203 protein-coding genes, 3 tRNA genes, 2 pseudogenes and 1 riboswitch (1 of these 209 cut by a window edge) are annotated in these 230,686 nt (G+C 54.6%); of the genes and pseudogenes, 98 read left to right on the forward strand and 110 right to left on the reverse strand.

Translation table 11 applies throughout. The features are described from left to right. A pseudogene (locus tag GJU83_RS14150) lies at window positions 1–599 on the reverse strand (IS3 family transposase); the annotation flags it as partial. 58 nt (window positions 600–657) lie between these two features. On the opposite strand from GJU83_RS14150, the gene GJU83_RS14155 reads away from it, so the two are divergent. Then, window positions 658–1,827 carry an IS30 family transposase gene (locus GJU83_RS14155; protein ID WP_014575753.1) on the forward strand — a complete coding sequence of 390 codons (1,170 nt, stop codon included), beginning with the start codon at window positions 658–660 and terminating at the stop codon, window positions 1,825–1,827. Here the strand turns inward: GJU83_RS14155 and GJU83_RS14160 are convergent. Then, window positions 1,804–2,103: pseudogene (locus tag GJU83_RS14160) on the reverse strand (transposase); the annotation flags it as partial. The gene GJU83_RS14155 and the pseudogene GJU83_RS14160 overlap by 24 nt on opposite strands. 287 nt (window positions 2,104–2,390) lie before the next feature. Here GJU83_RS14160 and GJU83_RS14165 point away from each other — a divergent pair. Further along, a complete protein-coding gene (locus GJU83_RS14165; RefSeq protein ID WP_014575751.1) occupies window positions 2,391–3,077 on the forward strand; it encodes a response regulator transcription factor in 687 nt (228 codons plus the stop codon). Window positions 3,078–3,201: 124 nt separating this feature from the next. On the opposite strand, the gene GJU83_RS14170 is transcribed toward GJU83_RS14165, so the two are convergent. Both GJU83_RS14170 and GJU83_RS14175 read right to left on the reverse strand, forming a co-directional pair. Beyond that, the gene (locus tag GJU83_RS14170; RefSeq protein WP_041644866.1) at window positions 3,202–3,930 is read right to left on the reverse strand and encodes a TorF family putative porin; all 729 of its coding nucleotides are present in this window, start codon (window positions 3,928–3,930) and stop codon (window positions 3,202–3,204) included. Window positions 3,931–4,465: 535 nt separating this feature from the next. After that, entirely contained in the window at window positions 4,466–4,696 is a 231-nt protein-coding gene (locus tag GJU83_RS14175; protein ID WP_014575748.1) for a hypothetical protein, read from the reverse strand. A 302-nt stretch (window positions 4,697–4,998) separates the two neighbouring features. Here GJU83_RS14175 and GJU83_RS14180 point away from each other — a divergent pair, with 302 nt between their 5' ends. Beyond that, window positions 4,999–6,366, forward strand: a complete 1,368-nt coding sequence (locus tag GJU83_RS14180) for a sensor histidine kinase (RefSeq protein ID WP_014575747.1) — start codon at window positions 4,999–5,001, stop codon at window positions 6,364–6,366. Between the two features lie 87 nt (window positions 6,367–6,453). On the opposite strand, the gene GJU83_RS14185 is transcribed toward GJU83_RS14180, so the two are convergent. The 3 genes from GJU83_RS14185 to GJU83_RS14195 are packed head-to-tail and all read right to left on the reverse strand — an operon-like array spanning window position 6,454 to window position 11,942. Beyond that, a complete protein-coding gene (locus GJU83_RS14185; RefSeq protein ID WP_014575746.1) occupies window positions 6,454–9,651 on the reverse strand; it encodes an efflux RND transporter permease subunit in 3,198 nt (1,065 codons plus the stop codon). Between the two features lie 14 nt (window positions 9,652–9,665). Continuing rightward, entirely contained in the window at window positions 9,666–10,913 is a 1,248-nt protein-coding gene (locus tag GJU83_RS14190) for an efflux RND transporter periplasmic adaptor subunit (RefSeq protein WP_062785126.1), read from the reverse strand. 24 nt (window positions 10,914–10,937) lie between these two features. Further along, window positions 10,938–11,942, reverse strand: coding sequence for a TolC family protein (locus GJU83_RS14195; RefSeq protein ID WP_472791984.1), 1,005 nt, complete (start codon window positions 11,940–11,942; stop codon window positions 10,938–10,940). Between the two features lie 630 nt (window positions 11,943–12,572). Here GJU83_RS14195 and GJU83_RS14200 point away from each other — a divergent pair. Then, a complete protein-coding gene (locus tag GJU83_RS14200) occupies window positions 12,573–14,714 on the forward strand; it encodes a TonB-dependent receptor family protein (protein WP_041644863.1) in 2,142 nt (713 codons plus the stop codon). Window positions 14,715–15,138: 424 nt separating this feature from the next. Here the strand turns inward: GJU83_RS14200 and GJU83_RS14205 are convergent, their stop codons facing one another. The 5 genes from GJU83_RS14205 to GJU83_RS14225 form a co-directional block, all read right to left on the reverse strand. Then, a complete protein-coding gene (locus tag GJU83_RS14205) occupies window positions 15,139–15,483 on the reverse strand; it encodes a P-II family nitrogen regulator (protein WP_014575742.1) in 345 nt (114 codons plus the stop codon). A 17-nt stretch (window positions 15,484–15,500) separates the two neighbouring features. Beyond that, on the reverse strand, window positions 15,501–18,608 hold the full coding sequence (locus tag GJU83_RS14210; protein WP_014575741.1) for an efflux RND transporter permease subunit: 3,108 nt from the start codon (window positions 18,606–18,608) through the stop codon (window positions 15,501–15,503). A 14-nt stretch (window positions 18,609–18,622) separates the two neighbouring features. After that, window positions 18,623–19,807: an efflux RND transporter periplasmic adaptor subunit gene (locus GJU83_RS14215; RefSeq protein ID WP_014575740.1), complete on the reverse strand. Its 1,185-nt coding sequence runs from the start codon at window positions 19,805–19,807 to the stop codon at window positions 18,623–18,625. Window positions 19,808–19,856: 49 nt separating this feature from the next. Beyond that, the gene (locus GJU83_RS14220) at window positions 19,857–21,158 is read right to left on the reverse strand and encodes a TolC family protein (RefSeq protein ID WP_041644862.1); all 1,302 of its coding nucleotides are present in this window, start codon (window positions 21,156–21,158) and stop codon (window positions 19,857–19,859) included. A 326-nt stretch (window positions 21,159–21,484) separates the two neighbouring features. Further along, window positions 21,485–22,735: a DcaP family trimeric outer membrane transporter gene (locus GJU83_RS14225; protein ID WP_014575737.1), complete on the reverse strand. Its 1,251-nt coding sequence runs from the start codon at window positions 22,733–22,735 to the stop codon at window positions 21,485–21,487. A 336-nt stretch (window positions 22,736–23,071) separates the two neighbouring features. Here GJU83_RS14225 and GJU83_RS14230 point away from each other — a divergent pair, with 336 nt between their 5' ends. Both GJU83_RS14230 and GJU83_RS14235 read left to right on the forward strand, forming a co-directional pair. Continuing rightward, window positions 23,072–23,368, forward strand: coding sequence for a hypothetical protein (locus GJU83_RS14230; RefSeq protein WP_041644860.1), 297 nt, complete (start codon window positions 23,072–23,074; stop codon window positions 23,366–23,368). Window positions 23,369–23,554: 186 nt separating this feature from the next. Beyond that, window positions 23,555–24,868 (forward strand): ATP-binding protein, encoded by a 1,314-nt coding sequence (locus GJU83_RS14235; RefSeq protein ID WP_014575735.1) that lies wholly within the window; start codon window positions 23,555–23,557, stop codon window positions 24,866–24,868. A gap of 30 nt (window positions 24,869–24,898) precedes the next feature. On the opposite strand, the gene GJU83_RS14240 is transcribed toward GJU83_RS14235, so the two are convergent. The 6 genes from GJU83_RS14240 to GJU83_RS14265 all read right to left on the reverse strand — a co-directional run bounded on the left by GJU83_RS14240 (window position 24,899) and on the right by GJU83_RS14265 (window position 31,752). Further along, on the reverse strand, window positions 24,899–26,437 hold the full coding sequence (locus tag GJU83_RS14240; RefSeq protein ID WP_014575734.1) for a hypothetical protein: 1,539 nt from the start codon (window positions 26,435–26,437) through the stop codon (window positions 24,899–24,901). Window positions 26,438–26,510: 73 nt separating this feature from the next. Further along, a complete protein-coding gene (locus tag GJU83_RS14245) occupies window positions 26,511–27,917 on the reverse strand; it encodes a hypothetical protein (protein WP_014575733.1) in 1,407 nt (468 codons plus the stop codon). 248 nt (window positions 27,918–28,165) lie between these two features. Beyond that, complete coding sequence (locus GJU83_RS14250; protein WP_227514626.1) at window positions 28,166–29,155, reverse strand: porin; 990 nt, start codon at window positions 29,153–29,155, stop codon at window positions 28,166–28,168. 47 nt (window positions 29,156–29,202) lie between these two features. Then, window positions 29,203–30,393 carry a saccharopine dehydrogenase NADP-binding domain-containing protein gene (locus GJU83_RS14255; protein WP_227510567.1) on the reverse strand — a complete coding sequence of 397 codons (1,191 nt, stop codon included), beginning with the start codon at window positions 30,391–30,393 and terminating at the stop codon, window positions 29,203–29,205. Beyond that, window positions 30,390–30,965 carry a hypothetical protein gene (locus tag GJU83_RS14260; protein WP_041644859.1) on the reverse strand — a complete coding sequence of 192 codons (576 nt, stop codon included), beginning with the start codon at window positions 30,963–30,965 and terminating at the stop codon, window positions 30,390–30,392. Before GJU83_RS14260 ends, GJU83_RS14255 begins: the two co-directional genes overlap by 4 nt. A gap of 319 nt (window positions 30,966–31,284) precedes the next feature. Then, entirely contained in the window at window positions 31,285–31,752 is a 468-nt protein-coding gene (locus GJU83_RS14265; RefSeq protein ID WP_041644857.1) for a hypothetical protein, read from the reverse strand. A 165-nt stretch (window positions 31,753–31,917) separates the two neighbouring features. Between GJU83_RS14265 and GJU83_RS14270 the strand changes: the two genes are divergently transcribed. The 7 genes from GJU83_RS14270 (at window position 31,918) to GJU83_RS14300 (ending at window position 37,288) form a co-directional block, all read left to right on the forward strand. Continuing rightward, window positions 31,918–32,814: a cation efflux transmembrane domain-containing protein gene (locus GJU83_RS14270; RefSeq protein ID WP_014575728.1), complete on the forward strand. Its 897-nt coding sequence runs from the start codon at window positions 31,918–31,920 to the stop codon at window positions 32,812–32,814. Window positions 32,815–32,818: 4 nt separating this feature from the next. Then, entirely contained in the window at window positions 32,819–33,334 is a 516-nt protein-coding gene (gene lspA / locus GJU83_RS14275; protein ID WP_062785137.1) for a signal peptidase II, read from the forward strand. Window positions 33,335–33,431: 97 nt separating this feature from the next. Then, window positions 33,432–34,340: a cation diffusion facilitator family transporter gene (locus tag GJU83_RS14280; protein ID WP_041644856.1), complete on the forward strand. Its 909-nt coding sequence runs from the start codon at window positions 33,432–33,434 to the stop codon at window positions 34,338–34,340. A gap of 75 nt (window positions 34,341–34,415) precedes the next feature. Further along, a complete protein-coding gene (locus tag GJU83_RS14285) occupies window positions 34,416–34,988 on the forward strand; it encodes a hypothetical protein (protein WP_014575725.1) in 573 nt (190 codons plus the stop codon). A gap of 176 nt (window positions 34,989–35,164) precedes the next feature. Next, window positions 35,165–35,803: a DsbA family protein gene (locus tag GJU83_RS14290; protein ID WP_014575723.1), complete on the forward strand. Its 639-nt coding sequence runs from the start codon at window positions 35,165–35,167 to the stop codon at window positions 35,801–35,803. A 22-nt stretch (window positions 35,804–35,825) separates the two neighbouring features. Then, entirely contained in the window at window positions 35,826–36,668 is an 843-nt protein-coding gene (locus GJU83_RS14295; protein WP_014575722.1) for a cytochrome c oxidase assembly protein, read from the forward strand. Further along, window positions 36,665–37,288, forward strand: a complete 624-nt coding sequence (locus tag GJU83_RS14300) for an SCO family protein (RefSeq protein WP_014575721.1) — start codon at window positions 36,665–36,667, stop codon at window positions 37,286–37,288. The genes GJU83_RS14295 and GJU83_RS14300 overlap by 4 nt, the downstream gene beginning before the upstream one ends. 61 nt (window positions 37,289–37,349) lie before the next feature. Here the strand turns inward: GJU83_RS14300 and GJU83_RS14305 are convergent, their stop codons facing one another. Beyond that, window positions 37,350–37,757 (reverse strand): MerR family transcriptional regulator, encoded by a 408-nt coding sequence (locus tag GJU83_RS14305; protein ID WP_041644855.1) that lies wholly within the window; start codon window positions 37,755–37,757, stop codon window positions 37,350–37,352. 69 nt (window positions 37,758–37,826) lie between these two features. On the opposite strand from GJU83_RS14305, the gene GJU83_RS14310 reads away from it, so the two are divergent. The 6 genes from GJU83_RS14310 (at window position 37,827) to GJU83_RS14335 (ending at window position 41,518) form a co-directional block, all read left to right on the forward strand. Continuing rightward, the gene (locus tag GJU83_RS14310) at window positions 37,827–38,552 is read left to right on the forward strand and encodes a cation diffusion facilitator family transporter (protein WP_062785141.1); all 726 of its coding nucleotides are present in this window, start codon (window positions 37,827–37,829) and stop codon (window positions 38,550–38,552) included. After that, window positions 38,549–38,983 (forward strand): disulfide bond formation protein B, encoded by a 435-nt coding sequence (locus GJU83_RS14315; protein WP_014575718.1) that lies wholly within the window; start codon window positions 38,549–38,551, stop codon window positions 38,981–38,983. Before GJU83_RS14310 ends, GJU83_RS14315 begins: the two co-directional genes overlap by 4 nt. After that, window positions 38,980–39,657, forward strand: a complete 678-nt coding sequence (locus GJU83_RS14320) for a DsbA family protein (RefSeq protein WP_014575717.1) — start codon at window positions 38,980–38,982, stop codon at window positions 39,655–39,657. Before GJU83_RS14315 ends, GJU83_RS14320 begins: the two co-directional genes overlap by 4 nt. A gap of 80 nt (window positions 39,658–39,737) precedes the next feature. Beyond that, window positions 39,738–40,460, forward strand: coding sequence for a cytochrome c biogenesis CcdA family protein (locus GJU83_RS14325; protein ID WP_041644854.1), 723 nt, complete (start codon window positions 39,738–39,740; stop codon window positions 40,458–40,460). 57 nt (window positions 40,461–40,517) lie between these two features. Then, complete coding sequence (locus GJU83_RS14330) at window positions 40,518–40,874, forward strand: DUF3703 domain-containing protein (RefSeq protein ID WP_014575715.1); 357 nt, start codon at window positions 40,518–40,520, stop codon at window positions 40,872–40,874. Between the two features lie 17 nt (window positions 40,875–40,891). Next, the gene (locus GJU83_RS14335) at window positions 40,892–41,518 is read left to right on the forward strand and encodes an SCO family protein (protein ID WP_041644852.1); all 627 of its coding nucleotides are present in this window, start codon (window positions 40,892–40,894) and stop codon (window positions 41,516–41,518) included. Window positions 41,519–41,826: 308 nt separating this feature from the next. On the opposite strand, the gene GJU83_RS14340 is transcribed toward GJU83_RS14335, so the two are convergent. From GJU83_RS14340 to GJU83_RS14370, 7 genes are all read right to left on the reverse strand, one after another. Then, window positions 41,827–44,136, reverse strand: coding sequence for an anti-phage 6A-MBL system cap2_3 protein (locus GJU83_RS14340; RefSeq protein ID WP_167352729.1), 2,310 nt, complete (start codon window positions 44,134–44,136; stop codon window positions 41,827–41,829). Next, window positions 44,126–45,295: an anti-phage 6A-MBL system MBL-fold protein gene (locus GJU83_RS14345; RefSeq protein WP_069185213.1), complete on the reverse strand. Its 1,170-nt coding sequence runs from the start codon at window positions 45,293–45,295 to the stop codon at window positions 44,126–44,128. Before GJU83_RS14345 ends, GJU83_RS14340 begins: the two co-directional genes overlap by 11 nt. Window positions 45,296–45,314: 19 nt before the next feature. Further along, window positions 45,315–45,938 carry a hypothetical protein gene (locus GJU83_RS14350; protein WP_069185214.1) on the reverse strand — a complete coding sequence of 208 codons (624 nt, stop codon included), beginning with the start codon at window positions 45,936–45,938 and terminating at the stop codon, window positions 45,315–45,317. Between the two features lie 84 nt (window positions 45,939–46,022). After that, the gene (locus GJU83_RS14355; protein WP_069185215.1) at window positions 46,023–46,442 is read right to left on the reverse strand and encodes a hypothetical protein; all 420 of its coding nucleotides are present in this window, start codon (window positions 46,440–46,442) and stop codon (window positions 46,023–46,025) included. Continuing rightward, on the reverse strand, window positions 46,442–47,425 hold the full coding sequence (locus GJU83_RS14360; RefSeq protein WP_083231894.1) for a zinc dependent phospholipase C family protein: 984 nt from the start codon (window positions 47,423–47,425) through the stop codon (window positions 46,442–46,444). The genes GJU83_RS14355 and GJU83_RS14360 overlap by 1 nt, the downstream gene beginning before the upstream one ends. Before the next feature lie 33 nt (window positions 47,426–47,458). Beyond that, window positions 47,459–47,683, reverse strand: coding sequence for a DUF2188 domain-containing protein (locus GJU83_RS14365; protein ID WP_083231895.1), 225 nt, complete (start codon window positions 47,681–47,683; stop codon window positions 47,459–47,461). Window positions 47,684–47,796: 113 nt separating this feature from the next. Continuing rightward, window positions 47,797–48,453, reverse strand: coding sequence for a tyrosine-type recombinase/integrase (locus tag GJU83_RS14370; RefSeq protein WP_228715193.1), 657 nt, complete (start codon window positions 48,451–48,453; stop codon window positions 47,797–47,799). A 400-nt stretch (window positions 48,454–48,853) separates the two neighbouring features. Between GJU83_RS14370 and GJU83_RS14375 the strand changes: the two genes are divergently transcribed. Next, window positions 48,854–49,036 (forward strand): hypothetical protein, encoded by a 183-nt coding sequence (locus tag GJU83_RS14375; protein WP_069185218.1) that lies wholly within the window; start codon window positions 48,854–48,856, stop codon window positions 49,034–49,036. 441 nt (window positions 49,037–49,477) lie between these two features. Next, window positions 49,478–50,512: a patatin-like phospholipase family protein gene (locus GJU83_RS14380; protein ID WP_069185219.1), complete on the forward strand. Its 1,035-nt coding sequence runs from the start codon at window positions 49,478–49,480 to the stop codon at window positions 50,510–50,512. A gap of 139 nt (window positions 50,513–50,651) precedes the next feature. Here the strand turns inward: GJU83_RS14380 and GJU83_RS14385 are convergent, their stop codons facing one another. From GJU83_RS14385 to GJU83_RS14400, 4 genes are all read right to left on the reverse strand, one after another. Beyond that, entirely contained in the window at window positions 50,652–51,302 is a 651-nt protein-coding gene (locus tag GJU83_RS14385; RefSeq protein ID WP_069185220.1) for a hypothetical protein, read from the reverse strand. 200 nt (window positions 51,303–51,502) lie between these two features. After that, the gene (locus tag GJU83_RS14390; RefSeq protein ID WP_069185221.1) at window positions 51,503–53,140 is read right to left on the reverse strand and encodes a hypothetical protein; all 1,638 of its coding nucleotides are present in this window, start codon (window positions 53,138–53,140) and stop codon (window positions 51,503–51,505) included. Between the two features lie 694 nt (window positions 53,141–53,834). Beyond that, window positions 53,835–55,553 carry a diguanylate cyclase gene (locus GJU83_RS14395; RefSeq protein WP_167352730.1) on the reverse strand — a complete coding sequence of 573 codons (1,719 nt, stop codon included), beginning with the start codon at window positions 55,551–55,553 and terminating at the stop codon, window positions 53,835–53,837. 265 nt (window positions 55,554–55,818) lie between these two features. Further along, window positions 55,819–56,727: a LysR substrate-binding domain-containing protein gene (locus GJU83_RS14400; RefSeq protein WP_069185222.1), complete on the reverse strand. Its 909-nt coding sequence runs from the start codon at window positions 56,725–56,727 to the stop codon at window positions 55,819–55,821. 106 nt (window positions 56,728–56,833) lie between these two features. Between GJU83_RS14400 and GJU83_RS14405 the strand changes: the two genes are divergently transcribed. Together GJU83_RS14405 and GJU83_RS14410 are read left to right on the forward strand one after the other, a co-directional pair. Further along, window positions 56,834–57,706, forward strand: coding sequence for a pirin family protein (locus tag GJU83_RS14405; RefSeq protein WP_069185223.1), 873 nt, complete (start codon window positions 56,834–56,836; stop codon window positions 57,704–57,706). Further along, complete coding sequence (locus GJU83_RS14410) at window positions 57,699–58,316, forward strand: NADPH-dependent FMN reductase (RefSeq protein WP_227514627.1); 618 nt, start codon at window positions 57,699–57,701, stop codon at window positions 58,314–58,316. The genes GJU83_RS14405 and GJU83_RS14410 overlap by 8 nt, the downstream gene beginning before the upstream one ends. A 150-nt stretch (window positions 58,317–58,466) precedes the next feature. Here GJU83_RS14410 and GJU83_RS14415 read toward each other — a convergent pair whose 3' ends face one another. The 3 genes from GJU83_RS14415 to GJU83_RS14425 form a co-directional block, all read right to left on the reverse strand. Beyond that, on the reverse strand, window positions 58,467–58,703 hold the full coding sequence (locus tag GJU83_RS14415; RefSeq protein ID WP_141697250.1) for a hypothetical protein: 237 nt from the start codon (window positions 58,701–58,703) through the stop codon (window positions 58,467–58,469). 276 nt (window positions 58,704–58,979) lie between these two features. Further along, window positions 58,980–59,822, reverse strand: coding sequence for an NmrA family NAD(P)-binding protein (locus GJU83_RS14420; RefSeq protein WP_069185226.1), 843 nt, complete (start codon window positions 59,820–59,822; stop codon window positions 58,980–58,982). Window positions 59,823–59,927: 105 nt separating this feature from the next. Continuing rightward, window positions 59,928–60,935, reverse strand: a complete 1,008-nt coding sequence (locus GJU83_RS14425; protein ID WP_069185227.1) for an AraC family transcriptional regulator — start codon at window positions 60,933–60,935, stop codon at window positions 59,928–59,930. Between the two features lie 255 nt (window positions 60,936–61,190). On the opposite strand from GJU83_RS14425, the gene GJU83_RS19135 reads away from it, so the two are divergent. After that, entirely contained in the window at window positions 61,191–61,325 is a 135-nt protein-coding gene (locus GJU83_RS19135) for a hypothetical protein (RefSeq protein WP_264754188.1), read from the forward strand. Window positions 61,326–61,369: 44 nt separating this feature from the next. Here the strand turns inward: GJU83_RS19135 and GJU83_RS14430 are convergent, their stop codons facing one another. Next, entirely contained in the window at window positions 61,370–61,777 is a 408-nt protein-coding gene (locus GJU83_RS14430) for an ACT domain-containing protein (protein ID WP_227514628.1), read from the reverse strand. A 115-nt stretch (window positions 61,778–61,892) separates the two neighbouring features. After that, window positions 61,893–62,786, reverse strand: a complete 894-nt coding sequence (locus GJU83_RS14435; protein ID WP_069185229.1) for a LysR substrate-binding domain-containing protein — start codon at window positions 62,784–62,786, stop codon at window positions 61,893–61,895. A 114-nt stretch (window positions 62,787–62,900) separates the two neighbouring features. Between GJU83_RS14435 and GJU83_RS14440 the strand changes: the two genes are divergently transcribed. Together GJU83_RS14440 and GJU83_RS18970 are read left to right on the forward strand one after the other, a co-directional pair. Beyond that, window positions 62,901–63,776: a PhzF family protein gene (locus tag GJU83_RS14440; RefSeq protein WP_069185230.1), complete on the forward strand. Its 876-nt coding sequence runs from the start codon at window positions 62,901–62,903 to the stop codon at window positions 63,774–63,776. Window positions 63,777–63,950: 174 nt separating this feature from the next. Continuing rightward, complete coding sequence (locus GJU83_RS18970) at window positions 63,951–64,094, forward strand: hypothetical protein (RefSeq protein WP_167352731.1); 144 nt, start codon at window positions 63,951–63,953, stop codon at window positions 64,092–64,094. A gap of 114 nt (window positions 64,095–64,208) precedes the next feature. On the opposite strand, the gene GJU83_RS14445 is transcribed toward GJU83_RS18970, so the two are convergent. The 4 genes from GJU83_RS14445 to GJU83_RS14460 all read right to left on the reverse strand — a co-directional run bounded on the left by GJU83_RS14445 (window position 64,209) and on the right by GJU83_RS14460 (window position 67,677). Continuing rightward, window positions 64,209–64,967 (reverse strand): RIO2 family protein, encoded by a 759-nt coding sequence (locus tag GJU83_RS14445; protein WP_069185231.1) that lies wholly within the window; start codon window positions 64,965–64,967, stop codon window positions 64,209–64,211. A 196-nt stretch (window positions 64,968–65,163) separates the two neighbouring features. Beyond that, window positions 65,164–66,117 (reverse strand): LysR family transcriptional regulator, encoded by a 954-nt coding sequence (locus GJU83_RS14450; RefSeq protein WP_069185232.1) that lies wholly within the window; start codon window positions 66,115–66,117, stop codon window positions 65,164–65,166. A gap of 135 nt (window positions 66,118–66,252) precedes the next feature. Continuing rightward, window positions 66,253–66,576, reverse strand: a complete 324-nt coding sequence (gene trxA, locus GJU83_RS14455) for a thioredoxin (RefSeq protein ID WP_069185233.1) — start codon at window positions 66,574–66,576, stop codon at window positions 66,253–66,255. A 117-nt stretch (window positions 66,577–66,693) separates the two neighbouring features. Next, window positions 66,694–67,677 (reverse strand): lipid A deacylase LpxR family protein, encoded by a 984-nt coding sequence (locus tag GJU83_RS14460; protein ID WP_227514629.1) that lies wholly within the window; start codon window positions 67,675–67,677, stop codon window positions 66,694–66,696. Window positions 67,678–68,011: 334 nt separating this feature from the next. Between GJU83_RS14460 and GJU83_RS14465 the strand changes: the two genes are divergently transcribed. After that, complete coding sequence (locus tag GJU83_RS14465; RefSeq protein ID WP_069185235.1) at window positions 68,012–68,263, forward strand: hypothetical protein; 252 nt, start codon at window positions 68,012–68,014, stop codon at window positions 68,261–68,263. 70 nt (window positions 68,264–68,333) lie between these two features. Here the strand turns inward: GJU83_RS14465 and GJU83_RS14470 are convergent, their stop codons facing one another. After that, on the reverse strand, window positions 68,334–69,164 hold the full coding sequence (locus GJU83_RS14470) for an alpha/beta fold hydrolase (RefSeq protein ID WP_069185236.1): 831 nt from the start codon (window positions 69,162–69,164) through the stop codon (window positions 68,334–68,336). Between the two features lie 255 nt (window positions 69,165–69,419). Between GJU83_RS14470 and GJU83_RS14475 the strand changes: the two genes are divergently transcribed. Genes GJU83_RS14475 through nrtS form a run of 3 tightly spaced genes read left to right on the forward strand, consistent with a single transcriptional unit; the run spans window position 69,420 to window position 71,397 of the window. Beyond that, window positions 69,420–69,713, forward strand: coding sequence for a glutaredoxin family protein (locus tag GJU83_RS14475; protein WP_083231897.1), 294 nt, complete (start codon window positions 69,420–69,422; stop codon window positions 69,711–69,713). Window positions 69,714–69,743: 30 nt separating this feature from the next. Further along, window positions 69,744–71,165 (forward strand): dihydrolipoyl dehydrogenase, encoded by a 1,422-nt coding sequence (locus tag GJU83_RS14480; RefSeq protein WP_069185237.1) that lies wholly within the window; start codon window positions 69,744–69,746, stop codon window positions 71,163–71,165. After that, window positions 71,152–71,397: a nitrate/nitrite transporter NrtS gene (gene nrtS / locus GJU83_RS14485; protein ID WP_069185238.1), complete on the forward strand. Its 246-nt coding sequence runs from the start codon at window positions 71,152–71,154 to the stop codon at window positions 71,395–71,397. Before GJU83_RS14480 ends, nrtS begins: the two co-directional genes overlap by 14 nt. Before the next feature lie 27 nt (window positions 71,398–71,424). Here nrtS and GJU83_RS14490 read toward each other — a convergent pair whose 3' ends face one another. Then, a complete protein-coding gene (locus GJU83_RS14490) occupies window positions 71,425–71,994 on the reverse strand; it encodes a TetR/AcrR family transcriptional regulator (protein WP_069185239.1) in 570 nt (189 codons plus the stop codon). A gap of 193 nt (window positions 71,995–72,187) precedes the next feature. Between GJU83_RS14490 and GJU83_RS14495 the strand changes: the two genes are divergently transcribed. Both GJU83_RS14495 and GJU83_RS14500 read left to right on the forward strand, forming a co-directional pair. Beyond that, entirely contained in the window at window positions 72,188–72,784 is a 597-nt protein-coding gene (locus GJU83_RS14495) for an RNA polymerase sigma factor (RefSeq protein WP_069185300.1), read from the forward strand. Window positions 72,785–72,830: 46 nt separating this feature from the next. Next, complete coding sequence (locus GJU83_RS14500; protein WP_069185240.1) at window positions 72,831–73,301, forward strand: nuclear transport factor 2 family protein; 471 nt, start codon at window positions 72,831–72,833, stop codon at window positions 73,299–73,301. Between the two features lie 50 nt (window positions 73,302–73,351). Here GJU83_RS14500 and GJU83_RS14505 read toward each other — a convergent pair whose 3' ends face one another. The 10 genes from GJU83_RS14505 to GJU83_RS14550 all read right to left on the reverse strand — a co-directional run bounded on the left by GJU83_RS14505 (window position 73,352) and on the right by GJU83_RS14550 (window position 81,459). Further along, window positions 73,352–73,954 carry an RNA polymerase sigma factor gene (locus GJU83_RS14505; RefSeq protein ID WP_069185241.1) on the reverse strand — a complete coding sequence of 201 codons (603 nt, stop codon included), beginning with the start codon at window positions 73,952–73,954 and terminating at the stop codon, window positions 73,352–73,354. Window positions 73,955–74,086: 132 nt separating this feature from the next. Further along, complete coding sequence (locus tag GJU83_RS14510) at window positions 74,087–75,055, reverse strand: helix-turn-helix domain-containing protein (RefSeq protein ID WP_069185242.1); 969 nt, start codon at window positions 75,053–75,055, stop codon at window positions 74,087–74,089. A 64-nt stretch (window positions 75,056–75,119) separates the two neighbouring features. Continuing rightward, window positions 75,120–76,514 carry a cytochrome c oxidase accessory protein CcoG gene (gene ccoG, locus GJU83_RS14515; protein WP_069185243.1) on the reverse strand — a complete coding sequence of 465 codons (1,395 nt, stop codon included), beginning with the start codon at window positions 76,512–76,514 and terminating at the stop codon, window positions 75,120–75,122. 114 nt (window positions 76,515–76,628) lie between these two features. Further along, a complete protein-coding gene (locus GJU83_RS14520; RefSeq protein ID WP_069185301.1) occupies window positions 76,629–78,029 on the reverse strand; it encodes an aminotransferase-like domain-containing protein in 1,401 nt (466 codons plus the stop codon). Between the two features lie 132 nt (window positions 78,030–78,161). Then, entirely contained in the window at window positions 78,162–78,500 is a 339-nt protein-coding gene (locus GJU83_RS14525) for a thioredoxin family protein (RefSeq protein WP_069185244.1), read from the reverse strand. Continuing rightward, window positions 78,487–78,954, reverse strand: coding sequence for a DoxX family protein (locus tag GJU83_RS14530; RefSeq protein WP_069185245.1), 468 nt, complete (start codon window positions 78,952–78,954; stop codon window positions 78,487–78,489). Before GJU83_RS14530 ends, GJU83_RS14525 begins: the two co-directional genes overlap by 14 nt. A 12-nt stretch (window positions 78,955–78,966) precedes the next feature. Continuing rightward, a complete protein-coding gene (locus GJU83_RS14535) occupies window positions 78,967–79,716 on the reverse strand; it encodes an HvfC/BufC N-terminal domain-containing protein (protein ID WP_069185246.1) in 750 nt (249 codons plus the stop codon). After that, window positions 79,703–80,614, reverse strand: a complete 912-nt coding sequence (locus GJU83_RS14540; RefSeq protein ID WP_069185247.1) for an MbnB/TglH/ChrH family RiPP precursor modification enzyme — start codon at window positions 80,612–80,614, stop codon at window positions 79,703–79,705. Before GJU83_RS14540 ends, GJU83_RS14535 begins: the two co-directional genes overlap by 14 nt. A gap of 5 nt (window positions 80,615–80,619) precedes the next feature. Continuing rightward, the gene (locus GJU83_RS14545) at window positions 80,620–80,904 is read right to left on the reverse strand and encodes a BufA1 family periplasmic bufferin-type metallophore (protein WP_069185248.1); all 285 of its coding nucleotides are present in this window, start codon (window positions 80,902–80,904) and stop codon (window positions 80,620–80,622) included. An 84-nt stretch (window positions 80,905–80,988) separates the two neighbouring features. Next, window positions 80,989–81,459: a YHS domain-containing (seleno)protein gene (locus tag GJU83_RS14550; protein WP_069185249.1), complete on the reverse strand. Its 471-nt coding sequence runs from the start codon at window positions 81,457–81,459 to the stop codon at window positions 80,989–80,991. A gap of 110 nt (window positions 81,460–81,569) precedes the next feature. Between GJU83_RS14550 and GJU83_RS14555 the strand changes: the two genes are divergently transcribed. Continuing rightward, a complete protein-coding gene (locus GJU83_RS14555) occupies window positions 81,570–82,439 on the forward strand; it encodes an AraC family transcriptional regulator (RefSeq protein ID WP_069185250.1) in 870 nt (289 codons plus the stop codon). Between the two features lie 65 nt (window positions 82,440–82,504). Here GJU83_RS14555 and GJU83_RS18975 read toward each other — a convergent pair whose 3' ends face one another. Continuing rightward, on the reverse strand, window positions 82,505–82,675 hold the full coding sequence (locus GJU83_RS18975; protein WP_167352732.1) for a hypothetical protein: 171 nt from the start codon (window positions 82,673–82,675) through the stop codon (window positions 82,505–82,507). A 76-nt stretch (window positions 82,676–82,751) separates the two neighbouring features. Continuing rightward, the gene (locus tag GJU83_RS14560) at window positions 82,752–83,732 is read right to left on the reverse strand and encodes a LysR family transcriptional regulator (RefSeq protein ID WP_069185251.1); all 981 of its coding nucleotides are present in this window, start codon (window positions 83,730–83,732) and stop codon (window positions 82,752–82,754) included. A gap of 187 nt (window positions 83,733–83,919) precedes the next feature. Here GJU83_RS14560 and GJU83_RS14565 point away from each other — a divergent pair, with 187 nt between their 5' ends. Beyond that, window positions 83,920–84,384 (forward strand): MarR family winged helix-turn-helix transcriptional regulator, encoded by a 465-nt coding sequence (locus GJU83_RS14565; protein ID WP_069185252.1) that lies wholly within the window; start codon window positions 83,920–83,922, stop codon window positions 84,382–84,384. Window positions 84,385–84,397: 13 nt separating this feature from the next. On the opposite strand, the gene GJU83_RS14570 is transcribed toward GJU83_RS14565, so the two are convergent. From GJU83_RS14570 to GJU83_RS14580, 3 genes are all read right to left on the reverse strand, one after another. Then, window positions 84,398–84,961, reverse strand: a complete 564-nt coding sequence (locus GJU83_RS14570) for a pyridoxamine 5'-phosphate oxidase family protein (RefSeq protein ID WP_069185253.1) — start codon at window positions 84,959–84,961, stop codon at window positions 84,398–84,400. Between the two features lie 116 nt (window positions 84,962–85,077). Next, complete coding sequence (locus GJU83_RS14575; protein ID WP_069185254.1) at window positions 85,078–86,814, reverse strand: isocitrate/isopropylmalate family dehydrogenase; 1,737 nt, start codon at window positions 86,812–86,814, stop codon at window positions 85,078–85,080. Window positions 86,815–86,843: 29 nt separating this feature from the next. After that, window positions 86,844–88,313, reverse strand: a complete 1,470-nt coding sequence (locus tag GJU83_RS14580) for a malate:quinone oxidoreductase (protein WP_069185255.1) — start codon at window positions 88,311–88,313, stop codon at window positions 86,844–86,846. Between the two features lie 273 nt (window positions 88,314–88,586). Here GJU83_RS14580 and GJU83_RS14585 point away from each other — a divergent pair, with 273 nt between their 5' ends. The 7 genes from GJU83_RS14585 (at window position 88,587) to GJU83_RS14615 (ending at window position 98,580) form a co-directional block, all read left to right on the forward strand. Beyond that, entirely contained in the window at window positions 88,587–89,771 is a 1,185-nt protein-coding gene (locus tag GJU83_RS14585; RefSeq protein ID WP_153634628.1) for a thiamine pyrophosphate-dependent dehydrogenase E1 component subunit alpha, read from the forward strand. Between the two features lies 1 nt (window position 89,772). After that, window positions 89,773–90,750, forward strand: coding sequence for an alpha-ketoacid dehydrogenase subunit beta (locus tag GJU83_RS14590; RefSeq protein ID WP_069185257.1), 978 nt, complete (start codon window positions 89,773–89,775; stop codon window positions 90,748–90,750). A 26-nt stretch (window positions 90,751–90,776) separates the two neighbouring features. After that, window positions 90,777–92,378 carry a dihydrolipoyllysine-residue acetyltransferase gene (locus tag GJU83_RS14595; protein WP_069185258.1) on the forward strand — a complete coding sequence of 534 codons (1,602 nt, stop codon included), beginning with the start codon at window positions 90,777–90,779 and terminating at the stop codon, window positions 92,376–92,378. Window positions 92,379–92,387: 9 nt separating this feature from the next. After that, window positions 92,388–94,226: a protein kinase domain-containing protein gene (locus GJU83_RS14600; RefSeq protein ID WP_069185259.1), complete on the forward strand. Its 1,839-nt coding sequence runs from the start codon at window positions 92,388–92,390 to the stop codon at window positions 94,224–94,226. A gap of 287 nt (window positions 94,227–94,513) precedes the next feature. Further along, the gene (locus tag GJU83_RS14605) at window positions 94,514–95,479 is read left to right on the forward strand and encodes an ABC transporter substrate-binding protein (RefSeq protein ID WP_069185260.1); all 966 of its coding nucleotides are present in this window, start codon (window positions 94,514–94,516) and stop codon (window positions 95,477–95,479) included. 258 nt (window positions 95,480–95,737) lie between these two features. Next, complete coding sequence (locus GJU83_RS14610; protein WP_227514630.1) at window positions 95,738–97,603, forward strand: methyl-accepting chemotaxis protein; 1,866 nt, start codon at window positions 95,738–95,740, stop codon at window positions 97,601–97,603. Window positions 97,604–97,719: 116 nt separating this feature from the next. Next, window positions 97,720–98,580 (forward strand): peptidoglycan-binding domain-containing protein, encoded by an 861-nt coding sequence (locus GJU83_RS14615; RefSeq protein WP_228715194.1) that lies wholly within the window; start codon window positions 97,720–97,722, stop codon window positions 98,578–98,580. Between the two features lie 3 nt (window positions 98,581–98,583). On the opposite strand, the gene GJU83_RS14620 is transcribed toward GJU83_RS14615, so the two are convergent. From GJU83_RS14620 to GJU83_RS14625, 3 genes are all read right to left on the reverse strand, one after another. Continuing rightward, the gene (locus GJU83_RS14620) at window positions 98,584–98,835 is read right to left on the reverse strand and encodes a hypothetical protein (protein WP_069185262.1); all 252 of its coding nucleotides are present in this window, start codon (window positions 98,833–98,835) and stop codon (window positions 98,584–98,586) included. A gap of 234 nt (window positions 98,836–99,069) precedes the next feature. Beyond that, the gene (locus GJU83_RS18980; RefSeq protein ID WP_167352733.1) at window positions 99,070–99,222 is read right to left on the reverse strand and encodes a DUF1127 domain-containing protein; all 153 of its coding nucleotides are present in this window, start codon (window positions 99,220–99,222) and stop codon (window positions 99,070–99,072) included. A gap of 168 nt (window positions 99,223–99,390) precedes the next feature. Continuing rightward, complete coding sequence (locus tag GJU83_RS14625; protein WP_069185263.1) at window positions 99,391–99,642, reverse strand: HP1242/YdcH family protein; 252 nt, start codon at window positions 99,640–99,642, stop codon at window positions 99,391–99,393. Between the two features lie 167 nt (window positions 99,643–99,809). On the opposite strand from GJU83_RS14625, the gene GJU83_RS14630 reads away from it, so the two are divergent. Beyond that, on the forward strand, window positions 99,810–100,778 hold the full coding sequence (locus GJU83_RS14630) for a beta-ketoacyl-ACP synthase III (RefSeq protein WP_069185264.1): 969 nt from the start codon (window positions 99,810–99,812) through the stop codon (window positions 100,776–100,778). 1 nt (window position 100,779) lies between these two features. On the opposite strand, the gene GJU83_RS14635 is transcribed toward GJU83_RS14630, so the two are convergent. Then, window positions 100,780–102,300: a CHASE domain-containing protein gene (locus GJU83_RS14635; protein ID WP_069185265.1), complete on the reverse strand. Its 1,521-nt coding sequence runs from the start codon at window positions 102,298–102,300 to the stop codon at window positions 100,780–100,782. A gap of 245 nt (window positions 102,301–102,545) precedes the next feature. On the opposite strand from GJU83_RS14635, the gene GJU83_RS14640 reads away from it, so the two are divergent. Beyond that, window positions 102,546–102,815 (forward strand): YebG family protein, encoded by a 270-nt coding sequence (locus GJU83_RS14640; RefSeq protein ID WP_069185266.1) that lies wholly within the window; start codon window positions 102,546–102,548, stop codon window positions 102,813–102,815. A 37-nt stretch (window positions 102,816–102,852) separates the two neighbouring features. Here the strand turns inward: GJU83_RS14640 and GJU83_RS14645 are convergent, their stop codons facing one another. After that, the gene (locus tag GJU83_RS14645) at window positions 102,853–105,306 is read right to left on the reverse strand and encodes a YbcC family protein (RefSeq protein WP_153634629.1); all 2,454 of its coding nucleotides are present in this window, start codon (window positions 105,304–105,306) and stop codon (window positions 102,853–102,855) included. After that, a complete protein-coding gene (locus GJU83_RS14650) occupies window positions 105,303–106,922 on the reverse strand; it encodes an NADH-quinone oxidoreductase subunit L (RefSeq protein WP_153634630.1) in 1,620 nt (539 codons plus the stop codon). Before GJU83_RS14650 ends, GJU83_RS14645 begins: the two co-directional genes overlap by 4 nt. Window positions 106,923–107,022: 100 nt before the next feature. On the opposite strand from GJU83_RS14650, the gene GJU83_RS14655 reads away from it, so the two are divergent. The 4 genes from GJU83_RS14655 (at window position 107,023) to GJU83_RS14670 (ending at window position 111,273) form a co-directional block, all read left to right on the forward strand. Beyond that, a complete protein-coding gene (locus tag GJU83_RS14655) occupies window positions 107,023–107,934 on the forward strand; it encodes a LysR family transcriptional regulator (RefSeq protein WP_069185268.1) in 912 nt (303 codons plus the stop codon). A 90-nt stretch (window positions 107,935–108,024) separates the two neighbouring features. Next, window positions 108,025–109,515 (forward strand): flavin-containing monooxygenase, encoded by a 1,491-nt coding sequence (locus GJU83_RS14660; protein WP_069185269.1) that lies wholly within the window; start codon window positions 108,025–108,027, stop codon window positions 109,513–109,515. An 81-nt stretch (window positions 109,516–109,596) separates the two neighbouring features. Then, complete coding sequence (locus tag GJU83_RS14665) at window positions 109,597–110,274, forward strand: FadR/GntR family transcriptional regulator (RefSeq protein WP_069185270.1); 678 nt, start codon at window positions 109,597–109,599, stop codon at window positions 110,272–110,274. Between the two features lie 3 nt (window positions 110,275–110,277). Then, window positions 110,278–111,273 (forward strand): bile acid:sodium symporter family protein, encoded by a 996-nt coding sequence (locus tag GJU83_RS14670; protein ID WP_069185271.1) that lies wholly within the window; start codon window positions 110,278–110,280, stop codon window positions 111,271–111,273. A 14-nt stretch (window positions 111,274–111,287) separates the two neighbouring features. Here GJU83_RS14670 and GJU83_RS14675 read toward each other — a convergent pair whose 3' ends face one another. Beyond that, window positions 111,288–111,932, reverse strand: coding sequence for a molecular chaperone DnaJ (locus tag GJU83_RS14675; RefSeq protein WP_069185272.1), 645 nt, complete (start codon window positions 111,930–111,932; stop codon window positions 111,288–111,290). A gap of 131 nt (window positions 111,933–112,063) precedes the next feature. Here GJU83_RS14675 and GJU83_RS14680 point away from each other — a divergent pair, with 131 nt between their 5' ends. The 3 genes from GJU83_RS14680 to GJU83_RS14690 are packed head-to-tail and all read left to right on the forward strand — an operon-like array spanning window position 112,064 to window position 117,160. Beyond that, window positions 112,064–114,214, forward strand: coding sequence for a TonB-dependent receptor plug domain-containing protein (locus GJU83_RS14680; RefSeq protein WP_083231900.1), 2,151 nt, complete (start codon window positions 112,064–112,066; stop codon window positions 114,212–114,214). Window positions 114,215–114,246: 32 nt separating this feature from the next. Then, window positions 114,247–115,224 (forward strand): ABC transporter substrate-binding protein, encoded by a 978-nt coding sequence (locus GJU83_RS14685; protein ID WP_069185273.1) that lies wholly within the window; start codon window positions 114,247–114,249, stop codon window positions 115,222–115,224. Continuing rightward, entirely contained in the window at window positions 115,217–117,160 is a 1,944-nt protein-coding gene (locus tag GJU83_RS14690) for an ATP-binding protein (RefSeq protein WP_153634631.1), read from the forward strand. The genes GJU83_RS14685 and GJU83_RS14690 overlap by 8 nt, the downstream gene beginning before the upstream one ends. Before the next feature lie 39 nt (window positions 117,161–117,199). On the opposite strand, the gene gorA is transcribed toward GJU83_RS14690, so the two are convergent. The 11 genes from gorA to gspE form a co-directional block, all read right to left on the reverse strand. After that, entirely contained in the window at window positions 117,200–118,561 is a 1,362-nt protein-coding gene (gene gorA, locus GJU83_RS14695; protein ID WP_069185274.1) for a glutathione-disulfide reductase, read from the reverse strand. A gap of 27 nt (window positions 118,562–118,588) precedes the next feature. Beyond that, entirely contained in the window at window positions 118,589–119,260 is a 672-nt protein-coding gene (locus tag GJU83_RS14700) for a GNAT family N-acetyltransferase (RefSeq protein ID WP_064227988.1), read from the reverse strand. Window positions 119,261–119,316: 56 nt separating this feature from the next. Next, window positions 119,317–119,847, reverse strand: coding sequence for a type II secretion system protein M (gene gspM / locus GJU83_RS14705; RefSeq protein WP_069185275.1), 531 nt, complete (start codon window positions 119,845–119,847; stop codon window positions 119,317–119,319). A gap of 4 nt (window positions 119,848–119,851) precedes the next feature. Next, window positions 119,852–121,156 carry a type II secretion system protein GspL gene (gene gspL / locus GJU83_RS14710; protein WP_069185276.1) on the reverse strand — a complete coding sequence of 435 codons (1,305 nt, stop codon included), beginning with the start codon at window positions 121,154–121,156 and terminating at the stop codon, window positions 119,852–119,854. A gap of 2 nt (window positions 121,157–121,158) precedes the next feature. Beyond that, entirely contained in the window at window positions 121,159–122,163 is a 1,005-nt protein-coding gene (gene gspK, locus GJU83_RS14715; protein ID WP_069185277.1) for a type II secretion system minor pseudopilin GspK, read from the reverse strand. Between the two features lie 6 nt (window positions 122,164–122,169). Next, the gene (gene gspJ / locus GJU83_RS14720) at window positions 122,170–122,946 is read right to left on the reverse strand and encodes a type II secretion system minor pseudopilin GspJ (RefSeq protein ID WP_069185278.1); all 777 of its coding nucleotides are present in this window, start codon (window positions 122,944–122,946) and stop codon (window positions 122,170–122,172) included. Next, window positions 122,946–123,320: a type II secretion system minor pseudopilin GspI gene (gene gspI, locus GJU83_RS14725; protein WP_069185279.1), complete on the reverse strand. Its 375-nt coding sequence runs from the start codon at window positions 123,318–123,320 to the stop codon at window positions 122,946–122,948. Before gspI ends, gspJ begins: the two co-directional genes overlap by 1 nt. Beyond that, window positions 123,317–123,847 carry a type II secretion system minor pseudopilin GspH gene (gspH, locus tag GJU83_RS14730; RefSeq protein ID WP_069185280.1) on the reverse strand — a complete coding sequence of 177 codons (531 nt, stop codon included), beginning with the start codon at window positions 123,845–123,847 and terminating at the stop codon, window positions 123,317–123,319. Before gspH ends, gspI begins: the two co-directional genes overlap by 4 nt. Before the next feature lie 6 nt (window positions 123,848–123,853). Beyond that, entirely contained in the window at window positions 123,854–124,306 is a 453-nt protein-coding gene (gene gspG, locus GJU83_RS14735) for a type II secretion system major pseudopilin GspG (RefSeq protein ID WP_064227995.1), read from the reverse strand. 68 nt (window positions 124,307–124,374) lie between these two features. After that, the gene (gene gspF, locus GJU83_RS14740) at window positions 124,375–125,586 is read right to left on the reverse strand and encodes a type II secretion system inner membrane protein GspF (protein WP_064227996.1); all 1,212 of its coding nucleotides are present in this window, start codon (window positions 125,584–125,586) and stop codon (window positions 124,375–124,377) included. Window positions 125,587–125,589: 3 nt separating this feature from the next. Next, window positions 125,590–127,098 carry a type II secretion system ATPase GspE gene (gene gspE / locus GJU83_RS14745; RefSeq protein ID WP_153634632.1) on the reverse strand — a complete coding sequence of 503 codons (1,509 nt, stop codon included), beginning with the start codon at window positions 127,096–127,098 and terminating at the stop codon, window positions 125,590–125,592. 166 nt (window positions 127,099–127,264) lie between these two features. Here gspE and GJU83_RS14750 point away from each other — a divergent pair, with 166 nt between their 5' ends. The 5 genes from GJU83_RS14750 (at window position 127,265) to GJU83_RS14770 (ending at window position 133,490) form a co-directional block, all read left to right on the forward strand. After that, window positions 127,265–127,915 carry a type II secretion system protein N gene (locus GJU83_RS14750; protein ID WP_069185282.1) on the forward strand — a complete coding sequence of 217 codons (651 nt, stop codon included), beginning with the start codon at window positions 127,265–127,267 and terminating at the stop codon, window positions 127,913–127,915. Between the two features lie 8 nt (window positions 127,916–127,923). Beyond that, a complete protein-coding gene (locus GJU83_RS14755) occupies window positions 127,924–128,586 on the forward strand; it encodes a transglutaminase-like cysteine peptidase (protein WP_069185283.1) in 663 nt (220 codons plus the stop codon). 122 nt (window positions 128,587–128,708) lie between these two features. After that, on the forward strand, window positions 128,709–130,313 hold the full coding sequence (locus GJU83_RS14760; protein WP_069185284.1) for an FAD-binding oxidoreductase: 1,605 nt from the start codon (window positions 128,709–128,711) through the stop codon (window positions 130,311–130,313). 26 nt (window positions 130,314–130,339) lie between these two features. Continuing rightward, complete coding sequence (locus GJU83_RS14765; protein ID WP_069185285.1) at window positions 130,340–131,941, forward strand: glycerol-3-phosphate dehydrogenase/oxidase; 1,602 nt, start codon at window positions 130,340–130,342, stop codon at window positions 131,939–131,941. After that, window positions 131,931–133,490: an FGGY-family carbohydrate kinase gene (locus GJU83_RS14770; RefSeq protein WP_069185286.1), complete on the forward strand. Its 1,560-nt coding sequence runs from the start codon at window positions 131,931–131,933 to the stop codon at window positions 133,488–133,490. Before GJU83_RS14765 ends, GJU83_RS14770 begins: the two co-directional genes overlap by 11 nt. On the opposite strand, the gene GJU83_RS14775 is transcribed toward GJU83_RS14770, so the two are convergent. Continuing rightward, window positions 133,471–134,691 (reverse strand): D-amino acid dehydrogenase, encoded by a 1,221-nt coding sequence (locus tag GJU83_RS14775; protein WP_064228003.1) that lies wholly within the window; start codon window positions 134,689–134,691, stop codon window positions 133,471–133,473. The genes GJU83_RS14770 and GJU83_RS14775 overlap by 20 nt on opposite strands. A 162-nt stretch (window positions 134,692–134,853) precedes the next feature. Beyond that, window positions 134,854–134,946: riboswitch (glycine riboswitch) on the reverse strand. 196 nt (window positions 134,947–135,142) lie between these two features. Here GJU83_RS14775 and GJU83_RS14780 point away from each other — a divergent pair. Then, window positions 135,143–136,849: a putative bifunctional diguanylate cyclase/phosphodiesterase gene (locus GJU83_RS14780; protein WP_069185287.1), complete on the forward strand. Its 1,707-nt coding sequence runs from the start codon at window positions 135,143–135,145 to the stop codon at window positions 136,847–136,849. A 10-nt stretch (window positions 136,850–136,859) separates the two neighbouring features. Here the strand turns inward: GJU83_RS14780 and GJU83_RS14785 are convergent, their stop codons facing one another. Genes GJU83_RS14785 through GJU83_RS14795 form a run of 3 tightly spaced genes read right to left on the reverse strand, consistent with a single transcriptional unit; the run spans window position 136,860 to window position 141,847 of the window. Next, window positions 136,860–137,486 (reverse strand): condensin complex protein MksE, encoded by a 627-nt coding sequence (locus tag GJU83_RS14785; protein WP_227514632.1) that lies wholly within the window; start codon window positions 137,484–137,486, stop codon window positions 136,860–136,862. Further along, window positions 137,479–138,915, reverse strand: a complete 1,437-nt coding sequence (locus GJU83_RS14790) for a hypothetical protein (protein ID WP_069185289.1) — start codon at window positions 138,913–138,915, stop codon at window positions 137,479–137,481. The genes GJU83_RS14785 and GJU83_RS14790 overlap by 8 nt, the downstream gene beginning before the upstream one ends. After that, window positions 138,908–141,847, reverse strand: a complete 2,940-nt coding sequence (locus tag GJU83_RS14795; protein WP_069185290.1) for a coiled-coil domain-containing protein — start codon at window positions 141,845–141,847, stop codon at window positions 138,908–138,910. Before GJU83_RS14795 ends, GJU83_RS14790 begins: the two co-directional genes overlap by 8 nt. Window positions 141,848–142,090: 243 nt before the next feature. On the opposite strand from GJU83_RS14795, the gene GJU83_RS14800 reads away from it, so the two are divergent. Continuing rightward, complete coding sequence (locus GJU83_RS14800) at window positions 142,091–142,624, forward strand: CIA30 family protein (RefSeq protein WP_083231901.1); 534 nt, start codon at window positions 142,091–142,093, stop codon at window positions 142,622–142,624. Between the two features lie 5 nt (window positions 142,625–142,629). Here GJU83_RS14800 and GJU83_RS14805 read toward each other — a convergent pair whose 3' ends face one another. Beyond that, window positions 142,630–143,061: a PAS domain-containing protein gene (locus GJU83_RS14805; protein ID WP_069185291.1), complete on the reverse strand. Its 432-nt coding sequence runs from the start codon at window positions 143,059–143,061 to the stop codon at window positions 142,630–142,632. A 105-nt stretch (window positions 143,062–143,166) separates the two neighbouring features. On the opposite strand from GJU83_RS14805, the gene GJU83_RS14810 reads away from it, so the two are divergent. Beyond that, on the forward strand, window positions 143,167–143,985 hold the full coding sequence (locus GJU83_RS14810) for an SDR family NAD(P)-dependent oxidoreductase (protein WP_069185292.1): 819 nt from the start codon (window positions 143,167–143,169) through the stop codon (window positions 143,983–143,985). Here the strand turns inward: GJU83_RS14810 and GJU83_RS14815 are convergent. After that, on the reverse strand, window positions 143,972–145,300 hold the full coding sequence (locus tag GJU83_RS14815) for an NADH:flavin oxidoreductase/NADH oxidase family protein (protein ID WP_069185293.1): 1,329 nt from the start codon (window positions 145,298–145,300) through the stop codon (window positions 143,972–143,974). The two genes, GJU83_RS14810 and GJU83_RS14815, sit on opposite strands and share 14 nt — an antisense overlap. Before the next feature lie 225 nt (window positions 145,301–145,525). On the opposite strand from GJU83_RS14815, the gene GJU83_RS14820 reads away from it, so the two are divergent. The 7 genes from GJU83_RS14820 (at window position 145,526) to GJU83_RS14850 (ending at window position 162,658) form a co-directional block, all read left to right on the forward strand. Further along, a complete protein-coding gene (locus GJU83_RS14820; protein ID WP_267313039.1) occupies window positions 145,526–146,239 on the forward strand; it encodes a DUF429 domain-containing protein in 714 nt (237 codons plus the stop codon). Window positions 146,240–146,578: 339 nt separating this feature from the next. Further along, window positions 146,579–148,411: a hypothetical protein gene (locus GJU83_RS18985; RefSeq protein ID WP_069185295.1), complete on the forward strand. Its 1,833-nt coding sequence runs from the start codon at window positions 146,579–146,581 to the stop codon at window positions 148,409–148,411. Next, complete coding sequence (locus GJU83_RS14830; RefSeq protein WP_069185296.1) at window positions 148,408–149,940, forward strand: hypothetical protein; 1,533 nt, start codon at window positions 148,408–148,410, stop codon at window positions 149,938–149,940. The genes GJU83_RS18985 and GJU83_RS14830 overlap by 4 nt, the downstream gene beginning before the upstream one ends. Further along, window positions 149,937–155,273 carry an FtsK/SpoIIIE domain-containing protein gene (locus GJU83_RS14835; protein WP_069185297.1) on the forward strand — a complete coding sequence of 1,779 codons (5,337 nt, stop codon included), beginning with the start codon at window positions 149,937–149,939 and terminating at the stop codon, window positions 155,271–155,273. Before GJU83_RS14830 ends, GJU83_RS14835 begins: the two co-directional genes overlap by 4 nt. Window positions 155,274–155,335: 62 nt before the next feature. Beyond that, window positions 155,336–157,696: a sensor histidine kinase gene (locus GJU83_RS14840; RefSeq protein WP_153634633.1), complete on the forward strand. Its 2,361-nt coding sequence runs from the start codon at window positions 155,336–155,338 to the stop codon at window positions 157,694–157,696. Further along, a complete protein-coding gene (locus GJU83_RS14845) occupies window positions 157,693–159,681 on the forward strand; it encodes a hypothetical protein (RefSeq protein WP_069185067.1) in 1,989 nt (662 codons plus the stop codon). The genes GJU83_RS14840 and GJU83_RS14845 overlap by 4 nt, the downstream gene beginning before the upstream one ends. A gap of 19 nt (window positions 159,682–159,700) precedes the next feature. Then, window positions 159,701–162,658, forward strand: a complete 2,958-nt coding sequence (locus GJU83_RS14850; protein WP_153634634.1) for an NB-ARC domain-containing protein — start codon at window positions 159,701–159,703, stop codon at window positions 162,656–162,658. A gap of 28 nt (window positions 162,659–162,686) precedes the next feature. Here the strand turns inward: GJU83_RS14850 and GJU83_RS14855 are convergent, their stop codons facing one another. Genes GJU83_RS14855 through GJU83_RS14865 form a run of 3 tightly spaced genes read right to left on the reverse strand, consistent with a single transcriptional unit; the run spans window position 162,687 to window position 167,873 of the window. Continuing rightward, window positions 162,687–163,523 (reverse strand): phosphoadenosine phosphosulfate reductase family protein, encoded by an 837-nt coding sequence (locus GJU83_RS14855; protein ID WP_069185079.1) that lies wholly within the window; start codon window positions 163,521–163,523, stop codon window positions 162,687–162,689. Window positions 163,524–163,527: 4 nt separating this feature from the next. Then, complete coding sequence (locus GJU83_RS14860; protein WP_069185065.1) at window positions 163,528–166,923, reverse strand: ATP-binding protein; 3,396 nt, start codon at window positions 166,921–166,923, stop codon at window positions 163,528–163,530. After that, window positions 166,914–167,873: a DUF4007 family protein gene (locus tag GJU83_RS14865; RefSeq protein ID WP_069185064.1), complete on the reverse strand. Its 960-nt coding sequence runs from the start codon at window positions 167,871–167,873 to the stop codon at window positions 166,914–166,916. Before GJU83_RS14865 ends, GJU83_RS14860 begins: the two co-directional genes overlap by 10 nt. Window positions 167,874–168,035: 162 nt before the next feature. Between GJU83_RS14865 and GJU83_RS14870 the strand changes: the two genes are divergently transcribed. Next, on the forward strand, window positions 168,036–169,193 hold the full coding sequence (locus GJU83_RS14870; RefSeq protein ID WP_228715195.1) for a cysteine desulfurase family protein: 1,158 nt from the start codon (window positions 168,036–168,038) through the stop codon (window positions 169,191–169,193). Window positions 169,194–169,265: 72 nt separating this feature from the next. Here the strand turns inward: GJU83_RS14870 and GJU83_RS14875 are convergent, their stop codons facing one another. The 6 genes from GJU83_RS14875 to GJU83_RS14900 form a co-directional block, all read right to left on the reverse strand. Next, window positions 169,266–171,914: an ATP-binding protein gene (locus tag GJU83_RS14875; RefSeq protein WP_069185063.1), complete on the reverse strand. Its 2,649-nt coding sequence runs from the start codon at window positions 171,912–171,914 to the stop codon at window positions 169,266–169,268. Continuing rightward, window positions 171,911–173,032, reverse strand: a complete 1,122-nt coding sequence (locus GJU83_RS14880) for a metallophosphoesterase family protein (RefSeq protein ID WP_069185062.1) — start codon at window positions 173,030–173,032, stop codon at window positions 171,911–171,913. Before GJU83_RS14880 ends, GJU83_RS14875 begins: the two co-directional genes overlap by 4 nt. Before the next feature lie 148 nt (window positions 173,033–173,180). Beyond that, on the reverse strand, window positions 173,181–176,051 hold the full coding sequence (fdhF, locus tag GJU83_RS14885) for a formate dehydrogenase subunit alpha (protein WP_069185061.1): 2,871 nt from the start codon (window positions 176,049–176,051) through the stop codon (window positions 173,181–173,183). A gap of 11 nt (window positions 176,052–176,062) precedes the next feature. Beyond that, the gene (locus GJU83_RS14890; RefSeq protein WP_069185077.1) at window positions 176,063–177,778 is read right to left on the reverse strand and encodes an NADH-ubiquinone oxidoreductase-F iron-sulfur binding region domain-containing protein; all 1,716 of its coding nucleotides are present in this window, start codon (window positions 177,776–177,778) and stop codon (window positions 176,063–176,065) included. A 165-nt stretch (window positions 177,779–177,943) separates the two neighbouring features. Further along, window positions 177,944–178,017 (reverse strand) — tRNA-Cys (locus tag GJU83_RS14895). A 60-nt stretch (window positions 178,018–178,077) separates the two neighbouring features. Next, window positions 178,078–178,153 (reverse strand) — tRNA-Gly (locus tag GJU83_RS14900). 153 nt (window positions 178,154–178,306) lie between these two features. Between GJU83_RS14900 and GJU83_RS14905 the strand changes: the two genes are divergently transcribed. From GJU83_RS14905 to GJU83_RS14920, 4 genes are read left to right on the forward strand one after another with little or no spacing between them, the layout of a single operon-like run. Then, window positions 178,307–179,473 (forward strand): MlaE family ABC transporter permease, encoded by a 1,167-nt coding sequence (locus GJU83_RS14905; protein WP_141697246.1) that lies wholly within the window; start codon window positions 178,307–178,309, stop codon window positions 179,471–179,473. Between the two features lie 11 nt (window positions 179,474–179,484). Beyond that, window positions 179,485–180,309, forward strand: a complete 825-nt coding sequence (locus GJU83_RS14910; RefSeq protein ID WP_069185076.1) for an ABC transporter ATP-binding protein — start codon at window positions 179,485–179,487, stop codon at window positions 180,307–180,309. A gap of 2 nt (window positions 180,310–180,311) precedes the next feature. After that, window positions 180,312–181,250: an MlaD family protein gene (locus GJU83_RS14915; protein WP_069185059.1), complete on the forward strand. Its 939-nt coding sequence runs from the start codon at window positions 180,312–180,314 to the stop codon at window positions 181,248–181,250. Continuing rightward, on the forward strand, window positions 181,247–181,900 hold the full coding sequence (locus GJU83_RS14920; protein ID WP_083231879.1) for an ABC-type transport auxiliary lipoprotein family protein: 654 nt from the start codon (window positions 181,247–181,249) through the stop codon (window positions 181,898–181,900). The genes GJU83_RS14915 and GJU83_RS14920 overlap by 4 nt, the downstream gene beginning before the upstream one ends. On the opposite strand, the gene pgsA is transcribed toward GJU83_RS14920, so the two are convergent. The 5 genes from pgsA to GJU83_RS14945 form a co-directional block, all read right to left on the reverse strand. Next, the gene (pgsA, locus tag GJU83_RS14925; RefSeq protein ID WP_069185058.1) at window positions 181,833–182,411 is read right to left on the reverse strand and encodes a CDP-diacylglycerol--glycerol-3-phosphate 3-phosphatidyltransferase; all 579 of its coding nucleotides are present in this window, start codon (window positions 182,409–182,411) and stop codon (window positions 181,833–181,835) included. The genes GJU83_RS14920 and pgsA overlap by 68 nt on opposite strands. 7 nt (window positions 182,412–182,418) lie before the next feature. After that, a complete protein-coding gene (gene uvrC, locus GJU83_RS14930) occupies window positions 182,419–184,281 on the reverse strand; it encodes an excinuclease ABC subunit UvrC (RefSeq protein WP_069185057.1) in 1,863 nt (620 codons plus the stop codon). Further along, window positions 184,265–184,927, reverse strand: coding sequence for a UvrY/SirA/GacA family response regulator transcription factor (uvrY, locus tag GJU83_RS14935; RefSeq protein WP_069185056.1), 663 nt, complete (start codon window positions 184,925–184,927; stop codon window positions 184,265–184,267). Before uvrY ends, uvrC begins: the two co-directional genes overlap by 17 nt. Before the next feature lie 100 nt (window positions 184,928–185,027). Further along, a complete protein-coding gene (locus GJU83_RS14940) occupies window positions 185,028–185,279 on the reverse strand; it encodes a hypothetical protein (RefSeq protein ID WP_069185055.1) in 252 nt (83 codons plus the stop codon). 84 nt (window positions 185,280–185,363) lie between these two features. Then, a complete protein-coding gene (locus tag GJU83_RS14945) occupies window positions 185,364–186,983 on the reverse strand; it encodes a methyl-accepting chemotaxis protein (RefSeq protein WP_069185054.1) in 1,620 nt (539 codons plus the stop codon). 168 nt (window positions 186,984–187,151) lie between these two features. On the opposite strand from GJU83_RS14945, the gene GJU83_RS14950 reads away from it, so the two are divergent. After that, window positions 187,152–187,856 carry an AzlC family ABC transporter permease gene (locus tag GJU83_RS14950; protein ID WP_069185053.1) on the forward strand — a complete coding sequence of 235 codons (705 nt, stop codon included), beginning with the start codon at window positions 187,152–187,154 and terminating at the stop codon, window positions 187,854–187,856. After that, window positions 187,849–188,178 (forward strand): branched-chain amino acid transport AzlD family protein, encoded by a 330-nt coding sequence (locus GJU83_RS14955; RefSeq protein WP_069185052.1) that lies wholly within the window; start codon window positions 187,849–187,851, stop codon window positions 188,176–188,178. The genes GJU83_RS14950 and GJU83_RS14955 overlap by 8 nt, the downstream gene beginning before the upstream one ends. Window positions 188,179–188,189: 11 nt before the next feature. Here GJU83_RS14955 and GJU83_RS14960 read toward each other — a convergent pair whose 3' ends face one another. Continuing rightward, window positions 188,190–188,594: a DUF1330 domain-containing protein gene (locus GJU83_RS14960; protein WP_069185051.1), complete on the reverse strand. Its 405-nt coding sequence runs from the start codon at window positions 188,592–188,594 to the stop codon at window positions 188,190–188,192. 161 nt (window positions 188,595–188,755) lie between these two features. Here GJU83_RS14960 and GJU83_RS14965 point away from each other — a divergent pair, with 161 nt between their 5' ends. The 3 genes from GJU83_RS14965 (at window position 188,756) to GJU83_RS14975 (ending at window position 192,646) form a co-directional block, all read left to right on the forward strand. After that, window positions 188,756–189,217, forward strand: coding sequence for a (2Fe-2S)-binding protein (locus tag GJU83_RS14965; RefSeq protein ID WP_069185050.1), 462 nt, complete (start codon window positions 188,756–188,758; stop codon window positions 189,215–189,217). After that, complete coding sequence (locus GJU83_RS14970; RefSeq protein WP_069185049.1) at window positions 189,214–191,547, forward strand: xanthine dehydrogenase family protein molybdopterin-binding subunit; 2,334 nt, start codon at window positions 189,214–189,216, stop codon at window positions 191,545–191,547. Before GJU83_RS14965 ends, GJU83_RS14970 begins: the two co-directional genes overlap by 4 nt. 151 nt (window positions 191,548–191,698) lie before the next feature. Continuing rightward, window positions 191,699–192,646, forward strand: coding sequence for an AEC family transporter (locus tag GJU83_RS14975; RefSeq protein WP_069185048.1), 948 nt, complete (start codon window positions 191,699–191,701; stop codon window positions 192,644–192,646). Here the strand turns inward: GJU83_RS14975 and GJU83_RS14980 are convergent. Then, window positions 192,643–193,416, reverse strand: coding sequence for a fructosamine kinase family protein (locus GJU83_RS14980; protein WP_069185047.1), 774 nt, complete (start codon window positions 193,414–193,416; stop codon window positions 192,643–192,645). The genes GJU83_RS14975 and GJU83_RS14980 overlap by 4 nt on opposite strands. Window positions 193,417–193,501: 85 nt before the next feature. Between GJU83_RS14980 and GJU83_RS14985 the strand changes: the two genes are divergently transcribed. Further along, window positions 193,502–193,777 (forward strand): acylphosphatase, encoded by a 276-nt coding sequence (locus GJU83_RS14985; protein ID WP_069185046.1) that lies wholly within the window; start codon window positions 193,502–193,504, stop codon window positions 193,775–193,777. On the opposite strand, the gene GJU83_RS14990 is transcribed toward GJU83_RS14985, so the two are convergent. Then, entirely contained in the window at window positions 193,774–194,367 is a 594-nt protein-coding gene (locus GJU83_RS14990) for a GNAT family N-acetyltransferase (protein ID WP_069185045.1), read from the reverse strand. The two genes, GJU83_RS14985 and GJU83_RS14990, sit on opposite strands and share 4 nt — an antisense overlap. Window positions 194,368–194,394: 27 nt before the next feature. Between GJU83_RS14990 and GJU83_RS14995 the strand changes: the two genes are divergently transcribed. The 13 genes from GJU83_RS14995 to GJU83_RS15055 all read left to right on the forward strand — a co-directional run bounded on the left by GJU83_RS14995 (window position 194,395) and on the right by GJU83_RS15055 (window position 208,054). Then, window positions 194,395–194,994: a DUF938 domain-containing protein gene (locus GJU83_RS14995; protein WP_069185044.1), complete on the forward strand. Its 600-nt coding sequence runs from the start codon at window positions 194,395–194,397 to the stop codon at window positions 194,992–194,994. A gap of 175 nt (window positions 194,995–195,169) precedes the next feature. Beyond that, window positions 195,170–196,777: a sensor histidine kinase gene (locus GJU83_RS15000; protein WP_227514612.1), complete on the forward strand. Its 1,608-nt coding sequence runs from the start codon at window positions 195,170–195,172 to the stop codon at window positions 196,775–196,777. Further along, window positions 196,777–198,165, forward strand: a complete 1,389-nt coding sequence (locus tag GJU83_RS15005) for a sigma-54-dependent transcriptional regulator (RefSeq protein WP_069185042.1) — start codon at window positions 196,777–196,779, stop codon at window positions 198,163–198,165. The genes GJU83_RS15000 and GJU83_RS15005 overlap by 1 nt, the downstream gene beginning before the upstream one ends. Further along, window positions 198,162–199,451, forward strand: coding sequence for an ABC transporter substrate-binding protein (locus GJU83_RS15010; protein WP_069185041.1), 1,290 nt, complete (start codon window positions 198,162–198,164; stop codon window positions 199,449–199,451). Before GJU83_RS15005 ends, GJU83_RS15010 begins: the two co-directional genes overlap by 4 nt. 235 nt (window positions 199,452–199,686) lie before the next feature. Beyond that, window positions 199,687–200,967, forward strand: a complete 1,281-nt coding sequence (locus GJU83_RS15015; RefSeq protein ID WP_069185040.1) for an ABC transporter substrate-binding protein — start codon at window positions 199,687–199,689, stop codon at window positions 200,965–200,967. Between the two features lie 135 nt (window positions 200,968–201,102). Further along, window positions 201,103–201,999 (forward strand): branched-chain amino acid ABC transporter permease, encoded by an 897-nt coding sequence (locus GJU83_RS15020; RefSeq protein ID WP_069185039.1) that lies wholly within the window; start codon window positions 201,103–201,105, stop codon window positions 201,997–201,999. Next, window positions 201,999–202,949, forward strand: a complete 951-nt coding sequence (locus GJU83_RS15025) for a branched-chain amino acid ABC transporter permease (protein ID WP_069185038.1) — start codon at window positions 201,999–202,001, stop codon at window positions 202,947–202,949. Before GJU83_RS15020 ends, GJU83_RS15025 begins: the two co-directional genes overlap by 1 nt. Further along, window positions 202,946–203,749 carry an ABC transporter ATP-binding protein gene (locus GJU83_RS15030; RefSeq protein ID WP_069185037.1) on the forward strand — a complete coding sequence of 268 codons (804 nt, stop codon included), beginning with the start codon at window positions 202,946–202,948 and terminating at the stop codon, window positions 203,747–203,749. The genes GJU83_RS15025 and GJU83_RS15030 overlap by 4 nt, the downstream gene beginning before the upstream one ends. Then, the gene (locus tag GJU83_RS15035; RefSeq protein ID WP_069185036.1) at window positions 203,736–204,392 is read left to right on the forward strand and encodes an ATP-binding cassette domain-containing protein; all 657 of its coding nucleotides are present in this window, start codon (window positions 203,736–203,738) and stop codon (window positions 204,390–204,392) included. Before GJU83_RS15030 ends, GJU83_RS15035 begins: the two co-directional genes overlap by 14 nt. Before the next feature lie 9 nt (window positions 204,393–204,401). Further along, window positions 204,402–205,559: an iron-containing alcohol dehydrogenase gene (locus GJU83_RS15040; protein WP_069185035.1), complete on the forward strand. Its 1,158-nt coding sequence runs from the start codon at window positions 204,402–204,404 to the stop codon at window positions 205,557–205,559. 29 nt (window positions 205,560–205,588) lie between these two features. Beyond that, window positions 205,589–207,058 (forward strand): NAD-dependent succinate-semialdehyde dehydrogenase, encoded by a 1,470-nt coding sequence (locus tag GJU83_RS15045; RefSeq protein ID WP_069185034.1) that lies wholly within the window; start codon window positions 205,589–205,591, stop codon window positions 207,056–207,058. Between the two features lie 72 nt (window positions 207,059–207,130). Further along, a complete protein-coding gene (locus GJU83_RS15050) occupies window positions 207,131–207,571 on the forward strand; it encodes an acyl-CoA thioesterase (protein ID WP_069185033.1) in 441 nt (146 codons plus the stop codon). Between the two features lie 18 nt (window positions 207,572–207,589). Next, window positions 207,590–208,054, forward strand: a complete 465-nt coding sequence (locus GJU83_RS15055; protein WP_069185074.1) for a DMT family transporter — start codon at window positions 207,590–207,592, stop codon at window positions 208,052–208,054. Window positions 208,055–208,229: 175 nt separating this feature from the next. Here GJU83_RS15055 and GJU83_RS15060 read toward each other — a convergent pair whose 3' ends face one another. Continuing rightward, complete coding sequence (locus GJU83_RS15060; RefSeq protein ID WP_069185032.1) at window positions 208,230–209,270, reverse strand: zinc-dependent alcohol dehydrogenase family protein; 1,041 nt, start codon at window positions 209,268–209,270, stop codon at window positions 208,230–208,232. A 147-nt stretch (window positions 209,271–209,417) separates the two neighbouring features. Here GJU83_RS15060 and GJU83_RS15065 point away from each other — a divergent pair, with 147 nt between their 5' ends. Further along, window positions 209,418–209,885 (forward strand): Lrp/AsnC family transcriptional regulator, encoded by a 468-nt coding sequence (locus GJU83_RS15065; RefSeq protein WP_069185031.1) that lies wholly within the window; start codon window positions 209,418–209,420, stop codon window positions 209,883–209,885. A 359-nt stretch (window positions 209,886–210,244) separates the two neighbouring features. Here the strand turns inward: GJU83_RS15065 and GJU83_RS15070 are convergent. Then, window positions 210,245–210,335 (reverse strand) — tRNA-Ser (locus tag GJU83_RS15070). A gap of 205 nt (window positions 210,336–210,540) precedes the next feature. On the opposite strand from GJU83_RS15070, the gene GJU83_RS15075 reads away from it, so the two are divergent. Together GJU83_RS15075 and GJU83_RS15080 are read left to right on the forward strand one after the other, a co-directional pair. After that, window positions 210,541–211,071 (forward strand): isochorismatase family protein, encoded by a 531-nt coding sequence (locus GJU83_RS15075; RefSeq protein ID WP_069185030.1) that lies wholly within the window; start codon window positions 210,541–210,543, stop codon window positions 211,069–211,071. Between the two features lie 67 nt (window positions 211,072–211,138). Continuing rightward, window positions 211,139–211,798 (forward strand): cupin domain-containing protein, encoded by a 660-nt coding sequence (locus GJU83_RS15080; RefSeq protein WP_069185029.1) that lies wholly within the window; start codon window positions 211,139–211,141, stop codon window positions 211,796–211,798. A 28-nt stretch (window positions 211,799–211,826) separates the two neighbouring features. On the opposite strand, the gene GJU83_RS15085 is transcribed toward GJU83_RS15080, so the two are convergent. The 6 genes from GJU83_RS15085 to GJU83_RS15110 form a co-directional block, all read right to left on the reverse strand. Continuing rightward, the gene (locus GJU83_RS15085) at window positions 211,827–212,192 is read right to left on the reverse strand and encodes a DUF7352 domain-containing protein (protein WP_069185028.1); all 366 of its coding nucleotides are present in this window, start codon (window positions 212,190–212,192) and stop codon (window positions 211,827–211,829) included. 110 nt (window positions 212,193–212,302) lie between these two features. Further along, on the reverse strand, window positions 212,303–213,202 hold the full coding sequence (locus GJU83_RS15090) for a LysR family transcriptional regulator (protein WP_069185027.1): 900 nt from the start codon (window positions 213,200–213,202) through the stop codon (window positions 212,303–212,305). 18 nt (window positions 213,203–213,220) lie between these two features. Then, window positions 213,221–213,838: a flavin reductase family protein gene (locus GJU83_RS15095; RefSeq protein ID WP_069185026.1), complete on the reverse strand. Its 618-nt coding sequence runs from the start codon at window positions 213,836–213,838 to the stop codon at window positions 213,221–213,223. After that, window positions 213,838–215,034, reverse strand: a complete 1,197-nt coding sequence (locus GJU83_RS15100; protein ID WP_069185025.1) for an MFS transporter — start codon at window positions 215,032–215,034, stop codon at window positions 213,838–213,840. The genes GJU83_RS15095 and GJU83_RS15100 overlap by 1 nt, the downstream gene beginning before the upstream one ends. A gap of 3 nt (window positions 215,035–215,037) precedes the next feature. Further along, window positions 215,038–215,865 carry a CheR family methyltransferase gene (locus GJU83_RS15105; RefSeq protein WP_069185024.1) on the reverse strand — a complete coding sequence of 276 codons (828 nt, stop codon included), beginning with the start codon at window positions 215,863–215,865 and terminating at the stop codon, window positions 215,038–215,040. Window positions 215,866–215,902: 37 nt separating this feature from the next. Continuing rightward, window positions 215,903–216,832 carry a chemotaxis protein CheV gene (locus tag GJU83_RS15110; RefSeq protein WP_069185023.1) on the reverse strand — a complete coding sequence of 310 codons (930 nt, stop codon included), beginning with the start codon at window positions 216,830–216,832 and terminating at the stop codon, window positions 215,903–215,905. A 188-nt stretch (window positions 216,833–217,020) separates the two neighbouring features. On the opposite strand from GJU83_RS15110, the gene flgA reads away from it, so the two are divergent. The 3 genes from flgA (at window position 217,021) to GJU83_RS15125 (ending at window position 218,703) form a co-directional block, all read left to right on the forward strand. Beyond that, window positions 217,021–217,722, forward strand: a complete 702-nt coding sequence (gene flgA / locus GJU83_RS15115; RefSeq protein WP_069185022.1) for a flagellar basal body P-ring formation chaperone FlgA — start codon at window positions 217,021–217,023, stop codon at window positions 217,720–217,722. A gap of 176 nt (window positions 217,723–217,898) precedes the next feature. Next, window positions 217,899–218,225, forward strand: a complete 327-nt coding sequence (gene flgM, locus GJU83_RS15120; protein ID WP_069185021.1) for a flagellar biosynthesis anti-sigma factor FlgM — start codon at window positions 217,899–217,901, stop codon at window positions 218,223–218,225. 7 nt (window positions 218,226–218,232) lie between these two features. After that, entirely contained in the window at window positions 218,233–218,703 is a 471-nt protein-coding gene (locus GJU83_RS15125; protein ID WP_069185020.1) for a flagellar protein FlgN, read from the forward strand. A gap of 30 nt (window positions 218,704–218,733) precedes the next feature. Here the strand turns inward: GJU83_RS15125 and GJU83_RS15130 are convergent, their stop codons facing one another. Then, window positions 218,734–219,483 (reverse strand): cyclic di-GMP-binding domain-containing protein, MshE-related, encoded by a 750-nt coding sequence (locus GJU83_RS15130; RefSeq protein ID WP_069185019.1) that lies wholly within the window; start codon window positions 219,481–219,483, stop codon window positions 218,734–218,736. 218 nt (window positions 219,484–219,701) lie between these two features. Here GJU83_RS15130 and GJU83_RS15135 point away from each other — a divergent pair, with 218 nt between their 5' ends. The 3 genes from GJU83_RS15135 to GJU83_RS15145 all read left to right on the forward strand — a co-directional run bounded on the left by GJU83_RS15135 (window position 219,702) and on the right by GJU83_RS15145 (window position 222,916). Beyond that, window positions 219,702–220,322, forward strand: coding sequence for a peptidylprolyl isomerase (locus GJU83_RS15135; RefSeq protein WP_069185018.1), 621 nt, complete (start codon window positions 219,702–219,704; stop codon window positions 220,320–220,322). A 4-nt stretch (window positions 220,323–220,326) separates the two neighbouring features. After that, window positions 220,327–222,210: a bifunctional tRNA (5-methylaminomethyl-2-thiouridine)(34)-methyltransferase MnmC2/FAD-dependent 5-carboxymethylaminomethyl-2-thiouridine(34) oxidoreductase MnmC1 gene (gene mnmC / locus GJU83_RS15140; protein ID WP_153634635.1), complete on the forward strand. Its 1,884-nt coding sequence runs from the start codon at window positions 220,327–220,329 to the stop codon at window positions 222,208–222,210. 73 nt (window positions 222,211–222,283) lie between these two features. Continuing rightward, on the forward strand, window positions 222,284–222,916 hold the full coding sequence (locus GJU83_RS15145) for a CBS domain-containing protein (protein ID WP_069185016.1): 633 nt from the start codon (window positions 222,284–222,286) through the stop codon (window positions 222,914–222,916). A 14-nt stretch (window positions 222,917–222,930) separates the two neighbouring features. Here GJU83_RS15145 and GJU83_RS15150 read toward each other — a convergent pair whose 3' ends face one another. From GJU83_RS15150 to smc, 4 genes are all read right to left on the reverse strand, one after another. Further along, window positions 222,931–225,681 carry a hypothetical protein gene (locus GJU83_RS15150; RefSeq protein WP_069185015.1) on the reverse strand — a complete coding sequence of 917 codons (2,751 nt, stop codon included), beginning with the start codon at window positions 225,679–225,681 and terminating at the stop codon, window positions 222,931–222,933. Between the two features lie 143 nt (window positions 225,682–225,824). After that, window positions 225,825–227,861 carry an NAD-dependent DNA ligase LigA gene (ligA, locus tag GJU83_RS15155; RefSeq protein ID WP_069185073.1) on the reverse strand — a complete coding sequence of 679 codons (2,037 nt, stop codon included), beginning with the start codon at window positions 227,859–227,861 and terminating at the stop codon, window positions 225,825–225,827. A 73-nt stretch (window positions 227,862–227,934) separates the two neighbouring features. Further along, window positions 227,935–228,942, reverse strand: coding sequence for a cell division protein ZipA (gene zipA, locus GJU83_RS15160; RefSeq protein WP_069185014.1), 1,008 nt, complete (start codon window positions 228,940–228,942; stop codon window positions 227,935–227,937). Window positions 228,943–229,064: 122 nt separating this feature from the next. After that, a protein-coding gene (gene smc, locus GJU83_RS15165) for a chromosome segregation protein SMC (RefSeq protein ID WP_153634636.1) crosses the window boundary here: on the reverse strand, window positions 229,065–230,686 show its end. Its footprint extends 1,873 nt past the window's final position; the window shows 1,622 of its 3,495 coding nt (coding positions 1,874–3,495); the start codon falls outside the window, past its right edge; it ends in the stop codon at window positions 229,065–229,067.

The raw sequence follows: 230,686 nt of genomic DNA on the forward strand, positions 1-230,686 counted from the left end.
TCCGAGTGGAACATGACTTTTTCTGGTTGACCACGCTGTTCCCAGGAGTGGTCTAGAGCTTTGACCACCAAATCGGCATCGGGGCTGGATGACATCGCCCAACCAACGACGCGTCGGGCATATAAATCCAGAACGACAGCCAGATAACTCCACCGCTGGCCGCTCCATACGTAGGTGATGTCACCACACCACGCCTGATTCGGCCGGTCTACCGTAAACTCACGAGCCAGATGGTTCGGGATATCCGGTCGCTCAACGGTCGCCTGCTTGTAGGCGTGAGGACCCGGCTGCTTACAGATCAGCCCCAGCTCACTCATCAATCGTCGAACCTTGAAGCGCCCGATGACAACGCCGTCGTCATTGAGCATGCCCTTGATCGTTCTACTGCCGGCAGAGCTGCGGCTCTTGGTAAATAGGCGGTTTACCTGAGCCTTTAGGGCCAGACGCTCAACATCCACGTGCTTCCGCCGTTGGCGGTACTCGTAATAGCTGGAACGGCTTATATCAAACGCATTGCAGACCATTTCAACAGGCATTTGCTCACTCAACTGGTCTATCAGCGCGTACGATTCATGTCGTCCGACATCAAGAGAGCGGTGGTAGATTCAACCGGTCAGTGCAACATAATGCACACTGGTAACTATCGGGGCTTTCAGAATGTCGCAGCAAGTATTAAAGACCAGAGGGCTGACCTACCAGCAGAAGCAGGAGCTATGGGCTCGATGGAAGAAAGGACAGTCGCTTAGCGAGATTGGCAGAGCCCTTGGGAAGCATGCTGGATCGATTACTGGAATGCTCGCCATACATGGCGGCATTGCCCCTCTGAGACGTTCCAGGTCGGCGAGGGTGCTTAGTAGCTCTGAGCGCGAAGAGATTTCAAGAGGCATCTCAGCGGGACTGACATTGACTCAGATTGCCGACTCGATGGGACGGTCTGCCTCAACCATCAGTCGAGAGGTCAGTCGTAACGGAGGAAGAAGTCGGTACAGGGCGAACGTGGCAGATCGGCGTGCCTGGACCCAATCAAGACGTCCGAAAAAATGCCTTCTCGCATTGAATGAGCCCCTCCGTGCAGCCGTTGCCGAAAAGCTGAGCCTTGACTGGTCTCCAGAGCAAGTAGCAGGCTGGCTAAAACGCCAGTTCCCGGACGACAAGTCGATGCATGTGTCCCATGAAACGATTTACCGAAGTCTCTTTATTCAAGCCCGAGGTGTTCTGAAGAAGGAACTTATCAAACACCTCCGATCAAGACGCGGTATGCGTCGATCACGGCACAGAAGCTCTGAAGAGGCAGAATCCCGCACCAGCATCACAGATTTAGTTTCTATCCGTGCTCGGCCAAAAGAGGTTGAAGGCAGGGCTGTTCCTGGCCATTGGGAGGGAGACCTGATATCCGGATCCAAGAACTCACATATTGCGACGCTAGTAGAGCGGCAGTCCAGATTTACGATGCTCGTTCATGTCGGCGGAAAAGATACGGAAAGCGTTGTTTCGGCGCTTTGTCGGGAAGTCGGCCAACTCCCCGAGGAGTTGAAGAGAACCCTGACCTGGGATCGAGGAGGTGAGCTGGGTAACCACAGGAAATTTACGCTTGCGACCGACATGCAGGTTTATTTCTGTGACCCGCAGAGCCCCTGGCAAAGAGGCAGCAACGAGAACACCAATCGTCTGTTGCGCCAGTACTTCCCGAAGAAGACCGATTTATCGGGCTATTCCCAGAAGCAGTTAAATGAATTTGCAAGGAAGCTGAATGAACGACCGAGGAAAACACTCGACTACCTAACACCTGTGGAGAAGCTACAAAGTATATTTGCGTTGACCGGTTGAACTCATAGTAGCCTTTTTTAGTATGTCTTTCTCCTGCTCAAGGCGCTTGCAGCGGGCTTCCAGCTCCTGAATACGGCGCTGCTCCGGGGTTAACGCCTTGCCCTTCGGGGTGACACCGTCACGCTCCTCGGTCAGTTGGTTAACCCAGCGCCGGATAGCGCTTTCACCAATTCCCAGGGACACGCTCGTCTGGGGAATCGTGTAACCTTGATCCAGCACCAGGCTGGCTGCTTCCTGTTTGAACTCCGGAGAAAAAGAACGTCGCTTTCTGGTCATCAGACACCTCGTTTATGGTGGCGATATTACCACCTACGTTGGTGTCCGGAATCATTGAACCACTACACTTGGTGCATCTGTCACGATAAACGGTGGAAGACCAACTTGCCTCAGCCCATGCTTTGTGGATTGCCAACCTGTCCGAAAGGTAATGTGCTTTTCAAGCTGAATTCAGGTTCGTCTGTTGAAATGCCGCGTCGCTTGAAATCCATTTTTGAGCTATTTTGATTTGCGCACGAGATAGGTGGCGACCAAAATCATCCAACATCCAGAAACGGCGTTCATAGATGAAAGTTCTAATTGTCGAGGATAACGCGATACTCGCAGAAAAAATTTCTGGTTGGCTTGCGAAGGAACACTTTACTGTTGATGTAGCCAAAAACGGCGCAGAGGCCAATTCTTTCGTAGAAACATGCAGTTATCAGGCGATTATACTCGATATCGGACTGCCCGACCAGAACGGACTTTCCTTGATGCAGAAGTGGAGAAGCGGTGGCAAAGATGAGGCTATTCTTATTTTAACTGCTCGCTCCAACTGGACAGAGAGAGTTGAGGGCTTGAATGCCGGCGCAGACGATTATCTTCCAAAACCCTTCGAATTCGATGAACTAAAAGCTCGACTTAGCGCCATAATACGAAGAAAAGACGGGCGAGCAACTGATAAGATTATCGTGGATGGCTTTCAACTTAATGCAACCTATAGAACCCTAACAACTCCCGATCATAAAGAGTTCAGACTAACCGCAACGGAGTACCGCCTTTTACAATGCCTTCTTCGCTCTCCTGACAGAGTCTTCTCGCAGGACGAACTTGTTGAAGCACTCTATAATATCGAAAGGTGCCCAACCAGAAATGTCGTTCAAGTCTACATAGCTAGGCTCAGAAAGATACTCGGTAAAAAACGAATAAAAACATTGAGAGGACAAGGATATTTCTTTGCAAGAGATCCTCTTCAAAAAGGGGTTGAAGGTTAAATTATTTTACTGTGATTTAACCATTTTTCCTCAAGGGCCAAGGCTCGCCAGATAAATGCGCTGGCCCAAAGACCGGGCCAGCTTTCTCAATGTTTAACCGTTTCGGTGAAAAATACCAAATAGATTAAAAGGACTTAGTCCAGCCCAGCCAAAACTTCGGGTCGTCCGAATTGACCGAACCAAGTGCGTTACTTGAATCGATATCAGCGTACTCCAGATTAACACTAAAAGCTCCAAAGCTCTCCGCATCTTTGGTGATGTTGACAGCTGCATGTCCGTAGCTCGCCTCGCCAATAGACGCCTTGCTATCATCAGTGAAATCATAATAGCCAATCAAAACACCTGTGCTGAAATCGTCTTCCAGCGGCACATCAACAGATGCGTAATAATAGATATCGCCTTGAACGAACAGCCCATCGCCGCTTACGTCGCTGTTTGCTGTGTAAGCAACACCTATAGATGCAATGCTGTAATTCAACTCTCCGTATATTTCGCCAAAATCAATAGATTCAGGAGCATCAGGGTAAGAGTAATAAATGTACCCAACATCGTAACCAATATCCTCGATTGCACCGGAGAAGCCAGCATAAAGATCAAGCTCATAGCTCGTCCCATCGCCGAAATCCACATTGGAGCCCCAGCCGCCAAAATAAAGCCCCGACGCATGTTCGTAGTCAAGCCCGCCTTGCGTCGCCGTTGAGCCATCTGTTTGTGTCACACCACGAAATAAGTAGTTGCTTGTTACACCTAAATTTGCACTTACATTAGCGTTGGCAATTAACGGGACCGCTTGGAGGGTTACGAGCAAACCAACACTTAGCAAACAATCCTTAGTCGAGATACGTCTTTTCATCGTTTTCACCTTAAATTTTGACAGCTTAGTTATTTGCGCATCGAATAACGCATCTACAATGACTGCATATTTTGCGCCAACTTTTAGAGACTTAGTTTATGAGCAATTATTGTCAAATCAGGTCCATAGTTAATAAAATCCGTTGAATATTTAATCATTCAATGCAATGAACATTTTGCTTCATAGTTTCGCATTGCTCGACGATAGTGCACTCATTAATAATGCGCACCAAATAGGAACAAAAACTGAAATAAAAATATCACTAAAGTAGAATATTTTTAACGCAAAAATTCGAGATAAGATATGGTTCTATTAGGAAAATAGAGGTAGGTCTTAATTGGTCATGAATACTACTAAAAAAACTCTGAGTAAAGAATGCAAATTTCCAACTTTTTGCACTCTGTCTTTTTTTCGAAATTGATCAGCCTTAAAGCGCGACTTTCGCCGTTTTTGGAAAAATTAACAAAATCTATCATCAAACTAATCTTGGAGCCACGCAATTGCGCGCCTGGCTCCAAATAAACAACGATAAATGTTATTGCTTTGCCAAAAGATCCCCAATCAACTCTTTAATCAATCTATGTTCTTCCTTCAGTTTTTTGATGGTCTCGATCTCTTCCACACGATACTGGGAGGAACGTTCATCTATGCTCTTATTAGGATAGGTTCTTGCCTCGTTGTATCTGTCCGCTTGCCCTCCTGCGAGGGCTATTGAAGCACCACTTGCCAGGAAAGAAGCTACTAGAATCATGGATACTTTCTTCATAAAACGGCTCCGATATTTATTCCAATTAGACCGACAAAATTCAATGGCCTCGGATGATCAGTAGAACATCGAAACTTTAAACACACTTGAAAATCTATGGTGATGAAACGTTTTTTTAGCGTTTACCCCTAGCTCAAAAGCCATTCAGGTCGGCTTTGATGACACTAAACCTAATTTTTCAATGCCTGAGAAAATAAGACTAGGCCAGACCTATCTGAAGGCCAGAGCCGCCCTCCCTCAGGTTCGCACCCGTTGCGGCACGCTTCGATTCCAACTATGCTTTCGGACCGGAACACCTCTGTTTGCTTTCAACTGAACCCTTCCGCTCAATCGACAAAAGCACCCTCATGACAGCGCAGAAAAGCATCCGAAAAACTGCACTCCAATATGGCATGGTTTTTAGCATCCTGTATTTTCTGCTTATTTTTTTCTCACACACCTATGTGATAGAGGAGCTTTCGAACGAGTCCAGAAAACATCGTCTTGACAAAGAGGTGGAGAGTTTTCAAACCATCATTGCAAACGAAATGCCGACGGCCGACGAGATCGGAAGCATGATCGATCAATTCCAATTGCTACTGGAACACGCCCTCATTGTTGAAATGAAAGATGGAAGCGTCATTGCCAGTAACAACGTAAATCAAACGAAGTTGCGTATGATCTCAGAAAAGCCGGCGGGCTTTGTCGAAATATCCCACGGTGCGGATCGCCTTCTCGGATTAAAACGTGGTGTCGGAATTGATAGTTCGCTTTCGTCAATCACCATCTTGGAAATGGAAAGCGGACTAGCTGAGCGATCCAGTGGGGCTCACCTGACCTTGCTGGCTGCCTCCGCAATATTACTTGTTGTTCTCTTGGCTCTGGTAGGCACCACTACTTACCTGGCTTTGAAACCGATCGAACACATCAAGGAAGACATGAGGAGACTGCAATCTGGCAAACAACCTCGTTTGAATCCTGACGCACCAGAGGAGTTCAGTCCGCTGATCAAACAGTTCAATAACCTACTTGAACTAGCAAGTCGTCGCCTTGACCGCCATCGCCGCCTCAATTCCGATCTTTCTCACATGGTCAAGACCTCGATCTCTGCCAATCTCGCAATCTTGTCAGACACTGGTTCATTACCTCCGTCCCGCGACGACATAGAGTTCATGACCTCCAACCTAAAGGATCTAAGCCGGTCCTTGAACTACCGCATGAGCAAGGCAGATATCTCCGGCAGGCAGATGGGGCAAACATGTTTGCCGATTGAAATAGCGAACAACGTCATTTCTGTCATGGAAAAAATCTTTCCCGATAAGAGTTTCCGTATTAATACATCCTTGCCGAATAACTTCAGTTGGCCCATGGAGCGTCAGGACCTATCAGAGTTATTCGGTAACCTGCTCGAAAACGGCGGGAAGTGGAGTCAGGCTGAGATTGACGTTTCAATAAGCCAGACCGATTCCGGGCTAACGATAGAAGTTGCAGACGACGGCCCTGGGATTACTCCAGAAGCGGCCTCAAAAGTGATGGATAGAGGTTCCCGGCTTGACGAAACCGTTTCTGGATTTGGATTGGGACTGTCCATCGTGTCCGAAATACTAGAAGACAATTTCGGACGGATGAACATTGGCCCCTCAGAAACGGGGGGCGCCAGAATTACAGTTGTGCTTCCTTTCCCAGAGTAGAGCACAACCATAATTCCTCCGCCCCGCTATGACGGAGGGACTACCCTCCCCTGCTCGCGATCAAAACTGTGTATTTCCACCTCTTTTCTACCGTTGCATATCATCGAGTTTAGCCCTTGAGAAGCGCGTGAATAGAGCCGGCAAAACAAAAAGCGTTAGGAAAGTCGCAGTCACGAGACCACCTACAATCACGCTGGCCAATGGCTTCTGGATTTCCGCACCCACGCCCGTCGACAATAGCATCGGTATCAAACCGAGTGCCGAGGTTATTGCTGTCATCAAGACAGGACGCAAACGGGAGACGGCACCTTCAAACACCGCGGCATCCACGCTTAACCCATCCTGTATTCGCTGATTGATGCTTTCGACCATAACGACTCCGTTAAGCACCGCCACACCAAACAGTGTGATAAATCCAACGGAACTGGGCACGGAAAGGTACTGGCCGGAGATCCAGAGTGAAAAGACGCCACCAATGACAGCAAGCGGTACGTTGACAAGAATCAGCAGCGCCTGACCAACCGAACTGAAAGCAAAGTACAACAACAACGCAATCAGACCCAAGGATACAGGAACCACAATGGCCAATCGCTTCTGAGCTCGCTGCTGGTTTTCAAATTGACCACCAATATCCACCGAATAGCCGGGGGGAAGGTTCACTTCTGACGCGATGGTATCTTGAATATCGGCAACCACACTGCCCATGTCACGACCCTGCACATTGGACTGAATGACCACACGGCGCTGCACGTCATCGCGGCGCACCTGAGGCGGGCCGGACTCAATAGACACATCGGCCACATCACCGAGTCTCACCCAGGCCCCGGACGGCGCTTGTAACCTGAGATCGGCAATGGCATCCCGGTCCTCCCGGAAACGTTTGGCCAGACGCACATAGATATCGTACCGCTCATTTCCGTTGATGATCTGGCCTGCGGCGGCACCACCCAGTCCATCCCGGACGACACTCATCACATCAGACACGGCGAGTCCGTACCGGGAGAGTGCCTGACGGTCAGGCTGAACCACCAACTGCGCTTCACCAGCAATCTGCTCCATGGCGACGTCTCGTGTTCCCTGAACTGTTCGGACCGCCGCTTCAATCTGCTGGCCTTTCTCCGCCAGTACGTCGAGATCCGGGCCAAAGAGTTTGATGGCCAACTGCGCACGAACACCTGACAACAATTCATCAACCCGAGTCGCGATAGGCTGAGAAAAGTTAAACAGTAGCCCCGGGTGCTGTTCGAGCTTCTCCTCAAACAGGGCCTGCAATTCGTAGCGATTACTGGCGCTGGTCCACTCCGAAGTTGGCTTTAAGCCAATATAGATCTCTATGTTGTTGACGGGCTCCGGGTCGCCCCCTATTTCTGCTCGACCAGCCCGGGACAGAGCGTAAGTCACTTCTGGAAATTCCATCAACATGGCTTCCAGTTTTGGCGCAACTTCAATCGCCGTATCAAGGCTTGATGAAGGGGCCAGCGTCACCCGGAGGTTGATCGTCCCTTCTTCCAGTTCAGGGACAAACTCAGTGCCGAGTCGCGGCACGACCAGGGCCGCCAGCACCACAAGAACAGCGGCAGCACCGACAACAGATCGGGTGTGTTTCAGCGACCAGTCAAGGCCCTGGCGATAAAGCTTCTCAAGAGGTTTTAAAACGAAGCTTTCCCGTTCCCGGATACCCTTGCGAAACACAAACGAAGCCAACGCAGGCACGACGATCAGAGCAACGATCACAGCGGACACAATGGCCAGCATGATGCTGATCGCCATTGGCTGGAACAGCTTGGCTTCCACACCTTCAAAGCTGAACAGAGGCATGAAAACGACCAAGATAATCGCCGTGGCGAAAAAGATGGGGCGCGCCACTTCCCGGCCGGCTTCCTGGAGTCTGAGCGCAATGCCATGATCATCGTGTGACGCGTCCAACGGATCGGGGTCGTTTTCAATCAATTCATCTCGATGGGCGTCATGCTCAGCATCGGGATGCGTCAGATGTTTGAACATGTTCTCGACCATAACAACAGAGCCGTCCACCAGCATGCCAATTGCCACAGCAATGCCGCCCAGAGACATCAAGTTGGCCGAGAGACCGAACCAGGCCATGATCATCAGGGCAATACCGATGGAAATCGGTATTGAAAGCAGCACGAGCGTTGTTGCTCGCAGATTCATCAGGAAGAGAGCAAGCACAATCGCAATAAACACAAAAGCCAACAAAAGCGCATTCGTCACCGTCTCTACTGCCTTGGTCACCAGATCCGCCTGGTTGTAATAGGGCTCAAAACGAACCCCACTCGGAAGCGCCTGATTTATGCGCTCAATGCGAGCCTCGATGCCGTCGATGGTGGCTTTTGTGTTGGCCCCCATTCGTTTGAGTACAATGCCAGAAACCACTTCACCCAGTTGTTCAACTTGACCGTCTTCGTCCTTCCGGGTCATGGTCACCGCACCCTGGCGAATTTCAGTGCCAAGTCCCACCTGAGCGACATCGTCCACGGTTACTGTGATGCCGTCACTGGTTTTAACGGGTACCTGACGGATCTGCTCCAGCCCCTGCTCGCCATTGCCCAGCCATCCCATACCGCGAATAACCAACTGCTCCTGTCCGCGGCCCATATACCAGCCCCCAACATTGGAGTTGTTGTTTTCCAGGGCATGCATGACGTCATTCTGTGATAAGTCATAGGACAACATTCGAGCCGGATTCAGGTTCACCTGGTACTGGCGAACTTCTCCGCCAAACGACAGGATTTCTGTAACCCCTTCGGCCGGTATCAGCAACAGTTTGACCAGCCAGTCGTGCAAGCTGCGCAATTCCATTGCGTCGTACCCCGAATTCGGGTCCGCTATCAACAAGTACTGGTAGACTTGGCCGAGACCGGACGTATTCGGGCCCATTTCAGGCACCCCGACCCCGTCCGGAATCAGCTCCCGCGCGGCCTGCAACCGCTCGAACACCAGTTGACGCGCGAAATAGATATCCGTGCCCTCTTTAAAGACCACGGTGACACCGGACAACCCGGTTTTGGAAATGGATCGAACCTCCTCAACATCCGGCAACGCATACATCACCGCTTCAATGGGATAGGTGATCAGCTGCTCGACCTCCTCAGCCGCAAGTCCGGGCGCCTCTGTGTTAACAGCGACCTGGACGTTTGTAACGTCAGGGAAGGCATCAAGATTCAGTTTTGGGATCTGAAACGCGGCCGTGGCGATAAGCACTGCTAGCGCAATAAGAACCAACAGGCGGTTCTGAACCGCCCAGTCGACAACTCGGTTGAACATAATGGCTCCCGGAATCAGTGGTTGTGTGGGTCAAAGCCGCCTTTGGCAATTTCAGAGGCCACAAAAAATGCGCCCCGCGAAACAATCCGCTGGCCTGCAGTCAGGCCGGAAATTTCACGGAGTCCGCCAATTGAGCGGCCCAGTTCCACTTCCACAGGCTCATACTCCCCTTCAGCCTCTTCCACATAGACCGTCCAGTCGCCATCGGCCCTTCGCATCAAGGCGCTCTCCGGCACCGCAAGTACCGGCTCCTTGGTTTTAAAAAGGAAATACACATCTGCAAACATTCCGGGATGAAAACGATCTTCAGGATTGTCCAGCTCCAACCGAACAATCCGCGTGCGGGTCACAGCGTCAATGGTATGAGCTTCTTGGGATACCGTTGCCACAGCTACACGACCTGCAACTCTTACTTCCGCTTCTGCTCCTTGCTTAAGGACAATGTCGGAGTTTGCTGGCAGGTGAGCCTCTACCCAAAGTTCGCTTTCATTAGCCAGAGTCACCAGCGGTTGGCCTGCCTCAACTCTTTGTCCTTGCTCAAACTCATCGGTCAGCACTGCGCCGTCCACGCGAGCCCTGAGCGTGTATTCACCGAGACTACCTACGCCGCTGGCCTTCAACGCACCAATGTCATCATCGTTTAGCCCATAAGCAAGCAGAGTCGCCCTCGCCGCTTCAATATTGGCTTTCGCGGTATTGAACCGTTGATCACCCACCACGGAACGACCCAGCCCGCTGATTCGCTCCCATTCAGGAAAAGCCTTCCTGTAATCAGCCTGCGCCTGTGCCACCGTCTCACTGAACAGGGTTACCAGCGGCTGACCTTTGGTTACGTGCTCACCCAATTCCACGTGACGTCTCAACACCACCGAGGCAACTCGGGGGGACACGTGATAGCTGGTATAGCCGTTGGTCAGCAGCTCACCGGGAGCGTAAATTTCATAGTCAACGCGCTTGCTCTCGAGGGTTGCTACTTCAATGCCGGCAAGCTCTTTTTGTTTGGCATTGATGCTTGCGGAGGTTGCTTCTTCATGACCACCATCGCTCTCCTCTTCGTGGCCATGACCTTCTTCTTCATGCTCACGTTCTTCAGCATGTCCGCCCTCATGCTCATCCTCTTCACCGGTGCCTTCTCGATGATCGTCGCCACCGGCGGCATGATCGTGGCCCGCCTCGTTATGAGCATCTTCCTCGGCCTGCACCAGTGAAGGGGGAGCTATAAACAGCGTCAAAACAAATACTGAAATCAGAGTTTTTTTCATGATGAATATCCAGTTTCCAGAATATTATTGGAAGGGGGTGATCAGTTCGCCAGACTGGCTCAAGAGCTCAATCAGGCCCAGCTGCGCCAGCTTTTCCAGTTCAATACCGGTTTTCAGACTCTCCGCGCGCTGGCCCAGCGCCTGGAGATACTCAGAGGTGGAGAGGTCGCCGACCTGCCACTGCTTCTCAAGCAAATCGGCACTTCGCTGTACACGCCCCTGGGATAGTTCTTTCCATCGACGGAGTTGCTTGTCGTATCGCTTCCAGGAAGCGCGAGCGCCTGCCAGGTCATATTGTCGTTTCCGGTAGAGCGCCTGAAACCGCGCTTCCGCCTCCAGAGCCCGTCGATTCGCAGCCCGGGTTTCAGCGCTGTAGTTATTACGGACGTTCAGAGGGATCGAGAATGTCAGGCCAACCACGTTCTCGCCGCCGTCACGCCCTCCGCTCAGCCCTACTGTCGGCGATGCTGTGGCTTTGCGTCTGGCAACCTCTGCCTCACTTTTCAGCACCTGCCACTCGGCTCGAGCGGCAGCAATTGACGGGTGTGCCAGCAGATCAGCATCACCAATCTCGGACTCCAGCGCTGACCATATATACTCGGGGATTCCCCCATCCTGAGGCCTCCAGTCCGGCAGACGTTCTCTAACTTGAGTTTCTGCTCGATCAACTGCGGCCTTTGCCTGGGCGACTTCGCTCAACTGACGGGATAGATTTAAAAACAGAAGCTCTGCGTCGGCACGCCCCAGATCACCTGCCTGCTGGCGCTGTTCAACCTGGTCCAGCAAGGCATCCAGGCGCTGCTGTTGGGATTCAGCAATTTCCTCTAACAGCGTAGTGGTGCGCCACTCGACAAGCGCAAACAATGATTCAGACGTTTGTGTCAGGACTGCTTCGCTCAAGCCAGCTTGCGCAGAAAGCCTGATCAGCTTTGCCTTCTCCTTTAATGCGCCCTGTTGATCAGACCAATCGATCGTTTGTGACAGCCCTGCCTCAAAGTTATTCTCACTGCCCGTTCTGTCTGCTCCCACGGATAACTCCGGGTTATACAGCGGTTGTTCGCTTGCCTGAGCGTCCTCTTTCCGCGCTGCCGCCTGCTCTGTCGCTGCCAGTACCTCCGGGTGCTTACTTATCTGGCCTGTGAGCCAATTCGCCCAATTGACAGTCTCCGCTTGACCTAACAGAGGAATGGACAATAGTACTGAACACAGCAACGCCCGAGGCGAGTGCTTGCTTGCCTTCATCATCGTTCTCCCGAAGCAATTAGTAGCCAAAAATTATGGGCGGTAAGAAGCCCGTGACGAGGTAGGAAGTGATCGGAATCTTAAGTGTGAACTTTGAAATGAGTTTGAATTTGCAGCCTATTTTAGAAAAATCGCCTAGGGCCTGCGCGACATAAGCTTTTGACCTGCCATGTTTTGAACCGGTTCATCGCCCGACTGGCCAGCAGGTCAACCGGGGCGCCAGGATGGCTCACGGCATAACCCTCAGACCGAGTAATCAGGGAAAGGCTGTTAACCGTTTTCAGCCTGGTGACACCTTCCCGCACCATGAGCATTGACTATTGACTCGATAGTTACAGAGCCGTAAAGTTTATAGACAGAAATGCGAATTGTTTGCACCTGCATTACCACCAGCAAATGATAACGGAGAATAACCACATGTTTAAACCTTGCCGACTATCACTGGCCGTGGCAATCAGCCTTGCCCCGGGTCTGAACTGGGCCGCCGGAGATAACCAGCCCCAGATGCTTGAACCCATGGAAATCATTGGCGATGCTTCTGCCGTCCAGACCTTGCCAGGGTCAGGCTACGTTGTTGGTGAGCAGCAGATGAAAACCGAAGTTGAGACCGACATCAACCAGGTACTGAAAACCGTTCCGGGTGTCTATGTGCGGGAAGAGGAAGGCCTGGGTCTGCGACCTAACATCGGCATCCGCGGCGCCACGGCCGAGCGCAGCAGCAATGTCACCCTGATGGAAGATGGCATTCTTATCGCACCGGCGCCCTACTCCAATCCGGCCGCCTATTATTTCCCGACGCTGAAGCGGATGTCCTCGCTGGAAGTGCTCAAGGGTGCCCCGCTGCTGCGCTATGGCCCGCAAACCACCGGTGGTGTCGTCAACCTGATTTCCACACCCATTCCCGATCAGCGGCAGGGCTATATTGAGTCCGTCACCAACGACCGCGGCTCCACCGACGTTCATGTAACCTACGGTGACACGGCCGGCGACTGGGGCTACCTGCTTGAGACCGTCCAGCGCTCCGCGAAAGGCTTCAAGGAAATTGACCGCAGCAACCGCGATACCGGCTTTGATATCGAAGACTATGTCGGCAAACTACGCTGGCAGGGAGAGCGCCAGAGCGTGACCGCCAAGCTGCAATACTCCGAGGAAACCTCCAACTCCAGTTACCTCGGCCTGACCGATGCGGACTTCAGCCAGGATCCGAACCGGCGTTACGGGTTGTCCAGCATCGACCAGATGAACAATACCCACTCCGGTATCAGCCTGACCCATCAGTTCGATTGGAGTAACACCGTAAGCAGCACGGCCACCCTCTATCGCAACGACTTCAAGCGGAACTGGTTCAAGCTCAGCGGCGGCGGAAGCATCATCGACTCGGCAAACGGCGGCGACGCCAATGCCCAGGGTATTCTGGACGGCACAGTTGATGCCAGCGGTCTGGATTACAAAAACAACGCCAGGGACTACCTGTCCGAGGGCGTGCAGGTAAACTTTGATGTCGACATGGGCAGCCACCAGTTTGATTTCGGCGCCCGCTACCACGAAGATGAAATGGATCGTTTCCAGCCAGTCGATGTTTATGACCAGGTCAACGGCTCTCTGGTGTTCCAGAACACTGTCGCCCCCACGGGCAGCAATAATCGCTTTGAGACCGGCGAGGCCCTGAGCTTCTGGGCGCTCGACACCTGGCAGGCGACGGACAAGCTCAGCGTTAACCTCGCCCTGCGCTACGAGGATGTGAAAACCGGTCGCACCCAATACGCGGATCCCGGCCGCACAACCATCGACAGCACCCGCGCCAATGAGAGTGCTGAACTCCTGCCCGGCACTTCCTTTACCTATGACCTATCCCAAAGCTGGCAGGTTCTGGGTGGCGTACACCGGGGTTTCTCACCTCTCGGGGGTGGTGCCAAGGCAAACGAAGAGCCGGAAACCAGCAAGAACTGGGAGGCCGGCCTCCGGTACTTTGGCAATGCGTTCTTCGCGGAAATGATCGGCTTCTACAGCGACTTCTCCAACAAGGCCGAAAACTGTTCCGTGGGATCGCCGTGCAGCAATGGCGCCACCTCTGGCAGTTTTGTAACCGGCGAGGCTGAAATTTCCGGTGTTGAGTTCCAGCTCCAGACCGGCACGCGGGCGGGCGAGTTCTACCTTCCGGTTAGCCTTACCTACACCTTTACCCAAGCGGAAATCAGCAAGGACAATGCTGCCTCGGGCCTGACAAAAGGTGAGCAGCTCAAAGACGTACCTGAAAACCAGATGAGCTTCCGGACAGGCATGGAACACCCAAGTGGCTGGGACAACTACCTTGTGGCCACCTACGTCGATGAAATGTGCGTCAGCGCAGGTTGCAACAACACCGCCACGAAACTGGACGAGACCGAGTCCCTGTTCCTGGTTGATTTCATCAGCCGCTACGCACTGACCGCCAGTGCGGATGTCTTCCTGAAAGTGGACAATGTGTTCGATGAGCAGCAAATTGTCTCACGTTTGCCCGATGGCGCCATGGCAAACCTACCACGCACCGCTTCATTGGGGATAAGCGTCAACTTCTGACGAACAACCGGATGGCGCCTGATTTCCGGGTGGCTTCGCGTTTACGTCACGACAGCAAAGAGCCCGAGGCTGGGGCTCAGATTGCTGATAAACCCTCGTCATTACGGCGGGGGTTTGTTGTAGTTGGAGCCTCGACTTTTTAGAGACTGACCCATTCTCAAAGCGCCGCTTCCGCCGCAACACGAACATGAAGTGGTCGGCCGGCGCAACTCGCCGCTCAATCCACGGACGATGCTAAAGTTACTGATTTATGCCTACGCCACCATTGTCTTCTCTTCGCGCAAGATCAAACAAGCAATTTGAGCTTTTCGACTCGTTGCGGGCGGCCTAGGCGAGGTCTGAAATCTTTCAGCCGGGAATGGAGCTGTGATGGCGGCTCGCGCGACCAGCACAGCCGCGATGCCACCATCCAGCTTAAATAGAACTAGCTTGAAGTGGGTTGAAGTGCGCTTTCGTTGGCCGCACCATCCTCGATGCGAACAGCCCGAACCAGGCGGGATACCAGTACCTTGCCGTCCCCCGGGTGTCCATCCCGGGTCCTGCTCGTTCGCACAATGATGTCCACAACTTCATCGGCAACAGTTTCGGTCGCTACATCTACTTCCAGCTTGACCATCTTCACTTTCTCCAGAGGCGACTCATCACCGACCAGATGGCCAAATTCGTTGAGAGACACGACGGCAATGCTTGCCACTCCTTGGACTTTTGCTAGAGCATCAACCACATGCTCCGCCATCACCTCTCTGACATAAGCCTTTATTTCGTACATAAACCTTCTCCTGCCTATCAGACTTCAACGTCACGACGTTCGGATGCAAACCACTGGTACACACTGGGCAACACCACCAGCGTCAGCAGCGTTGAGGTGATCAGACCGCCAACCACAACCGTCGCCAGCGGCCGTTGGACATTGGAACCAATACCGTCGGCCAGCAACAAGGGAATCAGCCCCAGAATAGCCACCGAGGCTGTCATCAGAACCGGCCGCAAACGGCGTTGAGCACCCAGCTTGACTGCTTCAATGACTTCGTAGCCTTCGTCCCGCAACTGATTGATGTAGCTCACCATCACCACACCGTTCAGTACGGCTACGCCAAACACAGCGATGAACCCCACCGCTGCAGGCACGGAGAGGTAAAGCCCCGTCACAAAAAGCGCGACAATGCCACCAGTAACCGCAAAGGGCACATTCATGAAGATCAGCGCCGCATAGCGCAGACTGCTGAATGCGGAGAAAAGAAGCAGGAAAATAAGCGCCAGGGTAATCGGCACAACAATCGCCAGCCGCGCCATGGCCCTTTCCTGGTTCTCAAACTGACCACCGAACTCCACGAAATACCCCGGCGGCATGTCCACTTGCTTTTCAATCCGATTGCGCAAATCCTGAACAACACTGCCCATATCGCGACCACGTACGTTCATCTGCACGTACTGTCGCCGACTGGCATTGGAGCGTGAAATTTTCTTGGGTCCCGCGTACATCTCAACATCTGCCACCCGTGAAAGCGGTATCAGCTCGCCGCTGTTGCCCCTAAGGGGAAGCTTCCTGATTTCATCGATGGACCCGCGATAGGACTCTTGCAGCCGGGCGAAAATCTCAAATCGCCGGACACCGTCGAAAACCAGCCCGGCGCTTTTACCGCCAATACCGGTTTCAACCGTACTCATCAGGTTATCGATGCTGATGCCGAACTGCGCCAGCACTTCACGGTCGGGGCGAATAACGATCTGTTTTTTACCCGCACTCTGCTGCGCGCGCACATCCGTTGCACCCGGCACATCATTCGCCAGGGCCGCTACCTCCCTGCCGATCCGGCCCAACTCGTCTAGGTCATCGCCGAAAATGCTGGCAACCAGTTGCGCCTGAACGCCTGACAGGAGTTCGTCGGTTCTGAGCTGAATCGGTTGGGACAGATTGTTGGCAAGCCCCGGGACCCGTTCATCCAAAGCCTCTGCAATCCTGCTTTGGAGATCCTCATAGCTCACGTCCTCTCGCCACTGATCCAGGGGCTTCAGATTGACAAGCGTCGCGACAACGTTCACAGGTTCAGGATCACCACCCACTTCGGCACGACCGATCCTGGCATAGGTGCCGGTGACCTCTGGAAATTCATCTACAACGGACTGAATCCGTTTGCCATATTTGATGGCGGATTCAAGACTGGCTCCAGGTGGCAGTGTCGAGCGAATCTGGAACGTGCCTTCCCTGAGCGTGGGAACGAATTCGCTTCCGAGATAGGGAAAGAGCAGAAGACTGCCTGCAAAAGCAACGACGGCCACGCCCATCACAATCTTAGGGACTTTGACGACAGTATTCACCACCGGCTTGTATAACCGGTTCAGGAACAGAACCAGCTTCGGCTCCTTATGTTGCCCACCCATTTTGAATGAGAGCGAGGCCAGAACCGGCACCAATGTCAACGCGAGTAGCAGCGCACCAATCAACGCGAAGCTGATGGTGTAGGCCATGGGCGAAAACAGCTTGCCCTCAACGCCCTGCAGGGTAAACAGCGGCAAAAAAACAATGATAATGATGCCAATCGCAAACACGATCGGACGAGCCACTTCCCGAGCGGACTCACCTACAAGCCTCAAAACGCTGACCTTTTCATCGGATCGCTCCTCAAGGTGTCGGAAGATGTTCTCTATCATCACGACAGCGCCGTCCACCATCATGCCGATGCCGATAGCCAGCCCCCCCAGACTCATCAGGTTGGCCGACAGGCCCGACATGCGCATGGCAATGAACGCAAAGAGTACAGACAACGGCAATGTCGCCACCACGATCAGTGTGGAACGAACATTTCCGAGGAACAGATAGAGAAAAACCAGTACCAGAACCGAACCTTCAAGCAGTGCTTTCTCGACAGTGCCTATAGCCTTGCCCACCAAGTCTGCCTGAGAGTAATACGCTTCAATCTTCAACCCCTCTGGGAGGGACTTGTTCAGATCGTCGATTTTCGCATTGACGTCCTCAAGCACCTGACTGGTGTTGGTGCCAATCAATTTCATCACGTAACCGCCCACGGATTCCTCACCCGAGGACACCTCTGCCCCACGGCGAATCGCTGGCCCAAGCCCAACCTCCGCCACATCCTTGACGTAAATAGGGGACTCACCCTCACTCTTGGACACAATGATGTTCTGGATGTCTTCGATGCCTTCGTAACCTGAGTCGACCCAACCGTAACCGCGAACAATGTACTCTTCACCGCCTCGCGTAATGAAAGAGGCGCCGACGTTACGATTATTCTGGGTGAGAGCGCCGCGAATATCAGACACCGTCAAGTTCCTTGCCTGAAGCTCCTGCGCATCGATATTGACCTGGTATTGTTTTACCTCGCCGCCGATGGACAGGACACCGGTTACACCCGGCACGGTTCTGAGCTGTGGCTTGACAATCCAGTCTTGGATCGTGCGGATTTCCTGCAGGCTGTACTGCTCTTTATCCTCAGTTTCCAAGGAATACATCAGGATGCGCCCAAGACCGCTTGCGATGGGCCCGAGTTCGGGTTCCCCCATCCCTTCGGGAATCTGGCGCTTGGCCTCGGATAGCCGTTCGTTAACTAGCCGCCTGGCGAAGTAGATATCGGTGCCATCTTCGAAATAGATGGTCACCCGCGAAAGTCCGAAAATCGACGTGCTCTGCACTTTTTCTAACTTGGGAATTCCATACATGCTGATCTCAACGGGATAGGAAATCAGCGTTTCGATATCAACTGGCGACAAACCAGGACTGGTAGTGAACACCTGAACCATGGTCGGTGTCGCGTCCGGAAACGCATCCACCGGCAGTTTTTGAAATGAAAATATGCCGGCAACGATCACGGCGATAGCAAAAACAAGCGTCATCAAACGATTGTTCAGCGCATAATTCACAATTGCGTTGATCATGCTCCCCCCGAGTATTAGTGTCCGTGAGCGGCGCTGCGGCCACTGGCGGTAATGGCCGACATCAGATCAAAAGCGCCCACTGAAACCACTTCCGTGTTTGCGCTGATGCCGGACTTAATCTCTATCCAGTCGTTAGCCTCCTTGCCAAGAGTGACTGGAACCGCCTTGTAGGCTCCCCTTTCATTACCCGGAACAAATACAACGGACTCGTCATCGATGGTTTGCACGGCATCGTGTGGAACCAGGGGCAGTGATGCCGCCGATTCAGTCATGATTCTGGCCGTGGCGTAGGTATTTGGACGAAGGTCGCCGTTGGGGGATTCGAGTACAACGCGAACCGGAATGGTGCGGGTTTCCTCATCAAGCTCATTTGAGATCCAAGACACTTCTCCGGTGTGAAAGCGGTCTTCAACCGACTTTGAGAAGACCTGAACTTCATCTCCGACGGATACCCTGCCAATGTCAGTTTCGGCAACTTGCAACATCACCCACACCACAGAGGTATCAGCCACGGTAAAGGGCGTATCTGAAGAGCTTAAGGTTTGGCCCAACCTGGCATCCATGCGCTCAATACGCCCCTGAATAGGAGAACGGAGCGCGTACTGTGCGAGACTGCTATCAGCGCCTGACGAATCACTGCCAAAAACCGCCAGTTGCTCACGAATTGAATCGTACTCCGCTGTAATTTCAAGATAAGCAGCCTTGGCGTCCAGGAACTCTTCTTCGCTGGTGAAGCTTTCACTCCGCAATTGCTTTTCTCGCTGATACTCCGCAGTCGCGGCTTCTTTCCGAGCTTTCAACGAGTTTAGGCGAGAACGAATGCGAGCCAACTCAACGCTGTTCAGCGCGGCCAACAACTGGCCTTTTTCAACCTGGTCCCCAAGATCAACAGCCAGTCTCGTAAGCTTTCCCTGCAGGAGCGGCCCTACCTCAGCGACGCGATCCGGAACGTAATGAACTTCAGCTGGCGCAGTCACGATATTGTCAGCTCGGCCTCGGGGCACCGTTACAGTCTGCACGGAAAGCAACTCCCTCTGCTCTGGGGTGAGATGAACTTCGCGGGCCTCACTGCCTTCAGCCGAGTGCCCAGCCTCACCCTTTTGGTGCTGCCCTCCTTCGGCTTCCTCGGCGCCGTGCGCCAGTGGCTGATAGACCAGAAAACTGATCGCGACAAACATTATCTGCATATTTCGAATCATCTAAACACCTTCGATATAAGAGAACGTTCAACCATTAATTTTCTTGCCATCAGGAACCGGATGACATTGAAAGGGCACCACCGGTGCTCACTTCCAACGCCCGGACGGCATCGATATAGTCGTGTTGCACTTGGACATATTCCTTCCTCACCGACAAAAGATTGTCCTGGGCAGCTAGGACATCGGAGGCATCGACTTTTCCCGCTTGAAGAGCTTTCTGCATCAGTTGCAGCGTTTCCTCCGAACGTTCGAGAATCGACTCGTTCATCTGGCGCAGTCTGCGTACGGCGGATTCGTACTGAGCTACAGCAGACACGACCTGGCGTTCAGTCGCCAAACGCAGCGCTTCGGCCTCAAGCTCGGAGATTTTCAACTGAGCCGAGGCCTTCCTTTTTTCACCGGAATAGTCATGAAACACGGTCAGAGGCATCGACACACCCGCACCAAAAAGGTTGGATCTTTCCTCCCGCTCGTAGAACCCGAACACTTTCAGGTTCGGAATCGTTAGACTCTTGGCCAGTTTCAGGCCGGACTCATTCGCAGCAATTCTGGCTGCTGCCGCCTTCAGATCCCCTCTCTGGCGCTGAGCCATCGCGACCAGGCGATTAGTTGGTGGCAAGTTGGCACGAGCTACATTGAGCTCTCCCAAGACCTCTACCGCATCAGAGGGGGACACCCCAAGAACTTCCGTCAGGTCAATTTTTGATTGCCTAAGCTTTTGCTCCGCTTCGGCCTTCTGGTTCTTAGCTCTTGCCAAGCCAATGACAGCGGTATTGAGGTCAATTCGGGTCTGTTTGCCCCGCTCAACGGACACCTCAACCAGCTCTTTGGTTCGCCGCATTAGCTCAACGGTGCGGCTTGCCGTTTCCAGCTCTTTCTGTGCAAGCAGAATCTTGAAGTAGGCCGACCGCACTCGGGCCTTGGTCGCCACCTTCAGGTATTCAAGTTCCTGCTGTTGAGAAGTGAGAGTGCTCTGAGCACGCGACTGACCGAGATCGCCCCGATTGCCCATCCAGACTTCCTGAGTGACCCGAACCTCGTAATTCAGTGCCTGATCCGCCTGATCTGGATTGTCACGGCCACTCAGCTCAAGCTCAGGGTTGCTGGGCGCCCAGCGGCTGGCATGATCGAGGTCAGCTTCCTGCATGGACACCGCAGCCCGCCTCAAAGCCAACACCGGGCTATTCTCAAATGCCATTACCATTGCCTCATTCAAGGAGACAGCCTGGCTGGCCTTGGCTTGCTGGTACTCCTTGAGTGAAACGCTCTCCCCGGTGGTGGCTGCCGCCGAAGGCATGACGTTCAAGACTCCGGGTACTATCAGCACCCACAACAACAGTCGTTTGTTCATTCAATATCATCCTGGCTATTTGACTGAGATACATGAATCAGCGTTTTCGCCGTAAATTCCAAGACGACCTTACAGACAAACCTTTAAATCAGTCTGAATGCCGCTCCATAAGAGCTACATTGCGACTGAACGGACATTACTAGCGAACTTTTGGATTAAATGCCGAGGGCAGGTCGAATCGACGAGACAATGGCAGGGATAACGTCGTAAAAGGAGGAGAGGTGAAAGAGCCCCTGACGGCATCGCGTGTAAGTGAACAATAACGTACGACGGGCCTACTGAGGCCCGTCGTGGGGTCCAACTATGTGAAGCAATGTAATAATGAATTAAAAGCTAAACTGCGCAGCCAACTGAAGACGGGTGTTGTCAGCTGACTCACCGTTTGCAAGTTCTTTGTTGGCGTACGACAGCTCAACCCCTACAGTCACCGGATCAGCTACTTGGTAGAAGTTGCTGAAGTAAGCGCTCTCTAGGGTTTGGAAAGAGTTTGGAAAGAGAGTCTCGTCCTGATCACCCTCTAAAAACCCATAGGCCACACTCGTGGTGAATTTTGGCGTCCACTTATGGCTCGCCGCCACGTTGAAGCCGTAAGCCTCGATAGTTTCGAGATCACCATCGGAAGTTATATATGCCTCACCGATGCCAGTCCGACTCGCAGTGCTGTCGTTGTTACTGTACGAGCTGTAAAGATAACGACCTACACCATCACCCAAAACAACTCCGGCCATGAGCGAGGTTTCTGAAGTGACGTTGAGTCGACCAGCCGCCATGACGCCATATCCAAACGCAGCGTCGTCACCTGTAGCACTGACGTCGTCGGTCTTGAGAGAACGGGCCAGGCCAGCAACCTCAAATCCACCACCAGACCCTGCCCACTTGTAACGGGCGGTAAGGTCAGGAACGGTATCACGTGAACCTTCAAACCCACTGGTTTCAGGGTTTTCAGCTGACACCGAGAACTGTCCGTCACCTATTCCCATCGTGTAACGAATCTGTGCCTGACGAATAAAGCTCACACCTACCGGCCCATTAAAGTCCAGTGTGGTCGGGTAAGCCGTAAAGTGCATAAAGTTACTCCACGTCTGACCCGCAAGCCAGCCGTTGAGCTCGCCATAGGCGTGACGAATACGAAGCCCCCGTGAATTGGAGAACAGTTCGTTGCCACCACCGCCGTAGAAGTCTGCCTCAACAACCGTCTTGGCTTCTCCAATATCGGTCGGGGTACTGGTTCCGAGACGCACTCGTGATTGACGGGCATGCGCTCTCAAAGAGCTATCACCATCCTCTACGGATGTATCGAGAACACTCGGGTCGTGCAAGTCACCGATATCCTGGTCTGTGTCGTAAATCATATCCAATTTTACGTAACCACCAATCGTAACCGAAGTGTTAGTGCCGGGCAGCAACCACCCCTTGGAATCATTGGTCCCCGCCATCTGATCCACCTGACTGCGCAAGTCATTGATCTGCTTTTGAAGTTCCGCAGTTGATTGCGCCAAAGCAGATGGGACCACCAGGCCCATGGTTGATATCGCAAGTGTTGCTCTTATCGCTAACCTGAGTTTTTTAGTTTGCATTATAAATCAGTCTCCGTGAGCTTTCGTTATAAGATCCCCTACCGGCGATCGACACCTCATAAACCAAACGCGAAGGCGCTTCGGTTACAGACCACCACCGGTAAGTTGCTGGTTATGCCGGCACTTTCGGCCAGAACAACGCATCGCCATTGATAGCAGATGAACTTGAAACGAAATTGAAAAAAATACCCCCTTAATACCTTTGTATTAACGACCCCATCGCAACCGTTCTTACACCCGTGTCCTCTTTTCATGATTTAATTTTATTTTTTCAAGCTGAGTTAAAGTTCATCTGGTTCCATCAGGGTGCACATCATTCAACTTAAAGGTGACTCTATGAGGAACTATCTCTGGCTCACATCGTTAGCATTAGCCTTGGCGGCAGGAAACCTCCATGCCACTGAGGCCAAGGACGATAAGTTAGCACAAGGCATGCTCTCCAAAAGCAGCATTCAGGATATGAAGAGACAACATAAGGTAATGACACAGGCGGCGTTATCTGAAGTGGGCATGGAGGCACGCCGAAAATTGATGTTATCGACTAAGGACGATATCTATCACGAGATGATCAAATCGGGAGATATCAATCTATCTCAATTGGACCAATTTTCAAAAGATCAGTTTATTCATTAGAAATAATGTCGCATTAATAGAATTTTTGATTGAACAATAGAAACTTGTCGACAAAGATCGTTTTAAAACCAGTTGCATCGTGAATGGTCTCCACCATTCCGTCTTGCCGCACTACTTTTGTAGTGCGGCTTTTTTAGGCCTAGATTTAGTCGATAGCAACTTCCAATTACCTGCTTGGCAGACCACATGCCCAGAAAAAAACAACGCCCTTCAATAAAACGGAAACTGCTTACTTTCCTGACACTAACGGGTTTCGCGTGTACCGGGGTAATATTCTTCTCACACACCCTTTTAATCGACTATATCCATGACGAGCTTCACAGGCAGCAGCTAGAGGCTGCAGCTAACCGGCTCTCAAAGACACTAACAAATGATAAAGAAGAAATTACAAAATCTTCTCTCAGAGATTTTTCATTGTCCCAATATTCTGTTCACATCGAAGACAGTCAAGGTCGGAGTTTTACAAGCGAGAACATTGAACCGAAATTACAGGTGGTAGAATCGTTCAGAAATCCTGGAATTTTTCACATATCGTATAATGATCGATCAATCCTTGGATACTACAAAATATTTAATAACAGACAAGATAAGCTAAGCGTTACTATAATTGAAAAAAGCTCCTACTCCCCAAACACTCTTGACAAAATCCACGGTCTTATATGGATCATATCATTTACAATTCTCGTTACGATATCAATGATCATATTTATTGGGGTAACTATCGCACTAAAACCTTTAAAAATGATGAGCTCCCAATTAACGTCGCTTAAAAATGGTGAGCGTAATAGACTGGATGAGAACGTACCTGAAGAATTCACTGAACTTGTCAAACATCTTAATCGTCTATTAGAGTCGTACGACAAAAAACTTTCCCGTTCACGCCACCTAGCCGCAGATATTTCTCATAGCTTAAAAACCCCCCTTGCCGTCATAAACTCCATGATCAATGACGAAGCCATTCCCACCACAATCGCGAGTCAAATTAAGTCTCAACTGTCTGAAATGCACGAGCTGATCGACACTCAAATGAGAAAAACCGAAATGTCCGGTCAGTACATTGGAAAGGCGACACCGATCATTGAGAGAACTCTGGCACTGGTGGACGTAGTCAGTCGAATCTATCCTTACAAACAGATCCATCTTCAAGAAACATTACCCAGAGAGCTTGTCTGGCCAATTGATGAGCGTGATTTTAATGAGATCTTGGGTAATGTCCTTGATAACGCAAGCAAATGGTGCTCTCAGGAAGTTCATCTACACTTGAAACTTCACGATGACACTTTGACCATTCTTGTTGAAGATGACGGCCCCGGAGTAGCGTCACACCAGCTTGCCGATCTTACCAGGCGCCAGAAAAGACTGGACGAAAAAACTCCTGGCTATGGCCTTGGCCTATCAATCGTTGAGGAAATCACCAATGACTACGGTGGCGCCATGCATTTTTCTATATCACCCAAAGGTGGTCTGCGGGTTCTAATCGAGCTTCCCAGAAGCATTTGACGACTACAAGGGCAACTTATCCAGCTTTAGTCAGCGACCAGCAGGCATAGCAGCCCGATACACCAACGTCTCAACATCAAAACTGTTGCTTTGAACTGAGTTCTCATCAGGCGACATAAAGAACAACCCTGTATTACCTGATACGGGCGACACCGGAGCCGACGTTAGAAGACTTGTTGACTGCGTTTGGGGAGATTTCCCGGATCTCAGCGTCAACCAATCAACTCGCGTATCATAAACACCTATCATATCTTCGGCTGCACTGGATTTCTGTGGAATCCCGATATTAACTGGGTCCTCACCGGAGCGTACGAGCAGGTTCGGCAAAAATAGTGTTTGCCTCGGACTAAACACCAGCTCAGGCGACACGTCGTAAGTCATACTCGTGCCTGCCACCCGGTTTCCAATTTCATAGTCCAGCTGTGGGCCCTCAGTGCCAGCAGGGAAAAATGAAACCTTCCCTTGGGAGACGGTCACCATATTCAAAGGTCCCGGTTTGCTCTGAACAACAGCACCGATTACCCGAAACACTGACGTGTATCGACTTAACTTTTCATGATCGGCCTTATAGAGGTCAGGCCCGTTCGGTGAGATTAATATCTCATAAATCTCTGAACCAAACCCCTGCTCTGAGTAGAAAGACTGCCCGAGAATAGTTTCCCGGCGTCCGTCAGCATCCAAATCCTGCAACCCCAAAATTAAGGGAATGAAACCGATGGCTTCGGCCTCCCCCTCGGCCAACTGGATCAAAGAACTTGAAACGCGACGGCCATTCCACTGATTTAAAATGAGGTAGTATGAGTTCTCTGAAACGTACCAGTCCATTCGGATGACTTTCTCCCGACGGGGCACCTCAATGGACGCCAGGCTCTGAACAGCCCCACTGGAATTAACATGGAAAAAGCTGAGTTTGTTTCCATGCTCCGCCGCAAAATAGTAATCGCTGCCAGAACGAAACGCGGACAACGACTTTGCGTTGATGGGCAGTCTGGCAAATGGAGACGCTAAAGCCTCCTCCTCAACCGGACCTACCCGACCTTCTTCAGCATTGGTCTGTACGATGCCGACCAACCAGGTGTTATTGTAAGTCGCAACGGCTTGACCTCTCCCGGTAACCTGAAAACGCACCAATGGCACATCGTTTGACGCCTCTGGCTCGTCCCGCCACAAAAGATCAGGAAATCGGGCTTTCAACGCCGGCGTTACCGCCCTGGGGTCGCCGGCTCTATCAGTAAACACCGCCGGGATACCGTAAAAGCGTTTCGATACAGCGCCAACGGAGGGCATCGTTCCAAACAGCAATTTCCCTACCGCCTGATCCTTTCCGATACTCTCGATACCGATGACTGCAAGGTTTTGCTCCAGGATGCCTGCATGATCAGGCTCCCACAACACAACAAATAAATCACCTACCTCAACAGTGGCATCGTCGACTGTGAGGGAAAGCACTTTTTGATCACGATCTACCTGAGTGACCTTTGCCTTTGCTGGATGCTCACGCTCAACCGCCTGTACCGCACCAGCTAGTAGTAGCATCAGGAACACAAATACTGCAGAACGAGTCATCATAGGAAAAAGTCACTTAATGCGGATTCATTTTGTATAACAAAAGCGGGGTGGCGCTCCCACCACCCCGTTCTTGTTAGAACTTGTACCTTACCCGACCGGCAACATGAACAATGTCCTGATCGCTTTTGCCGTCCTGCAAGGCAGTTTCTTCCAGCGCATCCATAGCATCGCCTGATGCCAGGTATGCAGCTTCTGCCGACAGCTCAAGCGAAGGGTATGGGAAGTACGAGACCTTGGAGCCAAATTCCAGTCCGAGATCTTTTGAGGACGATCCATCGGCAAGTGCAATGTCCTCAGCCAAGCGGTTGTAGACAATCATTCCGCTGACCGTAATATTGGCCGCTACTTTATGATCGAGCTGTAGCTTGTTCATGAAATACCCTTTGTCGAGGATATAGGGTGTTTCGGCGAAGTAGTCATCGCTCGTCATGTTTTCCTGAAAAATCATACTGTCGCTGAAGTCGACATCCGTGGCGATGAAGGCGTCGAAGTCCCCGTCTTGCTCATTGCCATCGCCCGATGCGTAGAGCACGGTGTACGTCAGTTGGTTTGGTCCAAATTGCAGCCCGAGCTCGCCGCGTCCCAGAAAGGTCGAAAGGTCATAGTTCGTATTGGGATTCGTAGCACCATTCAATGGGACGAAATTTACACCTTCTATTGTTCCGCTTTGGCCAATCACCGTACCCTTCACGAACATGCGGCCTAGCGACGTCTCTTGACCGTAATCCATCTCCACCCCAAAGCTGGAAACGGAATATTTGGAGTTATCAGCGATACTCTTCAGTTCATACTCCCTGCTATTTACCGTACCTATTCCCTCAGCAATTTGATCATTCATCTGATAGAGATAGAAGAGGCCCGCGCTCAGGTTCGGTGAGTAACGCTTGTTCAGGTTGATCGCAAAGTTGTCCGCGCCATCCCAGCCTTCGTCCTGTTCTGAGTCGACGCCGCTCTCATTGGAAGAGTCACCTCGCCCCCATAACAACTGATAGTCAAATCCAGAGCCCAGTGAGCCTTTCCAAACAGCGGCTGTGGCGGTTTCAGTCCAGACATGTCGGTTCACTGACACCGGCTGCAAGCCCAGCGATACGCGCTGGTCTAGCGTGTTGGGCACCAAAAAATCCACATAAGCCCACCGTGTTTCGATGTTCACACCATCACCGGAATAGTCGCCACCCGAACCCTCACCGTAGCGGATGCCTCCAATCTCCGTCGCGAATACACCGGTAACGTTTTTGTCGTCGGAAGTTGCCTTCGCCCAGAAGCGATATTTGACCTCGCCGAAGCTCTCGGTCGGCTCGTCATCTTTCAGCGTACCGCCACCTGAGTTACCACCAGAAAACCAGTCTCTTTGATTGGTGTAAGCCTGAAAGCGGTTATCCATATCACCGTGGAATTCAATCTCCGCTGCCGTCGCGGCCCAACTTCCCGACAGTGTTGTCATCCCCGCAATCGCAGTGGCCAGAATGTTGCGTTTCAACGTAGTCTCCTCCAGTTTCTTTCTTGATTGTTTGTGATGTTCGATTCGTACGGATAGTGGCGTAAATCTTAAAACCAGCTAGAACACCGGACGAAAGACCAAAAAAAAGGCGGGAATGAAGCATTCCCGCCATTAAATAACCTTAGTTAACTCGCAAGTAGGCTCTCACACGAACCTTAAATGAACTTGAAATCCGGAAAATATTTTAGATACGTCGGTCTCGCCATATTCAGCGATCACGCTCGACCCTACATGGAAAACTTATGCTCGAAGCCCACACCAAATGTGGAGTCCTCAGAGTCAGCCAGGTCCGCCTCCACCTGAGACACGTAAGCATAAACCTTACTCTTGCTTGCCAGTTTATAATCGAACCCCAAGGCCAACAGGGTTAGCTCCTCGTTTGTTGTCTCGGCTTCTGTCAGTCCGTACTGAGCCTTGATCTTCCAACGCTCAAGGTTAACGGCACCGCCAACCAGATAAGACGTATCTTCTCCAGGGCCATCGCTTTCTTCTGCCAACTGGTAAACTGCGCCGATCTCGAAGTTGCTTAATCGGACCTTCCCTACGGTTCGCAGGATATTGAGACGACTATCGCCACTTGAATCGGCTTCCAGTGAATCGTCGATATCAGAATCGTAGGCAATACTTCCGTAGAAACGATCATTCTCAAACGTAAAAGAGCTGGAAACTGCATCCGCAGGTCCGTCGTTCTCTGCACCAGCTGACTGCTCTTCACCCGGGATGACGGCAACACTGACGCCCACAGCATCGAACAGACGTGGGGAACTGTATTGAACAATGTTGCTGGTCCGATTTTCACCAGCCATGATATTTTTTATATCCGCCTGTAGGTCGTTGAACTGGTCAACCTTGCCCTGCGCTGACTTTAAAGGTGTGTCAAATTTTCCCGCAATCAGTGCACCGAGGTTCGCCTGTTTGAAGCCGCCGTATATATTACGCTGCGAGAAGGTTTGGCCATCTTTATCTCCATCATCAATCGATATTTCAAATTCCGCCTTGTATATCGCCTCCAGGCCTGCGAGGTCGGTATCGAACGCCCCTTTTACACCAAGACGGGAAGCATTGCTCTGAAGCTTCCAAGTATCGCTATTACCGTCGTCCTGGTTTTCATACGAAACATTGGCTTTGCCGTACAGGATAGGACCGTCCGCCGCGAGTGCATTTATTGAAGTAACGACAAATCCACCAAACACGAACATCGATAGACACTTTTTCATGGACACCTCTTCAGATTAGATAGATTCAAAATGACACTTGAAGTCTTTCAAATGCTGAGAAGATGGTGCTTTGTATCTGTTGCAAAATTATTACATTGAAATATTTTTTCTTTTATTTTCAACAATATAAAATTAAAACCTTCTATTATATCCTTTGACACTGAATTGAACTTGAATATAAGCAGCCGTTTTCGTACATCGCGTTGTGAGCATGAAAGCGATTCCCATCTGACCCCAGATTCATCCCCGGAACCTTCCAAAAGCGACTCACAATGAATCGCGGCAGGGATTGCGGTTGCGCGATAAAGATCATGATGGCCAATTGATACTCGGCGCGATGCGCGGTCACCTCGGCTCTCGGCAGTCAATTCAAGGCCGAATGGCTTGTTAGTGAAGCGTTTAAGAGCTGAATAAAATGCGCGCTGGCGTGACTTGAAGGAAAAGCAGCCAAGCATTCCCGTTCTCTCAAATGTCATCAGCACATCGGTAACCGGGTTGAGACCGGCGTGATAGAAGCTGAAGCATTCCAGTGATAGCTCCTGCGGTAAGCCATGAAGTTCATCCAGAAAAACCGGAACACAGATGCTGCTTCCCAACCCGCCTTCGAACCTTCTATAACGGACGTCCCAAAAACGGGACTGTGTCCATCCGCCATTATACTTCCACCCCTGGCGATCAGCGGCACTCAGGATGTCGGCAACACCGCCCCAGCCTATGTCGGTGGATCGATAACGCCCATACATCTGAATATCCTTCACTGTCCCCGGAGAGGCCTGACAAAGCCATCGAGCCAGCCACCCGGGCAGCCCCGGATCAGCACCTGCATCCAGTACAAATCGGCTGTCGCTGGTCTCGATGAGTGTCCGCATGCCTTGGAATACCTCAAGCTTGCGCGGATTTGGAGTGATATCGATGTAGTCGGCTCGATTCGCGATACAACCGTGAACCAGATTCTCAAGAGCAGACACGGAAAGGTCACATGCCACAATAACGACATCTTGCTCATGCGAGCATTGCCTGGCCTGTGCAGCGTCAGCCACATCAATTGATCTGGCGTTGAAACGACCTGTGACACCGGCTTCGCGATCTAACTGTTCCGCTCGTTTACGCCCTTTTTCCAGTGAACGCCCTGCCAAGACAATATTGCCGTCGATCCGTTGCCCCAAGAAAGTCGCAGTAGCGGTCCCGGCAGCTCCGTAGCCACCAAGGACAAGTACGCTCTTGTCGCCCTGTCTCATCGTTTCTCAAGCTCCCTTTTGACGTACTCCAACTCAACCCGGGTGTGTTGCGCAGCGTCTGACTCGATGCCCATAAAGGCTGACATGAACCAACTCAAGGCTCTGCCTTTAAAGGAATCGGGGAAGACACCGTATACCCGGTGAGAGAGACGCCATCCTTTCTCAGAGTTGGTCTTTTCAATTCGTAAATCTCCCCCCTCGAACACGTCAACGATATCGATCCCCAAAAGGCTGTAGGTAGTTTCGGCTGACCATCTGTAGCGTGTTGGCGGAAAGACGTCGTACACACGCCCGTCCAGAACCCCTTTTATTCCACCAACCGTTTCAACCTGGAGAAATCTAAGCCCGTCAACAAATCCCGTACCGGGTCGGCTCGTTATCTCAGTCAAAATATGAGCGTCATTTGCTCGGTGAAAGATGCCTTCGAAATCCGTCACTGCCCCCCAAATCTCCGTGCGGGGCGCATCAACAACAACGCTCTCGGTAACATCCACTTTCCGAAGATCAAAGCCTGCAAAGATCAAGAGTCCGACGAGCATAAAAGTTGCGCAAGCCATTATCATGCGGTTCATACCAAGCCCTCTTTTTCTTCAGATCAGACATCCCTAAACCCTTTAGCAACTACAGGGTCAAATAGAGATCTAACGCAGAAAGTTCGATCAAGAGCTTAGATTGTTCGAAGCGATTGAACGCGTTCGCCATAGCTGATGAAGAGCATTCTGTGCTGAATGGGCGAGAGCGCACTTTAAATAATTGGACGCTTTGCCTGACCGGGGATAAAGAATCTAGCAACTGATGCAAGGTTCGAAACAGTAATTCATATAGAGATGTTCAGTCCCCCAATTCAGCCACACGCTTGGTGGTCGAGTTGGGGGCGAGTGCCACGTCAAATCACTGCACGTTCAAATTTTTCTGGTGTTGCAACATCTGCTCCATCATCAGCTGCATTTGATCCATGCGCTCTTGCATCATCTGAATTTGTTGCTCGTTAGACAGACTACCACCATTTTTTGATTTACCGCCGCCGTTCATCAGGTGCTGACCTCCCATCATGTCGTTTTGTCCACGCATCATGCCAGGTCCCATCATGCCGCGATGCATATAATCCATTTGTTCTTGCATCGCCTCCCTGTGTTCTCGCATCAATCGTTGCCGCTCTTGCGGTGATGCTTCATCAGGTATGCGTTGCATCAGCTGGTTCATGTGAGACCAGTTCTGGTGCATCTGCTGCATTTGCTCCTGATCCATCATCATGCCGGGACCATGCCCTTGCCAGGGGCCTTGGTCACCATGCGCTATTACCAATGCTGGAAAAACCAATAGCGCAGCGGTTGCAGCAAGCCCTTTAGATGAAATCATAAAGTTATCCCCCAAAAATGAGATGCCCACTCCATTTCACTTATCATTGTAGATCTTTATCCAGATAAACGCCGATCTTAACGACTAGAGTAAATTAGTCATTGACCCTGTAGTAACTACAGGGTTTTAAATTGCATCATTTGTACGAGAACCGGAGCCGAGAAAATGAGCAACACCTGTGACGGACAGTGTGGCAGTGAGGAAGCTGGCACAGATAATTACACTCGGAACCCCGTTATCACCACACATGGAGCCCAGATCAGCACCTACAAAGTGCCAAAAATGGACTGTCCTTCGGAAGAGCGAATGATTCGAATGGCGCTCAATGGCTTTGACAACATTCGGTCACTCTCATTCGACCTATCGAATCGAAATCTGGAAATTATTCATCAAGGCGAAGCCGGACCTATTACGAGCAAGCTGGAAACCCTGGGGCTGGGCGCTTCCTTGCAGAAGTCAGAAGAGGCCAGCGCTGAATCCGTCAGATCGGCTGAGTCGTCTAATGCCAACGAAACCGAGGAATCCGGCACTTTATGGATACTGCTGGCAATCAACGGTCTGATGTTTCTGGTCGAAATGACGATGGGCCTGATCGCCCAGTCCGCTGGCCTGATTGCTGACTCGCTAGACATGCTTGCCGACGCTGCCGTCTACGGTCTTGCGCTTTACGCCGTCGGGCATGGCATCAAAATGCAGGTCAGAGCGGCCCATGTTGCTGGCATTCTCCAGCTCATCCTTGCCGTCGGTGTACTAGTTGAGGTTGGCAGGCGTTTTCTGTTCGGCAGTGATCCGCAGTCGCTGATGATGATGGCCGTCGCATCTGTGGCCCTTATTGCCAACGTCAGTTGCCTGCTCCTGATCGCCAAACACCGTGAAGGCGGTGCTCACATGAAAGCCAGCTGGATATTTTCGGCCAACGACGTGGTCATCAATCTAGGGGTTATCCTCGCAGGGCTTCTTGTCGCCTGGACCGGCTCCAACTACCCGGATCTGGTTATTGGCGGCATTGTGGGAGGCATTGTACTCATCGGTGCCAAGCGCATACTTGCACTAAAAGGATAATTCGATGTCTGGAGACCGTTCTCGCTTTTTTACGCTGAACTTTCTCGGCTTTTCCACGCTGATAGCGTTGGCTGACCAGGCCATTAAATGGCTGGTCCAGCAATCCATGGCTTACGGGCAATCGGTTGAGATCACTTCTTTCTTTAATTGGGTGCACGTATGGAATAAAGGCGCTGCCTTTAGTCTCTTCGCCGATGGCGGGGGCTGGCAGCGATACTTTTTTATCGCAATAGCCGTTGTCGTCTCAGCTGTTCTGGTCAAATTGATTCGGGACAGCCATCAACGAACAGAAGCCCTAGCTTACGCCATGGTTCTTGGAGGCGCACTGGGAAATGTCATCGACCGAGTTTTTCGAGGCCACGTTGTCGATTACCTGGATTTCCATTGGCAATCCTGGCATTGGCCGGCGTTCAACCTTGCCGACGTGTTCATCGTCCTGGGCGTGATCATGATTTTGGTCACGGGCTTCACAGCCGAGAAAGGTGTTGGGAACAACACGAAAAATCGCCAGAATGACTAGTTTTCGCGCGGTCGCATCACTCGCTAAGCCCTCTGAGTCCGGCTTAGCGAGTGTTGCGACTACGTTTAATTGAACAGCAACGACCAAGGAGAAAACAATGGGCCACGAGCATGTTCACATGTCACCGGATACTAAGGATAAGAGAGTTGCAGTAGCTATCTGGGCGAACGGTATCCTAACCTTGGCTCAGATCGCTGGAGGGATCTTCGCTGGCAGCTTGGCGCTGATAGCCGACGCTATACACAACTTTTCGGATATGGCGTCACTATTTATTGCATTTGCGGCGCGGAAGATTGCACGCCGCCCGGCCGACTCGAAGATGACCTTTGGCTACGGGAGAATTGAGATTGTTGCGGCACTTATAAATTACACCACTTTGATTATGATCGGGGCATATTTAATCTACGAAGGTGGCATGCGATTCCTAGATCCCCCGGAAATCAAGGGCTGGTGGGTAGTTTGGCTTGGCATTATCGCATTGGTAGTGGATGGTTTGACCGCGTTGCTCACTTACTCCATGCAAAAGGACAGCGTCAACATCCGTGCGCTGTTTCTACACAACTTGTCTGATGCGTTTGCGTCAATTGCAGTCGTTGTAGGCGGCGCCCTGATTCTCCTGTACGACATGCGTTGGGTTGATCCCGCGATCACAATTGGTATCGCAAGCTATATTCTCTACCTGGGCTTAACGGAAATCGGCGGAACCATCCGGACACTCATGCTGGGTAGCCCAGTGGATATCGACACAGATTCTGTCATCGAGGCTTTATCAAACGTAGAAGGCGTTTTAGACCTTCACCACGTACATTTCTGGCAGATGGGTGAGCATGATGCCTCCCTCGACGCCCATGTGGTGGTCGAAATAAGTGCATGGAATGAACTTGAAAAAGTCAAGGGCCGGATAAAACGAACTTTGGATAACGAGTTCAGCATCACTCATTCAACATTGGAGTTTGAACACCCTGATCACAGTCACAAAGATGCCCATACTTATGGCCATGGCTAACAGGGCTGCTGAAATGGGTGCCGTGTGGCAGATCGACTGCGAATGGCCGACATGCCACACGGTTAAGAACACCTTATGCGAGACGTAATTGAACGCCATCAGGTCTGGGCCTACCTCATCGCTGTTTTTTCCGGCCTCATTGCCGGATGGACCTCTTCCCTCGGCGACAGGGTGCAGGAGTGCCAGAGCACCCGAGCCATTGCGGCAACGCCGGTTCTGTTGATTGCTCAACTGGCTCTTCTTGCACTTTACCTCTGGCTTTTCCTGGGCAATCAGTTCGACGTAAATCTTGAGCTTGGGCGACACCTCCTGCCGGCCTTTGTCGGGCTGCTTGTTGTCCCCCTTATCCTGGCATTTCTGACTGAAAAATGGGCGGAAAAGTCCGAAAAAGCCACCGGGTTGATTCGCTTCATGGGTCTGATGCCGGTCCCTCTGCTGACAGTCGTACTTTTCATCATCTCAATGACACAAGTCAGCCAGATCGACAGTACCGGCCCACTTATCTGGCCCTTGATGATTCTGTTTCCGGCCTATTTGCTAGCTGAGGCTCCGGTTGGAAAGACTCTGCGCCGGGTCTTTCGATTACCGGTAGCAACCGGTCGCACCGTCATTTTCAGCCTTGGCACCCGCAACTCCTTCGTGGTTTAACCTCTGGCATTGTCGCTACCAGAGGCCTGGGCCGCGGCTGTCGTGGTGATTGTCGTGCAGTCCCTGGTGGAACTTATTGATATGATGTTTTATCTGAGGTGGCTTCCCAATCGGCTGCTACCGAATACCGGAAAATCTGACACTCGTTAAACTTATCTAAAATAGGAAGATCTTACGTGCGTACCCGAACCCTGGTCACAAGCCTCGTTCTTTTTTGTCTGGTTGTCTTCGCGGCCGCTTTCGTTTATTACGATCGTTCTCAAGGCATTGATGAACCCGCCGTTGTTGAAAAAACGCCGCTGGTGAGAGATTACTCTCCCGTTATCGGCCCTGAGGACGCGCCGGTAACCATTGTCGAATTCTTCGACCCATCCTGCGAAGGCTGTCGCGCCATGCATCCCTATGTGAAACAGATTCAGGCTGCATACCCGGACAACGTGCGTCTGGTCCTGCGCTACGTATTGTTTCACAAAGGCTCGGAAGAGGCCGTCAGAATTCTGGAAACCGCCCGCGAACAGGGGATCTACGAGCCGGTGCTTGACGCTGTCATGGAAGCCCAACCCCAGTGGCATGACGATCCAAAGGTCGCCGCAGCATGGGATGCGGCGGAGTCAGCCGGGCTTGATTTAGAAGCCGCCCGGGCCGGTATGAACTCGCAGGAGATTGACCGCATTATTCAACAGGATGCGGCTGACGTGAAAGCGGTTGGAATTTCTGGAACCCCAACCTTTTACGTCAACGGGGACACCTTAAGTCGGCTGGGACCCCAAGAACTGTACGACCTTGTCACCTCCAAGGTAGAGTCGCCTCAATAACAACTTCAGAACCGGCAACGCTATGTCACTGCTTGACTACTTATTACCTTACGATTTCTCGCCGCTGACCATACTGAGCTACATGCTCGTGATGGGGTTCTATGGCGTTGGGCTATTTCGGATGCCGGAACAGGACCGGCCAGGCGCACTGCGGATCTTTGCGTTCACCCTGGGGGTGATGATCTGTTATGCGGTGATGCAGACCCGCTTCGATTACTACGCGCAATACATGTTCTTCGTCCATCGGGGCCAGCATCTGATCCTTCATCATATTGGGCCTATCCTGATCGCGCTTTCCAATCCCTTGCCGGTCATGCGGTTCTGGTTTGAAAAAATCAGCCCAGGCTGGAGGCGCACGCTCCGGCCTCTGGGTTGGTTTTATCAGGTCCTGCAACAACCCTTCATCGCCCTATTCCTGTTTGTCGGGCTCATTTATTTCTGGCTGTGGCCATCAATCCATTTCGACGCCATGCTCAGCCGGGATCTGTACTGGGTCATGAACTGGAGCATGTTACTGGATGGCCTGCTGTTCTGGTGGTTGATCTTCGACCCGCGACCGCCTGCGATCACCTCATCGCTGGGGTATGGCAGACGCATGTTGGTTCTGGCTGCCGCAGGTGTGCTTCAGATGTTTCTTGGGGCGTGGATCGTGTTCTCACGTGACATGGTCTACGACGTTTACGAAGTCTGTGGCAGGGCCTGGCCGCTGGACCCGGAAGTCGACCAGCTCCTGGGCGGCATGCTGACCTATATCCCTCCCGCTATGATGAGCATCCTTGGCATTCTTCTGATGCTTCGGCGAGCCATGCATCAGGACGGAAAATATGCCAATCAATCCAAACCACTTGAGGAAACAGCGTCATGAGAACTCGCTTCTGGCGACAGCGCACCAACATCATATCGGCGACCTTAACGCTGATTGCATCCCTATTGCTGACTGGTTGCTTTGCCAATGACGAGGAAGACTGGAACGGTAAAAACATCAGTGGCTTGATGCCTGAGCTGGAATTCGACCTGATCAATAGCCAGGGCGAGTCGGTATCTGGCGAGGATTACAGTGGACGGGTGAGAATGCTGTTTTTCGGGTTCACCTCGTGCCCCGATGTTTGCCCAACCGCCCTGCAAAAGCTCAATCAGGCAACCAGTGGCCTGGCCCCGACGCTTCAGGATGAAGTACTCACTTTGTTCGTGAGTGTCGATCCGAAACGTGACACGCCTGAGCGCCTCGCAAAATACGTGGATTTTTTCGGTGACAATATTGTAGGACTCACTGGAAATGAACCCCAGCTTCGTGAACTCGCAAAACGATATAGAACCACCTTCGGTTATGACGAACCTGACCCCGATGGAAATTATGCGGTGTCACACAGCAGCGCGATTTATGTATTTGATCGCGAGGGTAACCCCCGCCTTTTAATTCGGCCCGATTTGAGCGGGGAAGAAATTCGGCATGATCTCGTTGCTCTTATTCAGGAGGATTCCTGACTGAATAGACTGTCCCAACTCGAATTGGGACAGTCCTGATTGGCGGGCAGATACAAATTGGTTAAGCAGAGCCGGAGAGTGTCTCAATAATTCGGCAATCCATAATAACCCCGCCTTCACAACACGCACTCAGTCTTTCCAACTCGTGTTCCATCGCACGCAAATCTTTCAGTCGAGAGCGCACCTGTTCCAACTGTTGTTCAACTTTGGCGTCTACTCCAGCGCAGGACTCCTGATGTCGATCTGCTAGCGACAGCAGCTCTCGAATATCGTCAAGGCTGAAACCGAGCCCCCGGCTTCGTCGGATAAACAGCAGCCGCGAATAATCCGCTTTGGCGTACAGTCGATATCCGGAGTCCGAGCGGATCGCTTTCGGTAACAGTCCAATTCTTTCGTAGTAGCGGATGGTTACGGGCTTGATGCCCGTATCATCAGCCAACCGACCGACCGTGTAGGTTTTTTCGCTCATCATCATTGACCTTATAGTTACTATAACCCCTATTGTATCGTTGTATTGCAAATACTAGGAGGGTTCGTCGTGGATAGCTGCTGTGAAAACAAGGCCGGTGAACTGGCACAATTGCGAGCGAGCCAAAGCCGGGTGCTTTACATTGCGCTTGCCATAAACGCAGTGATGTTTGTGGTGGAATTCAGCGCCGGCTGGATTGCAAGCTCTACCGCGTTGCTGGGCGATTCGCTGGATATGTTCGGCGACGCGTCTGTCTATGCACTGACACTGTTCGTGCTGGACCGAAGCCGTCGCGCGCGTGCCGGAGCGGCTTTGTTCAAAGGCGGCTTTATGCTGTTGTTCGGGCTTGTTGTTGTCGCCGATGCCATCCGCAAGCTGGTGATACAGGAAGTGCCGGCCGCCGAGTGGATGGGCGCTGTCGGCGCTCTTGCTCTTTTTGCAAACGGCGTTTGTTTTGTGTTGCTCTACCGTCATCGTGCGGACGACCTCAACATGCGTTCCACCTGGATGTGTTCCAGGAACGATCTGTTCGCCAACAGCAGTGTCATCATTGCGGCTGGATTGGTCGCCCTCACCAATACCCTCTGGCCGGACATCATTGTGGGCCTCGCCATTGCTGCGCTTTTCCTGCATTCCGCCTGGCAAGTCATCAGTGAAGGTATGGGGGAATGGCGTGCCGGTGGCGCAGAATCCGCCAACCAATCGGACGAAGGTGAGGTCGCCACTACCGGAGACAACTGCTGTTCTTCATCGCAAAGCACGTGTGGCAGTGCATCGGAAGAGCCATCCCGGTGACCAACAATAACCAGGTGATTCCATGGGGGCTGCTGCTGTCGGCCTGGCTACTGGCGTTGGTGTCCTCGCTTTCAGCCATCTACATCGGGGAAGTTCTCGGGCAGGCTCCGTGCGTTCTGTGCTGGTTTCAGCGCGCCTTCATGTTTCCGTTGGCGGTGATTCTCGCAGTCGCCTGCTACTACTCGGATTTCAACGTTTGGCGCTACGCTATGCCGCTGGCTGTTATTGGCTCCCTGTTCGCTCTGGCCCACTCACTGCTTTATGTGGGGATAATTCCACAACCCATTCAGCCCTGCACGGCCACTGGCCCGTCCTGCTCGGGTGACGGAATGACGATATTTGGTGGGCTGCCGCTTCCGTTTCTATCGCTGGCCATTTTCGTTGCCATCATAATTCTGCTCTTGCTTGTCCGTCGGAGAATTCATTCATGAATCGTCGTGCCATCGTTGTTGTCGTGTGTCTCGTGCTGATCGCAGCCTTTTCGGCCGCTGTCTTGTTCAAGCCACAGCCCCAGCAGCCTCAAAAAACGGCCACCACCGGTGAAAAGTCTGTTGTCGCTTCCGAACCGATCGCGAACCAACAAGCATTGGTACGCTTCCATTCGCCCACATTCGGGCCTGCCGACGCACCGGTGACCATCGTTGAGTTTTTCGACCCCTCCTGCGAAGCCTGCCGGGCGTTCTACCCCATCGTGAAACAGATTCTTGCTGAGTATCCAGGTCAGGTGCGCCTTGTTTTGCGTTACACACTGTTCCATCAGGGTTCCGAGGAAGTCTCCAGAATTCTGGAAGCAGCTCGCCTGCAAGATGTCTATGAACCGGTGCTGGAAGCTGTGTTGGAGGTGCAGCCTGCCTGGCACGACGACCCGAAGGTTGCCAAGGCATGGGGAGCGGCCGAGGCAGCCGGTCTGGACCTGTCCCAAGCCCGTGAGGATATGCAATCCGAACGGATAAGCGCCATCCTTGATCAAGACATGCAGGACGTCAAAACCATCGGCGTTCGGGGCACCCCGACTTTTTTCGTGAATGGCCGCCAACTCACGGAGTTTGGTCCCAAACCGCTACTTCGCCTTGTTCAGGAGTCGCTCCCAGACGCACAGCAATAGCGACCGGTGTCGATTAAAACACGGATGGGCTTGATGCCCTCCACCGTCAACTGAACTCAGAAAGTTGAGGACTCACGGAAATGCCAGATCTTGCGACATGGGGAATGCTGGCTGCTTTTTTTGGCGGCCTGGTGTCTTTTTTCTCACCCTGCACTCTGCCGCTGGTTCCGGGGTATCTCTCGGTCGTTACGGGCGGCACCGTCACAGACCGTTCGAGTCGACTGCAATCTCTGTGGCTCAGTATCTGTTTTGTCCTTGGATTCAGTGTGGTGTTCATCGCTTTTGGTGCCAGCGCTAGTCTGCTCGGTCAGTGGCTGATGGCCTACCGGCAGGAAGCCAATCTGGTGGCGGGCATTCTGATCGTGCTGATGGGGCTATTTATGCTGGGCTGGTGGAGCATGCCCGCGCTACAGCGCGACTGGCGCTTTGGGCAAACCCTTGAGGGTGGACGGCCCACGGCAGCGTTTCTTCTCGGTTTGGCCTTTGCCGTCGGATGGACACCGTGTATTGGCCCGATATTGGGCGCTATCCTGGCTCTCAGTTCCACCCATGCGAATGCTGAAACCGGCATGCTGTACCTGGCCGTTTATTCGCTGGGGTTGGCAATTCCATTTTTGGCAACGGCTCTATTTATTGAGCACTTTCGGGCGCGAGTGCGCTGGATGAGCCGCTGGAGTCAGTCACTGAGAATTCTGGCAGGGCTGGTTCTGGTTGTTATGGGGGTAATGGTGCTGACGGGACAGATGACCCGGTTTGCATCATGGATGTTATCCGCATTTCCGGTACTCGGAAGACTCGGTTGATCCCGGGCAAATCTTTGCCCACCACTCAGCTGGCCGATAAGGCAGGAGAACCGAGCAGTGAACAGTGAACTCAAGGCGTTCTATCTGACAGAACTGGCAGCAGCCGCTGATGCAGACAATCAGGGCGATGTCGATACAGCGTTCAGACATCTTGAACGGGCTCATATTCTGAGCCAGAAGTTCGCGTTAGCGCACACGACAACACATTTGCGCATGCTACGGCTCGGCTGGCACACGCGCGATGCTCGCGAGGTTCTCGGTCAGCTGGCTCGGGCCTTCGCTGCGTTGCTGGTTTCACGAATCTGGGTTCCTGTCGGCAATACGGGACGTGCCAACGTCAGCGCATTTGAACCGATGGCGGTGCCGGAAGACTTGGCGATTGTTCTGGGACACCAGAAGCCTTCCAACACGTAACTGAAGGACACCACTTTATGATCACACCCTGCTTCCAACACCACACAAAGCGCTTTGCATCCATTGCATTAATGATGCTGGCAATCCTCCTTGTTGGCTGCATGGGCGATGATGCGCCGGATTGGCACGGAACAGACATCAGCGGCGTGATGCCCAAGCTTGAATTCGATTTGATCGACAGTCAGGGAGCACCGGTTTCAGGCGATGATTACAGTGGTCAGGTACGAATGCTGTTTTTCGGATTTACCTCTTGCCCTGATGTTTGCCCCACTGCTCTGCAAAAACTCAGTCAGGCCGTTAGCGGCCTGAGCCCGGAAAACCAGGAGGAGGTACTTACGCTGTTCGTCAGCGTTGACCCTCAGCGCGATACGCCCGAGCGCCTGGCAGAGTATGTCAATTTTTTTGGTGAAAGGATCGTCGGGCTGACCGGCAAAACCTCTGACCTACGCACACTTACCCAGCGATACCGGACCACGTTCGGGCATGAAGAACCGGACGCAGAAGGTGATTACGCCGTCACTCACAGCGGCGCAGTTTATGTGTTTGATCGTGAGGGTAATCCACGCCTGCTTATCCGACCGGAAGATTTAAGCGCTCAAGCCATTCGGCAGGACCTTGTTGCCCTTCTTGAAGAAAGTTCCTGAATGACTGAAGGATTCGATAGTGTTCTTTGCAAGGGCGTTTGTAAAGGCCCTGTTCGACAATCCTCAAGTCCGATAGTCTCCACGCATTCCTGTTCGCATGAGGCACAATAATCGCTGGCGCATTTTCCTTCCATCTCTGCCGTGCAATGATTTAGCGTTTCCAACTTGTTCCGGCAATGATACCGGATGAAATGGATGCGATTTGCCTGGAGGCACTGGAGGAAGCCCTGACTCGAATGTTCGCTTTTGTTTAAAAAGCGTCTTAATCGCTCAGCAGTGAAATAGTCAAAGGTTCAATTTTGCCCTCTTCAAGAGTGAAAAAAGGACAACTCAACCGTTGCTGTTCGTTGACCCAATGAGACGCTGATCGTTGAGTCCGAGACAATCATGGAGATTGCAGGACTGCCATCACGAGCCATAACGTCCTCTAGGTAATCCAGCTGTTTTCGATCGTGAGTGCTTGGATCGGATTTGCAGCCCTTCGGATGAGAATGCCATTCGCCCAGATACGAAACGATCCCGCCAGTTCTACGACGACACTCATCGATATCTCCTTCTACACCGGCAGTTCCGCGCAAGAACTCTCGGGGTGTTGCAGTGCTGTCCTCTGGTGCGGGCCTGGCTAGCACGACCGATATCGTTTTGATCTTCTGGTCAACAAAACCAAGCAAAATGCCACCGGTTTCATTGGGCAATTCGTCATTTCTGAGTCTGGACATGCCATCTTCGATCGAGACGTCCCACCACACAGTCCAACCCCCAACCTCCGCGTAAATGGGCTTGCAGGCCTGAATGTCATGAGCGCTAACGGCGCCGGAGAGCCCATCGCAATCCCAGATCTTGATCTGGGCCTCTTCTCTGTCTGAAAGCAACCTCAGCTGGCGAGCCAGTATCGATCCGTGCAGCCATATCAGTTCATTGGACATCGCCATGGTGATGTCCCGGCATCCGGCCCCAACCCATAAAGAGCCCGAGTTCCCTTCCAGATGATCGGTGCCCCAGCAATCATTGGTCAGAATGGCTCGATAATACTGAGCCTCGAGTGACAGACTACGTGTGTATCCGGACTGATCCTCCATGAGTAAAACCGAGGACCTGCCTGATGGAGTTATGAAGAGTGTTGCCAAACGAGCCGATCTTTCTATGCCGGACAGGTCCCGAGGGACCTCTAGCGTCGTGGATGCATCGACAATGATGTCCTTGTGCTCCAATAGGTCTTCGAGCCATTGGGGGTCCTCCGTGAGCCTCTTCACATGAGATTTTGGCGCGCTGCTGTCACTCACCTTGAGGGAGAACATAGATGCGGCGTGGGCGCTCATCATTTCGGATTTGGCCATGCCCACACATGGACCCAGGGAAACATGACGGGACAGGTTATGGGGCTCAACCGCATCATGATCGACATATTCCCATTCACCCCAGCCTTCCCTTGCCCAGATTGATGCAACGGCACTTCCCAAAGATCCGAGCCCGGAAATGACACCGTTGAAATCGCATGGTGAATCAGCTATGCCCGAGTATTCCCTCACCTCCTGCTTTGATGGCATTAGCCTGATACCAACAGGGGTCAGAGGGTAACTTTCCAATCGATCCACGTTCAGAGGCTCGACTTTTTCCATTATCCCAGTGTTACGAAACCACTTGTTTTCGCCGGGACTACGGATCAGGGCGCCAAGGTCTTCGCCGAGCCGGCCAAAATGTTGATCCATAGCGAAGCCGTAAACGTCCGTTCTCTCGGTCTTGCTGTCACGTTTGAGGGAGATGCCCAGCACTAGAAGTATCTTATTGGTCTTGCCGGCCGGCCAGTCAAAGCTTTGACCCTCGGGAACAAGATCCTGAATTGCCTCACGGAGCAATCCGGAAATCCTGGCACCTCGAGAATTGAGTCTTTCAAGCAGATCCCCAAGATGTTTCGGGTGTTCCTCTACGCGGCCGTGAGTAATGGGAGGCAAGATGATCGTAATTGGTATCCATTTTCCATCCTGGAAACCCGGATGCGAAATATCATCTACAACCCGGGCTTGATACAAGAATCTTCCTCGACAGGCGAATGGTCGCTGGTCGAAAACGATACGATAACCGGTTTCGGTGAGTCTCTCGAAATAATCCTCCGGCAATACAAAGCGATCCGCGGGTTCGAAAAAAAGCTGCTCAAGAGGTTGATCCTCTTGATGCAGGTTTTCGCAGGCGGTTTCCCGAAGCCACCAGAGAACTCGACCCAGAAATGAGTGAGGGTTCCAGACTCGCTCCACAGATGACCAAGGCTCAACGTAGAGGCACAGGGAACGTGGTGAATTGGGCCCTACATGGTTTTGATGCATGGTCACTGGGAAGTCGGAGCGAAGCGCCCTAACGTCCCATGGAAAACCAAAATCGGGGTTATAAACCAGAGCCAGGCGCTCAAAGCGGCGTATTCCGACCCGATTCTTGGTATCAAAAGTCCCATCGCCAACATCGACAATAAGCGCATGTGAATCCGGCGAAATCCGCCGGAATTCAACAACGTCAAAAGCAGAGTGCTCGCCGCACGCGTCGGCCACGTCACGCAATGGTGCAGGCAAATTCGACGTTACCGACTTTCCCAGCGACTCTCCGTAGTCAATGTATTCAGTCGTCACTGCCTGCCCTCGGTGGAGCGGCGGATGCGACTGACGCTGTTGCGACAGCGGCAACGGCCAGCCTGAAGCCAGACCTGGCGCCTTGAAATACGATGGGCTCCGGTTTCTTGCGAGTCGGCTCTTCCCCTGTGCACTTAAAGATACCTGTTGACCCCAAGATACTCCTGTACTCACGCTTGGCCCGAATACAGGGGGGGTCGTTATCGTCATCAACAACCGGCTTGCTGCTGGAAACAATAAACGCATCATCATTTGCTTGCGCTAACGCTGAACGCGCATCCTCGGAGATCTCAGCATCGTTGCCATTATCAGACCAGCTGTCGTGTGAAAGTGAACGCCATGAGCAGTGATGAGGGGCAAGGAGGAGGTCGTATTTCAGGTCGTCAGCCGTGTACTCGCGCCAGAGCCGCTCCCAGATGCATACCCCCGAGTCACCGCCAGACAGGAATCGGCTGAAACAATCGCCGGAGCTGGACTCACGAATGCTGAAATTGATCACAACACTGGAGTCGTTTTTAGACAGCTCTTCCTCCACCTCCTCGTCTTGCTCTCGGAAAGGGGCAAGTAGGCGCGATTTCAGGAGGTTCTGGCCAACTCCGTTAATTCCGTTAATGACATCCCCTTGCCTTACGAGGATTTGCTCCAGGCCATCTGTCTTCCCGTCTTTGTCTTGCCCCAGGATAAGAATTCGATCGCCATCAGAAACGTTGAAGCCGCTATCGCGGTTTGCCTTCACGCGACGCCGCGCCTCCGTGGCGAAAGCCTTGGCATCATCACACAGCGTCAGCTTCTTCGACGCACGCCGGAAAACCATCGGGGACGACCAAAGCTCCCGAATGATAATCCTCTTCTGGAACTGATCTCTGTCATCGTCGGGATAGTCCTGAACTGGGCCAAGCCAAAAGTGCGCCCTGAGGCCAAGGCAATGGTCCTCATCCGGGTGAGAAAGAAGCATCGCATCAACAAACGGGCGCCCCTGGGCATCCTTCTTAATGCGCTTTCGAAGTTCAGAGGCAACGTCAGGCGTCGTGTCGCTCGGATCATCGGCAGAACGCCTAATCCGGCAGTCAATCAGAAGGCAGGTCTGGCGATCATCCGCAAGCTGCAACAGGGTCATGTCACCATTATCGACGGGGAAAAATGTAACCTTCGAGTTCATGAAATGCAGTTCCTTTCGTTTATTGAGCGACGGCAACGGCGTTTACAACGAGCCTGTTACCTGCATTGCGAGCGGCAAGAAGAGTCAGGAGGGATGAAATGACGAGCACGACATAGACAGCAGGAACAATGTCACCAAGAAGTTGATGGTCTCCCAGGGAGTCCCACAAGATTGTAAAAATAAGGAGAGCGAACAAACCCGAAAAGGTGTCGCGGTAGAGGAGAAAGCTTCTATGCGATTGACGGACCTCATGGGTATCTCGAACAGGCTTGTATATGTCTCGGTACCAGAGGGAGTTCCGATCACCCGCGGCGACCGCCTCATCAAAGATATGCGGCCATTGTGATGCAACGTCTTGATACACCACTCTCGAATCCCGCTTGCAGAGACGATGAACCCGTCCTCCGGGCATCTCATTCACGAAACGGGTGAAGACGAGTTTGTGCTTTATATCGTGTGGGAGCAGATGGGTGATAAAGACCAGAACCGCTAGGGTAATCACCCCAGCAACCCCTGTAAGAAGCCCCTCTTTGAATGATGGCAAGGAGTTGAAGCCAAACTGAAACCCCAAACACACGAGGACGACAGCGCTTAACAGCGCGGCGATCGTGGCATTGTTCTGTTTCTTGAGATCTTTTTCCACTCTTGCACCCCATCCGTAACAATCATGTAAAGTCCATGAACTGATTAAAGACGCTGCTGTAAAAAGGATTTCCTTACCTTCTACCTACTCGGTGACTGGGCAGTTGACTGTGGACGGCGGGTTGATCCGGCATGGCACTACTTCGGTGGAATCCCAATACGGTTTATCAAGCTTGGCGGTGCATCCCAGGTCTTTCATCAGAGCCTTTCTACCGAGTTCATCACATACTAAAACCACTCCATGACGATCAACGTAATTTGCTTTGAGGATGAAATTGTCAAATGGCTCCAAGAGGGATGGGTCATGCTTAGTCGCAAACTCCAGTAGCTCTCGGTCTTGGAGGCCTTCGGGTGGGGTGTCAAAATAGACTGAGGCCTCCAAAGCACTGCTGACCTTGGTCAACGCAGAGGCTGTCACATACATTTCTTCGTCGTCTGCATGAGATGCGCAGCCGACCAGCAGGAACGTGGCGGTGAATAGAGACCAACTAAACTGTCGAAACATCAGGCTACCCCCCAAAACACGTACTCCTTAGTTTCGGTGTCTTTGCCGGTATCGAGATTCCAGTTTCCAAGTTGCGCAAAGATGGGGGCAGTCGGCTGTTTCAAACCTTCTGCCAACTGCGCCCAAAACCTCAAAACATTGTCGACGGCCCGATCAAATAAAGCGTCATAGTGCAGTCGCTCCCCCCCTGGGATCTCAAGATCCTCTATAAACGTAGAGTCGATGTCTTCCTCCGTCGTGTAGCTCATCCCTGTGTGGGCGCCAACGTGCCTGGCCCAGGCGAATAAACGTGTGCCCTCCTCCACCGTATCCAACAAACTGGAGAAACCGGCGTGCCAATCCGCTGGTTGCGGTTCATTGGATTGGTACCCTTCGGGGTAGACATCTGCCAATATTCGCTTCCACAGATCTTCGATGTCGCAATCCAGTGAGCCGCTGTCGTCAACGCACGCTTTGATACCGCTATCCAGATGTTCCGAGTCTCCGATGTCACCAAGATTAAGGCGATAAAAAACGTGGGCGTCTTGGTACATCTCACAGCGTCGATGATCTTTCTGATTAGCATGGTAGGGACCGACCTTGAGTTCCACGACCGGATGAATGGTCAGGTCGGCTGCCATATGAGCCGCATAACCAAATAGCCAAGCCACACCTTTTTCCCAGTCAGGGCCAGTGCGATCACGCAGCAATCTGAGTCCGGAAGCCAACACCTCGCCAGTGCGCTCGTAGTGCATTTTATCGGCCCACTGCTTAGCTCTCGCATCAAGGCCTGGCGGCCACTGCAACAGGTCCAGAGTGAGGTAGGGTAAATCGGGACTCACCGCACCCAATTCCACGTATTTGAGGTTTCGCATAAGGGCCCTGCCGACGTCAGGAGGTATATCTGCTGCAGTCAACCGATGCGGCTCTCTGGCGAGATTAACGAGCGTTAGATGAGCGTAGGCTCCAGGCATGAAATTTCTCCGACCTTTTGCACTGGACATCAATGACCTGATGTAACCGATGAATGACGTGAATCAACCTTTCGGTGGAAAAGGATCATTCCCGTAAGAATCTCTCTCACGTATTCGCCCATCCCGGCCATGGATCAACGCCTCGCTTTTTTGATTACGGGCGATCTCCCTTGCCGCCTCCGCCGCTTCGGCTTGAGTCGAGTGATGTGATGTATCCCGAGTGTTACCTTCGCCCCTGACGGCCCATCCACTCTCGCGTTGCACGACGTGCTGGTTTTTGCCTGACATTGCGCTTACCCCTCTATTCAGACGACATAAAAGTTTAAACACAAAACGCAACAAAATACAACATATAGTGGTTGCAATAGAAAATATGACCACATTTATGGTTTTAGCAAATTTTAGTGGAAGTCGACGCCTTCGAGAAAATGCGCCCCGTCAAAGGTCAGCACATTGGTGTAGACCTCGGTGGACTCAACGCTACGGTGACCCAGAAGCTGGCTCACAAACTTCAATGGCCGTCCGTGCAGCAGCAGGTGCACCGCAAAGCTGTGCCGAAAGGTGTGGCACCCGATCTTGAACGGCGGCTCTCCCCCCACCTGCTCTATTAAGCGATCAATGTTGGCACTGACCGCCTGGCGCGTAATCGGAAAGATCCGTTCGTCCTTCCGAAACTTCCCCATCCACAGGTAGCTCTGGATCCGGGTCTGAAAGTCTCTATCCGGAATTGGGATAAACCGCGTCGGCGAGCGTTGCAGGCTGCGTTTGCTCGGCCGCCCTGCCCCTTGCTTGAGCGCCTTGAGGACCACCCCGAAGTCGTAGCCGTCGTCGTGGAAACTCGCCGGGGTAATCGCCAGCACCTCGGAGACCCGAGCGCCGGTGCACCACATGAAGTCCAGGATCAGCCGGTGCATGCGATGCGACTCGCTCTTTAGCAGGCCGAGCACTTTCAGCTTGAGCAGGTACTTGGGCATGGTGTCCAGTCTTTCGAGGAGGATCGGGCGTTTGGCGATCAGCCGGTCCCAGTCGCTCTCAACGCGCTGAATCGGGAACGACACCAAGGGCCGCTCTTCGAAGCCGAACGGGCGCTTGCTAGATCGGGCTCTGGGGAATGACCGCGCGCTGGTGATGGATTTTGACGTTTCCTCTCCGTGGTTCTGTCAATTACAAGGAGGAATTAGGGGGCCGTACATGTGCCCTATTCCAACCTATTCAGTATGGCAACAGCCTGGAAAACCGCAAGAAATGGAGGCCGGTTGACGAACTACCCCAGACCGGAAAGCTTTAATGACTACTGCAACTAGAACGGGGATGCTTACAGTTGTAAAAAGGCTGCCGCAACGATCGCTCCTGTTATTTTGACTGCGTAGCGCGATCCGCACAGCGGCGAAACTTCGATGTGATGCTAGTATCCTAACAAGACAGCAGTGATGGTCTGAATAAATGGGAGGGATTTCTATGTATATCGAATGGCATCAGATAGGCGGTGTGATCATTGCTTTGGCTATTTTCTTCTGGATGTGGCGGTTAGATGTGAAAAATAAAACTGAACTAAAACGCAGCCTCAGAGATCGAAGCGAGTACAACGACTATCTCAATAACCCGAATACCACCAAAGGCTGTGACAGCGACAAAAAATGAGTGCCATTTGACCACGACAACCGTGGGACAGGACTCGCAATGCTTACATTTATAGTCGTAACAGCAATTCTTTTATTTGCTCTAAGCATCACCGCAGCTGGCAGCACACGGCAGATCCCATTGCGCAGACCTGCCGTTAGTTAAACCGCTTGCTGCACTGGGAGAGTCGAGGCTAGAAAGCATCGCCGTCGTTTGTGGAGCAAGTGGATCCAAAAAACCGCGACCTGGCCAAGGCGGATGTGGTCGACTAAATAAAGGTTTTTTTATCACCGAGTCCGACGTCATAAATCTATCGCCTCACCTGTTTAACCTAAGCGATCGGGTGGCCGCTCTGGTCATTTTGTGCTTCCATTAGTGCTAGCCGGTGATGTTAAGCAAATAAATATAGGAGAAGTAACTTAGTTGTATCGGCGTTTTCGAAGCTCAAAGGAGGAGTGCAAAATGTCGTATCCGTTCAGAAATCTGGTTTTTGAAGGTGGTGGTGTAAAGGGCATTGCCTACGTTGGTGCTATGCAGGTTCTTGAGAGTGAGTCGATTCTCGAGAACATCAGTCGTGTAGGCGGAACATCCGCAGGTTCAATCAACGCGGTTTTGTTCGCAGCTGGCTACAGCAACGCAGAAATGTTGAAGGTTTTGAAGCGGCTGGATTTTAACGACTTTAAAGATGATAGTTGGTTAGCTCTTAGGGACATGAGACGACTCAAAGATGAGTATGGCTGGTATAAGGGAGATTATTTTCGGGACTGGATCGGCGAATTGCTAAAACAGAAGACCGGCTCAGCCAATGTAACTTTCAAAGCTCTACACGAACACACCGGCAAAGAACTTTACGTCTACGCATCAAACCTCTCTACCAAGTTCGGTGAAGTCTACTCGCCAGAGCATACGCCACGAATGCGAGTGGTCGATGCTGTAAGACGTTCAATGTCGATCCCCCTATTCTTTCGCGCAGTGCGAGACGACCGTGAAGATGTTTTTGTTGATGGCGGCGCGATCAACAATTACCCGGTAAAGATCTTTGACCGACAAAAGTACCTCGAGAATGGGAGTTTAAAAAGGATTCCTGGCTATTATGAAAAGGAGAACAAAAAACTAAGCCAGGTTTCCCCAAGAAGCAGCCCATACGTCTATAACAAAGAGACGCTCGGCTTCCGGCTCGATTCCGAGACTGAAATTGGGATTTTTCGAGACGGCCAGACCCCAAAGAGTCAAGAAATAGACCACTTTCTCGACTACACGATGCAACTGATCAAGACCGTGCTCGCCGTCCAGGATAGTCAGCATCTTCACAGCGATGACTGGCAGAGAACTGTTTATATCGACACCTTGGGAGTTGGAACCACAGACTTCGATTTGAGTGAACAACTAAAGAAGTCGCTTGTGAAATCCGGTAAGCAGGCAGCAAAGCGCTATCTTGAATGGTGGTCAGATGTTGAGAACGATCTGGCAGTCAATCATCCAACATCAACGGCTTGATATCTCAAGAAGCAAAAATCGAGTTTCAGGAAGCCATAGGTGAAGCAAGCTTCGCAGGTTTCCAATCTGTCAGGCGTCTAGTAAATCGAGGGCTTACCAGTGACGAGTTATTTTCTAATCAATGTGCCCTAATTACTTTTTAGTTCCATCTCATTGCGAATAACACTTTTTCATTCAGAGTTGGAACGCGATTGGAGTCCTTTTTCGCCTGCTTTATGGTATTTGCGATCCACGGCTTACGGTTCTCAGCCTTAATTTCACCGGTCACACCATGATCAGTCCTATATCTCAGCACGAATTTTGACGGGTATCTGGAAGAAAACGTTATAAATGCACCGAAGCCGTGAGTCGATTCCGCAGGATGTTCCACAAAATGGCCAGAGAACGAACATCGATCTTGATTTACTGCTGTAGGAGATTTAATTCGAAGCTCGGATGGCTCATCTCCATCCCAAAGGATATTTACTAAAATATGAGAGTCACTCTGTTGAACGGTTAAATATCCTCCCTTCAGGTTATCGTATTTACATAACTTAGTGATACTAAACACATCAGGCTTCTCAAACTCCCAAGTACCTCTAAAGTTTGGAGAAGTCGCTGCATTTTTAAGAAGTACCATGCGCCATCCATAATGTTCATAAAGCAATATTAATAGATTTAGTAGTGACGCTATGATACCAGCCTGTAAAAGTGTGAAAAGATTGAATTCGCCACTTTTAAAGAATGAGATTACGGCTGTTAATACCCCCACAACAATAACGAAAAGGAGAGTTCTTGTTTTTTTTGCCATAACATTCTCCTATTCATGCTGATAAATGATACCGTCTAACAAATTCCAATGTTTTCACTGCGGCTAACCGCTAGCGCAAAAAGGTCGAACCTTTCATACTTTCAGTTGACCTGCTCCCCTCTAGCTAAACTACTTTCTGCTTTAGTAGGGTCAGCATGACTATCCGAAAACCGGAGGAGGTGCGGCCCAGCATAGCCATGCTATGACCCCTGGTCTGGTTCTGTCGCAAGCCCCGAACGGGCGACGCTCCGGGCGAGGCTGATCACGCTAGCACCAACCACGAACGCGACCACAAAAAGCACACCTGAAGAGCTAAGTAACGTTATCCAATTTAGGTCGTTATTGGGGAAAAGCGACTTTGTAGAAAATGGAGTTTTCCACCCGAGATGCAACATAAAATTTAGCCATGCGGCCAACATTAGAACTAGCCCCAGCATAACACCGTCAGAAATACGAACACTCAAAATACTTAATTTTTCTGATAGCGGATTGCGGTGACTCAGTGCGGCAATACCTATGGCCAATGCAGTCGGCAAAATAGACCAAGGAAACTGCTTTTTCCATTCATCAGTGGCAAAATAACCACCTATCTGCTGCGCCATGGGGACGCTATCACTGACGTCCAAGTAAAGAAGCATGGTCACGCCGAACCACGCGAGCCAACCAAGTATACCTGCGAGCAAATACCAGCCCCAAGGCGTTTCCTTCGAGGACATTAGCCGCCTGCTGGAACCAATCATCCCACCACTCATAGCTGATAAGGCATAAACAGTGGCGATCTTAGAAGTGAGTGCCAATCGGGGGTTCTCACCATTACTGTAGATTAAGAAAAAGCCATATAACACGACAAATGATATTCCAAACACAACGGTTAATAGAAAGACAATTTTGTGAAAGGTCATTTCCCGGAAACTACCCAGGCCATTGAAGCCGGCCTCAGATAATTGCTCAAGCCTCTTCCCGGAAGCTGGGCCTGAATAAATCACCAAATGAGCAGCGATTGTCGAAACCGCAGAAACCAGTTTTTTGTAATCGGCAATGATGTATCGCGAAACCAGCTTGGTTGTACGATTAAGTTCGTCGGAAGTGAGAATCAGCGCTTCTTGTTTTTCCTGTTCGATGGGGTGCTTGATTTCCTGGTAGGTTTCAGTCGATAGCTTCAAACGTAGCAGATGCAGTGCCACGCCAGTGCGACGCATGTGTTCTTCGAAAAGCTCAGCAATCTGAGCAGCGCGATTTACGTCGCCGTCTTCAGTTGCCCAAACTCTACAGAAGCGCAACAACGTTGACACTTTGCGCCAATAGGTCATTGGGTCCCCTGAATGCAGGTCCGTTGGCTCCTCAAGTGGGTTTGACACGAAGACGTCGAAATCTTCCATCATCTTTAAGTTGGCGGCAAACTCGACTGTCGACGGTAAAAAGTCGTTGGTCTCCAGCAGGACTTGCAGATGGCTAAAGTCCTCTGACAGATCGTGGGCGCTTAATAGACGGTCAACCATAAATGTATCGAGCTTGAAAAAAAAGGGAATATCGTGCGCCTTATACAGAAACGCCGCAGAAAGCAGTGGTGGAGCAAGTTCAGGAGAGCCTTCAAAGGCTTCTTTCAATTTTGTACCAAAATTATTGTCAATTAGAGTCAAAACCTCGGTCGAGGCCAGCAACAAAAATGTAACTGCCAACACGAACAGCAACAGATAGTAAAAAGAATAGGCAAATGCCAGTAGCCAAAAGAGTTTCAACTGCGCCCGATAGGGTCGGGAGAGGCCGTAAAAACGGATGAACGACCACAAGAAAATGAACAAAAACGAAGCAGTATAAACGGAAGTAACCGGGTCCATAACGAAACATCCTTGTGAATTGCGCTAGACAGCGGTCGACCACTCATTGAGTCGAAGGATTGGTTCTCTCGGAATGTAAAACGCCGACTTCGCCTTGAATTTAGGTTTTCATTGTATTACACATAGTAATTCATCATTTGCGTTCTTATACCTTTAGTCGTCCCACTTAAAGGTTGCAAGAAATTGTTGAGCAGCAGGAGATCTCTCTAAGAAAAGCTCTGCTTTTCTTTATTGGTCATCGCAAAATTCAACCAATTAAGCCCCTGGTCATTTCGAATGCGTTTACTCGTCGAAATTGGCTTTTGCGAGGGGCTAGACCGATTTCTTCTGAGGCGTTCTCCTAATAGATTCTACCGAAGACGTCGGAACCTGTAGCGCCCTATTACTAGTGCTGTACCGATCAGTCCATCCCGCTTGAAACTATAGTCTTAATGCTACCTCACCCTGTCCCCGTTTCATTAGTGCCCATTACCAGAAAATCCGGGTCTTGACCCTGATGAACTGGAGGACGAATTTAGCACTTTGTGTGGAAACGGAAATCACCTAACTATGCTAGAGTCAACTTTAAATTCGTTTAGCACTTTTTGTGGAAAGAGTGACGTAAGCTTTTGATTTACCGTTTCTGAGATTTAGCACTTTCTGTGGTCGTCTAAATCCTGGCTTTGCCGGCGGCGTCCACTATAGCTTCAACGAACTAATCCATCAGGCAGACATCGTTTTTGTGTTCTCGCTTGACCCGGTACATGGCCTGATCTGCTCCCCGGATAAGTTCACTGCCTGTTTGCTCCCCACCTCTGCCGGTACAGATCCCCACGCTGGCACCAATCGATACCAAATCTCCGGAAGGCAGAGTCACTGGCTTTGTGATGGCTTCGCGTAGCCGCTGGCCAATTTCAAGCACGCTGGATTTGGAGCTGACGTTTTCGGTGACCACCACAAATTCGTCGCCGCCCATGCGGGCCACGCAATCACTGTCCCGCGCCTCCTGTTGAAGGCGACGAGCGATTGTTTGAAGCAATACATCACCCGCTTGATGGCCGTACTGGTCGTTCACCGGTTTGAAGCCGTCCAGATCGATCAGGATTACGGCCAGCAGCTCATCTCGCCGCTGCGCCCGTTGTATGAGTTTCTCGAGATGAATCATCAGGCCATATCGGTTGTAGAGCGCTGTGAGTGGGTCTTTCACAACAAGGCGCTCCAGTTCGGCCTTGGCATCCTCCAGCTCTGAGGTGCGCTGAGCCACCCGGCGTTCAAGTTCACGCTCCTGTCGCTTTAGAGATAGCAACAACTGACGCTGAGCTTCTTCCTTCTGGCGCTTGAATTCGTTAAATCGAGCGGCCAGACCGAAGGACAGCAAAATCATCTCAATGGCGGAACCTATCTGCAGACCGTAGACGGTGAAAAAATTGGAGGGTATCCAGCCCAGGTTGCGGACCGATAGCAATGCGGCGCCAACCAGCAGAAGCAACCAAGCCAATAGATAAATCCGGGCCGCAGGAATGCGATAGCGTATGCCCACAATCCCACTGGTGATCAAAAACGCAGTTGTGAGAACCCCCATTGCCGACATAATCTTGAGGGCATTCTGCACTGACACCAGTAAGGTCAAGAAAGTCGCGCACCACCAACATATCGCGATAACCGATAGCGCCCGGTCCCAGCGCGGCGCAATGCTTCGCATATTCAGAAAACTGCGGGCAAACATAACTGCCAAAGTGGCAGCCAGGGTATATCCGGTCGGCAGAATGCGGTTGCCCCACTCCCCTACAAGTCCGGGCCACAATAGCAAAGGACCCAAGCCGTTCATGCTGGAGGCCGCTACACCAAAGCTAAACACGAACAACGAGTACAGCAGAAAGGAGCGTTGGCGGGTTCCAAGAAACAACAGGAAATTATATGTCCCTAAGGCCAACAGCATCCCGAAGTAGACGGCAAGCCAGACATATTCCAAGTCACTGTCTTCGTAAAACTCAAAGGTTGGCGCCAGCCGTGCGTTCAGGGTCATGCTGGCGTGGGTGGTTACCCGCAGGTACAGCGTCGCACGCTCGCCGGGCTCAAACGAAAGCGGAAAAATTGGCTTGCGGTGAGCGACAACGCGATCCGCCGGCGCCAATGTGCGCCCTGAACGCATTCGCTCTACCGTGCCATTACCATCCACCCGATAGAGGTTAATGTCATCCAGATAGGCGTAGGTGAACTCAAGCATTCGGTCCAACCGTTTGCTTGAGTGGGATTCCACTTCAATCCGCATCCAGTAAACATCGGCGGTGTAGCCCTGATGGAGACCACCTGGAGATGCTGGCTTGAAGGATTCGATCCCGCTACTCACTTGTTCGAACGTCAGCTCGCCCCTGGGGTCCCGTAATAGCGAAACAAAGCGGTCTAACGACTGCGCCTTTTGCTCGTCCAGCACAAGGACACGTTCTGAGTTCCAACCTGAGGCCGCCGCCAAGAACAGCCATATGAAGGCAAAACACTGACTTACCAAACGCCAATTACCCGGCAGCAAACGCGCATCTCCTTAAGAACTGAACTGCCAGATCAAGCGATCAAGGCGCGGGAATTATAGCGGCTGCAAGACGGCCGAGCACCCCTCCATGATTCTCTAGGGGTTTGATCGTCGTTGGAGGTGTTTGGATCCGGGAGGCCAGCGCGACATGCAGTGAAGACTGCAACTATCATGGCCCCACAGCCAGTGGCAGCCTCTCTCTAATGTACTCGGCCAAGGCTTTTGTATGCGGTGGCACCCCCACCCGCGATGGCATCAACAGACTGAGGCTCGCATGCTGGGATACCCAGTCTGGCAATACCCGAACGAGCTGGCCAGTTTCAACGGGTGCTTTGCAGACATAGTCAGGCAATGCGGTAACGCCCAAGCCATCGATTGCGGCTTGCCTGATTGTCGACATATCTTCTGAGCATAGTGCGATGTGAGTGTTCTGATGGGTTCGAAGACCCTCTTTGTGCTGTAACGGGATCGCCTCTTTCGCGCCGGCTCTCCCCACTTTTAAAAAACGACAACTGGCTAAATCATAGGGTGTTTCCAATTGTTCTAGTTGCTCCAGATAACCAGGCGAGCAATAAAACTGCCATTCCACATTCGCGATAAAGCGCTGTATCAAGTTCGAATCAGGCAATTCGCCACTGTGCCCGCGAATAGCGATGTCTACTCCCTCACTTATCAAGTCGACCATGGAGTTGGTGACGCGTTGTTCGATAAGCACTTTCGGGTGTTGCCTGGAGAAATCAGTCACGATATCGAACAGAACAAACTGCGCCACACCCAGCGAACAGCTGATCACAACCTTTCCTGAAAGGTTTCCACTTCTATTGTCCATTGCTGCTTCAGCCAGTTCGAAGTGGTCAACGAGCTTGCGAGCGTGCTGGTAGAAGCTCTTCCCTTCTTCGGTAACCGCAACGTTGCGGGAACTTCTCTGAAGCAGCCTCACGCCAAGGCGTTCCTCGAGCTGAGCAACATGACGGCTCAATCGCGACTTCGGCATGTCCAGGGCCTTTGCCGCCGCGGTGTATCCCTTTTTTTCAACGACATGCACGAAATAGAAGTAGTCATTCAGGTCAACGCTCATAGTTGCGTCCTAAATATGGAACGAATAGTTCAAATTTTAGCCATTTTTATCCAAATTCCAAGCTGCTAACTTTTATTAAGACCAGATATGGAACGGAGAAGGACCAATGACCCACCAAGTTGCTCTACAAACTGACTCGCAAACAGCTTTTGCGCAGGTAAAGGGAACTCCATTGAGTGTCGGCTCAGGATTCACGGGAGTAGGTTTTCGTCACGGGCAGTTCTACGGGGCTATGGATCCCCTCATCATGGTTGATCACTATACCATGACGGAACCGACCTTTGGCGCCCACCCTCACGCTGGGCTCTCGGCAGTCACGGTTTTGTTTGAAGATACGCACGGCAAATTCAACAACCGCGACTCCCTGGGGAATGACTTCGACATTAATCCTGGCGATCTCTACTGGCTGAATGCAGGCAGCGGTGCCATTCACGACGAAGCACCACGAAAGGGCGCCAGCATTCATGGCCTGCAGATATTCGTCAACTTGCCCGTCCGCATGAAACACCAGGCGCCAAGCTCCCTCCATGTGAAGCGAGAAGACATGCCGACCCTGAAAGGACAAGGTTACCGTGTACGGCTGGTTCTTGGTCAAAGCAATGGGCTCGAGACGGACGCAGTGTCGGTGTGGCCCGTCACAATCCTTGATGGTTTTGTAGACCAGACATCTGCATTCGAGCATCGCATTCAAACGGGCTTTAATGCCTGGATCTATTCGGTTGAAGGCGACATCGAAGTTCACGTGCGCGGCGAATGGCTCACTCTTCACCAGGGAGAGTCCAGCGCGATTGTTGGTGCGGAGGGCGAGGCGGTCGCAATACGCGGAAAGTCTTCATCAAGCAGCCATTTTGCGGTGCTGTCGGGCGAGACAATCAGTGAAAACTTCGTTCAACAAGGACCGTTTGCCATGAGCACCCAACTAGAGAACGACGAGGTGGTTGCTCGATACAACGCGGGGGAGTTGGGTCGCCTTGTATGACGGCGGCATCCCCTTCCCCAACCGCACAGCTGTTCCATCAATCATCAACCCTGCCGAGGGATTTAACATGAAAGTCTTAACGTTTGCCGCGACCAACAGTCGCAAATCCATTAATAAACAACTCGTGAAGTACGCCGCGACCAAGCTGGCGAATGCTGAGATCGATTATGTCGAGATTAATGATTTTGACTTGCCGATCTACAACATCGACCTGGAAGAACAGTACGGCATTCCCAAGTGCGCGCACGCCTTCCAGGCGAGAATCGAAGAAGCGGACGTGATCCTTGTTTCTTTTGCCGAGCACAATGGCAATTTCACGGTAGCGTTCAAAAACCTTTTCGATTGGATGAGCCGAATTGGCCGAAACGTCTATCGTGATAAGCCAATCGTGATGCTCGCTACGTCTCCGGGGCCAGGTGGCGGAAATACCGTGTTGAAGCTTGCCGAAACCGCCGCACCGTTTTTCAGTGGCAAGGTCGTTGGCAGCCTCAGCATTCCAAGCTTTTTCGATAACTTCGATGTCGATCGTGGCAAGCTGACGAATGGCGATCTGGTTGAAAAGCTTGAAACTGTATTGAATGCCTTTTCCTCTGAACCCCAGGCCGCCTGAAGAAAGCACCAGCGACCAAGCGGATGGTTGAATTTGTATTTCGTCTGTCTGGGCTAGTATCTGAGGCACAAAAAATCCGGCCCCTTGGGGCCGGACATCACGATCACTTTTTTAGCCCCAGTTTTCTCTCCAGAGCTGGGTTCGTTGCCTTTAAATCGCCTTCCTAACAACATCTTGGCGCCCTGCTCTCAAAAGCGTAAAAACGGAACTCACAAATACCCAGCCGAATCCAATCACGCCGACATTAATGCCTGATACCGTCTTTTCCGTACCATCCGGATGCACCATTGATCCGCCGAATAAACCCTGTAAGGCATAGGCTGCAAGGAAACCACCGGTGACCAGCAGCGCAATAACACTTGCTTTGCCCCTTCCATCGGCAGACACCTAGGTAAGCCAAAGAGCAATCGCACCGAGAGAACAATTGGTAATCAGTTGCCACACTTCGTGCAATCTCGCATGGGCTACCCAGTCCGGGTTGAACACGTGGGTATCGTTGATTTCCAAATAAGGAACAGCAATGGCGTAAAGTGCGATTGATATTGTTAACAGTATCTTATCCAGCATTTTTCATGTTCCCTGTGAGTTAAAGGTGGGAAGGGGTCAGGTTTGACGACTGCTGTAGGCGCTTGCCAAACCTGATTCATTTCGGGCCAAACCCGTTTAACGTTCTTCCCAGATACCTGTGCTTGCCACTTCCTCTGCGAAGGTCGCAAAGTCTTTCGGTGGTCTACCAAGAGCCTGTTGAACGCCGTCGGTCAAATGGGCGTTGCGACCATCAAGAACCGTTGCGAAGAGATAATCCAGCATCCAGACCACATCCTCGGGCGCTCCAGCGTTCTCCATCTCGGTGATAAAGGCCTTGTGCGGCACGTCTATGAATGAAATTTCGCGACCAGTCGCGCGGGAAAGGTCCTTGGCTACGTCGGCGAAGGTCATGAGGCGTGGCCCCGTCACTTCATAGATACGGCCGTTGTGGTTGTCTTCAGTCAGCGCAGCAACAGCGACGTCTGCAATGTCATCGACATCAACGAAAGGCTCGACCTGGTCGCCTGCTGGCAAAGTGATAGCACCATTCAACACCATGTCGATGAATGCGCCTTCGGAAAAGTTCTGGTTGAACCAGCTTGCGCGGACAATGGTCCACTCGAGGCCAGATTCCTGAACAATGGCTTCGCAGGCTTGAGCCTCGGCTTCGCCGCGCCCGGACAACAGAACGAGTCGCTTCACTCCGCGTCGCTTTGCCAGGCCAACGAAGGCCTGGATGGCGTCCGTGGCGCCCGGCATCGCGAGGTCTGGCGAGTAGGTAATGTAGGCTGACGTGACACCAGTAAGGCAGGCATCCCAGCCTTTCTCGTTGCCCCAATCAAAAGATGGGATAGCCGAGCGGGATCCCACTCGAACCTCATAACCGCTATCTTTCAGCTGATCAACGACGCGTTTCCCGGTTTTGCCGGTACCGCCCACGACAAGAATGGTTTGATGTGCCTGGTTGGATGATTTCATTGACTTGCTCCCTTTGATGTAAGTGCAAGTCTATTTTCGGGAAACAGCGTCGCTTGTTATTGCCTCAGCATGTCAGAGTTTGTGCAGAGAACGACAACTTGAGACTCAGCACCGACGGTAGGAAAGTCGATAGGATCGAGGAGTCTGCCCTGCCCAACGCTTGAAAGCTCGAGTGAATCCACTCTGCTCCGCAAAACCGGTCAAAAAGGCCACCTCGGCAAGGCTGTAATCAGTCTCCCGGAGCAGCCTTTGAGCGAGATCTCTCTGCGCCATATCAACAACGTTTTGAAAGGAGTAGCCCTGCTCCGACAACCTCCTCTGCAACGTCCGGGCGCCCATTTTCAGTTCGGATGCAATCCGTGACAGCCTGGGCACACCCTCACTGAGCACTTTCACGACAGCGTGCCTGACTTGTTGCTGCAGGTCTATGTCGCTTTTGAGCGAATTCAGTTGCTGTTCAAGATGTTGGTCAAAGAACCGGGCAATCGTCTCGTCGCCCAGTTTATTGGGACTTTCAATACTTTCTTTACTCGCCAGTACAGCATCTCGTCCAGTCTCGAAATGAACCGGGCAACCGAAATGGGCTTCGTAAACTCTGATATCGCCCCTCGGCGCATGCTTGAAACAGATCGCCAAAGGAACAAAGTTCGATGAACTGACTTCTCTGCTGATGGTGTTAACCGCAGCCATGCTGGCCTCATTGGAAAGCAGCATTCCAGGGCAACCATCGCCAGCCTTCTCAAGGTTGAAGAGGAACCCCTCTGCGGTTTCCTCAAGCGAATACGTCTCTGCACTGCCCAGAACATGCCCGTACCGCTCCGCTCGTTTGAAAGAGCCGCGCAGGGTCGGCGCGGATTTCCAGGCCAGACCGAAAGCGCCGTACTCATCGCTTCGCATCGAGGCACCGATCTTAAGCGGTAATAAAAGGCCGCCGGGGTCACGATCAACCAAAGCAGCAAAAAAATTATAATACTCCGATGAAGACACCATCCGGGTCGGATCGATGGGGCCCTCCTTCGAAAGGCCAAGTTTGCCCATCAAGTCCCCCGTTTCGACACCCGGGGTTGCCTGACTCAAGACTTTATAAACATACAGTGACGTTATTTGGGCCATGAGGACATAAGTAATCCAAATTCGAGTGATTGTGCAACTTCTCGAGGCGGGCGGGATTCGAATGCTTTGTCGGAGCTAGCCTTTCGCCCTTTTCAGTGAATATACGGGTATCTCCATACCTCCGGTAATGGTTTCTGCCTACAAACCAGCGCACATCTTCCTCGTATACTAATACTGAGCTTACACACTAGTTTCGGCAATACTTCTGAGTAAATGAGGTGTAGCCGACAACGGATCGTTTGGAGGTTTTACCCTATGAACATTCTTCCCGTAATTTCTCTGTTTGGCGGCCTGGCGGTATTCTTCTCCATCTCTTTGGCTCTGAGCGTCGCAGCTGCGAGTACCCAGGGTAAAAAGCAAGACAACCAGGGCAAACTGGCTGGGTCCTGATTGGCACCTGTCGGGTTGTAGTGCCTTAACGGGCGAACAGATGCCTATCCACCCGGTTGGCTGGCAAGTTCTTTGACTGCTTTCAGCGCCTCGTCGATGCGATCGCTCGGCACGAACATGTGGTCGTGGTAAAAGCCGGCGATGACATTGGTGGTGATGCCCCGCTCTGCCAGGACACTGGTCACGACAGACGTAAGCCCGAGAGCCTCAAGGCTGGAGTGTCCCTCCAGAGTGATTCGCCGGAACACCCTGTAATAATCCAGGCCCTCTGCTTTGGCCTCTTCCAGGGGGATTACCAGGGTCAGCCCCTCAAGTTCGGCAATACTGACAATAGGTTTCAGGTGCTCCAGGTCACCATACTTCGCTTTCTCTACAGTGCAGTAGACGTAGTGAGTTGGATCAACGGTTGGCGAAAGCTGTTTGATTAAATCCTGCAGAAACTGAGTTCGCATCATCTTTTCCTTTCCTCTAGCCGAATGTCGCGCACATATGACAATCTAGCACCGTTTTGGGCCGCTCATTGCAAACTGGTGCTTTCCTGGTGCAGCCATCGAACTGCAAAGCCTTTCATTCCCTCAGTGATGAGACTTCCCCGATAATCCATGAAACAAACGCCCGAACCTTATCCGTTCGAAATTTCGCCTCCGGTGCCACCAAGTAGTATTGGTACTCCGCAGGAACCGAGATATCCATCGGGCACCTGAGCAGCCCGGTTTTCAGGAGATCGGCCACAAGGCTGTACCGCATCAATGCAATTCCCCTGCCCGCAAGCACCGCTTCCACGAGCGTCGCTCCCTCGTTAACCCTCAGTATGATGGAGGAATCGGGTATTTGGGTGCCGAGTTTTTCCTGGAAGTCAGTCCACGAGCTCTCCAGATCGGCTGACTCATCGATAAGCCAGGGCAGGCGCGCCAGTGATTCCCGGGTTACAGGCTTATTGTCAACGAGCATGCCATGACAGACAGGCATCAGTTTTTCTTCCAGCAATAGCCTTGATTCGAGCCCGGGATAGTCGCCTTTCCCAAAACGAATCGCCAGATCGACCCCATCTCCCTGAAAACTCGTCAATTGCAGATTGGGTTGAAGGCTAAGCCTGATTTCCGGATGAGCCCGCTGGAATGACTCGATCCTTGGAACAAGCCAGCGGCTAGCGAAGGATGGAACGGTTGCGACGGTCAATCGTCCTGGATCTGAATCGGGCCGGAACAGGGCAACTCCTCTTTCCAACTCCTGAAAGCCCGTTTCCACATAGCCTGAGAGCACCCTGCCCTCGTGGGTCAATTCCACTTCGCGCGTCATGCGAACGAAGAGCTTCAGGCCCAGAAAATCTTCCAGGCCGCGAATATGAGTACTGACGGCTGCCTGGGAAATACTCAGCGCCTCGGCCGCAGACTTGAAGCTCAGCTCCCTGGCCGCGTATCGGAACGCCTGCAGCGCCCGCAGAGGAGGGAGTTTCTGCATTCGTCTGCTCACCCATAGTTAACTTTTAATTAAGCATAGACCAGTTTTATCCGTTTGTTCCAGGAACCGGCCATTGAAAGAATCAGGTGATACCAATCACCCGAGGAACATCACATGAAAATCGAAGTCCCCATAGTCAGCGCCTTTGTCGACGGCGAAGCCGGCGGAAATCCGGCAGGTGTCGTGTTGAATGCCGAACGATTCAGCTCTGAGCAAAAGCAGAAAATCGCTGCGGCAGTCGGATTGTCAGAAACCGCTTTCGTTTCACCTTCCAAATCTGCAGACATCAAGCTGGAATTCTTCACGCCTACCCAGCAGATCGCTCATTGCGGCCACGCAACAATTGCCACCTTCAGCTTTCTGAAACAAAACGGCTTGTTGGTTCGTGATCGGTCATCGAAAGAAACAATCGATGGCCTGAGATCAGTCAATATGGAGAGCGACTCGGCCTACATGGAGCAAAGAGCACCCCGGTTCGAAACGCTTGGCGAGGATGATCTGCAAGCAACCCTCCAGTCCCTTGGCCTGGCCGCCGACGATCTGATCGAAGGGGCTGTGCCGATGTTGGTCAACACCGGCAATAGCTTCATCGTCATCGGCATTCGAGATAGCAAAACGATTAAAGGCCTTAAGCCAGATTTTGACCTCATTGAGAAACTCAGCGAATCCCTGGATCTGATCGGATTCTACGTGTTTTCCCTTGATGGCGTTGGCGATGGGAGGGACGCAGGAACCCGCATGTTTGCACCCCGCTATGGCATTCTGGAAGAGTCTGCAACGGGAATGGCGGCGGGCCCGCTCGCCTGTTATCTGCGTGAACAATTGGGCATGCAAAAGCACGAGTTCACAATCGAACAGGGACGCTGGATGGCCACACCCTCACCGAGCGTTATCAATGTGAGACTGACCATTGGAAACGACAACGGGATCGAGAACCTGTTCGCGGGTGGTCGGGGATCAATCAAAGAAGTCGTTCACCTGGACCTATGATGATTTGAAGACGAGCGCTATCAGCACGAAAGCGCTCGTCTAAACCCATCACCTGACTTGATGTGTTGTATACCGCAAAGCAATTTTTTCTGAAGACGGGAAACCAAGAGAATAACCATCAAGCCAATACGGCGATGCTGTTTAACTTAACTCTCCTGAAAGGTGGAATATCACATGAACGCAATCAACAAGTTCTTTCTCGTTTTCTCTGTCGTCGCTTTCTCTGCTTTCGCACAGGCCGAAGGTGTAAGCCAGGAAGATATCGATCGTGGCAACAACCCGGCCATCGAAACGGTCGAGCTCGGTATCAGCAACTAAGCTGAGCACACCGAAAAGGGGCGGTCATCACGACCGCCCCTTTTTTTGCCTGCCTATTGATCCAGTTTCCTGCGCTGCGCTTAAGGGAAAAATGGAGCGGCAGAACGCCGCTCTTCAGGTGAAAGACACAAGCACCAACAGTCCGAAAAACACGCTGATAACAGTCGTGACACCAGAAAGGTCCGCGCTGCCGGTGTCGCCTGTTACCCACCGACGCGCAGCTTTCAGGAAACGTTTGGGCGTGTAGATGTTCTTGCGGTAATTGCTCTGATAGTAGTGCAGTAGAAACAACGGCATGGATTCCTTGTCGAAACGGTGCCACAGCTTCAGAACTCCGAGTATATCCTTGCGACAGGCCCAGCTCTGAACAGACGATGGCAGCCAGCTCAAAGGTATCGCCGAGCCGAAATCGATGATGGCCGGCGCTCCCTGGGCAGAAACCAGGATGTTTCCGGAATTGCCCAGATCCATGTGTACAACGCCATGCTGATGCAACGTTTTTACATCGCTGAACAGCTTTGAAAAGAAGTTTGCAGGCACGCCATTGCTTGCCGCGACATCTTTTATCGACTTCCCTTCAATCAACCGGTAATGGATTGTCGGAGAGGCGTCGGACCGGCGACTTACCTGGTCTGGAGTGAAGTCGAGATGCTCAACTTTTTTCAGCATCCTGAGTTCGTGGGCGACCAGAAACCGGAAATAGTTGCCCAACAGGCCGTGGGAAAATCTGAACGCCTTGTAGACGTGTTTGTTGCCGCTGGCGTCCGAATCAACGGAGATGATTGGCTTATACCATTTCTGATTTGCGGCATCGTTGACTTTGATGGGCTCCAGGCCGGACCCCATTGACGGGCAGTTCACTTGACCGTTCATACCCTCCTCCCAATTCGTGAAGAACTCAGATAATTGGGGCAAGAGGACCGAACTGGGCGTCTCCCAACCGGCACTCATGCCGATGCCGCTGCTAGCGTCATCTGGGGAGCATTATTGGGAGTTTCCGGGATCCTGAATAATTCCGTTGCTGTATCTTTGTCATCACGAAAAATGATGACTGCCTCTGGCCAACCGCTCAGGCGATGGCTTTTGCAGGCGAAAGACCGCAAGGCGAGTTGGTCATGATGTCATGCCATCGTTCTCGCAGCAGCCGCTCCACGTGGTCCCGCAACCAGACAATGCCGGGGTCACGATCATGGCGCGTGTGCCAGATAAGGTACAGGCTGGTCGGGTCGACTTCGAAAGGAAGCTGCCCCATCCACAGGCCATCCACGAACCCACAATCCTGGCTGATCAATTCGGGAACCGCGGCGATGAGATTCGAATCCCGTAGAACCTGGGGAACAATCGAAAAATGGTTGACCGTCGCGGCAATGCGCCGGTTCTGGCCCTTCTGGTCGAGGTAGCTATCCACGAAGCCATGGGCATCGCCGGACATTGTCACCAGCAGGTGCCGGGCCTCGAGAAATTCCTCCATGGTAATCTGTCGGCCAGCCAGGGGGTGGTCGGCGCGCATCGCCAGAACATAACCGCCCTCAAAAAGCCACGTACTGCGCAGACTGTGATCATGTTGGGTCAGCATACCGACCGCCAGATCCACGTGGGCCTCGCGCAAGTCGTCGTAGGTGCCTTCGGGCGTATAGGGCACCGCGTGGATATCAACACCAGGCGCCTGCTCCTCCAGCAACTCAATTAACTGCCGCCAGATCATTTCAACAATCACATCCGTCACGGCAATCCGGAATTTTCGCTTTGATGTGGCCGGATCAAATTGCGTGGCGCTGACTGCGTTGGTCAATGCGTACATATGGTCGCCTACCTGATCCCACAGGCTGAGCGCATAGGATGTTGGCTCTATATTGCGGCCCTTTCGCACAAACAATGGGTCGTTCCAGATCTGGCGCATCCGGGAAATCGCATTCGATACCGCAGGCTGGGTCATGGCAAGCCGATCTGCTGCGCGGGTTACGGAGCGCTCGGTCATGATCGCATCAAAGATGTACAGCAGCTGGAGTTCTTGCGTTTTCATTCAATGTTCCTGGGGAATGGGTCCGGTCAAGTCTGGCTTGGAAGTGCCTGGACCGCAATTGCGGTATGTATTTAGGCGTGGTTTTCTTGAGTAAGAAGCGAAGAAGCCTCCCGATCGGGAGGCTTTGGGTAAGGTTTACAGATTCCCTTTTACGAAAGTTCTCAGCTCACTCAGGCTCCCAGCTCCGGTCTTTTGGGCAACAACGCCGCCTTCTTGAAACAGCGCCAGAGTCGGAATACCTCGGATACGCATCTTTGCCGTTATATCGGGGCTGTCGTCCACGTTCACTTTGGCGATGGTCAACTGCTCGCCAAATTCATCAGCGATTGCCTCCAGCATGGGGGCGACGGTCTTGCAGGGGCCGCACCAGGGCGCCCAGAAGTCGACCAGTACGGGGCGATCACTCTGAACAACCGCTTGCTCAAAATTCACATCTGTTACTTCTATCATGTTGCTCATCGGCAAACCTCTTCTCTGTAAAAACCTGTTTCAAACACTGAAGCCTTCTGTTGGCGAAAGCCAATAGCGGGACTGTATAAGTTGTATTTCTTCTGATGATGATTCCCTCCCCGGCTCTTACAGTCGCTTGCTAAAAACCAGCCCACCCCACGCCAGCGTGCGGTTCCCTGTACCGGATTTGATTTCGGAACTCTGTACACGCAGCACATAACTCAATTCAGTGCCTGCCAGGAAGCTGTGGGTGTAGCCCGCCCACACTTCTGCCAGCAGAATGTTCAGATCGTTGGCATCCAGTTCGTGGTCTGAGTCACGAAACTGCCCCTGAAGAAAAGCGTTATAGGCCCGAGCTTTTACCGACAAGCCGCCCCAGAAATAGTGTTCACGTCCCCCTGGAGCTGATACCCCGGGCGCTCGTTCGCCGTAAGCCATCAACTCCGGATTAAAGCGGTTATCCGGGGAGGAAATCAGACCATCCCGGAAGACGAGTGCCGCACCAAACTCAGTCAGGTATCCGGCTGATCCAAAATACGTCACTTTGAACTGTTGGTCTGATTCGCTGGCATCCAGATATTGGTGGTACGCCGCAGAGTACCGAAAAGTCGGTTCACCACCATTCGAGATCTGATGATCCCAACCGTTCGCACGATCGCTACCCACTATTTTGTGCACTGCGTTCTGGCCGGATTTGAGGATATCAAGCCCGAGTACGCCAACCGTCATAGATGTTGTCCACCCCGAATCAGCGCCTGGCGTCTGGTAGCTCTGGCTTGAGGAAAAGTAAACCAGGCTGCTGTATGGTCGATCGCTACGATCAATTGCCGATTCCTTGATTTCCTCGGGCGTAAAGCCGTAAACACCCAGTTCAAGTGCGGCACTCCCCGGTTCTCCAACCTCCCCGCCCAGCTGAGGCAGCAAAACACTGTCCAACCCCTGACTCACACTGGACACCGGGTTACGGATGAAATCCTCTGAATTGGAAGAATAGGTAATCGCAACACCGGCTGTGTAATCCCGATCTGTCTGTGTTGGCGCAAACAGGTCATTATCAGTAGAGAGCGCAAGCACAGAATCAGCAGACTCGGCCTGCACAGTTGAAGCCATAGCCACAGCCAGAAGAGAAACGGTCAAGAAACGAAAAACCATAGCCAACTCCGAAAATGTGTCGGTAAAAACGTTGGCTGCTATTTTTCGAATACCGGGCCCGCACGACTAATCAAGCGTCGATATTTAAAACATCACTTGCGCTTATAAATAAGTAGTAATACGAGTGCCTTTTAGGGTCTTACGGCCACGCTTCATCACTGAAAATGATGCTTTCCATACTGTTTCAGAATTATTCCTCCACCTTCTCCATCCACATAATTCGCTCATCTGATATCCGAGCCATTGGGGCCTCGGAGTCAGCTGAACCGACTAACACTATGGAGAATTGAAAATGCGTAAATTTGCACTGATTACCCTCGCTTCACTCGTTACCATCGCTGCCCTGCCCGCCCATGCAACCCTCGCAGACCGGAAATCCGATCAGCCGCGTTCCGAGCAGGTCCAACCTGCGCCCTACAGTGGCCAGATCGTGATTCGTGGCGAGATCCAGAACCGGGACGCTAACCACGAGAATGCAGAACCGGCTCCCTACAGCGGTCAAATTGTCATTCGTGGTGAAGTACGTTCTGGCACCCACGGTTAAGCGTTAGACATTTCATCTGCGTCTTGGCACCAGGGATGGTGCGTTTTTCCTGATCCGATACCATTTCGGACTAAGGCCTGAACGGTGAATTCGAAAATTCAACAATTTCCTTAATGACCTCAGGTTTTTGCAAAAGCCGGCTATGGCCATAACCCGTTGTATGGGTCAAACGGCTCCTCGGGAACGCCGCGTGCAGTGCTCTGGATTCCGCAACCGGAACCTCGGTATCCCGGTCATCGTGAATCAACAACACGGGTGTTTCGATCGAGGGGGCCAATGCAACAAGATCCAGTCGGTCGACACTCAATCCCACCGTTCTTTCCATATCGTTTACGAACAGACGTTTACTGCGTTCCCCAAGGTTTACGAAATTGGCGAACCGGCTCAGGACCCCCTCAATCGTTGCCGGTCCAGAAACCAGTACCAGGCGTTCAAAGCAGTTTCTGGTGGACTGGGCATAAACAAGCGCAGCGGCTCCCAATGAATGGCCAACCCCAACGTCGAAAGACGAGCCAGCGTATTGATGAGCTTCCAGTACAGCCTCGATAAACCGCCCCGGATGTGATTCGGTGGCCGGCGACTCACCATGCCCTGCCGGATGCACCGCGTAGATGGTGTATTCCTGGGGATCAATCTCACTGATCAAATCCTTGAATTGCCCGATCCAGCCGGACCACCCGTGCAAGAGCAGGATTTTCTTTGGGCCAACTCCGTAGATCGAGAGTAGACCGTCATTACTGAGCGGCACGACTCGTTCGAACAGCGTTCGGGATGAATTTCTGCGTTCTGTCTTGATTCGTGGGCTGGTCATAAGTTCGACAGCTTTTGAAGCCGCTTTTGCTGGCATCAATCGGCTGTAGAAACCGAAAGCAGCCTGGAACACAGTAAGCGAAAGGTTCATGTTCGTTTCCTCAGTCTGATGAACAATGAATCGTCGATTGAGCGGAACCGCTTTCCGTCTCGAATCGGTTTTCATAAAGTGTATATACATTCTAATCAGAGCTGCAAGCAGAATTGTATATTTCTTGCCCAACGTCCTTCTTCGCGAACAGGGTCCCCCTGAAACAGATGGACAACTATTCCAACCGTCCTGCCGCCTCCAGCGTGCCTGAACAACAGAGAATGGCAGGCACATTCACTACGAAGGAGACAGTCCATGTCCGTCAGTTCGCAAACCACATCGTTCTCTCTTTACCACCATCGCTCGTGCCCTTTTTGCGCATATACCCGCTCTGCGATGAAGCCCATCGACATTGAAGTGGAGGAACGTGACATCGTCAGAAACCCTGCATACCGGTCAGAGCTGATCAATGGCGGAGGTCGGGCACAGGTTCCCTGCCTGAGAATCGAGTCAAAGGGGAAGGTTCGGTGGCTGTACGAATCCCAGGATATCGTCCGCTACCTGCAGCGCCATGCCGCCCAGTCGGCTGATCACAATCAAACCGCATGAACGGTCCTCATAACCTACAGGAAAGTAAAAATGCTCAAACGAAAGGTTGATGTTGCCATCATTGGCACGGGCACGGCTGGTATGGGTGCCTACCGCGAAGCTCGCAAATTTACCGACAGCATCGCGCTGATTGAGGGCGGCCATTACGGCACCACTTGCGCGCGTGTCGGCTGCATGCCCAGTAAGCTTTTGATTGCCGCGGCAGAAGCCGCCCACGGCGCAAAGCATGCGGGGGGGTTCGGGCTCAATGTCCCGACCGTTGAGACTGACGGTGCGGCGGTCATGGATCGCGTGAAAAAAGAGCGCGACCGTTTCGTGGGGTTTGTTGTTGAAGACGTCGATGAGTTTGATGATAGCCACAAGGTCCGTGGTTACGCTCGCTTTCTCGACGCCCATCGTTTGCAGATTGATACCGGGCTCGAAATTACCGCCGACCGGATTGTTATCGCAACGGGTTCCAGACCGTTCATTCCTGAAGTACTCGAGGGTGCGGGCAAACGCCTGCTCATCAACGACGATGTATTCGAACTGGAGCAACTTCCGCAATCCGTGCTCGTGGTCGGCACAGGCGTTATTGGACTCGAGTTAGGGCAGGCTCTGAGCCGGCTAAACGTGGACGTTACAATGCTGTCGCGCAACGAATCGATTGGCGGAATTGCCGACGACGAAATTCGTCAGATTGCAGCGGATACTTTCCAGTCTGAATTTGACCTGATCCTTTACGCGGATGTCCTCGGAGCAAAGGAAACCCTAAACGGAGTGCAGGTGACCTACCGCACGTCCGGAGGTGTGGTTCATACAGTCGTGGTGGACTATGTTCTGGCAGCGACCGGTCGAATTCCGAATACTGACAAGCTTGGCCTCGAGAATACCGGCATTGAACTGGACGCCCGCGGCGTTCCTGGCTTCGATCATTACACCTTGCAGACCCGTGAGTCGCACATATTCATCGCAGGTGATGCTAACAATGAGCTGCCCTTGTTGCATGAAGCCTCAGATGAGGGGCGTATCGCAGGCCGTAACGCCGGCACGTTTCCCACGGTAGAAGCGGGTCATCGTCGTGCCGCGCTGGGCGTTGTCTTTTCCGACCCGCAAATTGCCAGTGTCGGCAAACGAGCGCACGAACTGCTGGCCGACAGCTTCATCTCCGGAAAGGTGAGCTTCCACAATCAGGGAAGAAGCCGCGTAATGGCCAAAAACCAGGGCATGCTGAAAGTCTACGCCGATAAGAGCACCGGCACGCTGATGGGCGCTGAAATGTTTGGGCCAGCAGCAGAGCATATTGGTCACCTGCTGGCCTGGGCTGTGCAGCAGTCTCTGACGGTGAACGAGATACTCGGAATGCCTTTCTATCACCCTGTTATTGAAGAAGGTGTTCGCACCGCCTTCCGGGATGCCGCAGAAAAGCTCAGACAGGCCGAACGTAAGGAGGCGCCTCATGCAGCTGCTTGAACTGTTTAAGCGTTATTACACACAGGCGACAAGAGTTGCCCTGGTGGTGGGTACGATTCTGTTACTGATAAATCAGCACGATGCGCTTTTTGGATATCAGCACATTCAATGGCTGCCGGCAGTCTTGACCTACTGCGTTCCATTTTGCGTTTTCATGCTTGGCAAATGGTCCAGCGACCGGGATTGTGAAAGGTCCTCTGGCCTCAATGTGCCAATTTCAAGGTACCGTTGAACCCCGAATTTCGCCGCACAGTTTTTTTCAGTGCGGCGAAATCATCCTTGAGGCAATTGCCTTTGCCTTCAACGCCGCATCCAGATCGCCTTCAACGTGCGCTTTAACGATGGCACCCTCTTTAAGCAAAAACAGCGCATTGGCCAGTTCATCTGCTTCGGTCTCTGAAGTACAGATTTCCAGAGCGTGCCGCTTCAGTAGCTCAAAAACTTTTGTTTTATGAGCCGCGCAGCGTTTGTGGACCGGGTGATCCGGGTCGCTGTACTCACCGCAGGTGTTGATGAAAAAACAACCGTAGAAACGCTGGAGTGACGGAACTCGGTCATTGAACCAGTCGTGAACCGCATCAAACATCTCCATCAGAGCCTCTCTTCCCGCCGGCTGGCTGTTCATTCGCGACTCAAGCCATTGGAAAAAAAGTTTGTCCCGGTGCTCAACGGCAGCCTCCACAAGACTGTCTTTGCTCTCAAAATGGTTATAGAGCGTTTGCTTTGCAACACCCGCTTCCTGCAGCACTTGGTTAATGCCGATGGCGTGAATTCCATGTTCGTAAAACAGACGCAATGCGGTGTCGATCAGATCCTGCCGTCGTCCCACGTGTTCACCTCCGATTTTTTTTCGTTGAATATATGTTGACCAATTTAGACAGATCTGTCTAGAATTAAAAATAGACCGACTTGTCTACTTCAGGAAATGCCAGTTTGGGAAGCGAAGCAGGGTATTTTTTGACTGGTGTTGTTGTCGGTTTCATTTGCGAACCACCAATGAAAACGGCATGGAGACAAGCAAGATGGACATTCAAATTAAAGTCACCCGGAAGGAAACGGCTTTTGAGCATGAGGCAGGCTTGATTGATGGCTTGCAAGCAGGCCATCCGAGGGCCTTTGATGAAGCTTACCGGAGATACCATCCGGTAATGCTTCGAGTGGCCGCCAAATACACCTCTGCGGCCGTTGCTGAAGATATCGCGCAGGAGGCCTGGATGGCTGCGATTGGAGCCATCGCGTCGTTCGAGGGCCGTTCGTCGCTGAAAACGTGGCTGTGCCGGATCGTCACCAACAAAGCCTTCAACACCTACCGTGAAAACCGAAGGGAATTTCCTGCTTCGCCAAGCCTCGCTCTGTTATCCGATAACTCACCAGACAACCAATTTGGTGGCACCGCCGGGCATCTTAGCGAACCGGAGTTGGCTACCCAGACTGCAAAGGTTCAGGAACGCATTCGCGTTGAAATGAAGAATATGAACCGGGATTACGCCAACGCGATTCTGCTAAAGGGCATGAGCGCGCTCACCGGTTCGCAGGTTTCGGATGTGCTGCAGATCTCCCATGGAAATCTGCGAGTCATCCTGCACCGTGCACGAAACGAGCTGGCCGCCCTGCTCTGATCCAGGCGGCCGCACCAATCTGTTTGCCAAGAAATGGAGAACCAACATGACTTCCCAACGTCCACCACTACCACCCTTCACCCGGGAAAGCGCCATTGAAAAAGTTCGCCTTGCCGAAGATGGCTGGAACAGCCGGGATCCGGCAAAGGTTGTCCTCGCCTACACCGAGGACACACGCTGGCGTAACCGGGCCGAGTTCGCCAACGGCCGCAAGGAGGTCGAAGAATTCCTCACCCGCAAATGGAATCGTGAACTGGATTACCGTCTGATCAAAGAACTCTGGGCCTACACCGACAACCGCATCGCCGTGAGATATGCCTATGAGTGGCATGATGACAGCGGAAACTGGTTCCGCTCCTATGGCAATGAAAACTGGGAATTCGATGCGGACGGTCTCATGCAGCGTCGATTCGCATGCATCAACGACAGCCCCATCAAAGAGTCAGATCGGCTTTTCCGTTGGCCACTGGGTCGCAGACCGGATGATCACCCGGGGTTGAGTGATCTGGGGCTGTGATACTTTATATAGCTGGCGGACTATTAACTCTCAGAGCGCGGTCGCTGCCCTTATGCCTGGAGCACGGCCGCTAGCTCGTTTCTCGCTCGATGCAGTATGACCCGGAGGTTTCCGTGAGAAATCTGCAACACCTCAGATACCTGCGAGCCCGTCAGTTGGGTCATGCCTTTCAACAGAATCGCGTGGGCGTGATCCCGGTTCATATTCTTCATTTCAATCCGAATGCGCTCCCGGGCCCTGGACGTCTGCACAGCCAGTTCCGGTTCGCTGAGATGACAGGAAGCACTGACACCCTGGTTCTCGGCTGATTGGTCTGACAGCATTGCAAGGCTGGGCGTCGCAGGGAATTCCGGCCGCTTTTCCCGATAGGTATTGAACGCTTTATTGATCACGATCCGGCACAGCCAGGTTTTCAGGGACGAACGGCCCTCGAACGACGCGATGGCTCCAATGGCAGCCAACCAGGCCTCCTGGGCAATATCTTCGGCAACGGCCGCAGAGGTGTACTTGGCGGCCACTCGCAGCATTACCGGGTGATACTTCCGATACGCTTCATCGAAGGCTATCGGATCCCCAGTTTGCAAGCCCTCTATTAAATCAGCCTCGCGCCCAAAGGCGGGTACTTTCTGAATGTTTTTTGGTTGGATATTCATGCTGCACTCCTCCAGCTCCGCCTTGGGGACACATCGCGATAGATCAGTTATGCATCCACATTAGGGGGATTCAGAGATGGCAGCATGCTTCTGGGTGAATCTTCTTTGAACTGTCCGTGCAGGCTTGTTCACCTAGTCGTAAAGAACTAAACCTTCATTCGAAGCATGCCGAAATTCGTAGGGGGTCAAGCCAAACTCGGACTTAAAACGTCGGCTGAAGTGCGTGGGATGCTGGAAACCCCAGCCAAGCGCGATCTCCGTGATCGTTCGGCCCGTCATCGCAGGATTCGAAAGATCCCGCCGACAGCGCAGCAGGCGCTGGCTTATCAGATACTGCAATGCAGTTTGCCCTTCCGATTGGAAAAGAGAATGCAGGTGCCTCAAGGAAATTTGGTGCGCAGAGGCAATGCCCTGAAGGGATAAGTCCGGATTACTCAAATGTTTATCAATGAAACGCTTGATCCGAATCAGTTGATGCCGTTCATAAAACTCGCCTCGACTGGTCGGCGGTCCGAGAGTACTGACCAGTGTGCCCATCAGCGCATCCGTTAAAGCGTCGCTGTTTTCCAGCCTGCCGGCTAAAAATTGCGGCGCCATTGATTGGATCAACGCGCACAACAATGATGCTGTGGTGGAGTCTCTGGCAAATTTGTTGTCAATGAGATGCCAGGAGCCTGGCAGCCAGTTCCTCAAACGCGCCAGAGGCATCAGCACCGAGATCTTGTGCAGCTTTTCCGTAACATCGAATGTCATTGGGCGCGTTGTATTCCATAAAATAATGTCCCCGGCCGTCAGTTCGAAGCCTTTCGAATCAATCGTGAATCTCTCTTGCCCCGAAAGAACCAGTTGCAGGATGACTGTCTCCAGGTCATCGCCGGATATTTCTTTAGCCTGGCGAGCACCACCACAGGGGTCGCAAACGCAGTTGACGACTCCGAAGTTACCAACGGAACGATGGACTACTCCCGCCGTAAAGTCATCATACGCGGCTTTCCTGGGCCTCCAAAGCCCATAAACAGTCCCCAGTTTTTCAGTCCACTCATCATAGGGAATGGCACTGCCCCCAGAGATGGGGCCTGTTACATCCTGCGTCTGTAACATCTCAGATACCTTTAGTTGTCATACTCAACTTTTTGAGTTTAGCTGGCAGCATTGATCGACGCCATCAATGCTCTGACGGAGCAAGGAACGTACTGGTTTCGGTAACCAACGCCTTCTCCCCATGCAGGGTGCTGATCTGAAAAACCATGTCGTTGGCGCCAGCATTGAGGGAGGATGCAGGCAGAGCCACGGAATAAGGAACCTCAACCTTCTCTCCGGCCTCAACTACCACGCCCAAGGGGCCTGTGGTTGACGCTCGCAAGGGATCTTCAACCTCTATGATGAGGTACTTCTGGCTGCTGTCTTTGTTCGTGAGTTTCAGCAGATAGCTGTTTTCGATCTCGCCCTCACTCGTATACCGGTACATACCCCGGTCTCTTTCAACATCGAGCGTAATCAAAGGCCTGGACACCACGCCCCATGCAAACAGCCCAATCATCACAACCAGGAAGGCGAAATACCCCACCAGTCGTGGTCTCAACAGATTTGTTTTCCCGCCCTTCAGGTCGCGTTCACTGGCGTAACGCACCAGGCCACGGGCGTATCCCATCTTGTCCATGATCGAGTCGCAGGCGTCGATGCAGGCGGCACATCCAATACACCCCATCTGCAACCCGTCCCGAATATCAATTCCTGTCGGACACACCTGCACGCACAGCTGACAATCAATGCAGTCACCCAGCTCCGCTGAAGCTGGCGTAACATCCTTTCTCCGAGAACCTCTCGGTTCACCCCGTTCAGCGTCATAGGAAATAACCAAGGAGTCTGCATCCACCATGGACGACTGGAATCTGCCGTAAGGGCACATGTGGAAACAGACTTTCTCGCGCAGCCAACCAGCATTCAGATAAGTGGCCGCCGTGAAGAACAGAACCCAGAACACGGCCCATCCTGATGCTTCCAAGACAAAAAGATCTAGGGCAAGATCGCGTATCGGTGTGAAATACCCTACAAACGTTATCGCCGTTAAGAGACTGATGAGGAGCCAGAGCCCATGTTTGGAACCGCGGCGAACGAGCTTCTTCACGCTGAGAGGCGCTGCATCAAGCTTGATCCTTTTTGATCGATCGCCCTCCGCCACTCGCTCCGCCCACAGGAAGACCCAGGTCCAGACACTCTGAGGGCACGCGTAGCCGCACCACACTCGACCCGCCAGTACCGTCAAGAAAAACAGGCCGAATGAACAGATCAAGAGAATCCCGGAGAGCAACACCAGATCTTCCGGCCAGAACGTGGCGGAAAAGATATGGAACTTCTTCTCTGAGAGATCCCAGAGGACTGCCTGTCTGCCACCCCAGTCGAGCCACGCCACACCAAAATACAGCGCAAAGAGAACAAGACCTCCGGTAATTCGCACACGACGATAGAAACCGGAGAAACTTCGGGGTTGGATTTTGTGGTCGGCCTCGAGGACTTTCGAAGTTGACTCGATTTGCTTTACAGAGATAAGGCGACTCATTTGTTGCGCACCTTGCCATCACCAGGGAATAAAAGGTGACGCGAGGTTAATGGATCGCACTTAACGGGGGCAGGACCACTTTTTTAATATTTGATAGGGACAGATGACGGAACTTCAGAACATGAGTGCGGGTAGTCTCTGCAACGCATCTGTTCGTGCTTCGTTCCACGGATGGGCAAAGCTGATTCTCAGGCAGTTCGAAAACTTTCCGGAAACCGAGAAGAGGCTACCGGGCGTTATGACAATACCCTCCTTGAGGGTTTTGGCGTAAAGGTTCAACGTGTCGATTTCTGGCGGCAGCTCCACCCACAAAGCCAATCCACCCTGAGGCGCGGTTGCTTTCAAAGGCACCGGCCAGTCCCCGAGCAAACCCACCAAATGGTCTCGCTGCTGGCGCAAGCATTGCCGATACCGTCGGAGGTGCGATGCGTAGCCGCCCTCGGCAATAAAGCTTGCCACGCCTTGCTGCAAAAACCGGCTACTGGCCAACTGAGAGGTCAATTTCAGCTGCAGTATACTTCGATGCCACCGGCCACCCGAAACCCATCCCAAACGCAGGTCTCGAGAGAGAATTTTCGAGAAAGAACTGCAATAGATGACGCGGTCATGGTCATCAATCGCCTTCAGGGAATCGGGAGTGTTAAACCATCCTGACTCGCCGTATATATCATCTTCAATGATGGCCAGATCATGTCGTTCGGCAAGCTCAAGCAACCGTCGACGGTCTTCGGAAGGCATGACAGCTCCGGTAGGAGTGGCAAAGGACGGTGAAACCACGCACGCCTTGATATCCCAGACTTGAAGGCTCTCTTCAAGCGCCCGCATGTCCATACCACTCGTTGGCGAGGCCGGTATCTCGATCACCTTGAGCTCCAGTTGTTCAAGCAACTGGAGAACCCCATAAAACCCCGGGGCTTCAACTGCAACCACGTCACCGCTCTGGCAAACCACCATCAGGGCCAGGAACAGGGACTGCTGACAACCAGCAGTAATACAGAACTGATCGGCCTCCGCCTTCCACCCTCTTTTAGCGGCTCGAAGCGCAAGCTGGGCCCTCAACGCCTGATCACCAGCCGGCTCGTCATAATATTGAAAGCTCGCAGACTGGCGACGCAGGGCCCGGCCGATCGACCGGTTCAGCTGAATTATGCCCGGTGGCGGCTCGTCGCTTTGGAGATCCGGGAGCAAATCAAAGGCAGCGCTCCGGGTCATGATGTCCTGAAAAACCTGGCTAACCGACACAGGCTTGGGTGAGGCAGGCATGGCGGCTTGCCTGGGGGGCTCGAACTCGCTTTGCCCCAACGACACAAAAAAGCCGCTTCGCTCCCGGGCCTGAATCAATCCCTGAGCCTCAAGCCGCTGAAGCGCGTGCTGTACGGTAATCTTGGAAAACCCGTAGCGGTTGCAGAGTTCTCTTATGGATGGCATTCGTTCGCCGGGCCGCCATCGACCACCCTCGATACTCTTTCGAAGAGTATTCTCAAGCGCCTGGTATTTGGGCAAATCGACTGTCATTGCCTGATCCATCTCCACACACTCAGGGATTTATTCGGAACATCGAGCGAAAGCGAACCTTACCCGATTTCCAAATAAAAAAGCCGGGCGCGGACCCGGCGAACTGAGTTTACTCTGAAAACCGCCAACAATTCACGCCAACTGGGATACCTTCTGTTTTAGCCCGTCGATCCACCTGTTGAGATCGTTCAGTGATCTGGACCCGGTCTCCTGCCCCATGAACTGATCACGTCTGAGCAGAACCAGAGTCGGTATCGCCCTGACGCCGAATTTGGCGGCGATCTCGTGCTTCTGATCCACATCCACCTTGATGACCGCGTTGTCTGGATTCAGTTCACTGAATTTTTCAAGCACGGGATTCATTACCTTGCACGGCGCGCACCAGGGTGCCCAGAAATCCAGTAGCAGCCATTCGTGTTTATTGGCGAGTTCGCCCAGTTCTTCAAAGGTATTCAGATTAATTAGCGGCATAGTCACCTCTCAAACGGGCTCTGATCAGCTTGTCGAGCGACAACAGACCAGGCCCACACATGGCCAAACCCATGAGAATCAGGCCCCAGACCACGTGATATAACTCTGCTGCTGGTGCGATCGCTTCAAGACTGATGACCGCAACAATGTTGATGACGAACAGACCCAGCGAAGACACCAGGGAAAACAGGCCAATGACCAGTAACACCGGAAAAACCAGTTCGCCAAAGGTCGCCAGGAACGCTGCGAACTCGGGGCTCAACAGCGGAACACTGTATTCTTCCTCAAACAGGAACAGGGTGGTTCCCCAGTCATCAATCTTCGTAAGGCCAGCCTTGAAAAAGACCCAGGCCACATAAAGCCGCCCCAGAAGCAACGCAATGGGTAGCAGACTGCCAACCAATCGCTGGACCGAATCGTTCAAACCGTAGAAACTGTATGCCAACGCTTTCATGTTGATCTCCTCTTAATGAATGGTTTTGGCGCCAACAATGACGCCTTTCGCGATCATGTCTTGCAGCCAATGGGTAAAGTTCGTGTCTTTCAGAACATCCTCGCCAAAGACTTCGGCAATACTCCGCTGATTTCTGATTGCCTCTAGCAACAACACATCTCTCTCTGGAATGACTTCCGCGATGCCTTTCCAACCCGCGCGATAGACCAGCGCATTCTGCCCTCGGCCCTTGGCGATCATTCTCTTCGCCTGAGCAAAACTGAGTGTGTCCTTCGGGGTCTCACTTTTGTGCGCCTCCCAGATACTGACCACTGGGTACATGGAGCGGAAAAACTGGATCCCTTTGTTAAGAATCAGAGAGCAAGACGCCAGGTCTTCTCCAATTGCGTTAAAGCTCGCGACGTTTACCTCTTCGTACTGGCTCCTCTCGACGCGTGCTACATGATTGTCGAGTCGCGCTACATCGGAGAGATAAGGAACGCGATCTGAAATCCGATGGGAGATAATCCAGCTCGGAAAGCCCCAACCGAATTCGCCCCAGTCTCCGCTCTGTTTCCGGATCATCCTGAAATAGTCGAGGGCCAGCCCTTCAAAGTCGGCAGGGCCTAGCAGTGCCCTCACGGTTGGATAACCTTGCTCGAGGGCTCGAACTGCCTTTGCCTCAACCCCAAATCGATACACCTCGGAATTGGGCTGCACCGGCGTGCTCGTGCCGCCGAACAGGAATTCGAGGAAATGAGCCTGGTAATCAGAGAGATTCATGGCTGCGCTCACTCCCCAGTACCCGGCGCTGTGCCTTTCTGGCCTTGGTAGCCTCCCCAAGAAGCTCGCGCCAGGATGGGAGATTGTTATCCCATTCAATCAACGTGGGCTTTGGGCCGATCACATTGAGCACGCGTTCGAAGGTTTGCCAGCCAGCCACGGATACCGGGCAGGCGTGGTCGTCGATCAGCAGCTCTTCTTCGCCCACGGGCGTCGAGCCCGCAAGATGAATCTCGGTAATCGCAGAGTGGTCGAGTGATCCGACATAGCGATCAACAAAATTCTCCAGATTTGAGACTTGCCCATTTCGGGCGTTCACCATCAGATTGTTGATATCGAGGATCAGTCCACACTGCGTGCGAGCTACGATTTCACCGATAAAACTCGCTTCGTCGAAATCACTCTGGTCAAACTCGATGTAGGCGCAGACATTCTCGATAGCGATCTGACGACCGAGGTACTGTTGTATGCGATCAATGTTGTTCACTGCATGCAGCAAGCTGTCTTCGGTATAGGGAATGGGTAGAAGATCACCACCGTGAAAAAGCCTTCCACCGATCCTTGCCCAGGTGAAACACAGGTGGTCCGACACGAGTACCGGATCCACCCGATCCACAAGGCGTTTCAGTTTTTTGAGATAATCGTCAGGAACAGCCTCAACCGACCCCAAACCTGCCGAGGTGCCGTGCAGGCTGATCGGCGTGCTGGCCGAGACCTCTTGTAGAAGATCGACAGAGATGCCGGCGTCTGCGAAGAAGTTCTCCGAGTGAACCTCAAGAAAATCGATTGAGGGTGCCTGCTCCAGAACGTCCTGGTAGTGCTCTGGTCGCAGCCCTACCCCAACGGCGGTGCTCTTGAGTTCCTGCTGGCTTTGGCCTGAGTCCTGACGATTACTCATGACCCTTAACCCTTGCTTTTCTCAGCAATGATTTCCAGAGCCGTTTCCTTGTCAAAACCACCCAGATCTTCACAGGTGCCCTTCTCAACAATCTTGTACTCACCCGGGTCGTTGGCGACCTTTGCCTGGCCTGCACAGGAGTGCGTTCCCGCAAGGTTCGCACAGTCGTTACCGCCAACTGGGGAAATGCCATAGCATTTTTCCTTGCCGCCTGCGTGAGCCAGTGGCGCGGACATGACGCCGGCCAGTGCAGCGGCCAGTGCCGCGCTAAAAAGAAGCTTCTGGTTCATATCGATCACCCTGAAAGTTTGATTCAGGGTCCTTGTTCTGGAAGATCAAGGACCCCGCAGTTTGCTCAGATCACTGGCAGCGCTTTACAGCTTGGCTGCTTCCACGGTTTTGATCTCCGGCCAGATGTCGTTGGCATTGGCGATGAAGCCAGGTACATCAGTGAGCCAACGCTTCTGCACATCTTTGTTCAGGTTCAGGTAGAGTTTGTTATCGACAATCCGCCAGGCCTCGGGATCAACGTCGAACTTCTTCTCCATGGTTACGCCGAATGCGCAGTAGCCGCCGTATTGGGGCGCATAGGCACTGGGGTCGGCACGGAACAGATCACGGTTCTCCGCGCTGGAGAAATGGTAAATCGCGTTCTTGTAGGTGGCGGTGTATTCGGCCGAACCTTTGGTGGCCTCTGAATCAGAGAAGTAGGCCACCGGGTCGTAACCGCTGATGGCGACATCATTGGCGTCGGCGTTCATGTCGATATCGGCAGCAAAAACACCAGAAGCCGCGCTCATGGCAGCAACAGCAACGAAGGCACGAAGTTTGTTGAAACGAGTCATTGGGTATCTCCTTTGAATGAATGATGACTACGTTTGAAACATTAAGGCCTCGGGCGGTACTGAATGCGTACGATCGTTCAAACTTCTATGCCAATTATCTGGAGTGGCTTATGGACAGGCTTTCTTACATTCTCGACCAGCTCAACGTAAACGCCGGCGTGTTCTTTCGGGGCCAGCTTTGTGGACTCGCGTCCTTTGAAGAGGAAGGAACCGGATACATCCATGTACTCCGTTCGGGGGTGCTCGATATCATGGAAGCGAACCGGGAAAAAATGACACTCACGGAGCCGACCATGATTTTCTCGGTGCGCTCCCAGCCCCATCAGCTGTTCGGCGCAAACAAGGAAGGTGCCGAGATGATTTGCGCCTCGATCAAGTTTCAGACTGGTTCCCGAAACCCGGTCCTCCAGGCGCTGCCTCCTTCCGTTGTACTTCCCCTGTCTTCCGTTCAGGGCCTTGGCTCATTCGTAGATGTGTTGTTCGCGGAAGCCGAAGCAGCCCAGGAAGGGCGGGACGCGGTTATGAACCGACTCGTTGAGGTCATTTTCGTAAATGTGCTCCGGCATATCGTTTCCGGGGGGGAAACACCCAAGGGCATGCTATCCGCGCTCGCGGACCGTCAGCTGAGCAAGGTGCTGAATTGCATCGACAGCAATCTGAATGGAGATCTTTCGGTTGATAAGCTGGCTGACGTGGCGACCATGTCCCGATCAACCTTCATACAACACTTCAAGAATGTGCTTAGCCTAGCACCTGGCGAATACGTCCAGAATGCCCGTATCTCTGCTGCCAAGAAGCTCATTCTGAAAGACAAGCCCATGTCGATTATTTGTTTCGAAGTTGGCTATGAAGACGCTTCCGGGTTCTCCAGGGCCTTCAAAAAGAATACGGGCATGACGCCCAGGGAATGGAAAAAGTTGAACGCGACAGCCGCCGAGGCTAATAACACCGAAGCTGAGGAAAACGCCAACGTGGCTTGATCGCTGTGAAACAAAAAACGGGCAAGGATTCTGAATCCTTGCCCGTTTTTCTTTTGGTGCAGCGTTTACTTCAGAACAACCTGCCCGCGGATGACCTTTTGGCCACTGTACGGGCTACTGACGGACTGGCTATAGTCGTCGATGTCTGACTTGCGGTCCGCCAGAGACGCGCTGGCGGAGGCGGAAATCAGGGCGATGGAAACAACAAGCAGTGCTTTGACAGTTACATTTTTCATGATGGGTTTCTCCAGTGGTTGATGTCTACGAGAGAAATACTAACCACCGGAGCACCCCGACAAATGGACAGGTGTTCTAGTTAATGGGCCGATTGTCCAGACCGGAATTAATCACTGTCAGTGGTCCGCAATCAAGCTCTCTGGCGGCCATGGCTTTTTCCCAACACGCCTTCGCCACTCGCTCGATCATGCTTCGAATCCAGATAATGCCGGGGTCCCGGTCGTGACGGGTATGCCATGCCAGATAGAGATTGGTCGGCTCCACCTCAATTGGCAGACTGGTAATCGAAATACCCGCGCAGAATTCACAGTCACCGGTGATGACTTCCGGAATGGTTGCAACCAGATCCGAGTTTCGGAGCAGGTTTGGAACGGCAGAAAAGTGGTTGACGGTTACCGCAACGCGTCGCTCCAGACCACGCCGGTTCAATGTATCGTCGACAACACCGTGGGCCTCACCAGACATGGTTGCCAGCAGGTGTTGGGCATTCAGAAACGAATCCAGGTCCACGGGCCGACCACTCAGGTCATGGCCGCTTCTCATGGCCAATACATAACCGGTTTCGAAGAGCCAGAGGCTTCTCAGGCTGTGATCATGCTGCTCGAAAAAGCCAATCACAAAGTCGACACTCGCTTCTCGCAGATGATTCGCTGCGGTGGCCGGCGAAAAAGGCACGGCGTGCAGATCAATTCCGGGCGCACACTGCTGCAATTCGGAGACCAGCGGTTGCCAGACCATTTCAAGTATCAGATCGGTGACCGCTATCCTGAACGTCCTGCGGGATTCGCCCGGCGTGAATCGGGTTGAGTTCACTGCATTGGACAGTTCATGGAGCGGGTTGCGGATCTGGTCCCACAGGCTTTGCGCATAGGACGTCGGCTCCACCTGCCTTCCCCGTTTAACAAATAGAGGATCCTTCCAGGCGATGCGCATTCGGGAAACTACATTCGAAACCGCAGGCTGGGTCATGCCCAGGCGGTCCGCCGCTCGTGTAATGGAGCCTTCAGTCATGATGGCGCTGAAGACATGCAACAAGTTGAGTTCCTGATTTTTCATGGTGCCTCGCTTGTGTTTAAAGAGGACATCGGAGAGAACGTGATACCTGTTTCTCAGACGCCCTGGAGGCCCGACTGTTACTGAAACCAAGCAAGATTCCCTGAACTCATTTGGTTCGATTGACTGGACATCACGGGCACTTCCACCTAGCATCATGCATATACACTTAAACACAGGGAAACCCATCGTGTCCGGGCACTCATTAGACCAGGAAACAACGCCTCTTTACGTTGCCAGAACCTGCGCCGCTCTCTACTCCCGCGTGTTTTCCAGGCTGGTAACCCGTCATTACAACCATCATCTTTCGGACACCGGCCTCAGGATTACGCAGTTCTCTATTCTGAATGCCATCAAACTGTCGCCGCCAAACTCTATTAACGAGTTGGCTGAGCTCCTCGGAATGGAGCGCACATCCCTTCAGCGCACGGTTGAAAAACTAATCGCCAAGGGATTTCTGCAATCCCAGCCTACAGGGCATAAGCGTTCACTGGGGCTTTCATTGACGACGGAGGGCGAAGACATTTACGTGCAGGCACTGGCCAGGTGGGAGGAAGCTCACGATGAGTTCACCAACATGGTGGGTGCAGATGACTGGTCAGAGACCGTGGGAAAGCTCCGGCGCTACAGCAGTAAACTCCAGTCGACCCTCTGACACCTCTACAGCCTCAATCACGCATGGCCTCGAGCAGGGCTTCGACCTCTGATTGAGTATAGCGAGGGGTAATATGCTGCGGACAATTCCAGTCAAAGGCTTCAACTCGAATGATCATGCCCTTCTCTACCTGGGCGTTATAATCGCCATCCTGCAATTGCTCAAGAATCTCAGGCTGGTCTGAGCCGACCAGTGCCATCCGCCCGAGCAGTTTCAGCCGCCTTCTGTTTGGGTAGTCCATCAGGAACAGAGCGACTCGGTCATTGGTAAGCACGTTGCCCGTGGTGATGTATTGGCGATTGCCGGAGTAATCGGCAAAGCCGATTGTCGATTGATCTATCACTTTCAAAAAACCGGCCGGTCCTCCCCGGTGCTGAATGTAGGGCCAACCGGTTTCGCTGACACTGGCAATGTAAAAGCTGTCACGGGCCTCGATGAATCCACGCTCGCGGTCTCTCAGCAGATTGTTGCGGTCAGGCCCGGACTCAATGGATGAATACCCTGAACGGCTGCCCATCTTTTCCTGGACCTGCTTTACCATTCTGGTGAACGCGATTTCGGCAAACTTGTGCGCCATGGCGGGCTCCCGAGGTTCTAAAAAATGATATCCCATTTGCTATCAGTAACCCGACTGGCCCAGGTGTTACATCGCGCCTCCTTTTTTAAAAAGGGGGCTTGGCTTTTTCTGAGGTTTCATCCGAGCGCCTTTTCCACCGACTCCAGAAAGCCAATCATATCCACCACCTGTTCAGAATCCGGATCAACGGTTTTACCCTTCAAATCGGCAGTAACAATTCCGCTGTCGACGGTATCCGTTAACGCGGCCTTCAATTGAACGGCGTACTGGCTCAAAGGTTCGTTACCCTCTCGCTCACCGACAGTTTCCAGGGCGTTGGCCAGCGCGAAGATCAACGCAGATGGATTGAAGTGGGCGATCTTTCCGTCACTCTCAAGATACTTCAGGTAAAGATCATGTGCCGTGCCATGGGGCGCCTCGAACAACATGGTGCCGTCCTTGCTCTCGATGATGGAACTGGCGGTCGCCAGGCTGCCGCCGAGCGCCGCTGAGATGTCCGAGAAGATGTCCCCATCCAGGTTCTGGGACGGATACAGCGCATTTCTGGGAGGATCGGTGATCATCTTCTTGAGCTGGCTCGAAGGCCGCATGATCATAAACGATGGTGGCGGCGTGTCCTCACTGGCCAACTCGCGGCGCACTTCGGTAATCACATCGCTGTAGACTTCGTCGTACTCCATGTACTCGCGCTTTAGACCAAAATACACCTCCTTGTCCTTGCGCGAGGCATCCCGGAACACTTGCAGAACCCAGTCCTTGATGGCCTCGCGGTCATTAGACATGAGAAGCATCGGATCGCCTTTTCTGACCCGGCGGGCATGCTTCTCGTCACCGTCGACGATCACCTTGAGAATGCCATCTTCCTTTGCCGCCATGTTGAAGCTGCCGTACTGGTCGCCGCCCCCGGCACTCATGCGAGAAATTGACACATGAGCACCCCGGCCCGGAATACCAAATTCCTTGAGTTGGTTCACCAGCTTGAGCAATTTACGCCCGGTGGTGTTGTCCGGAACGCCCCACAGCGCTCGCTTCGGTGGGTTGGAAACAATTCGTGCAGCCTGGGCATCAATCAGCTCGTAGAAGTACTTCAGACCCAGATCCTCGATCTGCTTCTTGTAGTCACTGTGGTAGATGTCCTCGATCGCTGCTCTCATGGCGCCGTCGTAGCCGGGGATCACGGTGTCTTTCAGGCCCAGGTAGACATCCCGTTTCTCGGCAATAGCTCGCTGGAAGAAGCGATGTGCCCAGGCTTTAACGTCCTCCAGGTCATTGGTTGCCAACAGCCAGGGATCGCCCTTGCGAATCTCTCGGCGATGCAGCTCTACAGGGTCTCCACTACTCCCGACAAACATCAGCTTGACCACACCGGTTGCCATGGATAGCTGGTTAAAACTGTCCTTGATGCCACCGAATTCCATGGTATCCACCTCAATGTCGCGCCCTACCCATTCCGGACGGCGAATGTTGAGGTTACGGAACTTGATGTCTTCCCGGGTTATATTGCCACTGATGCCCTTCCGGATAGCGCCGTTTGGCGATTTGGTCGCCAGCGGGTGCAGGTTGTTGCCGTCCACATCCGGATGCTTACGGAGCAAGTCCTCGAGCTGCTGCCGGTTAACGGTCATGCCGGCATTTTTGACTCCCACACCATGACGTTGGAGGGCATCAATGGCATCGATGACTACCTGGCCATTGGTCAACAGTCGGTTTTCCGCAGACAGGTCGATTTCTTCAAGCTGAATATCAAGCCGTGAATTCACGAACTTCTTCAGAATATGGTCAAACGCAACCTGGGCCATTTCGTCGCCGTGGAGGATCACAAGAGGCGAGGTGACACTGATTCTGCTGTCCATGGAAATCTCCCTGTTATTTGTTGGCCTGTTCAGTCCTGCTGTGATGCCGACGGCTTGATACCCAACCGCTCATTGACCAAATCCCGGATCTCCCGGTATCGGTCGGGATTCTTCGCTAGCGCCTCCAGGTTATCTTCGGGGAATATTTCTTTCTTCTTCTTTTCCGCTTGCTCACTGGTAAAAATAGACGGCAAAAGCTGTTCCAGGCAACGCAGCATGACCTCCGGCGACACCGAAGCACCCGGGGATGCGCCGAGTAAGGTACCGTAGGTCTTGTCACTGGATACCAGGATCTCGGTGCCCATCTGCAGGTCCCCATCCCGGATGATCTGTACCCGCTGGCCAGCCTCAACCGCTTTCCAGTTGAACTTCTTACTCATGCCCGGAGCGAAGCTGTCCAGCTCTTCGAACATGCTCTTTTCGCCCTTGAAGGTCTCTGAAACCAGATATTTGACCAGAGGGAAGTGCTCCAGGGCGACGTTCAGCAGGCTCGGAATATCGTGGAGGCGCATTGAGCGAAGGTAGTCGAGGAACCCCCGCCCTCTTTCCAGTACCGGTTTGAACGAGGCGAACGGGCCAAACAGAAGGTAATACTTTCCGTCTGATACCCGCAGATCGAGGTGCGGAACGGACATCGGCGGTGCACCCACCTTTGCCTTACCGTAGGTTTTGGCCCTGTATTGCTTGGCCTGTTCGGCGGTGATCTCGGCCTGCAGGAAACGCCCGCCAACGGGAAAACCGGTGAAACGACGGGCAAAAGGCAGATGGCTCTTTTTCAGGATCGGGAATGCACCACCGCCCGCACCGACGAACAGAACATCCGCCTTGTACTGTCGATCACCTCCCCTGTTCTGGGTTTCCACAAGCCAGCTACCGGCCGGGCTGCGATGTACGCGCTTCACGTGGGTGCCGTATTCAATCTTTACGCCGAGGTCGTCAACGGCGTGCCGGGCCATTTGCTCTGTCAGCGCACCAAAGTTGACGTCCGTGCCGGTTTCGATAACCGTCGCCGCCATCTTCTCATGGCGCGGCCGCTCCTCCATGGTGTAGGGAATCCAGCTCTTGATCTCGTCGAAGTCTTCTGAATAGCGCATCTGCTCAAAGAAATGATGCGCCGACATCTCCTTGAAGCGGAGTTTCAGTTCCTGAATCGACGGTTCCGAGACGATGGTGCAGTGCTTGGTCTGGTTGATGAAGGATTTGGGATCCTTGATAGCGCCCTTCTGGATCAGATAGGCCCAGAACTGCTTGGCCACGTTAAACTGGGCGTGAATCTTTACCGCCTTTTCGACCGAAATGACCTCTTCGTCCACCGGTGTGTAGTTCAGCTCACAGTTCGCCTCGTGCCCGGTACCTGCGTTATTGAACACCCAGGAATTCCCGGCCCCGGGGCCGTCCAGTCTTTCCAGAATGGTGATATCCAGTTCCGGCGCCAACTCTTTCGCCAGGGTGGCGAAAGTGGTGCCCATTATTCCTGCGCCGATAATGATTACGTTCATTAAAACCTGCCCGCGTGAGTCAAATGGCTGAATCCGTTGAAAGTGTATACCTTGACGGTAGCACGCTTCGCCAGGCGCGGAAAACGCGGAGACAGCGGTTACTCATCACTTAAAATCTCTCAACGGGGGTCTACCCCTGTCCAGCAGTTTACGTTAAGGTAAACATCACCTGGCACGAATCACACCAGATTCTGCCAGGCTGTCTACAATGACATTAACTACACTCCCACAAGGAGTGTTTGTTCCTCAGGCCACTACCCCAGGAAGAGGATTATGACAACAACAAAGTCCAAAGTTGTGTATTCCCCAGTGTTTACCGACGGTGCGGAATTCCGTATTCCCACGTTCAGGCTTCTGAAACAGGACGGCAAGCTCTACAAGAGCGCCAAGGCTCCTGATCTCGACAAAGACAAGGCCCTTCGTATCTATCGGGCCATGGTTACCACCCGAATTCTTGATGAACGCATGCTTGCCGCCCAACGGCAGGGCCGCCTGAGCTTTTACATGCAGTGCACCGGTGAAGAAGCGGCCGTAATTGGCAGCGCGGCGGCGCTGGATGATGGCGACATGATTATGGCGCAGTATCGGGAGCAAGGTGCCCTCGCCTACCGCGGTTTTACCATCGACGAATTCATGAACCAGCTGTTCGGCAATGAGATGGACTATGGCAAGGGTCGCCAGATGCCGGTCCATTATGGCTCGAAAAAGCTGAACTACATGACCATCTCTTCACCGCTGGCCACCCAGATTCCCCAGGCCACGGGCTATGCTTACGGTCAGAAACTTCGCGGCGAAGGTCATTGCACCATTACCTATTTTGGCGAAGGCGCCGCTTCCGAGGGCGATTTCCACGCGGCCCTGAACATGGCTGCGGTTCATCGGGTGCCCGTGATCTTCCTGTGCCGGAACAACGGTTACGCTATTTCCACACCGGCCGCCGAACAGTTTGCAGCCGACGGCGTTGCACCCCGGGCCTACGGTTACAAGATGGATGTGATCCGGGTGGACGGTAACGACATTCTGGCGATGTATCAGGCCACTCAAGAGGCCCGCAAGCTGGCCGTAGAACACAACCGTCCTGTATTGATCGAGGCCATGAGTTATCGCCTGGCGGCCCACTCTTCATCAGACGACCCGTCCGGCTACCGGAGTAAGGATGAAGAGGCAGTATGGCGGGAAAAAGATCCGATACTGCGCATGCGTCTGTGGCTGGAAAGCAAGAAGTGGTGGAGTGAGGACGACGAAAAGCAGCTGCAGGAGAACATGCGCCGGGAAGTGCTCGAAACCATGAAACGGGCGCAGAAACGGCCGCCACCACCGCTTGAATCATTGGTCAGTGATGTCTATGACGAAGTCCCGCCGGCGCTGGCTGAGCAGTTCGACAAACTGAAGGCGCATATTCGCCGGTATCCGGACGAGTACCCGAAGAGTGCCAAACACGCCAAGGGAGGAGCATAAGATGACGAAGATGAATATGCTCCAGGCCATCAACAACGCCCTGGACACCGCCATGGCGGAAGACGAGCGAGTACTGTGTTTCGGTGAGGACGTGGGTGTCTTTGGCGGCGTTTTCCGTGCCACCAGCAACCTGCAACAGAAGTACGGCAAGGCCCGTTGCTTCAACACGCCCCTGGTAGAGCAAGGCATCATCGGGTTTGCCAACGGTCTGGCGGCACAGGGCTCTGTTCCCGTAGCCGAGATCCAGTTCGCCGACTACATCTTCCCGGCGTTTGATCAGATCGTGAACGAATCCGCCAAGTTCCGCTACCGCTCGGGCAACCTGTTCAACGTGGGCGGGTTAACCATTCGCGCCCCCTACGGCGGCGGCATTGCCGGCGGCCTGTACCACTCCCAGTCACCGGAGGCCTACTTTGCCCACACGCCGGGCCTGAAAATCGTGGTACCACGCAACCCGCATCAGGCCAAAGGGCTATTGCTGGCCGCTATCCACGATCCCAACCCGACCCTGTTCTTCGAGCCCAAGCGGCTTTACCGGGCCTCGGTGGGTGAAGTACCCGACGAGGACTACCGCCTGCCCCTGGGTGAAGCCGAAGTCACCAAGGAAGGCACGGATGTGACGGTTCTGGGCTGGGGCGCCCAGATGGAAGTTATCGATCAGGCCGTAGAACGGGCCGAGAAGGATGGTATTTCCTGTGAGGTCATCGACCTGAGGACCATCTTGCCCTGGGATGTGGAAACCGTGGCCAACTCCGTGTTCAAGACCGGAAGGCTGGTGGTCACCCACGAAGCTCCCCTGACCGGCGGCTTCGCCGGTGAAATCGCTGCCACGATTCAGGAGCGCTGTTTCCTGTATCTGGAATCTCCGATCGCTCGGGTAACCGGGATGGACACCCCGTTCCCGCTGGTGCTGGAAAAAGAGCACCTGCCCAATCACCTGAAGGTCTACGAGGCCATCAGGGCGAGCGTTGAATTCTAAGCTGATATCAGGACAGGAGAGCGACTATGAGTGATTTTATTCTGCCCGATATCGGCGAAGGTATCGTGGAATGTGAACTGGTCAAATGGCTGGTCAGTGAAGGCGATTTGATCGAAGAAGATCAGCCGGTCGCCGAGGTAATGACTGACAAGGCCCTGGTGGAAATTCCGGCGCCCTACAAGGGCCGGGTAACACGCCTTTACTATAAGGAAGGCGATATCGCCAAGGTTCATGCCCCGCTGTTTGAACTGGTGGATGAGAGCGAAAGTGGTCGCCAAGCACCGGCTGCCAGCTCTCCAGAGCCTGCGGAGCCAAAGGCTGCTGCCCCCGCGGCTGAAAAGCAATCTACCTCCGACACCGAGTCCGGAGATAATGCCACCGAGGACTTTATCCTGCCGGATATCGGCGAAGGGATTGTCGAGTGCGAGGTGGTGGAATGGCGCGTCGCCGAAGGTGATGAGATTGAGGAAGACCAGCCTGTCGTGGACGTTATGACCGACAAGGCCATGGTCGAAATTACTGCTCCCAAAGCCGGGCGGGTAACCAAGCTTTATCACCAACAGCAGGCGATGGCCAAAGTTCATGCGCCCCTGTTCGCGTTCATTCCCCGTGACCGGGAAGAGCCGGATGAGTCCAGAGCCAAACCGGAGCCCGCTGCGCAACTCTCAACCGCAACGGCCTCACCGGTTGCTACGGCGAGCCGACAGCGTATTCCGGCCAGCCCGGCTGTCCGTCGCTTGGTTCGGGAGCACGAGCTCAACCTCTCGGATATCGAGGGATCGGGCAAGGATGGTCGTGTCCTGAAAGCCGATGTACTGGCCCATATCGAGGAAGGTCCCAGGCAGGAACAGGCTCCAAGCCCCGCCGAGGAAACTCAAACTCCCAAAACTGGGAGTTCCCGCAGGGCACCTGTCGGCGAACAGGAAGTACGAGTCGAACCTATCCGCGGCATCAAAGCTGCGATGGCGAAAAGCATGGTCAAATCGGCCACCACCATTCCTCACTTTATCTACAGCGAGGATATTGATGTCACCGATCTGCTCAAGCTACGGGAACAACTGAAACCGGAGGCAGAAGCACGGGGTTCGAGACTGACGCTCATGCCCTTCTTCATGAAGGCCATGGCCCTGGCGATCCAGGAATTCCCGGTGCTCAACAGCCAGCTCAACGATGACGTCACGGAGATTCACTACCTGCCCCAGTGCAATATCGGTATGGCGGTGGATGGCAAAGCGGGCCTGACGGTGCCGAACATCAAAGGCGTGGAAAGCCTCTCGTTGTTGGGGATTGCCGACGAGGTAGCGCGCCTGACCGATGCGGCCCGATCCGGCCGAGTCAGCCAGGAAGACCTCAAGGGCGGCACCATCACCATCTCCAACATTGGCGCACTGGGTGGCACCTACGCCGCACCCATTATCAATGCACCCGAAGTGGCTATTGTGGCCCTGGGACGCACCCAGAAACTGCCCCGGTTTGACGCCAACGGCCAGGTGGTGGAACGGGCCATCATGACGGTGAGCTGGGCCGGCGATCATCGCATTATCGACGGCGGCACCATCGCCCGCTTCTGCAATCGCTGGAAAGGCTACCTGGAATCGCCCCAAACCATGCTGCTGCACATGGGCTGACGGTTTATCATGGCGCAGAAGACTCAACTGCAGCAGTTCTACATCCCCGAAGAGCAGTCGATCTATCTGCTCAGCCATGATGATGCCAAGAAGCTCAAGGACTGGGTGGCGCTTTGCGCCGCCCAGCTCCGCCAACTCGGCTATCAGGACATCGAATTGATTGGTAAGGGCGCTTACGGCTTTGTCTTTGCCGGCCGCCTGCCGGGCACGGCCATCGGCGGCCCGGAACATGTGTTCAAATTCACCCGCATCAACCTGCCCAGACATCTGCAGGACCGGCTTGAAGACGAAGCGTACATTCTTGAGCAGGTCCGTCACCCCAGGGTGCCGCGGCTGATTTCCTACCAGCGAGCCAATAACCAACCGATTCTGGTAATGGAACGGGCTGCCGGGTTGAATCTGGAAGAGGTATCCCTGCGTGATGGCCGCCTGAAGCCACGACTCATTATCCGCATTGCCGACCAGCTTGCCGACATCCTGCGCAACCTGCGCCGGGAAAACGGCCCTGCCGGAAGACCGATCGTTCACGGTGATATCAAGCCCTCCAATCTGGTGTTCGACGCCAGTACCGAAAACATCGCGCTAATTGACTGGGGCTCCTCGGTGTTTGCCCAGCTGGACGCTAACCAGCAGTTCATTACCGCCAACGTGATGGAGCTGATGTCCGACAACCTGCAGCAAACCAACGCGCGGCTAGGCGATGTCTATTTTATTGGTGAGGAACAGCTCAACGGCGGCCTGTCTTCGCCGCGGTTTGACGAACAGGGTGCGGCCGGCACGCTCTATGCCCTCGCTTCGGCGCAATCCTGCCGTTTTGGTCACCGGGCGATCCCGGCTACCTCTCTGGGGCTGCCCATGGAATTTGCCAGGATGCTCGATGGCATGCTGTCGCCGGATCCTGACACGCGGCGCAAAGCCGGTGATTACTACCTCAGGGAAATGCCGCGGATGGCTCGCACGGTGATGATCGATCTGCCCGAAAAGCCGGTCGCGGCCCAGGTACCGGTTTGGGTTCGAGCCTCGGACCAGGAAATCGACACCGTGGTTTACAGTTCCCGCAAATCCTTCCTCCGGGAAGAGGGAGCGCCGGAAACCCTCAACGACGTTAACGACGTTCAGCTCGACCGCTACTACAAGAACTTCATGCAGGGCATGGGCGAAACCGAGAAAGCCTTTCTGGCGGCCGTCAGCCGCCTGGGGCGCTATCCGGTGGAAGGTGGTCTGGCCGTGCGTTGGGAAACCGATGGAATCTACATCGACACGTCGCTGAACTTGCACGATCCGGCACTGAAGTCAGCATTTGTTCAGGCGGTCAACAACATGGTTTACCTCGCCCAGGCCATTTACCGACAAGGTATTTTCAAAAGCTGCCTGTTTAACGCCCGGAACACTCTGCACATCGACCGTGACGAGCCGGATCAACCCTTTCTCCTGTCACCGGGAATGAAACTGCATTACGAGGTCAGCGCTGCGCCGGAGGTGGAGGATGAAAGCCGCGTGCATTCCTACTTCGAGGACGGCCCCGATCCGGAGGAGTTTCTGGTTCTGCCTGATATCATAATCCACGCTTTGGAGGCCCTGAACGACATCCACCACACCGGCATGATTATCTTCGAAGCCCTGCCCCGGCATCTAAAGATTCACAGCCACTACCGGCTGCTGGATCCCGACCGGGAAGCGGAGTTTACTCGGCTATTGGATGAAATTCTTTCCGCTGTCGAACAGATCACCGGGCTCGGAGTTTCCGGATATATGAAGATGCCCTACAAGGACACGCGCTTTTTCCCGCATATCGAGCGTTTGCCCGACCGGTATTACCCGCGCAACCCCAGGTCCGAGCACGCTTAGACGCCAGGCCGATCCCATCCGTTTTGTCCGCTGTTTCGGACGCTTTGTCCGGTAAAGCCGACAATTTCAATCAGGAAACTCCCGAGATGTCCCAGCCACAGGACACTTCATTTCCAAAATCAGTGAACGAAACCGCTCAAGGCTCCTGAAAACACGTAAAAACAATGACTTGGCAACTGGCATGGTTCCTGTATCAGAACCGGATATAACGATAAAAACTGCCTGAAGAACAAATCGTTAAGAAAGACTGTTTTTCACGTTTGCTCGGATAACAATAAGGAACAACTATGCGATTTCTCCTCCTGGCTCTGTTGCTGGTCAGCCCCCTGTGTTTTGCCAAAACCGTCGTTATCGTTCAAAGCTATCACATCGAATACAAATGGGATGCCGATTACATTGAGGCTGTCCGTTCGGTTCTTGGGAAGGACCACGACATAAAGGTCTTTGAACTGGACACCAAACGCCTGCCCAAGCCCGAATGGCCAGACAAGGTGGCTGAGATTCAGGGCAAGATCGCCGAGATCAAGCCGGATGTGGCCATCCTGGGTGATGACAATGCATTTTCACTGATGGCGGAGCATCTGGTGCAGCGCGAGATTCCGGTGGTATTTTTGGGAGTGAATGGTGGCCCGGTTCAGCACCCTACCCTTGAGCACCCTCTGGTTACCGGAATACTGGAACGCCCCTTCTTCGCCGACAGTATCCGGCATCTGCGAAAAGTCCTTCGGCAGAGGGATCGCTTCCTGGTGCTGATGGATGACTCACCCACCATGCGCAATGCAGTGAACGAATATTTCGGTGACAAACGCCAGGCCACTGTTTACGGCTCGGACCTGGATATCGTTCTGACCAACGACCGGGATACCTGGCTGAAATCGGTGGTAAACGCTCATGAGCGCTATGACGCCGTGGTTCTGGGAACCCACCACACCATCCGGGACAAGGACGGCAACTACGCTACTCCTTATGAACTGCTCAAAGAGGCCTACTACAGCGCTCAGCTTCCGCTTTTCTCCTTCTGGGATATCTTTGTTGGGCAGGAACAGAGCATTGGCGGTTTTACCATATCCGCTCATCAGGAAGGCCTCACCGCAGCAAGACTGGCATCGCTGATCCTCAATGGCATGAGACCAGACCAGATACCGCAACTTAAATCCATCAGTGGCCATTATGTCTACAGCGAAAGCGGCCTTGATCACTGGAATCTGCAGCTGTCGCCCATGATTGCCAGTCAGGCCAATTTTGTTGACTAGGGTCCGGTCAAGAATCTTGCACAACCAATGCGCCGATCTAACCAACCGAACGTAACACTTCAGGTTTGATCGGCCTTGCCGTTAACCATTAAAACAATCCGATAAAAGGGTAGTATTTTGGCTTCCTCTTTCCTCGAATCTGTAGAACGGAAATTAGGTGTCCCCGGCAAGCTACTGATTGCGCCGGTTTTTATCCTCGCGCTGTTCGCTTCAGTGACGTTTTTCAGCGTTTCCGAATTTCAGCAACTGGACCAACGCATGAATAAGGTCGCCCGAGACCTGGCGCCGGATACGGCGATTGGCACAGAGTCGGTTATCAGTGTTTATCGGATGCGGCTTCGGGTGTTCGATTATTTCTCCACCGGCGATGAAGAAACACTCAGCTATTTCGATGAGCTGGAGGGGGAATTCAATGAAGTGATGGCCAGGGCCCAGGAGAATATACAGGACCCAGATGCCGCCAAATTGGTGGACCGTATCAACAGCAGCACCGGTGAGTACATCAGCGCCTTCAGGAACGAGCTGGTTCCGGCAAAACGCCAGGTTCTGTCGATCATAAAGGACGAACTGGACGTTCACGGTCCAAACGCCACCAAGGCTTTAAGAATGGCCCTTAACGGCGTTGCCAACCGGGAACCCGAGAGCGATCTTCGGGCCGGCCTTGAGCAGCTCCTCAACGATGCCATGGTCATGCAATTGACCGCCCAGCGTTACCTGTCCAACGGCGACGAGGACTCCCAGAAAGCCCTCGGCTGGGCAATCGAAGACCTGGCCGATGCGCTGGAGCTGCTGGAACCCGAAGATGGTCCTGACTTTGTTCAGGTCTATATGGACACCGTCGTTGAAGAACTGGCCAACTACCAGGCGGCGGTCGAGAAGATGCTGGACCAGCAAAGCATTGTGGTCAGCGTCAAGAAAGACAAACTGGATGTGCTGGGTCCAGAAATTGCCCGAATGGCCAGAGAACTGGAGTCCACAATATTTGACTCGCTGGAAGTAGAGGCTGACGTCGCCAGTGCCGAGACCGACCTCGCCCTAAGGTTCACGCTGATTGCGTTCTTTGTGTCGTTGGTGCTTGGCCTGATCGTCGCTGTGCTGATGAGTCGGATGATGGGTGTCAGCGTCAAACGTGCCAAAACCGAAATCCTCGGTTATCTCGACGACATCGCCAACAATAACGGCGACTTGTCCACCAGGCTGACCCCGGGTCGCCCGGACGAAATCGGTGACTTCATTGGTGCCGTCAACACCTTCCTGGAAACCCTCGAGAAGACAATCTCACAAATCGTGAGGGCTTCGCGCCAACTCACAGGTGAGTCGGAATCCCTCTCCGGCATCACGGAGCGCACGACCGCCAACTCTGAACAGCAGCGCGATCAGATCACTCAGGTGTCTGCCGCCATGCAGGAAATGGTCTCGACCTCTGAAGAAATCGCTTCGAACACCAGCGAAACTGACGAATCCGCCCGCAAGGCAGCATCTCTTGCCGATTCCGGCCAGGAAACCGTTGGCTCTGCCATCAGAGCAGTCACTAACCTTGCCAATCAGGTAGAAAAAGGTTCGACGCGCATCCAGCAGCTGGAAAACGAGTCAGCCGAGATTGGCAATGTGCTTGCGGTGATTCAGAGCATTGCAGAACAGACCAACCTTCTGGCCTTGAACGCAGCTATCGAAGCGGCCCGTGCCGGCGAGGCAGGACGGGGTTTTGCCGTGGTTGCCGACGAGGTCCGCGGGCTGGCCAAACGGGTGCAGGAATCAACCGTCGATATCGAGCGCATTGTGTCACAACTTCAAAGTGGCGCAGCCGGTGCAGTTGTAGACATGAGCAAGGCCAAGCAGATGGCCGAAGAAGCCAGCGAGGAGGCGAGCAAGTCCGGCGAAGCACTGACCGATATTCTGGCCGCGGTAAACAGCATCGTCGAAATGACAACCCAGATAGCCAGCGCCACCGAACAGCAGAGAGCCACGGCATCCGAGATGACTCAAAATGTGGAGATAAGCAGTAGTGCCATTGAAGAACTCGCCGGGGATATCTCCCAGGTAAACCATTCAAGCCAATCGCTGGCCACCATGGCTGATGAGTTGAACACTCTGGTGAGACGCTTCCGCGCCAGCGAATCCTGAGCGGACAATGGTTGCAGATGTTAACCACTTCACGAGCGCGTCCATAATTACCTGATACCTTGGGGCTTCAAGTTACACAATGTAACCGGAAATGGACCGCCCGGAGGTATCCCGCCATGACGCGCTCTCAATCATCCCGGAAGGCAGGCGTACGCAGCCCTGCCCTCGCCATACTGACAGCGGCTGCCTGCCTTGGCACGGCCCAAGCCGCCGAACCCGAGAAAGTTATTTTCGCCGCAGAGAATGCGCTTTACGGGGCCGGCCATGATGTCGGACGCGCGGATGGTTGGATCGATGAACAACTCCGAACTGCCATACGCGCCTATCAAGATAAGAATGGGCTGCAAACCAACGGCAACCTGGATGCAGCAACACTGGAAGCACTCGGCGTGGCCAAAACTTCGAGCGCAACCATCGCGGCAAATTCGGTCGGCAGTCGAAAGGCATCAATGGCAAAGCTTGGTTTGTCCCTGCCCGAGCCGGCACCCGATTCTCCTGCCGTTGCCAGAGCTGAACCGAAGCCAGAGCCAGAGCCGGAGCCGGAGCCTGCGCCTCAACCTGTGGCGACACCCACTCGAACTCCTTCCGAGCAGGTTGCCCAGACACCCTCACCTGACATTAAAACGCAGGAAAAACAGGTATCTACTGCGGATACTTCAAAACAACCTGAAGTTACGATTGAGGAAAAGGCGTCCTCAGAACCCCAAGCCCCAACGCCAGACCCCACGCCGGAACCTGTGGTCGCCGAAGTAACAACACCGGAAGTCAACGAAGAACCAGACCCGGTGCTGGCCCAGCTCCCTACGGAACCAACCAGCGCGGGATACGCCGAGCAGGAAGCAACCGATACCAGGAAAGCCCAGCCAATCGAGGAAGAGACCACCGCATCAACACCCACGGCTGCCGAGAAACCTCAGAGCACCGGGGGCGGCTTTTTCAGCAAGTTGTTCGACTTCTTTTTCGGTTGGCTGGTGTGAGCCTCAGCTCTGCAACCGGTCTTTGAAGACTTTCCAGTCGATCACGTTGCCTTCAGAGTCGAAATGGACATAACCACGAAAGCTGGGGTCATCTTCCCAGGCTTTCACAAAGCCGACGGTTTCACCGTCATCTGAAACGATTTCAAAGGCTTCACTGTGGGCCCTGGCCATTTCTTTGTCGGGATCTGTGTCAGAACGTCTGAGGCTTACGGAAGAGTCTAGAGGTAAGGTGCTTTGAAGGAATTCCTGGATCATCGTCAAGCTCTCCTTTCGGGGTGAACCGGTCTGGTTCTGGAGGTAGCGTAACTATAAGCTGATCCGATAATAGAGAATACAGATTCAGATCAATTTTCTTAGACTTTTTCGAGATAAAAATACTTTAAGAACAAGGGCATATTTCATTATTGTGACAACATGTAACCTTCCGAGCCGGTTATTTTTCAACCAACTCAGAAGGTTACCTTATCCACACTCGATCGCGTCTACCGATCAGAATTTCCAGAACGGGGTGCTCAATTTCTGTTCAACGAGCTCCGGGGAAAATCCCACATCGTTCAGCAAACGGCGATCCATTGTCATTACCAAATGGACAAAGTTGCGCTTCATCCGCCAGCCTTTGTAAAGAGAAGCAGCTCTTTTCATTTTATTACTCCTTAGTCAACCCAGAATTCGGTCGGTAAAACCGGGACCTTGTTTAATTAGGATCCTATTCTAGGCTTGCCAAGGAGTTTTCTGAATACTTGGAAACCCCTATAAACAGGGGCTCCCGGCATTTTAGCGTTTCAGAATGGTGTCATTTTAATTGCAGTTTCACGACGCCTTGGCGTTTGAAATCAGCACCTGGTAAAGGTCGTCCTTGAGCTGTGCCCGCTTCTGCTTCATGCGGTGCAATTTGTCGTCGCCAATGGGAGAGTCCCTCTTTTCCAGCCCTTCAATTTCGTGATCAAGATGCGTGTACTCCTGAAGCTTTTCACTGAACTTCAGGTCATTGCTCTTGAGTTCCTGGATAAGGTCTTTGTACTGGGGGAATTCTACGTGAAGCTCGTGGCTGGAAATGCCCATCGTTATACGCTCCTTTTGTTTGCAGAGTGTTGATCAAAGCTGATCACCTTCAGCATAGACGAGCGTGCCAGTTTCTGGGCGTCTTTGACAAATCGCTAATTACGCACGACGTTGCATGGGTATAGCATGTCAGAACGTTATCCAGTTACGCCTCGGGACACTTGCGAATGACCTTTGCACGAATTACCGGCACCGGTTCTTACCTGCCTGACAACATTGTTACCAATAAAGACCTCGAGAAAATGGTCGACACCACCGACCAGTGGATTCGCGAGCGCACGGGCATTGAAAGGCGGCACATCGCGATCGAAGGCCAGACCACGGTAGACCTTGCCGAGCAGGCTGCAAAGAATGCCATTGACGCGGCAGGCATCAAGGCTGAAGACATTGACCTGATCGTGTTTGCCACCTCCACGCCAGACAAGATCTTTCCGAGCTCCGCCTGCATCCTGCAGGCCCGCCTGGGAATCCATGGCTGCCCTGCCTTCGACATTCAGGCCGTATGTAGCGGGTTTGTCTACGCCCTCGCAACCGCCGACAAATTCATCAAGACCGGAAGCAGCAAAAAAGCGCTGGTTATCGGCGCTGAGGTGTTTTCCCGCATCATTGACTGGGACGACCGGGGAACCTGTGTTTTATTCGGTGATGGCGCCGGCGCCGTGATCCTGGAGGCCGATGAGGAAACCGGCATCCTGTCTACCCACATCCACGCGGATGGTCAGTATGAAGATCTGCTGCACGTACCCTGTGGTATTTCGGACAACTACGATCAGGTAAAAGCCGGACGCGCATTCGTTGAGATGAAAGGCAACGAAGTGTTCAAGGTGGCGGTCAACACCCTCGGGAAGATCGTTGACGAAACCCTGGCCGCCAACCAGATGCAGAAATCAGAAATCGACTGGCTGGTCCCCCACCAGGCCAACCTCCGCATTATCTCGGCGACGGCAAGGAAACTGAACATGTCCATGGACCAGGTGGTCGTCACCGTCAATGAGCACGGTAACACCTCAGCTGCATCCATTCCCCTGGCCCTTGATGTAGCGGTAAGAGACGGTCGCATCAAGCGCAATGAAGTACTGCTGCTGGAAGCGTTCGGCGGCGGCTTCACCTGGGGCTCAGCGTTGCTGAGATACTGAGTCAGCCTACGCACACCCGGTTGCGCCCCGATTCCTTGGCTTCATAAAGGGCTGAATCGGCTCTATCGACCAGCCCCTCGGGCGTGACCTCCGTTGCCACGCCCGTTGTGGTTAGGCCAAGGCTGATGGTTACGTACTCTGCAACTGAAGACAGCTCGTGGGGCATTGCCCGTTCAAGAACCCCTTTTCGACAGGACTCCGCAATCACCCCGGGATCGGCAGTGTCCGGCAAGATGATTGCGAATTCCTCACCGCCATACCGTGCGACCAGGTCCCCGGGCCTCTTTGCCATATCTCTCAGAATGCTCGCGACCTCTTTCAGACAAGCATCGCCTGCCGGGTGACCATATTCATCGTTGTATTCTTTGAAAAAATCGATATCGATCATGATCAAAGACAACCGGGTACCGTCTCGCCCCGCCCGCCTGACCTCTCGCTCAAGCACGGTATCGAAATGTCGCCGATTAGCGAGCCCTGTCAGGGCATCCGTAAGTGAAATCTGCTCCAACTGAGCCTTTGCATCCGTCAACGCCAGGTTTCGTCTGGCACCTGCCAGGAAATACCCGACAACAACGCACACAAGAACAATGCCGGAAGAGGCTACAAACACCGGCAGCATACCGCGTTTTTCGCGAATCAAGCGAGCAGACGGAACCGCTTCAACGGTCCACTGACGACCCGCAATCTCAAACTCTCCCGCCCGGTATCGATTATCGTGCTGCCATGATTCGGAAGTTGGATCCCCGGATCTGAAAAGCAGCTTCTCATCTCCCCCCGTTCGATCAATCACTTCCAACAGAAGATCGCTTCCAAGCTCACTTCCGACAGCCTGCTCAACCAGCTCTCCAACCCGAAAGACACCATTGATAAAGCCGAAATGATGAACTTCAAAGTCATCTTCCGCCGCCGTGGCCCCCGACTTGACTCTATATAGCGGCGCGAATACCAGAAACCCTTGCTGATTCTCCGGTTCCTGAACCAGACGGATACCGGCCGTCGCCACCATTTCGCCGGTCGCCTTTGCCCGGTCAAGCGCCTCGAAGCGGGAGCCTTCACTGGCAAGATCAAATCCAAGCGCCGCGCGGTTATCAGAGAGCGGCTCAATGAATTGAACTGGAACGTACAGAGCTCTCTGCCTCACTGGAACCAGCCCGTCCGATCCTGCCTCGCGAACAGTGAAGTTCCGGAAAGCCTCGCCCTGCTTGCGAGAGAACTCGCTAAGTTGTTCCTGCTCGAGCACAGGCGCCCAGGCAAACGCCTGGATGGCCGGGGATCGATCGAGGACGTTCCTCGTAAGTGTCTCGAAACGGGCCCGGGTCATTTCAGGCATGATTCCCACGGCTGACTTCAGCGCATAGAGAATCTCGAGGTTCAACAAAACCTCGCGTTCAATGCTATCGGAAAGTTGATCTATGTCCGCCTTGAACTCGAGCTCAACGGCTTTCGATTCCTCGATATAGAACAGTCTTCCAAGGGCAAGACTGATGACCACGCCTACGGTAAAAGCGACTGCGGCTGGCACAAATATTCGTCTTTTCGGGTAACCTGCTGCGGACAATCTGAACATCCTCTCGAGTCGCTGGAATTGGTACCAAAAGCCTGCAAAAACACTTGCTCAGATAGCTTTTACGTATCCCGGCATTCCCGGGATGTGAGGGAATGTAAATAAGCAGTGAAGCGTTCCTGAATGAGATTGGCACCCGAAAGGCCATTCGGTTAAACTGTATTTTTATACAGTAATAAGCAATCCCACTGCGAGGAAAAACCATGGCAGTACAAGCAGTCTACTTTTCTGATAGGGACGGCCTGGATATGGCACTGAAAAATCCTGAGACGATGCTGTTCACTTCAAAAGCCGAAGCCGACGCACGAGACAAAGTGCTCGAGTTGGCCGAAGAAATTCAGGTATTCCTGGGCCGCAAGGTCGAGGGGCTGGGTGACGACCTGGCCGAACGCTGCGCCATGGCCATCGCCGAGGATAAAGAACTGTTCCAGAAGGCCCTCAAAAAGCCAGAGCTTCTGAACGCGGATCAGTAAAAAACTTCAAGGGCGGCAGTAATTTGCCGCCCTATTTTCACCCAACTTCTATCCATCTGCCATTGTCATAGCGCACGATTCCCTGGTCAGCCATTCGGTGCAGACTGACCCACTGGTTATCCACCAGCGCGGCTACATCCCGCTGGCGATGCAATACCGATTCGATTCGATCCGCTGGTGCATCAATAAGAACCGTCAGACGGACCGGTTCATGACGCCAATAGGTGCCGTCGTGCACAGACTGTAACGGCAGACCGATTCTCAAATGCGCGCCGTTGCCTTCGACCACACCCACGTTACCCCCAACCACCGAATGCAGTAGCTTATTACCGGCACCGTAAACCTCGGGAACGGTAACGGACGCGAAATACTGGAGGTTGATCCAGTTGGCGACCACCATGGGTGCCGCCAGTAGAGATTCAAGGAGAGCACCATCAGCGTCTTGAGCCGGGTCATAGTCATGCAGGAATACCCGCCCCGACAGGTCGCACCCCCGGGTTTTGTTTCGTTTGGCAAATATGATGGCCGCGTTATTGGCCAGGCCCCACTCCGGGCGCACCTCAGACCAATCCCGGGTTCGGGTTTCCATGGCCTCCTCGAGGTTCGCATCGTCCAGACCATTCAGTTTCAATGGTGTGGCCCGCTCCTTCCGCACGCGAACGCCAGCCCCTGCAAACCCCGCTTCGAGATCCGCCAGCCTCTGTACATGGGAATCCGGAATCAGGTGGCGATCGGCAATCGTTACTTTATCCGTCGCCGTGCAATGCTCGGCAGCCACCACCCACGTAAAGTCCGGGATCCTGATGCCCTCGTCTGCCAAGCCTGCCCGAACCTGTGGGTCGTTCAACAGGCGCGCCGCCAGCCGCGCGTTGACGCCACCACTCTGCCCACCGCAGGCACCACACTCCAGCCCGGCCTGGTTCGGGTTGTTGTCGGTATGACTTCCATGGCCAACCAGCGCCAGCAAAGGTGCAAAACCGTTGGTCAGAGACATGCCACGGAGCATATTTGCGACCAGCGCAACCTTTTGGGGATCCGACAGGGGGTCCCCGCCAAGACTGTGCACCAACCGGCCCTCGACGGCTTTTTCATCTTTCGCTCTATGGCCTTTTTTCAACGAGTCCTTCAGCAGCTTCCAGGCCCAGGCCAGACCGGTCGTTTCGACCAGCGTGAAGGTCGACAGGCTGGTGTATTTCGCCTTCCTCACCGATTCCCGGGCAATTTCTCTCTGATCCAGGGAGCGGTTTTCTGCCAAATCCTCGCGCAAGCTGCCCCTGGTATCGATCAACCGGTACGAGGCGGGCAACAGACCCGGCAAACGGCGAGCCGGCGCGAACGGTCCGTGCTGCTGGTGGTCAATTGGCATTCCGAAGAACCCGGCAAAGCCGAGGGTCTGAACCCCGGGATAAACCTCCTCCAGGTGGCGGCGCATGACTTCAGAGCGGACGTCAATACAGAATACGGCCTGGGCGTCCGGTCTTTCGCTTTCGTGATCGGATGCTGGTTGCTTCTCGTGACCAGCCGCGAGCGCGCTCCAGAGAGTGCGTTGATAGCCGATTTCAAAGGCACGTTGCCAGACCCAGAGCCTCGTGCGAATGTCGTGGTCTCCGTTGCGACGCGCCCGTGCTCTCTGCCTCTGCCACTCGTCTTTCTGGGCCGTTGTTGCGAAGGCAACACCGGCGGATTCCCATACCAGCATGATGGCCAGTATCTCCGCGCACCGATCCGATGAGCGGCCCTCAAGGCCGGCCCGCCAATCCTCACCCCGGCACCAGGACGCCCAGCCGTTCACCTTCAGCAACAGGCTGTGGCACAGGGCCTCAAGCTCTTCCCCGAAGACACCGATCCGATTCAGGGCGTCAGAAATGGCTTGGTCCATCTTGTCTGGCACGCTTTTGAAGAAGGCCCTTGCGCCTTTGAGGCCGGTACTGAAATCGAGGGAAAGGTCGCTGCGGGCGGACTCCAGCCAGAACTGGAAAAGACCCGTCTCGGGGCTATCGTCAACAGCTGACCAGCGCCCCTGCCGCTGATCGAAGAAGGCGCCACACACACGCGACACCTGATTACAGGCCGTGTCGGCCAAACCACCCTGATCGTCGCCGCTTGCCAACCTGTAGGTATCGAGTATGGAGCTTTTCAGGGGTGCTCTTGTGGAAGGTGCCCGACCAAGCCAATCCAGATACCATGCTGTGCTCTGCACATCGCCCCGTTCGGCGATGCTTGCCTGCAAATCCTCCCGCCGGATCCGACCACCTTGCCAGGCCTCCCGATAGAACTCTGTTGGCATAAGCATGCTGAATCCGCCGCGCTCGCCGAGCACCTGGTCAGCCCGCGAAGCCGGCAGGTGCCGCAGCCCCCAGAACGGATTCACCGCAATCCACTGGTCCAGGGGCCAGACTGGAGCGATAAGCTCGCATGCCTGCCGGAAGGGCTTTTGCCAGTCATCCGTCATTGCACCCAGATCCGGGACCGACTCGCTGACGCCACTCATGATCTCTCCTCCAGTCTGAACGGATGGTGGGGAACACGGTGAAACATGGCAGGCACCTTGAGGGCTTCCGCCGCCAGGTAATGCGTCAGCCGGTCAAACGGCAACTCGAGATAAAGCCCCTGACGGAAATGGACACACAGCGTTCGGGTTGCCGGAAAACGGGCCCCGAATACGATCATCAAAGAAAAGACGGCCAACACCGCGACCATTGCAGACGCAACCGACCAGGCTGCAATGGGGATAACAAAGCCCTCGTGCACAGGCACTGCCGGGCCAACCAGGAAGTGCAGCAGCGAGTACAGGGGAACCAGCAGCACAGCCAGGCCTGCAAGCCTCAGCTTTACCGCAGAGGTCGCTCCGGCCGGAATACCCATGGCAGCCGCGGAGACCGCCAACACCAACAAAGCTCCGAATACCGGGTTGTTCTCCACGATCCACGGAGCCACAACCAGGATAGCGGCGGCCAACAGGCCGGTAGAACCGGCCCAAAACAGCCGACTGGCCGGCGACGATTCCGGAAATGGATTTGCCGCAGATACTGCCACGGTGCGACCGGAAGCCAGGAAAGAGTGTGCCTTGTACAGCGAGTGAGCCAGCAGATGCAGCAGAGCCAGGGTGTAAGCGCCCATACCGATCTCAAACAGCATGAACCCCATCTGCGCGCAGGTGGACCACGCCAGGGCATGCTTGACGGAGTACTGCGTCATCATGGTCAGGACCGCAACGATCGCTGTCATACCACCGAAGACCAGCAACACCATGTGGCCCGCCGTGAAGCCGTCAAACACGGGGAACAGGCGCAGCCAGAGGAACCCCCCAAGGTTGATTACACCGGCGTGAAGCAACGCCGATACCGGCGTCGGCGCTTCCATCACGCGGATAAGCCAACCGTGAAAAGGAATCTGGGCGCACTTGAGTACTGCCGCCAGGGCCAGAACAACCGATGCCACAGTCAGGGCAGTGGATCCGCCATCACGGGCGGCCTCAGCCTGAACCATTTCCGGGAGGTAAAAGGTGCCGTAGTGAAGATACAGGGCCACGACTCCGGAGATGACCAATGCATCGCCTACCCGACTGACAATAAACTTCTGCACTGCCGCCATACGGGCCTGGGGGCGGTCCTGGTAGAGGGTCAGCAAATGATGCAAGGCCAGACTGACACCAATCCAGGCGCCCGCAAGAATCAACAGGTGGTTGGTGAATACCAGGATCAGGACAGAAGCAACGGTGACAAGAAACCAGGGGAAAAACCGGTCGCGGCCGGGATCCTGGCTGAGGTAGTTGTTCGCGAACCGCAGTATCACCCAACCGATAAAGGCCACCATGAGCGCCATCCAGACTGCAATACCGTCCGGGTAGAGACCGTATCGACTACCGAGGTTTGCCAGGGTGTTACTGTTTCCGCCAACGCTGGCCTGCAACAACAGCAGTCCGCCCACCATCAGGGACGCAGCCATAGAGGCCACCAGTAGCCATCCGGCCACTCTCCAGCAGTGGTTCAGCTTCAGCGGACTTTTCAGCCAGCCACTCAACCCTGCCAGTACGAAAAGACTCACCGGAAGCAGCAACCAGATTGCGAGGATCAATAGCGATGACGATTCAGCGATTGGGTGCATATCAGCAAACCTCCTGTTTGCCAGTACTTTGCCTTGACCATTCACATATAAAAAATGGTTTATACTGATCACTTCATTCTTTTTTTGAGAACGAAAAGCCATGAAGCTCAACTACCACCATCTCTACTATTTCTGGAAGGTCGCTCGAACCGGCCATCTGACCCGGGCCGCCGACTCGCTGCATATTTCCCAGTCCGCGCTGTCCGGACAGATCCGGAAGCTGGAGGAGAGTCTGGGGCATGACCTTTTTATCCGTGAGGGGCGGCGCCTGAAGCTGTCTGAAGCGGGCCGCATGGCGTTTTCATACGCAGAAGAGATATTCCGGCAGGGTGAGGAACTGACAGCGTTGTTTGCCTCTGGCGCCCAGCCCAATCGGGAAATCCTGAGGATCGGGGCGGTCGCTACCCTTTCCCGGAACTTCCAGGAGGGTTTTCTCCAACCCCTCCTTAATCGCGAGGACCTGGAGCTCAGCTTGCAAAGCAGTCACATCGATGAATTGCTGCGGCGGCTTTCAGCCCATCGGCTGGATTTGATCCTTGCCAACCAGTCGGTACACGGCGACGAGCAGAATCCGTGGCGGTCGCGTTTGATTGCGAAACAACCGGTCAGCATCATCGGCCCCCGGGGGGTGGATGTTCAGGGCGATTTTGTCGACGTGCTGCGCGGCAGGAGCCTGATCGTTCCAGGGCCCGACAACAACATACGCCAGGCCTTTGATCAGCTGTGCGAATACCACCGGCTGCGGCCGAGCATCGCCGCGGAAGTGGACGATATGGCCTTGATGCGACTGCTGACCCGGGACACCGGCCACTTTGCCATCATGCCGCCGGTGGTCGTGCGGGATGAAATGAGAAGCGGTGCTCTGGCGGATTACGGCGCTCTGCCCGGCGTTTTCGAGGAATTCTACGCCATCAGTATCCGACGCCAGTTCGAGACGCCGGCGCTTCGGGAACTGCTGTCTCAAACCGAGGACAGTTTCCTGAGCCGCACGCCGATTGGTCATTCTGACTAGCCCGTGTGGCGAGAAATGTCATCCCTACCGGGTGGTTACATGCGTATACTGACTTCGAAAGACCACAATAATAATGCCGGACACCTGAATATGACCCAAGCCAGTCGCCGTGAACACCCGTCCATTCTGATTATCGGCACCGGTTTCGGTGGCCTGGGAATGGCCATCAAACTGAAACTGGCAGGCTTCACCAACCTGACCCTGCTGGAAAAAGCCGACCGTGTTGGCGGTACCTGGCGCGATAACACCTACCCCGGCGCTGCCTGCGATGTACAGTCGCACTTCTACTCCTACTCCTTCGAACCGAAGCACGACTGGTCTCGGAAATTCGGGTTGCAGGGGGAAATACTCGGCTACATGAAGCACTGCGTCGAGAAATACCGGCTTGGCGATCATATCCGTTTCCAAGCGGAAGTACAGGAAGCCACCTTCGACGATCACTCAAACCAGTGGACGGTCACACTGGCTAACGGCGAGCAACTCACCGCGGACGTACTCATAACCGCCACCGGCCAGTTGAACCAACCTGCCTGGCCAAAGCTCGACGGCCTGGATCGCTTCCAGGGCAGGATGTTCCACTCGGCCCGGTGGGATCATGACTACGACCTGACCGGTAAACGGGTGGCCGTTATTGGTACCGGCGCCAGCGCCATACAGTTTGTCCCGGAGATTGCACATAAGGTTGAACAGCTTGACCTGTTTCAGCGCTCCGCAGCCTGGGTACTGCCTAAACCGGATCGACCGTTCAAGCGCTGGGAGCAGACGCTTTTTCAGAAACTGCCTCTCTGGGACCGCTTTTATCGTTACCTGATTTACTGGAAAAACGAGAGCCGGGCCCTGGCGTTCACAAAATTCAGCGGCCTGCTGGAGTATTACGCCAACCAGGCCAAACGTGAGGCGAGAAAGCGGGTATCGGACCCCGCCAAACTGCAAAAGATCATTCCCGACTACAAGATCGGCTGTAAGCGCATTCTGATTTCCAATGACTGGTATCCGGCCATCAACCGGCCCAACGTGAACCTGATTACCGACCCCATCGAGCGCGTTAACGAAACCGGCGTGATAACCCGGGAAGGTCAGCACCATCCTGCAGATGCAATTATCTGCGGTACCGGTTTCCGGGCCTCGGAGTTTCTTTCGCCCATTCGGATAACCGGCCGTGACGGAAAAACCCTGAACGACGCCTGGCAGAATGGCGCCGCCGCCTTCAAAGGCATTACCGTAAGCGGCTTCCCCAACATGTTCATGCTCTATGGCCCCAACACCAATCTGGCCCACAACTCGATCCTTTACATGCTGGAATCCCAGTTCCGATACGTACTGGAGTGTCTCGAAGCACTGGAAAAATACCCCCACTCCGCCATGGATGTGCGCCAGGACCGTCAGGACCGCTTCACCCAGGTGGTTCAGCAAGGTCTGGAAGATACGGTCTGGAGCTCCGGCTGCACGTCCTGGTATCTCGACGCCAACGGCCGAAATACGGTCAACTGGCCGGGATTCACCTTCACCTACCGGTTCGCTACCCGCCACGTAGACACCGCTGATTATCAGTTTCTCTACCCGGGGCAGCCCCCGGGCTAGGTGTCCGATTTCAACATTTCCTTGAAGGCTGGCGTAATTCATAGGATGATTGGGTTATCGGGTTGAGGGATGATAAACACCATGCTGGAACGTATCCGCAAAGGCTCGCTGGTGGAAACCGCAATAGAGAGCCTCAGAAACGCAATCGAGAAAGGCGATTGGTCGGTGGGAGATCGCCTGCCCGTGGAATCGGAGCTGTCTGATTCCCTCGGAGTCAGCCGAAATACCGTGCGGGAGGCAGTTCGGGTACTTGTGCATGTAGGCATGCTGGAAACCCGCCAGGGCGATGGTACCTACGTGCGCGCCACTCGCGACGCTGGGGAAACCCTACGGAGGATTGCCCGCACCCAGCTGGCGGACCAGCTCGAAGTACGTATCATGCTGGAAACGGAAGCCGCCAAACTGGCCGCGGCGAGGCGAACCGACCGGGATCTGCAGCAGATGACCAAGGCCCTGGATGCGCGCGCCAAGGCGGGACAAAATCTTCAGGCCCGCATCCGCCACGATGAAGCCTTCCACCATGCCCTGGTCGCCGCGTCCCATAATTCCGCGCTGGTAGAACTGTACGATTACTTCTCCCACGCCGTCAGCCAGACCATAGAGCAGACCGAGACGGATACGGATCTTCCGGAGCCCTCCCAGGAAGACCACGAACTGCTGCTCGCCGCCGTCAGAAGGCAGGATGAGAGCAAAGCCGAGACACTCGCCCGAGAGCTTCTTAAACCAAGCCTGCAGGCACTCAAGCACAGGGAGTCCTGATTCATGAAATTCCGGATCGACACCTTTACCCTGCTGCTGCTCGGTGCCATCGTCCTGGCGACGTTCCTGCCGGCCACCGGCCAGGCCGGGGACGCCCTGGCAACGGCCGGAACCGTTGCCGTCGCTCTGCTCTTCTTCTTTCATGGCGCGGCACTCTCTCGGGAACAGATCATCGCCGGTGCCACTCACTGGCGACTGCACATCCTGATCACCTCGCTCACGTTCATCTTTTTTCCGCTGGCGGTGCTGCCGATCAACGGACTCAGCGACATTGCGCCTTCCTGGATGCCGAGGGATCTCGGGCTCGGATTCCTTTACCTGGGCGTGCTGCCGTCGGCGGTTTCTTCCTCCATCGCCTACACAGCAATGGCCAGGGGCAATGTACCCGCAGCCATCTGCAGCGCAGCCGCCTCCAATGTCTTCGGCATGATGCTGACGCCGTTCCTGCTGTTGCTGCTGGTAAGTACATCCGGTGGCGGGGATTTCTCCATTGCGGAGGCCCTCAAAGACATTATCCTGCAACTACTGCTGCCCTTTGCCGTGGGCCACGCCCTAAGGCCCTGGCTCGGAGGGTTCCTGGGCAGAAACGAAACGCTGATGTCGCGCTACGACCAGTGCGTGATCTGGCTGATTGTTTACTCTGCCTTCTCGCATTCAGTGGAAAGTGGGCTCTGGGAGAACCTGCCGCTCCAGGCCATTCTGTTCGCCATCGCGCTGTGCCTGGGCTTGCTGCTGTTGTTTATGGTGTTTGCGAAATTCCTGGTGCGGCGATTTGGCTTCAGCCTGGAAGATGAAGCCGCGGTGGTGTTCTGCGGCTCGAAGAAGAGTCTGGCATCTGGCTTGCCGATGGCCAAAGTTCTGTTCTCGGGCCATCCCGGTTTTGGCATGATCGTGTTACCGATCATGTGCTACAACCAGATACAGGTGATTGTGGGAGCCATCCTGGCCCAGAAGTACCGGGAAAAAATTGAACGGGCAAACGCGAACGAGACCAGCTAACCGGGACGGCGGAATTAACCGCCTCCCATTCCGCCAAACAGCGTGGCCAGGATCACCAGGCCGACTATCCAGCCAATAACCGCCGGCCAGAAATTCACCATCTGCGGAGGCTGGTCACCCTGCTCTTCTGCCATGCCGGGTTCCGGGTAGTTGCGCTCGTCGACTACCTCAGGAGCCTCCTCCATGCTGAACCAGCCAAACCACTCCCCCAGAAACTGTGCAACCGGGGCCGGAAAGGTTCCGTTTTCAGCCATTGGTCGCACCTGGGGCTCCAGTTGCCGGCCGATTTCACGTCGCAATTGCGGCTGATCGGCCGGCGGCTCGCAAAGAATGGCTTGCCAGATACCCGCATCCTTGCTTCTGGATGAGTCATTGAGCAGTGCCTTGATCTGAATAACAACCTCACGAACTACCTGCCCATCATTGGCATCGAGGGGACGTTCACTTGCCTCTTCTGCCTCATGAGTCGGCTGGCCGGGCTGCGCAGTGTTGGCTGGCCGGGTTGCCGGCGCTGGCGCATCACCCACCGCTTCCCGAAACGCCTGCTCCAGGCTTTTTGCCTCGCTTTCCGAAGCAAATTTGAGCTGTTGCTCATACGCATCCTGGATTCTCCGACGATCGTCGGTGGGTTCAATTCCAAGGATTTCCCAACAATTCATACAGCTGCCACTCCCGGGCCGAGATTCATTACATTTAAGAGAGACAAAACGTCTGTAGTCCCTTACGATAGGACCCAATGATAATAAAACCGCTTTATCCGTTTTTCTCGGCAGATTATAGAACGTCAACCATGTATCAATCGACCAAAACGGCAGGGATGGGTAAGCGCCACCCTCGCGTAGCCTGCTTCGGCCTCAGCCTTGCCCTGTCCGCTCTGCTACCAACCACAGCAGTCGGCCAGACCGATACCCCTGATTTCATACCCGGCTTACTTGCCCTGGAAGGCGAACAAAGCGAAATCCCCGAAGTCCTGACGACAACACGATTGCGCCAGTCAAAACTCCGGGTGCCTGGCACCACCACGATCATCACCGGAGACATGATTCGCGACCTCGGCATCATGAATCTCGTAGAGGCACTCCGGCTGGTTCCCGGCATGGTGGTTGGCCACTGGGGAAGCACCAATCCGGTTGCAACCTACCACGGTACCTCCCAGTACGAGCAGCGCCGGCTGCAGGTTCAGATTGACGGGCGAACGGCCTATCGAATCAGCCTGGCCGACGTCGACTGGCTGGGCATGCCGGTGGCACTGGAGAACATTGAACGCATTGAGGTGAGTCGGGGACCGAATTCCGCCGCCTATGGCATCAATGCCTTTCTTGGCAGCATCAATATCATTACCCGCTCGCCGCAGGATACAGCCGGCGTGGAAGCCTACACCTCGGTCGGGTCCCGCGGACATCTGCGCACGTTTACGTCGGTGGGTGATGCCGACGCCGATAAAAGCTGGCGCCTGTCCTATGAAAAGCGGAAATCCAACGGTTTTGACAACCAGATTGATGGCGGAGAGGAAATCCCCTTCCACGATGGCCACGATATCAACAACTTCAATTTTGACAGCGTATTTCGCATTGACCGCCAGCACTCCATTGACGTCCGGGCAGGCGTTCTGGACGGTGTGAATGAAGAAGATCTCGAGAAGTCGGGCAAGCTGGGAGCTACCACAAACCCGGACATCATCATGGACGACTACTACCTCCATGTCCGGTTCGATGGAGCGACGTCGCCTGATCATTTCTATCATATCCAGGCCAGTTATCAGAATCAGCGGCAGCGTCAGCGTTGGACAGTCTCAACACCTGCGCCTGTAATCAATGCCCTTCTTCCGGCGGGCTTCCCGCCATTTCCAGAAGACCAGGGACCGTTCATCGCTGACCTGAATGAAGACCTGGAAGAAACCCGGCAGGAAATCGAGCTCCAGGACACCATCATTTTCAGCGATCAGTTCAAGCTGGTCTCTGGTTTGGGCTATCGCAAGGACTCGTTCAATTCTGAGACCTTCTTTAACGGGAAAGGGAATAACTACCAATCCAGGGTATTCGCCAACGCCGAGTACTCGCCTTTCCGCTGGCTGACCTTCAACGCAGGCGGCAACTGGGAGCAGACTACAACCACCGATGAAGATTATTTCTCGCCCAGAGCCGCCGCGAACTTTATCCTGAACAACAACCACGCCGTGCGGTTTGTGTTTTCCAAAGCGGTCCGCACACCGGACGCCTTCGAACAGAATCCTGACTGGGGCTATACGCCTACCAACGTTCAGCCACCTTTTGAGGCATTGGACGGCCAGCGAATCGATGTCGAAAGCCTGTTGGATCCGACCACATCCACGTATGGAGATAGGCTTGAGGAGGAATGGATCACTTCCAGGGAGATCAGCTACTTCGGCCAGTTCAACTTGGAAAGAGCCCTGCTCTCTGTGGAAGTTCGCTACTTCAATGATGACTTCCGTGACATGATCAGCGGCGTTATCAACGAAGAAGAATGGTACATCGCCAACAATGTTGATCTTGAACAGGAAGGCGTCGAACTGGAAACGTCACTGGAATTCTCCGGCACCAAACTGCGAGCCACCTACGCCTATCTTGAGCAGGAGGGCAGATACACGGGTGACCCCAACGCACTCCCGCTGAACAAACAGGAACGGGCTGTCGATCTTCTGGCCCGTCTCTCCGCCCGCGATTCCGGCAGCTTCGCCTGGATCCAGGATCTCCCAAAGGGCTTCACGACGTCAGCGGCCATGTACTGGACCAATGAAGTCAGGGAAACCCGGTTCGAGCGTGCGGATTTCCGCTTGGCCCGACGGGTGGACAAAACAGATTACAGCTATATGCTGGCACTGACGATCCAGCATTATCTCAATCCGAAGCATTGGATCAGCCCGGATAACCGGATTGAAGATCACAACCAGTTTTTTGTTGAGGCTGGTATTCGTTTCTGATTGAAACAAGGAAAGCGTGAGCCCTGGACGGTATGGAACGAAAGTCAGGCACGAATCACCCTAATCGGCCCGGAAGCCGAATCCGGGGTCTTGTTCACAAGGCCCTGTGGTTTTTGCTTTTCGCCGCTTTTTGCACGTTTGTCAGCGCTCAGGAGTCCACCGCGAGAACGGCCTTCTTCGCCGGCTCAGGCAACGCGCCGCTTGATCAGCACCTCGTGCAACTCCTCAAAGCACAGATGGGGCCAACCATTTCTCTTGTAGAGGTCACTGAAGACCAACTGGCGACGCTTGATTCCGGACCAATCATTACTGCTGGACCTTCCGCCTTCTCCCGCGCCCGGCAGGCAAATCGCTCCGCGCCCATTCTCGCGCTGCTGGTTGATAAGTCCTTTATTTCGGGTTTTGCGGACCGCTCCCCCGGCCAGATCACCGGCGTTCTGTATGACGTTCCTCTCATCCGTCAGGCTCTGACGGGAAAGGCCATACTGCCACAGGCTACCAAGATTGCCCTGCTGGCAACCGCAGATTCGGTGGAACTCTACGAACCACTGATTGATAAGCTGCCGGCCTATGGCATGTCGGCTCGGCTATTTCTTGTCGATGACGACGACAAGCTGATTCCGACGCTCGTCCGCGCTCTGGGTTACGGTGATTTTCTGTTAGCCGCCCCGGACAGCGCCATCTACAACCCCAGAACCATCAAACACATTCTGCTGACCGCTTATCGCCGTAATCAGATCGTCATTGGACCAACGCAAGCTTATGTGAAGGCGGGATCACTTGCATCCAGCTATGCGCCGTTTCCAGAAATGATCGAGATGGCAGATGATTTTCTGACCAAGTATTTCGAGACAGGAGAGTTTCCGGCACCCTCCTACCCGGAAGACTTCCGGGTTGAAGTGAACGCTCAGGTTGCTCGTTCCCTGAATATCCCCCTTCCCAGCCGTGAAGACATTGCCCAACGGGTGGACAGACAACTGACTGCCAATGGGGAGGTGGCCGATGAGTAACGTCAAGAGACAGCAGCGGCCCCTCTCCCGCACTCTCTTGCTCCTGGGTGCGCTCCCGGCCGTTGTCATGTTTATCGTGCTCATGGTGTTCTTCACGTCCGCGCGCCTCGAGGACGCCCGCCGGGATTTGTCAGACAGCGGCCAGATGCTTGCGGACAGCCTGGCGCCCGCACTCGAGTACGCCGTGGTTTCGGGCAACACCCTGGCACTGGATCAGATCCTGTCCCAATCACTGCGACGCAGCAACGCCGACTGGATCCGCGTTTCTGACGTGATGGGAGAGCAGATTGGGTTCGTCTCCCACCAACCGGTCAATGCCAGCGACTTGCGCAGTCGCTACCAGATTTTCGAGGCCGACATTCTCCAGCAACCTCTGGAGCTTGGTTCGGAAAGAACAGCGGAATGGTTTGAACCCGATTATGGCTTTGGCTCCGGCTCCCTGCGAGTCGGCACAGTACAGGTCGGCATGGATCACGATGTTCTTGCCGACAGGCGGCAGGATATTCTCTGGACGTCCATCGCCGTTGGCGTGGCCCTGCTTTTGTTCACTATTCTGATCATCAACCACTTTCTGGGGACCATCCTCGCGCCCATCCGGGATCTTGCCGGACGAATCGGAAAGCTGACCGCCGGCGACTATCAAGAACGCGCCCTGAACACCCACCAGAGCTCCCGCGAGATCGTGGCAATTGAGGAGCAACTCAACGAACTTGCCCAACATCTCGCAGGCCTGAAAACAGCGCGGGACCAGACACTCACAGCCTCTGAAAGCGCCCGGGAAAAAGCCGAAATGGCGAACCAGGCAAAATCCGAGTTTCTGGCCACCATGAGTCATGAACTCCGCACCCCTCTGAATGGGGTTCTGGGTATGGTGGATCTGATCCAGGAAGAGCCGCTCACCCATCGCCAGCGGGAGTACCTGAACACCGCCCGGCAATCCACCGAGGATCTGCTCACGGTGATCGCGGACATCCTGGACTATTCAAAGATGGACAGCGGCACCCTGAAACTTGAAAGCCAGGAATTCGATCTCAGGGAATTAATTTCCAACTGTACCGCCACCTACCGGCACTTGGCGGAACAACAGGGCCTGGCCCTCAACCTGAAGTTCTTCGGTGACTGGCCTGACAACCCGGTAGTGGTCGGCGACCCGGCACGCCTGCGTCAGATACTTGCCGGACTGGCCGACAACGCTATCAAGTTTACCGGAGATGGTTTCATCAATATCCAGGCGGGATTCTTTGCCCTGGAAGACAACTGCATTATCCTGAATTGCTCAATCAGCGATTCCGGTTCCGGGATTCCGGTGGAACGCCTTCAGGACATTTTTAACTCCTTCGAACAGTTAGACCATGGCAACAGCCGGGGATTCGGTGGCACCGGCCTGGGATTGTCCCTTGTTCAACGGCTGGTGGAACTCATGGGTGGCCACATTCAGGTCGAAACCGATCTGGGCAAAGGCTCTTCATTCCGCTTTGAACTGCCCTTCGAGTTGGCCAATCCGACCAACCAATCAGAGCCCTCCGGCCCGCCGCCCAGAGAAGCCATCAACAGCACCAGCCATGCCCTGGTAGTGGAAGACAACCCCGTGAACCAGCGCGTTGCCACGGCCATGCTCAAGCGGCTGGGCTTCCAGACGGATTCCGCCAATAACGGTAAGGAAGCACTTGAGAAGGTCACTACCAATCACACGGGTTACGACATTATTCTGATGGATTGCCAGATGCCGGTGATGGATGGTTATGAGGCAACCCGGTTTATCCGGGAATGGGAACAGAGTAACGGCCAGATCGGCACGCCGATCATCGCCTTGACGGCCGACGTACTCCCCGGCACCGAGAAGAGCTGTCTCGACTGTGGAATGAATGACTATCTGGCCAAACCGGTCCGCAAGGAAATGTTGCGGGAAGTGCTGAGCCGCTGGATTCAGCTCTAGAAGAATGCCGGCGCCGTCATCGCGGGCGCCGGCGCAGGATCAGGCGACGGGTTCCCGCATGGTGACAAACTCTTCCGCAGAGGTGGGGTGGATGCCCAGGGTAGAATCGAACTGGGCCTTGGTGGCTCCGGCCTTGATGGCAACTGCCAGGCCCTGCGTGATTTCGCCGGCGTCCGGGCCGACCATATGGGCACCGAGTACCCTGTCGGTCTCATCATCCACCACCAGTTTCATCAGGCTTCGCTCATCCCGTCCGCTGAGGGTGTATTTCATCGGGCGGAACTCGGAGCGATAAATCCTGAGACGATGCCCCGCTTCCCGGGCCTCTTCCTCGGTCAGTCCCACGGTGCCGATGTTGGGCTGACAGAACACGGCGGTTGGAATTGCGGAATAGTCCATGTCGCCTTTGCCATCCCCGAACAAACGCCGGGATAGCACCATGCCCTGGGCCAAAGCCACCGGCGTAAGCTGTGGGGTTCCGATCACATCACCCAGGGCGGTAATAGAAGGCACCGCGGTCTGGAAATGATCATCCACCACAACATGGCCTGACGCGCTTAGCTGGACCCCAAGATCGGTCAGGCCAAGCCCGTCGACGAGTGCCCGGCGTCCGGTCGCCGCCATCACCAGCCCGGTTTCCAGGGTTTCACCATTGTTCAGTTGTACCCGGTAATGGGCATTCTCGGCTTCAACCGATTCAATGGTCACGCCAAAACGCAGGTTTACGCCCTTCTTTCGCATTTCCTGTTCCGTGAACCGGCGGATGTCATTATCAAACCCACGCAGGAACAGATCGCCGCGATACAACAGCGTGGTCTCAACACCCAGTCCTGCCAGGATGCCGGCAAACTCCACGGCAATATAGCCGCCACCCCACACCACGGCCTGCTTCGGCAGCTGTGGCAGGTAGAACATCTCGTTGGAGGTAAGAATACATTCCTTGCCAGGCACGTCCGGAATTACAGGCCAGCTACCCGTGGCAATAGTGATGTGTCTGGCCCGGTAAGACGTTTCGCCGACCACCACTGTGTTGGCGTCTGACAGTGACGCGGTCCCTTCGATGATGGTTACGCCCGCATTCTCCAATAACCGGCCATAAATGCCGTTCAGACGCTCGATCTCGGCGTTCTTGTTCGCCACCAGCTTTGGCCAGTCGAAACTGACATCATCGAGAGGGACCTGCCAGCCATAGCCTGCGGCGTCTTCCAGCTCATCATGAACATGAGCGCCGTATACAAACAGCTTCTTGGGCACGCAGCCCACGTTCACACAGGTTCCGCCAAGGTACCGGGATTCAACCACGGCCACTTTTGCGCCCCTCTGGGCAGACATACGGGCCAGACGAACACCGCCAGAGCCGGCTCCGATAACGATCAGATCAAAATCCTGCTGGTCAGACACAGCTTCTCCCGTTAAACGTTAAAAAAGTCAGGTTTGGCCAGGCGCGGCCGTTTTACTTTCCGGATGCACTTCCCTGAACAGCACGTGATCCTCGAAATCGCCGAGCTGTATCTTGCCAAGGCTCCGGAAACCCTCGGACTCATAGAAAGGCAGATAGCGATTGTTGCCGGTATCAAGCACCAGGCCGCTGCCCCTTGGGTTCTCTGCACACAGCCTTTCAACAGTTTTGAGCAACAGCCGGCCATAGCCGCGATTCTGATATTTGGGATTTACGCCCATCATCGGCAACTGGTGCGCCAACGGCTGTGGCAACATGTCCCGGATTTTCTGGTGGTAATCCAGGTATCGGCGCGTGGATGCAAATCCCGTGGTCAGCACCATACGGATCCGCCAGCTGAGCTGATCGGCCAGGTTCATCCTGAGCTCCGGGTCCCCGATAAACGCCACGGCAACGAGCGTGTCGTCTACCATCACACCAATGGCCTCCTGATCGAGCTCGAAATACAGGTCGATCAGTTCCCGTATGGTTGCCCGAACCCGTTGATCATAACCGGGGCGCCGATGATCAAAAAGGTACTGGAATGTCGGCTCGTTTCGATAGGCGTGAAACAGAATGGATCTGGCTTCATTGACCGCTGTTTCGTCCAGGCGAACAATGGCTGGCTCGGATTTGTTCTTGTTGTCGCTGCCGTTACTCATCGCTTCCCTCTCCTGCATCAGTTCCGGACGGAAGGCCCGGAATCTGGTTTTCAGAATCAGATGGCCAGGGTTAAACGAACGGACACCCGGCCCGGTTCACTTGCCCGGTCCATGGCTGCCTGGTCGATCACAACACCATGGCTGCCATTCAGCCGCTCCAGCCACGCCGCCACCTCTGCAAAAGGCGCGTTCTCGAGCCAGACGCGGATTGCATCTTCCCCACTGGGTTCAAACCGCTGGAGCGACAAACCCGCCTCACCGGCGGAACGGGTCACCAGGGCCATCAGGGCACGGCCATCGGCAGGCTTGTCTGCCGACGCCGACGTGCTGGCACCTCCGGAATTCCCCAAACGCTGGATCGTCTGTTCATTTGCCTGCATCCAGGCCAACAGCTCGCCGGCATTGTTCCGGGCAGATTCCGCTTGATCATTGAATACGGCCGCCGGGCGCCAGACGGCGAAATACAGAATGCCAAGAAAAACAGCGATGGCGAGCACGACCAGAGCCTGCTGGTCGCGGCGGGGCAATTGATCATACTGTGCAATGAGTTTTCCGACTGCCGGCTGATCCTTGATTCGTGAAAGCATAGCCTTAACCTCCTGAAACCGTCAGGCGGCCGCGGGCGCCGCTCGCTTCGTTCACAACCGAGCCAATCTGCGCTTCCAGGCCCTGGTTCGCGAGGCCGTTTCGCAGGGCGCTCAGGCGATCGTAGCTGTCTGCTCTCACATCCACGATAAGCTCACCCCTTGAGCGGCTGTAGTTCACCGAATTGAAGTTCACCCCCTGACTACCCGGGAGGCGGGCATATTGCTGGCCGGTATATTTCATCAGGGTGATAAAGTCCACTTCCGGTCCACTGGAGCCGGCCACCCGCAACTGACCTTCGATCACACGCCGGACATTACCTGCGTGAGTACGCCGGTCATTGGGGAAAGCATCACGATAGATTGCCATGGCCTCATTTTGTAGCTCTTCCGACTGATTCTGATAGTACAACCCCATGCCCAGGTTCAACGCCACCTGAACGCCGAACCAGACTGCCGCCACCGCAATCAACGGTTTCCAGGGTTTCAGCGGGCTGGCCTTGCCTGATTTGGACGAAAACACGCCCTGACACAGATTCACCGGCTCGCAGAGATGATGGTGATGGGCGTAGGCGAGCAGTTCCAGCGGCATAAGCTCCAGGGTTTCCCGACGAACCGCAAGACGCCCCGAGCCAGCCAACTCGGTAAGTGCAGATTGCTGGACTTCAAACTCTTCGTCGGTGCCGTACACGGTGACCGGGATCTCCGCCACCACTTCTTCGGCGGATGGCGCCGCGAGGGTGTGGGCAAACATACCAAGATTGGCAGACTGCATGCTCAACCACTCGCCCCGCTCGCTGACCATCATGGCCGTTTCGCCGTCCAGACAGACAGACCAGCCGCCTTCGGTGCGAGGCAGCAACGAGGCGTCCGGGAAAATGGCATCCAGGCGAAGATGCTCCCAACCGCTGAATAACTGCACCCATTGCCCCATACGCTCGCGGTCTATGGCAGCGACCCGGTAACCATGCTCGGTATGGGAGCCCAACGCCAGGTGCACGGAATCTATGTCCTGGGCAATCTGCTCCTCAACGGCGTAGGGTAAGGCCTGATTGATGAACCGACTTTGCTTGGCGGGAATGTCGGCCAGGCAATAAATCGCCTCCTCACCGGGAATCAGACCGATCAACAGAACGTTATCCAGGGCATTCTGCCCCAGGGTATGCTCGATGGCATCACGGCTGTCGCCAGCACCCCGGGCCTGGGCATCGCCGCTGGCGTCGTGCAGCACCCAGTTGAACATCTGGGCGTCGGGATCCTGGTCAGCGTCCGCGAACGGCGGTATCGGGCGGACGTAGAGGCGATAAGACATGATTATCCTTCTGAAATGGTAAAGGGCTCTTTGGTAATTCGGTTCTTCTGCCCGGTATCCCTGTGAACCGTCTGGACTTCCCCTTCCGGAGTACGGAACACGGTACTGACCATATTCACGACACGGTTATCGTAGGTAATCCGCGAGGCAACTTCAAAAAACCGTGTCTGCAACCCCAGGCCGACCGATTTGAGCCCGAGACCCGCGAACTCCGGTAATGCCATAAAGTCCTGAAGGTTCTCGAACCGTTCCTCTTCCCGCTTCTCAAGAATAGACGCAGCCTGGGCGTCCGTCAGCTCCTCATGCAGTGAGCGGATCACCATGGCAGTGGCGGTGTTCACATTTATGCCCGCCCCGTTTACCGGCAGTGCCGTCACGTGAGGCCGCAGGGCGCGATAAATCTCTTCGGTCATGCCCTCGATCAGGCGTAACTCAGTCACCGTTGTGAAAGGCTGATTCGCCGCGCGGTATCCCTGCTCAGCCATCAGGTACTGGCCATCCTCGGCGCCATAGGCAGTCACTGTCTGGTCATTGGGATCTATCCAGTCCACCAGCGAGTCCACGGAAACAGCGGTAATCCCCAATGCAGCGAACAACTGAACAAAGCGATCCCTGACGATAGGGTCCACCTGACCATTGGCACCGACCAGATCATTCAGGTTCAGTCGACCACCCAGGTCGTCAATCTGAACTTCGGCCACGCCGTTATCATCCAGTGGCAACACGGCTGCATTGGCAGCCCAGAACTCGTCCAGGCTGTCGACCATCAGGTTTTCTTCCTTGTCCTCGTCGTAATCCCTGCGCAAGATCTGGCGAGCAAAGGCTTCTGCACCCAGCGCAATACTCTGGCCCTGCTGCTGTGCCAGGTAGTGACCTGCCTTGAACACCCGGAGGCTTTGTTGCTGGGTCATGCCTGACGCCAACATGACCACAAGGGCCATGGCCAGCAGCACCATAATCAGGGCAACGCCGCGCTGACGGTTTGGTAAAGCCGGGATCTGCACCATATTGGCCTAGCCTCCCTGCCCCGTTGCGCCGGTGGTTTCACCGGGTTGTTGCGTGGTGCCCTCTTCTTCGGTGCTTTCTTCCTCCGCTTCACTGGCAGCCTGGTTGGCCTGGTTCAGCGCACCCTGGGCGACCGCCGGATCAAAATCCGGCAGGGAAAAGGTCCGTACCAGCGTGCCAAAACGCTCGTGCTCCAGGGTCACTTCCATACCCAGTGGCAACGGAACATCCGGGCGGCTGCCCGGGGTCAATCCGGCCATGACTTCATCGGTGGGCCACTGCGGCTGCCAGCTTCGGTTGGAATCCAGAAACCGCACTTCCAGGCGTTTTACGCCCTCCAGAAGCAGCACATCGCGGCTGTCATCTTCCTGCCCCTGGTCCACCATGGGCCAGTACCGGCGCCGTAATTCGCTGCCGGTGTATTCCCAGCCAACACGCTGCAAACCACTGCGGCGGATTCCAAGAGGGTTACGCCAGCCCTGACGGGTCAACACCAGGGAAAAATCATCATCACGACTCGACAGTGCCGGCTGGAAATCGCCGTAAATATCCCTGGCCGGCCGGTTTACCACCTGCATGATATCCCGCTCAAGCAACAGCATGGCCCGCTGCAGGCCGTCGAACTGTTCAGCCAGCTCATTCACCCGATCTCGGGAGTTGACCACCCCATTGATAACCTGCCACACGCCCAGCCCAATGACGGCGGTTATGGTGACCGCGATCAACACCTCCAGCAGGGTGAAGCCGTGTTGCAGCGGTTGGGAGGTCTTTGCTGGGGCGATCATCACTGCGCCCCCACGAAAGCAGACAGGGTATGGACCGGAACCGGAGCCGCGCCTTCCTCACGGTACAGGGCAACCGTGACTTCCACACGCCGCATCTTGGCCTCGGCAGTGGCGAGAATTGCCGTGGTCACACGCCAACGATAGGGCCCGAAATCCGTGTCCTTGGAATTTTCGGAGATGCCGGGGATCGTTTCCTGCAGGCGGATTTCATTGATCCGGTTATCCGCCAACCAGCTGGCAAGGGTTTTATCCCGTACCCGCTCGTAACTGGAAATGTACTGGCTCCCCACTTCGGCTGCTGCAGTTGCAATCAGACCAAAGACAAGCAGCGCGATGAGCACTTCAATCAGCGTGAACCCGCTTTGAGTTTTCACCCGCTGCTCCCCTCATCGCCCGGCTTGCGCCACTCCATGGGCGATACACCATCAGAGGCAAGGACGTGTATGTTGTCAGACCCGCTGCCGATGGTGAATTCAAGCTCGAACGGTGTTGTCTCGCCACTGGAAAAGAACACCACGTCCGGGAGCAAGGTGTCTTCGGAGGACGCCAGCCTCGGTGCATCGCTCTCGATAAACTCGGTAACCGTCAGCCATTCGGGAAGGCTACGGGCCCGGAACATGCGCTCGCCAGAGGCTTTCCAGTCCCCCGTCTGATCCTGGAAGGCTACGAACTGGTAGCCGTCATCCTCAAGCCTCAAGCCCAGTTCCAGGTTGTTGAGTACGGCCTGCTCAGACGCCGTCTGCATGAGCAGATACAGCTCCCTGACTTCGTTTTCCAGTTCCCGCTGCTGAGAGCTCCCCCCCATAGTAAACACGGCGAGGGATGCCAGAAGACCCACAACCACCAGGACCACCAGTATCTCAATCAGGGTGAAACCGGTCTGTCGGGAGCTGGCCTGCACAGTAATTTAGCCTTCGGTATCCCAGACACTGATATCGGCGGCATCGCCGTCGCCGCCTTCCTGGCCGTCAGAGCCGTAGGAATACAGATCATAGGGGCCTTCGGTACCCGGGCTCACGTACTGGTATTCAGATCCCCAGGGATCTTCCGGCACGCTCTTGAGGTAACCATCCGCGTTCCAGTTCTTCGGTTCCGGGCTGCCGCTGGGCTTGGAAACCAGCGCTTCGAGACCCTGCTGGGTAGACGGGTAATGACTGTTATCCAGGCGATACAGGTCCAGCGCATTGGCAATGTTGCTCAACTGGGTTTCCGCCACGGTTACTTTTGCCTGATCACTACGGCCCATAATGTTTGGCGCCACGATGGCCACCAGCAGGCCGAGGATCACCATCACCACCATGATTTCGATAAGGGTGAAGCCGCGGCTGTGGTTGTGTGTGTTGAGTTTCTTGATGGTCATTGTCTCACTCGTCGTTGGCATTGATTGCTTTCAGTTCGGATTCGTCTACTGACAATCCGGCATGGGTGTCATCCCACGAGATTACTCATATTCAGTATCGGTAACATGATGGCCAGCACGATGATCAGCACCACTACGCCCATTACCAGTAGCATCATGGGCTCAAACAGCCCTACGATCGCGGCTATCTTGGACTGCAGGGTGTTTTCCTGCATTCGGGCGGTCCGCTCCAGCATACTGTCCAGTTCACCACTGGCCTCCCCGCTGGCGATCATGTGAAGCATCATCGGCGGGAAATACCCGGTCTGATCCAGGGAACGGTGCAACGAGCCGCCTTCACTCACTTTCCTGGCCGCGTCCCTCAATTCCTGCCTGAGAAAATCGTTGGAGAGCACCTCACCGGCAATGCGCATCGCTTCTACCAGCGGCACACCACTGGTAGTCAGAATACTCAAGGTGCTGGCATACCGGGCGGTGTTTACCCCACGAACCATCCCGGAGAACAGGGGCAGATGTAGCAGACGCTTGTGAAACCGCAGCCGGAATCCGGGTTTGGTCAGGAAAAAACGGAACACCATCAGCGCCGCAACCAGCAGTATAAACAGGTAGACACCGTAATCCGCCAGAAATTCCGACACTGCCAGCATCGCCATGGTCAGCGTTGGTAACTCCTGCCCCTGCTTGAGAAACACATCAATGATATCCGGCACCACGTAGGTGAGCAGGAACACCACGATGGCTATGGCGACGATACTCAGAATGATGGGATAGATTGCCGCCAGCTGAATCTTCTGGCGTGCCTCCTGACGGCTTTCCGTGTAATCCGCCAGCCGGTTGAGCACCAGGTCCAGATGGCCGGCGTGCTCGCCCGCGGCAACGGTGGACCGATAAAGCCTCGGAAACGCGCGCGGGAACTCGCCCAGGCTGTCCGCCAGGGTGTAGCCTTCCATGACCTTGGCCCTGATAGCGATCAGCATGCTCCGAATTCTTGGCTTCGGGGACTGCTGCGCGGCGGCAGAAAGTGCCTGCTCGATGGGAATACCCGATTGAATCAGCGTTGCCAACTGGCGGGTGACCAGGGCCAGGTCGGCAGCCGCCAGGGAGCCCCGGCTGCTCAGGGGATTGCTTCGGGCCTGCTTTTCTGCTGCCGGCTCAACCGCCAGTGGCGTCAGGCCGCGCTCCCGCAACTGCTGGCGAACGGCTCTCGGGGCATCCGCCTCGACCACACCATGTTTCTGCTTGCCGCGGGCATCTAGCGCCTTGTATTCGTATGCAGGCATGGCTTACTGACCCCGGTGTGTAACGCGGAGCACTTCTTCCACCGTTGTCACACCATCCAGTATCTTCTGCACGCCATCTGCGTGAATACTCGGGCCATGCTGGCGCGCCACCTTTTCAAGGTCCAGTTCACCAGCCCGCTTGTGAATCAGAGCGCTGATTTCCTCGGAGATCTCCACCACCTCATAGATACCGATACGCCCGCGGTAACCCAGCTGGTTGCAGTGGCTGCAACCCATTGCCCGATAAATGGTGGGCGGATTGGCGGGGTCCTGTTGCAGGAACTCGCAGTGCTCTTCGGTTGGCGTGTAGGGCTCCCGGCATTCCTTGCACAGAACCCGGACCAGCCGCTGGGCGACAATGCCCACCAGGCTTGAGGAAATCAGGAACGGCTCGATGCCCATGTCCATAAGCCGGGTAATGGCACCAACGGCCGTATTGGTGTGCAATGTGGAAAGAACCAAATGGCCGGTCAGACTCGCCTGAACCGCGATCTCTGCCGTCTCCAGGTCCCGGATCTCACCAATCATCACCACGTCGGGGTCCTGACGCAGAATGGCCCGAAGGCCGCGGGCAAAGGTCATGTCTACTTTGGTGTTGACCTGGGTCTGGCCAATGCCTGGCAGGTTATATTCAATGGGGTCTTCAACGGTCAGGATGTTGCGGCTGCGATCGTTGATTTCCTGCAGCGAGGCATAGAGCGTGGTGGACTTACCAGAACCGGTCGGGCCGGTTACCAGCAGGATGCCATAGGGCCGGTAAATCAGCTTGCGCAGAACTTTCAGGTCCCGCCCCGCCATACCCAGGGATTCCAGCCTTATGGCACCGGCCTGTTTGTCCAGCAAACGTAGAACCACCCGCTCACCACTTGAAGACGGCATGGTCGACACACGAATATCCACTTCCCTTCCGGCTACCCTGAGAGCGATACGGCCATCCTGGGGCACCCGCTTCTCGGCAATATCCAGCTTCGCCATAACCTTGATCCGGGACACCAGCAAAGGCGCCAGGGCCCGTTTGGGTTCCACGACTTCCCGCAGCACGCCATCCACCCGGAAGCGAACCACCAGCCGCTTTTCATAGGTTTCTATGTGAACGTCCGAGGCGCTGGTTTTCACCGCTTCGGTGAGAATGGCATTGATCAGACGGATGATCGGAGCATCGTCTTCCTGCTCCAGCAGATCCTCGGTTTCCGGTACCGAGTCCGCAAGGGAGGCCAGATCCATATCGTCGCCGATGCCCTCCACCATCTGCATGGCTTCGGCGGAATCGTTCTGGTAGGCGGAGTTCAGGGCCTGATCGAATCGATCCGGGTCAATGGTGGCGAAACGGGCCCGGCCGCCACTGATTCGGTTCGCTTCCGCAAGGGCTGAATGGGACGCACCGGGGCGAACCAGAATAACCGGTTCACCGGCATCCGAACGGGTCAGGATTACTCCGTTGCGCTTGGCGAAAGTAAACGGAAGACGGCCCAGCGGAGCATCCTGCGGCTGAAGTTCAGTATCTGTGTCCAAGGTCGTCCTCGTTCGTGAAACCCTTTTCGATTCAACTAATTCAGAAAGGCTACCACAGGATATGGACCCGCTGAATAACTCTATACACTATACTGCCAATAAAACGTTGCAGTCTGATAACCTGTGAGCTTTTTCCCGGCCCACAAACTTGCATTCAGGATGATCAATGCTCCTAAACAATGAACGGCTTCCCCTGATTCTTGCGCTTGTGGCAGGGGCTGCCATGGTGGCTCTGACAGCCTGGCAGGGTTACCGCTTCTGGCAAATGGAAAGCCAACGAGGAAACTACGACACTGCGCAGCCATTGCTCACAGATCCGGCTGCCAGCCGTGAGCCACCGAGCGTAAACCTGTCGTCCCTGGACCTGTTCGGGGCCGCATCGGGTGAAGCCGCGCCGGCGGAAATGGATACCGAGAACCTGCCGGAAACCAACCTTCGATTGTTTCTCCGCGGTGTTCTGGCAGCTGATGGAGAATTCCCCGGCAGCGCTCTGATCGAAGATGACAAAAGTAACACCGAAGCCTACCTGGTGGGTGATGAATTGCCTGGCAATGCCAAGCTGCGCTCGGTCCACCCGAACCGTGTGATCATTGAACGCTCCGGCAAACTCGAGAACCTGTATTTCCCGGAATCCGAAGACCGCAGCGGCATCTCCTTCACAGCGGACGAACAGGAATCGTCCACGCCTGCAACGCAACAGGCTGCCACCCCCTCGCCCTCAAGAGCGCCCGCCTCCGCCATCAGCGATGAGCAGCGCCGGGAGGAAATCCGCCGGCGCCTTGAGCAGCTCAGGGAACGCCTACGGAACAATAACTGAGGCGCGCTATGGAAACGGCCGCTATCCAGATACGCCGCCGTTCCAGCCTTCTGCCGGCGCTATTATTGGCAGTTTCCGTTGTGGGTGCCTTTGAGCTCAGTTCCCGCCTGATGAACTATGTGCAGGAGGAATTCGGCACCGAGGCCCAACAGCGCCTCGAAAACTGGCAGCGCCTTCATGCCCTTGCCTCAAACGCCCCCGTCGACCGGCAGCTTCGACTGGTCAACTCCTTCTTCAACAGGGTTGCTTTCGTCAGCGATATCCGCCATTGGGGCGAGGAAGACTACTGGGCAACGCCAGTGGAATTGCTCACCACGAATGGCGGCGATTGCGAAGATTTTTCGATCGCGAAATATCTGACCCTCAAATCCATGGGTGTTCCCGATGACCAGTTGCGGATTGTGTATGTCAAAGCACTGGAGCTGAATCAGGCCCACATGGTGTTGGCATGGTACCCGGAGCCAGACGCGGACCCGCTCATTCTGGACAATCTTATAAATGACATTAAACCTGCCTCTCAACGCACTGATCTTGAACCGGTTTATAGCTTCAATGGCGAAGGCCTCTGGCTCAATCGATCCGGCGGAGCCCGCAAACGGATCGGGGAAGCAGGACGGCTTTCCCGGTGGCAGGATCTGAACAGCCGGCTGACCGAATCACTCCGGCCCTGACCCCCATTTCAACGAATCTGCTGGCGGCAAATGACAGCGCGACTGGCGCCAAGCGACATCTGCAGTAGGCCCGGACCCGCTAGAATGCGCCACACTGCTTTTTAATCAGGAGAATGAAACACATGCGACGCTGGAACGGCTGGGGCGATGAAAGATTCAACCTGGCAATGCCGGAACAGGGCCAGGATTTTCTGGCTTCGCGGATTGGAAACGGCCGCCCTCTGGCCGACGCCACTCTGGAGTCAGTCTGCGCCAAAGTGCCGGATTCCAGGCTGGAACCGCCGGCAGAACTGGAATCACTGATCGACACAACCCCGGAAGCCCGGGTGCGGCATGCCCGGGGCCAGAGCCTCGCTGACTGGCTGGCCATGCGCAGTGGCGAATTTGGCGTGTTTCCTGATGGCGTTGCTTTCCCTACCACCAGCGACGAAGTTCAGGCTTTGCTCGCCTGGGCCGCCGAGCAGTACATTCATCTGATTCCCTACGGTGGTGGCACCAGTGTGGCTGGGCATATCAACCCGCTGGACAAAGGCAAGCCCGTGCTGACCGTGGATATGGGCAAGATGAATCGCCTGATGGATCTGGACCGGGAAAGCCAGATCGCAACCTTCGGCGCGGGTACGCCTGGCCCACTGGTCGAGTCCCAACTCCGGGCCCACGGCTTTACCCTCGGGCATTTCCCACAGTCGTTTGAGCTATCCACCGTGGGCGGCTGGGTGGCCTCCCGCTCCAGTGGCCAGCAATCCCTTCGCTATGGGCGAATTGAACAACTGTTTGCTGGCGGCCGGGTCGAAACCCTGCAAGGCACCCTTGATCTGCCTACCATTCCGGCTTCCAGCGCCGGCCCGGATATCCGCGAAATGATTCTGGGCTCCGAAGGCCGCATCGGGCTGATCACCGAAGTGAAGGTTCGGGTAACCCCGCTTCCCGAAGACGAAAGTTTTCACGTGGTGTTTTTCCCTGACTGGGACAGTGCCCGGACTGCCAGCCGCCAGCTGGTGCAGAACCGCACGCAACTCTCGATGCTCAGGCTCAGTAATGCGGTAGAAACGGAAACCCAGCTCGCCCTGGCCGGCCACCCCAGACTGATCGGCATGCTCGAGCGCTTTCTGTCACTCCGTGGCGCAGGCACCGGAAAGTGCATGATGACCTTCGGCATCACCGGCACCCGGCGCCAGACCCGGAACGCCCTCAAAGAGGCCCGAAGCATCTGTAAGGCCCAGAATGGCGTCTATACCGGCACCCGGCTCGGCGATAAATGGGCAGCCAAGCGTTTCACCATGCCCTATCTGAGGGAAGCCCTCTGGCAAATGGGCTACGCCGTCGACACTCTGGAGACGGCCACCGATTGGGACAACGTCGACAATCTCCTGGGATTGATCGAGACCAATCTACGGGAGGGACTGACCGACCAGCAGGAGAACACCCACGTATTCACCCATTTGTCGCACTTTTACAGCCAGGGCTGCAGCATTTACACCACGTACGTGTTCCGGGTGGCCGACAGCTACGAGGAAACACTCGCGCGCTGGCAAAAGCTCAAGACCACAACCTCTGAACTGATCGTGAAAAACCGCGGCACCATCAGCCACCAGCACGGTGTTGGCAAGGATCACGCGCCCTATCTGCCGGTGGAGAAAGGCGAACTGGGAATGCTCGCCATCCGATCCCTGTGCAACACCTTTGACCCCAATACCATCCTGAACCCGGAAACCCTGGTGAAGTGAGCACAACGCCGAATGGGAGCCTCGTTATGACCCGGACTGAAAGCCTCAATGCGCTGCGTTCAGGGACAACCGAATTTGATGTGGTGGTGGTCGGCGGCGGCATCACCGGTGCCGGCGTGGCCCGGGAAGCAGCGGGCAGCGGCCTGCGCACCCTTCTGGTGGAACAGAAGGATTTCTCCTGGGGAACCTCCAGCCGCTCCTCCAAGATGGTCCACGGCGGCCTTCGGTACCTGGGCAGCGGCCATTACGGTCTTACCCGGGATGCTGTGCGCGAGCGGGAACGGCTGATGACGGAAGCACCGGGGTTGATTGACCCCCTGCGCTTCATCATGCCGCATTTCAAAGGCCAGTTCCCCGGACCGCGCCTGTTTCAGACGCTGCTCCGGGTTTACGACTTTATTGCCCGCAATCGCAGCCGCCACTTTCTGACCCCGGCGGAATCCATTCTCTGGGTGCCTGGCCTGACCAGCGAAAAACTTGCCGGCGCCAGTGGTTTTACCGACGCGGTTACCGACGACTCCAGACTGGTGCTGCGCCTGATTGCCGAAGCCCGACGTGATGGAGCCCTGTGCCTGAACTACACCCGTGCGACGGAAGTAAAGCGCAGCGATGACGGAAAGGTGTCTGGATTACTGATTCAGCCAGAGGAAGACGATGCGCTCATCATGATTTCCGCGCCCCTGGTGATCAATGCCACCGGCGCGTGGGCAGACCGGCTGCAATCCGACAAGACTACCGGGGACACCATGCACATCCGGCCCCTGCGCGGCAGCCATCTAGTCCTCCCGTGGTCCTGCCTGCCGGTGTCCTGTTCAGTTTCCCTATTCCATCCTGAGGATGGTCGTCCGGTGTTCGCCTTCCCCTGGCTCGGCACAACCGTTCTCGGCACTACCGATATAGATCATGAAGGCGATCTTGATCAGGAACCGGTTATCTCCGAAGCAGAGACCGCCTATCTGCTTGAGGTCGCGTCACGGCTGTTTCCGGGAAGCCCCATTGCCCGCGAGGACATTCTCTCAACCTGGGCCGGGGTGCGGCCCGTGGTAACCGACGGCACGGGCAAAGCGCCCTCGAAGGAAAACCGGGAACACGAACTCAGGGTAGACCGGGGTCTGGTCAGCATTGCCGGGGGCAAGCTCACCACCTTCCGGGTGATCGCCCGGGAAGCGCTCACCCGGGGACTTGGCGGAGACGCCGCCACGGTTCTGCGGCCAGAATCCGAGCCGGTATTCCAGCCAGAACAAGGTTCGGCAAGGCCAGCCGCAATCAGCCATCAGTGCTGGCAACGGCTCCAGGGGTTCTATGGCCCCGAGCTTGACGAGGTCCTTGCAGCTGGATCATTGGAAGCTGTTACTGCTCACAAGGCTTCCGAGTTGCTTTGGGCAGAGCTCTGCTGGGCCTGCCGGAAGGAAGATGTGCGGCACCTGGATGACCTGCTCCTGCGCCGAACCCGATTGGGCCTGGTGCTTCCGAGCGCGGCCGAAAGCCTTCTGCCGGAGATCCGCAGGCACTGCCAACCCCTGCTTGGCTGGGATGACCAGCGCTGGGACGATGAACAGGCCCGCTACCTGTCGATCTATCACAATGCCTATTCGATGCCGTCGGGGGAGCCGTCCGATGCCGGCTGATTCACTGATTCTGGCCATCGACAATGGCACCCAGAGCGTTCGCGCGCTGTTGTTTGATACCCGCGGCAACCTGGTGGGCAAAGGCAAACAGGAAATCGAGCCCTACTTCTCGCGGGAACCCGGCTGGGCCGAGCAGCATCCGGATTATTTCTGGGAACAGCTCGGGGAAGCCTGCAAGCTGCTCTGGAATTCAACAGAGGCAACGCCGGATCAGGTTGCCGGGGTCACCGTGACCACCCAACGGGGCACCGTGATCAATCTTGATGAAAACGGCCAGCCGCTGCGCCCCGCGATCATCTGGCTCGACCAGCGACATGCCAGAGTTGATGGCCCGGTCAAAGGGCCCTGGGGATGGCTGTTCAAACTGGCCCGACTGGAAGACACCATCAACCGGTTCCGGGAGAAGACCCAGGCTAACTGGGTTGCCCAGAATGAACCCGAGATCTGGGCAAAAACCCGACACTTTCTCTTGCTCTCGGGCTACCTCACGTACCGGCTAACAGGAGAATTCAGGGATTCCACCGGAAGCCAGGTCGGATACCTGCCCTTCGACTACAAGAAGCACCGCTGGGCCGGCCAACGGGATTTCAAATGGCAGACCATGCCGGTCGAGCGTTCCATGCTGCCGGAACTGGTGGCGCCCGGGAAAACATTGGGGCATCTGACCGACGAAGCCTGCCGACACCTCGGCTTGCAAAAAAGCCTGCCCGTTATCGCAGCCGCCTCCGACAAAGCCTGCGAGATACTCGGCTCCGGCGGACTGACACCGGACATCGGCTGCATGAGTTACGGCACCACCGCCACCATCAACACCACCAGCAAGCGCTACGTGGAACCTATCCGGCTGATGCCGCCCTATCCTTCTGCACTGCCCGGTCACTATTCCACGGAAGTGATGATCTACCGGGGTTTCTGGATGGTGAGCTGGTTCAAGCGGGAGTTCGGACTTCGGGAGCGGAAAATCGCCGAAGAAAGAGGCATCGAACCCGAAGCGCTGTTCGATGAACTGGTCAAGGCCGTTCCCCCGGGATCCATGGGCCTGATGCTCCAGCCCTACTGGTCACCCGGTGTACGTCAGCCAGGGCCGGAAGCAAAAGGCTCGATCATTGGATTCGGGGATGTTCACACCCGCTCGCACATATACCGCGCGATCCTTGAAGGCCTTGCCTATGCACTGAGGGAAGGAAAGGAAAAAATCGAAAAACGAAGTGGCGTGAAGATCCGGAAGCTCAGGGTGGCAGGTGGCGGCTCCCAGAGTGATGCCGCCATGCAGTTAACCGCCGATGTGTTCGGATTACCGGCAGAGAGGCCTCATACCTTTGAGACCTCCGGGCTCGGTGCCGCCATTGATGCGGCGGTAGGCCTGGGCCTGCATCCGGACTTCGACACGGCAGTGACAAACATGACCCGGGTTGGCGACGTTTTCCATCCCAACGAAGAAACCCGGGCCCTGTACCAGAGGCTCTATTCCGAGGTGTACCTGCGGATGTACCCCCAGCTCCAACCCCTCTACCGGAAAATCCGGGAGATTACCGGCTATCCCCGGTAACACGCTCCGCGACCATTTCAGCGGTAATTGCGGAGAGGGTCCAGCCAAGGTGGCCGTGCCCGGTATTGTAAAACACGGTTGGCAGGCGCCCTGGCCCAACCCTGGGCATCATGTTCGGTAGCATTGGCCGCAATCCGGCCCAGGGAACTACCTTGCGAGTACAGACTCCCGGGAAGCACTGCTCAACCCAACGGGTCAGCGGGCGGATTCGGTCGTCCTTGATATCGCGATTGTAGCCGCTGAACTCGGCAGTACCGGCAACGCGGAAACGGCCATCGCCCAGGCGACTGGTGACGATCTTGGTGGCGTCATCCAGCAGACTGACAGTGGGTGCCGCCTTTTGCGAGGCTTCGTCTTCCAGCTCTACGGTAATGGAGTACCCCTTCACCGGGTAGATATTCACCCGGTCACCCAGCTTTTTCGCGAGCCCGCGACTGCCTACGCCGGCACAGATCACCACCCCGTCGAAGGTATCCCGGGTTTGCTCGTTGCCGTCATGGGCGGTCACCCAGGCATTACGCTCATCGGCGCTCAGCTCGGTCACGGTATGGCCATAACAGGTTTTTACGCCAAGGCGCTGGATGGCGTCGGCCAGGCCGTTGGTGAACTTGTGAATGTCACCGGTGGAGTCACTCTCGGTGAAAAAACCGCCGTAGTAGGTACCGGCCAGGGTCGGCTCGATGGATTTCATTTCCTCCGGGGTAACCGAACGGCGCTCAAGGCCGCCAGCGGCCAGAAGCCGAGACACTTTGGCCGCGTGATCGAAGCCAGCCTTGTCCCGGTATATGTGCAGGATGCCCTGCTTCTTCAGATCGAAATCGATGCCCTCTTCCTGCGCCCAGGCAAACAGGTGGTCGCGGGCAGCAATGGCCAGACGGGCGGTTTCCGTGGTGTTTTTCTCGTACTGGGGAATTGCGGCGATGAACTCGGCGAACCAGCTCAGTTTGTGCCAGGAAGGCTTTGGGTTGACCAGCAGTGGCGCATCCCGGCGGGACATCCATTTGATGCCCTTCATAACGGTCTGCCAGTTGTTCCAGACCTCCGCGTTAGAGGCAGAAAGCTGCCCACCGTTGGCGAAAGAGGTTTCCATCGCCGCATAGCGGTGTTTCTCGTAAACCGTAACGTCAAGCCCGCGCTTGGCAAGGGTGTAGGCTGTGGTAATACCGGTAATGCCACCGCCGATAACTGCAATTCGCTTCATTCCAATCTCCGTGAGCGCCAAGGGTTTCCTCCCTGCTCGAAATAGCAGAAAGCACCCCTTCCGTCACGGGACCTGAGAGATTCACGGTCGGTTCAACAAAACCAGCCGCTTGCTCCTTCGGTGTGCCGACTGACGCGATTGTCGACAGCTCTTCGGAAAGTATTCATGTCAGCGGTCCTTTTGCCTGAGAGTTTCCGGGGCAGTTGCTCCTTCGGCGCTGATCGCAAGGGATTCAGTCTCTCCCGCAGACATGTCTGATTGGTAATAAAACCCAACCCACGGGCCTAAACATAGCAAATAACCCGGAGCCAGGAAACCAGCCGCTGCAAAGCATTCACCCTGCCACTAAGCAAATCAACTAGATAACACGCCGGCCCCGAACTATGATCAGTTCAATCGCATCATCGCTTTGCGGTGCACCAGTCGCTAACCAAGAGGATGCTTACCCGCAATGGGACAAAGACAAGGATTTCGATCAGCGATAGAAGATGGTGAAAGCAGGTTCTACGAGCTGATTGAGAGTCTGCCAATGATCGCTGTCCAGGGTTACGACAGACAGCGCCGGGTCATTTATTGGAACGATGCCAGCGCCCGTCTTTACGGCTACTCCCGAGAGGAAGCACTCGGACAGTTACTGGAAGACCTGGTCATTCCCGATCACATGCGTGAGGGCGTCATTGAAGCGCATCGCGACTGGCTTGAAAACAACATCAGCATTCCTTCCGACGAACTCGAACTCAAGCATAAAGAAGGACACCTGGTTCCCGTTTACTCCAGCCATGTCATGATCAAACAGGAGAGCGGTGCCTGTGAGATGTTCTGTATCGACATCAGCCTGGAAGAACAGAAGCGTGCCAGAGATGAGCTATACCGGCGAGCGAGTTTTGACGACCTGACCGGACTACCGAACCGGCATTTCATGGAAGCGGAGTTGTCGAGCCGACTCGAAGAGGCGGATCGCCTGCAACAGGAACTGGCGGTCGTTTTCATCGATCTGGACAATTTCAAGATCATCAACGATACGCTGGGCCATCATCACGGTGACAGCCTCCTGAAAGCTGTGGCGGAAACCTTGAGGGCCGAATTACGGGGCGGTGACCTGCTGAGTCGATTTGGTGGAGACGAATTTGTTCTCCTGATCTTCGACTTCGATGGCCCCGAAGCTCTGCATGAGCTGATCTGTCGTTTGATTGATGCCCTGGAACATCAAGTTCACCTGGAAGGCGACTGTTACCAGGTTACCGCCAGTTTCGGTGTCAGCCTGTTTCCGCACAATGGCACCACCGTGGCGGAGCTTATGGGCAATGCAGATGCGGCCATGTACCAGGCCAAAGAAACCGGCAAGAACGGCCTCTGTTTCTATACCCCCGATATCAATGATCGACTGGTGCAATACCAGGAAATCACCAACCTGCTCCGGGACGCCCTGAACAACGATGGACTGGAATTGGTGTTTCAGCCCCAGATCAGCCTCAGCGAACGAAAAAGTGACTCCTGTGAGGCGCTTCTTCGGTGTTTTAACGGTCAATCACGGGCCGTTTCGCCCGCCATTTTTATTCCGGTGGCAGAGAAGTCCGGCCTCATTAACCGGATTGGCGACTGGGTGATCGAAGCGGCATGCAAACAGCTCAACGCCTGGAAAAAAACGCCTCTGGAGAACCTGCGGGTTGATATCAACCTGTCGGGACGTCAGCTCACGAATCCACACCTTGCCAACCACATTCTCGAAACCCTGAAACGTTATGAACTAGAGCCGCATCAGTTAGGGGTTGAGCTGACCGAGAATGAGGTTTTCGGCAGTGATGAGAACCAGACCAGACAACTCGAAAAACTGAAAGAGGCTGGCTTGCATATTTCCATCGATGATTTCGGCACCGGATACTCATCGCTCGTCTATCTCAGAAAACTCCCGGTCTGTGGCATAAAAATCGACCGGAGCTTCCTCCAGCATGCGATGCAGAACAACGCCGATATGGCCATCATGGAGGCCATGATCACGGTCGGACACAGTCTGGGGTTGAGCGTGCTTGTGGAGGGCGTTGAAACGGATGAACAGGCCCAGCTGGTGACAGACCTGGGCTGTGATCTCGCCCAGGGTTTTCTGTATGCCAAGCCGATGCCGGCCCAAAAGATGGAAGAGTTCCTGGCAAGCTTCTGACCAGAAAACCTTATCCCTGCTCGTATTCCCGAACCAGTTCCTGCAGGAAATACACGCCGGCAGAACTCAGGAAACACCGCCCTGCACCGGCACGGAACATAAGATGGCGCTTATCGAGGTAGTCCAGGGCTTCCGGCACGCCTTTTTCGAACCGGGCTGCCCGGAGGATCTCCTGATACTCCTCATCACTGGCCAACGCCGTCAGATCTTGCTCATTCAGCCCTGCATCGGGGCGCCCCAAGTATTCAAGATCCCGCCCGCTGCGAGCGAAATACCGCCCGATCAGCAGGAGGATCACCTGTACCCGGAAGGCGTTTTCATCGTGTTCCTCGTTCTCGTCGTCGCTGCTTTCCTTGAGAAAGAAAAACGCGCCGGTTTCGTTGAACACCAGCTCGCTGCCCAGGTGCTCATAGAAGGTTCGGAAATGGGACAAATGGTTGTACAACAGATTGTAAAGCGGGTTGGCGCGCAGCTCGGAACGGTTGCTGTCCCACACATCACGCACAATCACCCGGCCGGCCTGGAATTCCCGGTAGATCGCGGCGCTGTGGGCCGGCAGGATCTGTTCGAAGCTGCTCGACGTTTGTGATTGATCGGCGGATTCGTTGGTATCCATCGCGTCTGATAAGTCAGGCATGCTGTTGCTCTTCTTGATTGACCGGGGCGTTGCTTTCCGTCGTTTCCAGACGGCGCTTGCGGTAGACAAACTGCTCGCTGTCTGATGACTGATCCAGGACTCGGAAACGGTTGGTGGTGACCACCTGCAGGCCCTCCGGCGGCGAATTGACCAGCCGATTCAGGGCCGCCAGTAAATCCGGAAAGCGATAGCCCGGAATAAAGCCGTCCAGGCGCCCGTGAAGCTCACGTACCAGATCGTTTGTCGGCCGCAGTTCCAGGGTTTCCAGCCATTGATAGAGCTGGTTGATGCGCTGGACGTCGATTCGGGTGTGGCGACCACTGCCCTCCACTTCCTGGAGAACCGGCACCTCGGCTTTGCGACGAAGATCATTCAGACGCAGCTCCAGCTCGCTGAACAACAGCTGGTAGTAACTGGACGATTCACCGAAGGCATAATGTTTCGGGCGCTGCTGGGCCCGCAAACCCACCAGGAAACCGGTACTACGGGCAAAATCGCCACCTTCCAGCCACTTTCGTTTCAGGCTGAGGGTCTCGGTTTCGCCCTTGAGTTCCTGCAGCTTGCCGTAGAAATGCTCCATGGCGTTGTACTGGACCATGCCCTGGCGAGTCTTGCGCAGGAAGTGCTCCACCTCCTGAGCCACCGCCTGAATGGGTTTGTACAGGGCGTTCAGGCTGATGGAGGAACGGAACAACTGGTCCGCCAGGCTGTGATCACCATGACTTTCCAGCAGCCGAACCATGGCTTCCAGGGTCTCAAACAGGTTGCTGCCATCCGGCAGTCGGGTATCCGGATTCAGGAACACCAGGGTCGGCTTGATGTGGCGCTCGTACAGGGTAACGATCTGCTCAAACAGATTCTGGCGGAACTCCAGGAATTTCTCCGGCGCCCGGCTGGCGTCGCCGGACAGGTCCGCGAGCTGCGCACTGATGGTCTGCATGCGCAGGACATTCTGGCGCAACAGCCCAATCAGCTGACTGACCCGCTCGTTCAGATCATCCCGCAGTTCGGTGTAGTCCGGATCCGCGTCGCTGAAACTGCTGGTTTCCAGCCGGTTGCGCACATCCCGCAGGGTCACCAGATGGCCACGCAGGCGGGCATCCGTCAGTTCCTGGTACAGCGAGGCGTTACAGGCCCGCATCAGATTGATCATGGCATCCTGGAACACAAGACGCCGCTCGCCCTCTGCCTTTATGATGTCGATCACCAGCCCACTGCGGAACAGATTGTCGGTATTTAGCGCAAAACGCACCCTGTCCCGGTCGGCATTGCCAAGGGTGCGGGTGTAGTCCATCACCTCGGCCACCAGATCGCTCTCACGAATATACCGGGCTTCGTTCCGGTCCATCCGTTCAATCATCCGGAACAGAATCTTCGGGTGCTCGAACAGCAGCCGAGTGGTGTCCAGGGTGCTGAAGCGTTTACTCATCCACCGGCTCCATCAAGCTGGCCTGGGTCTGGTCCGCCCAGTGGCTCATGGCCTCGCCGTTAGTGAAGCCTTCCGCCCCACCCCAGAACACCAGCGTTCGCTGCGGACTGTAAGGCTTCGCGGTGCGCATCTGCCCCACTTCCAGGTGCCGGCCAATCAGGTAAATCACTTCCGCGCTGGCACTGTGGGTGGCAGCCGAGAACAGATTGAAGCCCTGCTTGCGGAGACGCTCCAGCAGTGACGGCATCTGGCTGATGTCCACACTGGCCAGCTCGTCCAGTACCATGGGGAAAGACAGCTGCACACCCGGATACAACACGCGTTTCAACAGCCGGTACACCAGTTCCAGATTGATCAGCGCCGTGGTAGACGTGGACTGGCCCTTCTTGTCCAGGCTCGCGGCGTTTTCCTTGCGAGTGCGGTAGGAAATGCCGGTGATCACCTTGTCCATGGTCAGGCGCTTGCTCCCGCCCTCCCCGAAAAAGTCCGCCACGAACACCCGCAAGCGATCGTAGAACGCATCGGACTGCAGCTGGTTGCCATAGGGGTCGATGTTGTTGGCTTCTTCCACCAGATTGCGGAATTTCGGATCGGTGTGAATATCCACTCGGATTTCCACCAGATCGTTGATGCGCACGCCTTCGAGCTCACGGTTCAGCTGCGCCTCGAAACGGGCAATATGCTCGTGGTTGGATTTCAGGGCCTGCCGGTAGCTGGCCACGGTTTCATTGTGGATACCCACCTGCTGCTCCAGCACATTCCAGCGCTCGGCCATGCCGGCGAACAGGTCTGAGAGGCTTTTAAACGTTTCCCGGATAGCGGAGGACGCCGGGCTGTCTTTCTGCAGCTCGCCTTCGGTATCTTCGTGGATGCCGAGATACGCGAACTGGCGAAGGTGGTCGAGGATGCTGCGCCGACGCTCTTCCAGGTCGTCCAGCTGGATTTGAAGGTCGTCAAAGGCCGCGACGGACACCTGTTCGATGTCCAAAGGCTGTTCGGCTTCCACAGCTTTCAGATGCGGGAAGCGGTGCTCTACCGTGCCGACGCTGCGGCTTAGGCCGGCCAGCTCCCGCTCTCTTTCTTCGATACGCTCTTTCTCAGCCCTGGCTTTGGCGGCCTTCTGCTGAACCGCATCCTGCTTCTCCTGCTCCAGCCGGGCCTGTTCTTCCAGTTTGGCCAATTGTTCTTCCGCCGCCTGCTTCTCCTCAGTGGCGTCCCGCAGGGTGGTCGCGGTGGCCGGATACCGCTGGAGCGTTTCGAGATCCTTTTCGATGGCGCGGATCTCTTTTTCGGTGCGCTCGATCAACCGTGGCCGATCATGCTCCTGATTGGCGGTGTCTGCCAGCTCGGCCCGTTCCTTTTCCAGGCCATGAAGCTCGCCTTCCAAATGCCGGCGCTGCTCGGCGAAGTCCGTCTGTCGGGCCGGCTGTGCCTGGTATTCCGTATCGAACCAGTCAAAGCCTTTATCACTGGGTACGAACAGCCGAGCGAAAGCCTCAATGGCCGCCTTGCTGTCGGCATCCAGATCCCGGCCCGGGCTGGCCATGACCAAACGGGGATCCACGGCCCGCAGCGGCGCAGCGGTAGCTTCGTCCAACTGGTTCTGCAGCTGCCAATGTTGCTTGCTTTCCCGTTCCTTCAGGGATTCCAGCTTGCGCTCCAGCTCCTGTTTCTTCTTCTGGATCTGCTCCAGCCGGATTTCCGCCTGGGCGGCACTCTTCAATGCGGCCAGGTGGCCTTTCCTGCTCTCAAGCTCTTCCTTCTGGATATCCTCGATTTCCCGGAGGGTCATCTCCCCATACTGGGACAACAACAGGTCGCCATCTTTCTGGTTCTGCTCCGCCTGCTTGATACGCCGATCGGCAGAGCGTACCTCGCCCTTCAAGCCGCTGGCATCCTGCTCCAGCTTTTTCAGCGCCTGGAGAACATGGCGAAGGGTGTCGTTCTGTTCATTGAAAGCTTCCACCGCGGCTTTGCGCCGTGCCCCTATATCCTGAAGCGCATGGCTCACACCGTCCCGAAACGCGGCGAAATCGTGCTGGCTGCGAAGCAGCGTCTGGTAGGCCTGATAATCTTTTTCGAGCTTTTCAAACCGCGAACGTTCTTTCTCGATCCGGTTGAGCTGGGTTTGCTGCTGCTTCAGCTGGTCATGGCGGTTGAGGAAGTCGTCGATGTTGAAATCGAAGGCATCGTCGGCAAACTTCTTATCCGCCTCGATAATGCTGGCTACCGCATTGGACATGGCCTGATCGTCCGCCTTCATTTCAAACAGCAACAGGATCAACGTGCGCAGCGACTGCACCCGGCGTTCGTCAGACTCACCCAGAGGCAGCACGGAATAACGCACCGAATCGGCGTTCATCAGCTCGCTGCTGTACAGCATCTGTTTGAGTTTGCCCGGGTCATTCACAAGCCGGGTTTCTTTGGAGAGCTTTTTCAGCTTTTCGGACAAGCGGCTGAACGACAACTCCGGCACCGCCCGGCCAATGCCGTCCTCATCATCGCCATCCCAGAACAGTGGCCGCAGCTGATCGTAGCTTACCGGCACAAAGGCCCGGCCATAACTGAGCTGGCTGGCGCTGTCCCGATACAGGATCTGGCAATGCACCCCGGCCGGGTTCTCGGCTTCCATGATCAGGAAGCTGAACTGGCTGGGGAAATAATGCTGGTAGCTTTCCTCGTTGGTGTAAAAGCTGCCGGCGCTGGCATTACGGAAGGCAAATTTCTTGCGGCTGTTCTTGAAGTTGTTTTCCGGCAGCAGAAACAGACGCAGGCTGTTCAAAAGGCTGGACTTGCCCAGATTGCCCGGCCCGAGGATCAGGCCGTGGTTATCCACCGGAATTTCCACGTAACAGAAGCCGGCGGAATCCACCAACACCAGACGGCGAATGCCAAAATTGAAATTACATGGGCTCCCCTGGGAGTCACTCATCCAGAATCATCTCCTGTTCCATGAATTTGCCGGTCGATCGAAAGGCTTCTGCCAGGTTATTAAGGCCGAGCCCGCCCGCCACCGTCGCGAACATTTGCAGACCTGCGCATGATAAACACTCCGAACTGTGTTTATAAACGTAACTTTGGCGAATAGTGTAACGTCATCAGGCGCATACTGTATCAGGGACCTTGAATTCAGAATGCTACCTTAAGTCTTTGCAAAGCGCGTGAAGGTTAATCAATGAAAGACCAACTCAATACCAGCTGCGGAAAATCTGCCCTGGTTACGTTCGATATTCAGGACGAGCGACTGAAATGGTACTCGCTCGGTGACCAGGTCATGGGCGGGCAGTCTGATGGTGCGCTGACTCACTCTGAGGAAGGCGTCGGTCTTTTTCACGGCGCCGTGCGACTGGATAACGGCGGCGGATTTGCCTCTGTGAAAGCGGACCTGCCGAAGCCTTTCGATGCAGCTAGCTACACCGGTATCGAGCTTCTTGCCAGGGGCGACGGCAAAACCTACAAGATCGGCCTTCGCAACAGCACAGACCGGCGCAGCATCGTATACCAGCATACCTTCACAGCGGCCACTGAAGACTGGAGCCGCATACGGCTTCCCTTCAGCGATTTCATACCGACCTGGCGCGGCAAGACAGTGGCGAATGGGGGGCCTCTGGACACCCGGAACCTGGCGTCAGTGAGCCTGTTCGTTTCCGGGCGACAGGCCGGTGAATTCAAGCTGATCATGCAGGACTGGCGGCTATTCCGGAGCTAAGCTGGCTAGGCTTCAGTAGTACCGCTGGCGATCATGATAATGCGCTTTACGATGCCCTTATCGGACAGAACCGGTAAATAGCGAGCTTCCAGCCAGACCGGCTGCCCGTCTGCACCAAGATTCAGGAATCGGCCCTGTTGCACCTGGCCTGTAACCAATTCACGCCAGAACCTGATGTACGCCTCACCACGCGCATCCTCAGGCTTGCAGAGCACCCTATGATGCTTACCAATCAGCTGTTGCTCCTGGTAGCCAAGCAACTCCAGAAAGACATCGCTGACCGACTCAAACAGTCCATCGCCGCTCATTACCGCAACTGCCACTGACCGCTGAATCGCCTGCCAATCGGCCTCCAGTTCAGACACCCGGCTCTCGGCAGCCTCCAGCTTTTCCAGAGCGGCCTGCAGTTCCTGCTTTCGTTTGCTTTGAAACACCATCAGTTTCCTTTTGTTCAGCGTATGCCAGAATCGCCGGTTATGAGAGCATTACGATGCTCAAAAGGATCGGGATTCCCGGCACAAAACGACCATGCGGAGTTTACAATGACCAAACTAGCCCTGATAACCGGCGCCAGCGCAGGCATTGGCCATGAGGCCTGCACCCTGTTCGCCCAAAAAGGCTACAGGGTGATCGCCCTCTCACGACAACCAACCGGCGTGGAATCCGCAGATCGGGAGCTGGCGCTGGATCTTACATCCTTCGAGCAGATTGAAGGCCTGGCCAGTGCGCTGGACGCTGAAATTGCGGAGGCGGAGCAAGTTATTCTTGTCAACAACTCCGGCTACGGGCAGTTTGGAGCGCTGAGCGACCTGTCGGAATCCATGTGGCAAAAGCAATTCAGCACCCACGTATTCGGCCCCATCAAACTGGCCGCCGTCTGCCTACGGCTCTGCGAGCAACACGGTACGCCCCTGAGGGTCATAGCCGTAAGCTCCGTTCTGTCACTGACGCCCCAGAAAATGAAAGGCGCCTACTGTGCCGCCAAATCCGCGATGAACACGGCCCACGAAAGCTTCTGGTTTGATGAACAGGGCAGCAAAAGCCTGGAGAGTGTCTCGCTGGTGCTCCCGGGCCCCGTGAAAACCCGGTTCAGAGAACATGCCCTGGCCGCTTTGCAGCCGGTGCTTGGGCAAGCGAGCGCGGTGCACCGGGACAAGTACGAAGCCATGGAAGCAGCGCTCGCGCCGGGTGCCAGCTTCAAGCCGTTTACAGCCAGTGCATCGGATGTCGCCAAAAAGATAGTCACAGCTGCCGAGGCGACCAGACCCAAACCTCGATATCTCGTGACACCCCAGACCTACGCCGGCGAATTCATTACCCGGTTTATTCCCCGCTCGATCCAGAGAATCATCTTGAGGTAGTGCGGGCCTTCTTCATCCTCCGAGCCCTACTTAGTTCATCCTTCACGTATGCGCCGATGGCCTTGAGGATACCCAAGTCCGGATCGGCCTGTTCGTCATCCGCCAGCCGGAAAAGCTGCTGGTAGTACCATGCCTGGCCGCCTAGAACGTTAATCACCTTGAACGGCATCAAAGGACTGGCCGGTGAGAAGAGCCCGCTCTGGGCGAGTTTGATGTCATCCTCATAGCAGACCGTCTTGTCGATGCGACCTTCAAGCAGATCCCTGGGTGTATCCGGGTCCGTACAGAGCGGTCGGCCCAGGCCAATCACGTCGGTCTCGCCATTTGCGACCACCTCTTCCATGAACGCCCGCGAACGGAATCCACCGGTGACCATCAGCGGGCAATCGCACACCTCTCGAATCGTCTGGGCACAATCGAGAAAATAAGCCTCCCGCTTGCGAGTGCTTTCCCGCATGGCCGGCCCGTCGCTCGCAGTCTCGGCATCGCCGCTGTACCCGAGCAGCCGCGGCTGTTCGTAGGTGCCGCCGGACACCTCCAGCAGATCAATCCCCTCCTCATTGAGCCAGCGCACCACGCTCACAGACTCATCGAGCGAAAAGCCGCCCTTGCGGAAATCGTCGGAATTCAGCTTTACCGCCACCGGAAACTCCGGCCCGACAGCAGCGCGAGTCGCCCGCACCACCTCCAGCAGGAAACGGGCGCGATTCTCCAGCGACCCACCCCAGCGATCGGTGCGCTGATTGGTGACCGGCGACAGAAAAGACGACAGCAGATACCCATGAGCCCCGTGTACCTGAACGCCCGTGAAGCCAGCCTCCTTGGCGATCCGGGCCACATTGGCAAAGCGCTGGATAAAGTCGAGGATCTCCGGCTCCGTGAGCGCCCGTGGACGGGCATAGTTACCCATCAGCGATAGCTGAACCGCCGAAGGCCCCATTGGACGAGTGGTAACGTACCGCGGCGACTGCCGACCAGCATGGGATATCTGCATCCACAGATGGTTGCCGTTACGGGTGCCCGCTTCGGCCCAGGCACGCAACTGCGCCATTCCCTCGGGCTCTCCTTCAGCCGGTGCCGGATCAATCGCCACGTTACCTGGCCGCTCCAGCACACTGTGATCAATCATCACGTTGCCGGTAATCAACAGACCTGCCCCGCCTTCCGACCAGCGGCGGTAGAGGGTTTCATGGCGGTGGGTGGCGTGTAGCCGATCGTCTGCCAGCCCTTCGGTCATGGCGGCCTTGGCGATGCGGTTGGGCAGGACTGCTCCGCAGGGGAGTTTCAGAGGAGTGGCTAGAGGCGATTCGAGCATGGCATCGTCCTTGTGATTCGAATTTGTTTTTATCTGGAACATGTTATGCGCGTTTACCTATCTTATTCTATGGTGTTCAACACGTTACCCGACAAAATCGGCCTTAAAAGCCGATTTCACTCAGCCCAAAGCCAGTAAAGTGATGCATACAAAGACACAGCAAAACTCGCAGGAATGCTATGTGCAAGAGGTCGTTCGGCGATGGTAATGCTTGCGGGAATCGATTTGGCATGGCAAAGCACAAGAAACCCAACAGCGATAGCCTTTGGCGAGCTCGAAGGTTCTGTGCTTGAACTGACGAAGATTAAGGAAAAAATTTTTAGCCCGCAGTCGGTATTAGCCGAGCTTCAATCCGCCCAGCGGCTCCAAGGAATTGCTATCGACGGCCCACTTATTATTAACAACGAAACTGGGCAACGGGCCTGCGAGCGATCACTGAGCCAAGAATATGGTTCAAGGCATGCTTCCTGCCACACCTCAAATCTTACCCTGTACCCGAATGCTGAGGGTGTCCGAATTTCAACTGAGCTGGAACAACGTGGTTTCAGGCATTTAGGCCAGCAAGGCAAGAAGTGGCAACTGGAGTGTTACCCGCACCCTGCCCTTATTGAGATATTCCAACTTCCCGAACGACTGAAATACAAGAAAGGCAGAGTCGCGACGAAGCGTGAGGGGCAGCAGAAGCTCGCTGACCTTATGCTCGGCCTGAAAGAAACAGGATCAATCGAGCTCAGCATTCCAGATCATTTGCGCCACTTTTTTGACCCGGAGCATATTGCCAGCCTTCGAGGTCGCGCGCTCAAACACAATGAAGACGTGCTTGATGCAATGGTCTGCCTGTATATGGCAGCTCTGTATCAATCCGGCCATTTGCAGAAGATCTTTGGTGATATCGAAGACGGCTATGTGGTGGTACCTGACTGCGGCAATTCACCCTGATAACAAAACATCTGACGCGGTCTGCCAAACTCAGACTTTCGAGGAAAGTAAACAATGCCGACTCAGTGAAACTCTGGACATTTGCCTTCATCACCACTAACGTCTTGATTCTGGGCCAAACTGTTGTACCGCCAAAGGGATTCAATCCAATCTTATAGAAAACGTAGGTGCGGATAATGTTTGCATAACGTTTGGCTGGAATGTCTAGGAGACAGCGGAGTGATAGTCATGCCATTCGGAAAACACAGACCTCCTTCCAAACGCCGCAACGCCCTGCACTCAAAATTTAATCGATAAGTTCCTCTTTTCCCTCCATTGCCGCCTCGGGAGTCCTTACCAATGAGCTTTTCCAATGGATTGATCTCATTCCTTCGCCACTATGGCCCTATTCCGGCCGGCGATAACATGTATGACGAGTTGATCCAGACTGAAATCGAGCGCCATGGGATTGAACCAGCAATTCAAATCGAACCAGCAAGATCAAGCAAGGTTGAAGAGAATTTTGAATCTGCTGAGCCTCGAAACATCATTCTCACTGGAACCGCTGGCGATGGAAAAACCTTCCATTGCCGCCAAGCCTGGTCGGCTTTAGGCGGCGACTCAAATCAATGGAATGCGGGCGAAAAAGTTGTTTCACTTACGCTTCCCGCATCAGGAAAAAAGTTAACCATTGTTAAAGACTTAAGCGAACTAACACCGGAAGAAAAAACCAATGTATTGGCCGATTTAGCATCCTCGGTAGCAGGCCGGGACACCGAGACCGTATACCTTGTTGCCGCGAACGATGGTCAGCTTCTCGCAAGTTGGCGTGATTGGTCAGATAGCCAGGGAGACGAAGAGCACAAGATATTCAAAATCGTCGAGGACATGCTTGTTGAGGAACGAACAAAAGATCCTGCTCTAAACCTGCGCCTATACAACCTTAGCCGTCTTGACGCGTCTGAGCATTTTTACGAACTAATAGAACAAGTCGTCGAACACCCACAGTGGTCGAACTGTGAAGGCTGCGAACTTTTGAAAAGTGACGGCTCTACGACTTGCCCCATTCGAATAAACCGAGAACGGCTTCGTAATGATGGTGAAGGAGCGGTCTTTCGTAGCCGACTGGGAGAATTGATGAAGCTTGGGCGTGCTAACCGCATGCATATCCCTATCCGAGACCTACTCCTTCTCAGCGTAAATATAATTTTGGGGGATCGAAAGAACGGTCGAGTTCTTTTGACCTGTCGCGCAGCCCAAAATCGGGCGAAAAATGAAGACTATCGGTTAACAAACCCCTATGCGAATGTGTTTGGGGCGAATCTCCCCGAACGACAACGGCAGCAATATCAGGTTTTCAACATTCTCGAAGCGTTCGGCATTGGCCGCGAAACAGACAATAAATTTGATAACTTGCTCATTTACGGCTCGTACAATGACTCAAAGCTCTACACTGAGTTCGTATCCAATGACTCCTATTATGGCGCGCGCGCGTATGAGCCTTTCTTGCGTGATTACCTCGAAGGAGCCCGAGAAGATATAAACGAATTTATGCGGGCGCTTTCAAGACAACGACAAAGACTCTTCTTTTCCCTCCCTGTAGAAAGCTCCCTTAATCCTTGGCGATTAACGGTATACCAAGCTTCGGGTCAGTTTCTGGAATTTATTGCGAACCTAAAAGGCACCGGCGACACATCGCGGACGAGGGAACTGCTTGTTCGCGGACTTAACAGAACCTTTTGCGGCATGATGATTGACGAGGGAACTCAGCTATATCTCGCATCTTCAGGTGGTGATGGTCGTGGTCGAATCGCGTCTCTTCTAAATTATGATTTGCCAACGACTAAAAATAGAAGAGATCCCTACCTCAATTTTGCATTGGCTAGCGATGAAGCAACGCCATGTTTGCAAATTGTCGATCCTACGGCGGACGGTGATGGAGTCGTTGATAGCCTCAACCTTCAGCTTACCCATTTTGAGTACCTGATTCGTGTAGCAAGTGGCAGTTTGCCTGCCAGCTTCTCCCGCCAATGCAATGAGGATTTCCTCGACTTTAAACTGAGGCTGATCACCAGGCTCGACCACTTGATCGGTGAAGAGCCATCTCACGGTGAAATCAATTTACAAGCACTTACGGTGGATGAGCGTGGCCGAGCGCATCCAGATAACGTGCGAATAAGGGTGGACTCATGAATAGACGTCTTGAGGCTCCTGCAAAGTACAGAAGCGATGTTAATGTTTGGGTTGACGAAGCCATCTGGGGACACCGACTATACAACGACCAAACTCCATGGCTCGTGTTTTTAGAGTTTCTTGCGATTTTTCAATCTAGGCTTTCAGAAGACAAAGCTCTAAATGAAAACCGAGGTGATGGCTCGCACGAAACGTTCAGCTACCACATCCCACGTCTAGTTCCACTACGGCAATTGATCTTCAACAACCCTCACATCCGGTTTGTTGAAGACAATTATGAATCCGATTCCGAAAGGTGGCGAGCGTGGTTGAAAGCTTTTTCCTCGGACGATGACTTCAGCTACCTCGAAGACCGTTTTGGCTCATTTTCACGTCTCTCCCGAGTAGTTGAGCTTTTCCAGACCACGGCAATAGAACCGCACCGCCAGCGACGGTGGACATCTCGCTTTCTTTTTCCTTACGGCCCGAACTGCCTTTATGCGGACTTGCCGGCAAATGTAAATGGAAGCCCGGACAGACGTTTCTTTGCCAGAAGTGGCGAACTCCTTTACCTGATGCTTAACCGCAGTGGCAAAGGTAAAGAACTCGCCACGATGATTTCAGAAAAACTGCTGCGCCAAGATGAAACTTGGAATCGCGTTGTTCGTGCACTGCTCCCCGAGGGATACAAGATCGACTCAAACCTTGTATCAAGTACGATTGGGTATCTACCATTTGCAGAGCGCACTGAGTATGGAGACCTAGCCGAAACATGGACTCGGCTTCTTAATTTGGACCTATCCGGCGAAGCACTGCTTGATCCGCTAATGCGCCTCTCATCTTTGCACATGCTTCTTTATATGCTGAGAAGAGCGAATGAAGAAGTTGGGGACACAAGTGAGCCCAGATTCGTGCTGGAAATAGCCTCACCTCGAAGAACGACTCTTTTCGAGCTTTCAAAGGAAAACTTCGGAGCGAACCGAATGTTATCCACACGCGCAGTTCGTGCATACATCGAAGCGGCCAAAGAAGACGACCGTTGGAATGAGGCATTGAACGCAAGGGCTCCTGCCGACGCCGCACGAGAATATCTCACTGAGAGGTACGAATGGGATCCGGCTGACGGTGTACCTTCCGGTGATCCAGAAACGATCTTTGAAGCGCTTCGAGAGTACGCGGAAAATCGTCACCAACAGCACGTTGGAAAGGTACATATGGAATGGGCAAGACAGATTGGATTGGCGGTATCGCGAAGAGGTGCAGGCACCTGGTACTCGCCGGACGACTCATTGCTCAAAGCACTAGTTATGTGTGTTGTGGACGAGGGCCGCGAAGAATATCACCGGTTTCTTTCCAAGCTTTATGATCGCTTCAGACTGGTGATTGGCGCGAACGAAGCAGAAAGAGCTTTTGGAACTCTTCCAACCGATCAGAATGCCTTTATGCAGAACGCCCAGCGCTTGGAGCAGCGCCTGAGAACTTTAGGGTTGTTGCGTCGCTTATCAGATGATTGCGCATACGTTGAGAACCCTTTTAGGAGCAGCAAATGACACGAAACGAACTCATCGCAGCCGTCGCTCTTGATTTCATCAAAGTTCATTTGGACCAAGAAACCGATGGCTCAATGCGTTTCTGCATGCTCGGGCTAGAGCCATCACTCGTGCGCTCTATCTCACAGGCCGTATTAGCTGATTCTGATACGGCTTCTTCCGTTTCAGTTAAGGTTTCTAGCTTATTTGATCCGGATGATGACCTGCCAACGGATGCAAGAAGCAATCAATCTATAACTCATTGGCGCCATTGCCGACTGCCTGATAACACTCGAGCAGTGCTTTTTGCGGCTTCGCAGGAAGAACTCCAGCGCAACGACAAAAGTGTTGAAAAAGTAACAAAAATTGAAACTGATACACTGAGAAACTGTTATGACGCCTGGATCGATCAAGCCGGGTTAACATCAGTCTATTTGGACTCCGTTAGACGAGAACATTTGTTGACTGCACTGAAAGCAGCAAACCAATCTCACGCAGCACGAACAATTGAAACGTACGCGGATTTTGTTATTGCTGTTGCTGAAGGAATTGTTTCCGCGGGCCTACCTCTCCAAAAAGCAATTGATAACGCCCTTCCTAGCCTGAGACTGCCGAGGTATTCAGGTTACTTTGACCGCATTCCAGAAAAGAAACGAAATCACGCCGGTGAATGGAACAAAATATTTAGGGCGCTTCATAGCAAAGTGCGCCCCCTTCTTGTCCAGGAAACTGAAAAAGGCGAGCCGATTCCTCGTGAGCAACTTCGCACCAATTTCGAAGAACTCTCTGAGCGCCTAGACCCATCAGAACGCCAAGCGATCAAAGCTTTCCTTGATGCCGATTTACGAATCGATAAATGGTCCGATGCGCAGAAAGGCTTGGTCGAACTCGATTGGCGCTCGATTTCTGATCTCTTTGAGGGGATTACAAAAAAATCCTCTCAGCCTCTCGGCGAAGAAACGACCAAGTTTTTTGATGACGAATTCGATGACTTACTTGAGGAAGAAGAGCGCGAGCTGCTTGCAAGCGCTTTCCCTAAAGAACCTTCGGAAGACCTACAGGCCTTTTTCGAAACTCATCGTGAGCACCTAGCCCGAGACAAAAAACTGTCAGGAAAATGGGAACGTTATATTTATCGAAATCCCCAAACCTACCAAGACTTCTTGGTCGGATTACTCGAGACGCTAGATGGTTTGCGTCGACGAGTTAGTGACGATGAACTCAACGAAAAGAAACTGACGATTCGCATTCCCAACAGCCGAGAGAAAAGTTTCTGGAGAGGGAAAAACGCGAAGGTTGCGCGATATTTCGCTTTCCGATATCGGGGTCTGCAAAAAGCCCTAGGTGACAAGGTCGAAATAGATTTCGGGAAACTTATGGAATTTTACTTTCCCCAAGTAGAGGACGATCTTGCTAGAACAACATCCAGCTCCAAAGAAGCCAGATCTATTAAATTTGAGGCGGTTCTAGACCCCACGGGAGCAAATACAAAACTCGTGTTTCACTGGGAAATGCCGGTTGACGCTATCGCGACAGCACTGCCTGATGACTTGCTGAATGTGGCAAATGAGGGAGAAAATTACGCCTTACTTCCAACGGCCGATATAACCAGACAGTCAGTAAGTTCGAAAGGAAGCATTCAGCGTATCGACTTGAATGATGTTAATACGATTAGAGACGTCACCAATACAAATGATGGAAAGCTCGTTGCGCCCAATAGGGATAGTGGCGATCGAAGCGTCGCCTTTTTGTCTGGTCTAAATACACTATCCGGTGTTCTGGAGACACAAGGTACAGAACTCATAAAACAGCGATTCGATATATTCCTCGCTGCCTATACTGAGGCGATTCGCGACTGGGTTAAAAGTGAAGGATCAGGCATTAACTCGGAGGCCTTTGCCTCGCAAGCTAACGCCTACAGTGAATTGCTTGCCTCTCTGCTAGACCATGCGAGCAATGACCTAGCGCGAGAAAAACTTTGGCACGAGGTTTTGCGAGTCGGTGTGGCGAACGTGGGTGCAGGAAGCCCTGCCGCCATCATTACTCCTTGGCACCCATTACGTCTTGCTGAGATCAGTATAAAAACAAACCAGGCCTCAAGGCTGATCAATGATGTTCTCGATGCTGAAGAAGATGACATCTTCCGTGCAGACTTACTGTTTTCCCAGGTAAAATTCGAGCTTGTTGCAAACTATTATCCCGAAGTCTGCGTTGGGTTTGATCACAACCAGCCGATACTGCTCTCCGCAGCCGGTACCTCATTCGACTATACACTCGCAGAGCCCCCACTACGGAAATCCCGGCGCGGCGGAGATGATGCTCTTGATATTGAGCCCGGTGTCGCTGCGAAAGCCTTTAGCAATGTCGGCGAGCAATACCTAAAACTACTACCTCACGAGCGGAGTAATTTTTCTGTCGTCTTGTACAACGCCGAATCTAAAGCATTGCCAAGTGCCCTGGCCTCTGAGCTCTCAAGCAAGGTTGAGCAAGAGAATGAACTTCAGTGCGACCTCTTGCTCACGCATTCAGAGCCACAACGAATCCGACGAATCTACGAGCAACAGAACGTTACCGTTAACGATGAATCTGGCTCAGTCATGGCCAGTGAAGCGGCGAGGAATTTTCTCTCTAGATTACGTGTAGGCTTTCTTGATGCCGCAAAGATTCCAGATGACGAAACTGATCGTGCCGCAGACCTTGTTGCACTTCAGGATGTTGTAGCGCGGAACGCTCAGCTCGTTTGGAAACAAGCTCCGGGTGAAAGAAAACCAGAATTGATGCCCCATGTTCCGGCACGTTGGTCCCGGCGCCGTCCGATCGGCCTGGCGGATACCGCAACCTCAGTATACCTAGCTTGCCCAGTTCAGCCTGAAGCTGGCCAGCATTACCTCAATCTCATTAACGGGTTCCTTGACGGGGATAACGCCCGTGCAGGCAATGTTATCCCTGCTCGTGAGGTGAATTTCCGGGATGGGGATATCGGCAAGATATTCACCCAAACCCATAAAATCGGTGAATGGGTGGTAAATTTCGATGAATTGGTCGACCGCCGCCTCCTCAGCAACAATGGGGTTCGTGTTATTCGTCACGTACGAGACCGACAGGTAGATCGGAACATCGTTGTATCAACCACATCCAAGCCAAAACTCTTGCGGGTACTTCTGAAAGAGCGACTAGACAGGCTAGATCCAGCGATCACCGACGAAAATGAAACTGTAATCGATGAACTGATAGATCAAGCCAACACGCTGTCCGGTCAAGTCGTAATGCGTGCTGCCCGATACGGCCACTACGCGAATGAGCTACTTGGCATCGTGCTATCCATGGAGAAGATTCAGGGGAGCCTAGGAGGCTCAAACCTGCCGATAGGCTGGTATTTCTTGGATGATTTCGCGTCCTGGTTTGGCCAAAGCGAAGAGCAAATTGCCGATATCATGGCCATAGCACCTCGTATCGTTGATGGACAACCTGTCCTAAAAGTGGCGATATCGGAAGCCAAATTTGTCACGTCCGGTGGGTACAGAGCGCAGGCCAAAAAATCAGCAAAACAGCTCGAAGAGACAGTCGCTCGGCTTGGGCGAGCCATTGACCCCAGTCACAAACGTATCGATAGAGACATTTGGTTGAATCGCATCGGTGACTTTATGATCGAAGGCATGGAGCCGTTCGATCCTGCGTTAATGAATGGCTGGGACCTGCACAAATGGTCAGATGAGGTCAGGCAGGACAAGATCCCAATACAACTTGCAGGCTTCTCCCATGTGTTCGTGCACGACACTGATGAGTATGTCGATGCTGGTGATGCCACACCTTTAAAAGGTATGCCGCACTGTGCTCAGCAGGTGTTTGACAAAACCAGCGTTGCTGGAATGTTCCGATTGTTTGCAGAGAAGAATAAAACCTCCCAAGACGGTGTCATGGCCAACGGTAACGAGTGGGATGACGCACTCATTTCTACAGTAACAATTTCCACTCCGCAGACAACGCCCGAGCCGGAGACTCCCATCCATCAGAAAGAGCCAACGCCAGCACCTGACGACACACAAAAATCTGTGATGCAAGACGAACAAGAACCTCTTGCCTCCAATTCGAATAAGAAGGTCGCACCCGCTCAGCCGGATTCGACATCCGAAGCCGCCAAACCGACTATTCCTGATGAATTGTTAAAGATGTGGCCATCGCGACAGCTTGCAGAATGGGTAAACTCAGGAGCAGCTTCTGAGGAAGATGATGAGGACACTAAAGCCTGGCTGGACAACACAGTAAAAGCTTTACAGCGAGCTTTGCGCGGGTATGACATGACTGCCGAACTAATAGGTGCTCGGCTTACACCAAACGCCGCCCTAGTTCGCTTCAGAGGCTCAGACGATCTTACGATTCCCAAGGTCGAAAAGAAGCGACAAGAATTGCTTACCTCGCACGCGGTCGATGTCATTAACGTAATGGCTGCGCCGATGGAAGTTATCATTATGGTAAAGCGACCACATAGGGCAATACTGCGGTTACAGGATCTATGGCGTAGGCGCCAACTTCCCTCTACGGCGCCGGAGTCAAACACCAGTTTGCTGCTCGGAGCTAAGGAGTCTGACGGCGAAATCCTGTATCTGAACGTCGGCAACGAATTTGGAGGGCTTCAACCGCACGGACCTCACACCTTGATTGCCGGTGAGACCGGGAGCGGTAAAGGTGTGCTGGTGCAGTCACTCCTATTAGATATTTGTGCGACTAATTCTCCAGAAAAAGCCCGCATTCGCATGATTGATCCAAAAGCCGGGATAGATTTTCCTTGGCTTCGCAATATGCCTCATCTTGATGGGGATCTCATTACTACCCAAGAGGCAGCTGTTCAGGCGCTGGAAGAGTTAGTGGCCGAAATGGAACGAAGGAATCGGCTATTGGCAGACGCGGGTGTTACCAAACTGGATAATTACAACCGTAAAGTGGCACCGTCCGAGCAGCTACCGCGAATTTGGTTGTTCCACGACGAGTTGGCGGATTGGATGATGATTGATCAGTACCGAGATGCCGTCGATCTGAACGCAAGTCGCCTAGGTGTCAAAGCACGTGCTGCTGGCATAAACCTCATTTTAATCACACAACGACCCGACAAAGTCGCTCTACCAATGCAGCTAAGAGCGAATTTGACTAACCGGCTGGTTTTGAAGGTCGCTGACAAACGGAACTCTATGCTGGTTCTCGATGAACCCGGTGCTGAGAGGCTTTTAGGGCGAGGCCATCTGGCGGCTAAGCTGTCGGGGGAAGGATCAGTTATCCTAGCTCAGGTACCTTTCGCGTCTGAAGAAGAGATCGCTGACGTTGCACAAATAATTGCTGAAGCAAGAAAAAAAGATTAATTGTCGAAAATAATGGTTGGTGACGAGCCGATTGTCAGAAACATACTATAGGGGCACATTACTTGTTCAGAATCTCCGCGAGAACGGTATTAGAGCTTGGCTCTGAACTTATTAGCTCTGACATTATAGCGTTTTACGAGCTTATCAAAAACGGTTTTGATGCACGTACCAAGAGCGGCGTTGATGTCCGATTTGATATTGTGCTCCCTAAACGTGCTTATTTACGCATTCAAAATAAAATTTCCTCTGATGAAAACCTGGATGAATTAAAAGCTCAAATAAAATCCGAGCTTTCCCAAGCGGCTAGTGCAAGAGCTAGGGAAGACTTTGGCAAAACTATTGATCAGGCCACGTCAACTGCCTCTTTGTCTCAACTATTGGAAAGTGCCCAAAAGAAGTTTAACACTATCACCATATCTGATAGCGGTGATGGAATGTCCTTGGATGATTTGGAGCGTAGCTTCCTAGTAATTGGCACATCTTCACGTAAAAAAGAGGTCGAGGCGGCTCTGGATCGCGGTGATAAGGAAAGCCCCTACCTAGGCGAAAAAGGTATTGGCCGCCTATCAGCAATGAGACTAGGAGAACGTCTGAGAGTCGAAACCGCGAAAACATCCGATACACATATCAACTTGCTAGAAATTGATTGGGCCAAATTTACTGATATCGATGCCATGCTCGATCAGATACCTGTAGCACCAGAAGCCGGCGCCCCTAAACCAACAAATGATTGGTCAGGCACCTCAATAATTATTAGTGATCTTCTTGAGAATTGGACTGAAACCCGAGTAAAAGAATTGGCTGAATATGATTTTGCTCGGCTAACAGACCCGTTCGCAGATGCAGGATCAAGACCTCGGATTGCGATCTATTGGAACAATGAGCGCATAACAGTTCCTTTCATGTCGAACTCCATACTCGACGCCGCCCATGCTCGGGTGACCGGTGTTTACGAAATTCTCGATAACTCACCAGTTCTTACATGTAGCTTTGAAGCACTTAGCCTTGGTTTTGAGCACCCGGTTGAGCGGCAAACTTTAAAGCTACCAATAGAGGATCTTCAAGCCGCTATAATCGGTAAGGACGGCCCCATAGATGATTCCGCACTCAGTTCAGTCGGTCCCTTTACTTTCGAGGCCCACTGGTACAATAGACGCCGGCTATCTACTATCGACTCGATTGGCGATCAGCGAGCCGTCAGACAAGTGCAACAAAAATGGTCAGGAATACTTTTATTTCGTGACAGGTTCAGAGTTTTTCCATACGGTGAAGACGATGATGATTGGTTAGAGCTTGACCGGAAAGCCTTGCGAAGATCGGGATATACTCTTAATAAAACCCAATTTATAGGCCGCGTAAATATCTCACGAACTGCTAACCCAATGTTAGTTGACCAGACTAATCGCGAGGGATTACGTGAGACTTCAGAGGAGTATGTACTTCTACAGATCTTACGATATGCCATCCAAGATCGGCTTGGTATGTTCATGCGAGACATTGAGAAACAATACAAAAACCAAAAAGTCGATCTCTCTGATGCACAAGAAAAAGTGATGAAGCTTGAAGATCGTGCCCGCACCGCAATTAAGAAGTTAAAGCGTATTACACCACCTGAAGGCGAAGAAGCAATAGAAGGGCTGCAGCAGACCCTATTCGAATTTTCTGAATTCGCTTCACAGGCACGAAAACGGATTGAGCAAGTTGAACAAGAAAGCCGGCAGATGGTTGAAATGGCCGGAGTGGGATTGATGGTAGAAGTAGTTGCGCACGAACTAGCGCGGGCTTCGGAGAATGCGCTCACGGCGCTCTCCAATCTCAAGGGGAATGATGTTCCTGCTCGATTGCAAAGCTATTTTAGAACGTTACAGGCAGAGATGAAGAGCGTCGGTAAACGAGTCCGAGTATTGGACCCACTGAGCGTTTCCGGCCGACAGAGAACGGAGGTTTTTTCACTTGACGCAGCGATCAGAGAAGCGGTAGAAGCCCATGAAGCCCAGTTCAAACGGCACAAGATCGCAGTGAAGTTGGACCTCCCAGAACAACCATTACGTGTCCGTGCTGTAAAAGGCATGCTTATACAAGTTATTGAAAACCTTATTTCAAACTCCACCTATTGGCTAGATATGCGTACAGAACGCGAGCCATCATTTAAAGCTGAAATTAGCATTGGACTGTCTAGTGGTCCTCCAACAATGACCTTTGAAGACAATGGACGAGGCATTGCGCCCGAAAACCGAGAGCAAATTTTCAAGATGTTTTTTTCTCTTAAAGATAATCGGCGACGGCGCGGACTCGGTCTCTACATCGCACGTGATTCAGCAGAATATCACGGCGGAACATTAGAGCTAGATGAAGAGCGCAACCCTCAAACAGGTCGCTTGCATCGCTTTATTTTGGAGCTACCAAAAGGAGCTGAAGTGTGAGCTTACATGACCTGCTTTCAGAAAATGGAATTAGGCGAGCGCTAATTGTGGATGACGCATGTGACTCTGTCCCAACGGCAAATGACATAGATCCCAGCAATGACGCTTGGCCGATATTCAACGATGATCTTGAAGAAGAGCATCGAAAAAAGATCTCTGATTACTACCCTTCTGCCGCATATCGACGTTTCGATGAACTTATTGCTGATGATGAATACGTTGCAACGATCTGGAAGCTGCGGGACGAGCTCGGTGCTATCTGTGAGACAATCTTTGCGTCGTATATTGGCGACCAAGAATCTGATCAAAAATACATTGAACTTGCAGAGAGCAAACTGAAGAAGTTAGGACTCGAATGCGATAAATCCGGGCGAGACTTTAATGACCTAGCTCAAACTGCCGATCTAATCTTAATCGATTTGTTTTTTGACAAAACACAAGATGACCACTCGCTCAGAGAATCAAAGAGGAAATTGAGGCAAGCTCTTGACTCTAGACGGGAAACTCCACCTCTTGTGATTCTAATGTCACGCAGCCATCGCCTCGAACTAAAGAGGGAAGAATTTCGAGATGATGTTGGCTTGTTGGATTCAGCATTCCGAATCATTAAAAAAAGTGATTTGGAGAATACGGATTATCTTGAGCGACAACTTAAACGCCTAGCGGAGAACGCTTTAGATTCACAAAGGCTCGCTAGCTTTTTCTTTAACCTAGAAAAAGGCATGCATGAGGCGACAAGTAGAACCCTTGGGTTGTTACGCCGATTGCGTCTCTCAGATATTGGCCAAATTCAACAGCTTCTGTTAGACGTCGAAGGAGAACCCACAGGAAGCTACCTAGTTGATATTTTTGACCGAGTACTTCAACACGAGATTGAGCGTGACTCTGGCATAATAAATTCCGCGGTTGAACTAAATCAGTTTTCAGCCGTAAGCCATCCGTCTCCCTACGTAGCGGGTTCACCAGAATTACAGGAATTAGTCGAGCGACTTCTTACTCAGAATACTGAAAGATTAAAGTTACCGGGAGCGTTAGACTCCCCCGTCGCCTTTGGGGATATTCTGAAAATCACTGAGGATGCTGAGATTGACAGCCTGAAAACGGCACTCCTCGTTGACCTAACCACAGAGAATGTTCTTCTGATTCTTACACCTGCATGTGACCTTCAGCGTTGCGGCGTACCCAGAGTCTTGTTGCTCGTTGGAACCGCTAATCCGCTGAGCGTTAAAGACTGGTCATATAACGATGACACTCGAACACCCGCAATTCGCCTAAACAATGAGTTGAAGTGGATAAAATGGAATTTAAAACATATCGACACAGTCTCATATGAGCAACTACAGAGGGTGATTGAAGCTGGAGACTTGGTAGTGGCCGCTAGGTTACGTGAGGCGCACGCCTTAGAATTACAGCAGCAGGTGCTTTCAGGACTGGGTAGAGTCGGAACAATAGCGGCTCTCCCAGCCACATTCCCAGTACGAGTCGAAATCTATTATCCCAATATAGATACTGTCCCAACGAAACTTGATGTACCAGCTCTAGAGGAAGGAGCAGTTTGTTTTGTCGGACGGGATCAGGGCGGAAAATCCATACTCCGACTTATCATGACTGATCACTGTTGTGATAGTGTCATCGATGCATATGCCACAATACGTAAAGAGCATGTACCTGGACCTACGAAGCCAGCTCTACATCACCTCCAGACTTCTGAAGATCTCAGGAGAATGTTAACTGAAGGTATCGATCTTAAAGATGCAAAAAAAGATAAATGGTCTTTCATACAGTCTTATACCCAAAATCGTCAAATACCCCAAATAGGTTTAATTGCTTGGAACTTCGACGGGTATTCCGTTGCTTTAGATAGAAAAGAAGTTCCAAAAGCGGGGATAATTGTTTTGATTAAAGACCAAATCCAGCAGGACACACCAGGATTTGATTCTGCAGTTAGAAGCGGCCTTATTGAATCACATACTGATTTTGAATAGCGAATAAAGGGAAAATACTGTGCTTGATGGCGGCACCAAAAAGTTTCTTACTCCTAACGAGGCCGCCATTTATCTTGGGGTTACAACTGAGCTTATATTTCAGTTTACAAAACAAAACTTCGCTAAGGCTAGCGGTCTTCGCAATCTAAAAACTATCGAACGTGACGGTAAGACCTGGTTCGAGAAGAATGAGTTAATTGCATTCGACGACCTACTATCGGGGCCTTGGACCGCTCCCAACGAACCTCGCCCCGGAATCCCCAAAGCAATATTAGATCATTTAAGAGCCGAGAGCCTAAACCAATGCGCCCGTTGCGGTTCGGGAGCTGGCGTTGATACAGCTCATATACTTTCATGGGCCACAACCAGGTCCCACCACCCGAATAACCTGATTCGCATTTGTTCAAATTGTCATCGTGAGCATGACTCACACCAGAGTTTATCGAGTGCCGAACTTCAAAATATCAAGAATACTCTTGTAGAGCGGACGCGGTATAGGCTTACAGCTAAATTTGCAAAGAACTTTGACACATTTCGGCCCCCACGATGTGCTAATAAATTCTTTGGCAGAAAAAATGATTTGCAAAACCTTATAGATAAAATTCAACTCAATGAATCGGCTGTAATAAGTGGGGTTGGTGGTATTGGCAAATCTGAGTTATTAAAGCAAGCTCTTTGGAAATCTAATATAGAACGTCGCGTCCTGTGGTTTAATGTCGAACAATTTGCAGATATCGAAGATTTGATGGTCGCTTTTCAAACGGCATTATCTGAAGACGGCAGTGCATGTGACAAGGAAGCCATCTTTAGCCGACTCGATGATATTCGAGCATGCGTTGTATTTGATGGAATTGAACAAAACAGCTTTGGTCAGATTGAGACCTTCGAAGACATCATATTTAAAATATCTGAGAGCACTTATAGGACTCAAATAATTATAACAAGCCAAGCGAAGTTATATCGCTTCCGGAGCGATAGTTACTTCGAACTCCACGAACTAGATGATCTTTCTAGTCGATCTTTACTAAAACATTCTTTTCCACACACCGACGAAGTTGATTATGTTGCCACAGATAAGCTATTGGCACTTTGCGACGGACATCCGCTAGTAATTCAATTTGCTGGGGCTCTGGCAAGTTATTATGGAGGCGTCGCTAAGGCCCTGGCCGCCATAGAAGAACATGGTGGCGAAGCGTTCCGGTATCCTGGAAGACACCATTATGACCGGAAGACATCTCTGAACCTTTGCCTTGATACTGCATACTCAACGCTATCCGTCGATTGCAAAAAGCTGCTTTGGACCTTGGCGTTAGCTCCAGCAGGATTTCTCACAGACCACCTAGAATCAAACTTTAGATATTCGAGTTCCCCAGCTGACTCTATGGCAACATTGCGCCGCTGGCATTTTTTATCGAGCACATCCATTAACGAAAGGCTCAGTCGGACTATTTTACTTAGCCCAGTTCGGCAGTTCGTAATGAGTCGAGCAAAATTCGAGGACGCCGAAGAATTTGAAGAAGTTGTTCGTGAAACAGTACGTGAATTTGGAGTGATGGTTGCAGTATGGGAAATAAACTATGATTCTCCCGAAGAGTTGAGTTATATAATGTCTCGCTATGAAATGGAATTGGCGAACCTTGTAGGAACACTGAAACTAGCAAAAGAAAGAGATCGCGACCAAGAAATAGCAAAGATCGCGGTGTCTATAGCTCGATCTTTAATGCGATATTTCTTTGTGTCCAGGCTTCCTGAGCAAGGAGCAAAGGTTATGTTTGATGCCGCAAACATAGCGCTCCGATCTTCGAATATCATTGAGGCATCAAGTCTTTGTGCACAATTTATGGCGTTAGCTGCGCGTAGCCAAGATGATTCGCTAACAGTCACGGGCATTAAGTTAGTCGAAAAGATAGAGAGTTCGATCGAATCCCCAAGATCCTTTCCTGATCTAGCGATGGCGCAAGCCATTGCCGCTCAAAGGTTAGGTGACTTTCGCTCCTCAGAAAAACATGCTCGGCTTGCACTTGAAGGCTATCGTAGTCATCTGTCTTATCGATCCAGCCCCAATGACACCGAAGAATGCGAAGATACACATAATAATATTGCCGATGCCTTACGAATCGCTGGTTTTTCTTTGTTATCCCAGAAAAGGTATCAAGAAGCAAAAACTGCCTACTGCCATGCCCTCGACCATGAAAGAGGAGCCTCAATACCTGTAAATCGTGGCCAGACTCTCCATCAAATCGCAAATTGTGAGGCGTATTTGGGAAATCATGAGTCCGCTTCAAAACTGTATTTTGAGGCTATCAAAATATTCCACTCTGTCCACATGGAAGAGTACTTGAGCAACGCAGTTGGAGAGCTGGGATATACGTTTCTTGAAACTTACATTCCTGAAATTCTCAACCATTTAGATACGAATTTAGTCGATCATGCGCTTTCAGATATTCGCTCCGACATCCTGAACACCTTTGCTCTAAACAAACCGTTAAACCACCAGTTCTGCATTGGGATTATCAGAAAGCTATTCGGAACAATAATTCTAATTAGCTTAACCAGGCAATCTGAACAATTTCGCCCAATATGTACTGACCTTGCGAACTCCACGACAAGAGAGTTAGCAAAGCAAATTGAACATGGCGATAGAAGCCCAGATGAAGCCTTTCCTGTAATGATTCTCGATATGTTATTTCATATAGGGGTCTTAGTTTCTCAGGCAGAAGTTGATGCCCTGGAAACCGGCCAAATAGCACACGAAACACTAGACAGCTTGATGAAAATTGCATGTACGGCGCATGACTGGGCTCATGAAGTCATGAGATTCACTGACTGGCTTTCTCTATATTTCGAGAAACGCTGGAGTTTTAGAACCGCGGACTCAAAACGCATAAAACAGTTTATTTTTAACTACAAGGAGGGCGTTCCAGATCATATCGAATTAATTAGTACGATCTCAAAATTCAGATTGAGCACAATATAACGTCCTCCCATATCAAACAGCTATGCATTTATTTATGACACGCAAGGCAACCTTTAGCGTTCCCATAAAGGTCATCGATATCTAGTGGCTCGCTATCAGAACGAAGAGGATTCGGCTGGGACATACTCTCCTGTCTCGCAAGACGCTGCTCATGGCCTTCTTTGATTTGCTCCACACGCTCCGGCTTAGATAGCTCCTCCAAAGATTCACCCTGACTCCAGGTAAAAGGGGAGCCATGTTCAACAGCATCCTTCTCGTAGGATTTCGCTTCCTCAAATGCTTCTGGGTGCTGCTCCATCAGCCGAACCCATTCAATTTTCTGCTGGTAGAAGCAAAACGTACAGCCGCTTCGGGTGCGCCATTTGTAGTATTTTGGTAGCCCCAAGCCAGCCCCTTCTAGGATATCGAGAACACCGGCCTTGTCGATGCCGGCATCTTTAAAGGGGAGCTTAACGACCAAATTCTTATCTTTGGACGCATAACCTTCTCGATACTCCTCATCGCCACGAATAGCTACATAGCTATAAATGGTCATTCCCTCATCAAGCATGGGGCGAACCCACTGCTCGAAAGGTCTCAGCTTCAATTGACGCGTACACCATCTGGTCTGGGCGGAGGGTAAAAAATCATTGTATTGCTTTAACCAGAAATCAAAATCACGATCGGGATTCAGTTTATGTATTGTTTTGCCCAGAAATCCTTCCAGTCTTCCCAGGTATTCGTAAACTTCTGGAAGCTCTTTCCCTGTATCGGTGAAAAAATACTCGACATCAATTTCAGGATGGTGCTGTCGCATATACACAGCAAGCGCAGCACTATCTCTACCACCAGACAAACCTAAAACGTGCTTTTCTTTCAACGCCATAACGTTACGCAACCTCGCCATTGTCGGTTTTTGATTTCTCTGCCGTCGGCGCCTTCATATAGCGCGTGCTCATCTCGGCCAGTGCAGCAAGAATAATGTTTTTATTCTTAGCATCAGACGAGTCCAGGACTGCCGAGAACCGTTCAATAATCTCATCAATGTCCTTTCTGTCAGAGTCAGTAACATCAAACTCCTCAAGGAGCGGCGCAGGCCTGCCCTCTCTACCCACCAGTACCGCCATGGCATGGCGTTTCTCAGGGCGGCCTTTGATCCTGGTGAAAGTTTCAGCTTTGAGAAATCTTTGCGCCATATCAGCGAGCTCAATTGACGCTCGATCCATATCCGGATCAACCCAATCCCTTGGTGGTTTGTTTGCGGCAAGACTTGCAATGGAGTCAAAGCCTTTGTCACTCCCCTGAAACCCTGCGAGACGTCCTACAAAAGCATCCAAACGAAAATCACCAGCAAGTTCCTTTACGTTTTCTGCACGCTCACGCAACTCCAAAAGCGATTGAGGAGAGAGATTGGGAACCTGAAGCTCTGCAAGCAACATGTCCCGAAGCCGATTGATCATCGCCGGGTAGGCCTGCACCAACTCATGCAGCCCCTCTTTCACAACAGAAACGATATTTTGAACGTCACTTTGGTCCGATATTTCTGCTTTAGTCGAATCTACTAATGCCGGGATGTCATCAAAAAGGAACTTGTTGGGATCATTCGCCCGTTTAAACATATCGCGAACTTGAACAGCCCTCGCGGAAAGGCGCATGGTGCGTTTTGTCCAGTTCGGAAGTTGCTCGTAGATGGCAACCAAACCACGCGCAACATCGATGGGCTCAAGATGGATGAGCGCATTCTTTTCGTCGAGGTCTCGGACAACATCCGCCATCTCCGAGAGCAATTTGCGCGACATCTTGTCGAGATCCATCCAGCGTAACTGAATTGTCTGCGCATCCTTGGCGAGATACTCGACGTCGACGTCATCAAACCGTGCACGGAAAAGCCCTTGTCTATAAACGGCAAGACTGTCCCTCTGCGTCAGAATGAAGGCAACGGATAACACCGGCATTAATCCGTCTTTAATGCCATACGGTTCTTTTGCCCATAGCTCATAAATTTCTGAAACAGCTACTGAACGGTCTCTATGTTCTTTAATATATTCGATCGCAGCATGCCAAGCCGGAGCAAGCCTATACTCATAATCTTTGTCTTCAGATGGAGCCACAAAACCCCAACCTTCTTGAGTCTTCGCGTGAAGACCTGTGGCCTCTAAAAGCGATGCATATAGCCCACCCTGCACCGGATAGCCATCAATGCCAATGCGAGGTTTAGCTTCTTGGGTGATCATGTGCCTCAGAAGTGCGTTTTGGCCCGCAATAGCACTACCTGAGGGTTTCTGACGGTTCAGAAGCTCGTTATGTAGCCTTGGACACTGATGAAAACGCTTGTGAGCTAGTTCGGACGCCAGCCCATTGAGTTCGGACTGACTGTACTGCTTCCTATCGTGACCTTTTCTGCACCACTCAGCTTTGCCGAAAGATTTGCTCAGCTCTACTTCTAGCTGCGCCTGCATCTCCGTGATTCTTGCCGCAACCTCTCTTCTTGCCACCGGATCGCCAGCCAGCTCGGGATGATCATTACTGACTGCGTGAAGCGCCAACAACTCTTTTGCGAGCATAACTACTGACCACGACTGTGAAGAGTAGCCGGCCACAATGTCCCACTGCTCACTTAACTCAGCAGCTTCCTGGCAAAGGTTTTCAACTTGCCCCTCGCCCTCTCCTTCAGTCGCGACGACAAGTAAGAACTTTCCAATTACCCCACTCCCGGGTTTAAAGCCTGACGCCACTTTTATTACATCTTTTGCAGGAGTGATGTTCACATCGAACCAGCGCATGGCGCCTGTATCGTGATAGTGCCGCTTAGCAAGAATCGGCTGCAAACCCGCTAAGGACTTTAGAGCGTCGACGTCTAGCTCCTCAACATCCTCTAGAGCGACGCCGACGGCTTGTTCGATATTGAAGTCACTTCCTGCGTAAATCGCATGAGCGTCTTGAAACTTCTTGAAGATAGTAAGCGACCATGTATCAAGAGTCGCTAAAGCATCCTTTAAGGTCTTTTCGCTAGTTCCAGTGAAGCATGCCTGGAGCAGTTCAAAGCTCGGTACGAGCCCGGATCGCTCTTTGAACAAATCAACGACCGCTATCGTTTTCAAGAGGTTAACCAGGAATTCATCGCCCCCCATACCTTCACATCTGTCTAATGCTTCGGCGGCCATTGCCCAACGATGACCATCAGGTGAAGCTAAAATCGAGGGTTCAAGGTTAGCCCGTAGATAATCCCATAACTTTGCTGGCGTAAAGAGGCTCGTTTTTTCAGCTACGCGCAGAAAATCCTGGAAGCCATGAGGTTCTGATGAATTGAGAAAACCAAAAATACTGCGTTGGTTCTGTCCAAACCGCCGGCGAGAAATCGGGCCTAAAAGGCAAGCGACCACTGGATGCAGGGGCCAACAGTTAGCCAACATCTTGGCCAACCGCTCAGAATCCTCTGGGCGCTCCCTTCGTGCAATTTTTGCGACTGTTCTTGCTTGGCCTTCGGATTGTGGATGCGCTTCGTTGCATACAATTGCACGAGCAATTAGGTCAATCTGCTCCTCACCCATCGTGTTAACAGGCAAGTCAACGAAACGCCCCTGGATTTTGGCCCACTCATTACGAAGGTCATGGGAAAGACGGTGAGCATACTCGTCGAATGCTTGGTGCAAGACACCTACAAAAAGTAGTCGACCGTTACTCCGTGATGCTGCCTCAGCTATCTGCTGAAAAACATAGACGTCCGACCCGTCCTGCGCAGCTGCTTCCAAGAATTTGCCCATTTCGTCAATGAACAAAACCAGACCACCGTGGACGGCGTTATCGCTCGTAGCCAGAGAAATTAAGCTTTCGACAACATCTTCTTCAGTCCAACTTGCTTTGGGGCGGGGAGATACGTAATCAGCTTTTTCCAAAGCCTCTCCCAAAATTTCTACAGGATTACCCCGGCGTCCAACAACCGGTAGAGTTCTCCATCCCTTTGAGCCAGCCGGAAAAGTCTCCCAAATCTTGCTAGTAAGCTCATCCCCAAAGACGCTTGCTGCCTGTCCTTTTAACTCTGTATCGCCGCTAAGTAAGGCGCTCAAAGCAATTGCTAAGCTTGACTTGCCACTGCCGTATGGCCCTGTCCATGTGAATGCGCCCTGTCCGTTTTCAGAGGCATGCCGGGCCATAGCCAAAAGTACATCTACTGAGGATTGCGGACAAACGAAGCCATCTAAGGCGTTCTTACTTCCCAAATCCGTGTCGATTCGTATGGACTTTTGAAAGCGTCCGGCAATGCTAACTTGATCAATTAAAGACACTGGGCAGCCTCTCTTTCATCTGAGCTTTCGAAATCGTTCCGAATAAAATCAAGCGCATCCTCGAAATCAAAGTTAGGGCTGCGGATAACCTGCTTTAAGCCAGCGGTCTCCGACCACCGGAGAGCGTGGCCGGCAACGCTATCTATGTTAAATAGCCGGTCAGCAACATCGTTTTCATCGAGAAGAAAAAGCCGGCCCGGTGAACCCGGCTCATGAGCAATCGCTTCAAAAGACAGCGTTGAGGAAGTAGGTGAAAACTCTTTCCAGAATTCAAGCAAGGCATACACAAATGTGCCATTGCCGAGGGTCGTTTTCTGACCGCGCACAAAGCGGAACTCATCACGCTTCGACACCGGCTTGATCAGACCAAGCTCAGTGAGCGGGCATTCGAGAGAATCGTCTCGCCCTGCTTTCGATGAGGATGGCTGAACTGCGTATGTGCGAAGAAAGCAAGCAACATCGTTTTTTACGGTTGCTTTGGCTGCTTTGGGCCAATCGCGTTGCAACCTCTCTACGAACTTGTCACGTTCAAAAGTAACAGCAGAGTAATGACTGAATGCCCAATACCATGTGGTCTTTTTCTTCCACTCTGTAGCCAACTTCCAATGAATCAACCATAGCGAATTCGGGTTTTCCAGATAAGGATCAAGACCACCATCCCCAAACAGTAGTTGTCCAAGCTGAGTTGTCTTAACTTGGTTGGCACCCGTAGGCTCTTCGATAATGCCCGCAACAGTTGCCCAATGGCGCATCGAGGCAACCATATTTTTACCAACTCCAAAACGGGCAATCGCGTCATCACCCCAACATAGTGGCTTATTACCAGGTTCATGCTCGGTTTGAGATACGCGATCAAAACACTTCTTTAACCATCCATACCGAAGCGGGAAGGTCTCATGTCCTGAAAATTGAGGATTGTAATCTTGTTGGTAGAGCGGCCCGCGCGCCATTGCCTTATTCTCCTGGATGATCCGTCCAGGTGACTCTAATACGCGCCCTATGCTATGGTCAACGTAGATCTGGACGATTTCTCCAGGAAGGCCCCGCTTAGAAAAACTGCAGGAAACGAAAGTCGCCAACTCAACATTTTTATAATGCTAAAGGTAAAGTCTATGTATTTTGACTATCAGGCAACCACACCCGTTGCCGAGGAAGTTTTGATCAAAATGCAGCCCTATTTTACAGAAGCCTTTGCTAACCCCCACTCCTCAGATCATTCACTCGGCTGGCGTTCAGCCGCTACGATTGAGCAAACTGCCCAGCAGGTGGCAAACCTTATTGGGTCGGACAGCGATGAAATAATTTTTACATCGGGAGCCACTGAGTCAAACAACCTGGCCATCCTCGGACTGGGAAAAAGAGCCGCCCTAAAGAAGTCACCCCGCACCAGAATCTTGCTCAGCGCCATAGAGCATAAATGCGTTTTATCGGCTGGGCGCGTCCTAGAGGAACAGTACGGATTTACTGTGAATCTAATTCCAGTAGACCAAAACGGCCTGATTATAACTTCCGAACTGGAGAAGTTGCTCGGAGAGGATGTACTTCTTGTCTCCATCATGGCAACAAACAACGAGATTGGCTCCGTACAAGACATTGAAGCCCTGTCTCAAACCATCAGAAGCTATGGGGCAGTATTCCATTGCGACGCGGCTCAAGCGCCCATGACGACTTCGCTGGAGAACTTTGCAGCTAAGGTCGACCTGCTCAGCCTATCCGGCCATAAAATGTACGGACCCAAAGGTATTGGCGCGCTATATATTACTCGTGACCTTCAAGATCAAATCGAGCCCTTAATATATGGTGGCGGCCAACAAAATGGAATTCGCCCTGGGACTTTACCGACGCCCTTGTGCGTGGGCCTTGGAGCTGCAGCAGAATACATTAGCTCTGCCGCAGCGTATAACAAACGTGATGAACTCCGCGCCCGAAGAGACAAGTTTCTAGATATGCTATTGGCCCTCCCATGGCCAGCAGAGCTGTATGGGGCCGACCGAGCACGTCGCCACCCTGGCAATATATCCATTGGCTTTGAGGGTTTCGATGCGCAAGATGTTCTTGGCGCACTTCAACCACATCTAGCTGCCTCTACTGGCTCAGCCTGCACTTCGGGCATTCCCGAACCATCACACGTGTTAAGAGCGATTGGCTTAACAAAGGCACAAGCAGAGTCCGCTATTCGATTCAGTCTTGGCTTCGAAACCACTGACCAGGAAATCGACAAAGCGGTAGACTTGATCGCAACAGTTCTGCGCAGGCTACCAGGTCCTTGAGCAGCACCTTAAAGCATCAATTATTTCGCGCTCTTCGCGATTCGTTTTTTCATAATAGCCGGGTAAGAAGGCTCACATACTTCCTGCTACGAGAGCCTTCAGACTGTCCAGATCACTGGGCTCTACACCAAGATCTCGCCACTTTTCCGGATGGCAGGTAAACAGCAATATCTGATGCCGGCTGGCCGCATCGAACAGAATGCGTTTCATGTCTTCCAGGCGGTCGCTGTCACTGTGCACCAGGGTATCGTCCAAGATCACCAGCGTCGGCCTTCCGGCTTCCCGCAGCAGATCAGCATAGGCCAGACGGCTAATCAGGCCCATCTGTTCGCGGGCGCCAAAGCTTAGTTCGGTAATCAGACCAAGCTCAGTGCCGCGGCTGAAGGTGCCCGGCCGTAGCTGTTCATCCACTTCCAACGAGGCTTCCGGGAAAAGCACCGATAAGTAATGATTGAGGTGTTTTTGCAGTGGGGCCTGAAGGCGGCGTGTCAGGGCCTGGCGTTTTTCCGTGAGCAGATTGAGCAGGAGGTCCAGCGCCTGGGCTCGGCGGTGCAATTCCTGATAGCGGCGGTTGCACTGATCGTACTCGGCCTCTTTTTCATTGAGCTGTTCTTCCAGCCCTTCCGCGCCCCAGGCTTCCAGCCTGACTTTGATATCTCGCAGTTCGCGGCCCCGGTTTTCCTGGGTCTGGCGCAGCTGGTTGACGGCGTTCTGGTAGCGCTCGATGTCCTGTTTCAGAAACTCCGGGCGGGCTTCGCGGATTTCACGTTCGCGGCGCTCAAGGCTGGCTTCCAGTTCGGCCTGCTGTTTCTCGAGGTTCGCCAGGTCGGTGGTTATCTGGCGAAGTTGCTGCTGGCGTTCCGGGCTTTTTTCTTCATCGGCCAGCCGCTGCCATTCGGTTTTGGCGTTGTCCCGGGCCTGTTTCAGGGCAGACAGCCTGGACTGGTGCTCACGGTCATCGGATTCGGCTTTATCCAGTGTGGTGCCAGCCCGGGTGAAGGCTGCCTCCGCCTCTTCCAGGGCCGGCACATCCTCTTTCGGATCCGGTTTGTGAGTGGCATCTAATTGGCTTTTGGCTTTCTCCAGTTCGCTCTCTGCCTCGTTCTGCTCGGAGACAAGTTGCTCAATACCGGCCGGTGCCACGGATTTCAGCAAATCCTCGGCATGCTTTTGGGCTCTTCCGGCGTTTTCAAAGGCAGCAAGACGTTCCTCTGCCTGTGCCACAGATTTAACGCCAAGGGTCTTCAGCTGGTCTTCCAGGCTTTCCTCAAGGGTTTTGAGTTTCCTGCGGGTACTGGCCAGTTCTTCGCCGCCGGGGGTTATGCCCAGGGTACCCACGCCGGGAATCACCAGTGAGGATTCTTCCAGAAGCTGCTGCTCGCCCTGGCCGGTGAGCGCTTCATTGTTCAGCGTGAGGGATGCGCCGGCCTCCAACTGCCAGCTCAACCGGGTAGCGATGGTTCGTGAGCGGATGGTTTCTTCGTTCAGCTGGTTCGCGGTTGCGCGCAGCTTATTGACCAACTCGGCATCGATCCGATTTTCCCGAGCCTGTTGCCTGGCTTGCTCCAACTGCTGTTGGTATTCCTTTGCTTTGGCCAGGTTCTGAGTAAGCACCTGTTTCTGCTGCTCAAGACGGCGGACATCCTGCTCCAGCCTTTGCCGGGTTTGCAGCAAGCCAGCCAGTTTTCGTTGCTTTTGCGCTTTCTCGTAGGCGGTTCTGGCTTCTTGCAAACGGCCTGCAACCACCGGGGTTTGGGCCTCTGCGGTGGCGAGCTCTCGCTCCGCCCTGTCCAGTTCGACTTTCCGGCTTTCAAGTTGGCGACTGAGTCCTTCCAGGTGTTCCTTGTTCTGCTGCAGCAGGCGGTGGTTTTGCTGCAGCTGGCTGAGCGTGGCTTTCTCCTGGTTCTGTTGCTGCTCAAGGCGCTCAACCTGCTGATAACGCGCCCGGGCTTCCTCTAGCTGGCGCTGGGCGTCTTCCCAGGGCCGCTCGGCTTCCGCCTGTTCATAGTCCTGGGTCAGTTTGCCAAGCCGGTCGACCTGCTCCTGGTATTTGTGTACCCGCTCTTTGAGCTCTTCGATTTCAGCCTCGTATTGGGCGCGGTCTTTTTCCAGTTTCAGGTAATCGCCACGGGGCTTGCCGGTGCCGGTCAGCAGGGTGTCCCGCTGGTTGCGAACCGTCTCGATGAGGTCGTCGCCACCGGAGCTGGCCACTTCTCCAACCATGGAATTCAGGGCGGATTTCAGGTGATCGCTGGCGTGTTCTATGGCCTGTTCGATGTCCTGCCCGGTGCCCTGCTCTACCCACAGCAATCCCGGTATACCCCAGTGTTCGGCTTTGCTGGCGCCCCGTTTCGGGTACTGGTAGCCCAGCAGTTCGGCCAGTTTTTCTTCGGCGTCGTCTTCACTGTAGGTCTCGGCGCCAACAACCAGGTCGCACCGCTTGCGCTGGAGAAAGCTTTTGGTCAGACGCCAGGAACGGCGTTCGTGCTCAAAATCCAGCTCGATGGTGGGCGCCGCGGCGGAGTCACCCCAGGGGCGCAGGTCGTCCACGGCTGTGGACCGATAACGCTCGAAAAATGCCGCACGGATGGCACGTACCAGCGTGCTTTTGCCGGACTCATTGGGGCCGTGAATCAGGTTGAGGCCGGGCTGCAGGTTGTCCAGCTCAAATGGTTTGCGGAACTGGCGCAGCTGTTCAATGCGCATTCGCTGCAGCTTCATTGCGCTGCCTCCTGTTCCCGCTCCCTGAGCAGGCCGGCCAGTATGGCCAGAGCATCCCGGGCGACATCGTCCTGCGCTCCTTCCTGCTGCTCCCGCAGGCTTTCTACCACCTCGCCAACATAGCCATCGGCTTTCAGGGCCGCGATGTCCTCATCGGTGGGGGCCAGCTGAAGTCCGCTCCGCTCGCAGCGAAGGCTGCGGAATCGGGCTTCGGCAACCGAGAGCGCCTTCAACAGGGTTTCTTCTCCGGCCAGGGTCACTGAGCCGTCGAGGCGAAGATCCACAACGGCAGATTCCGGCAGGCTGTTCAAGCGCTCCAGCAACTGCTCAAGATCGGACTGCACGGCCAGGGTTTCCCGGAACTGGTGCCATTGGTACCGCCCTGTTGGAACAGGAGTTACCGCGGGTGTCGCGCCGGGTTCGGCAACCTCAACAATCAGGGCATTACCCGCTTCGTTGTTTCTGAACCGTTCGGGCTCTGGCGTTCCGCTGTACCAGGTGCGTTCATCGATCTGTTTGGTGCCGTGCCAGTCGCCCAGGGCCAGGTAATCGAGCCGGCTGGCCTCTGCCCGGTTCGGCGCGATGGGGTTGGTGGAGTCAATCTCGTCCGGCAACAGGCCCTGAACGCTGCCGTGGGCCAGGCCGACTCTGAGAAAGCCCTCGGCCGTTTCATAGCCGCTGAATGGCTCGGTCAGATCGCCGTAGGTATGGCGCTGGGTCAGCGGCGCGCAGAGGACGCTGAGCTGCTCGGTTTCCAGATTGATCACGCCAGGCTGCAGCGCGAGATGTACGTTTTCCGGTACCGCACCCAGGCGCTGGGCTCTGGTCCAGACACTCTCGGCGAGTGCGGCGTCGTGGTTGCCGGGGAGCATGACCCAGGGGCCGTTGAAACCTTTCGTGGCGTTGAACACCCGGCGAATGGTTCGGTCGGAGACGGTCTGGGCATCAAAGACGTCACCGGCCACGAGGACCGCATCGCACTGGTGTTCGTTGGCCAGTCGTGCAAGCGTTTCGATGGCCTCGAAGCGGGCTTCAACCAGGGCTGCACCGTCTTCGGTTTCGAAACGGGTAAACGCCCGGCCCATCTGCCAGTCTGCCGTATGCAAAAACTTTGGCATTTTATCTACCTGAAAGATCTGGAAATTTTGGCGTTATTCTAGACCAACTGCGCACACTTTACAGACGCCATGCGACGATGACTGTCGGTCTGGCAGAAGTTGAGCAGAATTCGAACAGAGCGCGGGCAGAGACAGTTGGCTTCGACGACTAGGCCGGGCTCAGTCGACACGCGGCGTACTTGAATTCCGGGATTTTGCCGAACGGGTCCAGGGCCGGGTTGGTGAGCACGTTCGCTGCCGCTTCCACAAAGGCGAAGGGTACGAACACCATGCCTTCGGGCATGGTCTGGTCGGCTCGCGCCGTCAGCGTGATGGTGCCGCGCCGGGTGGCAATTTGAATGTCATTGCCCGGTGCTACGCCCATGCGTTCCAGCTCTGCTGGTGCGAGATACGCCGCCGCTTCCGGTTCCCGCTCATCCAGCACGCGGCTGCGACGGGTCATGGCGCCGGTGTGCCAGTGCTCAAGCAATCGCCCGGTGGTTAGTACGATGGGATAGGCCTCATCCACCGGCTCGTCCGGCGGTAGCGGGCTGGCTGGTGAGAATCTGGCGCGGCCTCCCGCTCGTGGGAAGGCATCGGAGAAGACAACGTCGTTCCCCGGGGCATCGTCGGCCGGGCATGGATAGGTAACGGACCCTTCGCGCTCAAGGCGAGACCAGGAAATATGATCCAGTGAGTGCATGCCCTGCTTCATTTCTTCAAACACCTGCTCGGGGCCGGCGTAGTTCCAACGAAGCCCGAAACGCCGGGCGATTTCCTGGATAACCCACCAGTCGGGCTTTGCCTCCCCCGGCGGCGCCAGTGCGGCACGGCCCATTTGCACCTGGCGGTTGGTGTTGGTAACGGTGCCGGATTTTTCCGACCAGGCGGCGGCCGGCAGGATAACATCGGCAAACTGGGCGGTCTCGGTGACAAACAGGTCCTGCACCACCAGGTGTTCAAGGGCAGCGAGCGCGGCCCGGGCGTGGGTCAGGTCCGGATCGGACATGGCGGGGTTTTCGCCCAGAATGTACATGCCCTTGATGGTGCCCGCCTTGATGGCATCCATGATCTCCACCACGGTGAGCCCCGGCTCAGGGTCCAGCTCTGTGTTCCAGAGTTCTTCGAAGGCGGCCCGCAGCTGTTGATCGCCTACCGGCTGGTAGTCGGGCAATACCATGGGGATCAGCCCGGCATCGGATGCGCCCTGCACGTTGTTTTGCCCCCGCAATGGGTGCAAACCAGTGCCATGCCGGCCGGTGTGGCCGCAGGTGAGCGCCAGGGATATCAGGCAGCGGGCGTTGTCGGTGCCGTGCACGTGCTGGGAGATGCCCATGCCCCAGAAAATCATCGCCTTATCCGCGCTCGCGTAGGCGCGGGCCACTTCACGAATGGCATCGGGCGCCACGCCGCAGACCGGGCTCATCACTTCCGGGGTCATGCCTTCGACGCTGGCCGCCAGCGCCTCGAAACCTTCGGTGTGAGCGTCAATGTAGGCCTGGTCAAACAGACCTTCGCTGATGATCACGTTCAGCATTGCGTTGAACAGTGACACGTCGCCGCCTGGAGAGAATCGCAGGCTGCGCCAGGCATAGGCATCCAGCGCCTGGCCCCGTGGATCAATGATGATCAGTTTGGTGCCGTTGCGTGCCGCCTGCTTGAAGTAGGTGGCGGCTACCGGGTGGTTTACCGCCGGGTTACAGCCGGTGAGGATCACCACGTCGGCCTGCAATGCCTGCATGAAGGACGCCGTCACGGCGCCGGAGCCCAGGCATTCCATCAATGCGGCCACGGAGCTTGCATGGCAAAGCCGGGTGCAGTGATCGACGTGGTTGGAGCCGAAGCCAGTACGGACCAGCTTCTGGAATAGCCAGGCTTCTTCGTTGGAGCATTTGGCGCTGCCGAAACCGGCAAGCGCGGCCGGTCCGTGTTGTGCTTTTAGTTGGGTCAACCCGTTGGCCGCCAGATCCAGGGCTTCTTCCCAGCTTGCTTCTCGGAAGTGCGTCAACGGATTAGCCGGATCGAACTCCGGGTCCAGCCCCTTGGGTATGCCCTCCCGGCGAATCAACGGCCGGGTCAGCCGAGCCGGGTGAGAGGGATAGTCAAAGCCAAAACGGCCTTTCACGCACAGCCGCCCCTGGTTTGAGGGACCGTCTTTCCCTTCCACAAACAGGATGCGTCCTCGCTGCTCGCCTTTCTCAGATCCGGCAGGTGTGGGCTCGTCTTTCACGTGATAGGTCAGTTGGCAGCCCACGCCGCAATAGGGGCAGACGGAATCGACTGTCCGATCAGCAGTGGCGGAGTCTCCGCGGCCCTGGGCATCGATCAGGGTGGCCGGCATGAGCGCCCCGGTCGGGCAGGCCTGCACGCATTCACCGCAGGCAACGCAAGTGCTGTCGCCCATGGGGTCGTCAAAATCAAACACGACCTTGGACGCAGCGCCACGGTGGGCCAAACCGATCACATCGTTACCCTGCACTTCCCGGCACGCGCGCTCGCACAAACCGCAGGTAATGCAGGCATCCAGGTTGACGTTCATGGCCGAATGGCTGGCGTCGTGCCCCCCGGCGTGGGGCAGCGAATCAGGGCGTGGTGCCACATGATGAACCGTGGGCGCATCCCGATCCGAGCGCGCCGGGATGCGTTGGCGCACGGCGGCGGCATCGATGGCCAGTTGATCCGCCGTTTCCCACAGGTGGCTTGAGCGGTCGGGGCTGTCGTCTCGTTCAGGTTGATCCGCCAGCAACAATTCGAGCACGCCTTTGCGGGCCGCCTGAACCCGCGAAGAGCCGGCGCTGCGCACCACCATGCCGGGCGCTGCCTCGCGAATGCAGCTTGCGGCGAGCACCCGCTCTCCTTCCACTTCCACCATGCAGGCCCGGCAATTGCCATCGGCGCGGTAACCCGGAGCCTCTTTGAAGCACAGGTGCGGAATGGTCTCGCCGGCGCGTTTGGCCACCTGCCACAGGGTTTCGCCGGGGAAGGCCTGAACTTCAACGTCGTCGAGTGTCAGGGTGAAGCTTGTGCTGGAATGGCTCATGGCTGCCTCCCCTAACCTTTCGCTATCAGGTTGCTGCTGGCGAGTTCGCTGCGGAAATCCCGCAGCAGGCTCAACACCGGATTGGGTGCGGCCTGGCCGAGGCCACAGATGGACGCATCCGCCATAACCGCCGCCAGTTGCCGGAGGGTCTCCTCATCCCAGGTTTTGCGTTCCAGCAGGGTGAGCATTTTCTCGGTGCCCACACGGCAGGGGGTGCACTGCCCGCACGACTCATCGGCGAAAAAGCCCAACAGGTTGGCGGCCGCGGCCTGCAAATCGTCCTGATCAGACAGAACGATCACTGCCGCAGAGCCGATGAAACAGCCGTGTTCCTGAAGAGTGTCGAAGTCCAGCGGAATGTCCCCTTTGCTGGCCGGTAGAATGCCGCCGGACGCTCCACCGGGCAGATAGGCCAGCAGGCGATGCCCTTCGGCCATGCCGCCGCAGTATTCCTCGATCAACTCATTGAGGGTGATGCCCGCGGGCGCCACATGAACACCGGGGCGGGCAACGCGCCCGGAGACCGAGAAGCTGCGAAGCCCCTTGCGGCCATGTCGTCCCTGGCTGGCGAACCAGTCGGCGCCCTGGGCGTGGATGCGGGGGATCCAGTAAACCGTCTCGACGTTGTTCACCAGGGTGGGCTGGTTGAACAGTCCCTTCTGGGCCACAAACGGCGGGCGATGCCGTGGCTTGCCGGGCTTCCCTTCCAGGGATTCGATCAGGGCGGATTCCTCACCGCAGATGTAGGCGCCTGCGCCCCGGCGAAGGATGATAAAACCTGGCTTGACGATACCGCCCGTTTCCAGTTCGGCAATAGCGTTTTTCAGAACGCGGTGCAGGCCGGGGTATTCGTCTCTTAAATAGATGTAGAGAGCTTCAGCCTCGACGGCCCAGGCGCTGACAAGCGCGCCCTCCAGGAATACGTGGGGTTCACGTTCCAGGTAATAGCGGTCTTTGAAGGTGCCCGGTTCGCCCTCGTCGGCGTTGATCACCGCGTAACGTGGCCCGGGTTCCGCCCGAACGGCCTGCCATTTGCGATAGGTGGGGAATCCAGCGCCACCGAGGCCGCGCAGGCCTGCCTGCTCCAGTTCCTCGGCCAGAGATTCAACGCTCACCCGGCCTTCATGGCAATCAGCCAGCAGGCCATAACCGCCGGCCGAACGATAATCCGCCAGACCTTGCCATTGGATATCTTCCGGGTGAATCTGGCCCTGTTCTACCGCAGCACCCACATTTTCAGTATTGGCATGGCTCACGTGACGATGGCCGACTTCTACCACTGGGGCCTTGTCGCAGCGCCCCATGCAGGGTGCCCGCCGCACACGCACAAGGGCGGGATCAGCGCCGTCCGACAGTGCCTGGTGCAGCGCCTCTGCACCGGCCAACTGGCAGGAAAGCGAATCACATACCCGAAGGGTTAGTGCCGGTGGTGGCGTTTGTTCGTCGTGAATGACATCGAAATGGGCATAGAAGGTGGCGGTTTCATAGATGGCTGCCATGGGCAGATTCATGAAAGCCGCAAGGGCCCGGAGGCGAGGCATGGAGAGGTAGCCGTCTGAATCCTGCAATACATGCAGGTGCTCGATAAGGCGATCGCGGTCTCGTAATGACGAATCAACGCGCTCGTCACCGATCAGCTCCCGCAGCTCCGACAATACAGCCGGTTCCAGTTGACGGCCCCGAAGGGCGGAGCGCCGACGTTTGACCACTTTTTCGTCCGTATCCATGCTTTTGACCAGGCGCCGGGGATCCAGGTACAGCCTTGTTGGCTGGTTTGACTGCTTTGCAATCATTGAAGCATAGGAGGACGGGATGGCGCCAGACGATGAATAACGGAATGAACCGAGGGTCTTTCCTGGCCTTGGGTCTGGAACTTTGAACTAGGGAAATAATGGAGGCGCGGGTCGGAATCGAACCGGCGTACACGGAGTTGCAGTCCGCTGCATAACCACTCTGCCACCGCGCCGGAAAAGATCGAAGGGATCGGATCTTTGTGCTCTCAGGTGGGCAATGAGAGACTTGAAATTGGAGCGGGAAACGAGATTCGAACTCGCGACCCCAACCTTGGCAAGGTTGTGCTCTACCAACTGAGCTATTCCCGCTCTTTTGTTTCCGGGGCATTGCCTCGTCAACGGCTGCGTATTCTACGGATTACCGTTCGGGCGTCAACAGTTTTTTATCAAGTTTTTGTTTTATTGGAGATTGTGGGTAAGCTAGTAATTGGCAGGCCAAATCACTCAGGGATTCGACAGAACGTGCCCAGTCCTGATTCTTCCGAGCAGACCGACCAACTACCACCGTCTTCCAAACCCGGATCCGTGACCATTGAGGCCGGCACCCTGAGAGTGGCGGATGACTGGCTGTTGAGTCATTACCGATCACTGGCGTCCCTGGCTTCATCCATGTCACCCAGAGACACGGGCGCGTTATCAATAGACCTTTCGGGCCTGAACAGAATTGACACGGCCGGAGCATCCCAGCTGGCCTCACTCATTGGCCCCCAGCGCCTGCTGGAAGCGGTGACCTCTGCTGGCGACTTGCCGCGGGAAAAATCTGCCCTGATTGCTGCCGTTTGCGAGGCGATGAAAGACCAGCCCGAGCCAGACAGGGGCGCACCTTCGCTTATCCGGAGCTTCGTGATCGGGACCGGTCAGAAAGTGGAAGGCATATTCCGATTGCTATGGATCCTCGTCGGCTTTATCGGCCAGACGCTCGGCACCCTGGCCTGGAACCTTCCGAGGCCCTGGCGCTGGCGTATGACACCCTTCGTTGCCGCGGTTCACGACACCGGCCTGAATGCCCTGCCCATTGTGGCACTGCTGACATTTCTGGTGGGTGCCGTGGTGGCGTTCCTGGGAGCAACCGTGCTGGAGGATTTTGGCGCCACCATTTACACGGTCAATCTGGTGGCCTTCTCCTTCCTGCGGGAATTCGGGGTGCTGTTGGCCGCGATACTTCTCGCCGGCCGAACCGCCAGTGCCTTTACCGCCCACATTGGTGCCATGAAGGTGAACGAGGAGCTGGACGCCATCCGCACCCTCGGCCTTAACCCGATCGAACTGCTGGTGCTGCCCCGTGTGATGGCCATGATGGTGAGCCTTCCGATCCTGACCTTTGTGGGTATGATTTCGGGAATGGTGGGCGGCGCCATAGTCTGCGCCCTGGTGCTGGATATCTCGCCGACGCAGTTCATGGCGATCGTTGAGCGGGACATCGCCCTTCAGCATTTTCTTGTGGGCATCGTGAAGGCCCCGATCTTTGCGTTCCTGATTGCCGTCATTGGCTGCCTGGAAGGGTTCAAGGTGGCCGGCAGCGCTCAATCCGTGGGCGAACACACTACTTCCAGCGTGGTTCAATCCATCTTCATGGTGATTCTGCTGGATTCCATTGCTGCACTATTCTTCATGGAAATGGGCTGGTAATCATGGCGGCTATGAGCGAATCCCCAAGTAGTGACGCCGGCAGTAAACCGGTGATTGCAGTACGGGACCTGTGCAACCAGTTTGGCGATCACGTTGTTCACGAGAACCTCGACCTGGACCTGCTTCGGGGCGAGATTCTGGGTGTGGTTGGTGGCTCTGGAACCGGCAAAACCGTGCTTTTGCGCAGCATTGTTGGGCTGAACACGCCCACCTCGGGCCACATACGCGTTTTTGGCGAGGATCTGATCCAGCTTTCGGCCCGTGAGCGCTCCCGGATAGAGCAACGGTTCGGTGTACTGTTCCAGGGGGGCGCCCTGTTCACCTCATTGAACCTGCAGGAAAATATAGCGGTTCCCCTGATTGAACACGCCGGCCTGAAGCGGCCCGAAGCGGAACAGCTGGCCCGCATGAAGCTGGCGCTGACCGGATTACCTCCCAATGCGGCGCTTCGCTACCCGTCCGAACTCTCCGGCGGCATGGTTAAACGCGCGAGCCTGGCACGAGCCCTGGCCCTTGATCCGGAAATCCTGTTTCTGGACGAACCCACCGCCGGCCTGGATCCCATCGGGGCTGCGGCATTCGACCGGCTGATCGTGACGCTTCGGGATGCCCTGGGGCTGACCGTGTTCTTGGTCACCCATGATCTGGACACCCTGTACTCAACCTGTGACCGGGTTGCGGTTCTTTCACAGCGAAAGGTCCTGGTAGCTGATACGCTGGAGGCCGTTGCCGCCACAGAAGACGATTGGATCCAGGATTACTTTCAAGGCCCCCGCGGTCGGGCGGCGAGCTACGCCTTCAGGGACCATTCGAACACACGGACGCAGGAGCAGTAACCATGGAGCCGAGGGCCCATCACCTGATCATTGGCCTGTTTACCATCCTGGCCTTCGCCGCCGCACTGATCTTTTCGCTGTGGCTTGCGAAATCCTCCGCCGATCGGGAATGGGGCTACTATGAGATCGTGTTCGAGCAGGCAGTTGGCGGCCTGTCCGAGGGTAATCCGGTGCTTTATAACGGCGTGCAGATTGGCGATGTCGTGGAGTTGAACCTTGATCCGAACAATCCCGCTCATGTGCGGGTTCTGGTGCGGGTTGATCAGTCGATTCCCATCCGAGAGAACACCAAGGCCGGCATGGTGCTCGCCAATATTACCGGCAGCATGAGCGTCCAGTTCAGCGGTGGGAGCCCCGACCAGCCCGTGCTAAAGGGCGACAGGGACAACCCGCCGGTCATTTTTGCCGAGCCCTCGGCATTCAACAACCTGCTGGCCAACAGCGAACAACTGCTGGCCAAAGCGGACCAGCTGCTTACCAGCGCCACTGAGTTGCTGTCCGGAGACAATATCGAGAACGCCTCTGCGATTCTGAGGAACACGCGCGAGGCCACGGATGCCCTGCTCGACCGCCGGGATCAGCTGACCGCCCTGCTTGAACAGTTCGACGCGGCCGCCATTCGCGCAGAAGAAGCCGCCATCAAGGTGTCCAATGTATCGGATAATGCCAACGAACTGTTGCGAACCGATGGCCAGCGGGTTCTGGAGTCCATGGACAGAGCCCTCGCGGTAATTACCACGACCATCGGGCGGATTGATGAGCTGACCCGTGACAATCAGGGCGCAATGGATGCTGGCCTTCAGGGCATGGGCGAGTTGGCACCCGCGCTTCGGGAGCTGAGGGCAACCCTGCGCAGCCTGAACCAGTTCACTCACCGGCTGGAACAGGACCCCACGGGCACGCTATTCGGCAATGAAACCATGAAGGAGATGGCACAGTGACATTGAGGTCAATCAAAAGCGTTGCGCTTCTCCTGGGCGCTGCCCTTGCCAGTGGCTGCACGGTGTTTCCGAACCCCGAACCACCCAGGGTTATGGACCTGGCGTTGGTACAGCCAATTCCCGCGGTCGAGCAAGCGGTTCAGGCATCCCTTCGCGTGGATACACCCTACGCCTCAGAGCCCTTCAATGGCTCGCTCATTCTGGCAAAGCCCATACCGCAGGAGTTTCGGTCCTACGAGGCCATCCGATGGAGGGATACAGCGCCTGTGGTGGTCCGGGATACCCTGGTTGCCAGCCTTCGCCAGAGTGGCGCCTTCACAAACGTCATCACCGATACCAATCCCGCGCCGGCTGAGCTGACGCTGGTGACCGAACTCTCTGCGTTTAATTCGGAAACCCCGGACACCGGCCCCCAGGTGGTTATCGAGCTACATCTTCAGATGATTCACAATCGTTCGCGGGCCAACCTGTGTACACGTACCGTCCGGATTGTTGAGCCCGCGGCGGGCACATCGGTTGACCAGATTGTTGAGGCGTTCGGAACCGCTGGCAGCCAGTTGGCCGCCAGGGTGGTTGACTGGGCTACGACGTGTGACTATCCGCCTCGGCTGAGGCCTTCTCGGGAAACAGATCAGACCACGCAGCCTTGAGGTAGAGACCCATGGACCAGAGCGTGAGAATCGCGGCGATATAGAGCAGCGCCAGGGCAACATTGGCCCAGAGCACGCCAGGGGGGAAGGCCAGCAAACCCACGATGGCTGCCATCTGGGCCGTGGTCTTGATCTTCCCGATGTAGGAGACTGCCACACTTGCGCGGCTGCCGATTTCTGCCATCCACTCCCGCAGGGCGGAAATCACGATTTCACGACCGATAATCACCGTGGCCGGAATGGTCAGCAGGATCGCCGAGTGTTCCTCGATCAGCACAGCCAGGGCAACGGCCACCATGAGCTTGTCTGCAACCGGGTCGAGGAAGGCGCCGAAAGGCGTGCTCTGGTTGAGCTTGCGGGCAAGATAGCCGTCCAGCCAGTCCGTGGCCGCCGCCAGCCCGAAAATGGCCGCGCTCACGAGGTAGCTCCACCCCACCGGAAGGTAAAAAATCACCACAAACACCGGAATCATGATGATGCGGGAGAGGGTGAGGATGTTTGGTAGATTCATGCTGTCCTTACTCGTCGTGCAATGCTGCGTATATGGTTTCGGCCAGTGATTTGCTGATGCCCTGCACCTTGGCCATCTCATCAACCCCGGCCTTGCGGAGTTCCTGAATGCCGCCAAAATACCGGATCAGGTCGCGACGCTTCTTCGGTCCCACGCCTTCAATGCCTTCCAGTGTAGACTGCCGGCGTTTTTTGTCCCGCCGGGCCCGGTGCCCGGTAATCGCAAACCGGTGGGATTCATCCCGGATGTGCTGGATCAGGTGCAGCGCCGGTGAATCGGCCGGCACCCGGAACACATCGCCAGTCATGGCGTCAATCAGCTGCTCCATGCCTGCACGACGGGTCACTCCCTTGGCGACACCAATCAGCGGGATATCGGAAATCTCAAGCTCATCAAACACTTCCCGGGCAATGTTCAACTGCCCTTTACCACCATCGATGAAGACCAGATCCGGGCGCTTGCCCTCCCCGGCCACCATCCGTTTGTACCGGCGGGTAAGCACCTGTCGCATGGCGGCGTAATCGTCGCCGGCGGTGACACCCTCGATATTGTACAGGCGGTAATCGCTCTTCAGGGGGCCATTCTCATCGAAAACCACACAGGATGCGACGGTATTTTCCCCGTGGCTGTGGCTGATGTCGAAACACTCCATTCTTTGCGGTGTTTCTGCCAGCTCCAGAAGATCCCTCAATGCCAGCAAGCGCCGGTACACGGTCTCCTTGCTCGCCAGGTGCGTGAGCAGGGTCTGGCGGGCGTTCGTCATCGCCAGCTCCAGCCACCGGCGGCGTTCACCCCGCACATTGCCGCGAATCCGGGTTTCCCGGTTTGCGGACTCGCTGAGGGCCTGGGCCAGCAATTCCTGGCCTTCCACCTCAACCGGCACCAGGATGTCCCGAGGAATCTCCCGGCGGGTGTTGCCCCCGAAATAGTACTGGCCAAGAAAGGCGCTGAGCAGTTCGCCTTCGGTCTGTTCGATGGAGTAACGGGGGAAGTAGTCTTTGGTCCCCAACACCCGGCCACCCCGAACGATGATCACAACAATACAGACAACCCCGGCATCCTGGGCAATGGCAATGACATCCGCGTCGCCGCCCTCGCCTTCGATTGATTGCTGCTCCTGCACGTGGCGCAGGTGGTTGATCTGGTCCCGGTAGGCTGCCGCTTTTTCAAACTCCAGATTCTTTGATGCCGCCTCCATGGCGTTCATCAGATCGTGGAGAATCGCAGGGTTCTTGCCCTCCAGAAACATTGTGGCGTGACGGATGTCCTGCCGATACTCCTCGGGCGTGATGTGTTCAACACAAGGTGCCGTGCAACGGTTGATCTGGTATTGCAGACAAGGCCTTGTGCGATTCCTGAAAAAGCTTTCACTACAGTTCCTTATGCGGAAAATCTTTTGTAAAACATTAAGACTTTCCTTGACTGCTCCCGAGCTTGGAAACGGCCCGAACCAGGTGCCGCCACCCTTTTTTGTGCGCCCACGTCGGAACGTCAGCGAGGGGTAATCGCTGTGGGAAGACAAATAGATATAGGGATAGGACTTATCATCCCGAAGCAGGATGTTGTAGGGCGGCCGTAACGATTTGATCAGGTTCTGTTCGAGCAGCAGTGCTTCGGTTTCACTGCCGGTGATGGTCACTTCAATGGAGGCAATCTTGCCAACGAGGGCTTCGGTCTTGGGCGCCAGGCCGGTCTTGCGGAAGTAGCTGCCAACCCGCTTTTTGAGGTTGCGGGCCTTGCCCACGTAAAGAACCGAGCCACCCTCGTCGTACATTCGGTAGACGCCGGGCCGCTCGGTCAACTGTTTCAGGAAGCTCTTGCTGTCAAACTCCCCGATGTGGGTGCTCTCAGGGTCAGACCTTGTCGGCATCAAGCAACCCGAGCCGTACTGCCATCAGGGCTAATTCAACATCACTGGAGATTTCCAGTTTCTCGAAGATCCGGTAGCGGTAGCTGTTCACCGTCTTGGGGCTCAGGCACAGCTTGTCGGAGATATCCTGCACCTTCTGGCAATCCACCACCATCATGGCAATCTGCATTTCCCGTTCGGACAGCCGGTCGAACAGAGACAGCTCGCCGTCTTCATCCCGATCACCGCCGCCCAGTTGCTTCAGGGCCATCTTCTGGGCGATTTCCGGGCTGATGTACCGCTGGCCGGTGTGGGCCATACGGATGGCGCGAACCATCTCTTTGATATCGGCGCCTTTGGTGATGTAGGCGGTGGCACCGCTTTGCATGACGCGGGTTGGGTAGGGGTCGTCCGCGCAGGCGGTTACCACAATCACACGAATGGAATCATCAATGCGGAGGATACGACGGGTTGCCTCGAGGCCCCCGATACCCGGCATGCGGATATCCATGAGCACAATATCCGGACGCTGTTGGCGAACAAAATCGATAGCGTCCTCGCCGGATGACGCCTGCCCGATGACTTCAATGTCCGGGTTGTCAGCCAGCATCCGGGTAATGCCGGACCTCACCAGCTCATGGTCATCTACAACCAGTACCCTGATCAAAATTCACCTCGCACACGGCTTTCGGGAAAACAGCGCGATTGTAACGTTTAGTTCCGGCCCCGGGTAGGTGCAAACATAAATACCGTGACAGACCTGACGCCTAACCCGGCACACCCAGACCGGCGGTATTCTCAACCGGGTCGAACCAGACCACCAGATCGCCCCGCCGCACCGCAGACATCACCCTGCTCTGCTCGCCCATGGGATTTTCAGTATCGTTCAGGCCGTGGTACCGGGTGCAATATTCCTCCACCAGGCCCTGGAGCTGGTCTTCGGTCAGCAACTCGGTATCAACAATGAACTTTTCCTGCCGGGGATCTTGCTCTGGCTGGTTTTCGGGGCTGTCAGTCATACTACCTCCTGTGACGCCACCATGTTACGAGGTATGGCGGAAAGGTAGAAGCCCGGATTTGGTTTCCGGGCAAGCACTCGTTGTTCAGGCAGGTTCTTCGGTGGTGCGGAAACGAGCGATCAGTTGGCGCATGGATACGGACTCCTGCCTCAGCGCCTCGCTGATGGTCCGGGTTTGCTCGACGCTCTCGATCAGGAAATCAGCGCTTTCGTCCAGCGCTGTCGATCGACGGCCGACCCGCCCGATCTCATCCCTTTGCATGGCAACGGCGGAGCTGATCTCGGCACTGTGATTCTCGAGGTCCACAAACTGGCCCTGCAATGACTGGAGGTGCCCCTTGAGTGCGGCCAGATGCTCACGGTTGCTGCTACCGGCATCGCGCATCTCTTCCAGAAGATCATCAACACTGCTGACCCCGGATACCAGGTCCTGCACCCACTGCGAGATATTCCGGGTAGAGTCAGAGGTGCGACGGGAAAGAGTCCGAACCTCATCGGCCACCACCGCAAAACCGCGACCGTGCTCGCCCGCGCGAGCGGCCTCGATGGCGGCGTTCAGGGCCAGCAGGTTGGTCTGCTCGGCGATGTCGGCAATTACCCCGATAACCTGCTCAATCTTGCCCGTGGATTCGTTCAGGGCGTGGATGGAGCCAGAAACGCGGGAAATCACATCCACCGTGTGTTCCGCAGCCTCTTCGCTTGTGGTCAATCGACTTTGCACTTCTTCGTTGGCTGCTACTGCGGATTTCACGGTGTTAGCCGATTCGTCTGTGGCCCGCTCTATAGCTGAGGCCTGATCGGCAATGGCGGCCATTGACTGGCTCACGTCATTGATCTGCTTCCGGGTTTGCTCGGAGGCCGCCTGGAGCGACTCGGCGCCGTTGTCCAGGGCGCCCGAGCGCTCGTCCAGACCGCCGGCGGCCGTGCGGATGTCTGCAATAAAATGCTCGAACCGGGAGACCAATCCACCCAGCGCACTGGCCACACCAGCCACCTCGTCCCGCCCCTTCAGGACGGGCACACGCGTAAGATCGGCGTTCTTCTCCATGGCGACCAGGTCGTTCTGCATACCCTGCAAGCGCAAAATCACCGACTGCCTCAGCCACCAGGTCATGATAACGACGATAAGCAGGAAGGACACGGAGCCCGCAATCAGGAAGCTCTGCTGACCGGCCAGAAACGACAGCAGTTCGTCTGCGCCCTCGGACACCGAGGCTCGGCTCTGAAACTGGCGCTCGGCGATGGCTGCGAGCATCGGTTCCATGGCCGGGAACAGATCGAAATCCACCACCTGACCAACACGGTAATAGCTTTTCTCGGCAATGCCTTCTCCCATCCGGGCGATAAGCGCCAGTACCCGCTCGAAATCCTCACGGTGTGCTTCTGCCCACTGGCGCAGGCCCGGCTCTGCCTCAAGTGTCTGCCAATTTTGCGGCAATGTGCTTTCCAATCGACTGAATTCGGTCTCGATTTCATCCCACAGTAAAAGCTGGGCCTTGATCTTGTAGGCAAGGTCCTGAAGGTGGCGATGATCCTGTTCCATGTCCGCCAGCAGCCAGGCTTCGTTGAGGTTGGTCTGTATCAGGGTTTTGGAGGCGCCTTCGGCTTTCAGGATGATGCTCCATGACAGCGCGGCAAGCCCGGCGAGGGCGAAGACTGATAGAAAGGCGAAAAACAGGATCCGGGTTCTTACTGTGCCGAACATGACAACTCCAACAGCGGGCTATGCCGCGGATGGTACGCCGATTTTGTGACACTTTTATTGCACTTTGGGCGTCAGCTTTTTATCTCCACCCACCAACAATGGCGTTAACCACTTCAAATAAATCCCCTTATTCACTATGATCGCCGCTTTCAGACCGTTTGGATGCTAATGAACCAGTCCGTCTTTCGACTCACCTTACCCATTCTGTTCGGCTACTTACCGCTGGGCATGGCCTTTGGCGTGCTGTTTGCCACCCAGCTCGACTATGCCTGGTGGGCAGCACCTCTGATGGGCCTGGTGATTTATGCCGGCGCCGGCCAGATACTGGCTGTGAGTCTTCTGGCGGTTAACGCCGGCCTGCTGGAAGTATTCATCGCGATGTTTGTTCTGAATGCCCGCCATCTGTTCTACGGGCTTTCATTGCTGGGCCAGTTCAAGGAGGCGGGCTGGCGCAAGCTTTACCTGATTTTCGGTTTGACGGATGAAACCTATTCCCTGCTCACCAGCCGCCCACGGGGATCCGACCGGGCTCATGAGCAGGAGGTGGATTTCCGTATTACAGGGTTCAATCAGTGCTACTGGGTTGCTGGGTGCGCAATCGGGGCCTTGCTTGGCGACAATGTCGCCTTTGACAGCACCGGCATCGAATTTGCACTGGTGGCTCTGTTCATTGTTCTGACACTGGAGCAATACAAGGCCCTGGGCGAAGGCTTCCCCATCTGGCTTGGGGCCGCCGCAGCGGGTGTTGCCATGCTGCTACTGCCGCCGGCACACCAGTTGATCGGGGCCATAGCGCTGGTAACTGCCGTGCTCTTACTGGAATACCGTAAGACTCGCAGGCAAACGCTGCACAGGGAGAGTAACCATGGGTGAATCCGGCTATCTGGCAGCCTTCATAGCGGTCGCGGCACTCGCCACCTTCGCCACACGGGTGATTCCCTTCCTGTTTTTCGAGCGGCATACGGAACACCCGCTGGTTCGCCATCTGGGGCGATATTTACCTGCGGCGGTGATGGCCCTGCTGGCAACGGTGTTCCTGCAACGTTCGGCGGACTGGTCAGGTGCATGGATGGGCTTTGATGCCCTGCTGCCCGGCGCCCTGGTGGTCATCATTCACCTGTGGCGCCGCAACGCCCTGCTCTCCATTGCTGCGGGCACCATCAGCTATATGGCCATTCAGCAAGCCGGGCTCTGACCCGGCCGGGTTTACACCCTGTTTTCGAGATTGGCGACCAGCCGGGAATCCTGCAATGCGGCGGTCCGGTGCTTGACCACGCCTTTGTATTCCGGGCTCTCGATCATGGCCATGAAGGCGTCGATTGACGGGTAGCGGACCAGCAGTACCTGATCCCAGGATTCATCCGGGGGTGCAATCAGTGATCCAACGCTGCGGCCCGACCAGATGACTTCTGCGCCCACCGATCTTACGCAGGCAGCGGCCTCTTCCATGTAGAGCGTGTAGGCTTCCCGACCGGTCCGCTCCGGTGCCTCTTCCTTGTAGTTGGCCCGGTCGCGGAAGCGCAGCAGATTCAACATGACGACAGGCTGGTCTTTCGGGGTATCCGCCAGGACTTTCTGCAGCTGTTCGGGAGTGGGATTAACGGCGTCCATCCTTATCCTCTTCTTCTCATGTTTCCGGGGCCTACTATAGCCCAGGCCGGAGGCGTGCGCGCAAGCGATTTCATTACCTTTCATTCAGTTTGCTCTTTTTGCCTTCTTTCTTCGTAAGGCTACATTGAAGGAGACGCAAAACTCATAAATGAGAGGACGATATGGCTACCCTCACGATTAACGGCGAGCGCTATGAGCTCGACGTTCCCGATAACATGCCCCTGCTCTGGGTGATCCGCGATGTTGTCGGCCTCAAAGGAACCAAGTTTGGATGCGGCATGTCCCAGTGCGGCGCCTGCACGGTACACCTCAACGGAACAGCAATCCGCTCCTGCGTGACCCCGGTCTCTGCCGCCACCGGCGAGATCACCACCATTGAAGCCATGGCTGACGACCCGGTTGGCAGCAAGGTTCAGCAGGCCTGGCTCGACCTCGGTGTCGCCCAGTGTGGTTACTGCCAGGGTGGCCAGATCATGAACGCGACCGCTTTGCTGAAACAGACACCGAATCCCGAAACTGCAGAGATTGTTGACGCCATGGCGGGCAACCTTTGTCGCTGTGGCACCTACAACCGAATCCTTGCTGCAATCGAACGGGCTTCTGGCAAGGAGGGTGAAGCATGAGCGCCGATGACAACTTGATGATTGCCAACGTGAGCCGTCGACGGTTCCTGATGGGCCTGGCCGGCGGCTCTGCCCTGGTGCTAGCAGCCCGTTGGGATGTGGCCCTGGGTGGCAACGAAAAGGCTCAATTTGGTGCCGGAGCCATGCCCGGCGGCTGGGTCGACGACCCCAACGTATTTATTCATATCGATGCGGATGGCCTTGTTACCATCGTGAACAACCGGTCTGAAATGGGTCAGGGTATCCGGACCAGTCTGGTGATGGTCGGTGCCGACGAGCTTGGTGCTGACTGGGACCAGGTGAGAGTCGAACAGGCCGAAGGCGATCACAGTAAATACGGCAACCAGAACACCGACGGTTCGCGCAGTATGCGCCATTGGTACCAGCCGATGCGCCGCGCCGCAGCAGCCGCCAGGCAGATGCTGGAGCAAGCCGCCGCCAATGAGTGGGGCGTTTCGACCAGTGACGTTCAGGCCGGTGTACATAAAGTCGTTCACAGATCCTCCGGCAAAGAGCTCGGCTTTGGGGAGCTTGCCGGGAAAGCCAGGGAACTCGAGGTTCCCGGGCGCAATGCTTTGGTACTCAAGCGCGATGAAGAGCTTCGATTCGTCGGCAAGGAAACCGGTCTGATCAACGGCGAGCTGAAATCGGCTTACCCGAAAGCGATCGACGGCGAAGATATCGTTACCGGTAAAGCGGTGTATGGGGCAGATGTGCCGTTTGAGAACCTGCTCTATGCCGTGATTGCACGCCCACCCGTTTATGGCGCAACCGTCGCTAGTTTCGATGATACCGAGGCCCTTAAGATGCCGGGCGTAGAGAAGGTAATGAAGGTTGAGGGTACTGGCCAGCCCGCTGGCTTTAGCCCTCTCGGTGGGATTGCCGTGGTGGCCTCCAATACCTGGGCCGCCCTGGAAGGACGCAAAGCACTGAAGATCGACTGGGATCTGGAGGCTGCCGGAGACAACGCCAGTTATACCTCGTCCGCCTATCGAGAATCTCTGGAAAAGGCAGCGCAGCAGCCCGGCACGGTGGTCCGCCAGCATGGCGATCTGGATAAAGCTCTGGAAAATGCCACCAAGCGTGTCTCCGCCACCTACTACATGCCTCACATGGCTCAGGCACCCATGGAACCTCCGGTTGCAACGGTACAAATCAAGGACGGCAAGGCCGAAGTCTGGGCGCCAGTCCAGAATCCGCAGGCAACCCGCGATACGGTCGCCGGCCGACTCGGCCTTGATGCAGAGAATGTAACCGTTCACGTTACCCTGCTTGGGGGCGGCTTCGGGCGGAAATCCAAGCCGGATTTCGCCATTGAAGCGGCCAGTATTGCCGAGGCTTTCAAAGGCCGGCCCGTGAGGCTGCAGTGGTCGCGGGAAGACGATATCCACCACGCCTACTTCCATGCCGTGTCTGTCGATTATCTGGAGGCCGGGCTGGACGGCAATGGCCAGGCCACAGGTTGGCTACACCGGACCCTGTCACCGAGTATCGGCTCGCTATTCGCGCCCGACCCGAAGCACAAGGGTGAGTTTGAACTGGGCATGGGCTTTAACACCATGCCATTCTCGGTGCCGGCCCTGAGGCTGGAAAACCCGCCTGCACCCGCCCATGTGCGCATTGGCTGGTTCCGCTCGGTCTACAACCTGCCCCATGCCTGGGCGATCCAGAGCTTTGCCCATGAAATGGCTGTGGCAGCCGGCAAGGACCATCGGGATTTCGTTCTCGACCTGCTTGGCCCAGACCGGGAGATTCACAACCTGACCGTGGGTGACGGCTGGAACTATGGGGAAGATCCGGATCTCTACCCCATCGATATCGGCCGCATGCGCAACGTGATTGAGCGGGCGACCAATGAAGCCGGCTGGGGCAAATCCCCGGGTAAGAATCGCGGGCTGGGCCTGGCCTTTCACCACAGCTTTGTTTCCTACACCGCGATCGTGTTTGACGTAGAAGTCGATGACCAGGGCAAGCTCACCATTCACCGGGCAGACATCGCCTTCGATTGCGGCCCTCAGGCCAACCCGGAGCGGATTCGTTCCCAGTTGGAAGGCGCCATCGTGATGGGCATCGGCATCGCGCTGCAAAGCGAGGTGACCTTTGAAGACGGCGTGGCGCAGCAGGGTAACTTCGACAAATACCTGATACCGCGCATGCCGGACGCCCCTAAAACCCTGAGGGTCCATCTGGTCGACAATCCGGGTGAGGCCATGGGGGGCGTAGGTGAACCTGGCCTGCCCCCGGTAGCGCCGGCGCTCTGCAACGCGATCTATGCAGCAACCGGTAAACGCATCAGGCGGTTGCCGGTTGGTGACCAGCTGAAAGGGTAAAACCGATCAGGGCCCTCTGGGGCCCTGATTTTTTATTGGCTAATTTCTTTCCGGCCCATACCTTCGTGGTATTCCCATAGCATCCTAGCTTTCTCCCCGCTTATAATCCGGCTGGATCTCTTAACTTCCCTCGACCCAACGGCCACCCTTGATGACCCTGATCGACCTGTTCCTGCAAACCATGGAAACCACACTGCCCGTGTTTGCCATGGTGTTTATCGGCCTGGGGCTTCGGAAGATTGGCTGGATCGACAATGCGTTTGTGAATACCGCCTCCGCGCTGGTGTTTAAAGCCACGCTACCAACCCTGGTGTTTCTGAGCATCATTCGGGCCGACCTGGATACCGCGTTCAACCCCGGCCTGTTGGTGTTTTACCTGGCCGCGACACTGGCCAGCTTTGCCATCACGTGGCTCTGGGCCCGGTGGCGCGTGGTTCGGGAAGATCGAGGGGTTTACGTACAAGGGGCCTTTCGGGGCAACTGTGGCATCGTCGGCCTGGCACTGGCCGCCAATCTTTACGGCGACTTTGGCCTTTCGGCAGGGGGCATCCTGCTTGGCCTGGTGATTATTTCCTACAACATTCTCTCGGTGATCGTGCTGGTGGCCTACCAGCCGGGTCAGACAACGGACTGGACAAAGATCTTCCACGACATCGTCCGCAATCCCCTCATCCTGGCGGTCTTTGTGGCCATCCCCTTTGCCGCCCTGGATATCACGCTGCCACGCTGGGTCATGACCAGCGGCGACTATTTCGCCTCGCTCACCCTGCCCCTGGCGCTGCTGTGCATTGGCGCCACGGTTTCCCTGAGCGCCATCCGCAGCGACAGCAAGACGGCGCTGGGGTCCAGCCTGTTCAAGATGGTGATATTGCCAGCGCTCTGCACAGCCGCAGCGTGGCTGGCTGGTTTTCGGGGTTCCGAGCTGGGCCTTATGTTCCTGTTCTTCGCCAGCCCGACGGCGGCCGCCAGTTTCGTGATGGTTAAGGCATTGGGCGGTAATGACCGGTTGGCGGCCAATATCATTGCGCTGACCACCCTGCTGGCGAGTATTACCGTAACTCTGGGGGTGTTTGTGCTTCGCAGCGCCGATTTGATCTAGGCCTCGCCGCGCCCGACAGACTCGACGACAGCAAACCCCGCCTGGCATCCCCCAAGGTATCCGCCGCCGAACAGGTTGTAGTGGTTCAGATAGTGGTAGAGGTTATAGACCTCCCGCTTGGTGCCATACACCGCTGTTCGTGGGTAGTGCGCGTCGTAGGCCCGGTAGAACGCTTCCCCAAAGCCGCCAAACATTTGGGTCATGGCAATATCGGCCTCGCGGTCACCGCAGTAAACAGCCGGATCAATCAGCCAGGGGCCGTCTGCGCCATAGAGTACATTGCCATTCCAGAGGTCGCCGTGGAGCAGGCTCGGGTGCTCACAGTGCACGTTCAGCCAATCAATCAACGTGCCTCCGTACTCATCCAGAACCGACTGGAAACGGCTCCTCTGGCCCGTTTCACGGATACGGGAGACCTGGTAGCCAAGGCGTTCCCGAACAAAGAATTCACCCCAGCTGTCACACCAGCGATTGGGTTGCGGCGACAGGCCAATGTAGTTGTCCCGTCCCCAGCCGTAGGCCTTCTGACGTAAAGCGTGCATTCTCGCGAGCCCTTCACCCAGGACCTCGCGAGCCCGATCCGAGGCACCTGACGACTGTATGGCGGTGATTTCGAGTTCATTTTCATCCACCCGGTGAACGCGCGGGACGCCAATGCCCGTCACCCCGGCCTCATCGAGTGCGCTGGCGAGGCGTTCCAACCCCTCCGCTTCACAGATCAGGGCATCAGCATAATCAGTGGCATTGTGTTTCAGGTGGGTATTGGCCATCGACTTTCGCGCTCCTTGAAGTTGTGATGCCCGAACCGGTAGATTGAAATGAAGACTGACACGACACAACGAGCGGGGGCAAACCATGGATACCAAACGCTGGCAACTTCTGATATCCGGCCGGGTACAGGGCGTTTATTACCGCGCTTCCACGGAACAGAAGGCCTCTTCCCTTGGCCTTACGGGTTTCGCCCGCAATCTGCCCGATGGTCGGGTCGAGATTATCGCTGAAGGGCCCGAAGACCGGCTGGAGCAACTGAAAACCTGGTGCGCGGAAGGGCCGCCGGATGCCAGGGTGGACGCGGTCGAGATTGCCCAGGAGTCCCCCACCGGCGAATTCAGCAATTTCAGCGTGCGTTAATCGATTCGCCTGAGCCAGAAGGTCATTGGCTTGGCAGTTTCTTCCGGTTGGTCCACATCTTTCCAGGTGTAGGTGGTGGCCAGCTCCGGTACTTTGCGGTATCCGCGGTGGTGCCAGAATTGGTCCAGGGGCTGGTAATCCGAAGGCCTCAGCGGATGATTCGACGGCCGTTCTACCGCGCAGAAACAGCAGTGTGTGAAACGACCCTGCTCCCGGGCATGACCTTCCCGGTGGTCAAAAAAGGCCACCCCGATGCCCTGCCCCCGGTAGTCCGGCAACAGCACCGACTCACCGAAATAAAAGATCTTTTCCGGCTCATAACCCTGCTCTATAAACGGGCCTTTGAACTCTTCTGTTTCGTGGTCCATCCGGATACCCGTTGCGGCACCAATAACCGACTCCCCATCCATTGCCAGAACGAACAGGCTCTCTGGCGAGCGGGCGTAGGTATCCAGATACTTGCGTTCATAGCCCAAATCGCCGTCGTACAGGTAGGGAAAGCTGCGAAATACTTCGATTCGCAGACGTGCGAGATCATCAAGGTATGGGTTAATCTGATCACCGCTGAGCCGAATTATCGATACCGCCATCTATTACCCCCTTTCAAAAGGTCGAGCATGCAACAGGACAAGCCGTTTTCCCAAGCCTGCGAGAACAATAAAGCGCCGATTCTGGAAAAACTGAGGGCACTTTTCAAACAGCCAGGCACCATCCTGGAGATTGGCACAGGCACCGGCCAGCACGCGGTGCACTTTGCCAGCCACTTGCCGTACCTGGTGTGGCAACCCACTGATCATCCCAGTAATGCCCAGCTCTCTCGGGCATGGATCGATGACTCGGAGCTCACCAATATCAACGCGCCCCTGGCCCTGGACGTGCTCGGTGGAAGCTGGGCCGATCTGCCCGCAATCGACGGCGTTTTTTCTGCCAATACCGCCCATATCATGGGCTGGCAGGAGGTTCAGGCAATGTTTCGCGGTGTATCGGAGGTGTTGCCGCAAGGGGGAATCTTCTGTCTGTATGGGCCGTTCAGCTATGGCGGCCGGCACACCAGTGAGAGCAACGCGCGGTTTGATCTGTCGCTAAGAACGCAGGCGCCGCATATGGGGATACGGGATATGGAGGATCTGAAGGCGCTGGCTGAGGACACCGGCTTTGTCCTCGAGGAGGATTTTGGGATGCCGGCTAATAATCGGTTGTTGGTTTGGAGGAAGTAGCAGGTCGATTCCAAGACCGCTCAACTACCGATATGGTCGCTCCATGAAAAGCATAATAAAACATGACGCCTCGACTCCGCCTCGCTTGAGGGTGCTCCGTCGGAATGGCCTGGCAAGACGATATCTGTTCAGCGCACTGTTAATTGCCCTCGTGCCACTTATCGTCCTGGCTTTCATGTATGACACCCAGTATGTAAAAGCACTTGAAAAAGTGACAGAAAGTCGGACGAATGCCCGACTTGCAGGCGCAGAGAACCTCTTGAGGACTTTTCTCCAGGAGCGAATCTATGAGCTAGAGGCTCTTGCCGACATACCTGAGGTTTTCGAGTGGTTAACCACTGCCAGCCCCAGTGAGGAGCCAAGTGCGGAGGTAATGACACAGCTTCGCCAGGCTCTCGATAGTCCTCATCTGTACGGGGTAGTCGTAAAACCCTCCAGATTTGAGGTTCCTTTGTGGTACCTGACACAAACGTTGCTGGATCAAGTGGCATTAGATCAGCTACCTCTCACTCCGTTTGCCAACGGAGAAATCATCGGCCCCGCCCTGCCAACTGAGAGTCGGCCCGGCTGGTTTATTCTCAGACTCAGTCCGACCGGTCTTAATCCAACCCCGGAGGCCTGGGTAGGCCTGGTTGTCCGTCTTGCAAGCCTCACCGATCAGGTAAAGGACCTCAGCCTCACTGGCTTGCAGAGCCCTCTTGTCGTAACCCCCCAAGACGTGCCGATAACTGCCGTTGGTAACATACCCGAAGACTCCTCCTCTTCCGCAAAAGACATCGATTCAAACGATTTTATCGAAGGCTGGCACATACGCCTTCAATGGTTGGGCGACCCGTTGTTAGGACCCCTGGAATCCGCAAGATTCGGGTTAATCTTTCTGGCTTCTGGAGCAGCTCTAGCCGTTATCCTGTTGTCCCGTCACCTCTCCAGAAGATTGGAAAAGCAGGTTACGCCGCTGATTGAGGGAGCTGACAGGGTCGCTGGAGGAGATTTCGATACTCCGCTACACACGGAGGGTACGGCGGAAATTGGTTATCTGGCTTTCGCTCTCGAGCGTATGCGGCTTCGTCTTCGTCGACTGGTGAAAAGCATGGTTGACGTTGAGCGACGTGCCATCTTGGGGCAATTCTCCGCCGGTGTCGCGCACGAGATCAGAAACCCTCTCGCTACCATCAAAACTACCATTCAGGCCCTGTCACGGAAGGAGTCGGATCCCAAACGCCAAAAATTAATGGAGTCAGTTGACCATGAAATCGACCGAGTAAATGACGTTGTTCAACTGCTCCTGGATTACGCTCGGCCCAGAGAAGCCAAGGCGAACAAGGTCAATATTATCGACGTTGTTGAAACAGTTAAAATTCTTGCCGATGCCGTAGCGCATCGTCATGGGATCGAGTTGGTGCAAGTCGAGCACGAGCCTGTTTACGCGTGGGCCGATTCGGCACAGGTCCGCCAGATAGTGATGAATCTGGTGATGAACGCAATTCAGGCCATGGAAGGTATTGGGGGCCGAGTTACCATAAGAACCAAACAGCAGGGCTTGGCAGTTTATGTTTCTGTCAGCGATAACGGCCCTGGTGTAAGCGCGGACCACCTGAGCCACCTGACAGAGCCGTTTTTCACAACGAAAACCAACGGCACTGGCCTAGGCCTGGCCATTTGCAGACAGCTCGCGCAGGCCAATCAAGGAAACCTTCGTTTCCAGAGCGTTTCCGGCGAAGGTCTGAAAGTCACTCTGAAACTGCCGCTTTATCTGAACAACGAGAACCAGGAAACAGTTTAATGCGAAAGCCAACCGTCCTCATCATCGATGACGAGAAAAATCTTGTCAGTAGTCTGATGTTTTCACTCGAAGAAGAAGAAATGACGGTTTTCGCCGCCTATGACGGAAAAAGCGGTCTCGCCGAGATTGAAAAACAAACACCAGACGTGGTCTTGCTCGATCTTAAATTGCCTGACCAATCCGGTTTTGAGGTTCTCGACCAGGTTCAGGCACTTCCTGCCCCGCCCGTCACGATCATGATTTCGGCCCATGGCGATACTCGCGCTGCGGTCGAGGCGGTCAAAAAAGGCGCACAGGATTACATCACTAAACCGTTTGACCTGGACGAACTGATTCTTTTAATTCAGCGCAATCACAAACATCGCCAACTTACAGAGGAAGTGGCATATCGGAGAGAGCGGGAATCTGAAGTTCATGGCCTTGTTGGCCACTCCTTAGCCATGCAAAAGCTGCTCGATCAAGTCGAGCGAATCGGTAAGAGCTCTGCGCGCACCATACTTCTCCAGGGACCATCGGGCAGCGGGAAAACCCTCATTGCGAAAGCTTTACACGCCACAAAAGACAAAGCCGCGCCGTTCGTATCCGTAAATTGCGCTTCGCTGCCTGAAAACCTGCTGGAAGCTGAACTGTTTGGCGCAGAAAAAGGAGCCTATACCGGTGCCGACAAGCGCCGGACAGGCTTGGTTGAGTTAGCCAACGGTGGCACTCTTTTCCTGGATGAAATTGGTGAGCTGCCGCTAACCCTGCAGGCAAAATTATTAACCTTCCTGGAGACTCACCGTTTTCGCGCAGTGGGCGGTCAAAAAGAGATTGACGCGGATCTTCGTGTCATAGCGGCCAGTAACCGAGATCTGCAGACTGAAGCCCAAGCGGGAACATTTCGTGAGGACCTATTCTACCGCCTGAACGTTATGCCACTGACGATCCCGTCTCTGGCTGAGCGCAAGGAGGATATCCCCGTTTTGACATCGAACTTCGTCACGGAGCTGGCAGCGCAAGAGGGCTGCAAGCCGATCAGGCTTACACCCGAAACCCTCACCAGACTCTGTAATTACGATTGGCCGGGAAATATCCGGGAACTCCGCAACACCATTGAGAGACTCACCATATTGCATGCTGGTGAGAGCATTAGCGTTGATCGGCTGCCGCCCGAAATCATCGGCTCATCTGATCAAATGCCTCTCCCAGTGACCGAAAAGGATTCGGCCAGCAACGAAAGCCATGGATCCTTGACCAGTGAAATCGCAAAACGAGAGGCCCAGTGCATTCTGGACGCATTGGCGCAATCCAACGGCCGCAAAGGCGAAGCTGCAAATTCCCTCGGAATATCCAGACATGCCTTGAAAAGAAGGATGCAGAAACTGGGGCTCACCGGAGACGAACTGTGATCCCGATTTCCCGCAACCGATTTATCGGCATCCTGGTTGCAATCTGTCAGTTGGTTCTTGTCACAATTGCAATGCCAGCCAAGGCGCTGGAGTCTCTGGGGGCAAGCGAGGACACAGCGGATATTGTTGTTGGTTGCCTTTACCCCATGTCCGGGCGAGCTGGGGTCCTGGGTCGGGACTCAGTGGTAGGTATACGGCTTGCGCTTCAATACATTGAACAGCAGGAGCTGCCGGCACTACCTCGTCTCAGGGTTTTGCTCGGGGATACCAAGTCCAAACGATCAACCGCCGTTACGATTGCCAAACGTTTCATTGAAGAAGAGCGGGCGACATTCCTGTGTGGCGTTGTTAATTCGTCAGTTGCGATTCAGGTGACCGAAATTGCCGCTTCCGCAGATGCGTTTTTTGTTGGTACAGACCACGCTTCGTCCAGACTCACCGATGAATTTTTCCACGATCGATATTTCCGCGTCACGAACGACACCCGCCAATCAATGACAGCCGGAGCGCTGTTTATCAGGGACTACTTTGCTGACCACTTGCAGAAAAAACCGCTTCGAATTTCCTACCTCGGTCCCGACTACGAGTACGGTTATCAGGTGTGGGCCGATTTTCGAGAGGCTTTGAATAAACTGGGCGTAGATTACGAGATTGCTGGTGCGCTCTGGCCCCGGTTAAGCGAGCCAGACTACAGTCACTACATCAATGAGCTGATCCGACAAAAACCGGATTTGGTCGTGAATAGCTTGTGGGGAGGTGATTTCGTCGCTTTTGTCACCCAGGCGACTGACACCAGGCTGTTCGATGTTTCCCGCTTCGCCAACTTTGAAAAAGGTGGCGATTACGAAATCTTTGCTCACTTGGGCAATCGCATGCCGCTGGGATTGTTACTTGCATCCCGGCATCACAACAACTGGCCGGAAACAGATTTTAACCGGTGGTTTGTTCAGGAATTTCAGAGGCAGGCCGGCTACTACCCCTCCTCCGGAGCACAGGGTGCATTCACCGGCATACTCGCAATCGCCGAAGCAGCCCGCCAGGCAGGCGGTGACTACAAAAACCTTGAAAGCATCGAGAAAGCTTTTGAACAATTGAGCCTGACTACTCCAGAGGATCCGCCAGGTTTCCAATCCTCGATGGATCCGGTTACCCATCAAATCCGCCAAGTAATGGCGATCGGTGAGACGGTGGAGGACCCTCGCTTTCCTCCCGCAAAGGTAATGCTGGGAAATTGGCGAATCTATTACCCGTCTGATTACGAGGAAGTTCACTCGGCAACACAATGAGCGGAATCCGCTCATTTTCGCTCACCCACCGTGAGCGAATTCCGCTCATCGACTTCAGAAAATCTGACGCCGCTTTCTATTTCCAATGAAAAACAGACAGTTAAGAAGATAGAATTTCTGGCATGGGGCGTGCACTCAGTTACAGGCCGGCTTGAAAACGTCGGGCAGGACACCGGAAAAAACAACACTGGTTGTCCAACCAAACGACACAAGAACAACAGTCTGGAGATCTGATATGAAACGTCCCCTGCTTACCGCAGCGACGGTCGCCTGTGCCATGACGACAGGTGCCATGAGCCTCAACGTTTACGCCAATGAAGAGTACAAACTTGGCCTTGTAACCTTTCTTTCAGGCGCAGCTTCCGGGCCTTTCGGAATTCCCGCAAAGAACGCTGCGGACCTGGTAATCGATGCTATCAACGACGGCACACTTCCCGCCCCTATCGAAGGCAAGGGAATTGACGGTCGGATGATCACGCCTGTCTACGTTGACGAAGCTGGTGGAGCAACAAAACAAACCTCCGAATTTCGAAACCTTGTTGAGCGCGATGGCGTCGATGCGGTTGTAGGCTATATTTCCTCCGGTGACTGTCTGGCCATCCCGGCAGTCGCTGAAGAACTCAAGATGCTCACCGTATTGTTCGACTGCGGCACTCCTCGGGTCTTCGAGGAAGCTGACTACGAGTATGTTTTCCGCACACACTCTACCGCCAGCATGGACAACATCGCGGCGGCCCGCTACGTTCATGAAAACATTCCCGACCTGGAATCTGTAGCAGGCATCAACCAGAACTACTCCTGGGGTCACGACAGCTGGCGCGACTTCACTGAGACTCTGAAGGTACTGCGTGGCGGTGATCTTGAGATCACAACAGAACAGTTCCCCAAATTGTTCGCGGGCCAGTACGGTGCCGAAATTTCTGCTCTACAGGTAAACTCCGCAGACGTAATTCACACCTCTTTCTGGGGCGGTGACACAGACGCGTTCGTACTCCAGGCAGCCGCTCGTGGTCTGCTGGCGGACAACCAGGTTATCTTCACTGCGGGCGAAACAGCGCTCAACAGTCTTGGCGAGCACCTCCCGGACGGCGCCATCATAGGTGCCCGTGGCCCCTTCGGTCCGTTTGCCCCAGAGAGCGAACTGAATACCTGGTTCCAGACCGAGTTCACCGAGCGTTTCGGCACGCCGCCCACCTTCCCTGCCTACCACATGGCTCATGCGTTGATTGGCCTCAAGCTGGCCCAGGATAAAGCTGGAGTCGGTGCCTCGACTGAAGAGGTGATCACTGCCTTTGAAGGTCTTGAATTTGACGGCCCGGGCGGCCGGGTTGAGATGAGCCGTGGCAACGGTCATCAGGCTGCAACAGAGATGGTCTACGGCCGCCTCAAGCGAGTAGACGGTGAAATCACCTTTACCGACATTACCCGCTACCCGGCAGATTGCGTCAACCCGCCGGAAGGCGCAGAGACCGTAGAGTGGATCAAAGCCGGCATGCCAGGTGCCGAGTGCAACTGAATCCACTGATCTAGCAACATGCTCATCGGGACCACCCGGTCCCGATGAGGCTTTCCAACGATCTTTCACTCCTCCCCGACCGGAAGATGGCCCGGACGGCAGGCGAGGTCTGTGCGAAGCATCGGGAGTCTTACAATGAAACAACTTCTTGCAATACTGGTGGATGGTTCAGTCTATGCCTCATGGCTGTTCATCATTTCTGCCGGTCTCACCCTGATTTACGGGGTCATGCGAATACTCAATATGTCTCATGGCAGCTTTTACGCCCTTGGTGCGTACTCGGGCGCCGCCATGGTTGGCTGGTACTTCTCCACCGGCTCCGTTCCCTGGTTCAGCTTCGTCGCGTTGATCGCTGCCGCTCTTGTCGCCGGTATTTCCGTGGGACTTCTTGTAGAACGCGGTCTCCTTCGCTTCATGTACGGCAGGGATGAAGTCGTAATGATTCTGGTCACCTACGGCGTCCTGCTCATCATGGAAGATGCCATCAAGCTTATATGGGGTGTTGAGCCCTACTTTGCTTACCAGCCCTATACCCTTTTGGGTCGAACCAAGTTCGCCGGTTTATCGTTCGCTAATTACGATTTCATGCTTATCGGCGTGAGCATCTTGATCGGTATCGCCCTCTGGTATGGCCTGAACCGCACCCGCAACGGGAAACTCCTTCGAGTCGTAATTCACGATCGTGAGATAGCCAGTGCACTTGGCATTAACGTCGCGCGAATTTTCACAATCACCTTTTTGATCGGCGCTGGTATCGGTTCTCTAGCCGGTGCTCTCACTGCGCCGGGCCTCTCCGTGGTGCCGGGCATGGGCATTGAAGTGATTGTGCTTGCATTCGCAGTGGTAGTGATTGGCGGCCTTGGCAGCATCACTGGCGCCCTTGTAGGTGCTCTGATCGTGGGCATGGCCCGAGCTACAGCTGTACATCTCTACCCTGATGTCGAGTTGTTCGTTATTTACGCGGTCATGGGGCTTGTGCTGGCATTCCGTCCGCAAGGCCTGTTTGCTGTTGCCAACGCGAGGAAAATCTAATGAAAACGAGATCCCTAGCGCTTTTATCTGTGCTCGGGTTGGCCGTCATTGTTGGTGGCCTCCTGCTACCACAGTGGATGTCTTACCTGTTTACCATTGCCATGGGCAAAGGCCTCGTAGTTCTCGGGCTGGTCCTTCTCATGCGAGCCGGCCTGGTCTCCTTTGGCCAAGGTCTGTATTACTGCGTGGGTGCATACGTTGCGGGCATGCTGACCCAATTTGCAGACGTCACTGACATCCTGGTCATAATGCTCGCCTCGGTTGCCGTCAGCGTTGCCATAGCAGCCATCATCGGCCTTCTACTCTGCCGCTACCGTGAAATCTTCTTCGCCATGTTTTCGATGGCGTTCTCGATGATTCTTTATGGCTTGCTGGTGCGGAACCAGTTCCTTGGATCCACCGATGGTTTTAACGTTGCCAATCCGAGCCTGTTGGGCTGGACGCCGGGTGCAGAAGCTTCATCAGATCTGGTGCTAGTTGTAGCGGTAATCCTTGTAATCACTCTTGGAACCGTTGCATGGCGGTACCTGAAATCGCTTTCCGGTTACGCCGGAGAAGCCGTCAGAGAAAACGAAATCCGGTTGGAGTACCTGGGCGGCTCTGTGTTCCGCGTGGTGTATGTGAAGTACATAATCGCGGCGGCTTTGGCGGCTATTGGTGGCACCATTACCGCTTTGGTAAGCGGCCACGTTGATCCGGAGATGGCGTACTGGACCACTTCCGGGGAGTTTGTGTTTATCGCTCTGATGGGAGGTACTGCTCATGTTGCGGCACCGCTGGTTGCAGCTGTTCTGTTTGAGGCCTTGCGCACCTATGCGTTCGCCGTTGCCCCATACACCTGGCAAATGATTCTTGGCTTTGCCCTGTTGGCAATCATTATCTTTATGCCTTCTGGTCTGTGGTCACTGGTCGAACGATTCCAGAACAAGAAAGCGGGGAAAACGTCATGAGCGCTTTGCTGAAAACTGTAAACCTGGAACGAACCTTTGGCGCCGTAACTGCAGCGACCGATATCAATGTCGAACTGAATTCCGGCGAAGTCGTTGGCGTCATAGGTTCCAATGGCGCAGGCAAGACTACCTTCATCAATATGGTAACTGGCTATATTCAGCCCTCCGGTGGCGACATCCTCGTGCGCGGCCAATCCATCATCGGGAAATCCCCCAGGGACGTCTCGCTGGCCGGCGTAGGGCGCTCCTTTCAGGTGCCTCAACTATTCCAGGAATTGACGGTTCTGGAGAACATGCTGATTGCGTTCGGTTTCTCAGTCGATCGCAAATTGAGTTTTCTGAAGCCCCTGAGGTCCAAAGAAAAAGTCGAAAAAGCCCGAGCGGTACTGCGCGAATACGAAATTGAGCAGTATGCGGAGGAGGTTGTCTCCACTCTGCCCCAAGGGGTTCGCAAGCTGTTGGACATTGCCATGGCTATGCTCGCTGAACCCGGGCTGATGCTGTTGGATGAGCCTACCTCAGGCGTTGCCATCGAAGACAAATTCCTGCTGATGGATACCGTAATGGCGGCCGTTCGGAAAAGTGACGCCGCAACAATGTTCGTGGAACACGACATGGAGGTTGTTTTGCGTTACGCCGACCGGGTCCTCGCGTTCTACGACGGCCGGGTTCTTGCGGACGGTCCGACCCAAACCGTTCTGTCTGACCCCAAGGTGCAGGAATTGGTGGTGGGGCATCACCTCGATCTTGGCGAAAACGAGTCCAACACCAGCAAGGAGCCTGATCATGCTAGAACTTAAGAATGTCACGACGGAGATTGCCGGTACCACTATTCTCCGGGACGTTAGCTTTTCCGTCAGCAAGGGCTCCATGGTTGGTCTGATCGGACGCAACGGCGCGGGAAAAACCACCTCTCTCCGATCGATTATGGGTCTTATCAAGCCAAAAGCGGGCCAGATAGTGATCAATGGCGAGGACATGACCAATCAGGGTTCTTTTGAGCGAGCGGGCATGTCCATTGGCTACATGCCAGAGGATCGTCGTCTGGTACCAGATCTTACGGTCGAGGAAAATATCATGGCGCCAGCATGGGCCTGCCAACTCGTTAACGCAGAGGCCAGACTTGCCTGGATCTATGAAATGATGCCAGAGGTGGAGTCCTTCTCCGATCGCCGAGCGCTCCAGTTATCTGGCGGCCAACAAAAGCTCGTTGCCCTGGCCCGAGCAATGATGACTGGAACCAACTTGTTGCTACTGGACGAGCCGTTTGAGGGGGTGGCACCGGCACTCTCAAGACGGCTCGCCAGCGTCTTGAGCACACTCAAAGATGAAGGCCTGACTGTGTTACTTTCAGAATCGGACCAATCCCATTCCGCAGATCTTGTCGACAAAGCCTTTCAGATTGAGCGTGGAAGCGTCGAACCGATTGCGTCGCTGACCTAGGAGGAAGAAATGTCTGCATTTACGTTTAACACAACCAAAAGCGTTATTTGCGAACCCGGCGCGATTAAGCGCCTCGGGGAAATCGTAAAAGAACAAATGGGTAAAAAGGTACTGCTCGTTACGGATCCCGGCCTGATCAAAGCAGGACTGCTCGATAGAGCGACAAGATCCCTCAACGAGGCAGGCGTGGAATACACGCTATTCGATGGCGTGGTTGCCGACCCCCCTGTATCGGTCGTGGAAGCAGCGTTAGCCGACGCGCGAGAAGCAGCGGTGGATGGGGTCATTGGGTTTGGTGGCGGTTCATCCATGGATGTTGCCAAACTGATTGCGCTTCTGATTGGCGGCGGAGAAAGGCTTGACGACGTTTACGGTGTTGGACAGGCCAAAGGCACACGATTGCCCCTGATTCAGATTCCAACGACAGCAGGAACAGGCTCAGAGGTCACCCCGATCTCAATCATTACCGTTGGTGAAACCGAGAAGAAAGGTGTTGTTGCACCTCAACTGCTTCCCGACATTGCTCTTTTGGACGCGGAATTGACCCTCGGGCTTCCTGCTCACGTGACCGCGGCTACCGGAATTGATGCCATGGTTCATGCAATCGAAAGCTATACCTCAGCTTCCGCAAACAACAATCCGGTTTCCAAGGCACTCGCTCGCGAAGCCCTCCGCTTGCTTGGAGCCAATATCGAGTCAGCCGTGAAGGACGGAACCAATGTCAAGGCTCGCTCTGACATGCTGCTGGGTGCCATGCTGGCCGGCCAGGCATTTGCCAATTCGCCCGTAGCGGCAGTGCATGCCCTGGCCTACCCGATCGGCGGAATCTTCCATGTACCCCACGGACTGTCCAACGCACTGGTGCTCCCTCACGTCATGCGCTTTAACACCGAGACCTGCGGCGAAGCCTATGCCGTTCTGGCCACCGATGTCTTCCCGGATCTGGCCGCTACCCCCAGCGATCAGAGGGTGAATCAGTTCATCGACCGCCTTGAGGCTCTCAGTGCTGACCTGGGGCTGGAGCAAACTCTGCGTGAGGTCGGGATTGGGGAGGCAGATCTGGCCACCCTGGCGTCGGATGCCATGAAGCAAACTCGGCTGCTTGTGAACAACCCCAGGGAAGTGTCTGAAACGGATGCCCTGGCAATCTACAAGGCCGCTTTCTGATTCGGCCATAGCATTGATTGAGGTTACTCATGTCTCTTGAATTAACGAATCGCGGACTTCTGCGCGAACAGGCTTACATCAATGGCCAATGGATAATGGCCAAGTCGGGGAAGACTTTTGCCGTGACCAATCCTGCCAACGGTGATCAGTTGGCAACGGTACCTGACATGGATGATACCGATACCCGTGCAGCCATTGAGGCGGCAGAAGCCGCCTGGCCTGCATGGCGTTCCACCCCGGCCAAAGAGCGCGCGGGTATTCTGCGCAAATGGTTTGATCTGCTCATGGCCAACCAAGAGGATCTTGCTCGCCTGATGACCGCTGAACAAGGGAAACCTTTGGCGGAATCCCGAGGCGAGGTCGGTTACGGCGCAAGCTTTATCGAATGGTTCGCCGAGGAAGCCAAACGAGCCTACGGCGATGTCATACCGGGGCATGCAAAAGACAAGCGCATCGTTGTTATCAAACAGCCGGTGGGCGTAGTCGCTGCCATCACACCGTGGAACTTTCCGATTGCAATGATCACTCGCAAAGTCGCGCCGGCACTCGCAGCCGGCTGTCCAGTGGTGGTAAAGCCAGCTGAAGATACTCCTCTTTCGGCCTTGGCAATCACCGCACTTGCTGAAGAAGCGGGCGTTCCACCCGGTCTGATCAATATTGTTACCTGCTCCAAACCGAATGCCGTTGCCGTGGGTGGAGAACTGACTGGTAATCCCATTGTGCGCAAGGTCTCGTTCACCGGATCCACCCCGGTTGGCAAGCTGCTCATGCGACAAGCCAGCGAATCGGTTAAAAAAGTCAGCCTGGAATTGGGCGGCAACGCTCCCTTCATTGTCTTCGACGATGCGGACCTTGATGCGGCCGTAGCCGGGTTGATGGCGTCAAAGTACCGGAATACGGGCCAGACTTGCGTTTGCGCCAACCGGGTTTACGTTCAGGCCGGCGTTTATGACGCTTTCACCGAAAAGCTGAAGGCTGCCGTCAGCAAAATGGTGGTTGGTCCGGGTCTTGAAGGCGAAACCCAGCAGGGTCCGCTGATCAACGACGCTGCGCTAAACAAGGTCAAACGGCACATTGAAGACGCTACATCGAAGGGTGCCAAGGTAGCTTTGGGTGGACAGCCCCATGCCCTGGGCGGCACTTTCTTCCAACCCACGATTCTCACTCATGCGACCCAGGACATGCTTATCGCCCGCGAGGAGACGTTCGGGCCCGTTGCGCCCCTGTTCAGGTTCGAAACCGATGACGAGGCCATCTCCATGGCAAATGATTCCGAGTTCGGTTTGTCAGCCTATTTCTACAGCCGTGACATTCATCGTGTATGGCGCGTAGCGGAAGAACTCGAATCAGGAATGATTGGAGTCAACGAAGGCATCATCTCGACGGAAGTAGCCCCATTTGGAGGAGTGAAGGAGAGTGGCCTCGGGCGGGAAGGTTCCCACTACGGTCTGGACGAGTACATGGAGCTCAAGTACCTGTGTCTTGGCGGTATGAAATAGCGCCTCAATTTCGCGAGGGCGTCCCGCTATCAGGAACACGGGCGCCCCCGGTTCTACTCTTGGAGGACTAAAATGAACCGGCAAGACTTCACGGTTTTCTACCCCGTATACACCCGGTGGATGGACAATGACGTATACGGGCATGTGAACAACGTTACCTATTACTCCTATTTCGACTCAACGATCAATCGATACCTGATTGAGCATGGTGGGCTCGATATTCACTCGTCCAGGATCGTGGGCTATGTCGTAAGCTCATCCTGCCAATTCCGCCGTCCCGTTGCCTATCCAGACTCAATTTCTGTCGGCCTCAGGGTATCGAAGCTTGGAAATAGTTCAGTCACTTATGAGCTGGCTGTTTTCCGCGAATCGGAAGAAGAAGCCGCAGCCCATGGTCAGGTGGTGCATGTTTTCGTGGATCGTGACCAGAATTGCTCAGTACCTATTCCTGAACAAATTCGGGACTGTCTTGAAGAAATCCTGCCCGCCCAGGCTAGTGCGGCAGAAACTTGAATGTCCCTGAGGATAAAAATGAACAGTTCATTCGTCTATGCCCTGCTCATGTTGATCGCAGGTATCGGAATACCCGTGATGGCAACGCTCAACGGAGGACTCGGCGCGAGACTTCAAAGCCCAGCCCTGGCCGCAACGATCCTCTTTTTCGTTGCCCTGGTTTTAGCGATCTCTTATTTGGTCACCACCGAGGGGCTTCCCGACAAACTTTTCCCGGCCAATGTCCCCGTGTACTTCTATTTCGGCGGCTTTTTTGTTCTCTTTTACATCCTGACCATCACCTGGGTAGCACCTCGCTTTGGGATATCCAACGCTATTGCATTCGTTTTGCTGGGACAACTCATCGCGATGAGTCTAATCGACCACTTTGGTTTGATGGGCGTGCAAAAATTCACGATGAGCCTTAAGAGGCTTACTGGGCTGGGAGTAATGACAATTGGCGTTTTCCTGGTACTGAACAAAGTACCGGGCGGGGCCAGGTAGGGAGTTGATGTCTGCTCTTTAGTCCGGCCAATGACGGCTATTAAACAAAAGCGAACATTCGCACCACACTCGATGAACCCTTCTCATAGTCTCAGCGTTCGAAGATCTCTATTTCCGCTGCTTTCTGAGTGCATTGATCATGTTTAACTACTCACGACACATTGGATCCTTGCAGTTAGAAACTCGTGATTACAGTTGCGCCGAGAGACTGAAACTTGTCCATGTTAATGAGGGCCTCTGGAGCTTCTTCCAAAGAAATCCTATTGCCGACAAGGCGGGACGGATCGAGCTTGCCGGAGCTGATCATGTCCAGCATCGCACCATAACGATATGCTTGCATGCCATGGGAACCAAGAACTTCCAGTTCCTTACCAATCACCTTGGCCATCGGGACTTGCGGTGTGGTGTGATCTCCCAGCATCAGGCCAACCTGGATGTGCTTCCCGCGTGGTCGAAGATTTTGAATTGAGTTGAAGCAGGTCATGGGATGGCCGAGGGCATCCAAAGACACATGAGCCCCGCCTTTGGTCAATTCAATGACAGCCTCAGGCACGTCTGCCACAGCTGCGCCGTTCAGGGTTGCAACTGCTCCCAAGTTCTTTGCCAATGCGAGCTTTTTGTCATCTATATCGATTGCGATCACATTTGCGCCAACAGCATTTGCGATCATGATCGCAGATAGACCGACTCCGCCACAGCCATGGACCGCAACCCATTGTCCGGCACTTACCTTACCTTGATCGACAACGGCCCGGAACGAGGTGGCAAACCGACACCCAAGACTGGCTGCTGTCGCAAAGTCCATATTTTCGGGTAAGGCCACAAGATTTAAGTCAGCTTGGTGGATACCGACGTACTCGGCAAAGGAACCCCAATGAGTAAAACCTGGCTGTTCCTGATTGTGGCAAACCTGCTGATGACCAGCATGGCATTCCGAGCATGAACCGCAACCGGAAATAAAAGGGACGGTCACACGATCGCCAGTTTTCCAGTTGGAGACGTTCTTGCCAACCGCAGTGATCACTCCAGCCAGTTCGTGTCCGGGCACATGGGGTAGTTCGATGTCTTTGTCGTGCCCCATCCAGCCGTGCCAATCAGATCGGCATACACCGGTGGCCTCTACTTTAATGACCACGCCATGTGTTTCGGGGGTTGGATCGTTCACCTCAACGAGCTTGGGTAGCTCCTGAAACTTCTCAATCAGAACGGCCTTCATGGGGTGCTTTCCTCTTTTCAGTGAATGCTTCGGATTCTCTATGTTAATTCCGACAGCCTGAAAATACCTTGCTATTCACACTACAAAATTGAGATAAAATGAAATAGTCTTTTAATAGATAGTTTTTTAATGAATGGATCTTTCTAAATGTTCAAAATTGATAGAGTGGATGCCGATATTCTCGATATGCTCCAAGAGAATGGAAGGCTATCCAATGCCAAGGTAGCGGGGCGACTTTCGATAAGCGAAACGCCATGCTGGCGTCGATTAAAGCGACTTGAGGAGAGCGGAGTAATCGCCGGGTATCAGGCAGTCCTGGATCGGCGAGCGCTAGGTCTGGGTGTCTTGGCGTTCGTCCAGCTAGGGTGTAATGAGCATAGCGAGGAAACAACAGAGGAATTTCAACGGATTATTCAATGCAGCCCGAACGTTCTTTCTTGCCACAATACGACTGGCGAGGCTGATTTTCTTCTCCAAGTCGTTGCTAAAGATCTGGATGATTACAGTCGCTTCGTCGAACGTGTATTGCGGCGATTGCCAGGTGTTACGAGCATCCGATCCAACGTCTCCCTGCGCGAACTAAAGTCGTCCAACAGGCTACCGATACCGATTTAGATGGCGGAAATTGAAGAGGTCTCAATGTTCGCTTTGCGACCTTAGCAAACATTCACGGTCCGCGGGTATCCACCCTATCATGAGCACATTCTGGCTCAAGAAACTGATCAACCGGTACCGGTACTAAACGCTATCAGCGAGAGAATGAAAGGCTGATTTTCTGAGTGAAAATTAGCGCTTTGGTATGGCAAAAAGGGAGGGATTATTCGGGCCTGCGGCCCTCACCCCTTCGGGGCCGTCGTCGCTTTGCTCCGACGTTCCTCAGCCTGCTTTGCAGGCTTCGGTCGAACCGCGAGGGTTCTTTCTACCCTCCCTCTCCGCCAATAAAAAACCCCAGCATCTCTGCTGGGGTTTTGTATTGGCGGAGAGGGAGGGATTCGAACCCTCGAAACGCTATTAACGTTTACACACTTTCCAGGCGTGCGCCTTCAGCCACTCGGCCACCTCTCCAATAAACTGTTTCAAATCAGCGATGTCGTCGCTCATTTGAGGGCGCAAACTTTAATGGTTTTATGGGCGGTTGGCAACTCCCTGGCGGAAAATCGTCGAAAAAATTACTGCCTGGGCGGTTTTGTGTTTACCGGTTGAACAGATTCAGGGCTATCGTTAACACAATGCCGACAGGAATCATCAAAGCAATCGGGAGATAATAAAAATGCTGATGAAAGCCGAGCAATCGACACTGGTGCTAATCGATGTTCAGGAGAAGCTGATGCCCGCCATCAGCCACGGTGATGAAGTGGTGGACCGGTGCATCGTTCTGGCCACCATTGCCGGGCTTATGGAGGTTCCTGTGTTGGGAACCGAGCAATTGCCTGACAAGCTTGGGCATAACGTTGAAGCCATTCGGGAACTGTGTAACACGACTCTGGCCAAGCACCATTTTGATGCCTGCCCGGATGGTCTCGTTGATCAGCTACCCGAGGGCCGACAGCACATTGTCATAGGCGGTTGCGAGACCCATGTCTGTATGATGCAGACCGCTCTGAGCCTGATTGATGCGGGTTACAAGGTCTGGGTGGTGGCGGATGCGACCGGGTCCCGTAACGAGTTTGATCGCGATGTTGCGCTGGACCGCCTCAGCGAGAGCGGCGCAAGGATCGTAACGCTTGAAATGGTCGCGTTCGAGTGGATGCGCCATTGCAAGCATCCGCAGTTCCGGAACATCCAGGCCCTGATCAAATAGAGGCATCCACTGTGCAGCTACATACGTAGACAATCGCTTCAGTCACAGGTGGTTTTCGAGGTTCACAATGCTCAATATGGACTTTTCCAAGAAGGTTGTCGTTCGCACCACCGAGGAGGAGTGGGTTCCCAGCCCCGCGGGAGGTGTTCTGAGAAAGCCCCTGGCCCGTGAGGAGGCCGAACGTGGGCATGCCACCAGCGTCGTCCGATACGAGCCCGGAGCCTCCTTCAAGCGACACGAGCACCCCCTGGGCGAGGAGATCCTGGTTCTGGAAGGCGTGTTTTCCGACGAGACCGGCGATTATCCGACCGGCACCTATTTGCGCAATGCGCCCGGCAGCGGACACGCCCCGTTCAGCAAGGAAGGTTGCACCCTCTTGGTCAAACTTCATCAGTTCGATGAGCGTGATCAGTCGACGGTGCGCATCGACACCCGCAATACTCCGTGGCTCCCGGGTATCGGAGGGCTAGAGGTAATGCCTCTACACGAGTTCGAGCACGAGCACGTCGCCCTGGTGAAGTGGCCGGCCAAGGAGATCTTTCAGCCCCATCGGCACTTCGGCGGTGAGGAAATTTTTGTGCTGTCCGGGGAATTCTGTGACGAGCATGGGCGCTATCCCGCCGGCACCTGGATTCGCAGCCCGCATATGAGTCAGCACCACCCGTTCGTGGATGAGGAAACGATTATCTGGGTAAAAACCGGTCATCTACCGATCGAAGCGCATTAAAAAAGGGCCCCGGAGGGCCCTGAAGAGGCTAAGAGATCGCTGTGCGTTGCCAGTTGTGCCTGCTGAATGCGTCGTTGCTTGCGCCCTCTGACACCGGGCTGAAGAGTGCCTCTTCGTCCGCAGGGACCGCAAACACGTGATACGCCTCAGGGCCAAATGGATCCAGAGCGGTGTCGACATACTCGAAACTGTCTGGCACGGGTTCACCCGAGAAAGCGACACGGAACTGGCGATCCAGGGTCGGTGTGGTCACGCTCAGGGGCTGCTCTACCCAAAGGTAAACGGCCTTGTGGGGCACGATGTATTCGCTGCGCACCACCCTGTAACCCTCTTTGAGCGTGAGCGTGGTCGGCTCCTTGCCCGGTTCCAGACGGAATTTGTGGATGGTTTTCATAGCTGCTGCTCCTCTTCGGGTTGCTGCCTTTCACAACTCCATCATGGACAGGAACAGGAATCGATAAAATAAGCTTTTGTGAGCTTTTAACTTCGACATTTTCGATGTACTTAGGCTTCTCTGCTGTCAGCATGCGCCTCAACGATCGCCCGAACACCTTCGTGGGCAGTTTTTCGGCCCCGAGTGATGGCAAACAACTCATCCATTACCTCGTCGATTGAGGCAATCTGCTCTACCTCATACTGACGACACACCTCCTCACGGATTGATGTTGGTGCGGCAAAAACGCCATAGCCCTGGCTGCCAAACACTTTGATCAGGGCGCTATCGTCGACACGGGCTACGAGTTTCATGCGGACCCCGTTCAGGGAGAACCAGTTCATCAACCGCTCGAAGTAAGGGGCGTCGGTGGCGTTGGCCAGCAGCGGCTGGCCATTGAGGGATTCCGGAAACCCTTTCCTCAGCTTTTTCGCGAGCTTCGGTGCGGCATACAGACTCATGCTGGACCCCGAAAGGGGATGCACTGTGAGGTTGCCATCTTCTTGCAGTTTCGGCATGCGGTCAGTCAGCACAAGGTCCAGCTCCTTGCGCTTCAGGCTCAGCACCAGGTCCTCGGTCCGGCCCGTCTGGCATTCCAGCTGAACGGAGCGCTCACCTGCCATAGCCGGTTGCAACAGGTAATAGGCAATCAATTTGTGAATGGAAGCCGATACGCCGGCGCGCAGGGTCAAGGGACGCTCGGAAGGATCAAGCCGGAGGGTTTCAGCAAGCTCGCCAGTCAGGGCGAAAATATCATCGGCGTAGCCGAGAATCAGCCGGCCAAGGTCCGTGAGAATAAGCTTGCGTCTCTCCCGGGAAAACAGGCGACCACCCACCGACGCCTCAAACGTCGCCAACTGACCGCTGAGCGTCTGCGGAGCCAGCTCCAGGACCTCGCTGGCGCGCGCGATCGACCCTTCCCTACTGATTACCCAGAAATAATACAGGTGGCGAAGATTCAACTGTTCCATGGATCTGCCCTGTCAGCGTCAGGAGGGCCGCGGAATTTTGAGAATCTCACCGAAGGTGACATATTCGCTACCACCCAGGCGGCCAATGGGATCAATCGCAGCGCCGTCGAAGGTCAGACGATTCTTGTCATCGTAACGGGCCGCCGCATCCGATACCCAGACCCGGGTAACCTTCCCGAATACCAGCGACTGCGGCGCTGCACCAATTTCCTTGATGTCATAAAGCTCGCAGGCAAAGGCGACGTGACAGTCCTTGAGCCGGGGCAAGCCTGTACCCTCGAAATCCACCAGCTCCAGATCAAGATTTTTGAGCTCCGATTCGCCATGGGGCAGCGTTCGTGAGGATTCCGTAACTGCGGCGGCGAGATCCCGATGGGCGATGTGAACCACAAAATGCTTTCTTGCCTCAATGTTGACCCGGGTGTCCTTGGAAACACCCTCCGCCGGCTTTTTACCAACCGAAATCATCAGCAGGGGTGGATTGCTGGTAATGGGCGTGAAAAAAGAGAACGGCGCCAGATTGAAGTCGCCGTCCGGATTTTCACTCAGCACCCAGGCCACCGGTCGGGGGATAACCGTCTGGGTCAGGATGTGGTAGGCGTCCTTCGGATCCATACCCTCGAAATCTATCAGCATTATTCTCTCCCTTTGACGGCGGCTTCGGGCGCTCGTTCGCGCAACAGCCACAGAGTCATCAACAACCCGTGAATTATGAGGAATGGCACTGCAACCATAACCAGGCCGCCCCACCCCAGCCAGCTCAGAATAGCGCCGGCAGACAGCGCAGCGGTGGCCTGGGAGCCAAAGACCATCATGTCGTTCAGACCCTGAACCCGGAAACGTTCGGCATCCCGGTACCCCCGGGGCAGCAGCGTTGTGCCGCCAACAAAGAGAAAATTCCAACCGACACCGAGTAACAGGAGCGCTGAAAGGTAATGGTGAAAACTCACGCCACTGGCCGCCAGGCCGATGCAGCCCAAATACGCCAGCAATCCCGCGGCCATCATCAGCGGTATGCCCACAACTCGGGTCAGCCAGCCGCTGATCAGCGAGGGTAAATACATGGCCATGATATGAAGCTGGATCACGCGCTTGGCGTCGTCCAGATCATGCCCGGCCATCTCGGTCATACTCAGCGGCGTTGCTGTCATTATGAAACTCATCACCGCATAGCCAATGGCGGCCGCACTGACGGCAGCCCAAACCAGTGGGTTGCCGAGAATTTCCCGCAAGGGACGCCCTCCGCCAGGCCGCGTTTCCTGTACTCGCTCAGCGCCGGCCCGGTAGCCAGCACCAAGAATCAACAGGGCTGCGGCCTGAACCACGGCGAGCCCAACCCAGCTGATCAGAAACGGATACCGCTCGGCTGCGCCGCTTCCCAGCCCTGCCACTTCCGGCCCGAGCCAGGCCGCGACCAGACCACCCAGCAGCACACGGGCGGCGGCAGAGCCGGCCATACCCTGTGCCACGGATTCCATGGCGGCAAACCGGTATTGGTGAACGACCGCAAGGCCGGTACCACCGACCACTGCCGCCAGACACAGCAGTGAAAACAGACCGGACCAGGAGGCCAACGCTCCGAGAAGACCGGCGAGGATGCCCATGACCGCACCGAGCAGCATCACGCGCTTGCGGCCCATGCGTTCCATCAACCAGGTTGCAGGTTTGATGGCCAGTACAGTACCGACTACCACCAGACCGACGGGCAGCGTTGCATATTCAGGCGCTGGAGCCAGCAATCGTCCCTGGATGCTGCCGATAAACACAATAAAAGGCGCGGTGCACATGGCGAGCGCCTGGGCAGCAACCAGGACCCAGACATTAAGGGGCATGGGCTACTTTTTCCTGTAGATGATTCCGGGATGGCACTGCACCATCTCGTAGAGGTGAGGCAAACCGTTCAGCGATTCGGAGGCACCCAGAACAAGGTAGCCGCCGGGATTCAGGGTGGCGTGCATCCGGGTAAGGATGTCCTTCTTGAGATCTGCGGAAAAATAGATCAAAACATTCCGGCACATCACGATGTCGAACTTGCCGAGCATGTAGCGCTCAAGCAGGTTCAATTCCTTGAACTCCACCATACTCCGGATTTGCGGCTTGATTTGCCAGCCGCCATTCAGGGACGGGGTGAAGAACTGCTTTTGTCGCTCCGGTGACAGGCCCCGGCCAATGGCGATCATCTCGTATTCACCCTTGCGGGCGACTTCCAGAACGCTTTTGGAGATATCCGTGGCCGTGATTTTCACGTCGCGAAGCTTCCCGGGCCTCGCACGCCGGAATTCTTCCACGATCATGGCGATGGAGTAGGGTTCCTGACCTGTTGAGCAGGCCGCCGACCAGATACGAAGGGGTTGGGCGGTTTTGCGCTCAGCGAACTCGGGAAGCAGTTTTTCCTGGAGAATCCGGAAAGGGTGATTGTCGCGGAACCACAGGGTTTCATTGGTGGTCATCGCATCGATGACCACCTCCTTCAGGCCGCCCCGCCCGGGACGCTTGAGGCGATCAAGGAGTTCACCCAGGGTATTCAGACTGTTCTCTTCGAGAATCCTGCGCAGCCTGCTTTTTACCAGGTACTGTTTGTTCTCGCCGAGTAAAATCCCACAGGCATCCTGCAGGAACGATTTGAAGGCTTCATATTCCTGTGGCGTTATTTCCGCTTTCATTGGATCTCTGTTCTGAGTGAATCTTCGAGCGGCGCCATCAACCCTGGTCGATGATCTCCATTACCCGCTCCGCCAGCTCGTCCGGACTGAACTTTGCCATAAAGTCGTCGGCCCCGACCTTCTTCACCATCGCCTGATTGAACACACCACTGAGGGAGGTGTGCAGCATAACAAACATATCGGATAGAGCCGGGTCATCTTTTACTTTGGTTACCAGCGTATACCCGTCCATTTCCGGCATCTCGACATCAGAAATGATCAATGAGAAATGGTCTTTCGCACGGGAGCCGTCCGCAGTGATTTCTTTCAGATACTCGAATGCCTGCTTGCCATCATTTTTAAGCACAACCTCCATGCCTATTGCCGTCAGGCACCGCTGTATCTGGCGACGTGCGACAGAGGAGTCATCCACTACCAATACCGGAAGATGCCCGGGCACCCGCTCTGCGCTCTTGCTCAGTACAGCCTCGGTCACGTCTTCACCAAGCGGAGAAACTTCCGAAAGAATCTTTTCTACATCTATGATTTCTATAAGCTTATCATCAATTTTTGTTACAGCGGTAAGATATACATCCTTGCCTGCCCCTTTCGGTGGCGGCAGAATTTCCTCCCAGTTCATGTTCATGATCCGCTCAACGCCGGTAACCAGGAAGCCCTGCGTTTTGCGATTGTATTCAGTGATGATTACGAAACTGGTCGCCAACTCGTCCTGGGGAATGCCGGGCAAACCAATAGCCATGCTTAAATCGATAATGGGAATCGTCTCACCACGACTATGAGCGACGCCACGAACTACCGGCCGACTATTGGGCAGCGACGATAGCTTGGGGCACTGCAGGACCTCTTTCACTTTGAAGACGTTAATACCGTATATCTGCCGTCCCCTCAGGCGGAAAAGAAGCAGCTCAAGACGGTTTTTCCCGACCATCTGAGTGCGCTGGTTAACACTGTCCAATACCCCTGCCATTTCGATTCTCCTGGCCTGCCGGAATTACAACGGCATATATCTTGCTGGTCACTGAATAATAGCGTGATTGACGGAAAGCCGTCATATCAGCGGCGGATTAGCCCGTTTAACGGCCACTGCCATCGAATCCTTAGCCGGATTCGGGCTTTTCTGCCTTGTTGTTGACAGCATAGGACAAACTGCTACGTATGCGCACCACCAAATTGGCTCTGATACTGCTAATGTCTTGCTTGAGCGCCCCGCTGCTGGCTGACACAACCGCTGAACAGATTCGCCAGGCGACACTGGAATTTCTTGACGGCTTCGCCAGAGAACAGGCCGCAGAAGGCTACACCGTATCCTTTGAACCGGGCTCCATCGACGACCGACTTGCACTCGCGGAATGCGAGAAGCCCTTGAGTGTCGAATTCAGTGGAGATCCCTGGAAAAGCACCAGCCCTTCGATGCAGGTGGCCTGCGAAGGATCAAGGCCCTGGCGGATGTTTGTGACGGCTTCCGTTTCCATCCACGGGCCGGCCCTTGTGGCGGCAAGACCGCTGACACGGGGAGAACGGGTAACCGAAGGCCTCCTGACCAAGCAGTCCGTTGAAATCAATGCCTCCCGGCGCGGCGTCATTACCGACGCGCAACAGGCCATTGGCATGGAAGTGCGCCGGTCGGTCAACGCAGGCTCGCTGATCACGCCGGATATGCTCTCCGCGCCAAATGCCGTGGAACGGGGCGACCATGTTATCATCACCGCCAAAACGGGCGGATTCTCAGTGCGTTCGCGCGGGAAGGCCCTTGCCAGCGCAGGGGTTGGCGAACAGGTTCTGGTTGAGAATCTGCGATCCTCCCGCACTATCAAGGCCAGCGTTGTTGCGCCAGGTCATGTCGAAATCCCGATGTAAGCCCGGCTCGGCATGAGCTTGCCGGTGCGGCAAATCCCTGCCGGAAACCCGGTAGAAAAAAAGAGACGAAAAAACTACTGAAAATTACTAAAGGTTTTCGCGGCCCCGCCGTTAAGAAGACATAAACTCGAGTAAGCGCTGCATTCACGCGGCGCGACAGGCAAGCAGGTACAGATATGTCAGTTGACTTAAATGGAATTGGCCCCGGCCAGGTCAACACCCAGAGAACCACGGCCGACAAAAGCGCCGGCACCCAGAATACCCAGCCGGCGACCAACGAACAGGCGAAAACCCAGGCCCAGGGTGCCCGGGGCGAGAACGTGAGCCTGAGCAATCAGGCCAAGAATCTCAAACAGCTTGAACAGAAGCTGGGCGATTATCCGGAAATGGATGACGACCGCATCGAACAGATCCGCTCCGCCCTGGAGAACGGAACCTACAAGATTGACGCCGAGAAACTGGCCCAGAAAATGCTTGAGATGGATGAAAGCATTTTCGGGTGAGTAAACCATGGCCGCAATCGATGATCTGAAGACCCTTCTTTCCCAGGATGTCAGTCAGCTGGAGACGCTGGCTGATATTCTCGAAAAAGAAAAGACATGCCTTGCCAGTTCCGACCTCCGACAGCTGGAAACTCTGACCAAAGAGAAAAACGAGCTTCTGGGTGCCGTTCGCGAACGCGCCAAACAGAAAATCCGGACATTGGTCCAGATGGGATACCGCCCGGAAGGCGGCGAGCCTTCCCGTTTTATCCGCAGCGGCGGCTTTTCTGAGCTGTTCCAGCTCTGGCAGGAAGCGGATCAGAAACTCCGGGCCTGTCAGACGCTGAACCAGACCAACGGTCGGGTGATAAGCCATTTGCAAAAACGCCTGTCCCGGCTTACCGACATCTTCCGTGGCGCCACCGGTCAGCAAAAGCTGTACGGTGCCCAAGGCCAGCAGACCACAGTTTCCAGCAGCACAGTGCTTGCCAGCGCCTGAGCAGGGCCCTGGCAGGCAACGCTTTTTACTTCATCGGGTATAGATTGTCATCTGGGAGTCCGGATGGAAGCGGATGTCGTGGATACTCACGTTACCCATTGAGGCACCCTGGCTACCGCTGACCCGGATATTGTCCATGCGGATTTCCTCGATGCGCTCGGGGAACGCAAGCATCAAGGCGCCATCCTCCCTCACCCGATAGCGCGGCTCCCCCTCGCGGTAGTGGACACCGGAAATGGTCAGGTCCGAGTCGAGGAAGTTGAGGACCGGTACAAAAATATTGGCGGTAAGTTTCAGCCCCTCGATGACATCTGGGGATCCGTCTGCGCCCTGTTCGCCGTCACCCGCCGGATTCTCAACCATATCGCGTACAATACCGATACGCTCCAGCAGGTTCGGGTCTCCCTGACCTGAGACGGCCGCCAGCTCAGTCTCGCTCAATGGAGCGAGCTTACCGCGCTCATACAATTCACCAGCCTCCAGCGATGCCTGGGACGCTTCGGCCGAATTGCTCGCCGCAAAGGTGACCAGGGGCTGGAATGGCAGCGTTACCGCTGTGACGAGCGCCGCAGCGTTGCGATACCGGGACTGGTGCTTCAGGACCCGGTGAAGTTCTTTTTCGCTGATCCAGCCGGCCTGGATGAACACCTCACCCAGACGCTGTCCGGTTTCGCGCTGGAGCTTCAGGCCCTCATCCAGTTGTTTCTCGGACAGGTAGCCGCGATTAACAAGCAGCCGCCCGAGGCGTGACTTTTCTTCAAATCCCTGACGGATTCTCACCCAGTGTCTCCTTTTGAACAGTGAAAACCGTACAACCCGGCTCGGCTAATGTGATCCATGCTTTCCGATACCCGGAATGTTAGACGATCACAACGCAATGTGCGTGGATACAGTCATCGTTTTACCATCCCCTTCTGGTAAGATCTGGCACCTGATAACAGAATTCGCTGAATTGTCGCAGCTAAAACGCCTGCGCATAACACAGAGAGCGGTTGCAAATGACAAACTTGGTAAAACCCCTGAAAACTGTGACACCCGTACTGCTGATGGCTCTCGCCTTGCTGGTGCCGGCCTCCTGGGCAATGGCCCAGACCAATGAGCAGCCCGCCAACGAGCCACTGCCAATCGTTCGCATGGTGACCAGCGAGGGCGTAATCGAGCTCCAGCTGCGACCGGATGTCGCCCCGGATACGGTTGCCAATTTCCTGCAGTACGCCCGGGAGGGTTTCTTCGACGGCACCATTTTTCACCGCGTTATCCCCGGATTCATGATCCAGGGCGGCGGGTTTACCGAGGAGCTGTCCCGGAAATCGACCCGCGCCCCGATCCGCAATGAAGCCACAAAAACCCTGCCGAACCTTCGTGGAACCATTGCCATGGCGCGAACCAGTGCGCCGGATTCTGCAACGTCACAGTTCTTTATCAATCTCACGGACAACGGGTTTCTGAATGCCGGCGTCCGCGGCCCGGGCTATGCGGTTTTTGGCAAGGTCACCCAGGGCATGGGTGTTGTCGATGCCATCGCCCGCAAACAGACCACCCGGAAACAGGGCATGGCCGACGTGCCGGTGGAACCTGTGACCATCGAAACCGTCACCGTGGTTGAATCCGAAGGCTGACACCGTGAACCGGCAATTGCAGCCCCCTGCGATCGAGCCAGCTGAACTGGTCTGGCACGACGGGGTCCCGGAATCAAAGCGGTTTGGCGATGTTTACTTCAGCCGGGACAACGGCCTGGAGGAAACCCGCCACGTTTTTCTGCAGCATAACCAGTTGCCGGAGCGCTTCACGCAGATTCCCCGGGGCGGGAGCTTTGCTATTGCCGAAAGCGGTTTCGGAACCGGCCTGAACTTTCTGGCAGCCTGGCAGGCCTGGCGCCACCATGCGCCAACCCATGCTGCTACCCTGCATTTTGTCTCGGTGGAACGTTTCCCACTCACTCGGGAAGACCTGACCCGCGCCCTCGCCTTGTGGCCCGAGTTAAAGGTGCTCGCTGACGAACTGCTTCTGCATTACCCACCTCTGGTGCGAGGGGTTCACCGACTGGTTCTCGACGGAGGGCGGGTTCGACTGACGTTGTTTTTCGGCGACATCAATGACGCCTGGGAAGCCCTGGATTTTAAAGCCGACGCCTGGTTTCTGGACGGCTTTGCTCCGGCCCGCAATCCGGACATGTGGCTGGAGAACACCATCCGCCTGGTTCGTGCCCATAGCAGGCCGGGCACAACGCTGGCTACCTTCACTTCCGTCGGTCGGATCCGTCGGGCTTTCCTCGAGGCCGGATTCCACATGGAGAAAACCTCAGGGTACGGCCGCAAGCGGGAAATGCTGAAGGGAGTACTTGAGGCGTCGGCCCGGGCTGAACCCGAACAATCCGGGAGCATCGCCATCATCGGGGCGGGCATTGCAGGTTGCACGCTGGCACGAAATCTCGCCGAGCGGGGTCTGCCCGTCACACTCGTTGATTCCCATGGGCCGGGGAACGGCGCGTCCGGAAATGCCCAGGGCGCTCTTTACGTAAAGCTGGGAGTTGAGTTCAACGACCAGACCGAACTGGCCCTCACGGCCCTGACCTTTGCCCAGCGCTTTTACAACAACTGGCGCAACCAGTACTGGCATCCGACTGGCTTGCTGCAGTTGGCCCACAGCCCCCAGGAAGAGGGCCGACAGGCGAAATTTCTCGATCGAAACGAATACCCCGGGGATATTCTATGGCCGGTGAACCGGGATCAGGCCAGCAAACTTGCCGGCGTTCCGACGCAAACAGGCGGTCTCTGGTTTCCCGGCAGTGGCTGGCTCGAGCCGGGAAACCTGTGCAAAGCACTGGCTGACCACCCGCTGATATCGACCGCGTTCGGTGCCACCGTCAGCGGGCTCCAGCCCTGCAACGGGCAATGGCACATATCCATGGAAGACGGATCGCCCATCGTGGCCGACCGCGTGGCCATCTGCTCGGGTCATCTCAGCCCGGAACTCATTCCGGCAGAGGGGCGCTTTCGGCTGAAAGCAATACGGGGCCAGGTTTCACACCTTCCGGCACCAGCCATTATCAGCCCCAAGGCCGTTATCTGTGGCAACCGGTACCTGAATCCGACGCTCGGTGAGATCGCCGTGACTGGAGCCACCTTTGATCTTCGCGACAACAACCCGTTGCCGACGATCGAAAGCCATAACGAAAACATGCAGGAACTCGGCTCAATGCTGCCGTCCCTGTTTTCTTCCACAAGCGAAAAACCCGGTGGCGCGGATCTGGACGGCCGGGTCGCCTTTCGATGCACCACACGCGATTACCAGCCCGTCGCCGGCCCGGTATTCGATGGCGAAAGCGCTTCTCTGGATGGTCTCTTTCTCTTCACCGGCCTCGGCAGCAAAGGCCTGACCTACGCTCCGCTGCTGGCCGAGTATCTGGCGGACCAACTGACCGGGCAGCCTGCCTGCCTCCCGGCGAACCTGGTCAGACGGCTGGAAACACAGCGTCTGTACCAGACTCATATGGCGGTTTCGTAATAAACTACCTCTGAAGTTTCCGGTCAGACTGCCGTTAACCTTGGAAAGAGTGGCATAGTCACGGAGAGAGCCCATGTCCATTTATGTCAGCGAACCCGGCCGACCGGTCGGCACCCGGCTACCGGAGACATTCCGGGCAAGGCCCGTGGGCGATGTCACGGAGCTGGCAGAAACCAAGGCGATTAATCCCGGCAGGAGCGAGGCAACAGACGCAGAGTTTCAGCAGGCGGCTAATGCCGGTCGGTACAAGGCTTTGGAGGAATATGGGGCAGCGGCAGCCGGCGAGCGTCGCGAAGATCGCGCTTACCTGCCCGTATCCCGTATTTCATCACCGGCACTTTACTCGGTGCAGGCTTCAGCAACCATTTCCGAAGCGCTGTCAGTGATGGATGAGCATCAGGTTCATCACCTGGTGATCATGGCGGAAAACAACGTGGCTGGCCTTGTTGATCTGCGCTGGCTCCTTGGTTGGCTGCACGAACACGAGGCCAATGCCATGACCCAGAGCCTGGTTCACATTGAGCTTCCCGCCTTTCTGACGGCCTCTCCCGAAACCGATGCCCACCAACTCGCCAGGCTGATGCTGGCCCATCAGCTCAATGCCGCACTGGTGGTAGACGCCAGTGGCGCAGCCGCGGGCATCGTAACCAGTACAGACTACCTCAAGCTATACGCCAGCTCTGGGCGACACGAGGGGACAGTTTAGCGCCCCCGGGCCAGCTAGTTCAGTGGCGTCAACAGCTGACCCTCGGGGCTGAACAGGAGCACGTACCAGTCACTGCCGGTTCTGCTGAGCGCGACGATCTCATCCTCCCGGTAATTCGTCAGAGCGAGGATTTCCGAGTTGTCCACGGCAAGCTGATAGCGCCAGTCGTTTCTGAACCCGGTGTCTTCACCCTCAGTCTCCGCTTCCGGAACCAGCGATACCCGGGCAACGATGCCCTGCTCCATACCCGACACAACGCCTTCACTGGCAAAATCTCCGTCCGTGGACCCTGCAACAACTAAGTCACCATCGAAACCGGTCAGGCCCTGAAGTGTTTCAGTAGCCTGGTCGTTCTCATCATTCAGGGAAAAGGCACGACTCACGAGGCCTGAGGAGGAGTAACCCAGAAGGAACCCTGCCGTACTGGAAAGCGGCTCCCGCTCCAATTCAGGGTCCTCTTCTTCCTGCTCCAGCACAGAGTACGCCCCGTCACTGGCGCCTATCAGCCAGAGCGTGCTGCCCTGGAACAGCCCATTGGATACCGGTTCATCCCCGGCAGTGCCCACCTGTTTGACACTGAGTTCGCTGGTTGCACTGGACGCGGTGTAGAAGAATGCATCAATGCCTCCTATTACCGGAACGCCTTCAACAGAGCCCGCCGCGGAACCAAATAACCCCGGGCTGATAGACTCGATACTGCCGCCGGCGACGCTGTCATCGGCAGCCGACCCCACCTGGCGGGTCCAGGCCACCGCAGGCTGCTGGGTATTGCCGTCCAGCTCCGTATCAATACGCTGCAAAAAGCTGTCCGTGCCGCCCGCTGCCTGCTGCTGATCAAAAACACCATCGGTTTCCCCTGCCAACACCACATAGCCGGTGTCCCGGTTGATTCCGGCCCAGCGCACCTTATCGTCGGCATCCGTCCCGGTCCGGCTCGTCCAGGTTAGAACGTATTCGCCACCGTTGGAGGCGGAATCAAACCAGTACAGGGAGGTTACAACATCCTTGCCACCGAGTGCGGTGGTGCCCGCGACCGGTTGATCGGTGCTGTACGCGACGACAAATTCAAATCGGTCTACTCTGGTGCCACCCTCGGTCACCTTACGCTGTACCACGTTAATGACCGGATCTGGCGACATCAGGCTGTCACCGGCAGAGGAAATGGCCACCTGCTGTAACTGGGCACCGCGCTGGTCGAAAATCCGCACCAGTACCCTATTGTTATCCTGAGTGTCGAAGCCTGCGACAAACAGCCTGCCGTCGTGCCCCATGGCAAGGTCCGTGGCAACAAAGCCATTACCGCCGCTCAGCGCGAGGGGCGTTGTCAGTTCGTTGAGGCTGATACGGAGCAGGTTGTCAGATGCAGCCCGGGCGTAGTCCTCGCGGCCAGCCTGGAAACTCTCATTGATGCCAAGCAATATGAATCGGTCACTGAAGGCCGGATTGGCGTAGCTGCCCGCGGGCACCCGGATCCGGAATGGCACTTCGTCGGTTCCCTCGGGGAAAACCAGCTCGTCGTTCTCAACCCAGTTGCCGCCTTCCAACCGCTCGATAACGAACTCGGAATCAAGCCTCGCCGTAGAGTCTTCGGTATGGCTGAGTTTGGCAAAAATATCCCGGTCTCTGTCGCCGGAAAGCGTGGCAACATACTCGCGCACATCACCCACGTTCAGGGTATCCCTGCCCCCACCTTTTACCGTTTCGAGGGACAGGACAGGCTCGTTATCCTGAATCGAAAGATTGGTGACGACGCCACCGTTACCGCTTCCGAGGCCCGCCAGACCGGAGCGCACTTCTGTGAGAGCCAGCCTGAGGGATTCAACCGGCTCAGCAAAACTGTCCTCGACCACTTCCAGCGGCAGATAACACTCGGTAATACCGGGCTCAAGGGTGATGACACCCCGGGTATAGAAGCCCTGCTCATCGAGCTCATAGTCGATGTAGTCGAGTTCATTCTCACCGGTTTCGTCCAGCGGCACCGGACTGTTACTGCCCAATCCAACGATGTCCTTGCCCAGAATGGCATCACCAGCGTTGGAGGCACTGTAATCGCAATTCTGGTGTGGAGGCGAGAATCCGACGTCGCAGCTGGAGGCGTCATAATCGGACAGCAGCTCAAAGGCGACCGCAACCCGGGTAACCGACGGTTGATCGAGGATTACCTTGACGAAAACGCGGCGCGTCGGAAGTGTCAGATCTTTGGTGCCGGAGACCGAGCCGTCGTCGTTGTAGAGATTAATGGTAAAACTGTGCTCACCGCCGGTCTCCAGATCCGGCAAGGCGCATTGTTCGCGATTGCTTGCCGGAATCTTCGGGCTTTCGCCCTCCGTGAACGGCTCGGCATCCAGGGACATCACGTTGTATTTAACATCGATATCAAACGGTTGGGCGCCCGCCATGCGGCCATCGGTTGTTACCAGGTTGATATCTTCGGTTTTGCCCAGGTCTGCCTCTCCCCTGCTACCCCCTGTAAGCCCAGGAACGCCACGCATTATGATGCCCTGCCGGGCTTTGTTATTGGTGTCTTCGAGCGCCAGCCAGGACGGCGCGTTGGTCAGGGAATAGTCAAGGATGTCCTCGCCACCGTAAGCCCCGAAGTTGTAGGAGTACTCAACGCCGAGATAGGCAAACACCGGGGGCACGCCGAGAATGGTGGGCTGATCGGGATCTTTTTCCGTCTTGCAGCCAGCGAGCCCGAGCGAAAGCAGGGCCAGAAAGACAAGTTGGCGAACGGGATGAATGCGGGAGTAAAAATCGGCGCCCATGGAAAAATCCGTTTCAATCGTTGTTATTGTGGTAGCGACCGCCGGGTGAAGCAGAAACACCGGGCGGTTTACACACCGTTACAGAACAACGCCATGGTAGCCAATTTGTTACGCAGGGGATCTGCGCGAGTTCTCAGATTCGGTTAGCCCGCATCCACGCCATGCTCCTGCAGCAGAGCAACCAGGCCCGCCTCATCCAGGACAGGAACCTCCAACTGTTCGGCCTTCGCCAGCTTGGAACCCGCGGCCTCGCCCGCTACCACGCAGGCGGTCTTTTTGGAGACGCTTCCGGCCACCTTGGCTCCCAGAGACTCCAGCTTTTCTTTGGCTTCGTCGCGAGTCATTCCTGAGAGCGTGCCCGTCAGCACCCAAGTCTGGCCCTTCAGGGGCTTGTCCCCTTTCTGGATCTGCTCTTCCTGCCATTCCACGCCGGCGTCCCGCAGGGCATCCAGGGTTTCCCGGTTATGGGTCTGTTCGAAGAAGCTGCGGATATGACCAGCGACAATCGGCCCGACATCGGGAACTGACTGCAGGCTTTCTTCATCGGCGGCGGCAATGGCCTCGAGAGTCCCGAAGTGCGAAGCCAGGCCCTTGGCGGTGGCCTCCCCCACCTCGCGAATCCCAAGCGCGTATAGAAAACGCCATAGAACGGGTTTTCTGGCTTTATCGATGGCAGCGACCAGGTTGGCGGCCGACTTCTCCCCCATCCGCTCAAGTTTGACCAGATCATCGGTGGTCAGGTGATAAAGGTCGGCCACGGTTTTTACCATGCCCTGATCAACCATGATGTCGATCCATTTGTCACCCAGCCCTTCAATGTCCAGGGCTTTCCGGGAAGCATAGTGACGGATGGCTTCCTTGCGTTGGGCCGGACAGAACAGGCCGCCAGAGCATCGGGCTACCGCTTCCCCTTCAATCTGGATAACGTCGGAATCGCAGACCGGGCAATGGGCGGGCAATTCCACTTCCCTGGCGCCCGAGGGACGCTTTTCGGGAACCACCTTGACCACCTGAGGTATCACATCACCGGCGCGACGGATAAACACGGTATCGCCGATGCGAACATCGAGCCGGCGGATTTCGTCCATGTTGTGGAGAGTGGCGTTGCTGACGGTCACGCCACCGACAAACACAGGCTTGAGACGGGCCACCGGGGTAACGGCACCCGTTCGACCCACCTGGAACTCCACATCCTCAATAACGGTGAGCTCTTCCTGCGCCGGGAACTTGTGGGCGATCGCCCAGCGCGGCGCCCTGGAGACAAAACCCAGGGCATTTTGCTGGTCAAGGCGGTTCACCTTGAACACTATGCCGTCAATTTCATATGGGAGCGTGTCCCGCTTTGCCATTAGCTCGCTGTAGGCCTCAAGGCACTCCTCCACGCCTTTCGCCTTGCGCATCTCGGGATTGATCCGGAACCCCCAACTCTGAACGCGCTGGAGGCCATCCCACTGGGTATCGGGCAACAGGCTCTCGTCCGTCACGGCAACACTGTAGGCGCACATTTCCAGCGGACGCTTCGCCGTGACCGTGGACTTTTTCTGCCTGAGACTGCCAGCTGCTGCGTTGCGAGGATTAACGAAGGTTTTCTCTCCGCGCTCGGCCAGTCGACGGTTCAGTTGCTCGAAACCGTCCTTGGGCATGTAAACTTCGCCACGGATCTCTACAAGATCCGGCACATCTTCGCCCCGCAGCTTCAATGGCACCGAAGGAATCGTTCGGATATTGGCGGTGATGTCCTCTCCGGAGTAACCATCACCCCGGGTGGCGGCAGTGGTGAGGGCGCCATTCTCGTAGTGCAGACTGACCGCCAGCCCATCGAGTTTGGGTTCGCACACGTATTCCACATCTTCGCTGATGCCCAGCCGGTCCCTCACCCTCCGATCGAATTCCCGCAGTTCATCCTCATTGAAGGCGTTGTCGAGCGACAGCATGGGCAGCCGGTGAACCACCTCCTCAAAACTGGTTTCCGCGGCACTGCCAACTCGCCGGGTGGGCGAGGTATCTGAGGCCAGCTCCGGATAATCGGCTTCCAGGGTCTGCAGCTCACGGAACAGCCTGTCGTATTCCGCATCGGGAATACGGGGGTCGTCCAGCACGTAATACCGGTAGTTGTGATCATCAATAACCGAACGGAGTTCTTCTACACGCTGGGTAATATCGGGCGTGGCTTTGCTCATGGACTGGCACTCTCGTTTCTCAAAAAAATGCCCGGAGCGAACCGGGCATCGGGCCATCTGTTACCGCCTGGTTTCACACTTTCTGGGAACGTTGCTTACGCTCGAACTCGCGGATTCTCTGGCGGCAGTGCTCGATAGTTTGCGGGGTCATCACGCTTCGGCGCTCGTCTTTCAGTTCCCCGCCAAGGTTACGTACCACTGCCTGGGCGGTTTCGAGCATGAAGTCGAATGCCTGCAGCGCATTGGTGGGCCCCGGCATACTCATGAAAAAGCTGATCCCGGGCGTGGTGAGGGCCGGCATATCCCCGGGTTTGAATGTGCCGGGTTCCACGGCGTTGGCAACACTGAACTGCACAGGGCTGGTGGTATCGGATTCTTCATGGCGGTGGTATATGTCCATGTCTCCGTGCTCCAGACCGCACGCTTCGAACAGCTTCTTCAACGCCGGCCCCTTGAAGTCCTCGTCGCTCTTCGCCAACACGTTGATGACGATCACTTCCCTGGCCTCAGGGCGATTCGCGCCCGCCAGAGGTTGACCGGCCGACGGTCGGGAGGGCTCACGCCGCGCAGTGTCCTCTTCCACTTCGGTCGTGACCGTTGGCGGGACGGCTTCCGCCTCGTCTTCAATGGCGCCCCAGCCGGATTCGAGCTCGGTTTCCTCAGGCTCCTGACTGGAAAGTCCGAAATCGGGCTCCGACTCAACGGACTCTTCGTAGCGCTCAGCCGTCGGTTCGGTTTCCGTTTGTGGATCCGGTTCTGACGATTCGGGCTGCTCCGATTTGGCAGCGGCAGTGACAGGACGGGTCGGCTTGGGTTTCGGAGAACCGAATCGACTGGGCTTTTCGCGCTTCACATAGCCCCGTTCTTCGAGGGTATCGCGGGAAATGGTTCTTGCTCCGCCATTGGGCAACTCGGGGTTGTACTCTTCGTCGAGTGGCGAATCCTCCAGCTCGTCGGCGCCCATACCGGATGAAATCGCCATGGATTCCTTACGGGCGCGCCGCATCCGGCGCACGCCATCAATGACAATGCCGATTATAACCAGGGTACCGATGGCAATTAACCATTCCCTAAGTGACATAGTGCTGCTGTCCTGTTTGCAGATCCCGTAACGTTGCTACTCTAAGAAAAGCCCGTAATGAATACAACGCACACCCGGGCCAGATGGCGTTTTTGTCATGGTTGCCCGAATTCTGAACAGCCTCAAGCCTCCGCGAGGGCTGCGGCTTCGTCCACGTCCACCGACACCAGCCGCGAACATCCCGGTTCATGCATGGTGACCCCCATCAACTGATCCGCCATCTCCATCGCAATCTTGTTGTGGGTAATGTAGATGAACTGAACCTGCTTGGACATTTCTTTGACCATATTGGCATAGCGACCCACGTTGGCATCATCCAACGGTGCATCCACCTCATCCAGCATACAGAAGGGTGCCGGGTTCAGCTGGAAAATCGAGAACACCAAAGCGATCGCCGTGAGGGCCTTTTCGCCACCTGACAACAGATGGATGGTGCTGTTCTTCTTGCCAGGAGGCCGGGCCATGATCGCAACGCCGGTTTCCAGAAGATCCTCGCCGGTAAGCTCCAGATAGGCATTACCACCTCCAAACACCTTCGGGAAGAGCGCCTGGAGGCCACCGTTCACCTGATCGAAGGTTTCCTTGAAGCGTTGACGGGTCTCCCGGTCGATCTTCCGGATCGCATTGTCGAGTGTTTCCAGGGCTTCCATCAGATCTTCGTGCTGGGAATCCAGGTAGGTCTTGCGCTCGCTCTGTACCTGGTACTCCTCGATAGCCGCGAGGTTGATGGCGCCCAGCCGTTGTATCCGGTTGCCGATGCGCTCCAGCTCGTCAGCCCAATCTTTCTCATTCGCACCTTCAGGCAACTGCGAAAGAATGTCCTGGAGTTTTACGTCCAGCTCCTTGAGCTGCTCGATATGATTGCCAGAGCGGATTTCCAGGGCCTGGGATTCCATCTTCAGCTGTTCCAGCCTGGACCGGACTTCCTGGATGCGGTGATCGGTGCCGCTTCGGCCCTGCTCTTTCTCCCGGACCTCACGGTCGATCTCTTCCAGGGCGTCGCGCGCCGCGCCCAGCTTCTCCTCTTCCGCCAATCGGCGATCCAGCAGGCCTTCAAGCTGCATCTGCAGATCTTCAATGGGTTCCTCGGCGCTTTCCCGGGATTCCCTCAGAATCTCCAGTCGCTCATCGATACGCTCTTTCTGCAACTGCATCCGGTCAATTGTCTGCCTCAGACCGTCCCGCTGACTGTGCAGAGTCTGGAGCTGAAGCTGCAACTGATGCGCGTGGTCACGGTCGTGCCGGGCCTCTTGGCGCAGACGGTCGAGGTTCTCGCGCAGGCTGTCCCGCTGCTCGAGAAGCCGCTCTTTTTCTTCATCGCTGTCTTCACTGGACGCCAGCGCCAGCTGCCATTCTTCCCGAGCCTCCTGCAGGCTCTCTTTCTGGCCCTCCAGGTTTTCAGAGACATCCTCGATATCGTCCCGGATTCTCTGCAGACGGGCGTCAATCTGCTCGGCTCGGGCTCGGAGGCCGCTGACCCTGGACGACAGCGAGCTCAGCTCGCGGTCTGCCTCGCTCAAACGGGCCTGGGCCTCATCCCGGGCGGATTCGGAGCGCTCGGCGCGCTCGTGCAATTCGTCCAGTTTCTCGCTGGCCGCCTCCAGTGCTTCCTCAGCCTCTGTCAGTTGCGAAGCCAATTCGGTAACTTTCTTTTGTCGTTCAATCACCCCGACCTGGCCTGCGTCGGAGTCCGGCATCAATACCCAATCCCGGGACACCCAGACGCCTTCCGGGGTCATCAGGC

This window comes from Marinobacter salsuginis, from assembly GCF_009617755.1.
In the GTDB taxonomy this organism is placed as follows: Bacteria; Pseudomonadota; Gammaproteobacteria; order Pseudomonadales; family Oleiphilaceae; genus Marinobacter; species Marinobacter salsuginis.

Coding starts and splice junctions, on each gene's coding strand:
- GJU83_RS14155 (WP_014575753.1), top strand. CDS start 658: ATGTCGCAGCAAGTATTAAAGACCAGAGGGCTGACCTACCAGCAGAAG.
- GJU83_RS14165 (WP_014575751.1), top strand. CDS start 2,391: ATGAAAGTTCTAATTGTCGAGGATAACGCGATACTCGCAGAAAAAATT.
- GJU83_RS14170 (WP_041644866.1), bottom strand. CDS start 3,930: ATGAAAAGACGTATCTCGACTAAGGATTGTTTGCTAAGTGTTGGTTTG.
- GJU83_RS14175 (WP_014575748.1), bottom strand. CDS start 4,696: ATGAAGAAAGTATCCATGATTCTAGTAGCTTCTTTCCTGGCAAGTGGT.
- GJU83_RS14185 (WP_014575746.1), bottom strand. CDS start 9,651: ATGTTCAACCGAGTTGTCGACTGGGCGGTTCAGAACCGCCTGTTGGTT.
- GJU83_RS14190 (WP_062785126.1), bottom strand. CDS start 10,913: ATGAAAAAAACTCTGATTTCAGTATTTGTTTTGACGCTGTTTATAGCT.
- GJU83_RS14200 (WP_041644863.1), top strand. CDS start 12,573: ATGTTTAAACCTTGCCGACTATCACTGGCCGTGGCAATCAGCCTTGCC.
- GJU83_RS14205 (WP_014575742.1), bottom strand. CDS start 15,483: ATGTACGAAATAAAGGCTTATGTCAGAGAGGTGATGGCGGAGCATGTG.
- GJU83_RS14210 (WP_014575741.1), bottom strand. CDS start 18,608: ATGATCAACGCAATTGTGAATTATGCGCTGAACAATCGTTTGATGACG.
- GJU83_RS14215 (WP_014575740.1), bottom strand. CDS start 19,807: ATGATTCGAAATATGCAGATAATGTTTGTCGCGATCAGTTTTCTGGTC.
- GJU83_RS14220 (WP_041644862.1), bottom strand. CDS start 21,158: ATGAACAAACGACTGTTGTTGTGGGTGCTGATAGTACCCGGAGTCTTG.
- GJU83_RS14225 (WP_014575737.1), bottom strand. CDS start 22,735: ATGCAAACTAAAAAACTCAGGTTAGCGATAAGAGCAACACTTGCGATA.
- GJU83_RS14230 (WP_041644860.1), top strand. CDS start 23,072: ATGAGGAACTATCTCTGGCTCACATCGTTAGCATTAGCCTTGGCGGCA.
- GJU83_RS14235 (WP_014575735.1), top strand. CDS start 23,555: ATGCCCAGAAAAAAACAACGCCCTTCAATAAAACGGAAACTGCTTACT.
- GJU83_RS14240 (WP_014575734.1), bottom strand. CDS start 26,437: ATGATGACTCGTTCTGCAGTATTTGTGTTCCTGATGCTACTACTAGCT.
- GJU83_RS14250 (WP_227514626.1), bottom strand. CDS start 29,155: ATGAAAAAGTGTCTATCGATGTTCGTGTTTGGTGGATTTGTCGTTACT.
- GJU83_RS14255 (WP_227510567.1), bottom strand. CDS start 30,393: ATGAGACAGGGCGACAAGAGCGTACTTGTCCTTGGTGGCTACGGAGCT.
- GJU83_RS14260 (WP_041644859.1), bottom strand. CDS start 30,965: ATGAACCGCATGATAATGGCTTGCGCAACTTTTATGCTCGTCGGACTC.
- GJU83_RS14265 (WP_041644857.1), bottom strand. CDS start 31,752: ATGATTTCATCTAAAGGGCTTGCTGCAACCGCTGCGCTATTGGTTTTT.
- GJU83_RS14270 (WP_014575728.1), top strand. CDS start 31,918: ATGAGCAACACCTGTGACGGACAGTGTGGCAGTGAGGAAGCTGGCACA.
- lspA (WP_062785137.1), top strand. CDS start 32,819: ATGTCTGGAGACCGTTCTCGCTTTTTTACGCTGAACTTTCTCGGCTTT.
- GJU83_RS14280 (WP_041644856.1), top strand. CDS start 33,432: ATGGGCCACGAGCATGTTCACATGTCACCGGATACTAAGGATAAGAGA.
- GJU83_RS14285 (WP_014575725.1), top strand. CDS start 34,416: ATGCGAGACGTAATTGAACGCCATCAGGTCTGGGCCTACCTCATCGCT.
- GJU83_RS14295 (WP_014575722.1), top strand. CDS start 35,826: ATGTCACTGCTTGACTACTTATTACCTTACGATTTCTCGCCGCTGACC.
- GJU83_RS14300 (WP_014575721.1), top strand. CDS start 36,665: ATGAGAACTCGCTTCTGGCGACAGCGCACCAACATCATATCGGCGACC.
- GJU83_RS14305 (WP_041644855.1), bottom strand. CDS start 37,757: ATGAGCGAAAAAACCTACACGGTCGGTCGGTTGGCTGATGATACGGGC.
- GJU83_RS14320 (WP_014575717.1), top strand. CDS start 38,980: ATGAATCGTCGTGCCATCGTTGTTGTCGTGTGTCTCGTGCTGATCGCA.
- GJU83_RS14325 (WP_041644854.1), top strand. CDS start 39,738: ATGCCAGATCTTGCGACATGGGGAATGCTGGCTGCTTTTTTTGGCGGC.
- GJU83_RS14335 (WP_041644852.1), top strand. CDS start 40,892: ATGATCACACCCTGCTTCCAACACCACACAAAGCGCTTTGCATCCATT.
- GJU83_RS14345 (WP_069185213.1), bottom strand. CDS start 45,295: ATGAACTCGAAGGTTACATTTTTCCCCGTCGATAATGGTGACATGACC.
- GJU83_RS14355 (WP_069185215.1), bottom strand. CDS start 46,442: ATGTTTCGACAGTTTAGTTGGTCTCTATTCACCGCCACGTTCCTGCTG.
- GJU83_RS14360 (WP_083231894.1), bottom strand. CDS start 47,425: ATGTCCAGTGCAAAAGGTCGGAGAAATTTCATGCCTGGAGCCTACGCT.
- GJU83_RS14365 (WP_083231895.1), bottom strand. CDS start 47,683: ATGTCAGGCAAAAACCAGCACGTCGTGCAACGCGAGAGTGGATGGGCC.
- GJU83_RS14375 (WP_069185218.1), top strand. CDS start 48,854: ATGTATATCGAATGGCATCAGATAGGCGGTGTGATCATTGCTTTGGCT.
- GJU83_RS14380 (WP_069185219.1), top strand. CDS start 49,478: ATGTCGTATCCGTTCAGAAATCTGGTTTTTGAAGGTGGTGGTGTAAAG.
- GJU83_RS14385 (WP_069185220.1), bottom strand. CDS start 51,302: ATGGCAAAAAAAACAAGAACTCTCCTTTTCGTTATTGTTGTGGGGGTA.
- GJU83_RS14390 (WP_069185221.1), bottom strand. CDS start 53,140: ATGGACCCGGTTACTTCCGTTTATACTGCTTCGTTTTTGTTCATTTTC.
- GJU83_RS14400 (WP_069185222.1), bottom strand. CDS start 56,727: ATGAGCGTTGACCTGAATGACTACTTCTATTTCGTGCATGTCGTTGAA.
- GJU83_RS14405 (WP_069185223.1), top strand. CDS start 56,834: ATGACCCACCAAGTTGCTCTACAAACTGACTCGCAAACAGCTTTTGCG.
- GJU83_RS14420 (WP_069185226.1), bottom strand. CDS start 59,822: ATGAAATCATCCAACCAGGCACATCAAACCATTCTTGTCGTGGGCGGT.
- GJU83_RS14425 (WP_069185227.1), bottom strand. CDS start 60,935: ATGGCCCAAATAACGTCACTGTATGTTTATAAAGTCTTGAGTCAGGCA.
- GJU83_RS19135 (WP_264754188.1), top strand. CDS start 61,191: ATGAACATTCTTCCCGTAATTTCTCTGTTTGGCGGCCTGGCGGTATTC.
- GJU83_RS14430 (WP_227514628.1), bottom strand. CDS start 61,777: ATGCGAACTCAGTTTCTGCAGGATTTAATCAAACAGCTTTCGCCAACC.
- GJU83_RS14435 (WP_069185229.1), bottom strand. CDS start 62,786: ATGCAGAAACTCCCTCCTCTGCGGGCGCTGCAGGCGTTCCGATACGCG.
- GJU83_RS14440 (WP_069185230.1), top strand. CDS start 62,901: ATGAAAATCGAAGTCCCCATAGTCAGCGCCTTTGTCGACGGCGAAGCC.
- GJU83_RS18970 (WP_167352731.1), top strand. CDS start 63,951: ATGAACGCAATCAACAAGTTCTTTCTCGTTTTCTCTGTCGTCGCTTTC.
- GJU83_RS14445 (WP_069185231.1), bottom strand. CDS start 64,967: ATGAACGGTCAAGTGAACTGCCCGTCAATGGGGTCCGGCCTGGAGCCC.
- GJU83_RS14450 (WP_069185232.1), bottom strand. CDS start 66,117: ATGAAAACGCAAGAACTCCAGCTGCTGTACATCTTTGATGCGATCATG.
- trxA (WP_069185233.1), bottom strand. CDS start 66,576: ATGAGCAACATGATAGAAGTAACAGATGTGAATTTTGAGCAAGCGGTT.
- GJU83_RS14460 (WP_227514629.1), bottom strand. CDS start 67,677: ATGGCTTCAACTGTGCAGGCCGAGTCTGCTGATTCTGTGCTTGCGCTC.
- GJU83_RS14465 (WP_069185235.1), top strand. CDS start 68,012: ATGCGTAAATTTGCACTGATTACCCTCGCTTCACTCGTTACCATCGCT.
- GJU83_RS14470 (WP_069185236.1), bottom strand. CDS start 69,164: ATGAACCTTTCGCTTACTGTGTTCCAGGCTGCTTTCGGTTTCTACAGC.
- GJU83_RS14475 (WP_083231897.1), top strand. CDS start 69,420: ATGTCCGTCAGTTCGCAAACCACATCGTTCTCTCTTTACCACCATCGC.
- GJU83_RS14480 (WP_069185237.1), top strand. CDS start 69,744: ATGCTCAAACGAAAGGTTGATGTTGCCATCATTGGCACGGGCACGGCT.
- nrtS (WP_069185238.1), top strand. CDS start 71,152: ATGCAGCTGCTTGAACTGTTTAAGCGTTATTACACACAGGCGACAAGA.
- GJU83_RS14495 (WP_069185300.1), top strand. CDS start 72,188: ATGGACATTCAAATTAAAGTCACCCGGAAGGAAACGGCTTTTGAGCAT.
- GJU83_RS14500 (WP_069185240.1), top strand. CDS start 72,831: ATGACTTCCCAACGTCCACCACTACCACCCTTCACCCGGGAAAGCGCC.
- GJU83_RS14505 (WP_069185241.1), bottom strand. CDS start 73,954: ATGAATATCCAACCAAAAAACATTCAGAAAGTACCCGCCTTTGGGCGC.
- GJU83_RS14510 (WP_069185242.1), bottom strand. CDS start 75,055: ATGTTACAGACGCAGGATGTAACAGGCCCCATCTCTGGGGGCAGTGCC.
- ccoG (WP_069185243.1), bottom strand. CDS start 76,514: ATGAGTCGCCTTATCTCTGTAAAGCAAATCGAGTCAACTTCGAAAGTC.
- GJU83_RS14520 (WP_069185301.1), bottom strand. CDS start 78,029: ATGACAGTCGATTTGCCCAAATACCAGGCGCTTGAGAATACTCTTCGA.
- GJU83_RS14525 (WP_069185244.1), bottom strand. CDS start 78,500: ATGCCGCTAATTAATCTGAATACCTTTGAAGAACTGGGCGAACTCGCC.
- GJU83_RS14530 (WP_069185245.1), bottom strand. CDS start 78,954: ATGAAAGCGTTGGCATACAGTTTCTACGGTTTGAACGATTCGGTCCAG.
- GJU83_RS14535 (WP_069185246.1), bottom strand. CDS start 79,716: ATGAATCTCTCTGATTACCAGGCTCATTTCCTCGAATTCCTGTTCGGC.
- GJU83_RS14540 (WP_069185247.1), bottom strand. CDS start 80,614: ATGAGTAATCGTCAGGACTCAGGCCAAAGCCAGCAGGAACTCAAGAGC.
- GJU83_RS14545 (WP_069185248.1), bottom strand. CDS start 80,904: ATGAACCAGAAGCTTCTTTTTAGCGCGGCACTGGCCGCTGCACTGGCC.
- GJU83_RS14550 (WP_069185249.1), bottom strand. CDS start 81,459: ATGACTCGTTTCAACAAACTTCGTGCCTTCGTTGCTGTTGCTGCCATG.
- GJU83_RS14555 (WP_069185250.1), top strand. CDS start 81,570: ATGGACAGGCTTTCTTACATTCTCGACCAGCTCAACGTAAACGCCGGC.
- GJU83_RS18975 (WP_167352732.1), bottom strand. CDS start 82,675: ATGAAAAATGTAACTGTCAAAGCACTGCTTGTTGTTTCCATCGCCCTG.
- GJU83_RS14560 (WP_069185251.1), bottom strand. CDS start 83,732: ATGAAAAATCAGGAACTCAACTTGTTGCATGTCTTCAGCGCCATCATG.
- GJU83_RS14570 (WP_069185253.1), bottom strand. CDS start 84,961: ATGGCGCACAAGTTTGCCGAAATCGCGTTCACCAGAATGGTAAAGCAG.
- GJU83_RS14575 (WP_069185254.1), bottom strand. CDS start 86,814: ATGGACAGCAGAATCAGTGTCACCTCGCCTCTTGTGATCCTCCACGGC.
- GJU83_RS14580 (WP_069185255.1), bottom strand. CDS start 88,313: ATGAACGTAATCATTATCGGCGCAGGAATAATGGGCACCACTTTCGCC.
- GJU83_RS14585 (WP_153634628.1), top strand. CDS start 88,587: ATGACAACAACAAAGTCCAAAGTTGTGTATTCCCCAGTGTTTACCGAC.
- GJU83_RS14590 (WP_069185257.1), top strand. CDS start 89,773: ATGACGAAGATGAATATGCTCCAGGCCATCAACAACGCCCTGGACACC.
- GJU83_RS14595 (WP_069185258.1), top strand. CDS start 90,777: ATGAGTGATTTTATTCTGCCCGATATCGGCGAAGGTATCGTGGAATGT.
- GJU83_RS14600 (WP_069185259.1), top strand. CDS start 92,388: ATGGCGCAGAAGACTCAACTGCAGCAGTTCTACATCCCCGAAGAGCAG.
- GJU83_RS14605 (WP_069185260.1), top strand. CDS start 94,514: ATGCGATTTCTCCTCCTGGCTCTGTTGCTGGTCAGCCCCCTGTGTTTT.
- GJU83_RS14610 (WP_227514630.1), top strand. CDS start 95,738: ATGAATAAGGTCGCCCGAGACCTGGCGCCGGATACGGCGATTGGCACA.
- GJU83_RS14615 (WP_228715194.1), top strand. CDS start 97,720: ATGACGCGCTCTCAATCATCCCGGAAGGCAGGCGTACGCAGCCCTGCC.
- GJU83_RS14620 (WP_069185262.1), bottom strand. CDS start 98,835: ATGATCCAGGAATTCCTTCAAAGCACCTTACCTCTAGACTCTTCCGTA.
- GJU83_RS18980 (WP_167352733.1), bottom strand. CDS start 99,222: ATGAAAAGAGCTGCTTCTCTTTACAAAGGCTGGCGGATGAAGCGCAAC.
- GJU83_RS14625 (WP_069185263.1), bottom strand. CDS start 99,642: ATGGGCATTTCCAGCCACGAGCTTCACGTAGAATTCCCCCAGTACAAA.
- GJU83_RS14630 (WP_069185264.1), top strand. CDS start 99,810: ATGACCTTTGCACGAATTACCGGCACCGGTTCTTACCTGCCTGACAAC.
- GJU83_RS14640 (WP_069185266.1), top strand. CDS start 102,546: ATGGCAGTACAAGCAGTCTACTTTTCTGATAGGGACGGCCTGGATATG.
- GJU83_RS14645 (WP_153634629.1), bottom strand. CDS start 105,306: ATGAGTGGCGTCAGCGAGTCGGTCCCGGATCTGGGTGCAATGACGGAT.
- GJU83_RS14650 (WP_153634630.1), bottom strand. CDS start 106,922: ATGCACCCAATCGCTGAATCGTCATCGCTATTGATCCTCGCAATCTGG.
- GJU83_RS14655 (WP_069185268.1), top strand. CDS start 107,023: ATGAAGCTCAACTACCACCATCTCTACTATTTCTGGAAGGTCGCTCGA.
- GJU83_RS14660 (WP_069185269.1), top strand. CDS start 108,025: ATGACCCAAGCCAGTCGCCGTGAACACCCGTCCATTCTGATTATCGGC.
- GJU83_RS14665 (WP_069185270.1), top strand. CDS start 109,597: ATGCTGGAACGTATCCGCAAAGGCTCGCTGGTGGAAACCGCAATAGAG.
- GJU83_RS14670 (WP_069185271.1), top strand. CDS start 110,278: ATGAAATTCCGGATCGACACCTTTACCCTGCTGCTGCTCGGTGCCATC.
- GJU83_RS14675 (WP_069185272.1), bottom strand. CDS start 111,932: ATGAATTGTTGGGAAATCCTTGGAATTGAACCCACCGACGATCGTCGG.
- GJU83_RS14680 (WP_083231900.1), top strand. CDS start 112,064: ATGTATCAATCGACCAAAACGGCAGGGATGGGTAAGCGCCACCCTCGC.
- GJU83_RS14685 (WP_069185273.1), top strand. CDS start 114,247: ATGGAACGAAAGTCAGGCACGAATCACCCTAATCGGCCCGGAAGCCGA.
- GJU83_RS14690 (WP_153634631.1), top strand. CDS start 115,217: ATGAGTAACGTCAAGAGACAGCAGCGGCCCCTCTCCCGCACTCTCTTG.
- GJU83_RS14700 (WP_064227988.1), bottom strand. CDS start 119,260: ATGAGTAACGGCAGCGACAACAAGAACAAATCCGAGCCAGCCATTGTT.
- gspM (WP_069185275.1), bottom strand. CDS start 119,847: ATGCTTTCACGAATCAAGGATCAGCCGGCAGTCGGAAAACTCATTGCA.
- gspL (WP_069185276.1), bottom strand. CDS start 121,156: ATGTCTTATCGCCTCTACGTCCGCCCGATACCGCCGTTCGCGGACGCT.
- gspK (WP_069185277.1), bottom strand. CDS start 122,163: ATGGTGCAGATCCCGGCTTTACCAAACCGTCAGCGCGGCGTTGCCCTG.
- gspJ (WP_069185278.1), bottom strand. CDS start 122,946: ATGATCGCCCCAGCAAAGACCTCCCAACCGCTGCAACACGGCTTCACC.
- gspG (WP_064227995.1), bottom strand. CDS start 124,306: ATGACCATCAAGAAACTCAACACACACAACCACAGCCGCGGCTTCACC.
- gspF (WP_064227996.1), bottom strand. CDS start 125,586: ATGCCTGCATACGAATACAAGGCGCTAGATGCCCGCGGCAAGCAGAAA.
- GJU83_RS14750 (WP_069185282.1), top strand. CDS start 127,265: ATGCTCCTAAACAATGAACGGCTTCCCCTGATTCTTGCGCTTGTGGCA.
- GJU83_RS14755 (WP_069185283.1), top strand. CDS start 127,924: ATGGAAACGGCCGCTATCCAGATACGCCGCCGTTCCAGCCTTCTGCCG.
- GJU83_RS14760 (WP_069185284.1), top strand. CDS start 128,709: ATGCGACGCTGGAACGGCTGGGGCGATGAAAGATTCAACCTGGCAATG.
- GJU83_RS14765 (WP_069185285.1), top strand. CDS start 130,340: ATGACCCGGACTGAAAGCCTCAATGCGCTGCGTTCAGGGACAACCGAA.
- GJU83_RS14770 (WP_069185286.1), top strand. CDS start 131,931: ATGCCGGCTGATTCACTGATTCTGGCCATCGACAATGGCACCCAGAGC.
- GJU83_RS14775 (WP_064228003.1), bottom strand. CDS start 134,691: ATGAAGCGAATTGCAGTTATCGGCGGTGGCATTACCGGTATTACCACA.
- GJU83_RS14780 (WP_069185287.1), top strand. CDS start 135,143: ATGGGACAAAGACAAGGATTTCGATCAGCGATAGAAGATGGTGAAAGC.
- GJU83_RS14785 (WP_227514632.1), bottom strand. CDS start 137,486: ATGCCTGACTTATCAGACGCGATGGATACCAACGAATCCGCCGATCAA.
- GJU83_RS14790 (WP_069185289.1), bottom strand. CDS start 138,915: ATGAGTAAACGCTTCAGCACCCTGGACACCACTCGGCTGCTGTTCGAG.
- GJU83_RS14795 (WP_069185290.1), bottom strand. CDS start 141,847: ATGAGTGACTCCCAGGGGAGCCCATGTAATTTCAATTTTGGCATTCGC.
- GJU83_RS14800 (WP_083231901.1), top strand. CDS start 142,091: ATGAAAGACCAACTCAATACCAGCTGCGGAAAATCTGCCCTGGTTACG.
- GJU83_RS14805 (WP_069185291.1), bottom strand. CDS start 143,061: ATGGTGTTTCAAAGCAAACGAAAGCAGGAACTGCAGGCCGCTCTGGAA.
- GJU83_RS14810 (WP_069185292.1), top strand. CDS start 143,167: ATGACCAAACTAGCCCTGATAACCGGCGCCAGCGCAGGCATTGGCCAT.
- GJU83_RS14815 (WP_069185293.1), bottom strand. CDS start 145,300: ATGCTCGAATCGCCTCTAGCCACTCCTCTGAAACTCCCCTGCGGAGCA.
- GJU83_RS18985 (WP_069185295.1), top strand. CDS start 146,579: ATGAGCTTTTCCAATGGATTGATCTCATTCCTTCGCCACTATGGCCCT.
- GJU83_RS14830 (WP_069185296.1), top strand. CDS start 148,408: ATGAATAGACGTCTTGAGGCTCCTGCAAAGTACAGAAGCGATGTTAAT.
- GJU83_RS14835 (WP_069185297.1), top strand. CDS start 149,937: ATGACACGAAACGAACTCATCGCAGCCGTCGCTCTTGATTTCATCAAA.
- GJU83_RS14855 (WP_069185079.1), bottom strand. CDS start 163,523: ATGGCGTTGAAAGAAAAGCACGTTTTAGGTTTGTCTGGTGGTAGAGAT.
- GJU83_RS14865 (WP_069185064.1), bottom strand. CDS start 167,873: ATGGCGCGCGGGCCGCTCTACCAACAAGATTACAATCCTCAATTTTCA.
- GJU83_RS14870 (WP_228715195.1), top strand. CDS start 168,036: ATGTATTTTGACTATCAGGCAACCACACCCGTTGCCGAGGAAGTTTTG.
- GJU83_RS14875 (WP_069185063.1), bottom strand. CDS start 171,914: ATGAAGCTGCAGCGAATGCGCATTGAACAGCTGCGCCAGTTCCGCAAA.
- GJU83_RS14880 (WP_069185062.1), bottom strand. CDS start 173,032: ATGCCAAAGTTTTTGCATACGGCAGACTGGCAGATGGGCCGGGCGTTT.
- fdhF (WP_069185061.1), bottom strand. CDS start 176,051: ATGAGCCATTCCAGCACAAGCTTCACCCTGACACTCGACGACGTTGAA.
- GJU83_RS14890 (WP_069185077.1), bottom strand. CDS start 177,778: ATGGATACGGACGAAAAAGTGGTCAAACGTCGGCGCTCCGCCCTTCGG.
- GJU83_RS14910 (WP_069185076.1), top strand. CDS start 179,485: ATGAGCGAATCCCCAAGTAGTGACGCCGGCAGTAAACCGGTGATTGCA.
- GJU83_RS14915 (WP_069185059.1), top strand. CDS start 180,312: ATGGAGCCGAGGGCCCATCACCTGATCATTGGCCTGTTTACCATCCTG.
- pgsA (WP_069185058.1), bottom strand. CDS start 182,411: ATGAATCTACCAAACATCCTCACCCTCTCCCGCATCATCATGATTCCG.
- uvrC (WP_069185057.1), bottom strand. CDS start 184,281: ATGCCGACAAGGTCTGACCCTGAGAGCACCCACATCGGGGAGTTTGAC.
- GJU83_RS14940 (WP_069185055.1), bottom strand. CDS start 185,279: ATGACTGACAGCCCCGAAAACCAGCCAGAGCAAGATCCCCGGCAGGAA.
- GJU83_RS14945 (WP_069185054.1), bottom strand. CDS start 186,983: ATGTTCGGCACAGTAAGAACCCGGATCCTGTTTTTCGCCTTTCTATCA.
- GJU83_RS14950 (WP_069185053.1), top strand. CDS start 187,152: ATGAACCAGTCCGTCTTTCGACTCACCTTACCCATTCTGTTCGGCTAC.
- GJU83_RS14955 (WP_069185052.1), top strand. CDS start 187,849: ATGGGTGAATCCGGCTATCTGGCAGCCTTCATAGCGGTCGCGGCACTC.
- GJU83_RS14960 (WP_069185051.1), bottom strand. CDS start 188,594: ATGGACGCCGTTAATCCCACTCCCGAACAGCTGCAGAAAGTCCTGGCG.
- GJU83_RS14965 (WP_069185050.1), top strand. CDS start 188,756: ATGGCTACCCTCACGATTAACGGCGAGCGCTATGAGCTCGACGTTCCC.
- GJU83_RS14970 (WP_069185049.1), top strand. CDS start 189,214: ATGAGCGCCGATGACAACTTGATGATTGCCAACGTGAGCCGTCGACGG.
- GJU83_RS14975 (WP_069185048.1), top strand. CDS start 191,699: ATGACCCTGATCGACCTGTTCCTGCAAACCATGGAAACCACACTGCCC.
- GJU83_RS14980 (WP_069185047.1), bottom strand. CDS start 193,416: ATGGCCAATACCCACCTGAAACACAATGCCACTGATTATGCTGATGCC.
- GJU83_RS14985 (WP_069185046.1), top strand. CDS start 193,502: ATGGATACCAAACGCTGGCAACTTCTGATATCCGGCCGGGTACAGGGC.
- GJU83_RS14990 (WP_069185045.1), bottom strand. CDS start 194,367: ATGGCGGTATCGATAATTCGGCTCAGCGGTGATCAGATTAACCCATAC.
- GJU83_RS14995 (WP_069185044.1), top strand. CDS start 194,395: ATGCAACAGGACAAGCCGTTTTCCCAAGCCTGCGAGAACAATAAAGCG.
- GJU83_RS15000 (WP_227514612.1), top strand. CDS start 195,170: ATGTATGACACCCAGTATGTAAAAGCACTTGAAAAAGTGACAGAAAGT.
- GJU83_RS15005 (WP_069185042.1), top strand. CDS start 196,777: ATGCGAAAGCCAACCGTCCTCATCATCGATGACGAGAAAAATCTTGTC.
- GJU83_RS15015 (WP_069185040.1), top strand. CDS start 199,687: ATGAAACGTCCCCTGCTTACCGCAGCGACGGTCGCCTGTGCCATGACG.
- GJU83_RS15020 (WP_069185039.1), top strand. CDS start 201,103: ATGAAACAACTTCTTGCAATACTGGTGGATGGTTCAGTCTATGCCTCA.
- GJU83_RS15025 (WP_069185038.1), top strand. CDS start 201,999: ATGAAAACGAGATCCCTAGCGCTTTTATCTGTGCTCGGGTTGGCCGTC.
- GJU83_RS15030 (WP_069185037.1), top strand. CDS start 202,946: ATGAGCGCTTTGCTGAAAACTGTAAACCTGGAACGAACCTTTGGCGCC.
- GJU83_RS15035 (WP_069185036.1), top strand. CDS start 203,736: ATGCTAGAACTTAAGAATGTCACGACGGAGATTGCCGGTACCACTATT.
- GJU83_RS15040 (WP_069185035.1), top strand. CDS start 204,402: ATGTCTGCATTTACGTTTAACACAACCAAAAGCGTTATTTGCGAACCC.
- GJU83_RS15045 (WP_069185034.1), top strand. CDS start 205,589: ATGTCTCTTGAATTAACGAATCGCGGACTTCTGCGCGAACAGGCTTAC.
- GJU83_RS15050 (WP_069185033.1), top strand. CDS start 207,131: ATGAACCGGCAAGACTTCACGGTTTTCTACCCCGTATACACCCGGTGG.
- GJU83_RS15055 (WP_069185074.1), top strand. CDS start 207,590: ATGAACAGTTCATTCGTCTATGCCCTGCTCATGTTGATCGCAGGTATC.
- GJU83_RS15060 (WP_069185032.1), bottom strand. CDS start 209,270: ATGAAGGCCGTTCTGATTGAGAAGTTTCAGGAGCTACCCAAGCTCGTT.
- GJU83_RS15065 (WP_069185031.1), top strand. CDS start 209,418: ATGTTCAAAATTGATAGAGTGGATGCCGATATTCTCGATATGCTCCAA.
- GJU83_RS15075 (WP_069185030.1), top strand. CDS start 210,541: ATGCTGATGAAAGCCGAGCAATCGACACTGGTGCTAATCGATGTTCAG.
- GJU83_RS15080 (WP_069185029.1), top strand. CDS start 211,139: ATGCTCAATATGGACTTTTCCAAGAAGGTTGTCGTTCGCACCACCGAG.
- GJU83_RS15085 (WP_069185028.1), bottom strand. CDS start 212,192: ATGAAAACCATCCACAAATTCCGTCTGGAACCGGGCAAGGAGCCGACC.
- GJU83_RS15090 (WP_069185027.1), bottom strand. CDS start 213,202: ATGGAACAGTTGAATCTTCGCCACCTGTATTATTTCTGGGTAATCAGT.
- GJU83_RS15095 (WP_069185026.1), bottom strand. CDS start 213,838: ATGCTGATAGATTTCGAGGGTATGGATCCGAAGGACGCCTACCACATC.
- GJU83_RS15100 (WP_069185025.1), bottom strand. CDS start 215,034: ATGCCCCTTAATGTCTGGGTCCTGGTTGCTGCCCAGGCGCTCGCCATG.
- GJU83_RS15105 (WP_069185024.1), bottom strand. CDS start 215,865: ATGAAAGCGGAAATAACGCCACAGGAATATGAAGCCTTCAAATCGTTC.
- GJU83_RS15110 (WP_069185023.1), bottom strand. CDS start 216,832: ATGGCAGGGGTATTGGACAGTGTTAACCAGCGCACTCAGATGGTCGGG.
- flgA (WP_069185022.1), top strand. CDS start 217,021: ATGCGCACCACCAAATTGGCTCTGATACTGCTAATGTCTTGCTTGAGC.
- flgM (WP_069185021.1), top strand. CDS start 217,899: ATGTCAGTTGACTTAAATGGAATTGGCCCCGGCCAGGTCAACACCCAG.
- GJU83_RS15125 (WP_069185020.1), top strand. CDS start 218,233: ATGGCCGCAATCGATGATCTGAAGACCCTTCTTTCCCAGGATGTCAGT.
- GJU83_RS15135 (WP_069185018.1), top strand. CDS start 219,702: ATGACAAACTTGGTAAAACCCCTGAAAACTGTGACACCCGTACTGCTG.
- GJU83_RS15145 (WP_069185016.1), top strand. CDS start 222,284: ATGTCCATTTATGTCAGCGAACCCGGCCGACCGGTCGGCACCCGGCTA.
- GJU83_RS15150 (WP_069185015.1), bottom strand. CDS start 225,681: ATGGGCGCCGATTTTTACTCCCGCATTCATCCCGTTCGCCAACTTGTC.
- ligA (WP_069185073.1), bottom strand. CDS start 227,861: ATGAGCAAAGCCACGCCCGATATTACCCAGCGTGTAGAAGAACTCCGT.
- zipA (WP_069185014.1), bottom strand. CDS start 228,942: ATGTCACTTAGGGAATGGTTAATTGCCATCGGTACCCTGGTTATAATC.